This window comes from Streptomyces purpurascens (genome assembly GCF_045040895.1).
In the GTDB taxonomy this organism is placed as follows: Bacteria; Actinomycetota; Actinomycetes; order Streptomycetales; family Streptomycetaceae; genus Streptomyces; species Streptomyces purpurascens.
Window position 1 is genome coordinate 1,817,768 of record NZ_CP108341.1, and the last position, 227,422, is coordinate 2,045,189.

At 71.5% G+C, this 227,422-nt stretch carries 203 protein-coding genes, 1 tRNA gene and 1 pseudogene (2 of these 205 cut by a window edge); 79 read left to right on the forward strand and 126 right to left on the reverse strand.

The features are described 5' to 3' along the window. The 8 genes from OHU35_RS08295 to infC form a co-directional block, all read right to left on the reverse strand. Positions 1–146, reverse strand: the start of a protein-coding gene (locus OHU35_RS08295) for a PP2C family protein-serine/threonine phosphatase (protein ID WP_405505098.1). It extends 823 nt beyond the left edge of the window; the window shows 146 of its 969 coding nt (coding positions 1–146); it begins with the start codon at positions 144–146; its stop codon lies beyond the left edge, outside the window. A 211-nt stretch (positions 147–357) separates the two neighbouring features. Then, positions 358–2,871, reverse strand: a complete 2,514-nt coding sequence (pheT, locus tag OHU35_RS08300) for a phenylalanine--tRNA ligase subunit beta (RefSeq protein WP_405505099.1) — start codon at positions 2,869–2,871, stop codon at positions 358–360. Continuing rightward, the gene (gene pheS / locus OHU35_RS08305; protein WP_359896685.1) at positions 2,871–3,992 is read right to left on the reverse strand and encodes a phenylalanine--tRNA ligase subunit alpha; all 1,122 of its coding nucleotides are present in this window, start codon (positions 3,990–3,992) and stop codon (positions 2,871–2,873) included. The genes pheT and pheS overlap by 1 nt, the downstream gene beginning before the upstream one ends. Before the next feature lie 129 nt (positions 3,993–4,121). Continuing rightward, a complete protein-coding gene (locus OHU35_RS08310) occupies positions 4,122–5,273 on the reverse strand; it encodes an ATP-binding protein (protein WP_359896683.1) in 1,152 nt (383 codons plus the stop codon). A 91-nt stretch (positions 5,274–5,364) separates the two neighbouring features. Then, positions 5,365–6,225 (reverse strand): RNA methyltransferase, encoded by an 861-nt coding sequence (locus OHU35_RS08315; RefSeq protein WP_189726542.1) that lies wholly within the window; start codon positions 6,223–6,225, stop codon positions 5,365–5,367. Between the two features lie 91 nt (positions 6,226–6,316). Then, positions 6,317–6,700 carry a 50S ribosomal protein L20 gene (rplT, locus tag OHU35_RS08320; protein ID WP_004002577.1) on the reverse strand — a complete coding sequence of 128 codons (384 nt, stop codon included), beginning with the start codon at positions 6,698–6,700 and terminating at the stop codon, positions 6,317–6,319. 95 nt (positions 6,701–6,795) lie between these two features. Beyond that, positions 6,796–6,990: a 50S ribosomal protein L35 gene (gene rpmI / locus OHU35_RS08325; protein WP_003989075.1), complete on the reverse strand. Its 195-nt coding sequence runs from the start codon at positions 6,988–6,990 to the stop codon at positions 6,796–6,798. 109 nt (positions 6,991–7,099) lie between these two features. Beyond that, positions 7,100–7,762, reverse strand: coding sequence for a translation initiation factor IF-3 (infC, locus tag OHU35_RS08330; RefSeq protein ID WP_359896758.1), 663 nt, complete (start codon positions 7,760–7,762; stop codon positions 7,100–7,102). 394 nt (positions 7,763–8,156) lie between these two features. Here infC and OHU35_RS08335 point away from each other — a divergent pair, with 394 nt between their 5' ends. Next, on the forward strand, positions 8,157–8,513 hold the full coding sequence (locus OHU35_RS08335) for a DUF1844 domain-containing protein (protein ID WP_184597362.1): 357 nt from the start codon (positions 8,157–8,159) through the stop codon (positions 8,511–8,513). A gap of 31 nt (positions 8,514–8,544) precedes the next feature. On the opposite strand, the gene OHU35_RS08340 is transcribed toward OHU35_RS08335, so the two are convergent. Genes OHU35_RS08340 through OHU35_RS08350 form a run of 3 tightly spaced genes read right to left on the reverse strand, consistent with a single transcriptional unit; the run spans position 8,545 to position 12,238 of the window. Then, the gene (locus OHU35_RS08340; RefSeq protein WP_189726544.1) at positions 8,545–9,273 is read right to left on the reverse strand and encodes an SseB family protein; all 729 of its coding nucleotides are present in this window, start codon (positions 9,271–9,273) and stop codon (positions 8,545–8,547) included. Positions 9,274–9,332: 59 nt separating this feature from the next. Beyond that, positions 9,333–10,535, reverse strand: a complete 1,203-nt coding sequence (gene mycP, locus OHU35_RS08345) for a type VII secretion-associated serine protease mycosin (protein WP_189726545.1) — start codon at positions 10,533–10,535, stop codon at positions 9,333–9,335. Continuing rightward, positions 10,532–12,238, reverse strand: coding sequence for a hypothetical protein (locus OHU35_RS08350; protein WP_405505100.1), 1,707 nt, complete (start codon positions 12,236–12,238; stop codon positions 10,532–10,534). The genes mycP and OHU35_RS08350 overlap by 4 nt, the downstream gene beginning before the upstream one ends. Positions 12,239–12,921: 683 nt before the next feature. Here OHU35_RS08350 and OHU35_RS08355 point away from each other — a divergent pair. Then, positions 12,922–14,124 (forward strand): amino acid deaminase/aldolase, encoded by a 1,203-nt coding sequence (locus OHU35_RS08355; protein ID WP_189726546.1) that lies wholly within the window; start codon positions 12,922–12,924, stop codon positions 14,122–14,124. Between the two features lie 20 nt (positions 14,125–14,144). Here OHU35_RS08355 and OHU35_RS08360 read toward each other — a convergent pair whose 3' ends face one another. The 4 genes from OHU35_RS08360 to OHU35_RS08375 are packed head-to-tail and all read right to left on the reverse strand — an operon-like array spanning position 14,145 to position 18,611. Beyond that, entirely contained in the window at positions 14,145–15,053 is a 909-nt protein-coding gene (locus OHU35_RS08360) for a DUF2510 domain-containing protein (protein ID WP_359896756.1), read from the reverse strand. A gap of 29 nt (positions 15,054–15,082) precedes the next feature. After that, positions 15,083–15,868, reverse strand: a complete 786-nt coding sequence (locus OHU35_RS08365) for a 3-oxoacyl-ACP reductase (RefSeq protein ID WP_189726548.1) — start codon at positions 15,866–15,868, stop codon at positions 15,083–15,085. Beyond that, on the reverse strand, positions 15,865–17,238 hold the full coding sequence (locus OHU35_RS08370; RefSeq protein WP_405505101.1) for an aldehyde dehydrogenase family protein: 1,374 nt from the start codon (positions 17,236–17,238) through the stop codon (positions 15,865–15,867). Before OHU35_RS08370 ends, OHU35_RS08365 begins: the two co-directional genes overlap by 4 nt. An 8-nt stretch (positions 17,239–17,246) precedes the next feature. Next, entirely contained in the window at positions 17,247–18,611 is a 1,365-nt protein-coding gene (locus OHU35_RS08375) for a glutamine synthetase family protein (RefSeq protein WP_189726550.1), read from the reverse strand. A gap of 84 nt (positions 18,612–18,695) precedes the next feature. Between OHU35_RS08375 and OHU35_RS08380 the strand changes: the two genes are divergently transcribed. The 3 genes from OHU35_RS08380 (at position 18,696) to OHU35_RS08390 (ending at position 21,751) form a co-directional block, all read left to right on the forward strand. Beyond that, complete coding sequence (locus tag OHU35_RS08380; protein WP_405505102.1) at positions 18,696–19,430, forward strand: FadR/GntR family transcriptional regulator; 735 nt, start codon at positions 18,696–18,698, stop codon at positions 19,428–19,430. Positions 19,431–19,582: 152 nt separating this feature from the next. Continuing rightward, entirely contained in the window at positions 19,583–21,028 is a 1,446-nt protein-coding gene (eat, locus tag OHU35_RS08385; protein ID WP_189726552.1) for an ethanolamine permease, read from the forward strand. Between the two features lie 45 nt (positions 21,029–21,073). Further along, entirely contained in the window at positions 21,074–21,751 is a 678-nt protein-coding gene (locus OHU35_RS08390) for a gamma-glutamyl-gamma-aminobutyrate hydrolase family protein (protein WP_189726692.1), read from the forward strand. Between the two features lie 335 nt (positions 21,752–22,086). On the opposite strand, the gene OHU35_RS08395 is transcribed toward OHU35_RS08390, so the two are convergent. Continuing rightward, on the reverse strand, positions 22,087–23,022 hold the full coding sequence (locus OHU35_RS08395; protein WP_189726553.1) for a LysR family transcriptional regulator: 936 nt from the start codon (positions 23,020–23,022) through the stop codon (positions 22,087–22,089). 71 nt (positions 23,023–23,093) lie between these two features. On the opposite strand from OHU35_RS08395, the gene OHU35_RS08400 reads away from it, so the two are divergent. After that, positions 23,094–24,230, forward strand: a complete 1,137-nt coding sequence (locus OHU35_RS08400; protein ID WP_405505103.1) for a TDT family transporter — start codon at positions 23,094–23,096, stop codon at positions 24,228–24,230. On the opposite strand, the gene OHU35_RS08405 is transcribed toward OHU35_RS08400, so the two are convergent. The 4 genes from OHU35_RS08405 to OHU35_RS08420 form a co-directional block, all read right to left on the reverse strand. After that, positions 24,157–24,876 carry a helical backbone metal receptor gene (locus tag OHU35_RS08405; protein WP_405505104.1) on the reverse strand — a complete coding sequence of 240 codons (720 nt, stop codon included), beginning with the start codon at positions 24,874–24,876 and terminating at the stop codon, positions 24,157–24,159. The two genes, OHU35_RS08400 and OHU35_RS08405, sit on opposite strands and share 74 nt — an antisense overlap. Next, positions 24,873–25,442, reverse strand: coding sequence for a helix-turn-helix domain-containing protein (locus OHU35_RS08410; protein ID WP_189726556.1), 570 nt, complete (start codon positions 25,440–25,442; stop codon positions 24,873–24,875). Before OHU35_RS08410 ends, OHU35_RS08405 begins: the two co-directional genes overlap by 4 nt. A 355-nt stretch (positions 25,443–25,797) precedes the next feature. Beyond that, positions 25,798–28,413: an ABC transporter permease/substrate binding protein gene (locus OHU35_RS08415; protein ID WP_359896661.1), complete on the reverse strand. Its 2,616-nt coding sequence runs from the start codon at positions 28,411–28,413 to the stop codon at positions 25,798–25,800. Continuing rightward, the gene (locus OHU35_RS08420) at positions 28,406–29,497 is read right to left on the reverse strand and encodes a glycine betaine/L-proline ABC transporter ATP-binding protein (RefSeq protein ID WP_405505105.1); all 1,092 of its coding nucleotides are present in this window, start codon (positions 29,495–29,497) and stop codon (positions 28,406–28,408) included. The genes OHU35_RS08415 and OHU35_RS08420 overlap by 8 nt, the downstream gene beginning before the upstream one ends. Positions 29,498–29,695: 198 nt before the next feature. On the opposite strand from OHU35_RS08420, the gene OHU35_RS08425 reads away from it, so the two are divergent. Both OHU35_RS08425 and OHU35_RS08430 read left to right on the forward strand, forming a co-directional pair. Continuing rightward, on the forward strand, positions 29,696–30,625 hold the full coding sequence (locus OHU35_RS08425) for a 5'-3' exonuclease (RefSeq protein WP_229873133.1): 930 nt from the start codon (positions 29,696–29,698) through the stop codon (positions 30,623–30,625). Between the two features lie 123 nt (positions 30,626–30,748). After that, complete coding sequence (locus tag OHU35_RS08430) at positions 30,749–31,591, forward strand: siderophore-interacting protein (RefSeq protein WP_359896657.1); 843 nt, start codon at positions 30,749–30,751, stop codon at positions 31,589–31,591. 35 nt (positions 31,592–31,626) lie between these two features. Here the strand turns inward: OHU35_RS08430 and OHU35_RS08435 are convergent, their stop codons facing one another. Then, positions 31,627–32,208, reverse strand: a complete 582-nt coding sequence (locus OHU35_RS08435) for a GNAT family N-acetyltransferase (RefSeq protein WP_359896655.1) — start codon at positions 32,206–32,208, stop codon at positions 31,627–31,629. 81 nt (positions 32,209–32,289) lie between these two features. Between OHU35_RS08435 and OHU35_RS08440 the strand changes: the two genes are divergently transcribed. Beyond that, entirely contained in the window at positions 32,290–33,276 is a 987-nt protein-coding gene (locus OHU35_RS08440; protein ID WP_359896653.1) for an RluA family pseudouridine synthase, read from the forward strand. On the opposite strand, the gene OHU35_RS08445 is transcribed toward OHU35_RS08440, so the two are convergent. The 17 genes from OHU35_RS08445 to OHU35_RS08525 all read right to left on the reverse strand — a co-directional run bounded on the left by OHU35_RS08445 (position 33,270) and on the right by OHU35_RS08525 (position 50,801). Continuing rightward, positions 33,270–34,781, reverse strand: a complete 1,512-nt coding sequence (locus OHU35_RS08445) for a cytochrome P450 (protein WP_405505106.1) — start codon at positions 34,779–34,781, stop codon at positions 33,270–33,272. The two genes, OHU35_RS08440 and OHU35_RS08445, sit on opposite strands and share 7 nt — an antisense overlap. Before the next feature lie 74 nt (positions 34,782–34,855). Next, entirely contained in the window at positions 34,856–35,476 is a 621-nt protein-coding gene (locus OHU35_RS08450) for an ATP/GTP-binding protein (RefSeq protein WP_189726564.1), read from the reverse strand. Continuing rightward, positions 35,457–35,855, reverse strand: coding sequence for a DUF742 domain-containing protein (locus tag OHU35_RS08455; protein ID WP_189726565.1), 399 nt, complete (start codon positions 35,853–35,855; stop codon positions 35,457–35,459). Before OHU35_RS08455 ends, OHU35_RS08450 begins: the two co-directional genes overlap by 20 nt. Then, positions 35,852–36,259, reverse strand: a complete 408-nt coding sequence (locus OHU35_RS08460; protein WP_184597403.1) for a roadblock/LC7 domain-containing protein — start codon at positions 36,257–36,259, stop codon at positions 35,852–35,854. Before OHU35_RS08460 ends, OHU35_RS08455 begins: the two co-directional genes overlap by 4 nt. After that, on the reverse strand, positions 36,256–37,899 hold the full coding sequence (locus OHU35_RS08465) for a sensor histidine kinase (RefSeq protein WP_189726566.1): 1,644 nt from the start codon (positions 37,897–37,899) through the stop codon (positions 36,256–36,258). The genes OHU35_RS08460 and OHU35_RS08465 overlap by 4 nt, the downstream gene beginning before the upstream one ends. A gap of 328 nt (positions 37,900–38,227) precedes the next feature. Next, positions 38,228–41,077 carry an RNA helicase gene (locus OHU35_RS08470; protein WP_189726567.1) on the reverse strand — a complete coding sequence of 950 codons (2,850 nt, stop codon included), beginning with the start codon at positions 41,075–41,077 and terminating at the stop codon, positions 38,228–38,230. Between the two features lie 56 nt (positions 41,078–41,133). Further along, on the reverse strand, positions 41,134–42,024 hold the full coding sequence (locus OHU35_RS08475) for a diacylglycerol kinase (protein ID WP_405505107.1): 891 nt from the start codon (positions 42,022–42,024) through the stop codon (positions 41,134–41,136). 31 nt (positions 42,025–42,055) lie between these two features. Beyond that, complete coding sequence (tatC, locus tag OHU35_RS08480; protein WP_189726569.1) at positions 42,056–43,018, reverse strand: twin-arginine translocase subunit TatC; 963 nt, start codon at positions 43,016–43,018, stop codon at positions 42,056–42,058. Between the two features lie 47 nt (positions 43,019–43,065). After that, positions 43,066–43,350 carry a Sec-independent protein translocase subunit TatA gene (tatA, locus tag OHU35_RS08485; RefSeq protein ID WP_059419437.1) on the reverse strand — a complete coding sequence of 95 codons (285 nt, stop codon included), beginning with the start codon at positions 43,348–43,350 and terminating at the stop codon, positions 43,066–43,068. A 260-nt stretch (positions 43,351–43,610) separates the two neighbouring features. After that, the gene (locus tag OHU35_RS08490) at positions 43,611–43,805 is read right to left on the reverse strand and encodes a hypothetical protein (protein WP_189726570.1); all 195 of its coding nucleotides are present in this window, start codon (positions 43,803–43,805) and stop codon (positions 43,611–43,613) included. A 44-nt stretch (positions 43,806–43,849) separates the two neighbouring features. Further along, positions 43,850–44,143 (reverse strand): hypothetical protein, encoded by a 294-nt coding sequence (locus tag OHU35_RS08495; RefSeq protein WP_405505108.1) that lies wholly within the window; start codon positions 44,141–44,143, stop codon positions 43,850–43,852. A 244-nt stretch (positions 44,144–44,387) separates the two neighbouring features. Further along, positions 44,388–45,476, reverse strand: coding sequence for a YafY family protein (locus OHU35_RS08500; RefSeq protein ID WP_229873126.1), 1,089 nt, complete (start codon positions 45,474–45,476; stop codon positions 44,388–44,390). 18 nt (positions 45,477–45,494) lie between these two features. Further along, positions 45,495–46,472 carry a YafY family protein gene (locus OHU35_RS08505; RefSeq protein WP_189726572.1) on the reverse strand — a complete coding sequence of 326 codons (978 nt, stop codon included), beginning with the start codon at positions 46,470–46,472 and terminating at the stop codon, positions 45,495–45,497. Between the two features lie 127 nt (positions 46,473–46,599). After that, positions 46,600–46,971: an FKBP-type peptidyl-prolyl cis-trans isomerase gene (locus OHU35_RS08510; protein ID WP_189726573.1), complete on the reverse strand. Its 372-nt coding sequence runs from the start codon at positions 46,969–46,971 to the stop codon at positions 46,600–46,602. Positions 46,972–47,032: 61 nt separating this feature from the next. Continuing rightward, the gene (locus tag OHU35_RS08515; protein WP_189726574.1) at positions 47,033–48,040 is read right to left on the reverse strand and encodes an FKBP-type peptidyl-prolyl cis-trans isomerase; all 1,008 of its coding nucleotides are present in this window, start codon (positions 48,038–48,040) and stop codon (positions 47,033–47,035) included. Positions 48,041–48,170: 130 nt separating this feature from the next. Continuing rightward, positions 48,171–49,532: a Pup--protein ligase gene (gene pafA, locus OHU35_RS08520; RefSeq protein ID WP_184597419.1), complete on the reverse strand. Its 1,362-nt coding sequence runs from the start codon at positions 49,530–49,532 to the stop codon at positions 48,171–48,173. A 9-nt stretch (positions 49,533–49,541) separates the two neighbouring features. After that, the gene (locus tag OHU35_RS08525) at positions 49,542–50,801 is read right to left on the reverse strand and encodes an MFS transporter (RefSeq protein ID WP_189726575.1); all 1,260 of its coding nucleotides are present in this window, start codon (positions 50,799–50,801) and stop codon (positions 49,542–49,544) included. Positions 50,802–50,890: 89 nt separating this feature from the next. On the opposite strand from OHU35_RS08525, the gene OHU35_RS08530 reads away from it, so the two are divergent. Next, on the forward strand, positions 50,891–51,907 hold the full coding sequence (locus tag OHU35_RS08530) for a LacI family DNA-binding transcriptional regulator (protein ID WP_359896637.1): 1,017 nt from the start codon (positions 50,891–50,893) through the stop codon (positions 51,905–51,907). Positions 51,908–52,219: 312 nt separating this feature from the next. Here the strand turns inward: OHU35_RS08530 and prcA are convergent, their stop codons facing one another. From prcA to arc, 6 genes are all read right to left on the reverse strand, one after another. Beyond that, positions 52,220–52,972, reverse strand: a complete 753-nt coding sequence (gene prcA, locus OHU35_RS08535; RefSeq protein ID WP_189726577.1) for a proteasome subunit alpha — start codon at positions 52,970–52,972, stop codon at positions 52,220–52,222. 60 nt (positions 52,973–53,032) lie between these two features. Next, entirely contained in the window at positions 53,033–53,878 is an 846-nt protein-coding gene (gene prcB, locus OHU35_RS08540; protein WP_189726578.1) for a proteasome subunit beta, read from the reverse strand. After that, a complete protein-coding gene (locus OHU35_RS08545) occupies positions 53,830–54,081 on the reverse strand; it encodes an endonuclease domain-containing protein (RefSeq protein ID WP_372498798.1) in 252 nt (83 codons plus the stop codon). The genes prcB and OHU35_RS08545 overlap by 49 nt, the downstream gene beginning before the upstream one ends. Positions 54,082–54,179: 98 nt before the next feature. Further along, a complete protein-coding gene (locus OHU35_RS08550) occupies positions 54,180–54,398 on the reverse strand; it encodes a ubiquitin-like protein Pup (RefSeq protein WP_019757212.1) in 219 nt (72 codons plus the stop codon). 178 nt (positions 54,399–54,576) lie between these two features. After that, positions 54,577–56,088 carry a depupylase/deamidase Dop gene (gene dop, locus OHU35_RS08555; RefSeq protein ID WP_344985039.1) on the reverse strand — a complete coding sequence of 504 codons (1,512 nt, stop codon included), beginning with the start codon at positions 56,086–56,088 and terminating at the stop codon, positions 54,577–54,579. Positions 56,089–56,322: 234 nt separating this feature from the next. Further along, on the reverse strand, positions 56,323–58,089 hold the full coding sequence (gene arc, locus OHU35_RS08560; RefSeq protein ID WP_189726579.1) for a proteasome ATPase: 1,767 nt from the start codon (positions 58,087–58,089) through the stop codon (positions 56,323–56,325). Between the two features lie 246 nt (positions 58,090–58,335). On the opposite strand from arc, the gene OHU35_RS08565 reads away from it, so the two are divergent. Continuing rightward, positions 58,336–58,641, forward strand: a complete 306-nt coding sequence (locus tag OHU35_RS08565; RefSeq protein ID WP_189726580.1) for a ferredoxin — start codon at positions 58,336–58,338, stop codon at positions 58,639–58,641. Between the two features lie 59 nt (positions 58,642–58,700). On the opposite strand, the gene OHU35_RS08570 is transcribed toward OHU35_RS08565, so the two are convergent. The 3 genes from OHU35_RS08570 to OHU35_RS08580 form a co-directional block, all read right to left on the reverse strand. Beyond that, entirely contained in the window at positions 58,701–59,279 is a 579-nt protein-coding gene (locus OHU35_RS08570; protein ID WP_189726581.1) for a hypothetical protein, read from the reverse strand. Between the two features lie 356 nt (positions 59,280–59,635). Then, positions 59,636–60,538 (reverse strand): tRNA (adenine-N1)-methyltransferase, encoded by a 903-nt coding sequence (locus tag OHU35_RS08575; protein ID WP_189726582.1) that lies wholly within the window; start codon positions 60,536–60,538, stop codon positions 59,636–59,638. 40 nt (positions 60,539–60,578) lie between these two features. After that, a complete protein-coding gene (locus OHU35_RS08580; RefSeq protein WP_189726583.1) occupies positions 60,579–62,210 on the reverse strand; it encodes a site-2 protease family protein in 1,632 nt (543 codons plus the stop codon). Between the two features lie 198 nt (positions 62,211–62,408). On the opposite strand from OHU35_RS08580, the gene OHU35_RS08585 reads away from it, so the two are divergent. Both OHU35_RS08585 and OHU35_RS08590 read left to right on the forward strand, forming a co-directional pair. Further along, a complete protein-coding gene (locus OHU35_RS08585; RefSeq protein ID WP_189726584.1) occupies positions 62,409–63,395 on the forward strand; it encodes a RecB family exonuclease in 987 nt (328 codons plus the stop codon). Positions 63,396–63,409: 14 nt separating this feature from the next. Continuing rightward, complete coding sequence (locus tag OHU35_RS08590; RefSeq protein WP_018570356.1) at positions 63,410–64,081, forward strand: response regulator transcription factor; 672 nt, start codon at positions 63,410–63,412, stop codon at positions 64,079–64,081. 77 nt (positions 64,082–64,158) lie between these two features. Here OHU35_RS08590 and OHU35_RS08595 read toward each other — a convergent pair whose 3' ends face one another. The 4 genes from OHU35_RS08595 to metH form a co-directional block, all read right to left on the reverse strand. Beyond that, on the reverse strand, positions 64,159–65,742 hold the full coding sequence (locus OHU35_RS08595) for an ABC transporter substrate-binding protein (protein WP_189726585.1): 1,584 nt from the start codon (positions 65,740–65,742) through the stop codon (positions 64,159–64,161). A gap of 108 nt (positions 65,743–65,850) precedes the next feature. Next, positions 65,851–67,455 (reverse strand): ABC transporter substrate-binding protein, encoded by a 1,605-nt coding sequence (locus OHU35_RS08600; protein ID WP_405505109.1) that lies wholly within the window; start codon positions 67,453–67,455, stop codon positions 65,851–65,853. Between the two features lie 398 nt (positions 67,456–67,853). Then, positions 67,854–68,555, reverse strand: coding sequence for an HAD family phosphatase (locus OHU35_RS08605; RefSeq protein ID WP_359896625.1), 702 nt, complete (start codon positions 68,553–68,555; stop codon positions 67,854–67,856). Positions 68,556–68,681: 126 nt separating this feature from the next. Continuing rightward, complete coding sequence (gene metH / locus OHU35_RS08610; protein ID WP_189726588.1) at positions 68,682–72,197, reverse strand: methionine synthase; 3,516 nt, start codon at positions 72,195–72,197, stop codon at positions 68,682–68,684. A gap of 304 nt (positions 72,198–72,501) precedes the next feature. Between metH and OHU35_RS08615 the strand changes: the two genes are divergently transcribed. The 6 genes from OHU35_RS08615 (at position 72,502) to OHU35_RS08640 (ending at position 79,581) form a co-directional block, all read left to right on the forward strand. Further along, complete coding sequence (locus OHU35_RS08615; protein WP_189726589.1) at positions 72,502–73,275, forward strand: IclR family transcriptional regulator; 774 nt, start codon at positions 72,502–72,504, stop codon at positions 73,273–73,275. A 266-nt stretch (positions 73,276–73,541) separates the two neighbouring features. Beyond that, entirely contained in the window at positions 73,542–74,336 is a 795-nt protein-coding gene (locus tag OHU35_RS08620) for an MIP/aquaporin family protein (protein ID WP_189726590.1), read from the forward strand. A gap of 107 nt (positions 74,337–74,443) precedes the next feature. Beyond that, on the forward strand, positions 74,444–75,982 hold the full coding sequence (gene glpK / locus OHU35_RS08625; protein ID WP_189726591.1) for a glycerol kinase GlpK: 1,539 nt from the start codon (positions 74,444–74,446) through the stop codon (positions 75,980–75,982). Positions 75,983–75,990: 8 nt separating this feature from the next. Then, positions 75,991–77,607, forward strand: coding sequence for a glycerol-3-phosphate dehydrogenase/oxidase (locus OHU35_RS08630; protein WP_189726592.1), 1,617 nt, complete (start codon positions 75,991–75,993; stop codon positions 77,605–77,607). A 122-nt stretch (positions 77,608–77,729) separates the two neighbouring features. Further along, positions 77,730–78,401: a FadR/GntR family transcriptional regulator gene (locus tag OHU35_RS08635; RefSeq protein WP_189726593.1), complete on the forward strand. Its 672-nt coding sequence runs from the start codon at positions 77,730–77,732 to the stop codon at positions 78,399–78,401. A 157-nt stretch (positions 78,402–78,558) separates the two neighbouring features. Beyond that, entirely contained in the window at positions 78,559–79,581 is a 1,023-nt protein-coding gene (locus OHU35_RS08640; protein WP_189726594.1) for a PAC2 family protein, read from the forward strand. A gap of 64 nt (positions 79,582–79,645) precedes the next feature. On the opposite strand, the gene mshC is transcribed toward OHU35_RS08640, so the two are convergent. From mshC to OHU35_RS08660, 4 genes are all read right to left on the reverse strand, one after another. Further along, positions 79,646–80,875 (reverse strand): cysteine--1-D-myo-inosityl 2-amino-2-deoxy-alpha-D-glucopyranoside ligase, encoded by a 1,230-nt coding sequence (gene mshC / locus OHU35_RS08645; RefSeq protein ID WP_189726595.1) that lies wholly within the window; start codon positions 80,873–80,875, stop codon positions 79,646–79,648. A gap of 94 nt (positions 80,876–80,969) precedes the next feature. Beyond that, positions 80,970–81,800, reverse strand: coding sequence for an SCO1664 family protein (locus OHU35_RS08650; protein ID WP_189726596.1), 831 nt, complete (start codon positions 81,798–81,800; stop codon positions 80,970–80,972). Then, positions 81,764–82,354: a DUF3090 domain-containing protein gene (locus OHU35_RS08655; protein WP_189726597.1), complete on the reverse strand. Its 591-nt coding sequence runs from the start codon at positions 82,352–82,354 to the stop codon at positions 81,764–81,766. Before OHU35_RS08655 ends, OHU35_RS08650 begins: the two co-directional genes overlap by 37 nt. 78 nt (positions 82,355–82,432) lie before the next feature. After that, a complete protein-coding gene (locus tag OHU35_RS08660) occupies positions 82,433–83,119 on the reverse strand; it encodes a histidine phosphatase family protein (protein WP_405505110.1) in 687 nt (228 codons plus the stop codon). A gap of 61 nt (positions 83,120–83,180) precedes the next feature. Between OHU35_RS08660 and corA the strand changes: the two genes are divergently transcribed. Beyond that, positions 83,181–84,176 (forward strand): magnesium/cobalt transporter CorA, encoded by a 996-nt coding sequence (gene corA, locus OHU35_RS08665; RefSeq protein ID WP_189726599.1) that lies wholly within the window; start codon positions 83,181–83,183, stop codon positions 84,174–84,176. A gap of 11 nt (positions 84,177–84,187) precedes the next feature. Here the strand turns inward: corA and OHU35_RS08670 are convergent, their stop codons facing one another. Together OHU35_RS08670 and OHU35_RS08675 are read right to left on the reverse strand one after the other, a co-directional pair. Then, the gene (locus tag OHU35_RS08670; protein WP_405505111.1) at positions 84,188–84,976 is read right to left on the reverse strand and encodes a ferritin-like domain-containing protein; all 789 of its coding nucleotides are present in this window, start codon (positions 84,974–84,976) and stop codon (positions 84,188–84,190) included. A gap of 229 nt (positions 84,977–85,205) precedes the next feature. Next, positions 85,206–86,261, reverse strand: coding sequence for an LLM class F420-dependent oxidoreductase (locus OHU35_RS08675; RefSeq protein ID WP_189726601.1), 1,056 nt, complete (start codon positions 86,259–86,261; stop codon positions 85,206–85,208). A 112-nt stretch (positions 86,262–86,373) separates the two neighbouring features. Between OHU35_RS08675 and OHU35_RS08680 the strand changes: the two genes are divergently transcribed. Further along, positions 86,374–87,360 carry an aldo/keto reductase gene (locus tag OHU35_RS08680; RefSeq protein WP_189726602.1) on the forward strand — a complete coding sequence of 329 codons (987 nt, stop codon included), beginning with the start codon at positions 86,374–86,376 and terminating at the stop codon, positions 87,358–87,360. Continuing rightward, positions 87,357–89,495, forward strand: a complete 2,139-nt coding sequence (locus tag OHU35_RS08685) for a helix-hairpin-helix domain-containing protein (RefSeq protein WP_405505112.1) — start codon at positions 87,357–87,359, stop codon at positions 89,493–89,495. Before OHU35_RS08680 ends, OHU35_RS08685 begins: the two co-directional genes overlap by 4 nt. Before the next feature lie 51 nt (positions 89,496–89,546). Here OHU35_RS08685 and OHU35_RS08690 read toward each other — a convergent pair whose 3' ends face one another. Next, the gene (locus OHU35_RS08690) at positions 89,547–90,248 is read right to left on the reverse strand and encodes a hypothetical protein (protein ID WP_405505113.1); all 702 of its coding nucleotides are present in this window, start codon (positions 90,246–90,248) and stop codon (positions 89,547–89,549) included. A 47-nt stretch (positions 90,249–90,295) separates the two neighbouring features. On the opposite strand from OHU35_RS08690, the gene OHU35_RS08695 reads away from it, so the two are divergent. After that, positions 90,296–90,484 carry a DUF5703 family protein gene (locus OHU35_RS08695; RefSeq protein ID WP_010045410.1) on the forward strand — a complete coding sequence of 63 codons (189 nt, stop codon included), beginning with the start codon at positions 90,296–90,298 and terminating at the stop codon, positions 90,482–90,484. Between the two features lie 79 nt (positions 90,485–90,563). On the opposite strand, the gene OHU35_RS08700 is transcribed toward OHU35_RS08695, so the two are convergent. The 3 genes from OHU35_RS08700 to OHU35_RS08710 form a co-directional block, all read right to left on the reverse strand. Continuing rightward, complete coding sequence (locus tag OHU35_RS08700; protein ID WP_359896612.1) at positions 90,564–91,412, reverse strand: chaplin; 849 nt, start codon at positions 91,410–91,412, stop codon at positions 90,564–90,566. A gap of 131 nt (positions 91,413–91,543) precedes the next feature. Then, on the reverse strand, positions 91,544–91,777 hold the full coding sequence (gene chpH, locus OHU35_RS08705; protein WP_030608446.1) for a chaplin ChpH: 234 nt from the start codon (positions 91,775–91,777) through the stop codon (positions 91,544–91,546). A 149-nt stretch (positions 91,778–91,926) separates the two neighbouring features. Continuing rightward, entirely contained in the window at positions 91,927–93,252 is a 1,326-nt protein-coding gene (locus tag OHU35_RS08710) for a M20/M25/M40 family metallo-hydrolase (RefSeq protein WP_189726605.1), read from the reverse strand. 195 nt (positions 93,253–93,447) lie between these two features. Here OHU35_RS08710 and OHU35_RS08715 point away from each other — a divergent pair. The 4 genes from OHU35_RS08715 to OHU35_RS08730 all read left to right on the forward strand — a co-directional run bounded on the left by OHU35_RS08715 (position 93,448) and on the right by OHU35_RS08730 (position 99,461). Further along, positions 93,448–93,532, forward strand: a tRNA-Leu gene (locus tag OHU35_RS08715). 283 nt (positions 93,533–93,815) lie between these two features. Then, entirely contained in the window at positions 93,816–97,682 is a 3,867-nt protein-coding gene (locus tag OHU35_RS08720; RefSeq protein WP_405505114.1) for a Pls/PosA family non-ribosomal peptide synthetase, read from the forward strand. A 67-nt stretch (positions 97,683–97,749) separates the two neighbouring features. Next, on the forward strand, positions 97,750–99,081 hold the full coding sequence (locus tag OHU35_RS08725; RefSeq protein WP_359896607.1) for a M1 family metallopeptidase: 1,332 nt from the start codon (positions 97,750–97,752) through the stop codon (positions 99,079–99,081). Between the two features lie 5 nt (positions 99,082–99,086). Next, positions 99,087–99,461: a YchJ family protein gene (locus tag OHU35_RS08730; RefSeq protein ID WP_372498799.1), complete on the forward strand. Its 375-nt coding sequence runs from the start codon at positions 99,087–99,089 to the stop codon at positions 99,459–99,461. Between the two features lie 6 nt (positions 99,462–99,467). Here OHU35_RS08730 and OHU35_RS08735 read toward each other — a convergent pair whose 3' ends face one another. Further along, a complete protein-coding gene (locus tag OHU35_RS08735) occupies positions 99,468–100,169 on the reverse strand; it encodes a FadR/GntR family transcriptional regulator (RefSeq protein WP_189726609.1) in 702 nt (233 codons plus the stop codon). 137 nt (positions 100,170–100,306) lie between these two features. Between OHU35_RS08735 and OHU35_RS08740 the strand changes: the two genes are divergently transcribed. Genes OHU35_RS08740 through OHU35_RS08755 form a run of 4 tightly spaced genes read left to right on the forward strand, consistent with a single transcriptional unit; the run spans position 100,307 to position 104,099 of the window. Beyond that, on the forward strand, positions 100,307–100,825 hold the full coding sequence (locus OHU35_RS08740; protein WP_189726610.1) for a gluconokinase: 519 nt from the start codon (positions 100,307–100,309) through the stop codon (positions 100,823–100,825). A 49-nt stretch (positions 100,826–100,874) separates the two neighbouring features. Next, positions 100,875–102,272, forward strand: coding sequence for a gluconate:H+ symporter (locus OHU35_RS08745; protein WP_189726611.1), 1,398 nt, complete (start codon positions 100,875–100,877; stop codon positions 102,270–102,272). A 13-nt stretch (positions 102,273–102,285) separates the two neighbouring features. Next, positions 102,286–103,050 carry an SDR family oxidoreductase gene (locus OHU35_RS08750; RefSeq protein ID WP_189726612.1) on the forward strand — a complete coding sequence of 255 codons (765 nt, stop codon included), beginning with the start codon at positions 102,286–102,288 and terminating at the stop codon, positions 103,048–103,050. A gap of 17 nt (positions 103,051–103,067) precedes the next feature. After that, positions 103,068–104,099: an L-idonate 5-dehydrogenase gene (locus OHU35_RS08755; RefSeq protein WP_405509193.1), complete on the forward strand. Its 1,032-nt coding sequence runs from the start codon at positions 103,068–103,070 to the stop codon at positions 104,097–104,099. Positions 104,100–104,174: 75 nt separating this feature from the next. Here the strand turns inward: OHU35_RS08755 and OHU35_RS08760 are convergent, their stop codons facing one another. The 4 genes from OHU35_RS08760 to OHU35_RS08775 all read right to left on the reverse strand — a co-directional run bounded on the left by OHU35_RS08760 (position 104,175) and on the right by OHU35_RS08775 (position 108,156). Beyond that, positions 104,175–104,789, reverse strand: a complete 615-nt coding sequence (locus tag OHU35_RS08760; protein ID WP_405505115.1) for a cytochrome b/b6 domain-containing protein — start codon at positions 104,787–104,789, stop codon at positions 104,175–104,177. After that, a complete protein-coding gene (locus OHU35_RS08765; RefSeq protein ID WP_189726696.1) occupies positions 104,773–105,498 on the reverse strand; it encodes a molybdopterin-dependent oxidoreductase in 726 nt (241 codons plus the stop codon). The genes OHU35_RS08760 and OHU35_RS08765 overlap by 17 nt, the downstream gene beginning before the upstream one ends. A 135-nt stretch (positions 105,499–105,633) precedes the next feature. After that, complete coding sequence (locus OHU35_RS08770; RefSeq protein ID WP_405505116.1) at positions 105,634–107,172, reverse strand: APC family permease; 1,539 nt, start codon at positions 107,170–107,172, stop codon at positions 105,634–105,636. A gap of 33 nt (positions 107,173–107,205) precedes the next feature. Then, positions 107,206–108,156 (reverse strand): hypothetical protein, encoded by a 951-nt coding sequence (locus OHU35_RS08775; protein ID WP_405505117.1) that lies wholly within the window; start codon positions 108,154–108,156, stop codon positions 107,206–107,208. 364 nt (positions 108,157–108,520) lie between these two features. Here OHU35_RS08775 and OHU35_RS08780 point away from each other — a divergent pair, with 364 nt between their 5' ends. Genes OHU35_RS08780 through OHU35_RS08795 form a run of 4 tightly spaced genes read left to right on the forward strand, consistent with a single transcriptional unit; the run spans position 108,521 to position 110,766 of the window. After that, complete coding sequence (locus OHU35_RS08780; RefSeq protein ID WP_359896596.1) at positions 108,521–109,426, forward strand: DMT family transporter; 906 nt, start codon at positions 108,521–108,523, stop codon at positions 109,424–109,426. A 48-nt stretch (positions 109,427–109,474) separates the two neighbouring features. Then, positions 109,475–109,990 (forward strand): NUDIX hydrolase, encoded by a 516-nt coding sequence (locus OHU35_RS08785; protein ID WP_405505118.1) that lies wholly within the window; start codon positions 109,475–109,477, stop codon positions 109,988–109,990. A 51-nt stretch (positions 109,991–110,041) separates the two neighbouring features. Then, entirely contained in the window at positions 110,042–110,434 is a 393-nt protein-coding gene (locus OHU35_RS08790; protein WP_189726618.1) for a YidH family protein, read from the forward strand. Then, positions 110,431–110,766 carry a DUF202 domain-containing protein gene (locus OHU35_RS08795; RefSeq protein ID WP_189726619.1) on the forward strand — a complete coding sequence of 112 codons (336 nt, stop codon included), beginning with the start codon at positions 110,431–110,433 and terminating at the stop codon, positions 110,764–110,766. The genes OHU35_RS08790 and OHU35_RS08795 overlap by 4 nt, the downstream gene beginning before the upstream one ends. 29 nt (positions 110,767–110,795) lie before the next feature. Here OHU35_RS08795 and OHU35_RS08800 read toward each other — a convergent pair whose 3' ends face one another. Next, positions 110,796–111,740 carry an NADP-dependent oxidoreductase gene (locus OHU35_RS08800; RefSeq protein WP_405505119.1) on the reverse strand — a complete coding sequence of 315 codons (945 nt, stop codon included), beginning with the start codon at positions 111,738–111,740 and terminating at the stop codon, positions 110,796–110,798. A 202-nt stretch (positions 111,741–111,942) separates the two neighbouring features. Here OHU35_RS08800 and OHU35_RS08805 point away from each other — a divergent pair, with 202 nt between their 5' ends. Both OHU35_RS08805 and OHU35_RS08810 read left to right on the forward strand, forming a co-directional pair. Beyond that, complete coding sequence (locus tag OHU35_RS08805; RefSeq protein WP_189726621.1) at positions 111,943–112,977, forward strand: phosphotransferase family protein; 1,035 nt, start codon at positions 111,943–111,945, stop codon at positions 112,975–112,977. A gap of 5 nt (positions 112,978–112,982) precedes the next feature. Further along, positions 112,983–114,197 carry an acyl-CoA dehydrogenase gene (locus OHU35_RS08810; RefSeq protein ID WP_189726622.1) on the forward strand — a complete coding sequence of 405 codons (1,215 nt, stop codon included), beginning with the start codon at positions 112,983–112,985 and terminating at the stop codon, positions 114,195–114,197. A gap of 157 nt (positions 114,198–114,354) precedes the next feature. On the opposite strand, the gene OHU35_RS08815 is transcribed toward OHU35_RS08810, so the two are convergent. Genes OHU35_RS08815 through OHU35_RS08825 form a run of 3 tightly spaced genes read right to left on the reverse strand, consistent with a single transcriptional unit; the run spans position 114,355 to position 117,411 of the window. Beyond that, the gene (locus tag OHU35_RS08815; protein WP_189726623.1) at positions 114,355–114,948 is read right to left on the reverse strand and encodes a TetR/AcrR family transcriptional regulator; all 594 of its coding nucleotides are present in this window, start codon (positions 114,946–114,948) and stop codon (positions 114,355–114,357) included. Positions 114,949–114,976: 28 nt separating this feature from the next. After that, a complete protein-coding gene (locus OHU35_RS08820; RefSeq protein ID WP_189726624.1) occupies positions 114,977–116,641 on the reverse strand; it encodes a class I adenylate-forming enzyme family protein in 1,665 nt (554 codons plus the stop codon). Then, a complete protein-coding gene (locus OHU35_RS08825) occupies positions 116,638–117,411 on the reverse strand; it encodes an SDR family oxidoreductase (protein WP_405505120.1) in 774 nt (257 codons plus the stop codon). The genes OHU35_RS08820 and OHU35_RS08825 overlap by 4 nt, the downstream gene beginning before the upstream one ends. Before the next feature lie 220 nt (positions 117,412–117,631). Between OHU35_RS08825 and OHU35_RS08830 the strand changes: the two genes are divergently transcribed. Both OHU35_RS08830 and OHU35_RS08835 read left to right on the forward strand, forming a co-directional pair. Beyond that, positions 117,632–118,867 carry a DUF1343 domain-containing protein gene (locus tag OHU35_RS08830; RefSeq protein WP_359896587.1) on the forward strand — a complete coding sequence of 412 codons (1,236 nt, stop codon included), beginning with the start codon at positions 117,632–117,634 and terminating at the stop codon, positions 118,865–118,867. A gap of 171 nt (positions 118,868–119,038) precedes the next feature. Next, a complete protein-coding gene (locus tag OHU35_RS08835) occupies positions 119,039–120,355 on the forward strand; it encodes a serine-threonine protein kinase (RefSeq protein WP_189726627.1) in 1,317 nt (438 codons plus the stop codon). Between the two features lie 28 nt (positions 120,356–120,383). Here the strand turns inward: OHU35_RS08835 and OHU35_RS08840 are convergent, their stop codons facing one another. Beyond that, positions 120,384–123,182: a penicillin acylase family protein gene (locus OHU35_RS08840; RefSeq protein WP_405505121.1), complete on the reverse strand. Its 2,799-nt coding sequence runs from the start codon at positions 123,180–123,182 to the stop codon at positions 120,384–120,386. Positions 123,183–123,446: 264 nt separating this feature from the next. Here OHU35_RS08840 and OHU35_RS08845 point away from each other — a divergent pair, with 264 nt between their 5' ends. Together OHU35_RS08845 and OHU35_RS08850 are read left to right on the forward strand one after the other, a co-directional pair. After that, positions 123,447–124,052, forward strand: coding sequence for a hypothetical protein (locus OHU35_RS08845; RefSeq protein ID WP_184597526.1), 606 nt, complete (start codon positions 123,447–123,449; stop codon positions 124,050–124,052). Between the two features lie 93 nt (positions 124,053–124,145). Next, positions 124,146–124,883 (forward strand): 3-keto-5-aminohexanoate cleavage protein, encoded by a 738-nt coding sequence (locus OHU35_RS08850; protein ID WP_189726629.1) that lies wholly within the window; start codon positions 124,146–124,148, stop codon positions 124,881–124,883. Positions 124,884–125,123: 240 nt separating this feature from the next. Here the strand turns inward: OHU35_RS08850 and soxR are convergent, their stop codons facing one another. Further along, positions 125,124–125,588, reverse strand: coding sequence for a redox-sensitive transcriptional activator SoxR (gene soxR, locus OHU35_RS08855; RefSeq protein ID WP_189726630.1), 465 nt, complete (start codon positions 125,586–125,588; stop codon positions 125,124–125,126). Positions 125,589–125,689: 101 nt separating this feature from the next. Here soxR and OHU35_RS08860 point away from each other — a divergent pair, with 101 nt between their 5' ends. Beyond that, positions 125,690–126,151, forward strand: coding sequence for a MaoC family dehydratase (locus OHU35_RS08860; protein ID WP_189726631.1), 462 nt, complete (start codon positions 125,690–125,692; stop codon positions 126,149–126,151). On the opposite strand, the gene OHU35_RS08865 is transcribed toward OHU35_RS08860, so the two are convergent. From OHU35_RS08865 to OHU35_RS08875, 3 genes are all read right to left on the reverse strand, one after another. Then, positions 126,142–126,786 carry a TetR/AcrR family transcriptional regulator gene (locus OHU35_RS08865; RefSeq protein ID WP_189726632.1) on the reverse strand — a complete coding sequence of 215 codons (645 nt, stop codon included), beginning with the start codon at positions 126,784–126,786 and terminating at the stop codon, positions 126,142–126,144. The genes OHU35_RS08860 and OHU35_RS08865 overlap by 10 nt on opposite strands. Positions 126,787–126,857: 71 nt before the next feature. Beyond that, positions 126,858–127,109: a YiaA/YiaB family inner membrane protein gene (locus OHU35_RS08870; protein ID WP_189726633.1), complete on the reverse strand. Its 252-nt coding sequence runs from the start codon at positions 127,107–127,109 to the stop codon at positions 126,858–126,860. 59 nt (positions 127,110–127,168) lie between these two features. After that, positions 127,169–128,320 (reverse strand): acyl-CoA dehydrogenase family protein, encoded by a 1,152-nt coding sequence (locus OHU35_RS08875; protein WP_405505122.1) that lies wholly within the window; start codon positions 128,318–128,320, stop codon positions 127,169–127,171. Positions 128,321–128,413: 93 nt separating this feature from the next. Here OHU35_RS08875 and OHU35_RS08880 point away from each other — a divergent pair, with 93 nt between their 5' ends. From OHU35_RS08880 to OHU35_RS08890, 3 genes are all read left to right on the forward strand, one after another. Continuing rightward, on the forward strand, positions 128,414–129,055 hold the full coding sequence (locus tag OHU35_RS08880) for a TetR/AcrR family transcriptional regulator (RefSeq protein ID WP_189726635.1): 642 nt from the start codon (positions 128,414–128,416) through the stop codon (positions 129,053–129,055). Positions 129,056–129,101: 46 nt separating this feature from the next. Then, a complete protein-coding gene (locus OHU35_RS08885; RefSeq protein WP_405505123.1) occupies positions 129,102–129,812 on the forward strand; it encodes an ArsR/SmtB family transcription factor in 711 nt (236 codons plus the stop codon). A 109-nt stretch (positions 129,813–129,921) separates the two neighbouring features. After that, a complete protein-coding gene (locus OHU35_RS08890) occupies positions 129,922–130,887 on the forward strand; it encodes a DMT family transporter (protein WP_405509196.1) in 966 nt (321 codons plus the stop codon). Here OHU35_RS08890 and OHU35_RS08895 read toward each other — a convergent pair. From OHU35_RS08895 to OHU35_RS08945, 11 genes are all read right to left on the reverse strand, one after another. Continuing rightward, entirely contained in the window at positions 130,876–132,237 is a 1,362-nt protein-coding gene (locus OHU35_RS08895) for an MFS transporter (RefSeq protein WP_405505124.1), read from the reverse strand. The two genes, OHU35_RS08890 and OHU35_RS08895, sit on opposite strands and share 12 nt — an antisense overlap. A 190-nt stretch (positions 132,238–132,427) precedes the next feature. Continuing rightward, positions 132,428–133,510 carry a Zn-dependent alcohol dehydrogenase gene (locus OHU35_RS08900; RefSeq protein WP_359897330.1) on the reverse strand — a complete coding sequence of 361 codons (1,083 nt, stop codon included), beginning with the start codon at positions 133,508–133,510 and terminating at the stop codon, positions 132,428–132,430. A 22-nt stretch (positions 133,511–133,532) separates the two neighbouring features. Then, positions 133,533–134,921 carry an aldehyde dehydrogenase family protein gene (locus OHU35_RS08905; RefSeq protein ID WP_189726639.1) on the reverse strand — a complete coding sequence of 463 codons (1,389 nt, stop codon included), beginning with the start codon at positions 134,919–134,921 and terminating at the stop codon, positions 133,533–133,535. A gap of 97 nt (positions 134,922–135,018) precedes the next feature. After that, a complete protein-coding gene (locus OHU35_RS08910; protein WP_189726640.1) occupies positions 135,019–136,353 on the reverse strand; it encodes an ABC transporter ATP-binding protein in 1,335 nt (444 codons plus the stop codon). Between the two features lie 182 nt (positions 136,354–136,535). Then, a complete protein-coding gene (locus OHU35_RS08915) occupies positions 136,536–137,339 on the reverse strand; it encodes a class F sortase (protein WP_308400982.1) in 804 nt (267 codons plus the stop codon). 709 nt (positions 137,340–138,048) lie between these two features. Further along, complete coding sequence (locus tag OHU35_RS08920; protein ID WP_189726642.1) at positions 138,049–138,630, reverse strand: hypothetical protein; 582 nt, start codon at positions 138,628–138,630, stop codon at positions 138,049–138,051. A gap of 93 nt (positions 138,631–138,723) precedes the next feature. Beyond that, a complete protein-coding gene (locus OHU35_RS08925) occupies positions 138,724–139,965 on the reverse strand; it encodes an MFS transporter (protein WP_189726643.1) in 1,242 nt (413 codons plus the stop codon). Between the two features lie 28 nt (positions 139,966–139,993). After that, positions 139,994–141,430, reverse strand: a complete 1,437-nt coding sequence (locus OHU35_RS08930) for a CitMHS family transporter (RefSeq protein WP_189726644.1) — start codon at positions 141,428–141,430, stop codon at positions 139,994–139,996. A gap of 137 nt (positions 141,431–141,567) precedes the next feature. Next, positions 141,568–143,811: a molybdopterin oxidoreductase family protein gene (locus tag OHU35_RS08935; protein ID WP_405505125.1), complete on the reverse strand. Its 2,244-nt coding sequence runs from the start codon at positions 143,809–143,811 to the stop codon at positions 141,568–141,570. 94 nt (positions 143,812–143,905) lie between these two features. Beyond that, positions 143,906–144,523: a TetR/AcrR family transcriptional regulator gene (locus OHU35_RS08940; RefSeq protein WP_189726646.1), complete on the reverse strand. Its 618-nt coding sequence runs from the start codon at positions 144,521–144,523 to the stop codon at positions 143,906–143,908. Next, entirely contained in the window at positions 144,520–145,131 is a 612-nt protein-coding gene (locus tag OHU35_RS08945; protein ID WP_189726647.1) for a hypothetical protein, read from the reverse strand. The genes OHU35_RS08940 and OHU35_RS08945 overlap by 4 nt, the downstream gene beginning before the upstream one ends. Positions 145,132–145,292: 161 nt before the next feature. Between OHU35_RS08945 and hmgA the strand changes: the two genes are divergently transcribed. The 3 genes from hmgA (at position 145,293) to OHU35_RS08960 (ending at position 148,675) form a co-directional block, all read left to right on the forward strand. Continuing rightward, a complete protein-coding gene (gene hmgA / locus OHU35_RS08950; protein ID WP_189726648.1) occupies positions 145,293–146,645 on the forward strand; it encodes a homogentisate 1,2-dioxygenase in 1,353 nt (450 codons plus the stop codon). Positions 146,646–146,671: 26 nt separating this feature from the next. Then, entirely contained in the window at positions 146,672–147,418 is a 747-nt protein-coding gene (locus tag OHU35_RS08955) for a GntR family transcriptional regulator (protein WP_189726649.1), read from the forward strand. Positions 147,419–147,508: 90 nt separating this feature from the next. Then, complete coding sequence (locus OHU35_RS08960) at positions 147,509–148,675, forward strand: type ISP restriction/modification enzyme (protein ID WP_189726650.1); 1,167 nt, start codon at positions 147,509–147,511, stop codon at positions 148,673–148,675. On the opposite strand, the gene OHU35_RS08965 is transcribed toward OHU35_RS08960, so the two are convergent. Continuing rightward, on the reverse strand, positions 148,672–149,388 hold the full coding sequence (locus OHU35_RS08965; protein ID WP_189726651.1) for a TetR/AcrR family transcriptional regulator: 717 nt from the start codon (positions 149,386–149,388) through the stop codon (positions 148,672–148,674). The two genes, OHU35_RS08960 and OHU35_RS08965, sit on opposite strands and share 4 nt — an antisense overlap. A gap of 63 nt (positions 149,389–149,451) precedes the next feature. On the opposite strand from OHU35_RS08965, the gene OHU35_RS08970 reads away from it, so the two are divergent. Further along, positions 149,452–150,408 carry an ATP-binding cassette domain-containing protein gene (locus OHU35_RS08970; RefSeq protein ID WP_405505126.1) on the forward strand — a complete coding sequence of 319 codons (957 nt, stop codon included), beginning with the start codon at positions 149,452–149,454 and terminating at the stop codon, positions 150,406–150,408. After that, positions 150,405–151,187, forward strand: a complete 783-nt coding sequence (locus OHU35_RS08975) for an ABC transporter permease (protein WP_189726653.1) — start codon at positions 150,405–150,407, stop codon at positions 151,185–151,187. The genes OHU35_RS08970 and OHU35_RS08975 overlap by 4 nt, the downstream gene beginning before the upstream one ends. Before the next feature lie 137 nt (positions 151,188–151,324). Here OHU35_RS08975 and OHU35_RS08980 read toward each other — a convergent pair whose 3' ends face one another. The 3 genes from OHU35_RS08980 to OHU35_RS08990 all read right to left on the reverse strand — a co-directional run bounded on the left by OHU35_RS08980 (position 151,325) and on the right by OHU35_RS08990 (position 153,075). After that, positions 151,325–151,591: a hypothetical protein gene (locus OHU35_RS08980; RefSeq protein ID WP_184562045.1), complete on the reverse strand. Its 267-nt coding sequence runs from the start codon at positions 151,589–151,591 to the stop codon at positions 151,325–151,327. A 126-nt stretch (positions 151,592–151,717) separates the two neighbouring features. Then, the gene (locus OHU35_RS08985; protein ID WP_189726654.1) at positions 151,718–152,536 is read right to left on the reverse strand and encodes an anti-sigma factor domain-containing protein; all 819 of its coding nucleotides are present in this window, start codon (positions 152,534–152,536) and stop codon (positions 151,718–151,720) included. Continuing rightward, positions 152,533–153,075, reverse strand: a complete 543-nt coding sequence (locus tag OHU35_RS08990) for a sigma-70 family RNA polymerase sigma factor (protein ID WP_184597574.1) — start codon at positions 153,073–153,075, stop codon at positions 152,533–152,535. Before OHU35_RS08990 ends, OHU35_RS08985 begins: the two co-directional genes overlap by 4 nt. Before the next feature lie 226 nt (positions 153,076–153,301). On the opposite strand from OHU35_RS08990, the gene OHU35_RS08995 reads away from it, so the two are divergent. The 4 genes from OHU35_RS08995 to OHU35_RS09010 all read left to right on the forward strand — a co-directional run bounded on the left by OHU35_RS08995 (position 153,302) and on the right by OHU35_RS09010 (position 159,859). Beyond that, positions 153,302–154,834: a DUF4331 domain-containing protein gene (locus OHU35_RS08995; RefSeq protein WP_189726655.1), complete on the forward strand. Its 1,533-nt coding sequence runs from the start codon at positions 153,302–153,304 to the stop codon at positions 154,832–154,834. A 109-nt stretch (positions 154,835–154,943) separates the two neighbouring features. Continuing rightward, positions 154,944–156,548, forward strand: a complete 1,605-nt coding sequence (locus OHU35_RS09000) for a tetratricopeptide repeat protein (protein WP_405505127.1) — start codon at positions 154,944–154,946, stop codon at positions 156,546–156,548. Further along, positions 156,545–158,110 (forward strand): nickel transporter, encoded by a 1,566-nt coding sequence (locus tag OHU35_RS09005; RefSeq protein ID WP_189726657.1) that lies wholly within the window; start codon positions 156,545–156,547, stop codon positions 158,108–158,110. The genes OHU35_RS09000 and OHU35_RS09005 overlap by 4 nt, the downstream gene beginning before the upstream one ends. 114 nt (positions 158,111–158,224) lie before the next feature. Next, positions 158,225–159,859: a serine/threonine-protein kinase gene (locus OHU35_RS09010; RefSeq protein ID WP_405505128.1), complete on the forward strand. Its 1,635-nt coding sequence runs from the start codon at positions 158,225–158,227 to the stop codon at positions 159,857–159,859. Positions 159,860–159,863: 4 nt separating this feature from the next. Here the strand turns inward: OHU35_RS09010 and OHU35_RS09015 are convergent, their stop codons facing one another. Beyond that, complete coding sequence (locus OHU35_RS09015; protein ID WP_189726658.1) at positions 159,864–160,670, reverse strand: SGNH/GDSL hydrolase family protein; 807 nt, start codon at positions 160,668–160,670, stop codon at positions 159,864–159,866. A gap of 278 nt (positions 160,671–160,948) precedes the next feature. Between OHU35_RS09015 and OHU35_RS09020 the strand changes: the two genes are divergently transcribed. From OHU35_RS09020 to OHU35_RS09045, 6 genes are all read left to right on the forward strand, one after another. Continuing rightward, positions 160,949–162,154, forward strand: coding sequence for a S8 family peptidase (locus tag OHU35_RS09020; protein ID WP_189726659.1), 1,206 nt, complete (start codon positions 160,949–160,951; stop codon positions 162,152–162,154). A gap of 469 nt (positions 162,155–162,623) precedes the next feature. Then, complete coding sequence (locus tag OHU35_RS09025; RefSeq protein ID WP_189726660.1) at positions 162,624–163,445, forward strand: glycosyltransferase family 2 protein; 822 nt, start codon at positions 162,624–162,626, stop codon at positions 163,443–163,445. After that, positions 163,442–164,467, forward strand: a complete 1,026-nt coding sequence (locus tag OHU35_RS09030) for a glycosyltransferase family 2 protein (RefSeq protein ID WP_189726661.1) — start codon at positions 163,442–163,444, stop codon at positions 164,465–164,467. The genes OHU35_RS09025 and OHU35_RS09030 overlap by 4 nt, the downstream gene beginning before the upstream one ends. Further along, positions 164,460–165,260, forward strand: a complete 801-nt coding sequence (locus tag OHU35_RS09035; protein ID WP_405505129.1) for a polysaccharide deacetylase family protein — start codon at positions 164,460–164,462, stop codon at positions 165,258–165,260. Before OHU35_RS09030 ends, OHU35_RS09035 begins: the two co-directional genes overlap by 8 nt. A 98-nt stretch (positions 165,261–165,358) precedes the next feature. Further along, a complete protein-coding gene (locus tag OHU35_RS09040) occupies positions 165,359–166,453 on the forward strand; it encodes a DUF5925 domain-containing protein (RefSeq protein ID WP_189726663.1) in 1,095 nt (364 codons plus the stop codon). Between the two features lie 33 nt (positions 166,454–166,486). Continuing rightward, positions 166,487–167,260: a DUF72 domain-containing protein gene (locus OHU35_RS09045; RefSeq protein WP_189726664.1), complete on the forward strand. Its 774-nt coding sequence runs from the start codon at positions 166,487–166,489 to the stop codon at positions 167,258–167,260. Positions 167,261–167,506: 246 nt separating this feature from the next. Here OHU35_RS09045 and OHU35_RS09050 read toward each other — a convergent pair whose 3' ends face one another. Beyond that, the gene (locus tag OHU35_RS09050) at positions 167,507–167,875 is read right to left on the reverse strand and encodes a GntR family transcriptional regulator (protein WP_184597596.1); all 369 of its coding nucleotides are present in this window, start codon (positions 167,873–167,875) and stop codon (positions 167,507–167,509) included. 71 nt (positions 167,876–167,946) lie between these two features. Here OHU35_RS09050 and OHU35_RS09055 point away from each other — a divergent pair, with 71 nt between their 5' ends. Together OHU35_RS09055 and OHU35_RS09060 are read left to right on the forward strand one after the other, a co-directional pair. Continuing rightward, complete coding sequence (locus OHU35_RS09055; RefSeq protein ID WP_359897297.1) at positions 167,947–168,873, forward strand: GNAT family N-acetyltransferase; 927 nt, start codon at positions 167,947–167,949, stop codon at positions 168,871–168,873. Continuing rightward, the gene (locus tag OHU35_RS09060; protein WP_359897295.1) at positions 168,854–169,354 is read left to right on the forward strand and encodes a DUF402 domain-containing protein; all 501 of its coding nucleotides are present in this window, start codon (positions 168,854–168,856) and stop codon (positions 169,352–169,354) included. Before OHU35_RS09055 ends, OHU35_RS09060 begins: the two co-directional genes overlap by 20 nt. Before the next feature lie 19 nt (positions 169,355–169,373). Here the strand turns inward: OHU35_RS09060 and OHU35_RS09065 are convergent, their stop codons facing one another. Continuing rightward, positions 169,374–170,006 carry a class I SAM-dependent methyltransferase gene (locus tag OHU35_RS09065; RefSeq protein WP_189726667.1) on the reverse strand — a complete coding sequence of 211 codons (633 nt, stop codon included), beginning with the start codon at positions 170,004–170,006 and terminating at the stop codon, positions 169,374–169,376. A gap of 138 nt (positions 170,007–170,144) precedes the next feature. Here OHU35_RS09065 and OHU35_RS09070 point away from each other — a divergent pair, with 138 nt between their 5' ends. Then, the gene (locus OHU35_RS09070) at positions 170,145–170,282 is read left to right on the forward strand and encodes a hypothetical protein (RefSeq protein ID WP_189726668.1); all 138 of its coding nucleotides are present in this window, start codon (positions 170,145–170,147) and stop codon (positions 170,280–170,282) included. 27 nt (positions 170,283–170,309) lie between these two features. Here OHU35_RS09070 and OHU35_RS09075 read toward each other — a convergent pair whose 3' ends face one another. Beyond that, a complete protein-coding gene (locus tag OHU35_RS09075) occupies positions 170,310–170,759 on the reverse strand; it encodes a GNAT family N-acetyltransferase (RefSeq protein ID WP_359897291.1) in 450 nt (149 codons plus the stop codon). Positions 170,760–170,942: 183 nt separating this feature from the next. Between OHU35_RS09075 and OHU35_RS09080 the strand changes: the two genes are divergently transcribed. After that, on the forward strand, positions 170,943–171,968 hold the full coding sequence (locus OHU35_RS09080) for a lytic polysaccharide monooxygenase (protein WP_405505130.1): 1,026 nt from the start codon (positions 170,943–170,945) through the stop codon (positions 171,966–171,968). A 121-nt stretch (positions 171,969–172,089) separates the two neighbouring features. Here OHU35_RS09080 and OHU35_RS09085 read toward each other — a convergent pair whose 3' ends face one another. Both OHU35_RS09085 and OHU35_RS09090 read right to left on the reverse strand, forming a co-directional pair. Beyond that, positions 172,090–172,947, reverse strand: a complete 858-nt coding sequence (locus OHU35_RS09085) for a triacylglycerol lipase (RefSeq protein ID WP_189726671.1) — start codon at positions 172,945–172,947, stop codon at positions 172,090–172,092. Between the two features lie 175 nt (positions 172,948–173,122). Continuing rightward, positions 173,123–173,569, reverse strand: a complete 447-nt coding sequence (locus OHU35_RS09090; RefSeq protein WP_405505131.1) for a MarR family winged helix-turn-helix transcriptional regulator — start codon at positions 173,567–173,569, stop codon at positions 173,123–173,125. An 88-nt stretch (positions 173,570–173,657) separates the two neighbouring features. On the opposite strand from OHU35_RS09090, the gene OHU35_RS09095 reads away from it, so the two are divergent. Then, positions 173,658–174,032, forward strand: coding sequence for a cupin domain-containing protein (locus tag OHU35_RS09095; protein WP_405505132.1), 375 nt, complete (start codon positions 173,658–173,660; stop codon positions 174,030–174,032). A 15-nt stretch (positions 174,033–174,047) separates the two neighbouring features. Here OHU35_RS09095 and OHU35_RS09100 read toward each other — a convergent pair whose 3' ends face one another. Next, positions 174,048–175,031 carry a DNA polymerase thumb domain-containing protein gene (locus OHU35_RS09100; RefSeq protein WP_405505133.1) on the reverse strand — a complete coding sequence of 328 codons (984 nt, stop codon included), beginning with the start codon at positions 175,029–175,031 and terminating at the stop codon, positions 174,048–174,050. Next, positions 175,028–178,486, reverse strand: coding sequence for a DNA polymerase III subunit alpha (locus OHU35_RS09105; RefSeq protein WP_405505134.1), 3,459 nt, complete (start codon positions 178,484–178,486; stop codon positions 175,028–175,030). Before OHU35_RS09105 ends, OHU35_RS09100 begins: the two co-directional genes overlap by 4 nt. 154 nt (positions 178,487–178,640) lie before the next feature. Here OHU35_RS09105 and OHU35_RS09110 point away from each other — a divergent pair, with 154 nt between their 5' ends. After that, complete coding sequence (locus OHU35_RS09110; protein WP_359897280.1) at positions 178,641–179,669, forward strand: DUF3533 domain-containing protein; 1,029 nt, start codon at positions 178,641–178,643, stop codon at positions 179,667–179,669. A 264-nt stretch (positions 179,670–179,933) separates the two neighbouring features. Here the strand turns inward: OHU35_RS09110 and OHU35_RS09115 are convergent, their stop codons facing one another. From OHU35_RS09115 to OHU35_RS09125, 3 genes are all read right to left on the reverse strand, one after another. Further along, on the reverse strand, positions 179,934–181,016 hold the full coding sequence (locus OHU35_RS09115; RefSeq protein WP_189731173.1) for a S1 family peptidase: 1,083 nt from the start codon (positions 181,014–181,016) through the stop codon (positions 179,934–179,936). A gap of 448 nt (positions 181,017–181,464) precedes the next feature. Then, a complete protein-coding gene (locus OHU35_RS09120; RefSeq protein ID WP_359897214.1) occupies positions 181,465–182,370 on the reverse strand; it encodes a S1 family peptidase in 906 nt (301 codons plus the stop codon). 188 nt (positions 182,371–182,558) lie between these two features. Next, positions 182,559–183,764, reverse strand: a complete 1,206-nt coding sequence (locus OHU35_RS09125; RefSeq protein ID WP_405505135.1) for a DUF5685 family protein — start codon at positions 183,762–183,764, stop codon at positions 182,559–182,561. Between the two features lie 289 nt (positions 183,765–184,053). On the opposite strand from OHU35_RS09125, the gene OHU35_RS09130 reads away from it, so the two are divergent. After that, positions 184,054–184,491, forward strand: a complete 438-nt coding sequence (locus tag OHU35_RS09130; RefSeq protein ID WP_184597617.1) for a cell division protein SepF — start codon at positions 184,054–184,056, stop codon at positions 184,489–184,491. A gap of 51 nt (positions 184,492–184,542) precedes the next feature. Here OHU35_RS09130 and OHU35_RS09135 read toward each other — a convergent pair whose 3' ends face one another. After that, positions 184,543–185,733 carry an acyl-CoA dehydrogenase family protein gene (locus OHU35_RS09135; RefSeq protein WP_405505136.1) on the reverse strand — a complete coding sequence of 397 codons (1,191 nt, stop codon included), beginning with the start codon at positions 185,731–185,733 and terminating at the stop codon, positions 184,543–184,545. A 736-nt stretch (positions 185,734–186,469) separates the two neighbouring features. After that, the gene (locus tag OHU35_RS09140) at positions 186,470–188,074 is read right to left on the reverse strand and encodes an MFS transporter (RefSeq protein WP_189731166.1); all 1,605 of its coding nucleotides are present in this window, start codon (positions 188,072–188,074) and stop codon (positions 186,470–186,472) included. A 263-nt stretch (positions 188,075–188,337) separates the two neighbouring features. Here OHU35_RS09140 and OHU35_RS09145 point away from each other — a divergent pair, with 263 nt between their 5' ends. Both OHU35_RS09145 and OHU35_RS09150 read left to right on the forward strand, forming a co-directional pair. After that, complete coding sequence (locus OHU35_RS09145; protein ID WP_359897208.1) at positions 188,338–189,576, forward strand: hypothetical protein; 1,239 nt, start codon at positions 188,338–188,340, stop codon at positions 189,574–189,576. A gap of 227 nt (positions 189,577–189,803) precedes the next feature. Continuing rightward, positions 189,804–190,787 carry a phosphatase PAP2 family protein gene (locus OHU35_RS09150; RefSeq protein ID WP_359897206.1) on the forward strand — a complete coding sequence of 328 codons (984 nt, stop codon included), beginning with the start codon at positions 189,804–189,806 and terminating at the stop codon, positions 190,785–190,787. A gap of 104 nt (positions 190,788–190,891) precedes the next feature. Here OHU35_RS09150 and OHU35_RS09155 read toward each other — a convergent pair whose 3' ends face one another. Beyond that, on the reverse strand, positions 190,892–191,107 hold the full coding sequence (locus OHU35_RS09155; protein ID WP_184597626.1) for an I78 family peptidase inhibitor: 216 nt from the start codon (positions 191,105–191,107) through the stop codon (positions 190,892–190,894). 429 nt (positions 191,108–191,536) lie between these two features. On the opposite strand from OHU35_RS09155, the pseudogene ctaD reads away from it, so the two are divergent. Then, positions 191,537–193,063 (forward strand): annotated as a pseudogene (gene ctaD, locus OHU35_RS09160) (cytochrome c oxidase subunit I); the annotation flags it as partial. 43 nt (positions 193,064–193,106) lie between these two features. Here the strand turns inward: ctaD and OHU35_RS09165 are convergent. The 3 genes from OHU35_RS09165 to OHU35_RS09175 are packed head-to-tail and all read right to left on the reverse strand — an operon-like array spanning position 193,107 to position 196,010. Further along, the gene (locus tag OHU35_RS09165; protein ID WP_405505137.1) at positions 193,107–194,147 is read right to left on the reverse strand and encodes a helix-turn-helix transcriptional regulator; all 1,041 of its coding nucleotides are present in this window, start codon (positions 194,145–194,147) and stop codon (positions 193,107–193,109) included. 38 nt (positions 194,148–194,185) lie between these two features. Beyond that, complete coding sequence (locus OHU35_RS09170) at positions 194,186–195,472, reverse strand: ABC transporter substrate-binding protein (protein WP_405505138.1); 1,287 nt, start codon at positions 195,470–195,472, stop codon at positions 194,186–194,188. Continuing rightward, positions 195,447–196,010 (reverse strand): hypothetical protein, encoded by a 564-nt coding sequence (locus OHU35_RS09175; protein WP_359897200.1) that lies wholly within the window; start codon positions 196,008–196,010, stop codon positions 195,447–195,449. The genes OHU35_RS09170 and OHU35_RS09175 overlap by 26 nt, the downstream gene beginning before the upstream one ends. Before the next feature lie 139 nt (positions 196,011–196,149). Here OHU35_RS09175 and OHU35_RS09180 point away from each other — a divergent pair, with 139 nt between their 5' ends. Genes OHU35_RS09180 through OHU35_RS09190 form a run of 3 tightly spaced genes read left to right on the forward strand, consistent with a single transcriptional unit; the run spans position 196,150 to position 199,973 of the window. Beyond that, positions 196,150–196,635 carry a hypothetical protein gene (locus tag OHU35_RS09180; protein ID WP_189731155.1) on the forward strand — a complete coding sequence of 162 codons (486 nt, stop codon included), beginning with the start codon at positions 196,150–196,152 and terminating at the stop codon, positions 196,633–196,635. Between the two features lie 9 nt (positions 196,636–196,644). Next, positions 196,645–199,335 carry an ABC transporter permease subunit gene (locus OHU35_RS09185; protein ID WP_405505139.1) on the forward strand — a complete coding sequence of 897 codons (2,691 nt, stop codon included), beginning with the start codon at positions 196,645–196,647 and terminating at the stop codon, positions 199,333–199,335. Next, positions 199,332–199,973 (forward strand): ATP-binding cassette domain-containing protein, encoded by a 642-nt coding sequence (locus tag OHU35_RS09190; protein WP_189731151.1) that lies wholly within the window; start codon positions 199,332–199,334, stop codon positions 199,971–199,973. The genes OHU35_RS09185 and OHU35_RS09190 overlap by 4 nt, the downstream gene beginning before the upstream one ends. Before the next feature lie 86 nt (positions 199,974–200,059). Here the strand turns inward: OHU35_RS09190 and OHU35_RS09195 are convergent, their stop codons facing one another. Beyond that, positions 200,060–200,698, reverse strand: a complete 639-nt coding sequence (locus OHU35_RS09195; protein ID WP_189731149.1) for a transglycosylase family protein — start codon at positions 200,696–200,698, stop codon at positions 200,060–200,062. Positions 200,699–201,241: 543 nt separating this feature from the next. Between OHU35_RS09195 and OHU35_RS09200 the strand changes: the two genes are divergently transcribed. Together OHU35_RS09200 and OHU35_RS09205 are read left to right on the forward strand one after the other, a co-directional pair. Further along, complete coding sequence (locus OHU35_RS09200; protein WP_189731147.1) at positions 201,242–202,021, forward strand: hypothetical protein; 780 nt, start codon at positions 201,242–201,244, stop codon at positions 202,019–202,021. A gap of 86 nt (positions 202,022–202,107) precedes the next feature. Next, positions 202,108–202,497 carry a hypothetical protein gene (locus OHU35_RS09205; protein WP_189731145.1) on the forward strand — a complete coding sequence of 130 codons (390 nt, stop codon included), beginning with the start codon at positions 202,108–202,110 and terminating at the stop codon, positions 202,495–202,497. Positions 202,498–202,557: 60 nt separating this feature from the next. On the opposite strand, the gene der is transcribed toward OHU35_RS09205, so the two are convergent. The 5 genes from der to aroH form a co-directional block, all read right to left on the reverse strand. Then, positions 202,558–204,039: a ribosome biogenesis GTPase Der gene (der, locus tag OHU35_RS09210; RefSeq protein WP_189731143.1), complete on the reverse strand. Its 1,482-nt coding sequence runs from the start codon at positions 204,037–204,039 to the stop codon at positions 202,558–202,560. A gap of 80 nt (positions 204,040–204,119) precedes the next feature. After that, complete coding sequence (locus OHU35_RS09215) at positions 204,120–204,767, reverse strand: 1-acyl-sn-glycerol-3-phosphate acyltransferase (RefSeq protein WP_189731141.1); 648 nt, start codon at positions 204,765–204,767, stop codon at positions 204,120–204,122. Beyond that, entirely contained in the window at positions 204,764–205,444 is a 681-nt protein-coding gene (gene cmk / locus OHU35_RS09220; protein ID WP_189731139.1) for a (d)CMP kinase, read from the reverse strand. Before cmk ends, OHU35_RS09215 begins: the two co-directional genes overlap by 4 nt. A 116-nt stretch (positions 205,445–205,560) precedes the next feature. Continuing rightward, positions 205,561–206,646 carry a prephenate dehydrogenase gene (locus OHU35_RS09225; RefSeq protein WP_189731137.1) on the reverse strand — a complete coding sequence of 362 codons (1,086 nt, stop codon included), beginning with the start codon at positions 206,644–206,646 and terminating at the stop codon, positions 205,561–205,563. Further along, entirely contained in the window at positions 206,643–207,005 is a 363-nt protein-coding gene (gene aroH / locus OHU35_RS09230) for a chorismate mutase (RefSeq protein ID WP_189731135.1), read from the reverse strand. Before aroH ends, OHU35_RS09225 begins: the two co-directional genes overlap by 4 nt. Positions 207,006–207,184: 179 nt before the next feature. Between aroH and OHU35_RS09235 the strand changes: the two genes are divergently transcribed. Further along, positions 207,185–207,625: a Rieske (2Fe-2S) protein gene (locus OHU35_RS09235; protein ID WP_189731133.1), complete on the forward strand. Its 441-nt coding sequence runs from the start codon at positions 207,185–207,187 to the stop codon at positions 207,623–207,625. A gap of 22 nt (positions 207,626–207,647) precedes the next feature. Next, positions 207,648–208,361 carry a DNA polymerase beta superfamily protein gene (locus tag OHU35_RS09240; RefSeq protein WP_189731131.1) on the forward strand — a complete coding sequence of 238 codons (714 nt, stop codon included), beginning with the start codon at positions 207,648–207,650 and terminating at the stop codon, positions 208,359–208,361. Here OHU35_RS09240 and OHU35_RS09245 read toward each other — a convergent pair. The 10 genes from OHU35_RS09245 to OHU35_RS09290 form a co-directional block, all read right to left on the reverse strand. Next, positions 208,333–209,352: an ADP-ribosylglycohydrolase family protein gene (locus OHU35_RS09245; protein ID WP_189731129.1), complete on the reverse strand. Its 1,020-nt coding sequence runs from the start codon at positions 209,350–209,352 to the stop codon at positions 208,333–208,335. The two genes, OHU35_RS09240 and OHU35_RS09245, sit on opposite strands and share 29 nt — an antisense overlap. An 87-nt stretch (positions 209,353–209,439) precedes the next feature. After that, entirely contained in the window at positions 209,440–210,504 is a 1,065-nt protein-coding gene (locus tag OHU35_RS09250) for a pseudouridine synthase (protein WP_189731127.1), read from the reverse strand. Continuing rightward, positions 210,504–211,190 (reverse strand): SMC-Scp complex subunit ScpB, encoded by a 687-nt coding sequence (scpB, locus tag OHU35_RS09255; protein ID WP_189731125.1) that lies wholly within the window; start codon positions 211,188–211,190, stop codon positions 210,504–210,506. Before scpB ends, OHU35_RS09250 begins: the two co-directional genes overlap by 1 nt. Then, positions 211,187–212,320 (reverse strand): segregation and condensation protein A, encoded by a 1,134-nt coding sequence (locus tag OHU35_RS09260; RefSeq protein ID WP_405509198.1) that lies wholly within the window; start codon positions 212,318–212,320, stop codon positions 211,187–211,189. Before OHU35_RS09260 ends, scpB begins: the two co-directional genes overlap by 4 nt. Before the next feature lie 159 nt (positions 212,321–212,479). Further along, complete coding sequence (locus OHU35_RS09265; protein WP_233878809.1) at positions 212,480–213,070, reverse strand: hypothetical protein; 591 nt, start codon at positions 213,068–213,070, stop codon at positions 212,480–212,482. Then, the gene (locus OHU35_RS09270) at positions 213,055–214,182 is read right to left on the reverse strand and encodes a ParA family protein (protein ID WP_184597667.1); all 1,128 of its coding nucleotides are present in this window, start codon (positions 214,180–214,182) and stop codon (positions 213,055–213,057) included. The genes OHU35_RS09265 and OHU35_RS09270 overlap by 16 nt, the downstream gene beginning before the upstream one ends. A 412-nt stretch (positions 214,183–214,594) precedes the next feature. Next, the gene (gene ald / locus OHU35_RS09275; RefSeq protein ID WP_189731119.1) at positions 214,595–215,719 is read right to left on the reverse strand and encodes an alanine dehydrogenase; all 1,125 of its coding nucleotides are present in this window, start codon (positions 215,717–215,719) and stop codon (positions 214,595–214,597) included. 136 nt (positions 215,720–215,855) lie between these two features. Beyond that, the gene (locus OHU35_RS09280) at positions 215,856–217,895 is read right to left on the reverse strand and encodes a tetratricopeptide repeat protein (protein ID WP_189731117.1); all 2,040 of its coding nucleotides are present in this window, start codon (positions 217,893–217,895) and stop codon (positions 215,856–215,858) included. Between the two features lie 251 nt (positions 217,896–218,146). Then, entirely contained in the window at positions 218,147–218,773 is a 627-nt protein-coding gene (locus tag OHU35_RS09285; protein WP_405505140.1) for an NUDIX domain-containing protein, read from the reverse strand. Positions 218,774–218,869: 96 nt separating this feature from the next. Continuing rightward, on the reverse strand, positions 218,870–220,528 hold the full coding sequence (locus OHU35_RS09290; RefSeq protein ID WP_189731180.1) for a CTP synthase: 1,659 nt from the start codon (positions 220,526–220,528) through the stop codon (positions 218,870–218,872). A gap of 520 nt (positions 220,529–221,048) precedes the next feature. Here OHU35_RS09290 and OHU35_RS09295 point away from each other — a divergent pair. Further along, positions 221,049–222,851 (forward strand): glycoside hydrolase family 15 protein, encoded by a 1,803-nt coding sequence (locus OHU35_RS09295; RefSeq protein ID WP_189731178.1) that lies wholly within the window; start codon positions 221,049–221,051, stop codon positions 222,849–222,851. A gap of 54 nt (positions 222,852–222,905) precedes the next feature. On the opposite strand, the gene OHU35_RS09300 is transcribed toward OHU35_RS09295, so the two are convergent. Then, entirely contained in the window at positions 222,906–223,862 is a 957-nt protein-coding gene (locus OHU35_RS09300) for an LLM class F420-dependent oxidoreductase (protein WP_359897170.1), read from the reverse strand. A 104-nt stretch (positions 223,863–223,966) separates the two neighbouring features. Here OHU35_RS09300 and OHU35_RS09305 point away from each other — a divergent pair, with 104 nt between their 5' ends. Next, positions 223,967–225,607: a PucR family transcriptional regulator gene (locus tag OHU35_RS09305; RefSeq protein WP_405505141.1), complete on the forward strand. Its 1,641-nt coding sequence runs from the start codon at positions 223,967–223,969 to the stop codon at positions 225,605–225,607. Positions 225,608–225,615: 8 nt separating this feature from the next. Here the strand turns inward: OHU35_RS09305 and OHU35_RS09310 are convergent, their stop codons facing one another. Both OHU35_RS09310 and recN read right to left on the reverse strand, forming a co-directional pair. After that, a complete protein-coding gene (locus OHU35_RS09310) occupies positions 225,616–226,761 on the reverse strand; it encodes a glycosyltransferase family 4 protein (RefSeq protein ID WP_405505142.1) in 1,146 nt (381 codons plus the stop codon). 259 nt (positions 226,762–227,020) lie between these two features. Then, a protein-coding gene (gene recN / locus OHU35_RS09315; protein WP_359897217.1) for a DNA repair protein RecN crosses the window boundary here: on the reverse strand, positions 227,021–227,422 show its final stretch. It continues 1,317 nt past the right edge of the window; the window shows 402 of its 1,719 coding nt (coding positions 1,318–1,719); its start codon lies off the right edge, out of view; it ends in the stop codon at positions 227,021–227,023.

The following is a 227,422-nucleotide window of genomic DNA, read 5'->3' on the forward strand; positions in this document are numbered from 1 at the left end:
TTCTGCGCGGCAGCCGCGACCCGGCGCAGCTGCCGCAGCTCACGCACCAGCGTCCGCCGCACATGAAGGATCACCCCGGTACCGACCGCGAGGAGGACTGCACCGGGCAGACCGAGGCCGCGCACCCGACCCCTGAAGCGGATCATGCCGATGGCCCCCCAAATAGGCCCTGACACACAGAATCGGACCGGCCCGAAAGAGCCGGTCCGATTCTGTCGACAGCAAGCCGGACAGGGCAGGATCACTTCCCTTTACCACCCAAATGAGTGATCTGGCCCAACCCGTTAGGGGCGCGGGGAACTGCGCGACAAGCCACCACGAACCCGCAGCCGGCAACCAGCACAGTCCCCCACGGCGCTAACTCCGCAACTCGGCCCCCACACGCTCCCCCGCAAGGGCCACCGCCGCGTCCCGAGCCGCCGACGCCTCATCCACCGTCAGCGTCCGGTCAGCCGCCCGGAACCGCAGCGCGTACGCGAGCGACTTCCGCCCCTCACCCAACTGCTCGACGTTCTCGTACACATCGAACAGCCGGATCGACTCCAGCAGCTCCCCGGCCCCGGCACGCAGGGCCTCCTCGACCTCCGTCGCCGGAACCACCGCGTCGACGACCAGGGCGACATCCTGCGTGGCCACCGGGAACGCGGAGATCCGCGGCGCCGTCAGCGTGGCGTCGCCTGCCTTCTCCACGGCGTCCAGGTCGATCTCCATCGCGCAGGTACGCGCGGGCAGCCCCAGCGCCTTGACGACGCGCGGGTGCAACTCCCCCGCGTGTCCCACGACCCGCTCGGCACCGTCCACGGTGATCGCCAGCTCGGCGCACCGGCCCGGGTGCCACGGCCCGTACTGCCCCTTGCGGATGATCAGCTCGGCGCCCGCCTCACGGGCGACGCTCCGCGCCGACTCGACCGCGTCGGCCCAGTCGGCCGGACGGCCCTTGCCCCACCAGCCGGCCTGCTCGCGGGCACCGGCGAGGACGACGGCGGCGTGCCGCGGCTGGTCGGGCAGGGCGGCGTTCAGCTCGGCGAGCTCCTCGTCGGTCGGGCGGCGGTCGACGGAGAGCACGGTGGCGGTCGGCTGCTCCTCGCGCGGCTGGAAGACCAGGCCGGTCTCGAACAGCGCGAGATCGTGCGAACCCCGGCCGTCGTTGCGCCGCAGGGCACCCAGCAGGCCCGGCAGCAGCGAGGTGCGCAGCGCGGGCTCCTCGTCGCTCAGCGGGTTGCTGAGCTTCACGACGCGGCGGGCCGGGTCGTCGGAGTCCAGGCCGAGCTGGTCGAAGACCCGCTCGCTGACGAACGGGTAGTTCGGCGCCTCGACGTACCCGGCACCGGCCAGGGCCCGGCCGACGCGGCGGTGCAGCCGCTGCCGGTGGGTGAGGCCACGGCCGGCCGGCGGCCTGGGCAGCGTGGAGGGCAGGTTCTCGTAGCCCTCCAGACGGATGACCTCTTCGGCCAGGTCGTTCGGGTCGGTGAGGTCGGGCCGCCAGGACGGCACGGTGACGATCAGCTCGTCCTGTCCGTACACGTCACAGCCGACCTGCTGGAGGCGGCGTACGACGGTCTCGCGGCCGTAGGCGACGCCCGCGACCTTGTCCGGGTGGTCGGCCGGGACGGTGATGGTGCGCGGCGCGGTCGGGGCGAGCACCTCGGTGACGCCGGCCTCGGCGGTGCCGCCCGCGAGCAGGACCAGCAGGTCGACGGTGCGCTGCGCGGCGGCCGCCGCGGCCTGCGGGTCGACGCCGCGCTCGAAGCGCCGGGACGCCTCGGAGGACAGCTTGTGCCGGCGGGCCGTACGCGCGATCGACACCGCGTCGAAGTGCGCGGCCTCGATGACGACGTCGGCCGTGGCGTTCTCCACGTCGTCGTGGTCGGCGATCTCCGTGTTGGCGCCGCCCATGACACCGGCGAGCCCGATCGGGCCGCGGTCGTCGGTGATCACCAGGTCCTCGGCGCCCAGCGTGCGCTCGACACCGTCGAGGGTGGTGAGCTTCTCCCCCTGCTCGGCCCGGCGCACGCCGATGGTGCCCTGGACCAGGCCGCGGTCGTAGGCGTGCAGCGGCTGGCCGAGCTCCATCATCACGTAGTTGGTGACGTCGACGGCGAGCGAGATCGGGCGCATGCCGACCTTCTGCAGCCGGCGCTGCAGCCAGATCGGGGAACGGGCCTCGGCGCTCAGGCCGGCCACCGTGCGGGCGGTGAAGCGGTCGCAGCCGGTGGGGTCGGAGATCCGCACCGGGTAGCCGTACGCGTTCGGGCCGGGCACGTCGAGCAGCGCCGGGTCGCGCAGCGGCAGGCCGTAGGCGATGGCGGTCTCGCGGGCGACGCCGCGGATGGACAGGCAGTCGCCGCGGTTGGCGGTGACGGCGATGTCCAGGACCTCGTCGACCAGCTCCAGCAGCTCGACGGCGTCCTTGCCGACCTCGGTCTCCGGGGGCAGCACGATGATGCCCTTGGTGCCGTCGTCGCCCATGTTCAGCTCGTCGCTGGAGCAGATCATGCCGCGCGACATCCTGCCGTAGGTCTTGCGCTCGGCGATCTGGAAGTCACCGGGCAGGACGGCACCGGGCAGGGCCACGACGACCTTGTCGCCGACGGCGAAGTTGCGGGCGCCGCAGACGATCTCCTGGAGCTCGCCGGTGCCGTTGGCCTGGCCGACGTCGACGGTGCAGAAGCGGATCGGCTTCTTGAACTCCGTCAGCTCCTCGATCGTCGCCACCCGGCCCACGGCCAGGGGACCCTTGAGGTCGGCGCCGAGCTGCTCGACGGTCTCGACCTCCAGACCGGCCGAAATCAGCTTGGCCTGCACGTCACGACCGGTCTCCGTCTCCGGCAGGTCGACGTACTCCCGCAGCCAAGAAAGCGGGACCCGCATCAGATCTCCATCCCGAACGGCCGGGTGAACCGGACGTCACCCTCGACCATGTCTCGCATGTCTTCGACGTTGTGGCGGAACATCAGCATCCGTTCGATGCCGAACCCGAAGGCGAAACCGCTGTACTTCTCCGGGTCGACACCGCAGGCCCGCAGCACGCGCGGGTTGACCATCCCGCAGCCGCCCAGCTCGATCCAGCCCTCGGAGGAGCAGGTGCGGCAGGAGCGGTCGGGGTTGCCGACGGAGGCGCCGCGGCAGACGTAGCAGACCATGTCCATCTCGGCGGACGGCTCGGTGAAGGGGAAGAAGTTCGGCCGCAGCCGGGTCTTCATGCCCTCGCCGAACAGCGACTGGACCATGTGGTCCAGGGTGCCCTTGAGGTCGGCCATGGTGAGGCCCTCGTCGACCGCGAGCAGTTCGACCTGCCGGAAGACGGGCGTGTGCGTGGCGTCCAGCTCGTCGGTGCGGTAGACGACACCGGGACAGATCACGTAGACCGGCAGCTCGCGGTCGAGCAGGGAACGGATCTGCACCGGCGAGGTGTGCGTGCGCAGCACGACGCCGGACTCGGTGCCGCCCTGCGGGCCCTTGACGAAGAAGGTGTCCTGCTCGCCGCGGGCCGGGTGGTCCGGGCCGATGTTCAGGGCGTCGAAGTTGAACCACTCGGCCTCGACCTCGGGCCCCTCGGCGACCTCGTAGCCCATGGCCACGAAGATGTCCTCGATGCGCTCCGACAGCGTGGTGAGCGGGTGCCGGGCGCCGGCCGGTACACGGTCGTGGGGCAGCGTGACGTCCACGGACTCCTCGACGAGCACGCGGGTGTCCCGCTCGGCCTCGAGTTCGGCCTGGCGGGCGGCGAGGCCCTTGTTCACGGCGCCGCGTGCCTGGCCGACGCGCTTGCCGGCCTCCGCCTTGGCCTGCGGGGGCAGAGCGCCGATCTCGCGGTTGGCGAGGGCCAGCGGGGACGTGCCGCCGGTGTGGGCGACCTTGGCCTCCTGGAGCGCGTCGAGGGAGTCCGCGGCGGCGAAGGCGGCGAGCGCCTCGTCCCGCATGCGCTCGATCTCTTCCGGTTTCAACGTCTCGACCTCGACAGGGTCGTACGACTTATTCGGTGCCGACATCTCTTCCCGTGCTTCCGATTGGCTGGCTGAAGGTCCCCGTCTCCGACTCGGACGGCCGCCTGAAGGGACACAAAGGTGCCAATGGCCGAGTCTAACGGGGTGGAGGTACGCGAATGCGCCCGCGGGGGCTCAGGCGAGATAGGCCGGAGCGCTCACGGGCAACGTAAATCGGAACTCGGCGCCGGCGCCGGGCGCGCGGCCGACCGTGATGGTGCCGCCGTGGGCCTCGACGATGCCCTTGACGATGTAGAGCCCGAGGCCGGTGCCGCCGCGCTTGCTGCCCCGCCAGAAGCGGGTGAAGACGCGGTTCATGGACTCCTCCGGGATGCCGGGCCCCTCGTCGCTCACCGTGACCGACGTGGCTGCGTTCTCGGCGAACTCGCCCTCGCGGAGGGACGCCGTGGCCGTGACGTCGATCGTGACAGTTCCCTCGCCGTGCCGCACGGCATTTTCCAGGAGGTTGCTGAGCACCTGGTCGATCTTGTCGGGGTCGGCCCACAGGTCGGGCAGCGGCTGCTGGACGCGCAGCAGGAACCGGTCGGCCGCCTGCCCGGCGGCGACGTAGGCCTGGATGTGCCGTCCGACGGCCGCGCCGATGTCGACGGGCTGGCGGCGCACCTCCAGCCGGCCGGAGTCGATCCGCGAGATGTCGAGCAGCTCGGCGATGAGCCGGGTGACCCGGTCGGCGTCGGCGTCGACGGTCTCCAGCATCAGCCGCTTCTGGTCGTCGGTGAAGCGTTCCCACTTGGCGAGCAGGGTGGCGGTGAAGCCCTTGACCGAGGTGAGCGGGGAGCGCAGTTCGTGGGCGACGGTGGCGATCAGCTCGGCGTGGCTGCGCTCGGTGCGGCGCCGGGCCTCGGTGTCGCGCAGGGTGACGACGAGGCGCCGGAGGGGCCCGGTGGGCCGGCTGCGGACGTAGCGCGCGGAGACCAGCACCTCGCGCCCGCCGGGGAGAAGGAGGTTGCGCTCGGGCTGTCCGACGCGGATGGCGAGGCCGCCGTACGGGTCGGTCAGCTGCCACCAGCGGCGCCCCTCCAGGTCCTCTAACGGCAGGGCCTTCTCCAGCCGCTGCCCGAGGGCGTCCCGGGCGCTGACGGCGGTGATGCGCTGGGCGGCGGCGTTGAAGCAGATGACACGGCCCTGCTCGTCGGCGACGACGAGTCCGTCGGGCAGCTGGTCGGGGTCGATGCCGAGGCCGGCGAGATCACCGGGCGGCCGGAACGCGGCGGGCGGGTTCCCGGCGTCCTGGGCTCCCGGTGCGCTGCTCGTGCCGACGCTCATCCCCGTTCCCCACCTCTCAGGTTCCATGGGGGTCCCCCCTGCTCGAGCGCAGCCGACAGCTTGGGGGAGGGTCCCTGAGCTGGTCACCCTACTAGTTCCCGGTGACGGAACGGCACCCTCCGGCGGCGCGCTGTGCACGCGCGGACGCATAGAGACATACGGCCGCGGCGGTGGCGAGGTTCAGGCTCTCGGCCTTCCCGTGGATCGGGACGCGCACGACGGCGTCGGTGAGGGCGCGGGTCTCCTCGGGGAGGCCCCAGGCCTCGTTCCCGAAGACCCAGGCGGTCGGCCCGCCCATCGTGCCCTTGTCGAGTTCCTCGTCGAGGTCGCGGTCGCCCGCCCCGTCGGCGGCGAGGACCCGGACACCGGCGGCCCGCAGCCTGTCGACCGCCTGCTCCACGGGGACGCCGACGGCGACGGGCAGGTGGAACAGGGAACCGACGGAGGCACGGACGGCCTTGGGGTTGTACACGTCGACGGAGGCGTCGGTCAGGACGACGGCCTCGGCGCCGGCGGCGTCGGCGCAGCGCAGCACGGTCCCGGCGTTGCCGGGGTCGCGGACGTTCGCGAGCAGGGCGACGAGCCGGGGTCGCGCCTCGAGGACCTCCTCGAAGGGCGTGTCCAGGAACCGGCAGACACCGACGAGTCCCTGCGGGGTGACGGTGGTGGAGATGTCGGCGATGACCTGCTCGGAGGCGAGGTGCACCCGGGCCCCCGTGTCCCGGACCGCCCCCACGATGTCGGCGTACCGCTCGGCGGCCTCCAGCGTCGCGAACAGCTCCACGAGCGTGGCCGTGTCCCCGGCCCGATGCCCGGCCGCCTCGCGCACGGCCTGCGGTCCCTCGGCGAGGAACAGCCGCTCCTTCCCCCGGAAGTTCCGCTTGGCCAGCCGTCGCGCGGCCAGGACGCGGGGCGAGCGGGGGGAGATGAGCTCGGGCGTGGCGGGGGACATCCTGTTCACTTTCTCGTAGCTGCACAGCAGGACCCGCAGGCCGTTCGGCCTGCGGGTCCTTGAATCACGTCGGCTTGCGGCCGGCGCGGCGTCACGCAGCCTTGGGCGCGTTGACGTCGCTCGGCAGCGCCTTCTGGGCGACCTCGACGAGCGCGGCGAACGCACCGGCGTCGTTGACGGCCAGCTCGGCCAGGATCTTGCGGTCGACCTCGACGTTCGCGGCCTTCAGACCCTGGATGAAGCGGTTGTACGTGATGCCGTTGGCGCGGGCAGCGGCGTTGATGCGCTGGATCCACAGCTGACGGAAGTCACCCTTGCGCTTCTTGCGGTCGTTGTAGTTGTAGACCAGCGAGTGGGTGACCTGCTCCTTGGCCTTGCGGTACAGGCGCGAACGCTGACCGCGGTAGCCGGAGGCCTGCTCGAGGATCGCCCGGCGCTTCTTGTGGGCGTTCACTGCCCGCTTGACGCGTGCCACTTTTTAACTCCTTGTAGCGGGGCCGCGGTGGTCCTCACACGGCCCGAAATCGATTGGGTCCCGGTCCTGACGTACGGCGCTCACGCGCCGAAGCGTCACTTGCCGAGAAGCTTCTTGATCTTCTTGGCGTCGCCCGGGGCCATCTCGGCGTTGCCGGTGAGGCGACGCGTCACACGGGACGACTTGTGCTCGAGCAGGTGGCGCTTGCCGGCACGCTCGCGGAGCACCTTGCCGGAGCCGGTGACCTTGAAGCGCTTGCTGGACCCGCTGTGCGACTTGTTCTTCGGCATAGCGCCGTACTCTCCTCGTCGGTGGCGCTCCGGTGCCCGGTTGCGAAAACCGGGCACGGTGGAGCGTCGTCTTGTTTCGGTTGGTTCCTGGGACTCGCGTCCCCAGGGGTCACGCCTCGGCGGGCTCCTCGGCCGGCGCCTCGACGTCCACGTCGGCGTCCGCGTCGGCTTCCGCAGCGTTCTGCGAGCGGCCGGGGTTGGCCTTCGCTTCCGCCTTGCGGGCCTCCTGCGCCTGGCGAGCCTCGGCCATCGCCTCGGTCTTCTTCTTGTGCGGACCGAGGACCATGATCATGTTTCGGCCGTCCTGCTTCGGGTTCGACTCAACGAAACCGAGGTCCTGGACGTCCTCCGCGAGACGCTGCAGCAGTCGGTAGCCCAGCTCGGGCCGGGACTGCTCGCGACCACGGAACATGATCGTGATCTTGACCTTGTCGCCCTGCTTGAGGAACCGGACGACGTGACCCTTCTTGGTGTCATAGTCGTGCGGGTCGATCTTCGGCCGGAGCTTCATCTCCTTGATGACCGTGTGCGCCTGGTTCTTGCGCGCCTCACGGGCCTTCATGGCCGACTCGTACTTGAACTTCCCGTAGTCCATGAGCTTGCACACGGGCGGACGGGCATTCGCCGCGACCTCGACCAGGTCCAGGTCGTACTCCTGCGCAAGCTCCAGTGCCTTGGCCAGCGGGACGATGCCCACCTGCTCGCCACTGGGACCGACAAGTCGCACCTCGGGAACGCGAATCCGGTCGTTGATGCGGGGCTCGGCGCTGATGGATCCTCCTCGGTAGCACCACGCGACGGTCTGGCGGACGGCCGCGTAACGTCTCTATTCGATAGACCTAACCGCGCCGAAGCAGAAAAAATGCCCCGGACGATCCCAGGCGGGGCTCCTCGAACTACCGGAGCACCGCCGCGGTGACCGCGGGGCGCGCTTTCGGACGGATCGCCGCCGCTGGGACGGGATCGTCTGACCGGTGACCCGACGCCCTGGGGGCGGTCAGGTGGGAGTTCGAAAGCCTCCACTTGTGGGTCGGGCTCGTGGGCCATGAGGCATACGGGTCCGACCGGTCGTTACACGAGGTTACCAGCAATGGCCAGGAACGGCTAATTGGGACGCCCCGGGGCCTGGTGCGGAACGGGGCCGCCCTGCGCCTATCGTGTGGGGCATGAGTGAGACCCCTCCTGAATCCCCCGACTTCGACGCCATGGCCCGCGACATCGCCGAGGTCCCGGCGGTCGAGGTGATCGTGACGGTCGCCGTCAACCTGATGAGCGCCGCCGCGGTGAAGCTCGGTCTGACCGAGGAGGGCGACAAGCACAAGGACCTGGACGAGGCCCGCAAGCTGGTGCACGCGCTGGCCGGCCTGCTGGACGCCTCCGCGACCGAGATCAGCTCCTTCCACGCGTCGCCCCTGCGCGACGGTCTGAAGTCGCTGCAGCTGGCGTTCCGCGAGGCATCGCTGCGCCCGGACGAGCCGGGCCAGGGGCCCGGCGAGAAGTACACGGGCCCGGTCTACGGCTAGTCCCGGAGGCCGGCCGGTCACGGCCGGTCCGTCAGCGTTCGTACAAGGGCTCGCCCGGGGGCGTCGCCTCGGCCGGCAGCAATGCCAGGTCGAGGCCGCGCACCAGGCGGGCCCTCAGTGTTTCGTCGGCGGCGAGCCGCTGGGCGACGGCCCGGGCGGCCTCGGCCGGGGTCGCGGACGGGTCGAGGACCAGGGCGAGGGTGCCGTCGGCCCGGCCCGGTCCGAGGTGGGCGCGCAGGACGGCGGGCTCGGCGGCCACGGCATCGCGTACGGCCGTGATCACGGCCGGGTCGGCCAGCGGGTCGGTGGTCGACCGGCCCTCCGCGAGGGCGAGCAGCGCGGAGCCGGTCAGTTCGAAGGGCACGGGTCCGGCCAGATCCAGTACGACCGTGTCCGCCTTCTCGTGGGCGGCGGCCTGGAGGGCCTGGTGCAGGGGGACGGCGACGGGGCGGGCCGCCGGGTCCCAGCGGGCGAGGGAGTCCGTGGACGTGAAGGCGGGGAGGGCGGTGCGGCTGCCGGCCTTCAGGGTCGGTACGGCCATGTCGCTGGTCTTCTCGCGGCGCAGTCCCCGCTCGTCCTCCTCGACCTCGCCGAGCACGGCCACGACGGGGACGAGCAGCCGGGCGCCCTTGAGGGCGTCGAGGACCGGGCCGACCGCGCCGCGGTCCTCGGACCAGGCGGCGAGCGCCGCGCTCAGCCGGGGGTCGGCGGAGCCGTCGTCGTCGGAGAAGCCGGAGTCGGGGATGTTCTTGTTCGCCACGGTCATCGACCCTATCGGCCGGGTGCCGCCGCTTCGGCAGCGGTTCTGGTGGGCGGCGGCTAGAACTCGTCGCGGTTCGTACGGCGGCCGCGCCACAGGACCACGGCCGCCACCAGCAGGACGGCGCCGGCGCTGCCGGCGAGGGGGGCGGCCCAGTCGGCGGTGTCGTCGCCGGAGGCGGCGGCGTCCGGGCCGTTGCCGAAGTACTTCTCACCGTGCGCCGCGGAGCGCAGGCCCTCCGGCTTGAGCCCGTCGGCGGCCTTGATGGCGGCGGCCGGGTCGATGAAGCCGAAGCCCCGGGAGTCGTCGCGGCCCCCGACGGGGGCGTTGCGGGCGGTGTCCTCGAGGAGCGACTTGATCTGGGCCGGGGTCAGGTCCGGGTGGGCGGCCTTGACCAGGGCGGCGGCGCCGGAGACGAAGGCGGCGGCGGCACTGGTGCCCCAGCCCTCGTAGTACTTGTGGTCGGGATCGGCGATGACGACGTCGACGCCGGGGGCGCTGACGGTGGCGTACCAGCGGCGGGTGGAGAAGGAGGCGCGGGTTCCGGAGCGGTCGACGGCGGTGGCGGCGATGACGCCCGGATAGGCGGCCGGGTAGGAGATGTGGTCGCCCTTCTCACCGCCGTTGCCCGAGGAGGCGACGACGACCACGCCCTTCTTCAGGGCGTACTGGATGGCCGAGTCCTCGGTGGGTTCGGGGTGCGCGGAGGCGGAGTCGTCGCCCAGGGAGAGGTTGATGACGTCGGCGCCGTGGTCGGCGGCCCAGCGGATGCCCTCGGCGAGGGCGTTGCCGCGGGTGCTGCGGGCCTTGGCGCGGGAGGGGTCGCCGTCCTCCAGGATCACGCGGACGGGGAGGATCTTCGCCTCGGGGGCGATGCCGAGGACGCCGTCGGCGTTGCCCGGGCCGTGTCCGTGGCCGGCGATGATGCCGGCCATGGCGGTGCCGTGCCGGGCCCAGGGGCGGTCGCCCGGCTCGGCTCCGAAGCCGACCAGGTCCTTGCCGGTGAGGACGTTGCCGATCAGGTCGGGGTGGTCGGCCTCGACGCCGGTGTCCAGGACGGCGACGGTGACGCCGTCGCCCTTCGTGGTCTGCCAGGCCTCCTGGGTGTGCATGGCCTCCAGGGCCCACTGCTGGGCGCGGATGCTGTCGGCGTGGGCGGCGGGGGCGGGGAGGAGGACGAGACCCGCGGCGAGCAGGACGCCGAGGGCTCCGGCCCGACGGGTCGCGGCGGCGCGACCGGCCGGGCGGCTTGCGGCTTTCACGACGGCTGCTCCGTGGCCGAGCGGACGTTCTTGCGGAGGCCGCGTTCGACGCGGTCGGCGATGCCCTTCGCCTCGTTGCCGAGGCCGGCCTGGGCCGGGGCGGTGGTGGCGTTCGGCTCCATGGCGTCCTCGGCGGGCTGCGGGTCGTCGACGGTGCGGCCGTCGGCCCAGCCGGAGACGGCGTAGACGACGACCGGGGCCTCGGTGAGCACGGAGACGGTCCAGGAGGCGCGCTGCCCCTTGCCGAAGCGGGCGGCGGGGGTGTCCTGGGCGGCGTACGGCAGGGGCATCAGGTCGCTGCGGCGGTCCAGGCGCTCCTTGCGGAAACGGTTCGCGAGGGAGGTCATGCCCGGGGCGTCGGCCGTGGTGAAGAGCAGGCCGACGGTGGTCACGTAGCTCTGGGTGGCGTCGGTGTAGGTGGCCCGCAGGAGCCGCTCGCAGCCGACGGGGGCGAGGGCCTTGCGCAGCAGGGGGTCGAAGGCGTCCTTGCAGCCGCTGTCCGGGGCGACGGCGATCCGGGTCCAGGTGCGGTCGGCCCCTCCGGGGCCGGCGCCCTGGCCCTGCACGGTGGGCGGGAACAGCTGGTCGACGGGGACGCTGTGCCAGAGGCTTCCGGCCGTGGCGAAGGTGCTGCGGGAGCCCTCCTCCCCGGAGTCCCCGACCAGCCAGCTGCCGGTGGCCGCACCCGAGATGAGTCCCAGCCCGAGCACGAGACAGGCGGCGGCCGCGGCGGCCTGCGATGCGCCGCGTCGGCCGAGCGGACGGGGCCGGGCGTCGCCGTCGTACACCTCGGGCTCCCCGAACGACACGACGGGCCGCGCGCCGGTGGGTGTCCCGCCGGGAGTCAGCGGGGCGCTCCAGGAGAAGGCCGGGTCGGGAGAGACACGGGAGGCGGGCGCGGAGTCCGGGGGCGGAGGGACCGAGGTGGCAGGGCGGGGTCGCTGGGTGGGTGCGGGCGGCATGCGCGTCCCGGGGCCGGCGTCAGGACCGGTGCCGGTTCCGGCGCCGGCGAGCAGGCCCGTACCGGCCTGCGGCTCACGCGTGGGGCGCGGCGGGGTGCCGGGGCGTACGGGATCGGGACGGCCGACGGTTTCAGCGGTCTCGGCGGGTGACGGGTCCGCGGGGATCGGCCGCAGGCGTCGGGTCGTCTCCGCCGCGTTCTCGGCGGGGGCGCCGGTACGGCGCGGCGTGGGGAGCGGCCCGGGCCGGCCGGAGGAACCCGGAAGGTGACGCGGTCGCGGAGGGGTGTCGGGCGGGGTGGAGGTCCTGTTCGACTCGGGCCGGGTCTCGGGGCGGACGCCGGGCGGCGTGTCCGGGAAGCGGGCGGAGGCGAGCGGCGGGGGCGGTGTCGTGGACTCGGTGCGCTCGGGCGCGGTGGCGCCGAGGCTCGGGAAGCGAGGGCGCCCGTTCGAGCCACCGCCGGAGCCGGAGGACGCCGGCCCGGCCGTACCGCCGCCCCGAGCGGCCGTTCCGGGACCGGTGCCGCTCCCTGCCGACGAGCCACCCGCGCCGGCCGTGCCGCCGCCCTGAGCCGCCCTTCCGGGACCGACCCCTGCCGGTGAGCCACCCGCGCGGATACGCCCACGGGACGTGGCCCGGTCCTCGGCGGCGGAGCCCGTCGAGGCCGCCTCACGCGCCGAGGAGGGCCCCTGCGCATCGGTCGTCAGGCCACCGACACCGAAGAATCCACGCCCGTCCGACACACCCCGCGCTCCGGCAACGGCAGACCCGGGCTGCGCGGTGTCCCGCGCCGGGGACGGCCGCAGCGGCCCCGCCGCCAAGCCACCGGCACCGGAGCGCCCACGCCCGTCCGTCTCCGCGGGAGCCGACGCACGCGGCCCCGACGCACCGCCACCCGGCGACACACGCCCGGTGGCGGGCTCGGGCTGGCCGGTGTTCCGTGCCGGGGACGGCCTCAGTGAACCCGTCGTCGAGCTCTCGCCCCACGTCGTACCCGGCCGGCCGGTGTCAGAAGACTCGCGACCGTCCGCGCCCGCCGGGGCGTCGTCCGTAGTCGTGTCGGACGGTTCGGCTGCCGTGTTCTCCGGGGGGTGTGGGGGACGCGGTGGGCTGCTGGGGCGTGGGGGGAAGGAGGCACGCCGCGCTTCCGTGCTCATGCACCCCCCGTTTCCTCGTGCCCGGGCCGCTGCGTTCTGCGCGGGCCGGTGGCGTCCTGCCCGAGGCCCGGCACGGAATCGTCCCGGGCACACATACCCGTACGGACGGAGCGTCATCCCGGCGCGGATTCCCGGCCGGCCCGTTCCGCCGTACGTGCGCGTCACTCTACGGCTTGTTCCTGCACGAACGGGAACCAGTCCACGACCCCGGGGCATCTGCCCGGAACGTCCCCCTACCCTGCGGTAATCCAGTCTGGCAGGCTGCGTTCATGACTGCGCGCGCCGCCGACCGGGCCCGTTACGACCGGGCCACAGCCCATCTCGACGCCCCTCTCGCGATCGTGGACCTGGAGGCCTTCGACGCCAACGCCGCCGATCTGGTCCGCCGCGCCGGGGGCAAGCCCGTCCGGGTCGCCAGCAAGTCCGTGCGGTGCCGGGCGCTGCTGGAACGCGTCCTGGCCCGGGACGGTTTCGCCGGGATCATGTCCTTCACGCTCGCCGAGTCGCTGTGGCTGGCCCGCTCGGGGTTCGAGGACGTGCTGCTCGCCTACCCGTCGGCCGACCGTGCCGCCTACGCCGAGCTCGCCGGTGATCCCAAGCTCGCCGCCGCCGTCACCGTCATGGTCGACGATGTCGCCCAGCTCGATCTGATCGACGCCTCGCGGGGCGGCGGGCGTGAAGTGGTGCGGGTGTGCCTGGAGTTGGACACGTCCCTGAGGCTGCTCGGCGGGCGCGTGCGCGTCGGGGCCCGGCGTTCGCCGCTGCACTCCCCCGCGCAGGTCGCGGACGTGGCCCGGGCGGTGGCCCGGCGGCCGGGCTTCGAGGTCGTGGGGATCATGGCGTACGAGGGACACGTCGCCGGTGTCGGAGACGCGGTGGCGGGGCGTCCGCTGCGGTCCCGTGCCGTACGGCTGATGCAGGCCGCCGCCAAGCGTGAACTCGCCGAGCGGCGTGCGGAGGTGGTGCGCGCGGTGCGTGCCGTCGTGCCGGGTCTGGAGTTCGTCAACGGCGGCGGCACCGGCTCGGTGCAGCACACGGCGGCGGAGGACTCGGTGACCGAGATCGCCGCCGGGTCGGGGCTGTACCTGCCGCGGCTGTTCGACAACTACACGTCGTTCAGCGGCCGTCCGGCGGCCCTGTTCGCCCAGCCGGTCGTAAGGCGGCCAGGAGTGGGCGTGGTGACCGTGCTCGGTGGCGGGTATCCCGCTTCCGGGGCCGCCGGGGCCGACCGGTCGCCCGTGCCGTACCTGCCCGAGGGGCTGCGCTACGACCCGCAGGAGGGGGCCGGTGAGGTGCAGACGCCGCTGCTCGGCTCGCCCGCCGACGATCTGCTGATCGGTGACAAGGTCTGGTTCCGGCACGCGAAGGCCGGTGAGCTGTGCGAGCGGTTCGACCAGCTGCGGCTGATCGAGGGCGACGCGGTGACGGCGACCGTGCCGACCTACCGCGGCGAGGGGCACACGTTCCTGTAGCCCGTCAGCCGGTCGGCCGTTCAGTCCGAGGGGCCGATGCTGCTGCCGACACCGCCGCCCGTGTCCGCGTCGCCGACCGGGCGGATGCCCTTGGTGACACGGTCCATGTCGGCGAGCGGCGGTCCGTCCTCGCCCGCGTCGAAGACGTACCGGACGAGGACCGGTGACTCGGTGCCGACGCTGGAGGGGAAGACGAGCGACTGGACGTAGCCGCCCGGTCCCTTGGCGGTGTGGACGCGCCAGCGCACGAAGTACCCGGCGCGGCCCGCCACCGCGACCGGCCCGGACTTGACCACCTCGTGGGACTCCATGCCCCCGTAGGGCTTGCGGCCGATCCGGTCGCGGTCGTAGGCCTCTTCGGCCGCCTCGGAGATGTCCGCCTTGGCGAGAACCTCGGGGGATTTCTCGTCGTTCGCTGTGACCGTGCGGGAGACGACGAGGCCGTGGCGGCAGACAGTGCCGTCGCCGGGGCAGTCGTACGTGCCGTCCGTCGTCATGACGACGTCGTCCTCGGCGACGTGCTGCGGGCGGACCCAGCCGTCGAGCAGCGGGAAGGTGACGCCGTTGAGCTGGTCCTCGACGACGGCGGGGTCGTCGGCGGACGGCTCGGAGGTGGACGTCTCGGGAGTCGGCTCCGAAGGTTCCGACGCCGTGGGGCCGGGGGCTGTCGGAACCGTCCTCGTCTCCGCGCCGCTGTCGTCGCCCCTGGTGAGGACCAGGGATCCGGTGACGATCGCCGCGACCAGGACCGCCCCGGCGGCGACGAGGGCGACCGCCTTCGCGCGCCCGGCGCCGCCGCCCGGGGGCGGGGGCACCGGGCCGGCGGTGGCCCCGGGCGTACGGCGGTGCTCGGTCCAGGCCGTGCCGTCCCACCAGCGTTCCAGATGGGGGCCGTGCGGGTCGGGGTACCAGCCGGGCGGAGGCGTCATGCTCATCCCGGCACTCTAGAGCCAGGGGCCTACAGGGGGGTGACGTACGCCCCCGCGATCCCGCCGTCGACGAGGAAGTCGGTGGCGTTCACGAAGGAGGAGTCGTCGCTGGCCAGGAAGGCGACGGCGGCGGCGATCTCCTCGGCCTCGGCGAACCGGCCCAGCGGGATGTGCACCAGGCGGCGCGCGGCGCGCTCCGGGTCCTTGGCGAACAGCTCCTGCAGCAGCGGGGTGTTGACCGGGCCGGGGCACAGGGCGTTCACGCGGATGCCCTCGCGGGCGAACTGGACGCCCAGTTCGCGGGACATGGCGAGGACGCCGCCCTTGGAGGCCGTGTACGAGATCTGGCTGGTGGCGGCGCCCATCCTGGCCACGAAGGACGCCGTGTTGATGATCGAGCCCCTGCCCTGGCGCCGCATGTACGGGATGGCGGCCTTGCAGCACAGGTAGACGGAGGTGAGGTTGACCTCCTGGACGCGCTTCCAGGCCTCCAGGCCGGTCTCCAGGATGGAGTCGTCGTCGGGCGGGGAGATGCCGGCGTTGTTGAAGGCGATGTCGACGCTGCCGTAGGTGTCGTAGGCCGTCTTGAAGAGGGCCTCGACCTGCTCGGGGTCGGTCACGTCGACGTTCACGAAGGTGCCGCCGACCTCCTCGGCGGCCGCCTTGCCGCGGGCCTCGTCGACGTCGCCGCAGACGACGTGGGCGCCCTCGGAGGCGAGGCGGCGGACGGCGGCGAGGCCGATGCCGCTGCCGGCTCCGGTGACGACGGCGGTGCGGCCGACCAGGCGGCGGCAGATGTTTTCCTGGGCAGTCACTGTGCGGGGCCCTCCGTGCTGATGAAGACGTTCTTGGTTTCGGTGAAGGCGGCCAGGGCCTCGGGGCCGAGCTCGCGGCCGACGCCCGACTGCTTGTAGCCGCCGAACGGGGTCCAGTAGCGGACGCTGGCGTGGGAGTTGACGGACAGGTTGCCGGCGCGGACGGCCTGGGAGACGCGCAGGGCGCGGCCGACGTCCCGGGTCCAGATGGAGCCGGAGAGGCCGTAGGGGGTGTCGTTGGCCAGGCGGATGGCGTCCGCCTCGTCGGTGAACGGCAGCAGGACGGCCACGGGGCCGAAGATCTCCTCGCAGGCCGCCGCCGAGTCGGGCCGCTCGCCGGTGAGCACGGTCGGCGGGAACCAGAAGCCGGGCCCCTCGGGTGCGCTGCCGCGCAGGGCCGGGGCGTCCTCGGGTACGTATCCCCGGACGCGGTCGAGCTGCTGCCGGGAGATCAACGGGCCCATCTGCGTCTTCTCGTCGGCCGGGTCGCCCACCACCACGGCGGCCAGGGCCTCGGCGAGCAGTTCGCGGACCTCGTCGTAGACCGTCTCCTGGACCAGGACGCGGGTGCGGGCGCAGCAGTCCTGGCCGGAGTTGTCCAGGAAGGAGAAGGGGTCGACGGCGGTCTTGAGGTCGGCGTCGGCGAAGACGATGTTGGGGCTCTTGCCGCCGAGTTCGAGGGTGACCGGTTTGACCTGCTCGGCGCCGAGCGCGGCGACGCGCGTCCCGGTGCGGGTGGAGCCGGTGAAGACGATCTTGGCGACGCCGGGGTGCCGTACCAGTGCGTCGCCCGTGACGGCGCCTTGCCCCGGCAGGACCTGGAAGAGGTGCTCCGGGAGCCCGGCCTCCAGGGCGAGTTCGGCGAGGCGCAGGGCAGTCAGCGGGGTGGTCTCGGCGGGCTTGAGGATGACCGCGTTGCCGGCCGCGAGGGCGGGGGCGGTGCCCCAGGCGGCGATCGGCATGGGGAAGTTCCAGGGCGCGATCACGCCGACGACGCCGAGCGGTTCGAGGATCGTGACGTTCAGGCCGCCGGGCACCGGGATCTGCCGGCCGGTGAGCCGCTCCACTCCCCCGGCCGCGTAGTCCAGCAGGTCACGGACGTTGCCGGCCTCCCAGCGGGCGTTGCCGATGAGGTGGCCGGCCTCGCGGACCTCCAGCCGGGCCAGTTCCTCCAGGTGCTCGTCGACGGTGGCCGCGAAGCGGCGCAGCAGCCGGGCGCGGTCGCCGGGGGCCATGGCGGCCCAGATCCGCTGTGCCCTGGCGGCGTGGGTGACGGCCGCGTCGACGTCGGCCGGGCTCGCCCCGGCGATGGCGGCGACGACCTCCTCGGTCGCGGGGTTCAGTACTTCCAGAAGGTGCTCGGAAGACAAGAGGGGCCTCACATGCGTTCGAAGGAGCGGCGCAGCTCCCAGTCGGTCACCGCGGCGTCGAAGGCGTCCAGTTCGACCCGCGCCATGTTGCGGTAGTGCGCGACGACCTCGTCCCCGAAGGCGGCCTTGGCGACGGTGCTGTTCTCCCAGAGCTCGGCGGCCTCGCGCAGGGTGGTGGGGACGTGGGCGAAGTCGGCGGTGTAGGCGTTGCCGGGGCAGGGCTCGGGCAGCTCCAGCTTCTGCTCGATGCCGTGCAGCCCGGCAGCCACGAGTCCGGCGACGGCGAGGTAGGGGTTGACGTCGCCGCCGGGCAGCCGGTTCTCGAAGCGCAGTGAGCGGCCGTGGCCGACCACGCGCAGCGCGCAGGTGCGGTTGTCGTGGCCCCAGGCGACGGCGGTCGGGGCGAAGGAGCCCGGCTGGAACCGCTTGTAGGAGTTGATGTTGGGGGCGTAGAGCAGGGAGAAGTCGCGGAGGGCGGCGAGCTGGCCGGCGAGGAAGTGCCGCATGACGTCCGACATGCCGCCCTCGCCGTCCCCGGCCATGGCGTTGCCGCCGTCCGCGTCCGCGAGCGAGAGGTGGATGTGGCAGGAGTTGCCCTCGCGCTCGTTGTACTTGGCCATGAAGGTGATCGACATGCCCTCCTGGGCGGCGATCTCCTTGGCGCCGGTCTTGTAGACGGAGTGCTGGTCACAGGTGACCAGGGCCTCGTCGTAGCGGAAGGCGATCTCGTGCTGGCCGGGGTTGCACTCGCCCTTGGCGGACTCGACGGTGAGGCCGGCCGCCGCCATCTCGTTGCGGATGCGGCGCAGCAGGGGCTCGATGCGGCCGGTGCCGAGGACGGAGTAGTCGATGTTGTACTGGTTGGCCGGGGTCAGGCCTCGGTAGTTCGCGTCCCACGCCTGTTCGTAGCTGTCCTTGAAGACGATGAACTCCAGCTCGGTGCCGACCTGGGCGGTGTAGCCGAGCTCGGCCAGGCGCTCCAGCTGACGGCGCAGTATCTGGCGGGGCGCGGCGACCACCGGGGAGCCGTCGCTCCAGGCGAGGTCGGCGTGGAGCATGGCCGTGCCCTCGTTCCAGGGGACGCGGCGCAGGGTGCTCAGGTCCGGGTGCATCGCGAAGTCGCCGTAGCCGCGGTCCCAGGAGGACATCGCGTAGCCGTCGACGGTGTTCATCTCGGTGTCGACGGCGAGCAGGTAGTTGCAGCCCTCGGTGCCGTGCTGGAGCACCTCGTCGAGGAAGAAGCGGGCGGCGAACCGCTTGCCCTGGAGCCGCCCTTGCATGTCGGGGAAGGCCAGGACGACAGTGTCGATCTCACCGCCCGCGACGAGGGCGTGCAGCTCCTCGACGCTCAGCGGGGGTGTGCGGTCTGCCACGGGAAGGCCTCCTAGGCTCCTTGGATCCGCCGGGAGCCATAAGGTATTGCGGAGAACCATTGCTTGGGAAGGGGGTACGGCCACATGCCGGAGGAACCTGGGGGCGAGGTGCGGGACGGGCTGACACCGGTGCTGCGGCCGGTGCGCGCGGGCAACGGCTTCGAGGAGGCGCTGGAGCAGATCCTCCAGGTCGTACGGCTGGGCCTGGTGCCGGGGGGCGAGCGGCTGCCGGCCGAGCGGGAGCTGGCGGAGCGGCTGGGGATCAGCCGGGTGACGCTGCGCGAGGTGCTGAAGGTGCTCCAGGACCAGGGTCTGGTCGAGTCTCGGCGCGGCCGGTACGGCGGGACGTTCGTACGGCCGCGCACGGACGCCGGCGGCGAGGACGAGCTGCGGCGCCGGGTCGCCGAGGTCGACATAGAGGACCTCCTGCGCTTCCGGGAGGTGCTGGAGGTGGGCGCCGCGGGGCTGTGCGCGGCACACGGACTGGACGCGAAGCAGGCCGGACAGCTCCGTGAGGCCCTGGACCGCACGCACGACGCCCCGCTCGCCGAGTACCGCCGCCTGGACACACTGCTGCACCTCACGCTCGCCGAGCTGTCCGGCTCCCCCACCCTGACGGCCCAGTACGCGGCCGTGCGCGCGAGCGTCAACGACCTGCTCGACTGCATCCCGCTCCTGGTGCGCAACCTGGAGCACTCCCAGCGGCAGCACGCCGCCCTGGTGGAGGCCGTGATCGAGGGCGACGCCGAGGAGGCACGGGAGATCATGCGCGAGCACTGCGGGGGTACGGCGGCGCTGCTGCGGGGGTTCCTCGGCTGAGCCGCGCGGCGTCTTGGCGCGGTGAGGATTTACGGGCGATTAACGCACGGGTATTGCCTTCCCCTGGTCCGCACCGCAAAGGTATGGCTCCATTCCATTGAGCGTAGCCCGCTCGACCTCGTGAATCGCCGCCGCCCTCGGGGAGTCTGCCCATGTCCCAGGAATCCACCAGCACACCAGCCGCCCCGGAGGGAGACGACTATCTGGAACGCAGGGCACTGCGCCGCGGCAGCGCCGGCTGGGTGCTGCTGACCGGCCTCGGCGTCGCCTACGTCGTCTCCGGCGACTACTCGGGCTGGAACTTCGGCCTGGCCGAGGGCGGCTTCGGGGGCCTGGCGATCGCCATGGTGCTCATGGGCGCGATGTACGCCTGCATGGTCTTCGCCCTGGCCGAGCTGTCCTCGATCCTGCCGACGGCGGGCGGCGGCTACGGCTTCGCCCGGCGGGCGCTGGGCCCCTGGGGCGGCTTTCTGACCGGTACGGCGATCCTCATCGAGTACGTCCTCGCGCCCGCCGCGATCGTCATCTTCATCGGGGACTACGTCGAGTCGCTGGGCCTGTTCGGCCTGGAGTCCGGCTGGCCGATGTACCTGGTCTGCTTCGCGATCTTCCTCGGCATCCATCTGTGGGGCGTGGGCGAGGCGCTGCGGTTCAGCTTCGTCGTCACGGGCATCGCGGTCGCCGCCCTGATCGTGTTCGCGCTGGCGGCACTGCCCGACTTCTCCTTCGCGTCGCTGGACGACATCCCGGTCGACGCCTCCGCCGCGGGAGCCGGCTCCTGGCTGCCGTTCGGTCTGCTCGGCATCTGGGCGGCGTTCCCGTTCGGCATGTGGTTCTTCCTGGGCGTCGAGGGGGTGCCGCTGGCCGCCGAGGAGACCAGGGATCCGGCCCGTACGCTGCCGAAGGCGATCCGCTGGTCCATGGGCATCCTGGTGGTGCTGGCCGTGGTCACGTTCTTCGCGGCGGCGGGCGCACGCGGTTCCGCGGCGATCCAGGAGGCGGGCAACCCGCTGGTCGAGGCGCTGCAGCCGGGCGGCAAGGCGACGACATTGAGCCGGATCGTGAACTACGCGGGCCTGGCCGGCCTGGTGGCCTCGTTCTTCTCCCTGATCTACGCCGGCTCGCGCCAGCTCTTCGCCCTGTCCCGCGCGGGATACCTGCCCCGCTTCCTGTCTCTCACCAGCCGCCGCAAGGCGCCGTACCTGGGCCTGCTGGTGCCCGGCACGATCGGCTTCCTGCTGGCGGCGCTGTCGGGCAACGGCGCCCGCATGCTGAACATCGCCGTCTTCGGCGCGACCATCTCCTACGCGCTGATGTCCCTGTCGCACATCGTGCTGCGCCGCCGCGAGCCGGAACTGCCACGGCCGTACCGCACGCCGGGCGGGGTGGTGACCTCCTCGGTCGCCCTGGTGCTGGCCTGTGCGGCGCTGGTGGCCACGTTCCTGGTGGATGTGACCGCGGCGGTCATCGCGCTCGTGGTGTACGTCGTCGCCGTCGGGTACTTCGGCCTGTACAGCAGGAAGCGGCTGGTGGCGAAGGCACCGGAGGAGGAGTTCGCGGCGCTGGCGGCGGCCGAGGCAGAGTTGTCACGGGACTGAGGTGGACCGGGGCGTCGAGATGAGGGAGTTTCTGTGTCCAGGCCGTTGATCGGGGTCAGCACCTATCTCGAGTCCGGTGCGCGCTGGGGCGTGTGGGAGCTGGAGGCGGCGCTGCTGCCGGCCGGTTACCCGCGGCTGGTGCGGCGGGCGGGCGGACTGGCCGCGATGCTTCCGCCGGACGACCCGCTGCACGCGGCCGATGTCGTGGCCCGGCTGGACGGGCTGGTCATCGCGGGCGGGCCGGATGTCGAGCCGGTCCGCTACGGCGCGGAGCGCGAGCCGCGGACCGGGCCGCCGGCGCGGGAGCGGGACGCGTGGGAGCTGGCCCTGATCGACGCGGCGCTGGCGGCGGGGGTGCCGTTGCTGGGTATCTGCCGGGGCATGCAGCTGCTGAACGTGGCCCTCGGCGGGACGCTCGTCCAGCACATCGACGGGCACGCGGAGCAGGTGGGCGTCTTCGGCGGCCACACCGTCAAGCCGGTGCCGGGGAGCCTGTACGGCGGTGTCGTGCCGGAGGAGGCGTTCGTACCGACGTATCACCACCAGGCCGTGGACCGGCTGGGCGAGGGACTGGTCCCGTCGGCGTACGCGGCGGACGGGACGATCGAGGCGCTGGAGCTGCCGAGCCGCCCGGGGTGGGTGCTGGGTGTGCAGTGGCACCCGGAGATGGGGGATGACGTGCGGGTGATGCGGGCGTTGGTGGAAGCGGCAACACCGAACTGACCCCGGTACGCGCACGGCCCACCAGGGGGCTCCGCCCCCTGGACCCCCGTCCTATGCCCACCCACCACCCGAATCGGTCAGCCAAGAAGCCGAGCTCGCCCCCTCCCCAGCCCATCCGACGCCCACGGACGAGACCACTCAGGGCCCAACCCCTATCCAGCCCGTCCGGCGTTTGAGAACGAGACCGCTCAGACCGAAGCCGTCGACCAAGGGGCAAGCCCAGCCCCCATCCAGCCCGTCCGGCGTTTGAGGACGAGGCCGTTCAGGCCGATCGGGGGTCCAGGGGGCGGAGCCCCCTGGGGATGGGACGGGTAGGGGCGGCGGGGGCGAGAAAACTATCCCCTCGTCAGCGACAGCAGATCGCGGGCCGGACCGGTAGGCCGATGCCCCGTAGGCCACACCGCCCGCAGATCCCGCGCCAGCGCCACCCCCTCCACCGGCACACTCACCAGCCGCCGCATCGCCAACTCCTCCCCCACCGCCAGTTCGCTCAGCACCGACGGCCCCGCCCCGCTCACCGCCGCCGCCTTGACCGCCGTCGTGGAGGACAACTCGATCAGCGGCCGGGCCAGTCCCCCGAGCGCCGCGTCCAGGACCTGCCGCGTACCCGAACCCTTCTCACGCAGGATCAGCGGCGTCGACGCCAACTCCCCCGCCGCCAGAGGCCGTCGACGGCGGGCCCAAGGATGGCCGGGGGCCGTGACCACTATCAGCCGGTCGTGGGCGATGACCACCGAGTCCAGCCCTGTCGGAACCGACAAGCCCTCCACGAAACCCAGATCCGCCTCGTCCGACAGCAGACGTTCCGCCACCACCGTCGAGTTTCCGGCGTGCAGGGACACCGCCGTGTCGGGCCGCTGGGCGCGCAGCGCGAGCAGCCAGCCCGGCAGCAGGTACTCGGCGATCGTCATGCTCGCCGCCACCCGCAAGCGCGAGTCACGGCGGTCGCGCAACGCCTGCGCCCCCACGTCGAACGCCTCCGCCGCCTCGACGATCCGCCGCGCCCAGTCCGTCACCAGCGCACCGGCGTCCGTCAGCCGGGACCCGCGGGGCGAACGGTCGACCAGCGCCACGCCGAGCTGCCGCTCCATCGACCGGATCCGGCTGCTCGCCGCGGGCTGGGTGATGCCGAGTTCCCGCGCGGCCCCGCCGAGGCTGCCGAGCCGCGCCACCGCCAACAGCAGCTCCAGCGCGCCGAGATCCGGCACCCGGTGCCCCAGGGACCCGGCTCCGGCGGTCGGTACGCCACCCTGCTCATCCGTCCTGCTCATAAACCCAGCTTATGTCGCCATAGAGGCATACTCCCTGGTGGTACAGCTCCGGATCACCGACCGTGAGAGTCATGGTCACCGCAGCCCAGCCCCTCGCGTACCCCGTGTCGGTCCGTCATCTCGGGCCGAACTGGTACGCCACCGTCATGGGCACCGCCGTCGTCGCCACCGCCGGAGCCGCCCTCCCATCGCACCTTCCCGGGCTGCGCCCTGTGCTCGCCGGTGTCTGGGCCCTCGCGTTCGTCCTGCTCCTGACCCTGCTCGGGGCCCGGGCCGTGCACTGGGTCCACCACCGGGACCAGGCCCGCGCCCATCTCCTCGACCCGGCGACGGCCCCCTTCTACGGCTGTCTCGCCATGGCTCTGCTCGCCGTGGGCGGCGGTGCCCTCACGGTGGGCCGGGACGTGATCGGCGTACGGGCGGCCGTCGCGCTCGACGCCGTGCTGTTCAGCGCCGGTACGGCTCTCGGGCTGGCCGCCGCCGTCACCGTGCCGTATCTGATGGCCGTACGGCACCGGGTCGAGCCGGGACAGGCCACCCCCGTCTGGCTGCTGCCGCTGGTCGCGCCCATGGTGTCGGCCGCCGTCGGGCCGCTGCTGGTTCCTCATCTGCCTCCGGGGCAGCCCCGGGAGACGCTGCTTCTGGTCTGCTTCGCGCTGTTCGGACTCAGTCTGCTCGCCACGCTCGTCATGCTGCCGTTGGTCTTCGGACGGCTGATCACCGGCGGGCCGCTGCCCCTCGCCCTCACCCCGACGCTGTTCCTGGTGCTGGGGCCGCTCGGGCAGTCGACGACCGCCGTAGGAGCGTTCGCGGACATCGCCCCCGGAGTCGTACCGGCGCCGTACAGCCAGGGCTTCGGTGTGCTCGCCGTGCTCTACGGCGTGCCCGTGATGGGGTTCGCGCTGCTGTGGTTCTGCCTCGCCACCGTCCATGTGCTGCGCGCCCGGCGGCACGGGATGCGGTTCGCGATGACGTGGTGGTCGTTCACCTTCCCGGTCGGCACCTGTGTGACGGGCGCCGAGGCCCTGGGCCGGCACACCGGGCTCGTGGCCTACGCAGGGCCGGCGGTCCTCCTGTACGCGGTGCTGGTCGTCGCGTGGGGCACCGCCGCCGCGGGCACCGTACGCGGGCTGCTCAGGGGCGAGCTGCTCGCAGGGCCCGGTCCAGCACCCGTGGCGCCTCGGCCAGCGACGGCCCGTACCAGGTGAGGTGCCGTCCGCTGACGAGCGCGCAGGGCAGGCCGGGGAAGGCCTCGGGGCCGTCGTCGGCGGTGAAGCGGTAGGGCTCGTCCGGGAGGATCACCACGTCCGGCGCCGCGGCGCGCAACTCCTCCAGCGGGATGCGGGGGTAGCGGTCGGGGTGCGCCGCGTGCACGTGGTCGACGCCGAGGCAGGCCAGGACGTCGCCCGCGAAGGTGTCGCGGCCCAGGACCATCCACGGGCGGCGCCAGATCGGCACGACCGCCGTCAGGCGGGTCACCGGCGGCCCCAGGGAGGACCAGGCGTGCTGCGCCTCGTCCAGCCAGCGCGGGCGCCCCGCCACCCCGCAGGCGTCCAGGACCCGGGCCAGTTCCCGGAAGGCCCCCGGCACATCGCGGATCTCGGTCACCAGGACCTCGACGCCCGCCGCGCGCAGGGCCGCGAGGTCGGGCTCGCGGTTCTCCTCCTCGTTGGCGATCACCAGGTCGGGGGCGAGGGCGACGATCCGGTCGGGCTTGGGGTTCTTCGTGCCGCCGACGCGTACGACGTCCAGGCCGGGCGGATGGGTGCACCAGTCGGTGGCGCCGACCAGGGCGCCGGGCGCGGACCGGGCCAGGGCCTCGGTCAGTGAGGGGACCAGCGAGACGACCCTCACCGGCGTGGCCGGTCCCGGACCGCCTCGATGTGCTCCGCCACGGCGACGACGATCACGCGGGTGTCCGACTCCGTGGCTCGCCAGCGGTGCCGTACGCCGCCGGTGAGGTACAGCGTGTCGCCGCGGCCGAGCCGGTAGGCGCGGCCTTCCGCCTCGATCTCCACCGCGCCGTCGGCGACGTACATCAACTGGTCGTTGCGGTACTGGAATTCACGGCCCGCGTCATGGTCGCCGATGAACTCGGAGGCGTGCATCTGGTGGTGGCCGCGCACCAGGGACCGGGTCCGGGGCTGGGGCAGCGGCTCGGCACCCTCGGCGCGGACGACGTCCACGCTGCACGCCGGGTCGGCCGCGGCGAGGAGCTCCACGGCGGTGGTGCGCAGGGCGTCGGCGACCTTCTCCAGGGAGCTTCGGCTGGGGCGCGCCCGGTCGTTCTCGATCTGGCTCAGGAACGGGACCGACAGGCCGCTGCGCTCGGCCACGGCGGCGAGGGTGAGATCCAGCGCGCGGCGCCGGCGGCGCACGGCCGCGCCCACCCGAAGGGACTGCTCTTTGTGGTCGCCCATCGCTCCGGCTCCCTCCTTCGCCCGTCGATGCCGGTCCCCGTGCACCGGTGTCCGGCGCACTGCTTCTGTTGAGTTGTCTGCACCCTACGCATGTTCGGCAAACCGTTTCATGCGCCCGTCACATCGACGTCATACAGGGCGGTGCGCGACCTCACAGTTCGCGCCAGGGGATCCGCCGCTCTCGGGGCAGCGTACGGATTTCCTCCTACGGGAGGAACAGGGCGGGAGGCGGGAGAAGCAGGGCGGGAGGTGAGGCTCAGGGGGTGGCGTCGCGCTCTGTGGTTGTCCGGATCCCGCTCGTGGATACGGGTGCGGGGCGGGACGCGTCGTGTCGCGTCCCGCCCCGCATCCGGTCTCACTGCGGCGTCATGCGCTCCACCATGTCGGGGTGCTCCTTCAGCCACGCGGCGACGGCCTCTTCCTCATGGCCCTGACCGCGGTTCTTGATCTCGCTCTCCAGGGTGCCGAGCTCGTCCTCGGTCATCTTGAAGTTCTTGATCCACTTCGTGAGCTGCGGGTACTCCTCGGGGAACTTCTCGTTGGAGATGGTGCGGATCGTGTTGCCCTCGCCGAAGGCCTTCTTGGGGTCCTTCAGCTTGGTCAGCTCGTAGTCGCTGTACGCCCAGTGCGGCGACCAGAGCGTGACGGCGATCGGCTCCTTCTTGGCGTAGGCGCGCTTCAGCTCGGCCAGCATGGCCGGGGTGGAGCCGTCGACGACCTCGTACTCCTTGTCCAGGCCGTAGGCGGGCAGGACCTTGTTCTTCGCCAGGTCCATCTCGCCGGTGCCCGGCTCGATGCCGATGATCTTCCCCTTGAAGGTGCCGGACTTGCCCTTGAGGTCCTCCAGGGAGTCGACGCCCTTCACGTAGGACGGTACGGCGATCTCCAGGGAGGTCGGTTCGTACCAGGTGCCGAGGTCCCTGAGCCGGTCCTTGTTCTTGTCCCAGTAGTTCTTCTGGGCGTAGGGCAGCCAGGCGTCGAAGTTGAGGTCGAGATCACCCGAGGCCAGGCCCGTGTAGACGGGGCCGACGTCCATCTGCTTCAGGTTCAGCTTGTAGCCGCGCCGTTCGAGGACGTTCTTCCACAGGTAGGTGACGGCGATGTCCTCGTCCCAGGGGAACCACGCCACGTCCAGGGGCTGCCCGGCCTCGGCGGGTGTGCTGCCGGCGGCGTTCTTCACCGGGGCCATCTTGTCGACGAAGCCGGGGTTCTGCTTCAGCCAGGCACGGACGGCCTCCTGCTGGTTGCCCTTGCCGGCCTTGTTGATCTCGGCTTCGAGGCCGGTGAGCTCCTTCTCGCTCATCTTGAAGTTCTTCAGCCACTCGGCGACCGTCGGGTCGTCGTTCGCGAAGCCCTTGCGGGACAGCGTGTGCACGCCGTCGCCCTCGCCCCAGGCGCCCTTGGGGTCCTTGAGCTTCTTGAGGTCGTAGTCGTTGTACGCCCAGTGCGGCGACCAGAGGGTGGTGACGATCGGCTTCTTCTGGGCGTAGGCGCGCTTCAGCTCGGCCAGCATCGCGGGCGTGGAGCTGTCGACGACCTCGTACTCCTTGTCGAGGCCGTACTCCTTGAGGACCTTGCTCTTCAGCAGGGCCATCTCGCCGGCGCTGGACTCGATGCCGGTGATCTTGCCGCCGAACTCGGAGGCCTTGCCCTTGAGGTCCTCCAGGGAGTCGATGCCCTTCATGTAGGAGGGCACGGTGAGCTCCAGGGACGTCTTGTCGTACCAGGCGCCGAGGTCGTCGAGCTGCTTGCCGTACTTCTTCCAGTACTGGGCGTGGGTGGTGGGCAGCCAGGCGTCCGTCTGGAAGTCGATGTCGCCCTGGGCGAGGGAGGTGTACAGCGGGCCCGCGTCGAACTGCTTGGCCTCGACCTCGTAGCCGCGCTGCTCCAGGGCCTCCTTCCACAGGAAGGTGGAGGCGACGCCCTCGTCCCAGGGGATGTAGCCGATGCTGATCTTCTTGCCCTGGCCGACGTTCTTCCCGTCGGCCGCGGCCGTGGTGCCGGTGCTGCCGCCGAACATCCCCAAGCCGCCCGCGGCGAGCGCGAGGACGACGACGCCGATCACGGCGACGACCGGGCGGGGGCGGTAGGACCAGATCTTCAGCCCCTGGGCGGCGCGCAGCTTGGCGGCGGCGCGGCGGCCGAGCGGGGAGACCTGGGTGCCCAGCGCGCTGGTCATGCGGTCCAGGTAGATCGCGAGGATCACGATGGCCACACCGGCCTCGGAGCCCAGGCCCACGTTGAGCTGGCCGATGGCCTCGTTGACGTCGCCGCCGAGGCCGCCGGTGCCGACCATGCCGGCGATCGCGGCCATGGACAGGCCGAGCATGATGACCTGGTTGACGCCGGCCATGACGGTGGGCAGAGCGAGCGGGAGCTGGACGCGCAGCAGGGTGTTGCGGGGCGTGGTGCCGAACGCGTCGGCGGCCTCGACCAGTTCCTTGTCGACCTGCCGGATGCCCAGCTCGGTCATGCGCACGCCCGGTGCGAGCGCGAAGATCAGCGTGGCGACGATGCCGGCGGGGGCGCCGGTGCCGAAGAACAGGATGGCCGGGATGAGGTAGATCATCGCGGGCAGCGTCTGCATGAAGTCCAGGACGGGCCGGACCAGACCGCTGACGCGGTCCGAGCGGGCCGCCCAGATGCCGACGGGTATGGAGATCACGAGCGCGATGACGGTCGCCACGAGGACGAGCGCCAGGGTGATCATCGCGTTCTCCCACAGTTCGAGGGAGTCGATGAACGCGAATCCGGCGAACGTGAGGACACCGGCGAGCGTGCCGCGCAGCCAGAAGGCGATGACGGCGAAGATGCCCGCGAGGAGCAGTGGTTCGGGGGCCTGGAGGACGGCGTTGATGCCGTCGTAGAGGCCGAGGAAGACGGTCTTGCAGAAGTCGAACAGCCACGCCATGTGGGTGGTGAGCCAGTCGACCCCGTCGTTGACCCAGCTGCCGAGCTCGATCCTAGGCACGGGCCGTCACCTTCTCTCCGCCCTTGTCCTGCGGGGAGTCGCAGGGCTGCGGGGTGGCGTCCTGCTCGTCGCCGAGGAAGCCGATCAGGCGCTGCCGGGGGACGACGCCGATCTGCTTGTTGTCCTGGTCCACGACCGAGACGGGGTGGGAGAGCCGGGCGCTGATCGCGCACAGTTCCGTGAACGGGGTGTCGGCCGTGGCGGTCCGGCAGTGGCAGCCGGGGTCGTCGGCGGTGACCGAGGGGTCCATGATCTCGCCCGCGGTCAGCACGCGGGAGCGGTCGACGTCCTGGGTGAAGGAGGCGACGTAGTCGTTCTCCGGCCGCAGCAGGATGTCCTGGGCGGTACCGATCTGGACGATCTCGCCGTCGCGCATGACGGCGATGCGGTCGCCCAGGCGCATGGCCTCGTTGAGGTCGTGGGTGATGAAGACGATCGTCTTCTTCAGCTTCTGCTGGAGCTCCAGCAGCTGGTCCTGCATGTCGCGGCGGATCAGCGGGTCCAGGGCGCTGAAGGACTCGTCCATCAGCAGCAGGTCGGCGTCGGTGGCGAGCGCGCGGGCGAGACCGACGCGCTGCTGCATGCCGCCGGACAGCTCGTCGGGCCAGGACTTCTCCCAGCCGGCCAGGCCGCACAGGGCGAGCGCCTCGTCGGCGCGGCGTACGCGCTCGGCGCGGGGCACGCCCTGCACTTCAAGACCGTAGGCGGCGTTCTCGCGCACGCTGCGGTGCGGGAAGAGCGCGAAGTGCTGGAACACCATGCTGATCTTCCGGGAGCGGACCTTGCGCAGCTCGCGGTCGCTGAGTGTGGTCAGGTCCTGGCCGTCGAAGCGGACATGCCCGGAGGTCGGCTCGAGCAGGCCGTTCAGCATGCGCAGCAGGGTGGACTTGCCGGATCCGGACAGACCCATGACGACGAAGATCTGGCCGGGCTCCACGGTGAAGGACGCGTCGATCACGGCGGCGGTCGTGCCCTCGGCGCGCAGTTCCTCCCGGTCGGCTCCGTCGCGGAGCCGCTCGACCGCTCGGTCCGGTCTTCTGCCGAACACTTTGTACAGGCTCTCTGCCTCAAGGGTCGCTGACACGTGCACCTCAATCTCGACGACAACAGAACAGAGCGAGGACAGGGCCGCAAACAGTTGAAATGCGCAACCAGCCTCGCTCCGGGGCGGCGCCTCCCCCCGATCCGGAAAGGCAAACCCACAAGTGGGGCGCTTCACACAAGACGCACACACGGCAACCCGCTGGGCAGCGGCGAGTGGCTGTCGGTGGCGTACGGCATGATGCGTGGCGTGACCGGACGACTGATGCTCCTCGACACCGCCTCCCTGTACTTCCGCGCCTATTTCGGCGTCCCGGACTCGGTCAGGGCCCCGGACGGCACGCCGGTGAACGCCGTGCGCGGGCTGCTCGACTTCATCGACCGGCTGGTCAAGGACCACCGGCCCGACCAGCTCGTGGCCTGCATGGACGCCGACTGGCGGCCGCACTGGCGGGTGGAGCTGATCCCCTCGTACAAGGCGCACCGCGTCGCCGAGGAGCGCGCGGCCGGCCCGGACGAGGAGGAGGTGCCCGACACGCTGTCGCCGCAGGTGCCGGTCATCGAGGCGGTGCTGGACGCGGTGGGCATCGCGCGCGTGGGCGTCGCGGGGTACGAGGCGGACGACGTGATCGGCACGTTCACCGCGCGGGCGAACGGCCCGGTCGACATCGTCACGGGCGACCGCGATCTGTACCAGCTGGTGGACGACGCGCGCGGGGTCCGGGTGCTGTATCCGCTGAAGGGTGTGGGCACGCTCCAGCTCACCGATGAGGCATGGCTCCGTGGGAAGTATGGGGTCGCAGGGAGCGGGTACGCGGACCTGGCCCTGCTGCGCGGCGACCCCAGCGACGGCCTGCCGGGCGTGCCGGGCATCGGAGAGAAGACGGCCGCCAAGCTGCTGGCCGAGTACGGGGACCTGGCCGGGATCATGGCGGCGGTCGAGGACCGGCGGTCGAAGCTCACGCCGACGCAGCGCAGGCGGCTGGATGAGTCCCGCCCCTATCTCGCGGTCGCGCCGAAGGTGGTCCGGGTCGCGGACGACGTACCCCTGCCCGATGTCACCACGGCGCTGCCGCGGGCCCCGCGCGACCCGGCGGAGCTTCGGACACTGGCGACCCGCTGGGGACTGGGCGGCTCGCTGGAGCGCCTTCTGACCACGCTGGCGGTGTGACGGGGGCGGGCCGACGGCCTTCCGGAGACCGGCGGTGTTCATGAACCTCTCATTCAAGAGGTGTTAAGTGGGGGCGAGGTGCTAACTTAGGTAAGCCTAACTATGCGATACAGGGAGGTCCTCATGGCAGAGCGACCGGGACGCCAGCCGCGCAAGCCGCATTCCGCTCAGGTCGTCCGCACCGAGCGGCTGACTCCGCACATGCAGCGTGTGGTGCTCGGCGGCGAGGGCCTCGCCGACTTCGCGGCCGGCACGTGCACCGACCACTATGTGAAGCTGCTGTTCCCGCCCGAGGGCGTGACCTACCCGGAACCCTTCGACATGCAGCGCATCCGTGACGAGGTTCCCCGCGAACAGTGGCCGGTGACCCGGACGTACACGGTGCGCCATTGGGACGCCGAGCACCGCGAGCTGACCCTGGACTTCGTCGTCCACGGCGACGAGGGCCTGGCCGGCCCCTGGGCGGCACGCGTCCAGCCGGGCGAGACCGTGCGCTTCATGGGACCGGGCGGGGCGTACGCGCCCGACACCGACGCCGACTGGCATCTGCTCGTCGGTGACGAGAGCGCGCTGCCCGCGATCGCCTGTGCCCTGGAGGCCCTGCCGCGCGGCGCCAAGGCCTACGCCTTCGTGGAGATCTCCGGCCCGGAGGAAGAGCTGAAGATCGACTCGGACGTGGACGTCGTCTGGCTGCACCGCGGCGACCGACCCCTCGGCGAGGCGCTGGTCGAGGCGGTCCGGAACCTGGAGTTCCCCGAGGGCCGGGTGCACGCCTTCGTCCACGGCGAGGCGCACTTCGTGAAGGAGCTGCGCCATCTGCTCCGGGTCGAGCGGCACATCGCGCGCGAGGACCTGTCGATCTCCGGCTACTGGCGGCGCGGCCACAACGAGGACGGCTGGCAGGCCTCGAAGCGGGACTGGAACGCGCGCATCGAAGCGGAGCAGGAGAGCAGCCCGGCCGCCTGAGCGACACGAGCGCGACGGCCCACCGCGACGCCCCCTCAGTCGCCCCGCACCCGCGCGTGCAGATGCATGTCGTGCCAGCCGTCCGCGTGCAGGACGGCGCTGCGCTTGGTGCCCTCGAGGGTGAAGCCCGTCCTGGTGGCGACGCGGCAGGACGCCTCGTTGCGTACGGCGTGCAGGAGTTCGAGGCGGTGGAAGCCGGTCGCGTCGAGGGCCCAGCGGGACAGTGCGGTCGTGGCACGCACGGCGATGCCCCGGCCCCGTGCCGCCGGGACGGTCCAGTACGCCACCTCCGCCATACCGTCGTCGAACCGTATCTCGCGCAGCGCGACCCGCCCCAGCAGCGAGCCGGAGGCCGCGTCGGCGACCGCCCACTGCGCCTCCCGCTCCTCCTCCCACGCCCGGTGCCAGTCGCCGATCCAGCCGGCGACCTCCTCCTCGGAGTCGGCGGCCCGGGCGTGCCACTGATGCATCACGGGATCCTGGAAGACCTCGTACACCGCGGGCGCGTCCGCGGCCCGCCAGGGGCGCAGGAGAAGTCCGTCGCCGGTGGCGAGGGTGGGCTGCGGGCGGCGGGCGAGAGTCCCGGCGGTCAGGACCGGGCTGGTGAGGAACGGCATGCCCCGCATCCTGGCAAGGACGCGAGGGGCGGTCCCAGTGGTTTTCCGCCCGGCGCACCGGGCCTCGTACGCTGGGCCGCGATGAGACGCAAGCCCCGCATCCCGCCCTCGCCCCTGCCGCAGCGCCACGGCGTGGATCCGGTGCGGGTGCGGCTGCCCGTCGCGGGGTCGTGGGCCACGGTGCGTGAGCACTTGGTGGAGCGGCTCAGCGGGGCGGGTGCCGGTGTCGTCGACGGGATGTTCGACGCGGGGCGGATCGTCGGGGCGGACGGACGTGCCGTTGCGGGGGACGCGCCGTACGTGCCGGGGATGTTCGTGTGGTTCCACCGGGAGCTGCCCGAGGAGGTGCCGGTGCCCTTCCCGCTGGAGGTCGTGCACCGGGACGAGCACATCGTCGTCGTCGACAAACCCCACTTCCTCGCCACCACCCCGCGCGGCAGCCATGTCACCGAGACCGCGCTGGCCAGACTGCGCCGGGAGCTGGACATCCCCGCGCTCGGCGCCGCACACCGTCTGGACCGGCTCACCACGGGGCTCGTGCTGTTCACCGTGCGCCCCGAGGAGCGCGGCGCGTACCAGACGCTGTTCAGTGACCGCCGGGTCCACAAGGAGTACGAGGCCGTCGCCCGGTACGACCCCGCCCTCGTCCTGCCCCGGACCGTACGCAGCCGGATCGTGAAGGAGCGCGGGGTGCTCCAGGCCCGGGAGGTGGCGGGCGAGCCGAACGCCGTGAGCCGTGTCGAACTCGTCGAGCACCGCCGGGAAGGAGCCGACGGACTCGCCCGGTACCGGCTGGTGCCCGGCACCGGGCAGACGCACCAGCTGCGGGTGCACATGACCGCGCTGGGCGTGCCGATCCTCGGCGACCCGCTCTACCCGGAGGTGACCAACCCCGTACCGGCCGGTGACTTCCGGCGCCCGCTCCAACTACTGGCACGGGCCCTGGAGTTCACCGATCCGGTCACGGGCGAGGAGCACCGGTTCCGCAGCGGCCGGGAGCTCGCGGCATGGGCGTCGTACGACCGGTGGGCCGCCGGGACGTACGACGACCCGTCAGCCGGTCAGTAGCCGCGCCACCAGCTCAGGAAGCGCTGCCAGGCGCCCTTGCGGCGGGCCGGTTCCTGCGCCGCCGGCTGAACCTGCGGGTACACAGGGGCCGGCTGGGGCTGGGCCGGGGCCGGGGTTGGCTGCGGCTGCGGCTGCGCGGCGACCGGTGCGGGCTGCGGCTGCGGGCTGCCGATCTGCCAGTCGGAGCGCTGCGCGGGGACCTGCTTGTGGTTCGGCGGCTCCGTCACGTCCTGCGGCGGCTTGGGCGAGAACTGCACCGGCATTTCCACCAGGTGCCGGGAGGCGATGGACGCCGTCCAGCGCAGCTCCTCCTCGTCGCAGTCGAGTTCGACGTCGGGCAGCCGCATCAGCAGCGCGTCGACGCCGACATCGGCGATGGAGCGGCCGACGTCCTGGCCGGGGCACTCGTGCGGGCCGCCGCCGAACGCGAGGTGGGAGCGGTTGCCCTGCATGCTGGCCGACAAGTCGGGCCGTACCCGCGGGTCGACGTTGGCCGGGGCCGGGGCGAAAAGCAGTCCGTCGCCCCGGCGGATGCGCTGACCGCCCAGCTCGGTCTCCTGCTTGGCGAAGTAGGCGAAGACCGTACTGAACGGCGGCTCGTTCCACAGGGACTGCTCCACCGCCTCCGGCACCGTCATCTGGCCGCCGTTGAGCTGGGCACGGAAGCGCGGGTCGATCAGCACCGTGAGCAGCACGTTGGACAGCAGGTTGGTGGTGGCCTCGTAGGCGGCGAAGAGCACCAGGCGCAGGTGCTCCCTGACCTCGTCGTCGGTCAGCCGGGCCGGGTGGGTGATCAGGTAGCTGGCGAAGTCCTCCTCCGGCTGGGCGCGGCGCCGTACGGTGAGCCGGCTCAGGGCGTCCATGACGTAGGAGTGGCTGGCGATCGCGGTCTCGGTGCCCTTGAGCGCGTCGCGGGCGGCCTCGACGAGGCGGTCGTTGTACTCGTCGGCCATGCCGAGGATCTCGCACATCACGGCCATCGGCAGGTGCTCGGCGAACTGGCCGACGAGGTCGGCCTCGCCCTTCTCGCAGAAGCGGTTGACGATGGCCTGCGTGCTGCGGTTGATGTAGCGGCGCAGGCTGCGGAAGTCGACGGTCGAGATGGCGCCCTGAACCGCGCCGCGCAGTCGCTTGTGCTCGTCGCCCTCGGCGTGCGAGGCGATGGGCTGCCAGGCGATGTGCGGCATCAGCGGGTGGTCGGGCTTGACCAGGCCGTCCCGGAGCGGGGTCCAGATACGGCTGTCCCGGCAGAACTGGGAGGGCGAGCGCACCATGTGCAGGTTCTCGGCATGGCCGAGGACGACCCAGATCGGGACGTCGTCGTGGAGCAGCACGGGCGCCACGGGGCCGTGGTCCTTGCGTAGTTGCTCGTACAGCGCTCCCAGATCCTCCGACTCGTGCAGCCGGTGCAGTCCGCCGGGCCCGAGGCCGTGTGCGGGGCAGCCGGGGGGCGGGCCGAGCCGGGAGGCGTCCGTGTCGGTCGGGGTGTGGGATTCAGGCGTCACAGTGGTCGCTCCGAAACTGAAGTGAATCCAGGTGTCTGGTGGGGGAATGTGGGGGTTGGGGGCCGGGTGCGGGATCAGGTGAGCGAGCCCGTCATGGCGAGCGAGTGCAGGAAGCGCATGAGGGTCATCAGGACGTCACGGCTGGAGGCCCGGCGGCGTACGTCGCACTCCATGATCGGGATGTCCGGGGTGAGGTCGAGGGCCGTGCGCAGCTCCTCGAGGTCGTAACGGGGCGCGTCCGGGAAGGAGTTGACCGCTACCACGAACGGCACGCCGCGCTCCTCCAGGCGCCCCATGACATCGAAACTGACCTCCAGCCGACGGGTGTCGACCAGCACCACCGCGCCGAGCGCGCCCTCGAACAGGCCGTTCCACAGGAACCAGAAGCGCTGCTGGCCGGGTGTGCCGAACAGGTAGAGCACGAGCTGGTCGGTGATGCTGATGCGGCCGAAGTCCATGGCGACGGTGGTGGCCGTCTTGGACGCGGAGCCGAAGTTGTCGTCGACACCGATGCCGGCCTGCGTCATGGTCTCCTCGGTGGTCAGCGGTGTGATCTCGCTGACCGAGCCGACCATGGTCGTCTTGCCGACGCCGAAGCCACCCACGATCACGATCTTGGCCGCGGACTGTGCCGTGTGGGGCAACTGGTCCTCGGCCCGGGGGCCCGGGATGGTGTCAGAGCCTTTGAAGTCCATTCATCACCGCTTCGAGAAGGGAACGGTCGGTGCGTGACTGGCGGACGATCGGGGCGCGCGCCTGCACCAGTTCCGCCGTCAGCAGCTCGGTGAGCAGCACGCCCATCGCACTGAACGGCAGGTGGAGGTAGGCCGACAGCTCGGCCACGGACAGGGGGGCGGCGCAGAGCCGGAGCAGCGCCGCCTGCTCGGGGGAGGCGGAAGGCGGCGGGTCTTCGGCACGCGCCACGATTAACGTCACCAGGTCGAGCTCGGCCCGTTCACCGTCGGGGCCGGCCACCACGTACATCCGCTCGGGGTTCCTGACCGTGCCCTCGCCCTCCTGGGGCGGGGGCGATTCCGGGGTGGGGTCGCGCCTCTGGCGTTGCGGAGGCGTCATACGATCTGCCCGTTCCGCCGGGGCGGACTGGTCAGATGGCCGCCGATCCGGACGACGAGGTCACGCATCATCGCGCTCATCCGGCCGGGTTCGCACCGCACGTCGGAGAGCACCGCGAGGAAGGCGTTGGCGCCGGCGTTCATCAGATAGAAGTAGCCGCGGTCGATCTCGATCATGACGAGCTTCATCTCGCCTTCGCCCACGGTGAGTTCCTGGCAGATGCTGCCCGCGAGGGACTGCAGGCCGGCGCAGGCCGCGGCGACCCGGTCGGCCGCGTCCGGCTCGCCGCCGTGGCGGGCGATGCGCAGGCCGTCGGCCGAGAGCACCACGATCATCTCGATGCCCGGCACGCCGTCGGCGAGCTGCTTGAGCATCCAGTCGAAGTTGCCTCGCTGCTGGATCACTTGAGGTCCCCCTCGTCGTCGGCCTCGGTGGGGGCCGGGTCGTTGATCAGGTGCAGGTACTTGGTCGGGTTCCGGATGAAGTCGGTCGGGTGCGTGCCGGGTTCGATGCCCTGCTTGAGTCCCTCCCAGAAGGCCTCGAGGCCCTTGCCCGGGGCATCGGGGGCCGACATGTCGCGCAGGGGCTTGGTCTCGGGCTCCGATACCGCCGCCCAGGGGTTGTACTCGCCCCGTTCGGCGGCCTCCCGGTCGGCCTTCTCGTTGGCGGCCTGCTGGGCGAGTCGCTCGGCGAGCGGCGTCTTCACCCGGCTGCGGCGCTGCGGCAGGCCGTTCGTCGTCCACTCGGTGACCTCGGGGACGTCGTCGTCCTCCAGCAGGACCGTGTCGGGGACTTTCGGGCTGGTGGGGCGTCGCCTCTTGGGTGCGCGCTTCGGGCCCTCGGGAATACCGACCGTCATGGGGATGCCGGTGGCGCCGATGCCGTGGGCGAGTCCGACGCCGGGCTCGTGGGTGATCATCTCGCTCGGCACGATGAGGATGGCGCGGACGCCGCCGTACGCGGAGGCCCGCAGCGACACCTGCATGTTGTACGCCGTGCAGAGGCGGCCGACGACGGCCAGGCCCAGGCGGGGGTGCTCACCGATGTCCTGGAGGTCGACGCCCGCCTTGGCGGCCTCCAGCATGCCCTCGATCCGGGCCCGCGCCTCCTCGTTGAGGTTGACGCCGCCGTCCTCGATCTCGATGCAGACGCCGGTCTGCACCTCGGTGGCGGTGACGTGCACCTTGGTCTGCGGCGGCGAGTAGCGCGTGGCGTTGTCGAGGAGTTCGGCGGCGGCGTGGATGACGGGCTCGACGTAGATGCCCTTGACGCTGACCTTGGCGATGGAGGACAGCTGGATGCGCCGGTACTCCAGGATGCGGGACATGGCGCCGCGCAGCGTGCTGTACAGGGACACCGGCTCGGGCCACTGCCGTCCGGGGCGGCCGCCGCCGAGGACGGAGACGGAGTCGGCGAGGCGGCCGATCAGGGCGTTGCCGTGGTCGATGCGCAGCAGGTCGTCGAAGACCTCGGGGTTGCGGCCGTGGTCCTCCTCCATCTCCCGGAGTTCCTCGGCCTGTTGGTGGGCGATCGCCTGGACGCGGCGGGCCACCGTGACGAAGGAGCGAGCGGCGGCGTCGCGCATGGTCACTTCGTGGTCGACGATCCTGAGCACCGTCAGAAGCGTCTCGACCTCCGGCTCGGGGAGGTCGCGGTACGCGGGGTCGGCCAGGCCGAGCTTGCGAATCACCTCCCTGGGGGATTCTCCGGTGCGCAGCAGGTCGAGCGCGGCGGGGACGACCTCCCTCGAGAAGCGGACCAACTCGTGCTCGTGGCCGGCGATCCGCTGTTCCAGATACGCGCTGTGGCGGGCGTGCTCGGCACGCTGGTTCCGCAGGGCACGGCCGCGGCGGACCGCCTCGGCTGCCGTCGCGATCACCAGCGCGGTGGCGATGCCGCCGCACCAGCCGACGGCGAGCCGGGCCGACTCCGTCACCAGGGCGACGGCGGATCCGGACGCCGCGGCCATCGCTATGGCCGGCATCAACAGCACGCGCGCGTAAGGAAGTTCACGGCGAACGGGAGGGGATTGGACACTCACCATGTAGGCCTTCTGACAGGAGTCGGCTGGGGTTCCACACAATGGGGAACAAGCGCACGAATTCATCTCAAGCCGGTGCGCTGCGGGCGAGCTTAGTCCGACCGGATCATCGCTGTGTCATATTCAGCAACTGCCGGAAACCGGACGCGAAGGGATAGTACGCTCGGTCGTTTACACGCTACGAGATCAGTCGAATGCTGTACGTAACGGCGTACAGGCATACGAAAGTCCCTCACCACTACGGGTGAGGGACCCTCAGAACAACGCCCCTAAAGGGGCGCGGGGAACTGCGCGAGCAGCCACGTACGGCCGGCACCCGCGCGCCGAACGATCACCCCACCGACGAGTAGGCGACAACCCCCCGCAGCACCCCGTCAACAGCCTTACGCGCGTTCTTCACCACGGAAGAACCCTGCGGCGCCGCCGCCGCGATCTGCCCCAGCACATCGATGACCTGCTTGCACCACCGCACGAAGTCCCCCGCCGGCATCTCCGCCTCACGCAGCACCTCGTCGAGCCCCGCCCCTGAGGCCCACATGTACGCGGCCCAGGCGAACCCCAGGTCCGGCTCACGCTGCCCGACACCCTCGGTCTGGGTGATCCGGAACTCCTCCTCCAGCGCGTCCAGCCGCCCCCAGATCCGCACCATCTCCCCCAGCGCGGCCTTGGCCTTCCCCGACGGCAGTTTCGGCGCCATCGCGTCGTCCGCCGCGCGCGCCTCGTACACCAACGCCGAGACACAGCCCGCCAGTTCGGCAGGGCCGAGCCCCTCCCAGACGCCCTCACGCAGGCACTCGCTGGCGAGCAGGTCCAGCTCGCCGTACAGCCGCGCGAGCCGCTTGCCGTGCTCGGTGACCTCGTCGCCGCGCAGATAGTCGAGCTCGGTCAGCAGCGCGACGATGCGGTCGAACGTACGCGCGATCGTGTTCGTCCGGCCCTCGATCCGCCGCTCCAGCTGCGAGGTGTCCCGCAGCAGCCGGTGGTAGCGCTCGGCCCAACGGGCGTGGTCCTCACGGTCGTCGCACCCGTGGCAGGGGTGCGCGCGCAGCTCGGTCCGCAGCCGGGCGATCTCGCGGTCGTCGGCCGCCTGGGAGCGCCGCTTGCGGTGCCGGTCGGCCGGGATGTGCCCGGCCTTGGTGCGCAGCGCGGACGCGAGGTCCCGACGGGACTGCGGGGAACGCGGGTTGAAGGACTTCGGGATCCGCATCCGCTCCAGCGGCTCGACCGGCACCGGGAAGTCGATGGACGCCAGCCGCTTCACCTGCCGCTCGGCGGTCAGCACCAGCGGGCGCGGACCGTCGTGGTGCTCGAAGCCCCGGTGGCCGTTCGAACGGCCCGCGGGCAGGCCCGGGTCCAGCACCAGCGCCAGGCCCGCGTACTTGCCGGTGGGCACGTGGATGACGTCACCGGGCTTCAGCTTCTCCAGCGCGACGGCGGCCTCGGCGCGCCGCTGTGCCGCGCCTTGCCGGGCCAGGTCGTTCTCACGGTCCTTCAGCTCGCGGCGGAGCCGCGCGTACTCCTCGAAGTCGCCGAGGTGGCAGGTCATGGAGGCCTTGTAGCCCTCGAGCCCCTCCTCGTTGCGCTGCACCTGGCGGGAGATGCCGACGACCGACTTGTCCGCCTGGAACTGCGCGAAGGACGTCTCCAGCAGCTCTCGCGAACGGTGCCGGCCGAACTGCTCGACCAGGTTGACCGCCATGTTGTACGACGGCCTGAAGCTCGAGCGCAGCGGGTACGTGCGCGTGCCGGCCAGGCCCGCCAGGTGCTCGGGGCTGGAGCCGCGCTGCCACAGCACCACAGCGTGGCCCTCGACGTCGATGCCGCGCCGCCCCGCACGCCCCGTCAGCTGCGTGTACTCGCCCGGCGTGATGTCCGCGTGCTGCTCGCCGTTCCACTTGACGAGCTTCTCCAGCACCACCGAGCGGGCGGGCATGTTGATGCCGAGGGCGAGGGTCTCGGTCGCGAACACGGCCTTGACCAGGCCGCGTACGAACAGTTCCTCGACGACCTCCTTGAAGGTCGGCAGCATGCCCGCGTGGTGGGCGGCGATGCCGCGCTCCAGGCCCTCCAGCCACTCGTAGTAGCCGAGGACGTGCAGATCCTCGGTCGGGATGGACGCCGTGCGCTCCTCGACGAGCGCGCGTACCTGCTCGCGTGCCTCGTCGTCGTTGAGCCTGAGGCCCGCGTACAGGCACTGCTGGACGGCGGCCTCGCAGGCGGCGCGGCTGAAGATGAAGGTGATGGCGGGCAGCAGCCCCTCGGCGTCGAGCCGTTCGATGACCTCGGGCCGGCTCGGCGTCCAGACCCGGGAGCGCTGTCTGCGGTCGCGCTCGCGGTCGGCCTCGCGCATGGACCGGCCGCGCCGGCGGTCCTGGTACGACGGCCGGCTCGCCTCCATGCGCGCCATGCGTGTGAGGTCGGGGTTGACGGCCTTCTTGTGGCCCTCGCCCTCCTCGAACAGGTCGTACATCCGCCGCCCGGCGAGCACGTGCTGGAACAGCGGCACGGGCCGGTGCTCGGAGACGATCACCTCGGTGTCACCGCGGACCGTGTCGAGCCAGTCGCCGAACTCCTCGGCGTTCGACACGGTCGCCGACAGCGACACGAGCGTGACCGACTCGGGAAGGTGAATGATCACTTCTTCCCACACGGCGCCCCGGAACCGGTCGGAGAGGTAGTGCACCTCGTCCATGACCACGTAGCCGAGGCCCAGGAGGGTCTGCGAACCGGCGTACAGCATGTTCCGCAGCACCTCGGTGGTCATCACGACCACCGGGGCGTCGGAGTTGACGCTGTTGTCGCCGGTGAGCAGGCCCACCTTGTCCGTGCCGTAGCGGCGGCACAGGTCGGCGTACTTCTGGTTCGACAGCGCCTTGATGGGTGTCGTGTAGAAGCACTTCTTGCCCTGCTGGAGAGCGAGGTGGACGGCGAACTCGCCCACGATCGTCTTGCCCGAGCCGGTGGGTGCGGCGACCAGGACGCCCTTCCCCGCCTCGAGCGCCTGGCAGGCCTCGATCTGGAAGGGGTCGAGGCCGAAGTCGTACATCTCGCGGAAGGAGGCGAGCGCGGTGGCCTGCTCGACAGCACGCTTGCGGGCTGCCGCGTACCGCTCGGCCGGTGAGAGGTCCTCTGTCATCGTGCTTTCGAGCGTACCGGGCCGCACTGACAACAGGACGATCATTATCCGGATCCATTCCTGTGAAACCAGGGATCGGCGCAGCTCAGGGGCAGCCAGGCTCAGGGGCCGACGACCCGCACGCCCCCGCGCACGCAGCGCGCGCTCAGCGGCAGGGGGCCGAGCGGCTCCCCGTCCGCGTACCCGGTGATCCCCTCGGCGGCGATCTCGACCCGGGCCGCGCGCAGCACGGTCACCGCCGGATGCTCGGCGTGGGTCCCCCGGTACACCCGCGGAAACACCCGCAGCAGTGTCGTACGGCTGCAGTCCCCGACCACGGTGATGTCGAACAGCCCGTCGGTGAGGTCGGCGCCGGGGCAGATCCGCATGCCGCCGCCGTACGACGAGCCGTTGCCGACGGCCACCAGGGTCGCCTCGACCTCGCGGACCTCGCCGTCGTCGAGCCGGATCCGGTACGGGACGGGCCGGAAAGCGGCGAGTTCGGCGATCATCGCCAGGTCGTACTTGAAGCGGCCTGCGGGCCACCGCATGCGGTTGCCGCGGTCGTTGACACGGGAGTCGAAGCCGGAGGCGAGGACCGTGCCGAACCAGCGGTCGCCCACCTGACCGAGGTCGATGTCGTGGATCCGGCCGCACTTGAGGGCGTCGGCGATCATGCGGCCCGCGGCGGCCGGCTCGCGCACGGGCAGGCCGAGGGCGCGGGCGAAGTCGTTGCCGGTGCCGACGGCGACCAGGCCGAGCGGAGTACGGGTGCCCGCGACCGCCCGCAGCGCGAGGTTGGCCATGCCGTCACCGCCGACGGCTATCAGCGCTCCGGTACCGCCCTCGACCGCGGTACGGGCGCGGGTGAGAGCGTCCGCGGCGTCCTCACCGAGCACCGTACGCACCGAGAAACCGGCCGCCCGCAAAGCGGAAGCGGCCGGCTGCGCCGCGCGGGCGCCCCGGCCGCGGCCCGCGGTGGGGTTGACGAAGAGGGTGATCTCGCTGGTCACGCGACCGACCCTACGATCTGCCCGCCGATCTTCAGGTCACGTCGTCATAACCGTTGACCCGGTCCGAGCGGTCCGAACTCGCCTGCTCGGGCAGGGCGGCCCGGCTGGTGGTCACGGGTTCGATCTCGCCGATGTCGTCGGGCGTGAGGTCCAGCTCGGAGGCCTCGTCGTCGGCGGGGCCCAGGGCGTCGCGACGGCTGCGACGGCGGTCGTTGAGCAGGGAGAAGGCGACGGCCGCGAAGTACAGGATCCAGATCGGCCCGGCGAGCATCAACATGGTCAGCGGGTCGGTGCTGGGCGTGGCGATGGCCGCGAAGACCGTGATGCCCATGATCATGCCGCGCCACCAGCCGAGCATGCGCTTGCCGGTGAGTGCTCCGGTGAGATTGAGCATGACCAGCAGCAGGGGCAGCTCGAACGAGAGGCCGAAGACGAGCACCATCCGCATGACCAGGTCGAGCAGGTCGTCCAGCGGGAGGAGGTTGGACGTGCCGCCCGGGGTGAACTCGAGGAGCACCTTCGCCGTGGTGGGGAGCACCGTGTACGCGAAGTAGGCGCCGATGATGAACAGCGGGGCGCCCGTGCCGACGAAGGCGTACGCGTACTTCCTCTCGTGCCGGTGCAGGCCCGGCGCGACGAAGGCCCACAGCTGGTAGAGCCAGACCGGCGAGGCCAGCACGACACCGGCCATCAGGGACACCTTCAGCGCCAGCGTGAAGGGGGTGATCAGACCGTTGATGGTGATCTGCGCACAGGGCTTCCCGCCGGGCTGCGACCTGGCCAGCTCCGCGAAGGTCTTGTCACAGCCGACCGAGTCGAGGATCGGCTTGGTGATCAAGTTGATGATGTCGTTGTAGAAGAAGGCGGCGACGACCGTGATGACGACGATCGCCAGCATCGCCTTGGCGAGCCGGTTGCGGAGCTCGCGAAGGTGCTCCGCGAGGGGCATCCGCCCCTCGGGATCCCTTTCCTGCTTGCGGGCAGACTTCAGCAACCCACGTTCCCATCTCGTGCGGCGGGCCGGAGGTCACCGGCCCGGCTTCAGCGCTTGGTCGTGTCCGTGGGCTCGTTGACCGGACGGGAGCTGGTCACGTCACCGGGCGCTGCCTGGATGGTGCGCTGCGAGGGCTGCTCGTCGTTGTTGGGCGGGCCGGCCGGGGTCGTGGACGACTTGTTCTCGTCCTTCATCGCCTTGGCCTCGCTCTTGAGGATGCGGGCGGACTTGCCGAGCGACCGAGCCATGTCCGGAAGCTTCTTCGCGCCGAACAGCAGGATGATGACGACGAGGATGAGAATGATCTCGGGGGCTCCGAGCCTTCCGAACATAAGTCTTTACCTTCTCACCGAGGCGGCTGGGGTGGGGTGCTGTCCGACCGGTCGGACACTTGTCCGAACGATCGTGTTGACAGCGATCGTAACGCTCAGGGGTAAACGTGAGGCAATCCCTCTGCATCCCCTGTACGTACTCCCGCTCCGCGGCCAGTGCCTCGTTAACCGGGCCGCGACCAGCAGCGTACCTGTCCGAACCTCGGAGGTGACAGGGCGAAGTGGCCCAAAGCGCAACTCACAGCCGCCTGCCGGACGACTCACAGGGCGTCCACGGACCGGGCCGCGCTCCCCGCGGCCCGCTCCAGGTCCTCGGCGGCCCGGTTGATACGGCGCGCGGAGTCCGTGACCTGCCTGCCCAGGCGCTGTGCCTCCACGAAGACCCGGACGGCGAGCACCCCGAGCACGGCGAGACCCACGAACCCCACGGCAATCGCGAACATCGGCCAGAACATGCCGTCGAGCCTAGCCCTTCCAGGAGGGGCGGACGCCCAGACCCTCAGGGGGCCGGAGCAAGCCGCAGGGTCCGCACGCCGCCGCCCGTGAGCAGCTCCACGATCCGCTCCCCCGCGGGCTTGCGGACGGACGCGCCGCACTGCGGGCAGGTGAAGGAGTAGAAGGTGGTGCGGCTGGTGGCGCCGATGGCGAGGCGCAGAGCGCCCGCGGTGAGCTCGAAGCGCTCCCGGCAGTCCGGGCAGCCCGCCCTGAAGACCACCGGGGACACGCTCTTCATCCCGGCGAACGCGGACTCCACCGTCATGCCGCGCGCACCGGGCGCCGCCGACTCGCTCACAGGCCTCGCTCCTCTGCCTCGGGTGACACGCCTACGGGGCGCCCGGGTGACACCCGAGCGGACCGGCTCACGCCCGACGTCGGCCGGGTCCGTGCCCCAGCACCACGGCCGGTGTCGGGGGCGGCCGCACTCGGCCGTCGACGAGTCCGGCTCACCACCGATGTCGACCAGGTCAGTGCCTCGGCACCACGGCCGGTTCCAGGAGCGGCCGCACTCGGCCGTCGACGCCGCGGGCACCCGCGCATCAGCCGAGCCCGCCGTCCGGCCCGTCCGGGACGGGGCGGACCGCGCTCACGCCGCGCGGCTCGCCGGCCCCGGCCGGCTCCGCGCCGCCGGCCGTCCCGGCCGCCTCGATCCCGTCGTACGCCGTCAGCGCCTCGCGAGCCGCCCGCCGGGCGCTGTCGGCGAGCTCCGGCGGCGAGACGATCCGGCCGTCCCGCCCGAGCCGCAGCGCCAGGCGGCGGAGCGACGCCGGGTCGGGCGTGCGCAGGGTGATCCGCAGGCCGCCGTCGGGCAGCTCGTCCGCGCTGTCGTGCGGGTAGTACTCGGCGACCCAGCGGCCGCCGGGCCCGACCTCGACCTCGACCTCCGGGTCCTCGGCCGCGGGCTGCACCAGGGCCTCCGACAGGTCCCGCAGCTCGATCTCCGGCGGCGCCGACGGCTCGTCCAGGATCCTGATCTCGGCGACCCGGTCGAGCCGGAACGTGCGGCGCGCCTCGGAGCGGCGGCACCAGGCCTCGACGTAGGTGTGCCCGACGCTGACCAGGCGGATCGGGTCGATCTCCCGCTCGGTGACCTCGTCGCGCGCGGGCGAGTAGTAGCGGATCCACAGGCGGCGGCGCTCGGCGATCGCCCGGTCGACGTCCGCGAAGACCCCGCCTTCGGACTCGAAGGTCACCGACAGGCGCGAGCTGGCGCCCGCCATCTCGCCGGCCGCGGTCTCCACCTTGGCCGTCGCCCGCAACAGCGCCTGGCGGTCGCTCTCGCGCAGTCCGGGCAGCGTGGCCACGGCCCGGGCGGCGACGAGCAGGGCGGTGGCCTCGTCGGCGGCGAGCCTGAGCGGCTCGGCGGCTTCGTCCGCCAGGGCGGCCGAGTTGTGCCACCAGATGCGCTCGCCGTCGGTGTCGATGTCGAGCAGGTCGCCGCCGCGGAAGCTGGTGCCGCACATGGGCAGCACGTCGAGGTCGGAGACCAGCTCGTCCTCGGTGATGCCGAAGGCGCGCGCGACGTCCTCGACGCGGGCGCCGGGACGCTCCTTCAGATACGTCACCAGCGAGAGCATCCGCCGGGTCTGGTCGATGGCGTTCACGGGCCTGACCGGTTTGCCTGCCACTGTCTCGTCCGCTCCCCCTCAGCCCTTGGCCACGGCCCGCAGCCGGTCCACCACGTCTGCCCGCAGCTCGGCGGGCTCCAGGACGACCACGTCCGGCCCGAACTCCACCAGCCAGGCGTCCAGCCCGTGGCCGTACGGAATATCCAACTCGTCCCAGCCGTCGCCGAGTTCCCGTACGGCGGTGGCCTTCGCCCGAAGGGGGTACCCCGCGCCCGAGCGCAGCCGGATCCGGGCGGAGCGGTCGGCGATCTCCCCGGCCCAGCCCGCGACGGTCTCACGGACGGTGACGACGTCCGGCACGGGAGCGCTGTACCGGCCGCCGCGCGAGCGGACCTTGCCGGTGATCCGGGACAGCCGGAAGACCCGCTCGGCGCCCCGGTCGCGGTCCCAGCCCGCGAGGTACCAGTGGCCGCGCCAGCACTCGAGCGCCCACGGCTCCACGTGCCGCTGCTCGGGCTGGGCGGCGGTGGCCTTGCGGTAGTCGAAGACCACAGGGCGGCGGTCCCGGCAGGCGAGCATCAGCGGCTCGAACGCCGCCTCGTGCACGGGGATCCGCGGCTCCAGCGCGCCGTGCGGCCCGTAGGGGTCGACATCCTCGGGCAGGCCCGCCGCGCGCAGCTTCTGCAGGGCACCGCTGGCCGCGCCGGCGAGCCGGGCCTGCTGCCACACCTTGGCGGCGACCCCGAGGGCCGCGGCCTCCTCGGCGTCCAGGGTGATGGGCGGGAGGCGGTTGCTGTCACGCCGGGCCAGGTAGCCGATCTCGCCCTCGAGGCTCTCGACGGTCTCGATGACCAGTCCGAGTTCGCGCAGGTCGTCCTTGTCGCGCTCGAACATGCGGTTGAAGGAGTCGTCGGATCCGGTGGCGCCGTTCCCCGGTCCGAAGGCCTCGACGTAGGCCTCGATGGAATCGCGCAGCTCACGCTTGCTGAGCGGCCGCCGCGTCCCGAGCAGACACAGCGCCAGGTTCATCAGCCGCTCGGCCTTGGCAATGGCCATCGACGCCCTTCGCCTCCCTATGGTGCTTACGACCGATGACCGTACCGCCCCGCGGTGGCCCGGCAAAGCCGAGGGCCCATGCCCGAACAGGCATGGGCCCCAGGTGATCGAGTCTGTCGAACCTTGCTCAGACCCCGAGCAGGTCGACCACGAAGATCAGCGTCTCGCCGGGCTTGATCAGAGGGGTCGGGCTCTGGTTGCCGTAGGCGAGGTGGGCGGGGACGGTCAGCTGTCGGCGGCCGCCGACCTTCATGCCCTGCACGCCCTGGTCCCAGCCCTGGATGACCCGGCCGCCGCCCAGCGGGAAGCGGAACGGGGTGCCGCGGTTCCAGCTGGCGTCGAACTCCTCGCCCGTGCTGAAGGCGACACCGACGTAGTGCACGGTGACGGTCTGGCCGGCCTGCGCGACCGGGCCGTCGCCTTCCCAGATGTCCTTGATCTCGAGGTCCGCCGGGGGCTCGCCGCCCGGGAAGTCGACCTCGGGCTTGTCGATGCTCACGTCTCTGGCTCCTGCTTGTCTGCGAAAAGGCGAACACGCACAGTCTTACATCCCCCGCACGTCACAGCTTCGCGAGGATGTCCACCGAAAAGACCAGCGTGGAGTCCTTCTTGATGCCGCTGCCCTGCGGCGGCTTGTCGCCGTAGCCCAGCGCCGGCGGGATGACGATGAGGACCCGGCTGCCCACCTTCTTGCCGGTCAGGCCCTGCGCCCAGCCCTTGACGACCTGCTGGAGCGAGAACGACACCAGCTGCTTGTTGGCGTACGACGAGTCGAACTCCTTGCCGCCGTCCCACAGCACGCCCTTGTACTGCACCAGGACGCTGTCGTCGGCGGCGACCTTCTCGCCGTCACCCTCCAGGACGTACTCCGCGACGAGCTTCTTGGGGGCGGTCGCCTTGGGCACCTCGATGGAGGGCGCCTTGCCGTCGGTGTTGGTGCCGACCTTGGGCAGGTCCGCGTCGTCCTGGGCGACCTCCTCGCCCTTGGCGGAGCTGGTGGCGTTGAACGTGTCCTGCACGTCGACGACGAAGACCAGCGTGTCGGTGCCCTTGATGCCCGCCTGCGGGTTGCCCTGCGAGCCGTAGCCCCAGGTGGGCGGGACGGCCATCTCGACACGGCTGCCGGCCTTCTTGCCGGCCAGCGCGTACCGCCAGCCGTCGATGATCTGGCCCTGGGCGAGCTGGATGGCCAGGCGCGTCTTGCGGTCGTAGGAGTTGTCGAAGACCTTGGCGGTGCTCCAGACCTGGCCCAGGTAGTTCGCGACGACGAAGTCGTTCTCCGCGACGGTCTTGCCGCTGCCCGCGATCAGCGTCTTCACCGCGAGCTGCTTCGACGGCTCACCGCTGCCCTTGGCGATCGTCGGTTTCTCGTCGAACTTCGTGCCCGCGGTGACCGCCGGCAGCGGGCCGTCCACGATCTTCGGCGGCGGCGCCGAGGACGGGGCCGATGCCGAGGGCGAGGGCGAAGGGCTGTCGCTGGCCTTGCTCGAATCCGACTTGTCGTCGCCGCATGCGGCGAGCGTGGCCAGTCCTGCGGGTACAGAGATGAGAAGTGAGCGTCGGCGCACTGTGGGGGCCTCGTAATCGATCGATCTCGTTGATGGCGTGCGCGCAACTCTACGGCGTGAGCAGGGCGCCGTACTTGTAACGTACGGCGCCCGTGTGGCGTTCCGGCTAATTCCCCGCCGGCGCAATTCCTCACATTCCGGCGATCAGCTTCTCCACCCGATCGTCCACCGAACGGAACGGGTCCTTGCACAAGACGGTGCGCTGGGCCTGGTCGTTGAGCTTGAGGTGAACCCAGTCGACCGTGAAGTCACGGCGCTGTTCCTGGGCACGCCGGATGAAGTCGCCGCGCAGCCGGGCCCGAGTGGTCTGCGGCGGAACCGACTTGCCCTCGAAGATCTTCAGGTCGTTGCAGATCCGTGCCGCCTGGCCCTTCTTCTCGAGCAGGTAGTACAGGCCACGACGGCGGTGGATGTCGTGGTAGGCGAGGTCTATCTGCGCGACCCGCGGGTGCGACATGGTCATGTTGTTCTTGCTGCGGTACCGCTCGATGAGCTTGTACTTCATGACCCAGTCGATCTCGGTGCCGATGCGGTCGAGGTCCTCGGCCTCGATCGCGTCCAGCGTGCGGCCCCACAGCTCCAGGACCTGCTCGACGGTGCCGGTGCGGATGCCGCGGCGCTCGCAGAAGTCCACGGCCTTCTCGTAGTACTCGCGCTGTACCTCCAGGGCGGAGGCCTCACGGCCGCTGGCCAGGCGCACCTTGCGCCGGCCGGTGATGTCGTGGCTGACCTCGCGGATCGCCCGGATCGGGTTCTCCAGGGTCAGGTCGCGCATCACGGTGCCCGCCTCGATCATGCGCAGCACCAGGTCGGTGGCGCCGACCTTCAGCAACATGGTCGTCTCGGACATGTTCGAGTCGCCCACGATGACGTGCAGGCGGCGGTAGCGCTCGGCGTCCGCGTGCGGCTCGTCGCGCGTGTTGATGATCGGCCGGGAGCGGGTCGTCGCCGAGGAGACGCCCTCCCAGATGTGCTCGGCACGCTGGCTGACGCAGTAGACGGCCCCGCGCGGCGTCTGCAGCACCTTGCCGGCACCGCACAGCAGCTGCCTCGTCACCAGAAACGGAATGAGAATGTCCGCGAGCCGGGAGAACTCCCCGTGCCGGGCGACCAGATAGTTCTCGTGGCAGCCGTAGGAGTTGCCCGCCGAATCGGTGTTGTTCTTGAAGAGGTAGACGTCGCCCGCGATTCCCTCCTCGTGCAGGCGTCGTTCGGCGTCCACCAGGAGTCCTTCGAGAATGCGCTCGCCCGCTTTGTCGTGGGTGACCAGTTCGGTCACGTTGTCACATTCCGGTGTGGCGTATTCCGGATGTGAACCCACGTCGAGATAGAGGCGGGCGCCGTTTCGCAGAAAGACATTGCTGCTGCGGCCCCATGACACGACACGGCGGAAGAGGTACCGCGCCACCTCGTCAGGAGACAGGCGGCGCTGTCCCCTGAACGTGCACGTGACGCCGTACTCGTTCTCCAGCCCGAAAATGCGGCGGTCCATGAGGGAACATTACGCCCGATCCCCTGAACTGAAACGGGGTTCGGGGGCACGGTTTGGATCATTTTCCGAACCGGACACAACAACCGCTCCCCCGCCGGGAACTGCGAGTACCCGTCCTGTGGCGGCCAAAACCAGCAGGGACACGCCCCCCGCGGCACCCGGCACGGCGAAGCCCCACAAGGCCCCGCCCACCTCTACGACGGGCCCCGCGACGCCCGCTCCGACCGAGTGGCCCACGGTGAACGTCGTCACCAGCCAGGAGAACGCCTCGGTGACCGTGCCGCGCGGGGCGTGACGGTCGACCAGGACGAAGGCGCAGGCGATGGCGGGCGCGAGGAAGACACCGGCGAGCGCGGTCAGCGCCACCATGGGCACCGCGTCCGGCAGGAGAAGCAGCGGCAGGTAACACACCACCAGAAGGGCTACCAGCACCTGCAGTCGCCGCGCGGGCTCACCGGCCCACTGCCGGGCCCCGTAGACCGTGCCGCCGACCAGCGCCCCGAATCCCAGGGCGGCCATCAGCCAGCCGTACACGGCGTCACCGCCGTGCGCGTCCGCGTAGGGCACCGAGGCGACGGTGATGGACCCGAGCGCCATCCCGATGAACAGGAACGCCGCCAGCAGCGCCAGCAGCCCCGCCGAGCGCAGCGCGCCCAGCCAGTGCGCCTCCCGCGGCGCCGATCGCCAGGCACGCGAGGGCGGCGAGACGACCACGGACAGCGCCCCCAGCACCCCGACCACGTTCAGCACGAGCAGCGCGACCTGGGCCGACCACAGGGACACGCACAGCGTGACGAGCAGCGGCCCGACGGTGAACATCACCTCCTGGGCCACGGCGTCCATGGCGTACGCCGTGTGCACCTGGTCCTCCTTCCGGAGGACCGAGGACCACAGGGCCCGCAGCCCGCCCTCCAAGGGCGGTGTGAAGAGCCCCGCGGCCGCGACGGCGGCATACGCGAGCGGCAGCGACCCGATCCCGGCGAAGGCGAACACGGCCATCGCGAGCCCCGACAGAACAGCCGCCGGCAACTGCACGCGCGGCTGCCCGCGCAGGTCCACGAGCCTGCCCAGCACCGGCTGCCCCACGGCGTTGGCGACGCCGTACACGCCCGCCAGCGCCCCCGCCAGGCTGTACGAACCGCCCTCCGCCCGCACGAACAGCAGGATCGCGATGGCGCCGGTGGCATTGGGCAGCCGTCCCACGAGCGTGCCGACGAGCAGCCGGGCGGCGTGTCGCGCCCGAAGGATCTCCAGGTATCCCGTAGCCATGTCCCCGCCCTAGGTTTTACGTATAACGTCAACGGTTCATACGTACCATGTCCGCTGTTCACGAGTCCAGACGAAGGAGCGGCCCGACGGTGGCACGAGGCAGCACACGCCCCACGAGCCGGGACGTCGCCCAGGCCGCCGGCGTCTCCCAGGCGGCGGTCTCCCTGGTCCTGGGCGACAAGTGGCGCGGACGCGTCTCGGAGGCGACCGCCGAGCGGGTCCGCGAGGCCGCACGCGATCTGGGCTACCGCCCGAACCTGGCCGCCCGCAACCTGCGCCTGGGCCGCACTCGCACGGTCTTGCTGGTGGTCCCGGCCCTCACCACGGAGTTTTTCGCGGGCGTCTACACGGGCGCCGCCCGCGTCGCCGCCGAGCACGGATTCGGCGTCGTCCTCTACCCCTCCCCCGAGGGCGTCGGCCCCGCCCGCGACCCCTTCGCCTCCGCCCAGGCCGCCCTGGACGGCGTGATCGCCTCCTCCATGGCGGCCGACGCGCTCACCGCGATTCGCGGGGACCAGCTGCCCCTGGTGATGCTGGACAGCGATCCGGAGGGGAGCCTGGGTGCGGCGACCGTGAACCTGGACATCGCCGACGGTGTCCGCCAGGTCGCGGAACACCTGCTGTCCCTGGGCCACCGCCGCTTCCTCCATCTGGCGGCGGACGTACCGTCCTGGACGTTCGAGGTACGGGCCCGGGAACTGGCGAGCCGGCTGAGGGATGTGCCCGGTACATCGGTACGCACGACCCGCGCACCGATCTCCATCGAGGGTGCCGTAACGGCCACGGAGGCCGCCCTCTCGCTGCCCGGGCCGCGCCCTACCGCCCTGGTGTGCGACGACGACAAGCTGGCCGCCGGAGCGTACAAGGCGGTCCGCCGCCTCGGCCTACGCGTCCCGGACGACGTCTCGGTCACGGGCCTGGACGATCTGGCCCTGGCCACGGCCATCGACCCGGAACTGACGACGGTCCGCCTGGACGCGGAACTCTTCGGGGAACGGGGCATGCGGGCCCTGCTGGCCGTCATGGAGGGCCGCGCGCCCGAGGGCGGGGACATCCCGGTGCAACTGGTCGTACGGGGCTCCACGGCGCCACCGGGCCTGCCGTAGCCGCTCGGCGACGGTTGCTGGGGCCGGTGGGTCCGCAGCCCGGCGGAGCGGGGTGCCGCTGCGCCCACCCGTGCCGCCCCTAGCGGCACGCATGCCCGCAGCTGGGTACGCACGGAAGGGGACGTGTCGGGGGGTGTCCGCCCGCAGCTGGTTGGCGCGTCAACGCCAGTCAGTCGGTCTCTCACCCCATCGCGCCGTTCCGAGGACGGACACCCCCCGACACGGCCCCGACCCACCACCGGCGAGCAGGCGCAGACGCGCGCCCCAGCCGCAACAGCAGCCAGGACGCGCGACGTGAACGATCGAGCCGAGCTACTCGGAGTCCTCGGAGGTCTCGGAGGCCGTCTCCTCGGCGCCCCCGTCTCCCTCCGCCCCCAGCAGCCGGGACAGCTGACGCCCACCGATCCGCTTGAACTTGCGCTTCTGCGGCCGCGTACGGTCCAGCACCGCCACCTCCAGCCGCTCCGCGGGAATCTCCCGCTCAGTGCCGTTGGTGTCGCGCGACAGCGCCTGCACCGCCAGCTTAAGGGCCTCGGCCAGCGTCATACCGTCCCGGTGGCGCTGGTCCAGGTAGCTGCTGATCTGCTCCGCATTACCCCCCACCGCGACCGAGCCGTGCTCGTCCACGATCGAGCCGTCGTGCGGGAGACGGTAGAGCTGGTCGCCCTCCCGGGTCTCCCCCACCTCGGCGACCACCAGCTCCACCTCGTACGGCTTCTCGGCCGCGGAGGAGAAGATCGTGCCCAAGGTCTGCGCGTAGACGTTGGCCAGGCCACGGGCCGTCACGTCATCGCGGTCGTAGGTGTAACCCCGCAGGTCGGCGTACCGCACCCCACCGATCCGCAGGTTCTCGTACTCGTTGTACTTGCCGGCGGCGGCGAAACCGATCCGGTCGTAGATCTCGCTGAACTTGTGCAGCGCACGGGACGGGTTCTCGCCGACGAACACGATGCCGTCGGCGAACTGCAGCACGACCAGGCTGCGGCCACGGGCGATGCCCTTGCGGGCGTACTCCGCCCGGTCGGCCATCTGCTGCTGAGGTGAAACATAGAACGGCGTCGACACCGGTTATCCGTCCCTTTCTGTGGAAGTCACTGGATCACCCTGACAAGAAACGGCCGCTGCCTAGAGCAGCGCGGCCCGCGGGCCGTCCGGCTGCTCGAGGCGCCGCGCCAGGATCGAGCGGGCGATCTCGGAGGATTCCTCCTCGGTGAGCCGGCGGAAGCCGTCCTCGGTGATCACGGTGACGATCGGGTAGATCCGGCGGGCGACGTCGGGACCGCCTGTCGCCGAGTCGTCGTCGGCCGCGTCGTACAGGGCCTGGACCACCAGGGTCGTGGCCTCTTCCTCGCTCAGGTCGTCACGGAAGAGCTTCTTCATGGCGCCACGCGCGAAGATCGAGCCCGAGCCGGTGGCCGCGAAGTTCGTCTCCTCGGAGCGGCCGCCCGTCACGTCGTACGAGAAGATCCGGCCCCGGTCGCGGCCCACGTCGTACCCCGCGAACAGCGGCACCACGGCCAAGCCCTGCATGGCCATGCCGAGGTTGGAGCGGATCATCGTCGACAGCCGGTTCGCCTTGCCCTCCAGGGACAGCTGCGCGCCCTCGACCTTCTCGAAGTGCTCCAGCTCCAGCTGGAACAGCTTCACCATCTCCACGGCCAGACCCGCCGTACCGGCGATGCCCACCGCGGAGTACTCGTCGGCCGGGAAGACCTTCTCGATGTCCCGCTGCGCGATGACGTTCCCCATCGTCGCCCGGCGGTCACCGGCCAGCACGACGCCCCCGGGGAACGTCACGGCGACGATCGTGGTCCCGTGCGGCGCCTCGATCACGCCCTGGGTCGGAGGCAGTTGCCTGTTGCCGGGCAGGATCTCCGGCTGGTGCTCGGACAGGAAGTCCATGAAGGAGGAAGACCCTGGCGTCAGGAAGGCAGCTGGTAGACGCCCGGTGCTACGAGTGTTGGCTTCCACGCGATTCCTTCCACGTATGCGACAGCCCGCCCTGTGACGTCGGGCCGATCCTTGGAACAACCCCGGTCCGGTTGTGACCGGGGGCACGATATGCCTCGGACCCTACCCGTCCTTCGGCGGTGATCCACATGTCCGGCGGGACCAACTCCACCGGATCGACGCCGCACTTGCCGGACGCCACCGACGCCCGGAGCGCCGCGCACGAAGGCATTACGTCACTCACTGCCCCGCGCACAGCGCTCCGCGCCCCGCCCGTCCGTCACCCAGACCCGCTCACCTTCGGAATGAAGGCAAAGGCGCCTTACTGGCCACCCTTTTGAACGAAGGAGCGCACGAAGTCCTCGGCGTTCTCCTCGAGGACGTCGTCGATCTCGTCCAGGACCGAGTCCACGTCGTCGCTCAGCTTCTCCTGACGCTCCTTGAGGTCCTCGGAAGCCTGCGTCTCCGCCGCCTGCTCCTCGACCTCCTCGGTGGACCGGGTGGCCTTCTGCTGTCCGCCGCCGGTGTCCTTGGTCGCCATATCCCTCACCCCGCTCGGTTCGCCCGACACAGTTGCTCGGTCAAGATCAGACCCTACTCGCCGGGTCTGACAATGGCCCCGCAGTTGCTCCAACGTACGGGGACCACCTCGATGATTCCCGGACCTGGGATTTTCCACCCTGTCCGGCCGCCTCCTCCCGAGTACCCACGGAACGCGATCATCCGCCGGACAGGACCCTGACCAGGTCTTCCGCCGTGCGGCAGCGGTCCAGGAGCTCCTTGACGTGATTACGCGTTCCGCGAAGCGGTTCCAGGGTTGGAACGCGCTGCAGGGAGTCGCGACCCGGCAGGTCGAAGATCACCGAGTCCCAGGAGGCCGCCGCGACGTCGTCCGCGTACTGCTCCAGGCAGCGACCGCGGAAGTACGCGCGGGTGTCCTCAGGCGGCGCCGTACGGGCCCGCTCGATGTCCGCCTCGGTCAGCAGCCGCTTCATGCGCCCGCGGGCCACCAGACGGTTGTACAGGCCCTTCTCGGGCCGCACGTCGGCGTACTGGAGGTCGACCAGGTGCAGGCGCGCCGCGTCCCAGTCGAGGCTGTCCCGGCGCCGGTAGCCCTCCATGAGCTCCCGCTTGGCGACCCAGTCCAGCTCGCCGGCCAGACTCATCGGGTCGTGCTCCAGTCGGGTGAGGGTGTCCTCCCACCGCGACAGGACGTCCTTGGTCTGGTCGTCGGCGTCGGCCCCGAACCGCTCCTCCACGTACTTGCGGGCGAGCTCGTAGTACTCCATCTGCAGCTGGACCGCGGTGAGCGTCCGGCCGCTACGGAGTGTGACCAGGCGCTTGAGCGACGGGTCGTGCGAGACCTGGTGCAGCGTGCGAACGGGCTGGTCGACGGCCAGGTCCACCGCGATGAAGCCGTCCTCGATCATCGACAGGACGAGAGCCGTCGTACCCAGCTTCAGATACGTCGAGATCTCCGAAAGGTTCGCGTCGCCGATGATCACATGCAGGCGGCGGTACTTCTCGGCGTCCGCGTGCGGCTCGTCGCGGGTGTTGATGATCGGGCGCTTGAGCGTCGTCTCGAGGCCGACCTCCACCTCGAAGTAGTCGGCCCGCTGACTGAGCTGGAAGCCGTGCTCGTGCCCGTCCTGGCCGATGCCGACGCGGCCCGCCCCGGTGAAGACCTGACGGGACACGAAGAACGGCGTCAGATGGCGCACGATGTCCGAGAAGGGGGTCTCCCGCTTCATCAGGTAGTTCTCGTGCGTGCCGTAGGACGCGCCCTTGTTGTCGGTGTTGTTCTTGTACAGGTGGATCGGCTGGGCACCGGGCAGCTGTGCGGCCCGCTCAGCCGCCTCGGCCATGATCCGCTCGCCGGCCTTGTCCCAGAGGACGGCGTCCCGGGGGTTGGTCACCTCGGGGGCGCTGTACTCGGGGTGCGCGTGGTCGACGTAGAGCCGTGCACCGTTGGTGAGGATCACGTTGGCCAGGCCGATGTCCTCGTCGGTGAGCTGGCTGGAGTCGGCGGCCTCGCGGGCGAGGTCGAAGCCTCGCGCGTCCCGCAGCGGGTTCTCCTCCTCGAAGTCCCAGCGAGCCCGGCGGGCCCGGTGCATCGCAGCCGCGTAGGCGTTCACGATCTGGGACGAGGTGAGCATGGCATTGGCGTTGGGGTGGCCGGGGACGGAGATCCCGTACTCCGTCTCGATGCCCATTACTCGCCGTACGGTCATGCGGCCCTCCTTGCCCGGCGGCACCCTCGGTCGTGGGCGCCACTCAGATACCGCTGGCGCTCGGTTGCGTGTGCGGTGCCCGTCCCCGCACTGCGCGACTCGGCGGTACGGAAGAGCCTAGAACGCCTTTGCGCTGGTGGGGAGATCATTTGCGTCATTGCGTTGCTCCAGCCGTGGCCTGAAAAACAGTCGGCTGCGGGTACCCGCCGAGGGCACCCGCAGCCGCCCTGCCTTTTACAGGTACTGACCGGTGTTCGCCACCGTGTCGATGGAGCGTCCGGTGTCCGCGCCCTGCTTTCCGGTGATGAGCGTACGGATGTACACGATCCGCTCGCCCTTCTTTCCGGAGATCCGGGCCCAGTCGTCCGGGTTGGTGGTGTTGGGCAGGTCCTCGTTCTCCTTGAACTCGTCCACGCAGGCCTGGAGGAGGTGGGAGACGCGGAGACCCTTCTGGTTCTTCTCGAGGAAGTCCTTGATCGCCATCTTCTTGGCACGGCCCACGATGTTCTCGATCATGGCGCCGGAATTGAAGTCCTTGAAGTAGAGGACTTCCTTGTCACCATTGGCGTAGGTGACCTCCAGGAAGCGGTTCTCCTCGGACTCGGCGTACATCTGTTCCACGGCCGTCTGGATCATGCTCTGGACCGTGGACGCCTTGGAGTCGCCGTGCTCGGCGAGGTCGTCGCCGTGCAGCGGGAGGCGCTCGGTGAGGTACTTGCCGAAGATGTCCTTGGCCGCCTCGGCGTCCGGACGCTCGATCTTGATCTTCACATCGAGCCGGCCGGGCCGCAGGATGGCGGGGTCGATCATGTCCTCACGGTTGGAGGCGCCGATCACGACCACGTTCTGCAGGCCCTCCACTCCGTCGATCTCGGCGAGCAGCTGCGGGACGATGGTGTTCTCCACGTCCGAGCTGACACCGGAGCCACGGGTGCGGAAGAGGGACTCCATCTCGTCGAAGAAGACGATGACGGGGGTGCCCTCACTGGCCTTCTCACGGGCCCGCTGGAAGACGAGGCGGATCTGCCGCTCCGTCTCACCGACGTACTTGTTCAGGAGCTCCGGGCCCTTGATGTTGAGGAAGAAGCTCTTGCCCTGGGCCTGGCCGGTCACCTCGGCGACCTTCTTGGCCAGCGAGTTGGCCACGGCCTTGGCGATCAGGGTTTTTCCGCAGCCAGGAGGCCCGTACAGCAGGACGCCCTTCGGCGGCCGCAGTTCGTGCTCCTTGAACAGGTCCGGGTAGAGATACGGGAGCTCGACCGCGTCTCGGATGGCCTCGATCTGGCCGCCGAGACCGCCGATCTGCTCGTAGCCGATGTCGGGGACCTCTTCGAGGACGAGCTCCTCGACCTCGCTCTTCGGCACGACCTCGTAGACGTAGCCGGAGCGGGGTTCGAGCAGGAGGGCGTCGCCGGGGCGGATGGTGACGTCCAGCAGCGGCTCGGCGAGCCGCACCACCCGCTCCTCGTCGGTGTGCCCGAGCACCAGGGCCCGCTCGCCGTCCTCGAGGATCTCCTTGAGAGTGACGATGTCTCCGACGCTCTCGTACTCCATGGCCTCGACCACGTTGAGCGCTTCGTTGAGCATCAATTCCTGGCCGCGCCGGAGCTCGTCGAGCTCGACGCTGGGGCTGACGTTCACCCTGAGCTTGCGGCCGCCGGTGAAGATGTCGGCGGTGCCGTCCTCGTTCGCCTGCAGGAAGACCCCGAAGCCGGCCGGCGGCTGCGCGAGCCGGTCGACCTCCTCCTTGAGGGCCACAATCTGGTCACGGGCCTCACGGAGCGTGTTGGCGAGTCGCTCGTTCTGCGCGGACACGCCGGCCAGATTGGTCTGCAGCTCGACGATCCGCTCTTCGAGAATCCTCGTGTGTCGCGGAGAGTCGGCGAGCTTGCGTCGCAGGACGGCGATCTCCTGCTCAAGGTAGGCGATCTGCCCGGCCGGGTCGTCGGACCCGCGTCCCGGGCGGATGCCGCGGTTCATGTCGTCGTCGTGGGCTGCCACGGTCCTCACCTCCTCCAAGGGGAGCTGGACGCTTCCAGACCCTACCTGGGCGGGTGTCGATTGAAACCCCTAGATCACAAAGACGGTCGGGGTGTGTCCGATCTTCACCCTTGCGCTCTCCCTCACGCCAGGGGAATACCCATCGAACATGAATGGAACCCAGCCGGAGGTAGGGTCGAAGCGTTCAACACCCGTCAGAGCTGGCCGGATTCCCGATACGGCTCGACGCATGAAACGGCAGGAGACATGAGCGTGCAGCAGGAGGCCGGTGTCCACGGCGAGGCTCTGGAGGTCTGGATCGACCAGGACCTGTGTACCGGCGACGGCATCTGCGCCCAGTACGCGCCCGAGGTGTTCGAGCTGGACATCGACGGTCTGGCCTATGTGAAGAGCGCCGACGACGAGCTGCTCCAGGACAAGGGCGCCACAACGCCCGTACCGCTGCCGCTTCTCACGGACGTGGTCGACTCCGCGAAGGAGTGTCCGGGCGAGTGCATCCACGTACGTCGAGTTTCGGACAGGGCCGAGGTCTACGGTCCGGACGCGGAGTGACTCCTTCCGTACACTCCGTCACTACTGTCTGATATCTCACACGTGGGGGCGCGGGCGCCTCACACGCTGCGGGCGCCGGACGGTGTCGAGCGGACGAACGCGCCGTTCTGCCAACGCCATTTCACGTCGCTCTTCACGTCGGGGCAGCAACGCGGCACGTCGGCCGACGAGTAGCCGAAGAGCGTGGCCGTCACGGCTCCCTGACGTACGGCGAAGTCACTGACGGTGTTGCCGTCCTTGGGGTCGAGCAGGGTCGCCACCACGCGCGGCTTGCCGCCGTCGCCGTCCCGGGTGAGGACGTAGACGCCGTCCGGCGGGGTGCCCATCGGGGAGTCGCAGTGGACCACGGCCACCGTCTCGGGGGAACCGTCGCCGTCGAGGTCTCCGGAAGCCCGCTTCTTCACCACGGCCTTCACCGGGCCGCACTCGATCGGGAACGTCACCGCGGCCGGGTCGGGCGGAGCGACGGCCGCCGGAGCGCTTCTGGTCTCGGGGGCGGCCGCCTGGGCCGCTGTCGCCGCACCCGGCTGCAGGAACGAGGAGAGGGCCACGACGCCGGCGACGGCCGTGGCGGTGGCGAGCCAGTGGATGGGGCGGGTGTGGGTGTGGGCGAGCTCCGGGACGGCGGAAGGCTGCACTAGGAGTGTCTCCTGAGGGCTGTGCCGGTGGGATGGCCAAGGGGGGATGGCCAAGATGGTGCCACACGTCACACCACGGGGGAACGGCGGGGTGTGCACGTCCTGTGCCGGGGAAGTCAGAAGAGTTACGGTTCCTGCCGCTGTGTCAGTAGGCCCACCGCGGCACGGGCCGCTGCCGCCGCGCGTCGTGCCGGCGGAGCCGGCCGCGGTCGCGATCCGCCGGGTCAACCGATGAGCGCCGTGGTTCACCCGCGGCGGCCGTCAGGGACAACAGAAAGACGCCGTGGCGGAGTTCCCGGAGTGGATCAGGAAACTCCGCCACGGCGTCTGTGCGTTGTGTGCGGCGGCGGGTCGCCTCAGCGGCCGGTGCCTCCATCGGCGTTGGGTCCGGCGTAGTCCTCGCCGTAGGCGCCCTTGGCGGGGCGGCGGCGGCGCATGGGCGGCTCGACGCCGTCGGCGAGGCGGCGGGCGGTGAGCAGGAAGCCGGTGTGGCCGATCATCCGGTGGTCCGGGCGGACGGCCAGGCCCTCGATGTGCCAGTTGCGGATCATCGACTCCCAGGCGCTCGGCTCGTTGAAGCAGCCGATCTCGCGGATGGACTCGACGGTCCGGGCGAGCTGGGTGGTGGTCGCCACGTAGCAGCACAGGATGCCGCCGGGGACGAGCGCCTTGGAGACGGCCTCCAGGCACTCCCAGGGGGCGAGCATGTCGAGGATGACGCGGTCCACGTCGGCGTCGGACAGGTTGTCCTGGAGGTCACCGACGGTGAGCTGCCAGGCGGGGTGCGGGCCGCCGAAGTAGCGCTCGACGTTCGCCTGGGCGATCTCGGCGAAGTCCGCGCGGCGCTCGTAGCTGTGCAGCATGCCCTGGTCGCCGATGGCGCGCAGCAGGAAGCTGCTCAGCGAGCCGGAGCCCACACCGGCCTCGACGACGCGTGCGCCGGGGAAGATGTCGGCGAAGGCGAGGATCTGCCCCGCGTCCTTCGGATAGACGACGGCAGCCCCGCGGGGCATGGACAGGACATAGTCGGGGAGCAGGGGGCGCAGCGCGAGGTAGGCGACGTTCCCGGTGGTGCGGACAACGCTGCCCTCGGGAGCGCCGATCAGTTCGTCGTGGGGGAAGGAACCCTTGTGGGTGTGGAAGTTCTTCCCGGCCTCGAGCGTGAACGTGTAGTGGCGGCCCTTGGGGTCGGTCAGCTGAACCTGGTCCCCGACCTTGAAGGGCCCGCGCCTGCGGGCGGCACCGGTCGGTTCGGACATGTGAACAGCCTACCGGTCCCCGGAGGGGGCGCCGACCACCTCAGCTGGGCCTTGCCATGGCCTTCACGAAGGCGCGCTCCACGTCGGCCGCCGACAGGACGCCGTAGATCTCGCCGGTCTCCTCGACGACGAGGTACTCGGTGGCGGGTGTCGCCCTGAGGGCGTCGAGCAGTTCCTCCCCCGACAGTTCCGCCGAGACGCGCATGCCGTCGGTGAGGTCCTGGGCGAGGCCGCTGACCGCGACCCAGGGGCGTCGGTGTTCGGGTACGCCGACGATCGCGGCCTCGCGGACCAGCGAGAGGGGTTTGCCGTCGGCGTCGACGACGACCAGGGCACGGGCTCCGGCGGTGTTGGCGCGGCGCAGGGCCTCCGAGAGCGGGGTGTGGGTCTCGACGGGGACCGCGCGGCGGGTGAGCGCACGGGCGCGCAGCTCGGGGAGGTGCTCGCGCAGCCGTGCCATGCGCAGGCTGTTGCCGGCGCCGGTCCAGATGATCGCGGCGAGGATGGCGGCGAGCAGGGCGTCCAGGACGGTGTCCATGCCGACGTTGTCGACGGCGTCGGAGCCGAGGGCGCCGGAATGGGTCAGCAGCGGCAGGCCGATGAGGACGGAGACGGCGAGGGCGCGGCCGACCCAGGCGGCGGCGACGGTGCCGGTCATCGGCCTGCCGGTGATCTTCCAGACGACGGCGCGGAGCATGCGTCCGCCGTCGAGGGGCAGGCCGGGCAGGAGGTTGAACGCGGCCACGATGAGGTTGGAGATCATCAGGCCGGCCAGCAGGACGCCCGGGACGGTGCCGGGGTCCACGGTCTGCATGGCGAGGTAGAAGACGCCCGCGAGCAGGAGGGAGAGCAGGGGCCCGACGAAGGCGAGCACGAACTCGCGGCCGGGGGTCTCGGCCTCCTTCTCGATCTCGGAGACGCCGCCGAAGAACTGGAGCTGGATGCGGCGGACCGGGAGCTTGAAGCGGAGGGCGGCGACGGTGTGGGCCAGTTCGTGGACGAGCACGGAGGCGTAGAAGGCGACCGCGAAGAACAGGGAGACCAGGTACCGGGCGGCGCCGAGCTCGGGCAGGACGCGCTCCAGCTGCCCGCCGAACACCCAGGTGATCAGCGCGGCGACGAGGAACCAGCTGGGCGCGACGTACACGGGGACCCCGAAGGGCCGTCCCATGAGCAGTCCGCCCCGGGGCTCCGGAGGCCGTTGGGGGGCGGGTCCCTTGCCGTCGGCGGAGTGGGCGAGGGGGCGGTCGCCGATGCCGGGCGCGGCGGGCTCGGTGCGGCTGTTCGGGTCAGGGGTGGAGGGCTGCTGCCCGCGGTCCGGGGCGCCGGAGTCCGGGGCTGGGGCCTCACCGGGGTTCTGGCCGGTCGCGGAGTCGCCCGTCGGGCCGGGCTTCCGCAGTGACGGACGGTCTCCTGCGGGTGTCGCTTCGGGTGTCGCGGAGTCTTGGTCCGCGGCGGAGTCGTCCGCGGGCCCGTCCGGCCCGGCCGGCGGTGTCGCCGCGGGGCCTGCCTCCGGGGCGTCGTCGTGCTGCTCGGAGGGGAAACGCCGTCCGTCCGTGGGCTGTTCGTCGGCGGGGGTCGGGTCGGCGGCCCGGGCCGGCGCCCCCGCGTGGCGGTCGGCCGACTCGTCGTTGCCGGATCGCGGCTGCCCGCGCCCGCCGCTCTCGTCCACCGGTGTCCCCTCGTTCGAAGCGTCTCCCGCGCCTGCCGGCCGGGAGGGTCTCGAGTCGATGGTATGCGTCCGTCGAGGTGCGTTCCGCCCCGGCACCCCTGTGTTTCCCGTCCGTCCCGTCCCTTCCCGGCTCCCGGCGTCGTACACCGCGCGACCGCGGCTGGGTCACTGTCAGTGGCGGGCCGTATGGTCTGGGGCATGGAGACGAGCACCGAGGGCGCGGCACAGCCCGACAGCAGCCCTGCCGCGGCGGTGGATCCGCCGGTCCCGGCAGAGCCCGTGGAGGCGGTCATCGAGACGGCAGTGGAGACGGCGACCGTGACCGCGCCCACCGCCATACCGCCTTCGACGCTGTCCCCCTCGCGAGCGAGTGACTTCATGCAGTGCCCGCTGCTCTACCGCTTCCGGGTCATCGACCGGCTGCCGGAGAAGCCCAGCGAGGCGGCGACCAGGGGCACGCTGGTGCACGCGGTCCTGGAGCGGCTCTTCGACGCCCCGGCGGCCGAGCGCACGGCGCCCCGGGCGAAGTCGCTGATCCCGGGCCAGTGGGACCGGCTGCGCGAGTCGCGGCCGGAGGTCGTGGAGCTGTTCGCCGACGATCCGCAGGGCGAGCGGCTGGCGCGCTGGCTGGGCGAGGCGGAGCAGCTCGTGGAGCGCTGGTTCTCCCTGGAGGACCCCAGCCGGCTGGAGCCGGCCGAGCGGGAGCTGTTCGTCGAGACCGAGCTGGACTCCGGGCTGCGGCTGCGCGGGATCATCGACCGGGTCGACGTGGCCCCCACGGGCGAGGTCCGGATCGTCGACTACAAGACGGGGAAGGCACCGAGGCCCGAGTACTCCGAGGGCGCCCTGTTCCAGATGAAGTTCTACGCCCTCGTGGTCTGGCGGCTGAAGAACGTGGTGCCGCGGCGGCTCCAGCTGGTGTATCTGGGCAGCGGCCAGGTGCTGACGTACGACCCGGTCCTCGCCGACCTGGAGCGGGTCGAGCGCAAGCTGCTGGCGCTGTGGGAGGCGATCCGGCTGGCGACCGAGACGGGCGACTGGCGGCCGCGCCCCACGAAGCTGTGCGGCTGGTGCGACCACCAGGCCCACTGCCCGGAGTTCGGCGGTACTCCCCCGCCCTATCCGTTGCCGGTGAGGGCGGCGGAGTCCGGCGGGCCCGCGCAGGGCAGAATGGGGCCGGACTAGCGAAGGAGACTTACGTGGCCATCCGCGTCCTACTGGTCGATGACCAGCCGCTGCTCCGCACGGGCTTCCGGATGATTCTGGAGGCCGAGCAGGACATCGCGGTCGTCGGCGAGGCCGGAGACGGCCTCCAGGCGCTCGACCAGGTGCGGGCCCTGCAGCCCGACGTGGTCCTGATGGACATCCGCATGCCGCGGATGGACGGTGTGGAGGCGACCCGGCAGATCACGGGCCCCGAGCGGGACGGCCCGGCGAAGGTGCTGGTGCTGACCACTTTCGACCTCGACGAGTACGTGGTGGAGGCGCTGCGCGCCGGTGCCAGCGGCTTCCTGCTGAAGGACGCCCCGGCCAACGAGCTGGTGCAGGCGATCCGGGTCGTGGCCGCGGGCGAGGCGATGCTCGCGCCGAGCATCACGCGCCGGCTGCTCGACAAGTACGCCACGCATCTGCCGTCCGGTGACGAGCCGGTGCCGGACACGCTGCACACGCTCACCGACCGCGAGGTCGAGGTGCTGAAGCTGGTGGCGCGCGGGCTGTCCAACGCCGAGATCGCCGCCGACCTGTTCGTCAGCGAGACCACCGTCAAGACGCACGTCGGGCACGTGCTGACCAAGCTGGGCCTGCGCGACCGCGTGCAGGCCGCGGTGTACGCGTACGAGAGCGGGCTGGTGCGCCCCGGCGCACAGTAGTCCGTCCCGCGGCTGACAGACGGAGGGCGCCCCCTGCCGAGGCAGGGGGCGCCCTCCGTCTGTCAGCCGCGGGTGCGTCAGGAGTCCTTGCTCAGCTCCCAGAAGCGGAACACGGTCGACGCGTCGAGGCAGTACTCCAGCCCGTAGACACCTTCGCGCACGACGGCGTACTGCTTGGCCTGCCACACCGGCAGGACGGGGAGTTCGTCGGCGACGATGTCCTGCAGCTCACCGAACTCCTTGTCGGTGGCGGCGCGGTTGGTCAGGGCCGCGGTGCGCGGGATGAGCGAGCCGGTGATGGTGCCGTTGTCGTAGTTGTTGTTCAGCACGTTGCCCTTGCCGAAGAAGGGGGCTGTGAAGTTGTCGGCGTCCGGGTAGTCGGGCACCCAGCCCTTCACGTAGACGCCGTACTTGCCGGCCGCGATGTCCTTCTCGTACTGCGTGAAGGAGACCGACTTGACGTCCGCGTCGAACAGGCCACTGGCGTTGAGCTGCCCGGCGATGGCCGTCAACTCCTGGTCGGTGGCAGGGCCGTAGCGGGACGGGGTCGACCAGAGGGTCAGCTTCACCTTGCCGGTGATGCCGTCGGCGCGCAGCGCGTCGGCCGCCTTGGAGCGGGAGGGGCGGGCGCCGTAGGTGTCGAAGAAGGCCGTGTTGTGGCCCGCGACACCGGCCGGGATGATCGAGTACAGCGGTGTCGCGGTGCCCTGGTAGACGTCCTTGATGAGGGCTTCGCGGTCGAGCAGGTGGGCGATGGCCTTGCGTACGCCGAGCTTTCCCGCGACCGGGTCGTCCATGTTGAACACCAGGTGCTGGACCTCGGCGCTGCTGCCCTCGACGACCTCGGTGCCGGTGCCGTCGTCGGCCTTCTCCATGTCGGCGACGTCGCCCGCGGTGAGGCCGCGGTAGGCGATGTCGACTTCCTCGTTCTGGATGGCCTGCTTCAGGGCGGTCTGGTCGCCGTCGAAGAACTTCAGCGTCACGCCGGTGTTGCTCACCTTGGCGGTGCCCTTGTAGTTCTCGTTGACGGAGAAGACGGCCTTGCCGTCGTCGAACGAGTCGAGCTTGTAGGGGCCGGAGCCGACGGCCCCGCCGTCCTTGCGCAGCTTGCCCGCGTCGTACTCGTTGTGGTCGACGATGGAGCCGGCACCGGAGGCGATCTTGCTGGGGAAGGTGGCGTCGGACGTGTTGAGGTGGAAGACGACTGTCCCCTCGTCCGGGGTCTCGACCTCGTCCAGCGTGGGGAACATGATCGCGGGCCCGTCGGGGTCGTTGATCTTCAGCATCCGCTCGAAAGAGAACTTGACGTCCTCCGAGGTGAGGGCGTCACCGTTGCTGAACTTGAGGCCGTCCTTCAGCGTGCACCGGTAGACCGAGGTCTGCGTGTCGGTGAAGGCGCAGCTCTCCGCTGCCTCCGGCTGCGGTTCCGTGGCGCCCTTGGGGAAGCTGAGCAGCGACTGGAAGACGTTGTTGAACAACAGCCAGGAGCCGGGGTCGTAGCCGGAGGCCGGGTCCGTGGCCAGGACGTCGTCGGACATCCCCACCACCACGTTGGAGCCCTCCCCCGCGGAGTCCCCGGTCTCCGTGCCGCAGCCGGTCAGCAGGCCGGAGGCGAGCCCCGCCACGATCGGCAGGACCGGCCACTGGTTGCGTATGTTCACGTGTGTGCCTTGTCGTCGGTTCTCGAGAACACCCGGAGCATGTCCCTGGCTCCGGGGCACGGCTCCCCGGGGGCCGCGGTCACAGGCCCCGGGGTTCCAGCGGGTACGTCAGCCGCTCACGCCCCGGCCGAGCTCCCACAACTGGAGCGTCGACGCGGAGTTGAGCGCGTAGGCGGTACCCGTGATGTCGTCGCGCGCGGCGACGTACTGCTTGCCCTGCCACAGCGGCAGCACCGGCACGTCGGAGGCGACGATGTCCTGAATGTCCGTCAGGCTGGTGGAGGCGGACAACCGGTCCGCCTCGCGGCGGGACTCCGGGATCAGGGTGTTGCGGATCTGGCTGTTGTCGTACGGCGAGCCAAGGGTGTTGTCCCTGTCAAGGAACGGCGCGAGGAAGTTGTCGGCGTCCGGGAAGTCGGGGAACCAGCCCATGCCGTAGACGTCGTACTCACCCTTCTTCTCGGCCGGGCGGAACGTGTCCCACGGCGTTCCCTTGATACCTACGTCGAACAGGCCGCTGGAGTTCAGCTGGTCGCGCAGGACCTCGAACTCCTTCTTGGTGGCCGGGCCGTAGTGGTCGGTCGTGTAGTGCAGCGTCAGCTTCACCGGGGTGGTGATGTTCGCCTGGTTCAGCAGGGAGCGGGCCTTGGTGACGTTCGCGTCGCCGTACTTGTTGAAGAACGAGTTGGAGTGGCCCGTGACGCTGGCCGGGACCAGCGAGTACAGCGGCTCGGCCTGGGAGCCGTAGACCTTGGACACCAGCTCGCTGCGGTTGACGACCTGGGCCATCGCCTGGCGCACGGCCTTGGACTCGACGGTCGGGGCGTCGGTGTTGAAGCCCAGGTAGCGGATCTCCAGGCCGGGCATCTCGACGAGGTCGATGCCGGTGTCCGCGTCGCCCGAGAGCTTGCGGATCTGGTCCGGCGACATGGCGCGGGTCATCAGGTCGATGTCGCCCTTGTCGATCGCCTCGCCCATGGCGTCGGCGTCCTTGTAGGAGACCATGTCGATCTTGTCGTTGTTCACCTTCAGGCTCCCCTTGTAGTCGGGGTTCCGGGTGAACTCGGCCCTGACCAGCTCGTCGTTCTCGACGTCGGCCTTGAGGGTGTACGGGCCGGAGCCTTCGAGGTCGAAGCCGTCGCGCAGCTTGTTCTTCGGGTAGTCGTCGGGGTCGACGATGCCGGCGACCGGGGTCGACAGCTTGTACGGGAAGGTGGCGTCGGCGTTCTTCAGGTGGAAGATGACGTCGCGGTCGCCCTGCGTCTCGACGGTGTCGATGGTGGACAGCAGCGCGAACACGCCGCTGTCGGCCTTGAGGGAGCGGGCGCGGTCGATGGAGTACTTCACGTCGGACGCGGTGACGGGGTCGCCGTTCGCGAACTTCAGGCCGTCGCGCAGGGTGCAGGCGTAGCGCTCGTTGCCGGTGTCGGTGAAGCCGCACCTCTCGGCCGCCTCCGGCACCGGGTCGCCCTCGCCGCGCGGCTGGATCATCAGGGTCTGCACGGTCTGGCGCAGGATGTTCCAGGTGCCGACGTCGTAGGCGTACGCCGGGTCGAGGGGTGCGGGGGCGTCCTTCGAGGCGGTGAACCGGTCCGTGGTGCCGACGACGATCGCGCCGTCGCCGTCGCTCCCGCCGTCGGACCCGCCGCAGGCGGCGAGCACCGGCGCGAGCAGGCCGATCACGGCCGGCAGCACCAAAGTCTTGCGGTTCATGCTCGAGTTTCTCCAGAGCTGTCTACTCCGTGTACCCGGCATGCAGGGGTGGCGCAGCGGATCACGGGTGGTGGGGCGATGTTCTCGCAACGAGATTAGTCCGGGCCGGCAGGAAGGTTCGCAGCGACCGGAGTTGAGCCCCCATCACGCTGCGGAACCGGGCGTGGACACACCGAAAACCCGATGGCGGAAGCTTTGGTACAGCGTTCCACCAATCGGGACACAAGGGCACGTCAGCAGCCCCCCAGGGCACACGCCGGATCCGCTGTCGACCCCTGACCGCGTGGGGAACGTCACACCGCAAACGGGTTCCGGAGTACGGTAATTCGACCGTCCGGAGAGGGTCGAATTCATCTGCGAAATTACCGTCTTAACTCCGCTGCACGCTGGGTGAACGGCTAGCGCATTTCCGTCATCAGCCCGTGCAGAAATGTCAGGTCGACCTCTTCGAGGGAGGTGACGACCGTACGGCGGAGGGCCGGGGTGATGGGGGCCACGGAGGGCACCGCCACGACGTGGCAGCCCGCGGCCTCGGCGGCGGCGACCCCGGTCGCGGTGTCCTCGATGACGGCGCACCGGGCCGGATCCGCGCCGAGTCCGGCGGCGGCCGCCAGGTACGGGTCGGGGTGGGGCTTGGTGCGCGGCACCTCGTCACCGGCCACCGTCAGACGGAAGTGGTGCGCGCCCAGCGAGGTCAGCACCCGGTCGATGATGCGCCGGTGCGAGGCGGAGACCAGGGCCGTCGGGATCTCGTACTCGTACAGCTCGGCCAGCAGCCGGCCGGCGCCCGGCATCAGCGGCAGGGCGCGGTCGATGCGGTCCTCGAAGCCGTCGTTGAGCAGCACGGTGAGCTCGTCGAGGGTGATGTCTGCGCCGGTGGCCTCGATCAGGAAGCCCGCGCTGCGGGTCATGGGGCCGCCGACCACGACATGGCGCCAGGACTCGTCGAGCGTGTGGCCGAGGGAGGCGAAGACCTCCGCCTCGACGTCCCACCAGAAGCCCTCCGTGTCCACCAGAGTGCCGTCCATGTCGAGGAGCACCGCCTGCAGGGCGGAGCCCTCGGCCGTGCGGGTTCCGAGCGCGGGGACCGTACTGGTCATCCACGTACCTCCTTGAGGGACGTTCAGGCCGGCTCCCACGAGGGGAACCGGCCTGCGGTGGACCGACCAGTCTACGTCGTGCGCGGACGAAGCGCCTCTTTTGGCCCGTGTGCCTGGTGGGGCGGCTCAGCGGGCGTTGAAGTACTTCGCCTCCGGGTGGTGGATCACGATGGCGTCCGTGGACTGCTCGGGGTGCAGCTGGAACTCCTCGGACAGGTGGACGCCGATGCGCTCCGGCTGGAGCAGGTCGGCGATCTTGGCGCGGTCCTCCAGATCGGGGCAGGCGCCGTAGCCGAGGGAGAAGCGGGCGCCCCGGTACTTCAGCTCGAACATGCCCTGCATCTCGTCCGGGTCCTCGCCGGCGTAGCCGAGTTCGGAACGCACGCGCGCGTGCCAGTACTCGGCGAGCGCCTCGGCCAACTGCACGGACAGCCCGTGCAGTTCGAGGTAGTCACGGTAGGCGTTGGCCTCGAACATCCGGGCGGTCTCCTCGCCGATGCGCGAGCCGACGGTGACGATCTGGAGGCCCACGACATCCGTCTCGCCGGACTCCTCCGGGCGGAAGAAGTCGGCCAGGCACAGCCGGCGGCCCCGGCGCTGGCGCGGGAAGGTGAAGCGGGTGCGCTCGTTGCCCCGGTCGTCCAGGAGGATCAGGTCGTCGTCCTTGGAGACGCACGGGAAGTAGCCGTAGACCACGGCCGCCTCCAGCAGGTTCTCCGTCTGGAGCCTGTCCAGCAGGCCGCGCAGCCGGGGCCTGCCCTCGGTCTCGACGAGTTCCTCGTATGACGGGCCCTCGCCGGTGCGGTTCTGCTTCAGGCCCCACTGGCCCTTGAACAGGGCGCCCTCGTCGAGCCAGCTCGCGTACTCCTTGAGCTGGATGCCCTTGATCACGCGCGTGCCCTTGAAGGGCGGCTCGGGGACGGGGTTGTCGGTGGCGACGTCGGAGCGGACGTGCCCCTCCTCGGGGCGTTCCTCGACCACGGCCGCGGCGGTGGCCCGGACGCGGCGCTGCTTCAGCTCGGGCAGCTTCGCTCCCGGCACGCCCCGCTTGACGCCGATCAGGGCGTCCATCAGGCGCAGGCCCTCGAAGGCGTCCCGGGCGTAACGGACCTCGCCCTCGTAGATCTCGTGCAGATCCTGCTCGACGTAGGCCCGGGTGAGGGCGGCGCCGCCGAGGATGACCGGGAAGTTCGCCGCCAGTCCGCGCTGGTTCAGCTCCTCCAGGTTCTCCTTCATGATCACGGTGGACTTGACCAGGAGTCCGGACATGCCGATGACGTCGGCCCGGTGCTCCTCGGCGGCGTCCAGGATCGCGGAGACCGGCTGCTTGATGCCGAGGTTGACGACGTTGTAGCCGTTGTTGGACAGGATGATGTCGACGAGGTTCTTGCCGATGTCGTGGACGTCGCCGCGGACGGTGGCCAGGACGATGGTGCCCTTGCCTGCCTCGTCGGTCTTCTCCATGTGCGGTTCGAGATGGGCGACGGCGGTCTTCATCACCTCGGCGGACTGGAGGACGAACGGCAGCTGCATCTGGCCGGAGCCGAACAGCTCGCCGACGACCTTCATGCCGTCCAGCAGGGTCGCGTTGACGATGTCGAGGGCGGAGCGCTCCTGGAGGGCGTCGTCCAGGTCGCCCTCCAGTCCGTTGCGCTCGCCGTCGATGATGCGCCGCTTCAGGCGCTCGTCCAGCGGCAGGGCGGCCAGTTCCTCGGCCTTGCCGGCCTTGAGGGACTTGGCGGTGGCGCCCTCGAACAGCTGCATCAGCTTCTGGAGCGGGTCGTAGCCCTCGCTGCGGCGGTCGTAGATCAGGTCGAGGGCCGTTCCGACCTCTTCCTCGCTGAAGCGGGCGATCGGGAGGATCTTGCTGGCGTGCACGATCGCCGAGTCCAGGCCCGCCTTGACGCACTCCTCGAGGAAGACGGAGTTGAGCAGGATGCGGGCGGCCGGGTTGAGGCCGAAGGAGATGTTGGACAGGCCGAGGGTGGTCTGCACCTTCGGGTGACGCCGCTTGAGCTCGCGGATGCCCTCGATGGTGGCGATGCCGTCCTTGCGGGACTCCTCCTGGCCGGTGCAGATGGTGAAGGTCAGGCAGTCGACGAGGATGTCCTCCTCGTGGATGCCCCAGTTCCCGGTCAGGTCGTCGATCAGCCGTTCGGCGATCTCGACCTTCTTCTCGGCGGTGCGGGCCTGGCCCTCCTCGTCGATGGTCAGCGCGATGAGGGCGGCACCGTGCTCCTTGGCGAGCTGGGTGACCTTGGCGAAGCGGGACTCGGGGCCGTCGCCGTCCTCGTAGTTCACCGAGTTGATCACCGCGCGGCCGCCGAGCTTCTCCAGGCCGGCCTGGATGACGTCGATCTCGGTGGAGTCCAGCACGATCGGCAGGGTGGAGGCGGTGGCGAAGCGGCCGGCCAGTTCCTCCATGTCGGCGGCGCCGTCCCGGCCGACGTAGTCGACGCACAGGTCGAGCATGTGCGCGCCTTCGCGGATCTGCTCCCGGGCGATCTCCACGCAGTCGTCCCAGCGGGCGTCCAGCATGGCCTCGCGGAACTTCTTCGAGCCGTTGGCGTTGGTGCGCTCGCCGATGGCCAGGTAGGAGGTGTCCTGCCGGAACGGCACGCTCTGGTAGAGGGAGGCGGCACCCGGCTCGGGCTGCGGGCTGCGCTCGCTCGGGGTGACGTCCCGGACGCGCTCCACCAGCTGGCGCAGGTGCTCGGGGGTGGTGCCGCAGCAGCCGCCGACCAGGGACAGGCCGTAGTCCTGGACGAAGTTCTGCTGGGCGTCGGCCAGGCCCTCGGCGTCGAGCGGGAAGTGCGCGCCGTCCTTGGTCAGGATCGGCAGGCCGGCGTTCGGCATGCACAGCAGCGGGATGCGCGAGTGGCGCGTCAGATAGCGCAGGTGCTCGCTCATCTCGGCGGGGCCGGTGGAGCAGTTCAGGCCGATCATGTCGATGCCGAGGGGCTCCAGCGCGGTCAGCGCCGCGCCGATCTCGGAGCCCAGCAGCATGGTGCCGGTGGTCTCGAAGGCCATCGAGCACAGCAGGGGCACGTCGACGCCGGTGGCCTCCATGGCCCGGCGGGCGCCCAGGATGGACGCCTTCGTCTGGAGCAGGTCCTGGGTGGTCTCCACGAGCAGCGCGTCCGCGCCGCCGGCGAGCATGCCCTCGGCGTTGGCCTGGTAGCCGTCGCGGATGGTGGCGTACGCGACGTGGCCGAGCGTGGGCAGCTTGGTGCCGGGGCCGACGGAGCCGAGCACCCAGCGCGGCCGGCCGTCCCGGGCCGCGTACTCGTCGGCCACCTCGCGGGCGATCCGGGCACCCGCCTCGGACAGCTCGTGCACGCGGTCGGAGATCTCGTACTCCGCCGCGGCCGTGTGGTTGGCGCCGAAGGTGTTGGTCTCGACGCAGTCCACGCCCACCGCGAAGTATGCGTCGTGGACCGAACGGACGATGTCCGGCCGCGTCAGGTTCAGGATCTCGTTGCAGCCTTCGAGATTCTCGAAGTCCTCGAGCGTGGGGTCCTGCGCCTGGAGCATGGTGCCCATGGCTCCGTCGGCCACCACCACACGGGTGGCCAGGGCCTCTCGGAGCGCGGACACACGGGTCCGGCTGTCTGCGGAAGGGGTCAGCGGCAACGAGGCCATGTAAAGGGCTCCCTCGGATGCGACGGCTGTCGGCTTTGCGGCTTCCCGGACATCCGGAGGGCATCCGGGGAAGGGCGCACCGCGCCAGCGTAACCGGGAGTCGGCTTGGATGGGCAGCGCGTCCACGAGACGGACGCCGATGGCGGCGGGGCGGCCGTCGGGCGTCCGATGAACCCTCTGTGACGCAACAAATGGCGTCCGGGCATTAGCGAGAGGTCGGCAACGACCGGTAGTGTTCGACATTGCCGAACAAGGGCTGCGGCGGCGCTTGTCGGCGGTCGAAGGGGACGGAGGCAGTACGGCGATGGCACGGAACATCCAGTCGCTCGAACGGGCGGCCGCGATGCTGCGGCTGCTCGGGGGCGGCGAGCGACGGCTCGGCCTGTCGGACATCGCCTCGTCGCTGGGCCTGGCCAAAGGCACCGCCCACGGCATCCTGCGCACCCTCCAGCAGGAGGGTTTCGTGGAGCAGGACGACGCCTCCGGGCGCTATCAGCTGGGCGCGGAGCTGCTGCGCCTGGGCACCACCTACCTCGATGTGCACGAGCTGCGGGCGCGCGCCCTGGTGTGGGCCGACGACCTGGCCCGTTCCAGCGGCGAGAGCGTCTATCTGGGCGTTCTGCACCAGCAGGGCGTGCTGATCGTGCACCACGTCTTCCGGCCCGACGACAGCCGGCAGGTCCTGGAGATCGGGGCCATGCAGCCGCTGCACTCCACGGCCCTGGGCAAGGTGCTGTCCGCCTACGACCCCGTGGCGCACAGCGAGGCCCTGGAGAACGACCGCAAGGCGTTCACCGACCGGACCGTGTGCGAGCCGGAGGACTTCGAGCACATCCTCGACCTCACGCGGGCGCGTGGCTACGCGGCGGACGTCGAGGAGACCTGGGAGGGCGTCGCCTCCCTCGCCGCGCCCATCCACGACCGGCGGCGCATGCCCGTCGGCTCGGTCGGCATCACCGGCGCCGTGGAGCGGCTGTGCCGGTCCGACGAGGAGGGCGCGGTGCGGCCGGAGCTGATCGCGGCCGTCCGGGACTGCGCCCGCGCGGTGTCGCGGGACCTGGGCGCCGGGCGGTTCTGACGGCACACAGCGGGACCGGGGCGTCGTACGGCGTTCCGGTCCTCGGCATGTCCGCGATCACGGGCGTCGGAGATCCACAGAACGGGCAGCGATCAGTAACGATCGTGTTTTCGACAACAGAGCCCTTGACGTGCTCGTAACCCCGAAGCAAGACTCCCGTCCATCGGTCGACATTGTCGAACAGCTACCGGCAATACGCGCTAGAGTGGGACAACGCCAGGCCGGTATCGAACTTCCCCCCTGGACGAAGGACAAAGGAGTCGCGGGTGTCCAGCTCCGACATCTTCATCGGCGAGACCATCGGTACCGCCATACTCATCCTCCTCGGCGGCGGAGTCTGCGCCGCCGTCACACTGAAGGCTTCCAAGGCCCGTAACGCCGGCTGGCTCGCCATCACCTTCGGGTGGGGCTTCGCGGTGCTCACGGCGGTCTACACCACGGCGCCGCTCTCCGGCGCCCATCTCAACCCGGCCGTGACGCTCGCGCTCGCCATCAAGGACGGCGACTGGAAGAACGTCCCGGTCTACTGGGCCGGACAGATCCTCGGCGCCATGATCGGCGCGGGCCTGGTCTGGATCGCCTACTACGGTCAGTTCCACGCCCACCTCACCGACCGCGAGATCGTCGGCGGTCCGGGTGCGCAGGACACCGCCGCCAAGGCCGTCGAGGCCCAGGAGCAGGGCGCCGGCCCCGTGCTGGGCGTCTTCTCCACCGGGCCCGAGGTCCGGGTCGCCTGGCAGAACCTGGCCACGGAGATCATCGGCACGATCGTGCTGGTGCTCGCCGTGCTCACCCAGGGCCTGAACGACGCGGGCAACGGCCTGGGCACCCTGGGTGCCCTGATCACCGCGCTCGTGGTGGTCTCCATCGGTCTGTCTCTCGGCGGCCCGACGGGGTACGCGATCAACCCGGCCCGTGACCTCGGTCCGCGTATCGTGCACGCCCTGCTGCCGCTGCCCAACAAGGGCGGCTCCGACTGGGGCTACGCCTGGATCCCGGTGGCCGGTCCGCTCATCGGCGGGGCCATCGCCGCAGGCATCTACAACGTCGCATTCGCTTAGGAGCGGTCTTTCTCGCGCAGGAGCGGCAGTCTTTCCCGAACCTCGCGAAACTCTCAGCACGCGCCGTACGTAAAGCCCCATAAACACGGAACTTCCAGGAGCACACAGTGACCGACGCGCACACCGCCGGCCCCTTCATCGCCGCCATCGACCAGGGCACGACCTCCTCCCGCTGCATCGTCTTCGACCGGGACGGCCGGATCGTCTCCGTCGACCAGAAGGAGCACGAGCAGATCTTCCCGAAGCCGGGCTGGGTCGAGCACAACGCGACCGAGATCTGGACCAACGTCCAGGAGGTCGTCGCCGGGGCCGTCGCGAAGGCCGGCATCACCCGCGACGACATCAAGGCCATCGGCATCACCAACCAGCGCGAGACCACTCTGCTCTGGGACAAGAACACCGGTGAGCCCGTCCACAACGCCATCGTCTGGCAGGACACCCGCACCGACGCCCTCTGCAAGGAGCTCGGCCGCAACGTCGGCCAGGACCGCTTCCGCCGCGAGACCGGCCTTCCGCTGGCCTCATACTTCGCCGGCCCCAAGGCCCGCTGGCTGCTCGACAACGTCGACGGCCTGCGCGAGCGCGCCGAGGCGGGCGACATCCTCTTCGGCACCATGGACAGCTGGGTCATCTGGAACCTGACCGGCGGTGTCAACGGCGGCAAGCACGTCACCGACGTGACCAACGCGTCCCGCACCATGCTGATGAACCTGCACACCATGCAGTGGGACGAGAAGATCGCCGAGTCCATCGGCGTCCCGCTGGCCATGCTGCCCGAGATCCGCTCCTCCGCCGAGGTCTACGGCGCGATCACCGGCGGCAAGCTCGGTGACCTGCTCGGCGGCATCCCGGTCGCCTCCGCGCTCGGCGACCAGCAGGCGGCCCTGTTCGGCCAGACCTGTTTCGCCGAGGGCGAGGCCAAGTCGACGTACGGCACCGGCACCTTCCTGCTGATGAACACCGGTGAGAAGCCGGTCAACTCGTACAACGGGCTGCTGACCACGGTCGGCTACCGGATCGGCGACGAGAAGGCGGTCTACGCCCTGGAGGGCTCGATCGCCGTCACCGGTTCGCTGGTGCAGTGGATGCGCGACCAGATGGGCCTGATCTCCACCGCCGCCGAGATCGAGACGCTCGCGCTCTCGGTCGAGGACAACGGCGGCGCCTACTTCGTGCCGGCCTTCTCCGGTCTGTTCGCCCCGTACTGGCGCTCCGACGCCCGCGGTGTGATCGCCGGCCTCACCCGGTACGTCACCAAGGCGCACCTCGCGCGCGCCGTCCTGGAGGCCACGGCCTGGCAGACCCGTGAGATCACCGACGCCATGACGAAGGACTCCGGCGTCGAGCTCGCGGCGATCAAGGTCGACGGCGGCATGACCTCCAACAACCTGCTGATGCAGACGCTCTCGGACTTCGCGGACGCCCCCGTGGTGCGCCCGATGGTCGCCGAGACCACCTGCCTCGGCGCCGCCTACGCCGCCGGCCTCGCCGTCGGCTTCTGGAACAGCACCGACGACCTGCGCGCCAACTGGCGCCGGGCCGCCGAGTGGACCCCCCGCATGGACGCGGAGCACCGCGACCGTGAGTACAAGAGCTGGCTCAAGGCCGTCGAGCGGACCATGGGCTGGCTCGAGGACGAGGAGTAAGAAACAGCATGACCACTCAGTCCACCCTGCAGTCCGTACCTGCCCTGGGGACGCACCCGGCCTCCGGCTCGAACCCGAGCCGAGCCGAGACCAGGGAGCAGCTCGCCAAGGCGTCGTACGACCTTCTCGTGATCGGCGGCGGCATCCTGGGCATCTCCACCGCCTGGCACGCCGCGCAGTCCGGCCTCAGGGTGGCTCTGGTCGACGCCGGCGACTTCGCCGGTGCCACGTCGTCCGCCTCCTCCAAGCTGCTCCACGGCGGTCTGCGCTACCTGCAGACCGGCGCGGTGAAGCTGGTGGCGGAGAACCACTTCGAGCGCCGTGCGGTCTCCCGCCAGGTGGCCCCCCACCTGGCGAACCCGCTCACGTTCTACCTGCCCGTGTACAAGGGCGGGCCGCACGGCGCCGCGAAGCTCGGGGCGGGCGTCTTCGCCTACTCCGCGCTCTCCGCGTTCGGTGACGGCGTCGGGCATCTGCTCTCGCCGGCCAAGGCCGCGCAGGACGTGCCGGAGCTGCGCACCGAGAACCTCAAGGCCGTGGCCGTGTACGGCGACGACCAGATGAACGACGCGCGCATGGCGCTGATGACGGTCCGCGGCGCCGTGGAGGCGGGCGCGGTCGTCCTCAACCACGCCGAGGTGACGGGCCTGCGCTTCACCCAGGGCCGCGTCACGGGCGCCGAGCTGAAGGACCGCCTGTCCGGCGACGAGTTCGGCGTCAGCGCCCGGCTGGTGCTGAACGCGACCGGCCCGTGGGTCGACCACCTGCGCCGCATGGAGGACGCGAACGCCGCGCCGTCCATCCGGCTGTCGAAGGGCGCGCACCTGGTCCTGAAGCGCACCTCCCCCTGGAAGGCCGCGCTCGCCACGCCGATCGACAAGTACCGCATCACCTTCGCCCTCCCCTGGGAGGACATGCTGCTGCTCGGCACCACCGACGAGGAGTTCGAGGGCGACCCGGCGGATGTCTCGGTCACCGACAAGGACATATCCCAGATCCTCGACGAGGCCGCCTTCTCCGTCCGCGACCAGCAGCTGAGCCGCGACCTCATCACCTACTCCTTCGCGGGCCTGCGGGTGCTGCCGGGCGGCCCCGGCGACACCTCCAAGGCCAAGCGGGAGACGGTCGTCACCGAGGGCCGGGGCGGCATGCTGTCCGTCGCGGGCGGCAAGTGGACCACCTTCCGGCACATCGGCCGCACGATCATGAAGAAGCTGGAGTCGCTGCCGGGCCACCCCCTGGGCGACGACTTCGAGCCGATCAGCTCGCTGCCGAAGAAGCTGCCGCTGCCCGGCATCGCCAACCCGCGCGCGGTCGCCCACCGGCTGCTCACCGACCGCCCGGCGCCCGGCCCGCGCATGGGAGCCGACACCGCCAAGCACCTGGCCACGCACTACGGCTCGCTGGCGTTCGACATCGCCCGGCTGGCCAACGACAGCCCGGAGCTCGCCGAGCGCGTGCACCCGGACGCCCCGGAGATCTGGGCGCAGGTCGCCTGGGCCCGGGACCACGAGTGGGCCGAGACTCAGGACGACGTGCTGCGCCGCCGGACGACGCTGACGATCCGCGGCCTGGCCACGGACGACGTCCGCGCCAAGGTCCAGGATCTGCTCGACAAGAAGTAGGCCTGATTTCTCGACCCGTACCCGAGGGGGCGGCTCCACGCCGACGGAGCCGCCCCCTCCGCGTGTCCGTCCCCGCATAATGACGTGATACGTCGGAGGTCTTAAGCGACAGGAGGCCGGCCATGGCAGTCACCGACGAGGCGATCGAGAAAATCAAGGGAATGATCGTCTCCGGCGCGCTGCGCCCGGGCGACCGGCTGCCCAAGGAGAGCGAGCTCGCCGCCGACCTCGGCCTGTCCCGCAACTCCCTGCGGGAGGCCGTCCGCGCGCTGTCCCTCATCCGGATCCTGGACGTGCGGCAGGGCGACGGCACGTATGTGACGAGCCTCGACCCGCAACTCCTGCTGGAGGCGATGAGCTTCGTCGTGGACTTCCACCGCGACGACACGGTCCTGGAGTTCCTGGCCGTACGCCGCATCCTGGAGCCGGCCGCGACGGCCATGGCGGCGCTGCGGATCAGCGAGCAGCAGCTGGACGCGCTCACGGCCCAGCTGGACAAGCTCGGCGACGCCCCGTCCGTGGAGGATCTCGTCGCCTGCGACCTGGAGTTCCACCGGGGCATCGTGCACAGCTCGGGCAACTCCGTGCTGTGCTCGCTGCTCGACGGGCTGTCCGGCCCCACCACCCGGGCGCGGATCTGGCGCGGCCTCACCCAGGAGGACGCCGTCGGCCGCACCCTGCGCGAGCACCGGGCGATCCTCGCGGCCCTGCGCGACCGGGACGCCGAGGCGGCGCGCTCGTGGGCGACCGTGCACATCGCGAGCGTGGAGCAGTGGCTGCGCTCCACGCTGTGAGCGCAGCCTCACGGACAGCTCGGATGAATCCGGGGTGTTCAGGGGCGGATCGCGGGGCAGTGATGGGGTCACTCCCCCTGCGAGGGGGCTGCGGGCGCCCCCTTGGCACGCCGTAAGGTTGGGGCGTTCGCGAGGGTACGTCGGAAGGAGGCACTGGGTGATCGAGCTCGAGGGGGTTCCCGAGCTGGTCGACCCGGTCATGGTGGCCGCGTTCGAGGGCTGGAACGATGCCGGCGACGCCGCCTCCACCGCGGTCGCGCATCTCGACAGGGAATGGAAGGGCGAGGTGTTCGCGGCGCTGGACGCCGAGGACTACTACGACTTCCAGGTGAACCGCCCCACGGTGTTCATGGAAGCGGGCGTCCGCAAGATCACCTGGCCGACGACACGGCTGTCGGTGGTCCGGGTCGGCGGGGACAAGCCGCGCGATCTCGTTCTCGTCCGGGGCATCGAACCATCCATGCGGTGGCGCTCGTTCTGCAACGAACTGCTGGGCTTCGCACACGAACTGGGCGTGGAACTGGTGGTCGTCCTGGGCGCCCTGCTCGGCGACACCCCGCACACCCGTCCGGTTCCGATCAGCGGGACGACGTCCGACGCGGACCTGGCCCGCCGGATGGACCTGGAGGAGACCAAGTACGAGGGCCCCACGGGCATCGTGGGCGTCCTCCAGGAGGCGTGCACGCACGCGGGCGTGCCGGCCGTCTCGCTGTGGGCCGCGGTGCCGCACTATGTGTCGCAGCCGCCGAACCCGAAGGCAACGCTGGCTCTCCTGAACCGTCTGGAGGACCTGATCGACGTGCGCATCCCGCTGGGCGAGCTGCCCGAGGACGCGCGCGCCTGGCAGGTGGGCGTGGACCAGCTGGCCGCCGAGGACAGCGAGGTCGCCGAGTACGTCCAGTCGCTGGAGGAGGCCCGGGACACCGCCGAGCTGCCGGAGGCCTCGGGTGAGGCCATCGCGCGCGAGTTCGAGCGCTATCTGAGACGCCGGGACGGCGGCGGACCGACCGCCTCCGGGGGGCACGCGACGGCGGACGGCAGCGACAGCACGTCGTATCTGCGGGACAGCCCCAGCGGCCGTACGCGACCGCCGAAGCCGCCCAAGCCGGGCACGGACGACGGGGAGTCGTCGGCTCAGCCCAAGCCGGGCACGGACGACGAGGAGTCGTCGGAGGACTGAGGCACGATTGCACAGCTGAAGGGGCGTCTCCCGGCCGGGAGGCGCCCCTTCAGTCGCTCTTCGGTTACAGCGCTACGCCCAGCAGCGCGTCCACCGCCCGGGAGACCACCCCGGGAGCGCCCATGTCCGTACCGCCGCTCTCCTCCTGGAGGTCGGCCCAGCGGTCGACCGCGGCGAGCGCGGCCGGGGCGTCCAGGTCGTTCGCGAGGGCCTCGCGGATCTCCTCCACGAGCGCCTCCGCGGGCGGGCCGTCGGGCCGGGACACGGCGGCGCGCCAGCGGCCGAGCCGGGCGACGGCGTCCTGGAGGACCTGGTCGGTCCACTCCCAGTCGGCGCGGTAGTGGTGGGCGAGCAGCGCGAGCCGGATGGCGGCCGGGTCGACGCCGTCGTGCCGGAGCCTGGAGACGAAGACCAGGTTGCCCTTGGACTTGGACATCTTCTCGCCGTCGAGGGCGACCATGCCGGCGTGCACATACGCCTTGGCCATGGGGAACTCACCGGTGAGGGCCTGGGCGTGCGAGGCGCCCATCTCGTGGTGCGGGAAGGCGAGGTCGGAGCCGCCGCCCTGGATGTCGAAGCCCATGCCGAGATGGTCGAGGGCGATGGCCACGCACTCGATGTGCCAGCCGGGCCGTCCGCGCCCGAGCGATCCGCCGTCCCAGCTGGGCTCGCCCTCGCGGGCCGCCATCCAGAGCATCGGGTCGAGGGGGTTCTTCTTGCCCGGCCGGTCCGGGTCGCCGCCGCGCTCGGCGGACAGCAGCCGCATCGCCTCGGCGTCCAGACCCGAGACCTTGCCGAAGTGCGGGTCGGACTCGACGGAGAAGTAGACGTCCCCTTCGAGTTCGTACGCCGCGCCCGCGTCCCGCAGCCGCTCGACGAGCGGGACGATCCCCGGTATCGCCTCGACGGCGCCTATGTACTGCCGCGGCGGCAGCATCCGCAGGGCCGTCATGTCCTCGCGGAAGAGGACCGTCTCCTTCTCGGCGAGCGCGGCCCAGTCGATACCGTCGCGCTGCGCCCGCTCCAGGAGCGGGTCGTCGACGTCGGTGACGTTCTGGACGTAGTGAACCTGCCGCTTGGTGTCGAGCCACACGCGCTGCACGAGGTCGAACGCGTTGTACGTCGCCGCGTGCCCTATGTGGGTGGCGTCGTACGGGGTGATGCCGCAGACGTAGATACGGGCGACGGGACCGGGGTCGAGGGTGACCGAACCGCCGGTCGCGGTGTCGTGGATCCTCAGGTCGCGGCCCTGACCAGGCAGGGCGGGGACCTCGGAAGCGGGCCAGGCATGCATGTCATGAGCGTAACCGGACTGAAGTTCCATATACGAATGGGAGCGGTCCGGACGGCCGAGAAGGCGTTCTTGCGCGAGTTCGGCGTCTGTGCTGCTACACGGGTGGCCAGGGAATCGCCGGCCACTCCCCGCTCGGCTCCGGATGCGTCCCCGAGGCGAGCAGCGCACCGACACGCGCGCGTGCGGCGTCGATCTCGGCGCCGGTGATCAGCGGTTCGAGCCGTGCGGTGAGGGCCCCGCCTTCGGCCAGATCCTTCCTGAGGCCCTCGAGGACGTCGGCGGCCTCCCGCGTGAGGCGCTCCCCCGCCCAGCCCCACAGCAGGGTCCGCAGCTTGTTCTCGGCGTTGAAGGTCACTCCGTGGTCGATCCCGTACAGCCGCCCGTCGCCGGTGGGCAGCAGGTGCCCGCCCTTGCGGTCGGCGTTGTTGATCACGGCGTCCAGCACCGCGAGCCGCCGCAGCCGCTCGTCGTCGGCGTGCACGAGCAGCGCGGTACGCCCCTCGCCGACCTCGGCGAACCCGATCGCCTTCCAGCCCGGTTCGGGTTCCTCCCCGTCGACCAGCGCGAGCAGCTCCGCGTCCGGCACCGCCTCGATCCACAGCTGGCACATGCCCTCGCCGTAGGGGCCGTCGCGCAGCACGGTGGGCGGCACGAGGCCCCAGCCGGTCGCCTCGGAGACCTCGTACGCGGCGACCTCGCGCTGGGCGAGCGTCCCGTCGGGGAAGTCCCACAGGGGCCGCTCCCCGGCGACCGGCTTGTAGATACAGGCCGCCTCCCGGCCGTCGTACGACACCGTGCAGTACAGGGCGGCGTTGGAGGCGTCACGGATGCGTCCGCGTACGGTGAGTTCGCCCCGGGCGAGCAGCTCGGCGGGGTCGTCAGGAGGTGTCACGCTCCGCGGCGGTATCCGTTCTGGCGCGGACATACGTGTCCTTCCGGGTCGAGCGGGAGGCTGCACAGCGGGCACGGCGGCCGCCCGGCGTTGACGACGTCGAGGGCGCGCTTGGCGAAGGCCCTCGCCTGCGCGCCGGTGAGCCGGACCCGCAGCATCGGCGGCCCGTTCTCCTCGTCCTGGAGCAGCCGCTCCTCGGCCTCGGCGAGGTCCTCCTCGGAGTCGGCGTCCAGCTCGACGAGCGCCTGCGCCTCGACGATCATGAGCTGCTCGTCGCCGTCCCAGGCGAGCGCCATGGTGCCGACCCGGAACTCCTCCTCGACGGGGGTGTCCAGCGGGGCGCTGTCGTTGATCTCCGTCGGTGCGACGGCGGGGACGGAGGCGCTGCCGCCGCTACGGCGTACGACCTCGTCGAGCAGTTCGTCCATGCGCTCGGCGAGCGCGGCGACCTGGGTCTTCTCCAGGGCCACGCTGGTCACCCGGGTGCCGGCCGAAGCCTGGAGGAAGAACGAACGGCGCCCGGGCAGCCCGACCGTACCGGCCACGAAACGCTCCGGATGGTCGTAGAGGAACACCTGACGGGACACGTCCTGTCTCCATTGGAATCGTGGGGGCCGTGTGACAACGGCACTGCTGCGACCGCTTCACCCTACTGCGGCCGACGATCACGGTGCGCCCGCACCACCCCCGACTTGGGCGTCGTCGCCCGGCGGGTCCTCGCGCGGCACCAGGGACGTGAAGTCGCCGGTGTCGCCGAGGCGGACGAGAAACGGTCGCAGTCGTGTGTAACGGATCGCGGTGATGGAACACGGTTCAACGGAAATCCGCTGGAAGAGGTCCAGATGAAGTCCGAGTGCCTCGGCGACGAGCGACTTGATGATGTCGCCGTGCGAGCACATGAGGTAGACGGCGTCGGCGCCGTGGTCGCGCTCCACGCGCGCGTTCCACTCGCGCACGGCCTCGGCGGCACGCGTCTGCATGGCCCGCATCGACTCGCCGCCGGGGAAGGCCGCCGCGGACGGGTGCGCCTGCACCACCTCCATCAGGGGCTCGTCCTTGAGCTCGGCGAGCTTGCGCCCGGACCAGTCGCCGTAGTGGCACTCGCCGATGCGCTCGTCGGTGTGCGGCTTCAGTTCCGGCCGGGCCTCGAGAAGGGGCCTGATCGTCTCCTGGCAGCGCTGGAGCGGGCTGGCGACGATCTCGGCGAGGGGCAGTTCGGCGAGCCGCCCGGGCAGCGCGGCGGCCTGCGCGGAGCCGCGTTCGTCGAGGGCGACACCGGGCGTCCAGCCGGCGAGCAGTCCCTCGGTGTTGGCGGTGGAACGTCCGTGCCGGACCAGGATCAACGTGGGCATGCGATCCAGCGTAGGCGCACGCGCGCGTACGGTGTCGTTCGAGTGACGGGAGACTCGCTTCGTGATCGTCGACTGTGCCATCTACCGCGACGGACACCGCACGGAGGGGCCGGAGGACTTCTCCGACGCCCTGAGTGAGGCCCGTACGGCGGGCGGTTTCGTGTGGATCGGGCTGCACGAGCCGACAGAGCGCGAATTCGACCATGTCACCCGGGAGTTCGGCCTGCACCCGCTGGCCGTCGAGGACGCTCTCAAGGCCCATCAGCGGCCCAAGCTGGAGGTGTACGACGACTCGCTCTTCGTGGTCCTCAAGCCGGTGGTGTACGAGCCGCGGAGCGACACCGTCTCCTCCGGCGAGATCATGATCTTCCTGGGCGACTCGTTCGCGGTCACCGTCCGGCACGGCGAGGGCGCCCCGCTCAAGGCCGTACGGCACCGGCTGGAGCGGGAGCCGGAGCTGCTGGGCAACGGCCCCACGTCCGTGCTGTACGCGATCGCCGACGCCACGGTCGACCACTATCTGGACGTCGCGATCGAGCTGCAGGCCGACCTGGAGGGGCTGGAGGCGGAGGTGTTCTCGCCGGAGGGCGGCGGCTCACGGAACACCGCCTCCCGGATCTACGACTTCAAGCGCCAGGTCCTGGAGTTCCGCCGGGCGACCGGGCCGCTGGCCCTGCCGATGAGCCGGCTGGCGGGCACGGCGCAGTCCGGCGTGACGGTGCCGTTCGTGGACGACCGGGCCCGGCCCTTCTTCCGGGACGTCAGCGACCACCTCACGCGCGTGAACGAGTCCGTGGAGAACCTGGACCGGCTGGTGTCGGACATCCTCTCGGCGCATCTGGCGCAGATGAGCGTCCGGCAGAACGACGACATGCGGAAGATCTCCGCGTGGGCTGCCATGGCCGCGATCCCCACGATGGTCGCGGGGATCTACGGCATGAACTTCGAGCACATGCCCGAGCTGCGCTGGGAGTGGTCCTACCCGGCCCTCGTCATGCTGATGGTCGTTCTGGAGGTGCTGGTGTTCCGTCTGTTCAAGCGCCGGGGGTGGTTGTAGGCCGGGTGGTCTCAGGCGAACTCGGGTGCCGCGGAGGCCGGGCCGCCGAGCGCGTCACGGCGCTCGGGCATCTCCAGGGACACCATCCGGCGCCAGCCGCCCAGCCGTTCGTACACGTACATCGCGTGGATGCCCGCCGCGAGCACCGCCGACTTGGCCTTCGACCAGCCCAGGATGCGGCCCATGTTCGCCATGACCGCGAGGCTGACGTCCCGGTAGATCCGGATCTCGGCGAGCGCGCACTCCCGCAGGGTCCGCTGGATGGCCCGGCCGTGGCCCGCGGAGGCGAAGCGCAACAGTTCCTCGTGGCAGTAGGCGAGGTGGTTGTCCTCGTCGTTGGAGATCTGCTTGACGGCGCGACCGATGTCGGGGTCGTCCGCGAAGTGCTTGCGGAGCAGGTCCATCTGCTCGGAGGCGCGCTGTTCGGTGACCCTGCTGTGCGAGAGGTACGTGACGATGTCCTGGACCGCGAGCGGCTCGTCGCGCCCCAGCTGCTCGTGCGCGAGGCCGATGCCGTTCTTCTCCAGGAGCATCGTGTAGTCGGTCTCCGGCGGGACCGGGACGGGGTCGAGGCCGCGCTTCTTCATCAGGGCGTTGAAGATCCGCCCGTGCTTGTCCTCGTCGGCACCGTGGCGGGTGATCTTGGGGGCGAGTTCCCGCTCGCTCTCCGGGACGAGCGCGGCGATCCGGGCGTTCTCCCAGCCGCCCTGGGACTCGCCGCTCGCGGCGATGGAGCAGAACAGGGCGAAGGACTCGTCGTTGGCGAGGATCTCCTGGAACAGACTCTTGGCCGAAAGCATCGTGGGCACCTCTCCCGCGCGCGTGCGCGTGCTGCAGGAATCCGCAGTTTCCGCAAAGAACGAGTCAAGTGCGGGGTGAGCGGTGCTGCAACAGGTACGACGGACAACTCCGCCAAATGGAGGACGTAACCCTCGGCTGCTCCTCGCGTTGTTCTGCGTGACGGCCGTGGCGGGGAAGACCCCCGAGCCCCCACCACGGCCGCAGAAATCTCCGTCGGGCTCAGCCGCGTCAGGCGAGCCCGGCGTGCTCCAGGGCCTCCGTGCCGGCGCGCAGGGAGGCGATCCGCTCGTCGAGCGTGAAGCCCGCCGGAGCCAGGGTGAGGGTCGTGACACCGGCCTCCGCGTAGGCCTTCATCCGGTCCGCGATGCGCTCCACGGAACCGAGCAGGGTCGTCTTGTCGATCAGGTCGTGCGGTACGGCGGCCGCGGCGCCCTGCTTGTCGCCGGACAGGTACTTGTCCTGGATCTCGGCGGCTTCCTTCTCGTAGCCCATGCGCTGGGCGAGCTGGTTGTAGAAGTTCTGCTTGCGGCTGCCCATGCCGCCGACGTACAGCGCGGTGTAGGGGCGGAAGGTGTCGGCGAGCGTGGTCACGTCCTTGTCCTCGCCGAGGGCCAGGGGCAGGGTCGGGCAGATGTCGAAGCCGTCGAGGGTCTTGCCCGCCTTCTCACGGCCGGCCCGCAGGTACTGGATCGCCGTGTCCTCGAGGTGGTCGGCGGAGGGGAAGATCAGCAGGGCACCGTCGGCGATCTCGCCGGTCTGCTCGAGGTTCTTCGGGCCGATCGCGGCGATGTAGAGCGGGATGTGCTCGCGCTGCGGGTGCACCGTCAGCTTGATGGGCTTGCCCGGGCCGCCGGGCAGCGGCAGCGTCCAGTGCTGGCCCTCGAACGACAGGCGCTCGCGCGTCATGGCCTTGCGGATGATCTCGACGTACTCACGCGTGCGTGCCAGCGGCTTGTCGAACTTGACGCCGTACCAGCCCTCGGAGACCTGCGGGCCGGAGACGCCGAGGCCGAGCCGGAAGCGGCCGCCGGAGAGCGAGTCGAGGGTGGCGGCCGTCATGGCGGTCATCGCGGGCTGACGGGCCGGGATCTGGAAGATGGCGGAGCCGACGTCGATCCGTTCGGTCTGGGCGGCGACCCAGGTCAGTACGGTGGCGGCGTCGGATCCATAGGCCTCGGCGGCCCAGCAGACGGCGTATCCGAGCCGGTCGGCCTCCTGGGCGACGGCCAGATTGTCCGCGTCCATGCCGGCACCCCAGTAGCCGAGGTTGATACCGAGCTGCATCCCGATTCCCCTTACCCATCAGTAACGTGCCTTGTCCGCAGACCATAGCGCGCGGAAATCCGTCGTCCACAGCCCCCCACACCGTAGGTTCTGGCCAGTAATCTCGGCGTTCATGGAGCAGAGGCATCTCGGCCGCACCGGCCTTCGTGTGTCGCGGATCGGGCTCGGCACCCTGACCTGGGGGCGGGACACCGCCGAGCACGACGCCGCGGACCTGATGAAGACGTTCTGGGAAGCGGGCGGGACCCTCGTCGACACCGCGGACGTGTACGGCGACGGAGAGGCCGAGTACCTGCTCGGCAGGCTCATAGACGGCTTGGTGCCCCGCCGGGACCTGGTCATCTCGACCAAGGCAGGCAGCGTGCCGGACCCCGACCGCCGCTTCGACGGCTCCCGCGGCCATCTGCTCTCCGCGCTGGACGCCTCGCTCTCCCGGCTCGGAACCGACTACGTCGACCTGTGGCACGTGCACGCCTTCGACCCGGACACCCCGCTGGAGGAGACCCTCCAGGCCCTGGACCTCGCGGTCGCCAGCGGCCGTGCCCGCTACGCCGCCGTCTCCAACTTCTGCGGCTGGCAGCTGGCCAAGGCCGCCACCTGGCAGCTCGCCTCCCCCGGCACCCGGACCCGGCTGGCGGGTACGCAACTGGAGTACTCGCTGCTCCAGCGCGGCGTCGAGCGCGAGGTGCTGCCGGCCGCGCTGGACCTGGGCATCGGGCTGCTGCCGTCCTCCCCGCTGGGGCGTGGGGTGCTGACGGGCAAGTACCGGGGCGACACCACTCCGTCGGACTCGCGTGGCGCCTCGGAGCACCTCGCCCCGTTCGTCGCGCCGTACCTCGACGACACGGCGAGCCGCATCGTGGACGCCGTGACGACCGCCGCCGACGGCCTGGCGGTGACGCCGCTCCAGGTGGCCCTGGCGTGGGTCCGTGACCGGCCGGGGGTGGCCGCTCCCGTCGTCGGCGCGCGCAACGCGCAGCAGCTCACGGCCGCGTTGTCAGTGGAGGCCCTTAGTCTTCCTGACGAGATCTGCCGGGCGCTCGACGATGTGTCGGCGCCTGTGCACCGCTATCCCGATCACGACTGGAGCACGCTGTGAGCACGGAGCCGGAGACCACGGAGGACGACGAGCCGGGGACGCCGACCGGTGGTGCGGAGACCGAGGAGGCCCAGGGGGATGCGGCCGATGCCGGTCAGGTGTCCGAGGCCGAGGCCGAGCTGAGGGCCCAGCAGGCCGAGCGGGAGCGCATCGAGCAGCGGAAGGCCGAGAAGAGGGCGCCGATCGAGAGCGGCACCAAGCTGAGCGGCAAGGCCGCCGATCTGCTCGCCGCCGTACGGGCCGTGGAGGGCGGTGAGAAGCCGGCGGCCACGGTGTTCGAAGAGCCCGCGCCCGCCCCCCGGCGCTCCGCTCCGGAGCCGGTACGGCGACCGCAGCCGGTGCCGGCCGAGACCGTCGCCGCGTCGTCGGCTCCCGCGCCGGAGGCGGTGCAGGCCGTGCGGCGGGTGCTCGGCGAGGGCGGTGCCCCGGAGACGCTCGCGCCGCAGGTGGTCGAGGCACTCGGCGAGGGTGCCGACGAGCGGCTGCGGGCGGACCCCTGGCAGTTGCTGCGGGTCGCCGGTGTGCGGCCCGAGCAGGCCGACGGGTTCGCGCGCGCGCTGCTCGGCGCCGAGTGCGGCCCGGACGACGAGCGACGGGGCCGGGCCGTCACCGTCTGGCTCCTGGAACAGGCCGCGCTGGCCGGGCACACCGCCCTGGAGATGCCGGCGCTCCTCGCGGCCCTGGCACAGCGGAGCGTGCCGGAGCCCGACAGCGCGGTGCAGGACGCGATCGCGGAGGGCGACGCGCTGGTCTTCCAGGACGCCCTGGAGGAGGCCGGTGCGCCGGCCCGGGCAGAACAGGACGACGCGGAGGAGGACGAGGAACGTCCGGTCCGTGTCCTGGTCGGTCTCGAGCGGTACGCGCTCGCGGAGGAGAGCCTGGCCGACGGTCTGGCCCGGCTGGTCAACTCGGCGCCCAAGCAGGACGGTTCGGCCGAGGAGTGGGAGCGGGTCGCCGCCGCGGCCCAGGGGTCGGCGGGTGAGCTGCTGCGCGCGGTCGCCGGTCATGGCCTGGTCCTGCACACCGGCGGCGAGGCGTCCCTGGCCGAGCCGGCCGCGCTGCTGAGCGCCGCGCACGCCCTCGGGCTGCGCGCCTGGGCCGCCACACACGGCCCGATCGGCCGCACCCGCTTCGCCGCCCTGCTGGGCTCCGATCCCGACGGCGCAGCGGATCAGGGCCGCTCCTCCGTCACCACCGTCTCCGGGCTGCTCGCCGGCCTCGAAGGGCCCGGCCGGGATGCCGACGGTGCCCTGGATCTCGATCTGCTCATCGTGCTCGACGCGCCGCAGCTGGACGTCGAGACGGCGGCGCTGCTGACGGAGTCGCTGCCCGACGGGGCGCGGCTGGTGCTGGCCGGGGACCCGGCGGTGCTGTGGTCCGTGGGGCCGGGGCGGGTGTTCGCGGATCTGCTCGCGGCGCGGATCTGCCCGCAGGTCGCCTCGCGGCGGCCGGATCCCGGGCCGCTGGGCGAGCTGGTCTCGGGTATCGGCATCGGCGAGCTGACCCAGGTCGAGGCCCCCGGCAAGGAGATCGTGATCGTGCCGGTGCGGGACGCGGGCGAGGCGGTGCACCGGGCGGTGCAGCTCGTCGTCGACTCGGTGCCGCGGGCGATCGGCGTACCGGCCGAGGAGACGCGGGTGATCACACCGGGGCACGGCGGCGCCGTCGGCACCCGTGCGCTCAACTCGGCGTTGAAGGAGCGGCTCAATCCGGGCCCGGGCCGCTTCGGCGGCTTCGACCCCGGTGACCGGATCATCCACTCCCCCGTGCCGGGCCGTGCCCTGCCGGGCCGGGTGGTGAAGGCGGACGCCGAGGGGCTCCACCTGTCGTGCGAGGGCGAGGCCGTCGTCGTACCGAAGGAGCGGGTGGAGCAGTCCGTACGGCACGGCTGGGCGCTGACCGCGCACCAGGCGGTGGGAAGCCGGTGGCCCGCGGTGGTCGTGGTACTGCCCGGCGATGCCGCGCAGGCGCTCAGCCGGCCCTGGGTGTACACGGCGTTCGGACGGGCCGAGCGCCATCTGTCCGTGGTGCACGGCGTGGAACAGGCGTTGCCCAGGGCCGTGGCCGAGGTGATGGCGAAGCCCCGGACGACCCGGCTTCCGGTGCTGCTCGCTCCGCAGGTCGACGGCGGCTGACCACGGTGGTGGTCACGGGGACGTCCCCGTGACCACCACCGTCGGGTGCGCTCAGCGGCGGTCCGCGTCCAGGCGCTCCAGGTCCTCGTCCTCGTCGAGGTCGGTGTCGAGGTCGTCCCCGTCGTCGTCTTCGTCATCGTCATCGTCGTCCTCGACATCGTCGAAGACGGCGCTGACGTCGAAGCGGCAGACCACCTGCTGCGGATCGACCTGATCGAACGGGGCCTCCAGCCACTCTCCGGGGTCGGCCGGTTCGTCCGCCGCCATCACCCAGAGCGTGGAGTCGCCCTCCTCGAGCCCGAACTCCTTGTGCCGGGAGGCGATCTCGTCGGGCTCGAACTCGCCGAACAGCAGGCCGAGCGCGCCATGGGTCGTCCCGGAGGCGGCCGGGCCGTCCTCGCCTTCCGCGGCCTCGATCCGCTGCGCCTGCGCCAGGAGACGCTGCGGCTCCGCCACGGCGTAGTCGCGGCGGATCAGTACGCTCAGCGCGTTCGGTTCCTCGGGGCCCGCGTACGGGGGCAGCGCGTCCTCCGCACCGGGGATCTCGAAGGGGGTGACCTCGTCGTATCGGTCGTAGAGCAGTTCGTCGTACACCTCTGCGGCCGCGGCCAGCTGGTTGAACGCCTCGTAGACGGCCGGGTCGTCCTCTCCCGACCTGCCTTCGACCGCGGCCAGGTGGCGGTCGAGCGCGGTCTTGACCGCCTCGGCGGCGGCGCGTACCTCGGCAGCGGTGGGCTGCGCAGCATCAGACATAGTGCAGACGCTATCCGTACCAGGCCCCAGCCCGCACAATAGATGCGATGCCGGAATACGAATTTGTCGACGTGTACGTACCGCGCGGGGTCTCCCGCAAGGAAACGGCACGTCTGCTGACGGACCACGCCGAGTACGGACACTGGGAGTTGCACCGTCTGAGCCTGCTGCGCGACGGCAGCCGCAAGGTGCGGTTGCGTCGGCGGATCATCCGCCAGGTGCGGGCCACGTGGTGAGCTGAGACGGCGCACCGGGAGAAGGCATACACGGGAGCGGGCCCCGCATCGGCGGGGCCCGCTCCGTTTGCCGTGGGGGTCAGGCCGAGGCACGCGCCTTGCGGTAGAGGATCACGCCCGCCAGCAGCGCGCCCGCGCCGGCCGGCAGGGTGAGACCGAGCGGCAGGTCGCTGCCGGTCTCCGCGAGCTGGGCGTCGCCCTTGGGCTGCGTGACGAACTGGCCGCCCGGCTTGTTGCCGGGGTTCTCGGGGTTGCCCGGGGTCTCAGGGTTCCCAGGGTTGCCCGGGTTCCCGGGGTTGCCAGGCTCACCGGGGTTGCCCGGGTTCCCGGGCTCACCGGGGTTCCCAGGCTCCCCCGGGTTACCGGGCTCACCAGGATTGCCGGGCTCCCCAGGTTCGCCGGGGTTCCCGGGCTCCCCCGGGTTACCGGGGTTCCCCGGCTCGCCCGGCTGCCCGGGCGTCTCGTATCCGCCGCCGGGCGGGTCGGTGTGATGCCCGCCGGAGCCGTTCGCGCAGTCGTTGCCCGTGGTGGAGTTGCCGACGCCGATGACGTCGACACTGTTGCCGCAGGCGTTCACCGGCACGTGGATCGGTACCTGGACGTGGTTGCCCGAGCCGACTCCGGGCGAGTCACTGGCGTGGCCGCCCGCGTGCGAGCCGCCGTGGCCGCCCGACGGCGATCCACCGCCCTTGTTGGCACACGAGTTGCCCACCGACGGGTTGAGGACACCGATGACGTTGACCGTGTTCCCGCAGACGTTGACCGGCGCGTGCACCGGCGCCTGCACCGTGTTCCCGGAGAGCACGCCGGGCGAGCCCGAACTGGAGCCCTGCGCGCCCGAGTCGGCGTAAGCGGAGCCGCCCGCGGCGGCGATCACGCCGGTCGCGGCCGCCACGGTCATCAGACCCTTGCGGGTGACCTGTCGCATTGCTGAATACCTACCTTCGACCCTGTCTCGAATTCTTCTCGAATTCCTCGAAAGAAGCGTTCGGTCCCGGAGCGCATGGCACGCGCTCCGGGACCGATGGCTTTTGAGCTCCCCTCAGAGAGGGGAAAGCATCACTTGTTGATGCAGGTGTTGCCGAAGGCGGGGTTCAGCAGCCCGATCACGGAGACCGTGTTGCCGCAGACGTTCACCGGGACGTGAACGGGCACCTGAACAACGTTGCCGGACAGGACACCCGGGGAGTGCACGGCAGCACCCTGGGCACCCGAGTCGGCGACGGCAAGGCCCGCGCCCGCGAGAACCAGCCCACCGGTGGCAGCCGCAGCAGCGACGACCTTCTTGATCATTATTCCTCCTAGTTGGCAAAGCGACCCATCTTGCGATCGCATTACCTGTAACGAGGAGGGAGTAATGAGGCTACGAGCTTATGGTCGCATTCACTCTTCCCAGTCGATTCCGTACGGGCGAGCGAATATGTCCGTACCGGTGGGCCGATTCAGGACGCGTCGATGAACCGGTCGAGCACCCGCACGCCGAACTTCAGGCCATCCACCGGCACCCGCTCGTCGACACCGTGGAACATGCCCGCGAAGTCCAGCTCCGGCGGCAGCTTCAGCGGCACGAAGCCGAAGCCACGGATGCCCAGGTCGTCGAAGGACTTCGCGTCCGTCCCGCCGGAGAGCATGTAGGGAACCGCCTTGGCGGTCGGGTCCTCGGCCAGCAGCGCGGACTGCATCGCCGCCACGAGCGCCCCGTCGAAGGTGGTCTCGACGGCCTTGTCGGCGTGGACGTCCTCACGCCGCACCTTCGGGCCGAGGATCCGGTCGAGGTCGGCGAGGAACTCCTCCTCGTGGCCGGGCAGGAACCGCCCGTCGACGTGGGCGGTCGCCTCACCGGGAATGACGTTGACCTTGTAGCCGGCACCGAGCTGCGTGGGGTTGGCCGTGTTGCTCAGGGTCGCGCCGATGAGCTTGGCGATGCCGCCGAGCTTCGCGAGGGTCGACTCCATGTCCTCCGGGTCGAGCTCGGTGCCGAACGCGTCACCGAGCTCGTCGAGGAAGGCGCGGGTGGTCTTGGTGACCCGCACCGGGAACTTGTGCCGCCCCAGCCGCGCGACGGCCTCCGACAGCTCGGTGATCGCGTTGTCCCGGTGGATCATCGACCCGTGCCCGGCCGTGCCGGCCACGGTGAGCTTCATCCAGTGCATGCCCTTCTCGGCCGTCTGGATCAGGTACAGCCGCCGCTGCTCGCTCACGGTGAACGAGAATCCGCCCACCTCGCTGATCGCCTCGGTGACACCCTCGAACAGGCCGGGGTGGTTGCGGACCAGGTGCTTGGCGCCGTACGTGCCGCCCGCCTCCTCGTCCGCGAGGAACGCGAGGACGATGTCGCGCGGGGGCTTGCGCCCGCTGCGCAGCCGGTCGCGGACGACCGCGAGGGTCATCGCGTCCATGTCCTTCATGTCGACGGCCCCACGGCCCCACACGCAGCCGTCGGCGACCTCGCCGGAGAAGGGGTGGTGGGTCCAGTCGTCCGCGTTGGCCGGTACGACGTCGGTGTGGCCGTGGATGAGGAGCGCGGGCCTGGAGGGGTCCTCGCCCTCGATCCGGGCCACCGTGGAGGCACGGCCCGGGTGCGACTCGAAGATCTGCGGTTCGAGCCCGACCTCCGCGAGCTTCTCGGCGACGTACTCGGCCGCCTTGCGCTCGCCCGGACCCGAGTGGTCGCCGTAGTTGCTGGTGTCGATCTGGATCAGCTCGCGGCAGAGGTCCACGACCTCGTCCTCGCCGGTGACGCTCCTGGCCGTGTCCGTCTCGCTCACGTGCTTCCTCCCGCTGTCACTGCTGGTGGGTCCCTCTCATCCTCTCTCTCCACGGCCCGCTCCCCAAGACCGCTTGCGGCCCGTCACGCGCCGTTCACACCTCGCCGGGGCTCGGGCGGGGGTGATCGGCCACCCTCGAAAGCCTGGTAATGTTTACGTCGTCGCCGCGGGGAGAACCCACGCGACAGACACCTTGTCCGGGTGGCGGAATGGCAGACGCGCTAGCTTGAGGTGCTAGTGCCCTTTATCGGGCGTGGGGGTTCAAGTCCCCCCTCGGACACAGATAAGAAAAGCCCCTCTCGTCGAGGGGCTTTTCGTCGTTTCCGCCTGGGACCTGAGGAATGTGGGCGACATCTCGCCCTGCCGGGAGAAGCCCAGGTGGGAGAGGGTGGCGCCGCACCGACGCGGTGTCTCGCGTTTGCCTCCGAGTGGCGGACATGACAGGACGAAGTAACCCGACCACTAGAGTATTGGGCTTGTTCGCGCCGGAACGGAACATCCCCAGGCAGACCTGCGGGCCCGTCGGCGCCCCGGAAGGTCCGGGTTCGAGACGCGAGGATCCGATGGCCGCCCTGCACGAAAGCCCCGACCTCACTCTGCTGGACCGGGAGCTGAGCACAGGACTCCGCGACGTGGCCCGCTTCTCCGCAGGTCCCGTGGCCTCGCCCCGCACCCTGGTCGACATCTTCGAGGCGTCCGTACGCGCGTATCCCGACGAGCCCGCACTCGACGACGGGCACCGGCTGCTCACCTACCGCGCGCTGGCCGTCGAGGTGGAGACCCTGCGGCGGAGACTGGCCGCCGCGAAGGTCGGTCTCGGGGACCGCGTCGGTGTCCGGGTCCCGTCGGGCACGAACGATCTGTACGTGGCGATCCTCGCCGTGCTGGCCGCCGGTGCCGCGTACGTGCCCGTGGACGCCGAGGACCCCGACGAGCGGGCCGCGCTGGTCTTCGGCGAGGCCGGGGCGCGGGCGGTCATCGGGGCCGGTCACGAGCTGACCCTGGGCGATGCCGCCGGGCACACCGCCGCCCGGCCCGGTGCCGGGCACGACGCGTGGATCATCTTCACCTCCGGCTCCACCGGGAAGCCCAAGGGCGTGGCCGTCGGCCACCGCAGCGCCGCCGCCTTCGTCGACGCGGAGGCCGCGCTGTTCCTGGCCGACGAGCCGATCGGGCCCGGTGACCGGGTCATGGCGGGGCTGTCCGTCGCGTTCGACGCGTCCTGTGAGGAGATGTGGCTGGCCTGGCGGCACGGGGCCTGTCTGGTGCCCGTGCCGCGCTCGCAGGTCAGGAGCGGTGCCGATCTCGGGCCGTGGCTGGTCGAGCAGGAGATCACCGTCGTGTCCACCGTGCCGACACTGGCGGCGCTGTGGGAGCCGGAGACGCTCAACGACGTCCGTCTGCTGATCTTCGGCGGCGAGGCGTGCCCGCCCGAGCTGGCGCAGCGATTGGTGACCGAGGGGCGTGAGGTGTGGAACACCTACGGGCCGACCGAGGCGACCGTCGTGGCGTGCGCTTCGCTGATGAGCGGCGAGGAGCCGATCCGGATCGGGCTGCCGCTGGACGGCTGGGAGCTGGCCGTCGTGGACGAGGCCGGGGAGCCCGTGCCGATGGGCGGCAGCGGTCAGCTGGTGATCGGCGGGGTCGGGCTCGCCCGGTATCTCGACGCCGAGAAGGACGCGGAGAAGTACGCGCCGCTTCAGTCGCTGGGCTGGGAGCGGGCGTACCGCAGCGGTGACCTGGTGCGGGCCGAGCCGGAGGGGCTGGTCTTCCTCGGGCGGGCCGATGAGCAGATCAAGCTCGGTGGACGCCGTATCGAGCTCGGTGAGGTGGACGCGGCGCTTCAGGCGCTGCCCGGGGTGGCCGGGGCCGCCGCCGCGGTGCGCACGGCCCGCAGCGGCAACCAGCTCCTCGTGGGCTACGTCGTCATCCAGGACGGCTGGGACCACGCGGCCGCCGTCGAGCGGCTGCGCGCCGAGCTGCCCGCCGCTCTGGTGCCGTTGCTCGCGCCGGTCGACGAGCTGCCGACGCGTACGTCGGGCAAGGTCGACCGGAACGCGCTGCCCTGGCCGCTGGAGGGGCTGGAGACGGGCGGCCCGGCCGAGCCGCTGTACGGCACCGAGGCCTGGCTCGCCGAGCAGTGGACGGACGTCCTCGGCATTCCGGTGACGTCGGCCTCCGACGACTTCTTCGCGATCGGCGGGGGCAGTCTGGCCGCCGCCCAGCTGACGACGAGGCTGCGCACCCGCTACCCGAGCGCCGCCGTCCTCGACATCTACCAGCGGCCCGTCCTGCGGAAGCTGGCCCGGCACCTGGAGGAGTCGGCGCAGGACGACGGGGCCCAGCGGGTCGTGGCACCGGTGCCGAGGCGGGCCCAGCTCGTCCAGCTCCTGCTGCTGGTTCCGCTGTTCACACTGCTCGGGCTGCGCTGGACCGTGGTGCTCGCCGCGCTCGGGAACGTGCTGCCCGCCTACTCCTGGCTGCCGACCGCGCCCTGGTGGCTCGTCGCGGCCGGCGCCGTGCTGCTCTTCAGCCCGCCCGGGCGCCTGGCGCTCGCCGCGGGCGGGGCCCGGTTGCTGCTGCGGGGCGTGCGGCCGGGCCGGTACCCGCGCGGCGGGAGCGTCCATCTGCGGCTGTGGACGGCCGAGCGGCTGGCGGAGTTCAGCGGGGCGACCTCACTGACCGGATCCTGGCTGGAACGGTACGCGCGAGCGCTGGGCGCCAAGGTCGGGCAGGACGTGGATCTGCACTCGCTGCCCCCGGTCACCGGCATGCTCAAGCTGGGCCGGGGCGCGGCCGTCGAGTCCGAGGTGGACCTGTCCGGGTACTGGCTGGACGGTGACCGGCTGGAGGTCGGGCCGGTGAAGGTGGGCGCGCACGCCGTCGTCGGCACGCGCAGCCTGCTCTTCCCGGGCGCGCGGGTGGGCAAGCGGGCCGAGGTGGCGCCCGGTTCGGCGGTCACCGGACAGGTTCCCACCGGGCAGCGGTGGGCGGGAGCGCCCGCGGTCAAGCTGGGCCGGGCCAAGCGCAACTGGCCCAAGGAGCGGCCTGCGCGGGGCGCGTTCTGGCGGGTGATGTACGGCGTGACCGGTTTCGCGCTGACCGCGTTGCCGGTGGTCTCGGCGGCTGCCGCGCTGCTGGTGGCGGGCCTGTTCGTCGGTCCGGACGCCGGGCTCGGTGCGACGCTGCGGGGTGCCGTGCTCGCGTTGGTGCCGGCGACGCTCGCGTTCGGGCTGGCGTACGCGCTGCTGCTCGTGGTCGCCGTACGGATGCTGAGCCTGGGGCTGCGGGAGGGCACGCACGCCACGCACAGCCGGGTGGGCTGGCAGGCCTGGACCGTGACCCAGCTGATGGACCGGTCGCGGGACATGCTGTTCCCGCTGTACGCGGGGCTGGTCACGCCGGTGTGGCTGCGGCTGCTCGGGATGCGGATCGGGCGGCGGGCCGAGGTGTCCACCGTGCTGGCCCTGCCCAGCCTGACGACGGTCGGCGACGGTGCGTTCCTGGCGGACGACACACTGACCGCGCCGTACGAGCTCGGCGGCGGCTGGCTGCGGGTCGGCCGCGCGGAGATCGGCCGGCGGGCCTTCCTCGGCAACTCGGGGATGACCGCGCCGGGGCGCAGCGTGCCGGACGGCGGCCTGGTGGGTGTGCTGTCGGCGACGCCGAAGAAGGCCAAGAAGGGCAGCTCGTATCTGGGGCTGCCGCCGATGAAGCTGCCGCGGGCCGCGTCCGACGGCGACCAGAGCCGGACGTACGATCCGCCCGCGCGGCTGCTGTGGGCGCGCGGTCTTGTGGAGCTCTGCCGGATCGTGCCGGTGTTCTGCTCTGCGGCGCTGGCGGTGGCGACGGCGGCGGCGCTGTGCGCCCTCAGGGTGTGGGCACCCCTGCTGTCCGGTCTTGTGCTGCTCGGGGCGGGCTGCGCGGCGGGGCTCGTCTCGATCGCGGCGAAGTGGCTGCTCGTGGGGCGGCATCGCCGGGCCGAGCACCCCTTGTGGAGCTCCTTCGTGTGGCGCAACGAGCTGGCGGACACCTTCGTCGAGGTGCTGGCCGTGCCGTGGCTGGCCGGTGCGGTGCCGGGTACGCCGCTGCTGTCGGCGTGGCTGCGGGGACTCGGCGCGCACATCGGCAAGGGGGTGTGGGTCGAGAGCTACTGGCTGCCGGAGACGGATCTGGTGACGCTCGAGGACGCGGCGACCGTGAACCGGGGCTGTGTGCTCCAGACCCACCTCTTCCACGACCGGATCTTGCGGACGGATACTGTGGTCCTCCGTGAGGGCGCCACTCTGGGCCCGGGCGGAATCATCCTGCCCGGCAGCGCCGTCGGGGCCCGCGCCACGCTGGGTCCGGCGTCCCTGGTGATGGCCGCGGAGTCCGTGCCCGACGACACGCGCTGGCTGGGCAACCCGATCGAGGCGTGGCGTCGCTAGGCGGAACCCCGGCGCGGCCGGGGTCGACGGACGTCGTACGAGCGCAGTGCAGGGAGCAGACGCAACAGTGGCGGTTCAGCAGTCAGTGGGTCAGGACCCGTACTTCCCGGGCAACGGTGACCTCCGGTACCGGGTGCATCGGTACGAGCTCACGCTGGACTACCGCCCGGCGCCGAACCGGCTGTCGGGAACGGCGCGGATCAACGCCATCGCGGGCCGTGGCCAGCTCACCGAGTTCCAGCTGAACCTCGCGGACTTCCGGGTGGGCCGGGTGAAGGTCGACGGCCGTACGCCGCACTACACGCACCGGGGCGGCAAGCTGCGGGTCCGCCCCGCGAAGCCGGTGCGCGCCGGTGCGGCCTTCACGGTCGAGGTGCAGTGGTCGGGCAACCCCCGGCCGGTGAACAGTCCCTGGGGCGGCCTCGGCTGGGAGGAGCTGGAGGACGGGGCGCTGGTGGCGAGCCAGCCGGTCGGGGCGCCGTCGTGGTACCCGTGCAACGACCGGCCCGCCGACAAGGCCTCGTACCACATCTCGGTCACGACGCCGTCGGCCTACGCGGTGGTGGCCGGTGGACGGCTGCTCACCCGCACGACGAAGGCCTCGACGACCACCTGGGTGTACGAGCAGGCGGCGCCGACCTCCAGCTACCTGGTGGGGCTGTCGATCGGGAAGTACCAGACGGTGCTGCTGGGCGACCCGGGCCCGGGCGGGGTTCCGCAGCACGGGCACATTCCGGCGCATCTGCTCCCCCGGTTCGCCCGGGACTTCGCACGGCAGCCCGCGATGATGGAACTGTTCCAGGAGCTGTTCGGGCCGTACCCGTTCGACGAGTACGCGGTCGTGGTGACCGAGGAGGAGCTCGACGTCCCCGTCGAGGCACAGGGGTTGTCGCTGTTCGGGTCCAACCACGTGGACGGGGAGCGGGGTTCGGAGCGGCTGGTCGCCCACGAGCTGGCGCACCAGTGGTTCGGCAACAGCGTGTCCATCGCCGACTGGCGGCAGATCTGGCTGAACGAGGGGTTCGCGAAATACGCCGAGTGGCTGTGGTCTGAGCGCTCGGGAGGGCGCAGCGCCCAGCAACTGGCCGCCGGCGCGCACCGGTTGCTGTTCTCGCTGCCCCAGGACCTCCGGCTGGCCGACCCGGGACGGAAGTCGATGTTCGACGACCGTCTCTACCAGCGGGGCGGGCTCGTCCTGCACGCGGTGCGGTGCGCCCTGGGGGACGACGCGTTCTTCCGCATGCTGCGCGGGTGGGCGGGCCTGCACCGGGGCGGGGCGGTGACGACGGCGAACTTCACCGCGCACGTGGGGCGGTTCACGGACGAGCCGCTGGACGCGCTGTTCGACATGTGGCTGTACGGGACGACGCTGCCGCCGCTGCCCCGTCCAGGAGAATGACCGGCATGACGACGCGTTCCTGCCCGTGCGGGCTGCCCGACTCCTACCAGGCGTGTTGCGGGCGCTACCACTCCGGGGCCTCCGCGGCTCCGACCGCCGAGGCGTTGATGCGCTCGCGGTACAGCGCCTTCGTGAAGGGGGACGCCGGGTATCTGCTGCGGACCTGGCATCCCCGGACGCGGCCCGGCACATTGGAGCTGGATGCGGGGACGCGGTGGACCGGGCTGGAGATCCTGGAGACCGGTGAGGGGTCCGCGTTCCACACGAGTGGGACCGTGACGTTCCGGGCCTCGTACCGGGGCGGATCGCTGCACGAGCGGAGCCGGTTCGAGCGGGTGGACGGGGCCTGGGTGTACGTCGACGGGGAGTTTCTGCGGTAGCGGCCGTCACGGCGCCAGGATGTCGAGTTCCTGGAGGGCGCCGACGGTGATCTCGCGGGTCAGTTCCTCCGCGCGGACCGCGTCGCCCGCGCGGACCGCCTCGGCCACCTGGACGTGCAGGGTGACGGCGGCCGGGTCGGGGTCCTCGAACATCACGTCGTGGTGGGTGCGGCCGGCCAGGACCTCGGCGACGACGTCGCCGAGGCGGGCGAACATCTCATTGCCGGAGGCGGCCAGGACGGCGCGGTGGAAGGCGATGTCGTGGACGAGGTACTCCTCCAGCTTGTGACCGCGTGAGTTGGCGACCATGCCGAGGGCGCACTCGGTGAGTTCGGCGCACTGCTCGGCGGTGGCGTGCCGGGCGGCGAGGCCCGCCGCGACCGGTTCGATCGCCGAGCGCAGCACCGTGAGGGACCGCAGCTGCCCGGGGCGGTCGGCGCCTGCCAGGCGCCAGCGGATGACCTCGGGGTCGTAGACGTTCCACTCGGACTTGGGGCGGACCGTCACGCCGACGCGACGGCGGGACTCGACCAGGCGCATGGACTCCAGGACACGGACCGCCTCGCGCATCACGGAGCGCGACACGTCGAAACGCTGGGCCAGCTCGTCCGTGCGCAGCACGCTGCCCGGCGGGTACTCGCCCGCCGTGATCTCGGGGCCGAGGGTGTCCAGTACATGGCCGTGCAGCCCTCGACCCGGTGTGCTCATGCACTCAGCGTACGGGGTAGATCACGGAGACAAAAAGTCAGACTTATTTGTCACGGCCTCTTGAATTAGTCGTACCTAATGGGTTTCAGTTGCGTCGACATCACGTGTCGACGAAGACAGCAGACAGTGAGGCAGCGATGAACACCCCCCACGTCGTCGTGGTCATGGGCGTCGCGGGCACCGGAAAGACCACCATCGGTCCCCTGCTCGCAGCCCGGCTCGGCGTTCCGTACGCCGAGGGCGACGACTTCCACCCGCAGGCCAACATCGCCAAGATGTCGGCCGGTACGCCACTCACCGACGAGGACCGCTGGCCCTGGCTGGACGCCATCGGCGCGTGGGGGCACGGGCGGGCCGGACTCGGCGGGGTGGTCAGCTGCTCGGCACTGAAGCGGTCGTACCGCGACCGGCTGCGGGCCGCCGCACCCGGCGTGGTCTTCGTGCACCTCGCGGGCGACCGCTCGCTGATCGAGGACCGGATGTCGCACCGGCAGGGGCACTTCATGCCCACGGCGCTGCTCGACTCCCAGTTCGCCACGCTCCAGCCGCTGGAGAGCGACGAGGCGGGAGTCCGCGTGGACGTCCTGGGCAGCCCGGAGGAGATCACCGAACGGGCGGCGAGCGCGCTCGAGGATCTCCCCGAGCCCGTCCAGTAGCCCCTGACTCCCTTCCTACGACTCCCCTCACCCCAAGGACACCTCCCCCGTGACCAGACTCAGCGTCGAGATGCTGGCAGCGGACGCACCCGAGCCGATCACCTCGGCCGGGCACGCTCAGCTGGGCATCGCCGTGCTGGCGGGCATCGCCGTCATCGTCCTGCTCATCACCAAGTTCAAGCTGCACGCGTTCCTGGCGCTGACCATCGGGTCACTGGCGCTCGGCGCGATCGCCGGGGCGCCCCTGGACAAGGTCCTCCTCAGTTTCAGCGCCGGCCTCGGCACCACGGTCGCCGGCGTCGGCGTGCTGATCGCCCTCGGCGCGATCCTCGGCAAGATGCTCGCCGACTCCGGAGGCGCCGACCAGATCGTCGACACCATCCTCGAGAAGGCCGGCGGGCGGTCGATGCCCTGGGCGATGGTGCTGATCGCCTCCGTGATCGGACTGCCGCTCTTCTTCGAGGTCGGCATCGTGCTGCTGATCCCGGTGGTGCTGATGGTCGCCAAGCGCGGCAACTACTCGCTGATGCGCATCGGCATCCCGGCGCTCGCGGGCCTGTCCGTGATGCACGGCCTGGTGCCGCCGCACCCCGGCCCGCTGGTCGCGATCGACGCGGTCGGGGCCGACCTCGGTGTGACGCTGGCGCTCGGTGTCCTGGTCGCCGTTCCCACGGTGATCATCGCCGGTCCGGTGTTCTCGAAGTACGCGGCCCGCTGGGTGGACGTGCCCGCCCCGGACAACATGATTCCGCAGCGCGCCTCCGAGGACCTGGAGAAGCGCCCCGGCTTCGGCGCCACGCTGTTCACGGTGCTGCTGCCGGTGATCCTCATGCTCGCCAAGGCGCTGGTCGACATCGTCGTGGACGACCCGGAGAACCCGGTCCAGCGCGTCTTCGACGTCGTCGGCGCCCCGATGATCGCGCTGCTCGCCTCGGTGCTGGTCGGCATCTTCACACTGCTGCGGCCCGCCGGGTTCTCCAAGGAGCGCGTCTCGCCGCTCGTCGAGAAGAGCCTCATGCCGATCGCGGGCATCCTGCTGATCGTCGGCGCGGGCGGCGGCTTCAAGCAGACGCTGATCGACACCGGCGTGGGCCAGATGGTCCTGGAGATCTCCGAGAACTGGTCGATCCCCGCGCTGCTGCTGGCCTGGCTGATCGCGGTGGCGATCCGGCTGGCGACCGGTTCGGCGACGGTGGCGACGGTCTCGGCGGCCGGCCTGGTCGCCCCGCTCGCGGCCGACATGTCGACGACACACGCCGCCCTCCTCGTCCTGGCCATCGGCGCCGGCTCGCTCTTCTTCAGCCATGTGAACGACGCCGGGTTCTGGATGGTGAAGGAGTACTTCGGGCTGACCGTCGGCCAGAACATCAAGACCTGGTCCGTCATGGAGACGATCATCTCGGTGGTCGCCGGCGGCTTCGTCCTGCTGTTGTCCTTGGTGATCTAGGAGAGGTACGGCCATGACTGCTCACCCCCTGTTCGACATCGGCGGCCGTACGGCCCTGGTGACCGGCTCCAGCCGGGGCATCGGACTCGCCCTCGCCCGTGGTCTGGCGGAAGCAGGCTGCACGGTCGTCCTGAACGGACGCGACAAGGACCGGCTGGCCGAGGCCGCCGCCGGGCTGCCCGGCGACAAGGTGCACACGGCCGCGTTCGACGTGACCGACGGATCGTCCGTGGCGGACGGGATCGCGGACGTCGAGGAGCGGGTGGGCCCGCTCGACATCCTGGTCAACAACGCGGGCATGCAACTGCGCGCCCCGCTGCTGGAGTTCACCGACTCCGACTGGCACCGGATCCTGGACACCAACCTGACCAGTGCCTTCCTGGTCGGCCGTGAGGCGGCGCGCCGGATGACGGAACGCGGCCACGGCAAGATCGTCAACATCTGCTCGCTGCAGAGCGAGGTCGTGCGGCCCGGGATCGCGCCGTACGCCGCCACCAAGGGCGCGCTGAAGATGCTCACCAAGGGCATGTGCGCGGACTGGGGCCCGAGCGGAGTGCAGGTCAACGGGCTCGGCCCGGGCTACATCGAGACCGAGCTGACCAAGCCCCTCGTCGACGACGAGGAGTTCAGCGCCTGGGTGCGGCGGCGTACCCCGGCCGGGCGCTGGGGCCGTACGCAGGACCTGGTGGGCGGGGTGCTGTTCCTCGCCTCCCCGGCCGCCGACTTCATCAGCGGGCAGGTGCTGTATGTCGACGGCGGCATGACGAGCGTGCTGTGACCATTCAGGAGGTTTCGATGCTGGGTTGTGTGATTCACGGTCAGGACGACCTCCGGGTCACGGAGTTGCCCGTTCCGGAGCCCGGGCCGGGGCAGGCGCTGGTCGCCGTCCGGTACGGCGGGGTGTGCGGGTCCGATCTGCACTACTGGCGGCACGGCGGCGTCGGAGACTTCCGGCTCAGGGAGCCGATGGTGCTCGGGCACGAGGTCGTCGGAACGGTGCTCGAGTACGGGACCGGCGCCTCGGGTCCGGCTCCGGGTACGGCGGTGGCCGTGCACCCGGCGACCCCGTGCGGGGTGTGCCCGGAGTGCTCGGCCGGGCGGCGGAACGTGTGCCGGGACACCAGCTATCTGGGCAGTGCGGCGCGTTTCCCGCATGTGCAGGGCGGGTTCGCGGCGCAGGTGGTCGTGCCGTGTGAGCAGTTGCGGGCGTTGCCGGACGGTCTGGAGCTGCGCCGGGCCGCGCTCGCCGAGCCGCTGTCCGTCGCGCTGCACGCGGTGCGGCGGGCCGGGGACGTGGCCGGGCGGCATGTTCTGGTGACCGGTGCCGGGCCCATCGGGTGTCTGGTGGTCGCGGCGGCGAAGGCGGCGGGGGCGGCGCATGTCACTGTGACGGATCTGCTGCCCGAGGCGTTGGAATATGCCCGGGTCGCCGGTGCGGAGACGGTTGTTCGGGCCGATGACCCGGACGATGCCGGGTGGCCCGATGAGGTCGATGTGGCGATCGAGGCGTCCGGGGTGGCCGCGGGGCTCGACGCGTGTCTGCGGCGGGTGCGGCGCGGTGGGGTGGTCGTGCAGTTGGGCATGTTGCCGCCGGGGCAGAGTCCGTTCGCGGGGAACCTTGTGGTGAGCCGGGAGATCGAGCTGCGGGGGGCGTTCCGGTTCGACACGGAGTTTGATGCGGCGTTGGAGTTGCTGGCGGTGGAGCCGGCTTTCGACGGACTGGTCAGTGCGGTCGTTCCCGTGGGGGAGGCCGAGTCTGCCTTTGCGCTGGCCGCTGATCGGAGTCGGTCTTGCAAGGTGCTGTTGGATTTCGACGTCGCGCCGTAGGGGGTGATGTCGGCGAGCGGCCGCGGGTGCGTTGTGGTTGTTCGCGCAGTTCCCCGCGCCCCTGAAGGCAAAGAGCTATCGGCGCCATAGGGGGTGCTGCCGGGTCGCCCAGTCTCTGCTCACCTTGCCCGTTCGCATGCCTCTGCGGGACTCCGGATCGGCCACGGCCATGCCGATGTGGCCGGCCAGGACGATGCCGATGGTGAGGGCCAGCCAGTCGTGGACGAAGGTTGCGCTGGTGCGCCAGAGCAGGGGGGTGAGGTGGGTGAACCACATCATCAGGCCGGTGGCGAGCATGACGAGGGTGGCTCCGGCGATCCAGGACGCGTAGATCTTCTGGCCGGCGTTGAACTTGGCGGCCGGGCGGGAGGCGTGCCGTTTGTCGCGGTGCAGGGCGGCGCGCAGCCAGGTGCGGTCGTGCGGGCCGAAGCGGTTGAGCCGGCCGAGGTCGGCTCGGAAGGCGCGGGAGGCGAGACCGGCCAGGACCGGGAGGGGCAGGGCCAGGCCCGACCACTTGTGCAGGGTGACGATCAGGGCACGGCGGCCTACGAGTTCGGCGAGCTGGGGGACGTAGAGGCAGGCCGCCGTCAGTACGCAGACGCCCATCAGGGCGGCCGTCGTGCGGTGGATCCAGCGCTGGGTCCGGGTGAAGCGGCTGACATCGGCCGCGGTGTCAGCTCGTGGGTGCATCGTCGCGTCCGTTCGAGCGGCCCACCCAGGCGTCGACGTCGTAGCCGCGCTCCTCCCAGTAGCCCGGCTCGACGTCGTCGGTCAGGGTGATGCCGGAGAGCCACTTGGCGGACTTGTAGAAGTACATGGGCGCCACGTAGAGGCGGACCGGCCCGCCGTGGGAGTGGCCGAGGTCCTTGTCCTGCATGCGCAGGGCGACCAGGACGTCCGCGCGGCGGGCCTGGGCGAGGGTGAGGCTCTCGGTGTAGGTGCCGTCGAAGCAGGTGAAGCGGATCGCCTTCGCGGTGGGGCGTACGCCTGCCGCGTCGAGGAGCCGGGAGAGGCGTACGCCTTCGAACGGTGTGTCCGGGACCCGCCAGCCGGTGACGCACTGGACGTCGCGGACCATCCGGGTCTGCGGGAGGGCTTTCAGCTCGTCCAGCGTGTAGCTCGTGGGGCGGTCGACCAGGCCGTCGATCTTGAGGCGGTAGGTGTCGGCGTTCTTGCGCGGTACGGACGAGGCGACCGAGTAGTAGCGGAAGCCGCCGCCGTTCGGGAGCAGTCCGGTCAGGCCGGTGGGGTCCTTGTCGGCGGCGCCGCCGAGGAAGCCCTCCAGGCCGCGCTGCAGCTTGGGCGCGGCGACGACGCCCAGGGCGCCCACGGCGAGGGTGCCGAGGAAGACGCGGCGGCCGACCGGGGTGCCCCGTTCCTCGGGGTGTCCGTCGTTCACGCCGTCTTGTACGTCCTCGCGCACTCCCCTATTCACGTCCTCGTCCACGTTCTCATTCGAGCACCCACGACCCCCGGAGGACAGGGATCGCGGGTGCTCGTCAGACTTCCGTAACCACTTCTTACGTGGGCACCCTCAGGACGAGGCCGCCTTGTCCAGCTGGAACGCCTCGTTGCCGAGCCCGATCCGGGCGTGCTTCTCGGGGGCGCGGGCGCGCAGCACCAGGCCCAGGAGCAGGCCCCCGACCAGGGCGAGCCCGATGACGCCGGGCAGCACCCAGCTCAGCGAGGAGTCCGGGCCGGCGCCGACCAGCACCTCGAAGTCCTTCACGGTGTAGCCGGCGATGACGAGCAGGGCGAGGCCCGACAGCACGGAGGTGACCAGCCGCCAGGCCTGGACCCCGGCGGCGCCGCGGCGGACGAAGAAGACGACGACCGACAGGGAGGCCGCCGCCATCAGCAGGATCACGCCGAGGGCGCCGATGTTGCCGAGCCAGGTGAACAGCCGCAGGACGGGCGCGGTCGGGTCGCCGGCCGGCTTGTCGTCGGCGATCGCGAAGGCGGCCACGACCACCACGGCCACGACGGTCTGCAGCAGCGAGCCGGTGCCGGGGGCGCCGCTGGTGCCGCTGGTGCGGCCGAAGGCGGCGGGCAGCAGGCCCTCGCGGCCCATGGCGAAGGCGTACCGGGCGACGACGTTGTGGAAGCTGAGCAGGGCGGCGAACATGCCGGTGACGAACAGGACGTGCAGGACGTCCGTGAACGTGCCGCCGAGGCGGGACTCGGTGAGGAAGAACAGCAGTCCGGCGCTCTGCTTCTGGGCCGTGCCGACGATCGCGGAGGGGCCGGTGGCGACGGTGAGGGCCCAGCTGCTCAGGGCGAAGAAGACGGCGACCCCGCCGACGGCGAAGAACATCACGCGCGGCACCAGGACGTGCGGGCGGTTGGTCTCCTCGGCGTAGACGGGGGCCTGCTCGAAGCCGAGGAACGCGGCGATGCAGAAGCACAGGGCGGTGCCGACGCCCGCGCCGGTGAGCGTGTCGGGGTTGAAGGCGTGCAGCGACAGGCCTTCCTTGCCGGGGTCGGCGAGGGCGGCGATGTCGAAGATCACGACGAGCAGCACCTCGATGACCAGCAGCACGCCGAGCACGCGCGCGTTGACGTCGATCTTCAGCCAGCCGAGCAGTCCGACGGCGAGGGCGGCCACGAGGGCCGGTATCCACCAGGCGATCTCCACGTCGGCGTACGTGGCGAGGAGCCCGGAGACCTCGAAGCCGAAGATGCCGTAGATGCCGATCTGAAGCGCGTTGTAGGCGACGAGGGCGACCAGGGCGGCGCCCGCGCCGGCGGTGCCGCCGAGGCCGCGGGCGATGTACGCGTAGAAGGCGCCCGCGTTGTGGACGTGGCGGCTCATCTCGGCGTAGCCCACGCTGAACAGGATCAGGACGACGCCGAGGACGACGAAGAGCAGCGGCTGGCCGACGATGCCCATCACCGCGAATGTGGTGGGCATGACACCCGCGACCACCATGAGCGGGGCGGTCGCGGCGAGGACGGAGAGCAGCAGTCCCCCGGTGCCGAGGCGGTCGGCGCGCAGGGCGCGCTCCTGCCCCTTGAACGTACTGATGCCGCCGCCGGCGGCGGACGTGCTCGTACTCGAACTGTCCGTGGTCATCGGGAGAGCGTCCTCACTTCTGGGATGGCGGGGTCAGGCCGTGCCGAGCGCGCCGGCGCGGGCGGCGGCGAAGGCGGTGTGCGGGTCGCGGTCCGGGTACGACCAGGGCGCCGGGGTGGCGTACCGGCCGATCCGGTGGAACAGGGCGGCGGCCTCGGCGCCCCGCCCCTCGCAGAACTTGGCGTGGGCGAGGAAGTTCAGGTCGATCAGCCGGCGCGGGTGGCCCTCCAGCTCCCACTCCAGCCACCAGTCGAAGGCGGCCTTCATCACCTGCCGGGCGCGGCGGCCGGCCCAGTGGCCCGAGGCGGCCGGATCGGCGGGCTCGTACCCGGCGGCCGCCAGCACGCGGTAGCGCTCGGCGTGTGCGATGACGGGCAGGATCGCGAGCGGGGAGTCGGCCGGTGCCTGTTCGGCGGCCCAGTTGGCGAAGTCGTAGACCTCGTGCAGCGGGTCCGGGCCGGCGTCGGTGCGGCGTCCGGCGAGCCGGGCGACCATCAGGTGGTGGGCGTGGTGGTGGTCGGCGTACCGGCCGCGGACCGCCTCGAAGTGCCGGACCACGTCCAGGTCGCTGCCGGTCGCGCACTCCAGCATGAGCAGGCCGAGCCAGGGGGTGGGGTCGGCCGGGGCGCGTGCGACGGCGGTCCGGCAGGCCTCGCGGGCGCGGGGCGGCTTGCCCTTGCCGCGCAGCACCCGCCGGACCTCGGCGAGGGCGAGCAGGACGGAGGCGTCGGCGGACTCGGGTTCGGCGAGCAGCCACTCGCGGGCCCAGGCGGCGCTGTAGGACTCCCCCGCGAGGACAGTGATCCGGTGGCCGCGGCGGTCCCACTCGTCTCCGGTCCGGACCAGCAGGGACCGGACGTGCTGCCAGCGGCCCTGTGCCAGCGCGGCGCGCGCGGCCACGAGGTCGGCGTCGTCGAGGGCCTCGTCGAAGGCCTGTGCCGCACGTCTGCGGCCACGGCCGAGGGGAGGCGGGGGTGGGGACACCGCGGAACTTCCTCACGCGCTCTTCTTGTGTTTCGGCTCACGGCGGTCGAGGGGGCGCGGGTGTGCGCAATGCCATGAACTGATCACGCACAGCCAACCCCCCACCAACGGTTGGCGTCAAGGGCCGCTGTGGCGTTACACGCGTCAACTGGTGTTACTTGTGAGGTTCTTGTGATCAACGAGGAGGTGGAGGGCCATGTCAACAGCATCCGATTTATCCGTTTCGCCCTTTGTGACGTACGTCATAGCGTTGGCCGGGTTCGCCCCGGACGATGGCAGGACGTACGGGCGCGCCGGGCGGAGCCGGCCGGTACAGTCGGCCCTTACGCAACCGTGACCCGACCTGACGATCGAGGTACACCGCGTGTCGGTTCTAGTTCTCGTGCTCGCCCTGGGTGCCGCCTGCTGTCTGGGCTTCGGCTTCGTTCTGCAGCAGAACGCGGCCCAGCGGGCCCCGCTGAGCGACTTCCTCTCCTTCCGCCTGCTCATCGACCTGGTGAAGGTGCCGCGCTGGCTCGGCGGCATCGCGCTGATGGTGGTCGGCATGGGACTGGGCGCCGCCGCCCTGGGGCAGGGCGAGCTGTCACTGGTGGAGCCGCTGCTGGCGACGAACCTGTTGTTCGCGCTGGCGCTGTCCCGCAGGCAGACCAAGCAGCCACTGGGCCGCCAGGGCTGGGCGGGTCTGCTGCTCCTGGCGGGCGGAGTGACCGCGTTCATCGTGGCGGGCCAGCCACAGGGCGGAGCCGCGACGGCCGATCCGGTGCGGCAGTGGCTGATCATCGGGGCCATGGTGGGGCTCGCCCTGCTGCTCACGACCCACGCCAAGCGTTCGCGGCTGAGCTCCGGACCGGTGCTGCTGGCCCTGGCCGCCGGGCTGCTCTACGGCGTGCAGGACGCGCTGACCCGGGTGAGCGGGCAGAAGTTCTCCGACGGCGGCTTCGCCGAGCTGCTGACCGGCTGGCAGCCGTACGCGGTCCTCGCGCTGGGCGTCACGGGGCTGGTCCTCGTGCAGAGCGCCTTCGAGACCGCCTCCCTGCGCAAGTCGCTGCCCGCCCTGACCGCGGCCCAGCCGCTCGCCGGGATCATCTGCGGCGTCGGCTTCCTGGGCGACCGGCTGCGGACCGACGCGGTGGCCCTGAGCTGGGAGGCCGGTGGCCTGCTGGCCGTGGTCGCCGGGATCGTGCTGCTGGGGCTGCATCCGGCGATGCCGCACGGGCTGGCGGAGCGGGCCCGCGTGGGAAAGCTGCAGGCACAGCCGCAGCAGGTGTGAACCCGGCGCCGCCCGCCGCTCGGACGCGGCCCCTGCTTGGATGAGGGCATGAGCGCTGCTGACGAGATCCTCGACATCGTCGACGAGAACGACCAGGTCACCGGGCAGTGCCCCCGGGGCGAGGTCTACGCCGAGGGCCTGCGGCACCGATGCGTGTTCATCCAGGCCCGGGACGCCGGAGGACGGATCTTCGTGCACCGGCGGACCCCGACCAAGCTGGTCTTCCCGTCCCTCTACGACATGTTCGTCGGCGGAGTGGTCGGCGCGGGCGAGGCCTACGACACGGCCGCCCTGCGCGAGGCCGAGGAGGAGCTGGGCGTGACCGGCCTGCCGGCCCCGCGGTACCTCTTCAAGTTCCTCTACGACAACGGCGCCGGCCAGAGCTGGTGGTCGGCGGTGTACGAGGTCCGCTGCGAGCTTCCCGTACGGCCGCAGGTCGAGGAGGTGGCCTGGCACGACTTCCTGCCCGAGGACGAGGTGGAGCGGCGCCTCGGGGACTGGGAGTGGGTGCCGGACGGGCTGGCGGCGTACGAGCGGCTCAAGGCGTTTCGGTCGAGGCCGTAGCGGGCGGCACCCACAGCGCCCGGCGAGGAGCTCCCGGGTAGGGTCGCGCACGTGATCGAGTTCGTACGGAACGTCCGGTTGTGGTTCGCGCCCGCCCAGGTCCGGCAGGACGGCGAGACGCCCGACTACCGGTTCTCGCTGGCGAACGAACGCACTTTCCTGGCCTGGCTGCGCACCGCGCTGGCGCTGATCGGCGGCGGCTTCGCCGTGGACCAGTTCCTGCCGGACCTGCGCTGGGGCTGGCGGGTGGGGCTGGCCCTCGCGCTGCTCGCGGCGGGGGTCCTGTGCTCGCTGCGGGCGGTCAACCACTGGGTGCGCTGCGAGCGGGCCATGCGCCGGGGCGAGGATCTGCCGGTGTCCCGCTTCCCGGCGTTGCTGAGCCTCGTCGTCGCGGTCGTCGCCGTCGCGATGGTGCTTGTGGTGCTCGTGGGGTGGGAGGGGTGAGCGCGGCTCACAGCGCGCCGCGGACCCCTGACCGCGACCCCGGGCTCCAGCCCGAGCGGACCCGGCTCGCGTGGCGGCGGACGACCCTCTCGGGCACGGTCTCCGCCGTGCTCGCCGTGAAGACCGCGCTGCACGGCGGCGCGTCGGTGGCCGGGGTCGTCGCGTGCGCCCTGTGCTGTGTCCTGTGGCTGGGTTTCCTCGGTGTCGCCCACCGCCGCATCCGCACGCTCTCCGCCCCCGGCAGCCCCGCGGCGTTCGCGCCCCGGCACGCCACGGCCGCGGTGCTCTGCACGGTGGCGATGGCGGCGTGCGGGGCCGCCCTCGTTCTCTAGGCCGTGTCCACGGGCCGGCGGCCAGGGGGCTACAGGCTCTCCGTCTCCCATTTCACCGTCACGACGATCTTGCCGCGGGTCCGGCCCTCCTGGTTCAGCAGGTGCGCGTCCGCCGCCCGCTCCAGCGGGAACGTCTCGGAGACGTGCACGCTCACCACGCCTTGCTCCGCCAGGTCGGTCAGCCGCTGGAGGTCCTCGGCGTCGGGGCGCACGAAGTAGTAGCGGCCGCCGTAGTTCACCACGTCGCCGTCGGCGATCGACACCAGGCGGCCCTCGGGGGCCAGCAGGTTCGCCGAGGCCTTCAACGCGTCACCGCCGACCGTGTCGAACACCGCGTCCACGCCCTCGGGCGCCAGCCCCCGCACCCGCTCGCCCAGGCCCTCGCCGTACGTCACCGGCTCGCCGCCGAGGCCCCGCACGAAGTCGTGGTTGGGCTCGCTCGCCGTACCGATCACCCGGGCGCCGAGGTGGGTGCCGAGCTGGACGGCGATCGAGCCGACGCCGCCGGCCGCCGCGTGCACCAGGACGGTCTCGCCCCGCTTCACCTGGAGCACCTTGAGCAGCACCTGGTAGGCGGTGAGCCCGACCAGCGGCAGTCCGGCCGCCTCCTCGAAGGAGAGGTTGCGCGGCTTGCGGGCGAGGGTGCGCAGGGGCGCGGCCACGTACTCGGCGAAGGTGCCCCGGGAGAGGAAGTCCTCGCGCACGTACCCGATGACCTCGTCCCCGACGTCGAACTCGGAGACGGCCACGCCGGGCCGTACGACGACGCCCGAGACGTCCCAGCCGGGCACCACGGGGAAGACGGGTTCGAGGATGGCGTCGAGGTAGCCCTCGCGGGCCTTCCAGTCGACGGGGTTCACGGACGCCGCCCGCACCTTCACCAGCACCGCGTCCGGGCCGACCTTGGGATCGCGGACCTCCCCGAACGCCAGCGCCTCGGGTCCGCCGTACCGTGAGTAGCTGATGGCCTTCATGGCTTTGACCTTCCGGGCTCCCCGCGTGGCACGCAAGCCGGAATGGCCTGAACGAAGAAGGCCCCTGTGCCTCCCCGGCGTCTCGCGCGAGGAGCCGTCGGCCTATCGTGGCTCCGATCACGTTTCGGCCCCCCTCTGGACGACATACCGACCGGTCGGCATCATGAGTCGGGAACCGTCCATCTCCCCGTAGGAGCGACGCATGAGCCCCGACCACCCGCCCGGACTCGATCTCGACCGGCTGCGCGGCCTGCTCGACCGGGAGCGGCCCGGCCTGGTGAACGGCCCGCTGTCCGGCCGGCTGATCGAGGGCGGACGGTCGAACCTCACGTACGCCGTCTCCGACGGCACCGCACGCTGGGTCGTACGGCGGCCGCCGCTCGGCCATGTGCTGGCCACCGCGCACGACATGAAGCGCGAGCACCGGGTGATCAGCGGGCTGTATCCGACCGCCGTGCCGGTTCCGCGGCCGGTGCTGCTGTGCGAGGACGAGGAGGTGCTCGGGTCGCCCTTCTACGTCATGGAGTTCGTCGAGGGCACCCCCTATCGCACCGCCGACCAGCTCGCCCCGCTCGGCCCGGAGCGGACCCGGGGCGCGGTGCTGAACCTGGTGGACACGCTGGTGGAGCTGCACGCGGTGGACCCGGGCGAGGCGGGTCTCGCGGACTTCGGCCGGCCCGAGGGCTTCCTGGACCGGCAGCTGCGGCGCTGGGGCAAGCAACTGGACGCCTCCCGCAACCGCGACCTGGACGGCATCGACGAACTGCACGCCGCCCTCGGCCGGGACCTGCCCCGCTCCCCCGCCCCGGCCGTCGTGCACGGCGACTACCGGCTCGACAACGTGCTGATCGGCGAGGACGACACCATCCGGGCGATCCTCGACTGGGAGATGTCGACGCTGGGCGACCCGCTCACCGACCTCGGCCTGCTGGTCATGTACAGCATGCCGCTGGGCATGCCCGACTCCCCCGTCTCCACGACCGCCGAGGCCCCCGGGCATCCGGCGCCGTCGGAACTCATCGAGCGGTACGCCGCGCGCTCGGGGCGCGACGTCTCCGCGGTCTCCTGGTACACGGCGTTCGCCTGGTTCAAGCTCGCCGTGATCCTCGAGGGCATCCACTACCGCTACACGCTCGGCCAGACGGTCGGGCGCGGGTTCGACCGCATCGGCGACCTCGTGCCCGTCTTCGTCCGGCACGGGCTGACCACGCTTCACGAGGGCCTTCAGGAGGGCTGATCCGTATGGACTTCGCGTTCGACGCACGCACCGAGGAGCTGCGCGCCAAGCTCCTCACCTTCATGGACGAGTACGTCTATCCGGCCGAGGCGGTGGCGGAGGAGCAGCGCGCCAAGCTCGCCTCGCCGTGGGAGACGGTGCCCGTGGTGGAGGAGCTGAAGGCCGAGGCGCGCAGGCAGGGCCTGTGGAACCTCTTCCTGCCGGACTCCGAGTACGGGGCCGGGCTCACCAACCTGCAGTACGCGCCGCTCGCCGAGATCATGGGCCGGTCCCCGCAGCTGGCGCCTACGGCGACGAACTGCGCGGCGCCCGACACCGGGAACATGGAGGTGCTGACCCAGTTCGGTGACGAGCAGCAGCGCAAGCAGTGGCTGGAGCCGCTGCTGGCGGGCGAGATCCGCTCGGCGTTCGCGATGACCGAGCCGGAGGTGGCCTCCTCGGACGCCACCAACATCACCACGCACATCCGGCGGGACGGCGACGAGTACGTCATCACCGGCCGCAAGTGGTACATCTCCGGGGCGATGAACCCGGACTGCAAGATCTTCATCGTGATGGGCAAGACGGATCCGGACGGGGACGACATCCGCCGTCAGCAGTCCATGGTGCTGGTCCCCCGCGACACTCCGGGTGTGACCGTCAAGCGCGCGATGCAGGTGTTCGGCTACGAGGACCACTCCCACGGCGGCCACGCCGAGGTGATCTTCGACGACGCGCGCGTGCCCGCGTCGAACCTGATCGGCGAGGAGGGCGGTGGCTTCGCCATCGCGCAGGCCCGGCTCGGTCCCGGCCGGATCCACCACTGCATGCGGCTGATCGGCATGGCGGAGCGGGCCATCGAGCTGATGTGCCGGCGGGCCGTGGCCCGTACGGCCTTCGGCAAGGCGCTGGCGCAGCAGGGTGTGGTGCACAACTGGATCGCGGACGCGCGGGTGACGGTCGAGCAGTTGCGGCTGCTGGTGCTGAAGACGGCGTGGCTGATGGACACGGTGGGGAACAAGGGGGCGCACACCGAGATCCAGTCGATCAAGATCGCTACGCCTCGGGCGGTGGTGGACATTCTCGACCGGGCGATCCAGTTGCACGGTGCGGGGGGTGTCAGTCAGGACTTCCCGCTTGCGGAGCTGTACGCGGGGGCGCGGACGCTGATGATCGCGGACGGGCCCGACGAGGTGCATCAGCGGTCGCTGGCTCGGCGGGAGTTGAAGAAGTACCTGTAGGTGGGGCGGGCGGTGGGGGGGCCTCGCCCCCGCCGCCCCTACCCGTCCCATCTCCAGGGGCGCTGCCCCTTCGACCCCGCCAGGGGGCTGCGCCCCCTGGACCCCCGATCGGCCTGAACGGCCTCGTCCTCAAACGCCGGACGGGCTGGGTGGGCGGCTATGGGCGCAGTGCCCGCATCAGCAGGTCCGCCAAGTGGTCGGCCACCTGTTGGGGGCTCATCGGACCCTCAGGGCGGTACCACGTCGACAGGTGGTGGACCGAGCCGAAGTGGTAGTCGACCACCAGGTCCGCCGGGGTCGCCTTGGAGAAGATGCCCGACTCCTGGCCCTCCTCGACCAGCGCCCGGAAGCGCTCGTGGTAGCGGCGGCGCTCGGAGCGGACCTGCTTGTTCTTCTCGGGGCTGAGGTGGTGCATGGACCGCCAGAAGATCATCGCGTCGTCGAGGTTGTCGATGGTCGTCACCACGACGTCCGCGGCCGCGGACCGCAGCCGCTTCTCCACCGGCTCGTCCGCGTCCGCGACGGCGTCCAGCCGCTCCTGCTGGATGCGCAGCACGCGCGCGTACACCTCGTGCAGCAGGTCGTCCTTGGAGCCGAAGTAGTGGTACAGCGCCCCCTTGGTGACGCCTGCCGCCTCGACGATCTCCTGCACCGAGGTGCGGTCGTAGCCCCGCTCGGCGAAGAGCCGGGTGGCGGCGGCCAGGAGCCGCTGAGGCACGGGGGTGCCGTCCGAGTCCGTAGTCCTGGGCACTGCCGCCACCTGCCTTTCCGTACTGCTGTCAGTTGTCTTGCGTACGGGAACGAAGTTCCCGACGGAGGATCTTCCCACTGGCCGTCTTCGGCAAGTCGGGCAGGATCTCCACCTGGCGCGGGTATTTGTAGGCGGCCAGTCTCTCCTTGCAGTAGGCGGCGAGTGCATCCGGGTCCGTCTCGGCGTCCGGACGCAGGCTGATGTACGCCTTGACGGTCTCCCCGCGATAGCCGTCGGGCACCCCGACGACGGCGGCCTCGCGCACCGCCGGGTGCGTGTAGAGCACGTCCTCGACCTCGCGCGGCCACACCTTGAAACCGGACGCGTTGATCATGTCCTTCTTGCGGTCCACGACGTACAGCCAGCCCTGCTCGTCCATGAAGCCGATGTCGCCGGTGCGCAGTTCGGCGCCGGGGAAGGTCTCGGCGGTGGCGTCGGCGCGCCGCCAGTAGCCGGGCACGACCTGCGGGCCGCGTACGGCGATCTCGCCCTGCTCGCCGAAGGGCACCTCGTCGCCGTTGTCGTCGACGATCCGTACGACCGTGTCGGGGCCGGGCAGGCCCACGGCGAGCGTCCCGGAGGCCGGATCGACGGGCGCTTCCAGACCGGGCGGCACGGAGGCGCAGGGCGCGGTGCACTCGGTCAGCCCGTAGCCGTTGCGGATGTACGGCCCGAAGCCCGACCGGAACTTCTCCACCAGCGCGGGCGGCAGCGGGGCGCCGCCGGAGGAGATCACCCGGAAGGAGGAGAAGTGGTCACGGGTGGCGGAGGGGTGGGCGGCCAGCGCCATGAAGGCCGTGGACGGGCCGACGGTGTAGTGCGGCGCGTGCTCGGCGAACGCGTCCAGCACCGTGCCCGCCTCGAAGCGGTAGGCCAGCACGAGCGTGCCCCCGCTGTTCAGACAGGCGCCGAACTGGCAGACCATGCCCGTGATGTGGAACAGGGGCGCCATCGCGAAGTACACCGGCCGCTCGGGCAGCCCCAGGCCGGTCCGCTGCCGCTCGGCGTTGTACATGATGTTGCCGTGCGTGTTGGTGGCGCCCTTGGGTGTGCCGCTCGTGCCGGAGGTGTAGCTGATCAGCGCGATGTCGGAGGGCCCGGGCGTACGGTCCGCCGGTGCCTTGTTCCCGGCTCGCGCCACCGTCACCAGGTCGTCGGCGTCCGGGGCCTGCGGCAGCCGCTCGAAGGTCAGCACGCGCGCGTCGTCACGCGTCTGGAAGTCCCGCTCGCATCCGGTGAGAGCGATCCGCACGGGCGAGTCGGCGGCCGTCTCGCGCAGATACGACTCCCACGCCCGGTCCGAGCAGATCAGCGCGGCGACCTCGCCGTCCCGCAGGACGTGGGCCACCTCGCCCGACTTGTACATCGGGTTGACCGGCACGACCACCGCGCCCGCCTTCCAGGCGCCGAGCACGGCGAGCACGAAGTGCGGGGAGTTCTGGAGCAGCACCGCGACCCGGTCGCCGCGCTCCAGGCCGCGTGCCGCGAGGTGCCCGGCGACGGAGTCGCTGAGCTCGTCGACCTCCCGGTAGGTCAGCCGGCCGTCGAAGTAGGCCAGGAAGTCGCTGTCCGGCGTCTCGGCCACCACCCGTCGCAAGGCGTGCACGAGGGAGCCGGCGGGGCTTATCGGGCCCTTCTGGGCCTCGCCGAGCAGGGCGAGCCAGGGTTTGGCCGCGTAACGGGACTCGGTCAACGGGTCTCCTCCCACTGCTGCTGGATACGGTTCATGCCGGTCAGCCACCGGTCGGGATCACCGGCCCGGGCCTGATAGTAGGCGGCGACCTCCGGGTGCGGCAGGATCAGGAACCGGTCCTCCTCGATGCCCTTGAGCAGGGCGTCCGCGACGGCCTCCGGCTCGATCGCGGTCGGCTGCAGCACCAGGTCGCCCGCGCTGCCGGTGGCGGCGAGCATGTCGGTGCGGACGCCCTGCGGGCAGATGGCGTGGACCTTCACGCCCCGGTGCCGGTACGTCAGCGACAGCCACTCGGCGAAGGCGAGGGCGCCGTGCTTGGTGACGGCGTAGGGCGCGGCGCCGATCATGGTGAGCAGCCCGGCGGCGGACACGGTGGAGACGAACCGGCCGCTGCCGCGCTCGAGCCAGGCGGGCAGCAGTTCCCCGGCGGCCCGGACATGGGCCATGACGTTCACGTCCCAGGACGTCGCCCACGCCTTCTCGTCCAGCGCCTGACCGGAATCGACGCCGTCGAAGGCGACACCGGCGTTGGCGCAGTACACATCGACGGTCCCGCCGAGCGCGTCCCGGGCGTCCCCGACGACCTCCGAGGCATCACCGGGCACGGCGATCCCTCCGACCTCGTCCGCGACGTGCTTGGCCCGCTCGGCGTCCAGGTCATTGACGACGACCCGGGCCCCCTCGGCGGCAAAGCGCCGGGCGAGCGCGGCTCCGATCCCGCCACCGGCCCCCGTGACAACGACTCCAGCCCCTTGAAAGGCTCCCACCATCGGTCTCCTTAGACGCGGCTCAGCAATGGCGCCAGACTAACCGGTCGGTATGTACCACGGAAGGGGTGTCGGCAACGCCCCTTGAGGGGCGCGGGGCTGTACCCATATGCGGCTCCGCCGCGTGGGCGCGACAAGCCACAGGCGGGCCGCGGCCTCCCCACGGGCCGCGGAAGCGCATACCGTGCCCATGCCGACCGTCCCCGCTCAAGGAGGTCACCGCATGCGCCCTTCCAGACGAGCCGTACTCACCACCGCCACGGCGGCAGCCGTATCAGCCACCTCCACCGCGGCCGCCGCCCCGCGCCGCGGGCACCTGCGCACCGGCTTCGAACGACTCGCCCACGACGGCTACTCCCTGCTCGACGGCCAAAAGGTCGGCATCGTCACCAACCCCACCGGCATCACCCGCGACGCCCGCCACATCGTCGACGTCATGCACGAGGACGACCGCGTCGACCTCACCGCCGTCTTCGGCCCCGAGCACGGTTTCCGGGGCACCGCCCAGGCCGGCGGCTCCGAGGGCCGCTACGACGACCCGGCGACCGGCCTGCCCGTCTACGACACGTACCTCAAGAGCGGCCGCCCCCTCGCCGACATCTTCACCGCGTCCGGCGTGGACACGGTCGTCTTCGACATCCAGGACGTCGGCGCCCGCTTCTACACGTACATCTGGACCCTGTACGACTGCATGGAGGCCGCACAGCTCGCCGGCAAGCGGTTCGTGGTGCTGGACCGGCCAAACCCGGTGACGGGGCGGGCGGCGCTGGGGCCCGTGCTGCACAAGGAGTTCGCCACGTTCGTCGGGCGGCAGCCCGTCTCCCAGGCCCACGGGATGACCGTCGCGGAGCTGGCGCGGCTGTTCAACGGCGAGTTCCTGACCGCCCCCGTGCCGCTGGAGACCGTGACGATGTCGGGCTGGAAGCGCTCGGAGTTCTACGACGCCTCCGGCCTGCCCTGGGTGCCGCCGAGCCCGAACATGCCGACGCCGGAGACGGCCCTGGTGTACTCGGGGACATGCCTGTTCGAGGGCACGAACCTGTCGGAGGGGCGTGGCACGACCCGGCCGTTCGAGCTGCTGGGCGCGGAGGGCATCGACCGGCGCTGGGCGGGCAGGGCGAACGAACTCGGGCTGGCCGGCGTGCGGTTCAGGGAGGCGTACTTCGCGCCCACGTTCTCGAAGTTCCAAGGCAAGACGATCGGCGGCGTACAGGTCCATGTGCACGACCGGGCCGCGTTCGACCCCGTGCGCACGGGAATCGCCCTGCTCGTGACCGCCAAGCAGGTCTGGAGCGGGTTCGCCTGGCGACCCGACCACTGGATCGACAAGCTCACCGGCTCCACGCGCGTGCGCACGATGATCGACGCGGGCGCGGACACCGACGAGGTCGTGGCGGGGTGGCAGAGCGAACTTGCGGCGTTCCGGCGGACGCGGCGGGAGTACCTCGTCTACCGCTGAGCGAGGCATACCGCTCCCCGATGCGCCCGTGACGTATGGCCAAGCCGCCCCGTTGGCAGGACGATGCGCCCAGATCGTGGCGTCACCCGGGGGCTGGGCCGTGTCCGCAAAGTCCCGCCTGCCCCGCGGCCGGACGCCGGGACCTTGCGGACACGACCTAGGGGGCCTGTCATGGCGGATCCGGCGATGAGTGTGACTCCCTACTGGGAGCTGACCTTCGACGCGGACGGGGACCCGGCGGGCCGCCAGCGGGACCGGTTGCTCGCCGGGGTGAGCGAACGGAAGGTGCGCGACCTGATCGTCTTCGCGCACGGCTGGAACAACGACCGCTCGGGGGCGACCCGGCTCTACGACCGTTTCCTCGCGCCCGTCCCGCGGCTGGCCCCGGCGGCCCGGGTCGGGTACGTCGGGGTGCTGTGGCCGGCGATGCGCTTCTGCGACGAACCGATCCCGGACCTGCCACGGGCCGTGACGGCCGAGGCCCCCAGGCGTCCCGTGCTCGACAAGGACACGCGGCACGCGCTGCTGGAGACCTTCCCGGGCCGGGCGATCCTGGTCGACCAGATCGCGCGGCTGCTGGAGCAGCAGCCGCCGGAGGAGGCCGAGCTGGAGGAGTTCGGGCGGCTGGTGCGGCTGCTGGTCGAGGTGGTGGCGCCCGGGCCGCAGGAGCTGTTCGCGGCGGACACGGTGGCGGAGGGCGTGCCGCAGAGCGAGCCGGAGATGTTCACCGGATCCTCGGCGGCGGCCTGCGAGGAGTTCGCGCGGGCGCTCGCGGAACTCGAAGCGTCCGGCACACGGCGGGACTTCAGGCTCCCGAACCCCTGGGACGGTGCGCACGAACTGCTGCGGCAGGCGACGTACTACGCGATGAAGCGGCGCGCGGGAACCGTCGGCGAGCGCGGTCTCGGCAGGGTCGTCGGGCAGCTCGCGGCGGCGGCGCCGGGCGTGCGCGTGCACCTCGTGGGGCACAGCTTCGGCGCACGGCTGGTGTCGTTCGCGCTGCGCGGACTGCCCGAGGGGGTGCGCACGGTGAAGTCCGTGACGCTGCTCCAAGGGGCGTTCTCGCACTACGCGTTCGCGGCCCGGCTGCCGCACGACGCCCGCGCCGGAGGGGTGCTTCAAGGGCAGCAGAACCGAGTCGACGGTCCTGTGGTGTGCTGCCACTCCCGGCACGACACGGCCCTCGGCACGATCTATCCGCTGGCGTCGCGGATGGCGGGCGACAGCCGCTCGGTGGCCGGTCTCGACCTGAGCCGGGCCCTGGGCGAGAAATGGGGCGCGATGGGCTGCGCCGGGGTGCGGGCGGTGCCGGGCACGCGCGCGTACACCCTCGCCAAGGCCCTGACGGCGAAACTGCCCGCCTCGGGGTGCGTGAACGTCGACGTGGCGGCGGTGGTCAGACGCGGCGGGCCGCCGGCCGGGGCGCACAGCGACATCCTGCAGGAGGAGCTGGCCCGGCTGGTGCTGGCGGCGGGCCGCGTGCGCTGACCCGCCGCCGGCTCTCAGGTCCCCTGGGTCACCGGTGCGAGGTGAACTCCACGACCTGCTGGTAGGTCGGCCGGTTCTGCCAGCTGATCTTCCCGTGCTTGATGCCGCCGAGCGTGCGGTGGATGACCGAGTCGGCGCACCACTGGTCGCCCGCCGAGCACTGGTCGTCACCTGGGTAGACCTGGGCGGCGGTCTTGCCGGCCGCCTCCTTCAGGGTGCTGACGAGGGTGTCACGGCAGGCGCCGAGGCTGCCGTCGCCGCAGTACTTCCTGGCGAGCGGTCCCTGCACCTGCTCGCCGAGCACGGCCCGGATGTCCTTGTCGACATAGCTCCACCAGCCGTACTGGAAGGAGCTTCCGGCGTGCGAGCCGGTCGGGCCGTGGGCGGCCGACGGGGACTCGTCGACGGGGAGGTTCGCGGTCATGGCCGTATAGAGCTCGCTGCCGAGGCCAGGTTCGAACTCGGCCTTGACCAGCAGTGGCCACCAGGCGTCCAGGATGCGGACCGCGTCGGCGTCGGCGTACTTCTTGGAGCCGGCCGAGGTCTCCGTGCGCTTGCCGCCGGCCGCGACCCAGGCCTGGAGCTTGCCGACGGCGGCGGCGGTGGCGGGGTCGGTGACCGGTGAACTCGTGACGACCTTCAGCAGCTTGGGCAGGACGTCCTCCGCCCGCAGATCGGCCGTTGCCGCGTCGGCCATGGCCTTCACCAGCGAGGCCCGGGTCACCCCGCCCTGCTGGACCAGCTTCTTCACCCGGTCCTCCAGGAGGTTGCCGCGGTGCACGGACCCGTTGCCCCAGGGCGCGGTCGTGTAGTCCTTGGCCTGCTTGTTGTTCCAGGAGATGTAGTAGTCCTGGTCGATCGAGTTCGGGTGGGCGGAGGCCGTGGTGTAGTCGGCCGTGTTGGCCGCCGGGTCCCAGCCCCGCCACTCGTACGCCGGCCGCGCCCACACCGGGAACTCGGCGTCGACGCCGTTCGCGCGCACCGGGTTGTCGCCGCTGTTGTAGTACGCGGTGTGCTCGGAGTCGGCGTAGAACCAGTTGAACGTGTAGTTGATGTGCTGCACGGCCTTCTGGAAGGACTCCGGGCCCTTGACGTGGTCGGGGTCGTTCAGCATCTGGAAGCCGATGATGGAGTCGGCCTCGTGCATGAAGGACGAGCGCAGGGTGGTGTAGGCGACCTTCTTGCCGCCGACCGTCGCGCGGTACTCGACGGGGCCGTACTTCGTGCGCCAGACGCGCATCGTGTACGAGCCGGCCGCGGTGCCGTCGGCGGTGGTCGGCTTCCAGGCGTTCTTCTGCTCGATCTTCTCCATCGGCGTGCAGGTGCCGCGGTACAGGTAGTGGTAGTCGTCCTGGCACAGCTCGACGGCGTAGGTGTCGATGATGTCCTGGCCGGAGGTCGTGGCGCTCCACGCGTAGTCCTGGCCGCGGCCGAGTTCGACGTACATGCTCAGGCCCGCGAAGGAGGCGCCGCGGGCGCTGATGCCCGGGCCCTGGATCTCCTGGAGCAGCAGCAACTGGGGGGCGAAGTAGCCGGTCTGGGGGCCGAACACGGCGACGGGGTGGCCGCTGGCGGTGTGCTCGCCGCCGACCACGAGGGCGTTGGACATGCCGCGCTTGGCGGACGACAGGGCCGTCTTGGCCGCCTCGCCGGACGCGCCGGTGGCGCCGGCCGTCGCGGCGCTGCCGGTGCGGTCGTACACGAGCGGCTCCGGCTCCACGGAACCGGCGTCGGGCAGGGCCGTGCCCTGCGGGTCGTCGGGCTTGCTCGCGTACGGGAAGCTGCCGTCGTGGACGGTGAGGACGGCTTCCGGGTCGTTGCGCTCGCGGAAGGACTCCCAGACCTTGGTGCCCTCCACCACGCCGTACTTCTCCTGGGCGGCGAGCAGCGAGAGCGCGTTGTTGACCTCGCCGCCCCCGCCGGAACCGAACAGCGCGCCGATGACCGAGCCCAGCGCGACGAGGTCGGTGATCTTGAAGTGCTCGATCGTCCCGGCGTTGGTGACGGAGTCCTTGTGGCCGGTGAGGACGTACTCGCCGGGGAAGTAGCGGCCGCTGTCGGAGGCGTCGATGTAGGAGTTGATGCCGTCGAGATAGGCCGTGGCGTCGGCGAGGGCCTGCTTGCCGCGCTCGCCGTTGGTGGCGACGGCGTTGTCGATCTGCGCCTGCAGATCGGCCTCGGTGTACGGGGCGTGCCGCCAGAACTGCTGTTCCAGGCCCTGGTTGGAGGGCGCGCCGCCGGCGAAGGAGGTCAGCTGACCGCGCCCGACGTGCCGGAAGACGTCCATGAGCCACAGCCGGTCCTGGGCGGCCGCGTAGCCGGCCCCGAACTCGGTGCCGTACCGCGTGGTGCCGGTGATGTGCGGCACGCCCGTCTTCTTGTCACGGACGATCGTGACGTCGCCGCGCCCGGCGGGCTTGACGGTGGAGGCGACCTGATCCGCCGGGACCCCGAAGGACGCGTCGTTGAAGAAGTTGCTGATCTTGTCGTTGGTGAGGCCGGTGTAGCCCTTGGCGAGGTTCGCGTAGGGCCCGAGCTGGTCCTCGGCGTGCTCGGGCTGGGTGCCGAAGGCCTGGTTGAGGAGGATCTGGGCGAGGGTGGCGTTGCCGTTCTGGCCGGGCGGGAGAATGTCCGAACACTGGTTGCCGCAGTGGTCGTTCGCCACGGCCGCGGCCTGCGCGGCCGGCGTTTCCGCGGCGGCCGCCGGGGCAAGCGGCGACAAAAGTCCTGCGATCAGGGCGCATACCGAAGCGGTCTTCAGGAACCCGGGGATTCCCCGGGGAGTTCTCATTCCGTCGAGAACGGTGCGTGGGGTACGCCGTGGCATGTGGGGGGCTCCTCCCGAGGGGGTGGCCGGATGTTACCGCCGGTATCCCCGGGTTTGAAGATGAACAAGCGTCACTTCTTGGAGTCAGCACAACAGGCACACGGACCACGGCAGTCGACTCGCGAGCCTCTTAGGACGGCTTATGGAGGGCATTTGAAATCGGATGGAGCCGATTCGCTTGTCGATACGTCTATTCGGCGACGTCCGTACGACGACGCCGAAGTGACCGGATTACAGGTGCAGGTGTGACGGAGGTGCAGGACGATGGCCGGTTTCCGGAGTCTGGCGAGACAGGTCCGCGATCCGCGGTGCGATCTGGCATTGCGGCGCTATTCGCTGCGCAAGTGCCTTGAGAGGTTCGCCCCTTACGGGCACAGGGCGACCTGGGACCATTTGTGCTCCCGGGCAGGGTTCGGTCCCGAGGACCGGTCCCCCGATCCAGTGCGGCTCGTGGCCGCACTGGACGAACTGGAAGAGGCGCGGGCGGTCTGGCTGGCCTACGAGGTCGAGTTCGCCGAGCGCCGCAAGAAGGAGAAGCACGACGGACTGCGCCGGCCGGGCAGCGTGGACGACTGGCACCGGCTGACCTGGGGCGGATTCGGCGTGGCGTGGTGCGACGATCCGGCGGTCCATCCCCGTGAACCGCTGGCCGAGGTGCTGCGCCGGCTGATCGCCGCGCTGGAGCGCGAACCGGGCTCGGCGTGCCCGGTGTGCGGCGGGGAGCAACTCGCCTGGAAGTACGACCTGGACCACGAACCATCGGCGGGTCCGGTCTGCACGGACTGCGGAATCCTGGTACCGCGTCCCGTGCTCACGCCCGAGTCCCTGGCGTACGCCAGGCGGGCGAGGCCACTGTTGATGTCGGCCTGACGAACGCGGGTGCGCGGGGGGTGCGCCGGGGATGCCGTACCCCCACTGTCGTTGCCGGGACCGACTGTCAGTGGTGACTGGCACCATCGGGACATGGTGCAGGTGTGTCTGAACGGAGCGCGGACAGCGGCGGACGGTGCGGCGGTACCGCTGTCGCCCGAGGCGATGGCCGAGTCGGCGGCGGAGGCCGTCGCGGCCGGGGCGACGGACATCCATGTCCACCCCAAGACGCCGTGCGGGCGGGACACGGTGTCGCCGCGGGTGCTGGCGGTGACGCTGGAGGCGATTCGGGCGCGGGTGTCGGTGCCGGTCGGGGTGACGACGGGGGCGTGGGCGGAGCCGGATCCCGCCGCCAGGCTGGAGCGCGTCCGCGGCTGGAGCGTGCTGCCCGACCATGCGTCGGTCAACTGGCATGAGCCGGGGGCGGAGGAGGTGGCCGCCGCGCTCGTCGAGCTCGGGGTGGGGGTGGAGGCGGGCATCTGGTCGGGGACGGACGGGGCGGAGCGGTTCGCCAGGTCTTCGCTGGGGCCGAGGGTTTTGCGGGTGCTGGCGGAGGTGACGGACACGGATGCGGAGAGTGCCGTTGCCTCTGCGCGCGCGTTGCTGTCCGAGATCGGTGCTGCCCATGGTCGTCCTGTGCTGCTGCACGGAGAGGACGGGGGTGCTTGGCCTGTGCTGCGGCTTGCGGGGCGGTTGGGAGTGGCTACGCGGATCGGGCTGGAGGATGTGCTGGTGCTGCCGGACGGGAGGCGGGCCGGGTCCAATGCGGAGTTGGTGGTGGCGGGGTTGGGTGAGTACGCGCTCGGTCAGGCGGCAGGTACGCGGCGTTGATGCTGGGGCCGGGTGGGTCCGCAGCCCGGCGGAACGGGGTGCCGCTGCGCCCACCCGTGCCGCCCCTAGCGGCACGCATGCCCGCAGCTGGGGGACTACGCAAGGGGACGTGTCGGGGGGTGTCCGCCCGCAGCTGGTTGGCGCGTCAACGAACAGTCAGTCGGCGTCCAACCCCATCGCGCCGTTCCGAGGACGGACACCCCCCGACACGGCCCCGACCCACCACCACCGCGCAGACGGCTACGCGCGCCCCTTGTCCACCATCAGGCGGGAGCCCGTGCGGCGTTCGCCGAAGGCGTCGTCCGGGTTGGAGAGGACGCACCCTTCGAGGGAGAGGCAGCCGCAGCCGATGCAGTCGGTGAGGTGGTCGCGCAGACGGTTCAGCTGCTTGATGCGTTCGTCCAGTTCGGAGCGCCAGGCTTCCGAGAGGTGCGCCCAGTCCTCCTTCGTCGGCGTCCGCTCCTCGGGGAGTTCCGCCAGCGCCTCGCGAATCGTCGCCAGCGGGATGCCGACCCGCTGCGCGGCCCTGATGAAGGCGACCCGGCGGAGCGTGTCACGTGAGTAGCGGCGCTGGTTGCCCGAGGTCCGGCGGCTGCCGATCAGGCCCTTGGACTCGTAGAAGTGCAGCGCGGAGACGGCCGCACCGCTCCGCGCGGCGACCTGGCCGACCGTGAGCTCATGGATCTTCTCTGGAATCTGGGGCACCCATCGAACCCTACCCAGTCCGTTGACACGACCCCCCGCGGCCGACCATGCTAAGCAGTCGCTTAGAGAAACAGCATCCCTGACATGCGAGAGGCCGGGACATGGCACAGCCGAGGATCTTCACGTCCGTCGACGACCTGAAGTCGGCGGTGGGCGAGCAGCTGGGGTACACCGACTGGCTCGACATCGACCAGAAGCGGATCGACCTCTTCGCGGACGCCACCGGCGACCACCAGTGGATCCACATCGACCCCGAGAAGGCCGCCGCGGGCCCCTTCGGCACGACCATCGCGCACGGCTATCTGACCCTGTCGCTGCTCCCCCTCTTCGGGCCGCAGCTGATCGCCGTCGAGGGCGTGAAGATGGGCGTCAACTACGGGACGAACAAGGTGCGTTTCCCCGCGCCCGTCCCGGTCGGTTCCCGGCTGCGCGCGACCGCCACGATCACCGGCGTCGAGGACGTGACCGGCGGTGTCCAGGTCACCGTCGCCTTCACCCTGGAACGCGAGGGCGGCGACAAGCCCGTCTGCGTCGCCGAGTCCGTGGCCCGCTACTACTTCTGAGCCGGCGCCGGCTCCCCGGCTCCGACCATCCGCAGCACGAGGTCGGCGTACAGCGCGCCGACCTCGTCCGGTGTCCACGGCCCGTCGACGTTGAACCAGCGGGCCACGTCGATGCAGAGGGAGAGCACCGCGAGGGTGGTCCCCTTGACGTCGAGCACGTCGAACTCGCCCGACGCCACGCCGTCCACGATGACCCCGTGCACCTCGTCGTCGCACTGCCGGCGCAGCGCGAGGATCTCGGCCCGGGCGTCGGGCCCGAGCGAGTCCAGCTCGTACTGGACGACCCGGGCCGTGGTGCGCCCGCCGGCGTGCCAGCGGACGAAGGAGCTGACCGCGTCGGCCAGGCGCTCACGGGCACTGCCCTCGCGCCGGGACGCCGTCCGCAGGATCTCCAGGGCCTTCGTGTGCCCGATCCTGCTGATGCGGTGCAGCAGCTCTTCCTTGGTCTTGTAGTGGATGTAGAGCGCCGCCGGGCTCATCCCGGCGCGACCCGCGATGTCACGGGTCGTCGTGGCGTGGTACCCGCGCTCGGCGAAGGCCTCCACCGCGGCGATCAGCAGCCGCCGCGCCGCGTCGGGCGTGACCTCGCCCCACGCCTGCGCCTCGCCGCCGGCCGTCTCCTCCGCCGTACCCATCACGTGCCCCTCTCCACTGGCAGGGGCACCACCATACCGCCGAAGGTGAGCGGGCGCTTAGTCGCGGCCGTTCAGTGCTTCTCGAAAGGGGTGTACGCGGGCGCCGCCCCAGCCCCCTCCTGCCGGTCCCGGATCACCTTGGCCAGGGTGAAGGCGGAGGTGACCAGATACAGGACGGCCACGGCGAGGAAGCCCCGGACCCAGGCGTCGGCGCTCAGCTGGTAGATGCCGATGGCGGTGGCCGCCATGGCGACGGCGAAGGAGGCGACGGCCTGGCCGTAGAAGGCGGCCGTGTTCTGCTGCTTGCCCGGTGTGTCACTCATGGGGGCAAGCTTCGGCCGAAGTGGCCCGTGCCACATCCGCCGACGTACTCAGAAGGTACTCAGAATGCCGAAACCCCCGTCAGCGCACGCCCGATGACCAGCTTCTGGATCTGGCTGGTGCCCTCGTAGAGGGTCATCACCCGGGCGTCCCGCAGCAGCTTGCCCGCCGGGTACTCGTCGATGTAGCCGTACCCGCCGAAGACCTGGAGCGCGTTGTTCGCGGCGCGGACGGCCGCCTCCGAGGCGAACAGCTTGGCCTTGGACGACTCGACGGCGAACGACTGCCCACGGTCGATCAGATCGGCGACCCGCCACGTCAGCAGCCGGGCGGCGTCGACGTCCACGGCGATGTCGCTGATCAGCTCCTGGACCAACTGGTGCTGGGCGATGGGCTTCCCGAACTGCTCGCGCTCGCCCGCGTACCGCACCGCCGCGTCCAGCGCGGCCTGGGCTATGCCGACACAGCCCGCGGCGACCGACATCCGGCCCTTGGCGAGGGCGGACATGGCGATCGAGAAGCCCTTGCCCTCCTCCCCCAGCATCGCCGAGGCGGGCACGCGTACGTCCTCCAGCACCAGCTCGGCCGTGGCCTGGCCGCGCAGTCCCAGCTTCCCGTGGATCGTGCGGCGCGTCAGGCCGGGCGTGCCGGTGGGGACCAGGAAGGCGGAGACGCCCTTGTGGCCGGGGGCGTCCGTGGAGCGGGCGAAGAGCAGGACGACGTCGGCCCAGGTGCCGTTGGTGATGAACATCTTGGTGCCGCTGATGACGTAGTCGTCGCCGTCCCGCACCGCCCGCGTCGCGAGGTTGCCCGCGTCCGAGCCCGTGCCCGGCTCGGTCAGGCCGAAGCAGCCGACCGCCTCGCCGGACGTGAGTCCCGGCAGCCACCGGCGCTTCTGCTCCTCGCTCCCCCAGGCGGCGACGGTCTTGGCGACGAGCCCCAGCGAGACGGAGACGATGCCGCGCACGGACGAGTCGCCCCGGCCCAGTTCTTCCGTGACCAGGCAGTACGCGAGGTGGTCGCCGCCGGAACCGCCGTACTCCTCGTCGATCGTGAGACCCAGGAAGCCGACCTCGCCGAGCTTCTTCACGATCGCGCGGTCGACTTCCTCGGCGCGGTCCCAGGCGACGACGTTCGGGGTGATCTCACGCTCCACGAAGTCCCGCGCGAGCTGCCGGACCGCGGTCTGCTCCTCGCCGAGTTCCAGGTTCACCACACGTCACCCCAGGGAAAGCCGTACGTCATTGAAAGCCGTACCTTTAAATTAGCAGTGCTAGTTTCTGTGCGCAGCCCTACTATGTGCGCCATGGCCCGACCGCGCAAGCCCTTGCTCTCCACCGACCGGATCGTCGAGACGGCCCGCGCGCTCGTGGACGCGGAGGGCCTGGCGGCCGTCTCCACCCGCCGGCTGGCCGCCGAACTGGGGGTCAGCGGGCCCTCGCTCTACAACCACTTCCGCACCAAGGACGAGATCCTGGAGGCGGTCGCCGACTCGGTGAGCGGCCAGGTGGACCTGACGATGTTCGAGGACGGCCGCGACTGGCGGACCGCGCTGCACGACTGGGCCGTCTCCTACCGGGCCGCGCTGCGCGACCACCCGAACATCGTCCCGGTGCTGGCCCGCGGCCCCGGCCGCCGCCCGGCGGGGCTGCGCCTCGCGGACGCCGTCTACGGCGCGATGGTCGCCGCGGGCTGGCCGGCGGCGCAGGCCACGTCCATCGGCGCGCTGATGCGGTACTTCGTGATGGGCTCCGCGCTCGGCTCCTTCGCCGGGGGCTTCGTGGACGACGCGAGCGCCTACGACCCCGCCGACTACCCCCATCTCCAGCAGGCCCATCTCCTCGCCGAGCAGCAGGAGAAGATCGACGAGCGGGCCTTCGAGACCGGGCTGACGGCCCTGCTGGACGGGCTGGCACGGCAGTACGAGCAGGTGCGGCGGACCGCGTAGGGACACTTCGGCCGCGACCGAACGGTCCGTGTTCCATGCTGGGGCCATGACGACGAGGGATCCGCGGGCCACGGGCCTGGCACGGCTCGCCGGGCTGTTCGCGGACGAGACCCGGGCCGCGTGTCTGCTGGCGCTGCTCGACGGGCGGGCCTGGACCGCGAGCGAGCTGGCGCGGCACGCGGGTGTCGCCGCGTCGACGCTGAGCGAGCACCTGAGCAGGCTCGTCGCGGGCGGGCTGCTCGCCGAGGAGCGGCAGGGCCGGCACCGGTACGTCCGGCTGGCGGACGCGCGGGTCGCGCAACTGGTGGAGGACCTGGCCGCGCAGGTCGCGCCGGGCACGGCCGTACGGCCGCGGAGCCTGCGGGAGTCGAGCGCCGGTTCGGCGATGGCCCGGGGCCGCACCTGCTACGACCATCTCGCCGGCCGGCTCGGCATCGCGGTCACCGACGCGCTCACGGCACGCGGGCTGCTGCAGCAGGAGACCGGGTTCGCGCTCACCGACACGGGCGTGGCGTGGTTCGCGTCGGCCGGTATCGGCCTCGAACGGCGTGGCCGGCGTCCCCTGGCGCGTGCCTGTCTCGACTGGACCGAACGCCGGCCCCATCTCGCGGGCGTGGCGGGCGCGGCCCTGTGCCGGCACGCCCTGGACACGGGGTGGTGCGTGCGCATCGGCTCCGAGCGGGCCGTGAAGGTGACGGCGGCCGGTGAACAGGCCTTCCTCGAGCTGCTGGGCGTGGAGTCGGCGGCGCTGCGCTGATCCCGAAGCCTGGTCGGGCCGGCCCCGGCACAGCGCCCGAAGGGGCTCACCGCCCGGTCCGAAAACCGCGAGCGTTCGTCCCTGTGTCCCTCCTAGCCTCTGGAGCATGATGAACACCTCCCCGTCCCGTCCCGACCGCCGGGCGGAGCTGCTGGCCGCAGGTGCGGCCGCCGTCACCGTCGTGCTGTGGGCGTCCGCCTTCGTCTCGATCCGCAGCGCGGGTGACGCGTACTCGCCGGGCGCGCTGGCGCTCGGACGGCTGCTGGCCGGGGCGCTGACGCTGGGCCTGATCTGCCTGCTGCGGCGGGAGGGACGGCCGCCCCGCCCGGCCTGGCGCGGGATCGCGATATCGGGGCTGCTCTGGTTCGGCTTCTACATGGTCGCCCTCAACTGGGGCGAGCAGCAGGTCGACGCGGGGACGGCCGCCCTGGTCGTGAACACCGGGCCGATCCTGATCGCGCTGCTCGGTGCCCGGCTGCTCGGGGACCCGATGCCGCCGCGGCTGCTGGCCGGGATGGCGGTGTCGTTCGCCGGCGCGGTGACGGTGGGCCTCTCGATGTCGGGCGAGGGCGGATCCTCGGTGCTCGGGGTGGTGCTGTGCCTGCTGGCGGCGGTCGCGTACGCCGGTGGTGTCGTGGCGCAGAAGCCGGCGCTGGGCTCGGCGAGTCCCTTGCAGGTGACGACGTTCGGGTGCCTGGTCGGCGCGGTGCTGTGTCTGCCGTTCGCCGGGCAGCTCGTCCAGGAGGCCGCCGACGCGCCGGCCTCCGCGACGCTCAACATGGTGTACCTGGGCATCTTCCCGACCGCCCTCGCCTTCACGACGTGGGCGTACGCCCTGTCCCGGACGACCGCGAGCAAGATGGGCGCGACGACGTACGCGGCGCCCGCGCTGGTCGTCCTGATGTCCTGGCTGTTCCTCGGCGAGGTGCCGGGGCTGCTCACCCTGGTCGGCGGTGTGCTGTGCCTGGCGGGTGTCGCGGTGTCCCGGTCGCGGTCGCGGGCGGCGGCTCGGGCCGGGGCTCCGGGAGCGGCTCCGGAGCCCCGGCCCGAGGAGGCCGCGGACTCAGCCCGCTGACTCGGCCTCCGCCGCCGGCTCGGCCGCCGGTTCCGCCGCACGCGCGCGGTCCGCGAGGACCTTGATCGAGATCAGCGCGATCACCGAGAGCACGATGATGTAGCCGGACACGGCCATCGAGGTGCCCGTCGCCTCCAGCAGCAGCACCATGACGAAGGGTGCGAGCCCGCCGCCGGCGACGGCCGCGATCTGGTAGCCGAGGGAGGCGCCGGTGTAGCGCATCTCGGGCGTGAACAGCTCGGCGAACAGGGCGGCCTGGGGGCCGTACATGATGCTCAGGAAACAGCTGGCGACGAACGTGCCGACCGCGAGCCACAGCAGCGAGCCGGTGTCGATCAGCAGGAAGAGCGGTACGGCCCACAGCGCGATGCCGACCGCGCCGAGGGCGTAGATCCGGATGCGGCCGACGCGGTCGGAGAGCGCGGCGGCGGCCGGGATCAGCACGAGCTGGGTGAGGCTGACGCAGAGCGAGACGGTGAGCACCGCGCTCTTCTTCATGTCCAGCTCACGGGTCGTGTAGTCGAGGACGCCGGTGATCAGGATGTAGAAGGTCGCGGTGTTGACGGCGAAGGAGCCGCCGGCGAGGAGCACCGTGCCGAGGTGGCCGCGCAGGATGGTGCGCAGCGGCGAGCTCTGCTCGGTCTTCTCCTTCTCCGCGAGGGCGCGTTCGGCCTCCCGGAACGCGGGGGTCTCCTCGACGCGGGTGTGGATGTACCAGGCGAGCCCGAGGACCAGCAGACCGACCAGGAACGGCACGCGCCAGCCCCAGGCGGCGAACGCCGAGTCGGTGGTGAGGGCGCCGGCCACCAGGAAGACCGTGTTGGCGGTCACCACGCCGATGGGGACGCCGAGCTGGACGACGCTGCCGTAGACGCCTCGCTTGCCCTCCGGGGCGTACTCGGTGGCCAGGAGCATCGCGCCGCCCCACTGGGCGCCGACGGCGACGCCCTGGGCGACGCGGAGCAGGACCAGCAGGATCGGGGCGACGACGCCGATCGTGTCGTACGTCGGCAGCAGGCCGATGCCGGTGGTGGCCACGCCCATCAGTGTGAGGGCGAGGACCAGCATCGGCTTGCGGCCGCGCTTGTCCCCGAGGTGGCCGGCGACGATGCCGCCGATGGGGCGGGCGAGGAAACCGACGGCGAAGGTGGCGAACGAGGCCAGGACGCCGGCGGTGGGGCTGCCCGCGGGGAAGTAGAGATCGCCGAGGACAAGGGCGGCGGCGATGCCGAAGACGAAGTAGTCGTACCACTCGACGGCGGAGGCGAGCGCTGCCGCGGTGGCTACCCGGCGGCGGTTGCCGGCGGCCGGGGTGGTGGTGGCGGGCTGAGCGGAAGGTGCCGTGTCCATGCGGTGCACGCTCCGATGGGTGCGGGGACGGAACGGGGGGTGGCTCGGGTCCCGGGAACGTACTGACCGGACGGTATGGACGTCAACGGGTCGCGCACCAGGACTTTTACCTGTACTTGGCACCGACTGTGCGGGCGGGCACGACTGAGGCCCCGGCCTCGCGCGGAGGCCGGGGTGCGGGAGAGCCGGGCTAGAAGACGACCAGGGCCCGGCCGCCCTTGCCCGCCAGCATGTTCTCGAACGCGGCCGGGATGCCCTCCAGGGAGATCCGCTCCGTCACCAGCGCGCTCAGGTCGAGGCGGCCCGCCCGGACGTGTTCGGCGAGCACCGGGAGGTCCTCGGCCGGGTTGGAGTTGCCGTAGACGCAGCCGGCGAGGGTGCGGCCCCAGTGGAAGATCTCCAGGGCGTTGAAGGTGACCTGCTGGTCCTTGCCGCCGATGCCGACGACCGTGGTGCGGCCGCCGCGGCGGGTGGAGTCCCAGGCCGTGCGGATGGTGACCGCGCGGCCGGCGCACTCCACGGCCACGTCCACGCCCTGTTTTCCGGTGAGGGCGCGGATCTCGCGTGCGGTGTTCTCGGAGGCGATGACGTAGTCGGTGGCGCCGGCCGCCCGGGCCAGTTCCTCCTTCTCGGCGGACACGTCGACCGCGACGATCTTCGAGGCGCCCGCGATCCGGGCCGCCTGGAGGGCGGAGAGGCCCACTCCCCCGACGCCGAACACCGCGACCGTCTCGCCCGGCCGGACCTGGGCCGAGTGGTGGACGGCGCCGTAGCCGGTGAGGACGGCGCAGCCGAGGAGGGCCGCGTCGGTCAGCGGGACGCCCTCGGGCACGGGCAGGACGCAGGCGCCGGACACGACCGTCTCCTCGGCGAACGCGGCGACGTTCAGGCCGGGGTGGAGGTCGGTGCCCTCGGTGGTGCGGGCGTAGACGTCGGCGGCGCCTTTCAGGGCGTTGGCGCACAGCCAGACCTCGCCGAGCGAGCAGGCATGGCAGGCGCCGCAGGACGGAGCCCAGTTGAGGACGACCCCGTCGCCGGGTGCGACATGGGTGACGCCCTCACCGACGGCGACGACCGTGCCGGCGCCCTCGTGGCCGAGAACGGCGGGGACGGGGACGCGCATGGTCCCGTCGGACAGGGACAGGTCGGAGTGGCAGACCCCGGCGGCGGCGAGCCGGACGCGGACCTGTCCGGGTCCGGGGTCCGGCAGGTCGATGCCGGTGATCTCCAGCGGGGATCCGACGGCGGGCAGAACGGCGGCGCGGACAGCCATGGCGGAAGGGACTCCCCTGGTTCTAGAACTGGAGGGACTTGGTCTGGAGGTACTCGGCCAGGCCGTGCACGCCGAGCTCGCGGCCCACGCCCGACTGCTTGTAACCGCCGAAGGGCGCGAGGGGGTTGAACCGGCCGCCGTTGATGTCGACCTGGCCGGTCTCCATCCGGCGCGCGAAGGCCACCGCCTCGGCCTCGTCGCCGGCCCAGACGGCGCCGGCCAGGCCGTAGACCGTGCCGTTGGCGATGCGCAGGGCGTCCTCCTCGTCGTCGTAGGGGAGGATCGACAGGACCGGGCCGAAGATCTCCTCCTGGGCGATGGTCATGTCCTCGGTGACGTCGGCGAAGACGGTGGGGCTGACGAAGTAGCCCGTCTCGCGCGGGGATTCGGGGCCGCCGGCGACCAGGCGGGCGCCTTCCGCGACGCCCTTCTCGATGTAGCCGCGCACCCGCGCCCGCTGCTTGGCGTTGACGACCGGGCCGATGCGGTCGCCGTACTTTGCGGCGGCCGTCGCGGCGAGCTCCACCGCCTCGTCGTACCGGTCGCGGTGGACGAGCATGCGTGTCCAGGCGCTGCACGTCTGCCCGGAGTTGGACATGACGTTGGCGACGCCGACGTTGACCGCCTTGGCCAGGTCGGCGGTCGGGAGGATGACGTTGGCGGACTTGCCACCGAGTTCGAGGGCGACCTTCTTGATCTGCCCGGCGGCGATCGCGGCGATCTGCCGGCCGACGGCGGTGGAGCCGGTGAAGGAGACCAGGTCGACGCCGGGGTGTTCGGCGAGGGCCTGTCCGGCGATGGGGCCGAGGCCGGTGACCAGGTTGAAGACGCCTGCCGGAATCCCGGCCTCGTGCACCGCGTCGGCGAACAGGCGGGCGACCAGCGGCGTGTCCTCGGCGGGCTTCACGACGACCGTGCAGCCCGCCGCGAGGGCTGGGGCGACCTTGGCGACGATCTGGTGCAGCGGGTAGTTCCAGGGCGTGATCGCGGCCACGACACCGACCGGCTCGTGGTGCACGACCGAGTTCCCGGTCTTCTCCTCGAAGGCGTACGTCGCCGCCAGCTCGGCGTAGGAGCCCGCGACCGCGATCGGCACGCCCGCGTGGACGGCCTGCGAGAACTTCAGGGGCGAGCCGAGTTCGGCCGTGACGGTCTCGGCGATCTCGTCGGCGCGTGCCACGAGCACGTCCCGGAGGGCGGCCAGGCGCGCCGCACGCTCGGCGGGCGGGGTCGCGGCCCAGTCCGCGAGGGCGGCGCGGGCGGCCCGTACGGCGGTGTCGACGTCCTCGGCGGTGCCCGCCGGGACTGTGCCGATGACCTGCTCGTCGACCGGGTTCACGACCTCGATCACGTCCTGGCCGGCGGCCGGGCGCCAGGCGCCCCCGATGTACATGCCGTCGTGTGCCTTCATCGCGCTTCCTCCGGGGCGGGGCGGTCGTCGTCCGGCACATAAACTAGCGGCGATAGTTTTCTGGCGCCAGACGTCCCGGTCATGGGTGTGCGGCTGCTCACCTTTCCAGGTCGGGCAGGCGCGCCGGGTGCGGGCAGATGCGGTCGCCGTTCTGGTCGAAGACGAAGAGATGGGCGAGGTCGACGAGGAGCGGCACCTGCATGCCGTGGCGGAGGGCCAGGTCCGGGGTGGTGCGGACGATGAGGTCCCCGGGCAGTCGGGCTTCGGCGGTGGCGGGGGCGGCGGCCTCGGGGTGGTCCAGGGCGACCACGGGTCCGGCCCGCCCGGCTCCGGACCGCTCCCGCAGCCGGGTGAGCACCGAGCCCTCGCGGCGTCGCCGCCGGGCCGGGCGGCCGGGGCGGGGGCGCGGGGCCTCCAGGTCGGGGACGACGGCGGGGCTGGAGCCGGTGTTGAAGTGGACGAGGATCTCGTGCCCCTGGAACTCCACGTGCTCGACCAGGCCGGTGATCGGCACCTCGCCGGGGCGGGCCGAGGAGTGCTTGGCGATCCGGACGGCTTCCGAGCGCAGGCCCACGATGACCTCGCGGCCCTGCTGGACCCGCAGCAACTGGTGGTCCAGGGAGAGCGGCTCGGGCAGGCGCAGGAACTGCTTGCCCAGGCTGATGGTCATCGCGCCGTCCAGCGGGGCACGCACCAGGCCGCGCAGGAGGTTGATGCGCGGGGTGCCGATGAACGCGGCGACGAAGACGTTGCTGGGCAGCGCGTACACCACGCGCGGGCTGTCGGCCTGCTGGAGCACACCGCCGCGCAGCACGGCGACCCGGTCGCCGAGCGACATGGCCTCGGCCTGGTCGTGGGTGACGTAGACGGTGGTGACGCCCAGCTCCCCGGTGAGCTGGGATATCTCGGCGCGCAGGTGGGTGCGGAGCTTGGCGTCGAGGTTGGACAGCGGCTCGTCCATCAGGAACGCGGAGGGGTGGCGGGCGATGGCCCGGCCCATGGCGACCCGTTGGCGTTCGCCGCCGGAGAGCTGGGCGGGCAGGCGGTCCAGGAGGTCCTCGATGCCCAGCATGCGGGCGGTGGCGTCCACGCGCGGGCGGGGGTCCGTGCCGGGGTCCTCGATGCGCAGCGGGAAGCCGATGTTGGCCCGGCTCGTCATGTTCGGGTAGAGGGCGAAGTTCTGGAAGACCATCGCCATGTCCCGGCCGGACGGCGGCAGGTCGTTGGCGTACTCGCCGTCGAGCAGCAGCGCGCCCTCGTCGATCTCCTCCAGCCCGGCGATCATCCTGAGCACGGTCGACTTGCCGCAGCCGGACGGGCCGAGCAGCACGAGGAACTCGCCCGGGGTGATGTCCAGCGACAGCCGGTCCACCACGCGGGCGCCTCGCGTGTAGGCCTTGCTCACGTCGTGCAGGGAGATGGCGCGTGTCATGCGTGCCCCCGAGGGGTCTTCAGGGCGCTGGTGCTCCGCGAGTCGGAAGCCCCGTGCGGGTCGTACGGGGCTGTGGGTCACGGAAGTTAACGGAATGTGTGCGGCCGGGGGAAGACACCGGGCGGGATCGGGGGCTTCGGTCCATCTGGTGAGAAGGCGGACGGCCTGATTCGGCCAGGGCGTCAGCGGATGGCGGTGAGATGGGCGAAGACCACGACGTTCCCGGAGTAGCCCTTCCTGCGGTCGTAGGCACCGCCACAGGTGATCAGGCGCAACTCGGGGCGGCCCCGGGCGCCGTACACCTCCCGGTTCGGGAATCGCGCCTTCTCGTACGACTTGATCGCGTCGATCGTGTAGACGGCGATGCGCCCGTCGGCGCGGCGGGCCTTGACGACCCGGCCGCGCTGCAGCTCCGTCAGCCCCGCGAAGACGGCGGGACCGCGGTCCGTGTCCAGATGCCCGACGGCGACGGCGGTGCCCTGCTCGCCGGGCGAGGCGCCGTGCTGGTACCAGCCGACCAGTTTCGGGTTGTCCTCCGGGGGCGCGGTGAGACGGCGTTCGCGGTCGAGGCCCAGGGGCATGATCGGGGCGTCGACGCGGAGGTAGGGGATGAGGAGGCGGGTGGCTCGGGAGGGGGGTAGGGGGCGGGGGGTCGGGGGTTGGGCGCGGGCCGGGGCGCCGGCTGTGGGGCGCTGGGGTGGTGCGGTTCGGCTGTCGGTGCGGGGCTTGGAGGGGTGAGGGCTGGGCCCTTGGGCTGGGGCGGTAGGGGATGCGGGTGCCTGAGGCGTGCCGGTGCCAGGGCCCGTGCCGGGGGCTCGGGAGGGTCCGGGCCGGGTGGCCGGGGAGGCGGAGGAGTTGCGCGGAAGGGTGGGGGTGGCGGAGTTGCCCGGGAGGCCAGGGGGCGCGGCGGAGCGGCCGGGCCGGGCAGGGGTGGCGCCGGCGTCGTCCGAGGGAGTGGCCGGGGTGGTGCCGAAGTCGCTCGGCAGGGCGGCCGCGGCAGCTCCGGCGGAGCCGGTCGGGAGAGCCGTGACCGTTCGGCCGGCCTCGTCGCCCGGGTCCCAGCAGACACCGAGCAACAGCAGCGAGAAGGCCACCGCGATCGTCCGCGTCAGCCGGTAGGCACGCGTCCGGTACCAGGGCCTACGCGACCGCCGGGGCCACCCCGCGGGGCCGCCCCCGGACCCACTCCGTCCTCCGGACCCACCGCGGCCCCCGGCCCCACGCCGAGCCCCCGGCTCGACACGGGAACCCGTCCCGCCCCTTCGCCGACCCACCGGCATGGCGGCAGCACCAGCCCCTCGCCGGGCAGAGGAGGCGACGGATCCGGAACCAGCCCCACGCCGAGCCCCCGCAGTGGCACCGGATCCGGGCCCGGCCCCACGCCGAGACACCGAGGCGGCCGCAGCCCCACGCCGCCCCGCAGGAGCGCCATCAGAACCGGAACCAGCCCCACGCCGCCCCACAGGACCACCGTCAAAACCGAAACCAGCCCCACGCCGCCCCACCGGGACACCACCAGTACCGGTCCCACTCTCTCGCCGAACCCTCGGCTCAGCCGGGGACCCCGGCCCGCCCCCGCGCCGAGCCCCGGGGGCAGCCCCAGATCCGCCCCCACCCCGCCCCACCGAACCCGCACCACCGCCCGCCCCGGACTCGCGCCGCCCCACAGGAGCGGCGCGATACGCGGAAGGCGTCCTACGCCGCGCCATCAGGGCGGCGGCGGAGGCGGAACCAGACCACTCCGGCGACGGCGGCCAGGCCGACGGCGGCGGCGCCGGCGACCGGAGTGAAGGCCTCGGCACGGGCGATGCCGCCCCCACCCGCCGGCGCACCGCCGTTCGGGGTGATGGTGGCCTTGGAGTCCGGGCAGGCGACCTGGAACACCTTGAACTTGCCCGCGCCGTGGGCCCGGTCGGTGAGCCACGTCAGCTTGTACTGCCCGTTGGGCAGGTCGACGAGCGGGCTGCGGCCCGCGCCGGCCGCGTCGAGGGTGACCGAGCCGCTCTTGGCCGGTACCTCGGGCAGCGCCTGGATGGTCCAGTTGACCGTCTCGCCCGCCTCGAAGTCGAACGCGGCGAGGTAGAAGTCGCAGACCTTCGAGTCGTTGCGCCGATCACCGGCGGCCGTCTCGGTGGCGTGGATCTTGACGTCCCCGTTGTCCCCCGGAGCGGCGACAGCGGGCACCCCGCTCAGGGTGGTCCCGGCGAGGGTGAGAGCAGCGAGGACGGCGGTGCGGGTGCCGGCACGACGTGCGAGGGGTACGACGGGCATGAACATGCCTCCAAGTCAGATGATTTTCATACAAACACCTCGTCACCTGACTATCTGCCACATGTCACCCGGAAACGCCGGAGCAGCGCCCACGACGCGTCAGATGTCGCTCTTCCGGCCCAACGGCATCCCGTTCCGGCGGGGTTCGGGATCCTCTCCGCCTGCCTCCTCCGGCTCCCGCGGCGACCGCACCGCGACCCCCGACGACATCAGCAACAGCACCCCCAGCATCACGAACGGCGCCGCCACGCCCGCGACCCCGGCGATCAGCCCGGCCGCGGCGGGCGCGGCGACCTGGCCGAGCCGGTTGCCGGTCAGACGCAGGGCGAGGGCCGTGGAACGGGCCTCGTCGGGTGCGGCCTGGACGACCGTCGTCATGGACAGCGGCTGCCCGACGCCCAGGCAGAAGCCGAGCAGTACGAGCAGCAGACCGAGCGCCCACACCGGCACCGGCAGGGCGATGCCCGCGCACAGCAGGGCCGCCAGCAGACACGTCACGGTGAGCAGCATGGTCCGGCCGAGCAGCCGCAGCAGCGGCGTCAGCACCAGACGGCAGGCGATGGTGGCCGCCGCCCGCAGGCTGAGCAGGACGCCGATCACGGACGGCGCGATACCCCGGTGCTCGCCCACCACCGGGAGGTACGCGGTGAGGATGTCGGTCGCGGACAGCACGGCGAGGCTGATGAGGATGCCGGCGGGCACGCCCCGGGTGCGCAGGATGCTCCGGACCGGGACCCGGTCGCCCTTGTCCGCCGGGGACGTGACTGCCGTACGGCGGTGCTCGATGCGCCACAGCGAGGTGAACGCGACCGCCGCGACCCCGCCCGCCACGACCAGGGCGAGCGCGCTGGTGCCCGCCATGTCCTCGCCGCCGATCAGCGCACCCGCCGCGACGGGGCCGACCAGCTGGCCGAGCGCGGCGCCGATGGTGAAGTGGCCGAAGTTGCGGTCCTGGTCGTGCGGCGCGGACTGGCGGGCGACGAGGGACTGGGAGCCGATGACGAAGCAGAGGTGGCCGAGGCCCATCACCCCGCTCCACAGGGCCATCGTCCCCAGGGAGTCGGCGACGCCGCTGAGGGCGCAGCCGCCGGAGATGAGGACGACGCCGAAGGGCAGCAGGGGCGCGCAGCGGCCGTGGTCGGTACGGCGGCCCAGGGGCACGGCGGCGAACAGCGGAAGCAGTGCGTACACACCGGCGATCACACCGACCGCGCGTTCGTCCGCGCCCAGGGCGAGGGCCCGGTAGGAGACGGCGGGCCGGGCCATCGACACCGCCGCCTGCGCGAAGCTGAAGGCGATGACGAGGCGGAGCAGCCAGCCGCGGTTCCCACCGGGCCTCACGATGTACTCCAACGGGGATCGGACAAGGTCAGATGATCCCGAACAGGATGCCCGCCCCGAGGATGACCAGGCAGGTGAGGGCGGCCCACTTCACGACGAACTTGGTGTGGTCGCCGAACTCCACCTTGGCCATGCCGACCAGGACGTAGACGGCCGGGACGAGCGGGCTCGACATGTGCAGCGGCTGGCCGACCAGCGAGGCGCGGGCCATCTCCACCGGGGAGACGCCGTGCGCGGCACCGGCCTCGGCGAGGACGGGAAGGACACCGAAGTAGAAGCCGTCGTTCGACATGAAGTACGTCAGCGGCAGGCTCAGCACACCGGTGACGACGGCCATGTGCGGGCCCATGCCCGCGGGGATGACGTCCACCATCCACTTGGCCATGTTGTCGACCATGCCGGTGCCCTGGAGGACGCCGGTGAAGACGGCGGCGGCGAAGACCATGCCGGAGACGTTCAGGACGTTGTCGGCGTGGGCGGCCAGGCGGGCCTTCTGGTCGGGGATGTGCGGGAAGTTCACGGTGAGGGCCAGCGCGGCACCGAGCAGGAACAGCACCGGGATCGGCAGCCACTCCATGATCATGGCGGTGAGCAGGGTGACCGTGAGCAGCGCGTTGAACCAGTAGAGCTTGGGGCGCAGGGTGGCCCGGTTCGGGTCGAGGCCCTGGAAGCCGTCGTCCTCGGTGTCGTCCTCGGCGTCGGCGCCACTGCCGGAGCCCGCGCCCGCGTCGGTGCCGGCACCCGTGGCGCCGCCCTTGCGCATGTCGACCTTGCCGTCGCCCGAGCCGCCGGCTCCGACGAGGACCGTCTCGGTCTCCTTCTCCTCCTCCAGCACCTCGTCCAGCGTCAGCACGCCCAGCCGCCGGCGCTCACGCACACCGAGCACGTAGGAGAGGCCGAAGACGAAGAGCAGACCCACCAGGAGCGCCGGGATCATCGGGACGAAGATCTCGCTGGCGTCGAGCTTGAGCGCGGTCGCGGCGCGGGCGGTCGGGCCGCCCCAGGGGAGGGTGTTCATCACGCCGTTGGCCATCGCGGCGACACCGGTCATCACGACCAGGCTCATCTTCAGGCGCTTGTACAGCGGGTACATCGCCGAGACGGTGATCATGAAGGTGGTGGAGCCGTCGCCGTCCAGCGAGACGATCGCCGCGAGCAGGGCGGTGCCCACGACGATCCGCATCGGGTCCGCTTTACAGAATTTGAGGATCCCGCGGACGATCGGGTCGAAGAGACCGACGTCGATCATCACACCGAAGTAGACGATCGCGAACATGAGCATCGCCGCGGTGGGGGCGAGGTCGGTCACGCCGTCGAGGACGTAGTCGCCGAGGTGGGCACCCTTGCCGACGAACACGCAGAACAGCGCGGGAATCAGCACGAGCGCCGCGATCGGCGACATCTTCTTCATCATGATCAGGACCAGGAAGGTCGCGATCATGGCGAAGCCGAGGATGGTCAGCATGAGTGGATTACCTAACGTTCGCCCTTGAACATTCCCACCAGGGCCGGCGGTTCCCGAGACGTTAGGTCCCGTCAAGCAGCGTTAACAAGACGTTGACGTGCGAGCAATAAGCGCAAAACTGCTGGTCACAGCTTTGCTCAGGTCAGAGGCATGAGCTTTTCGGCCGCCGGGGCGCATTCGACGGGCACTCCGTTGAGGACCGCGTTGCCCGACAGCGGGTCGAGCAGACGGCCGTCGAGAAGCTGGTTGACGTTGACGCCGGGGTCGGTCGAGGCATGGCTGAGGCGGGTGCCGGGCCGGTCGTGGCCCCAGCCGTGCGGCAGGCTCACCACACCCCTGCGGACGGCGTCCGTGACCTCGGCCGGTGCGGTCACCTCTCCCCCGGCGCCCTTCACCCGGACCGGCGCCCCGTCCGCCACGCCCAGCCGTTCGGCGTCCTCGGGGTGGATGTGCAGGGTGCAGCGGTTGGTGCCGCCGGTCAGGGCGGGCACGTTGTGCATCCAGCTGTTGTTGGAGCGCAGATGACGCCGGCCGACCAGGACGAGCCCCTCGGGGCGTTCGGCCAGGGCCGCGCGCAAGCGGGGCAGGTCCTCCTCGATCGGCCCCGGCAGCAGCTCCACCCGGCCGCTGCGGGTCTTCAGCGGCTGCGGGAGCCGGGACCGCAGCGGGCCGAGGTCGATGCCGTGCGGGTGCGCGAGCAGCTTCTCCAGGGTGAGCCCGTCCGGTCGTACGCCGAAGCCGTCGCCGTAGGGGCCGAGGCGCAGCATCATGTCCAGCCGTCGTTCGGGGCCGGTGTCGCCGGTGAGCTGTGCGGCGAGGTCGCGGGGGTCTCGGTCGTATACGGGCGAGTGGGGTTCCGTGACCGCCTTGCCGAGGGTCTGGTCGATGACCATCTGGTCGACGGCGGCGGGGTCGGCTCCGTGCATGCCCGTGACAGCGAGGATCAGCCGGGCCAGGATCTCCGTCTCCGCCATGCGGCCGGGTTGCAGCGGGACCGCGGGGCGGGTGTAGCGGACCTGGTTGCGGACGGCGAGGGTGTTGAAGGCGAAGTCGTGGTGCGGGCTCTGGGAGGGCGGGGGCGGGGGCAGCACCACATGGGCGTGGCGTGAGGTCTCGTTGAGGTAGGGGTCGACGCTGACCATGAAGTCGAGCGAGTCGAGCGCCTTGTCGAGCCGGTCGCCGTCGGGCGCGGACAGGACGGGGTTGGCGGCGACGGCGACGAGCGCGCGGACCGGCTCGCCTTCCTCGGTGGCGGTGTCGATCTCCTCGGCTAGGGCCGACAGGGGCAGCTCGCCCTTCGCTTCGGGGTGCCGGCTCACCCGGGAGTGCCAGCGCCCGAGGGCGAAGCCGCGGCCGGGTCCGGCGGGGCGCGGGGTCTTGTCGGTGGCGGCCTGCGGGAAGAGCGCGCCGCCCGGCCGGTCGAGGTTGCCGGTGAGGACGTTCAGGACGTCGACGAGCCAGCTGGCCAGGGTGCCGTGCGGGACGGTGCAGCTGCCGATGCGGCCGTACACGGCGGCGGTGGGGGCGGCGGCGAGTTCGCGGGCGAGGGTGCGGATGAGGCCGGCGTCGACGTCACAGGCCGGGGCCACCGCCTCGGGGGTGAACTCCCGCAGGGCGTCGGCCAGTTCCTCGACGCCCTGGACGTGCGGGGTCGGCTCGACGAGGCCCTCGGCGTAGAGCACCTGCGCCATCGCCGCCAGCAGCAGCGCGTCGGTGCCGGGCCGCACGGCGATGTGCCGGTCGGCGAGCTTGGCGGTCCGGGTGCGCCGCGGGTCGATCACGACGAGGCTGCCGCCACGGGCCTTGAGCGCCTTGAGCTTGCCCGGGAAGTCGGGGGCGGTGCACAGACTGCCGTTGGACTCCAGCGGGTTGGCGCCGATCAGGAGCAGATGGTCGGTGTGGTCGAGATCGGGCACGGGGATGGCGTTCGCGTCGCCGTAGAGCAGTCCGCTGGAGACGTGCTTGGGCATCTGGTCGACCGTGGAGGCGGTGAAGACGCTGCGGGTGCCGAGTCCCGCGAGCAGCACCGTCGGGTAGAGGGCGCCGGCCATGGTGTGCACGTTCGGGTTGCCGAGGACGACACCGACGGAGTTCGGGCCGTACCGCTCGACGACCGGGCGGATGCCGGCGGCGACGGCGTCGAAGGCCTCCTCCCAGGTGGCCTCGCGCAGCTCACCGTCCCTGCGCACCAGCGGGGTGCGCAGCCGGTCCGGGTCGGAGTCGACGGCCCCGAAGGAGGCGCCCTTGGGGCAGATGAACCCCTCGCTGAACACGTCGTCGCGGTCACCTCGGGCATGGGTGACGCGCGTCCCCTCGATGGTGAGGGTGAGGCCGCAGGTGGCCTCGCACAGGGGACAGATACGCAGGGCGGTGCGGGACACGGGTCCTCCCGGGGGCGGCGGCTACGGTGACGCGCGAACGCGCCCGAGCATACCGACCGGTATGCACGGAGGGGAGGCCCCTGACGGCATCGGGTCAGTCGAGCACCCGGGACAGATACGCCCGCAGCATCTCCCGCATCTCCTCGATGATCTTCGGGTCCCCTTCCGGCGCGACCCGGAACGCCAGGTGCACGAGCGTGTCGGCGGTCTCCACGGCGATGAGGAACACCCGGCTCAGCTCCTCGTCCGGCTCGCGGTCGAGGTAGCCGGAGAGGAGCTCGGCGAGGCGGTCGGCGACACGGTGGTTGGGTTCGCTGTGGCGGGCGCCGACCGGGATCTGGTTGCCGAAGTCGACGAGGGAGAAGCCGGGCGCGGTGCGCTTCATCTCCAGGTACTCGTCGAGCACGGCGTCCATGGCCACGCGCCAGCCCCCGTCGCCCGTCTCCCGCAGGCGCTCGGTGACGCGGGCGGAGTACCGCTCGAGGTTGCGCTGGGCCAGCGCGTCGGCCATCTGGCGCTTGTTGCCGAAGAAGCGGTAGACCGAGCCGATGGGGACGCCGGCCCGCTGGGCGACGGCGCGGGTGCTCAGGGCGTCGTAGCCGACCTCGTCGAGAAGGTCGGCACAGGCGTCGAGGATCCTGGTCAGACGTTCGGCACTGCGCCGCTGCACGGGCGCACGACGGAGCGATGTCGCGTGGGGCACGGGCTTCATGATGCCTTTCCGGCGCGGCCGGGTGAACCTCGCCCCCCGATCCGGGACCGGGTGTCCGTCGCATGCGTCCCCGCTTCTCCCGGGGCGGTCGCACCCGGCGTCGCGCCCGGGCCGGGCTCCGACGCGGTGATGTCGGCCGTGCTCTCCACGGGCCTGCCGTCCACCGCCCAGGCAGTGCCGTCGTCGGCGTAGAGGCGGGCCGTGACGTGGTGCGTGCCGCGCGGCACGAGGTGGGCGGCCAGCCGGTACTCGGAGGTGCGGAGCCGGGTGACGAGACGGCCGTCCACATAGAGGTGCGCGAGGCCGCGCCCGGCCACCGCCGCACCGGTCGCACCCGCCCGCGAGAAGCGGAACCTGCGGACGGTCAGACGGACGTCCCAGCTGCCGGCCGTGTCGGGCTGCACCTCTATGCCGAGGTCGGGGGCGTCCCGCTGGGCCACCTGACGGTAGGGCCGCCCCTCCGTGTCCCGGCCCTCCAGGAGCGTCCCCACCGGCGTGGGCGAGGTCCCGCTCCCCCGCTCCCGCGCATCACCCGAGCCGCAGCCCCCGGCGCCGGCCAGCAGAACGCAGACCGCGAGCAGGGTGAGAGGTCCACGTGTCCACGACATGTCCGCGAGCGTAGAACGCGTGTCCGGCCCGGCGGATCGTCCTCAAGTCGGGTTCAGGTCATCCGTCGAGAGGAGGGCGCGTGTCCCTCTTGCGCCGGGGAAAACGCAATCCTACGGTGTTGCATAGGAATCGGGAATCGGACCGCAAGGGAGCAGCGATCATGGGCGATGGGGGTACCTCCCGCGCGAGCGGGTTCGAGCGTGAGGGAACGCGGAAGACCGCCGAGGGGCTGACCTATCTCTCCGGCTTCGGCAACGAGCACAGCTCCGAGGCCGTCCCGGGCGCGCTGCCCGAGGGCCGCAACTCGCCGCAGCGGGCTCCGCTCGGGCTGTACGCGGAGCAGCTGAGCGGTACGGCCTTCACCGAGCCGCGGTCCCACAACCGCCGCTCGTGGCTGTACCGGATCCGCCCGTCGGCCGCGCACCCGGCGTTCACCCGGACCCACAACGACTCGATCCACACCGCCCCCTTCACCCAGACCGTGCCCGACCCGAACCGGCTGCGCTGGAACCCCCTTCCCGACCCGGCCCCCGAGACCGACTTCCTGGCCGGGCTGTGGACGCTGGGCGGCAACGGCGACGCGACCCAGCGCACCGGCGTCGCCGTGCACCTCTATGCCGCCAACGCCTCGATGGAGCGGGTGTTCAGCGACGCCGACGGCGAGCTGCTGATCGTCCCGGAGCGCGGCGGACTGCTGCTGCGCACCGAGTTCGGTCTGCTTCATGTGGAGCCGGGCCATGTCGCGCTCGTCCCGCGTGGGGTTCGCTTCCGTGTGGAGCTGCTGGACGCCTCGGCCCGCGGCTATGTGTGCGAGAACTACGGCGCGCCCTTCCGCCTCCCCGACCTGGGCCCGATCGGCGCCAACGGGCTCGCGCACCCCCGGGACTTCCGCGCCCCGGTCGCCGCGTACGAGGACGTCGAGGGCCCGGTGGAGGTGGTGAACAAGTTCTGCGGCAACCTCTGGACGGCCACCTACGACCACTCCCCGCTCGATGTCGTCGCCTGGCACGGCAACCATGTGCCGTACGCCTACGACCTGCGCCGTTTCAATGCGCTCGGCACCATCACCTACGACCACCCGGACCCGTCGATCTTCACGGTGCTGACGTCCCCGTCGGACACCCCGGGCCTGGCCGGTGTCGACTTCGTGGTGTTCGCGCCGCGCTGGCTGGTGGGCGAGGACACCTTCCGGCCGCCGTACTTCCACCGGAACGTGATGAGCGAGTACATGGGCCTGATCGAGGGGGCGTACGACGCGAAAGCGGAAGGCTTCGTACCGGGCGGCGGTTCGCTGCACAACATGATGTCGGCGCACGGCCCGGACCGGGAGACCTTCGACCGGGCGAGCGCCGCCGAGCTGAAGCCGCAGAAGATCGACGACGGGCTGGCGTTCATGTTCGAGACCCGCTGGCCGCTGACCCTCACGCCGCACGCGGCCCGGGCGGAACACCTCCAACAGCGCTACGACGACGTCTGGCAGGGCCTGGAGCGGCACTTCCGTCCCTTGCACTGAACCCCCCTGACCGGTACGGATGGCCCGTGACCTCCTTCGCTCCGGACTCGATCGTCCTGAACCGCAAGCTGCCGCTCTGGTACCAGGTGTCGCAGTCGCTGCGCGCCTCGATCCTCGGCCGCTCGCCCCAGGACCCGCTGCGCCTGCCCACCGAGGAGCAGCTGGCCGGGCACTACGGCGTGAGCGTGCTGACCATGCGGCAGGCACTGAAGGAGCTGGAGGACGAGGGGCTGATCACCCGCCACCGCCGGCGGGGCACCTTCATCGAGCCGCACGCGCGCAGGGGTTCCCCGGTCCGTCTGCTCGGCTCGGTGGACGCGATCGTGGCCCAGCAGTCCGGTATGACGACCGAACTGCTGGACCACGGCACGACCCCCGTGCCGGGCGAACTCGCCGAGTTCTTCCCGGAGATGCGGGAGGTCTCGACGTACCACCGGCTGCGGAGCGACGAGAAGACGGGTGAGCCGACGAATCACGCCCGGAACTACGTCCGTCCCGAACTGGCCGCGCGGATCGACCTGGACGACCTCGTCCGGTGGCCCATGACCAAGGTGCTGCGGGATGTCGTCGGGGTGGACATCAGCCGCATCACGGACACGGTGGAGGCCCGGCTCGCCGACCCGGAGACCGCGAAGCTGCTCCAAGTGCCGCTGCTCAGCCCGATCCTGCACTACACGGGCATCACCTACGACACCGACGGGCGGCCCCTGGACGTGGCCGTCATCCAGTACCGGGGCGACCGGTTCTCCTTCACGGTGACCCTTGACGCGTAGCGGTCGCCCCGCGGGCCGGTGGGGGCCGGTCGCGCCCGCGCGGCGGAGCCGCACATGACACAGCCCCGCGCCCCTCGGAGGCGTCGTACGATGCCCTGCGTGACGCACGACGACGCTCCGCCGCTGGCGGACCTCATGCCGTGGTCCGTCGCACCGCCGCGGCTCGGCCGGGGCTGGCCGGCGGCCCCCGACGCGGCCTCCCTGAAGGCCCGCTGGGACGCCTTGGTGAAGGCCGAGGGCCCCGACCGCGAGACCCTGTTCGAGCCGACCCGCTCGCGCACGCTGCACACGGCGGTCGGCCAGTTGCCCGGCCGGACGGGCGGCACGGAGAAGCTGCTCCGCGCCTCGGGCCCGTGCCCGGAGCCGGTGCGCGTGCTGCAGGCACCCTTCGACGAACAGTGGCTGATCCCCGACCAGCGGCTGATCGACGCGGCCCGCCCGGAGCTGTGGCGGGTGGCGGACGAACGGCAGGTCTTCGTGGTGGAGGCGCCCGCGGCCCTCGCGCCTTCCCTCCTCGTCACCTCACTGCTCCCGCTGCTCCGCCCGGGCCGCGTCCGCCCGCTGTTCCGCCGGCCGGGCGGGCGGGAACCCAACCTGACCCCCGGCCTGCTGGAGCACCTGGGCGCCCGCCTGGGCGACGCTCCGACGCCTCTGGACGTACTGGCCTGGATCACGGCGACGGCGCGCCCGGACCTCACCGTCCCGCTCACCGGAGACAGCGAGGCGTGGACGCGGGGCGTGGAGCTGGGCCGCCGACTGCTGTGGCTGATGCGCCGCGACGGCGCACGCCCGAAGCTCCCCGGCGGCCGCCGCCCCTACGTCCGCGCCCCGCTGCCCTCCCGGCCGCTGACCCTGGACTACGACAGGGACGAGGAGGCCCTCCTGCTGGACGAGGGCCGCATCTCCCCGGTGCCGCCGGAAGCCTGGGACTTCGAGGCGGGCGGGGTCCGCGTCCTGGAACAGTGGTTCGAGGCGCGCGTCACCGAGGCCGAGCCGGGCACCCTCGCGGCGATCCGCCCCGCGACCTGGACGCAGACCTGGACATCGGAGCTGCTCGAACTGATCACGGTCCTCGCCCTGCTCGCGGAACTGCGCCCCCTGGTCGAGCCGGCGGACGAGCCGGCGCTCCCCGACCCGATCACGACGGCCGAACTCCGCGAGGCGGGCCTCCTCCCGGTGCCGGCGGCGGTCCGCCGGCCGGCCTCGGTGCTGGACGGCCCCGAGGAGGGCCCGGAGGGGCAGCTCGCACTGCTCTAGCGCAGATCGGGGTCGTAGGCGTCCAGTACACGCTCCAGCGCGCGCTTGAACACCGCGTCCAGATCGACCGGCCCGCTCTGCTCCATGAAGGCCGCGGCCAGTCGCGGATACGCGCCGGTGGCCACCTGGCTGCCCAGATAGGCCATACGCACCGCGTTCTCCTCCTCCTCGGACCACGGCATGGAGCGGGTGCGCTCGACGGTCGCGATGTCGTTCGCGGTGTAGGTCGTCACGATGCCGTTGAGCAGCGCGATCAGCTCCGTCTTCGTCCCGGCCGGAGCGTCGAGCGGTTCGAGGCAGGCCAGGCAGTGCTCCAGATAGCGCAGGGTGTTGGGGCTGAAGCCGTAGACGCCCGACATCAGGCGCGGCACCCAGGTGTGGCGGTACATGATGGCCCGGGTCTCCTCCGCGTTGCGGAGCATGTCGGCGCGCCAGTCGCCCGTGGGCTCGAACATCTCGTGCTCGGCACCGACGGCGTCCACCATCAACTCGTACAGATCCTCCTTTCGGGGGACGTAGTTGTACAGCGACATCGTGCCGCAGCCCAACTCCGCGGCGACATGCCGCATGGACACACCGTCAAGCCCCTCCGCGTCGGCGATCCGCACCGCCGCCGCCGCGATGCCGGCGCGGGTGAACGCCGGTTTCGGCCCACGGCCGGTGCGCTCGGGGCGCGCCCAGATCACTTCGGGTACGGCCGCTCGGCCCGCCATCGATCATCACCTCGGCCACCATCCTAGTTACGTACAGCGTACGTAGTGCGCTATGGTCGAGCCATGACTTCTACGTACGCTGTACTTAGTGAAGGTCTCGAGAAGCGATTCGGGGAGGTTCACGCCGTGCGCGGACTGGACCTCGGGGTGGCCGAGGGCACCGTGTGCGGGGTCCTCGGGCCGAACGGGGCGGGCAAGACCACGGCCGTGCGGCTGCTGACCACGCTGCTGCGGCCGGACGCGGGCTCCGCGCGGGTCGCCGGGCACGACCTCGTCCGCGAGGCCGCCGCCGTACGGAGCCGGATCGGTGTCACCGGGCAGGACACCTCGATCGACGGGGACCTGACCGGGCGCCAGAACCTCCTGCTGTTCGGCCGGCTGCACCGGGTGCGCGGTCCGGCCGGCCGGACCGCGGAACTCCTCGACCGCTTCGGCCTGACGGAGGCCGCCGACCGGCCCGCGTCCACCTGGTCCGGCGGCATGCGCCGCCGCCTGGACCTGGCGGCGAGCCTGATCCGCCGCCCCGACGTGCTGTTCCTGGACGAGCCGACCACCGGCCTCGACCCGGCCAGCCGCAACCTCATCTGGGACGCGGTGCGCGACCTGACCGCCGAGGGCACGACCGTGCTCCTCACCACCCAGTACCTGGAGGAGGCCGACCAGCTCGCCGACGACATCGCCCTGGTGGACCGGGGCCGGGTCGCGCACACCGGGTCGCCGGCACAGCTCAAGGCGCTCGTCGGGGCGCACGCCGAGGTCGTCGTGACGGACGCGGACGTGCTCGTGAGGGCGGCGGGCGTGCTCGACCGGCTCACGGGAGCGCAGCCGTCGTTCGACCACGAGCGCAACGCCGTCGGCGCGGTCAGCAAGGACCCGACACTCACCCTCCCGCTGCTGGTGCGCGCCCTGGACACGGCGGGCGTGCCGCTGCTCGACGTGAGCCTGCGGCCACCGACCCTGGACGACGTGTTCCTGCGCCTGACCGAGACCACCAGCGAGGAAAGGGAGGCTGCCGCATGAGCATGCTGGCGTACGACGGGACCGCGATGCTGGGGCGCCAGCTGCTGCGGATGCGGAACAACCCGGGGCTGTTGATCCTCACCCAGACGATGCCGATCAGCATGCTGCTGTTCTTCGGCTACGTCTTCGGCAGCGCGCTGGCGATGCCGGGCGAGGCGTACCGGTCGTTCCTCGTGCCGGGCCTGCTGGTGGCGACCGCCGCGGGCGGCATCATGACCGGCATGTTCCAGGCGGCCCAGGACACGCACCGGGGCGTGACGAACCGCTTCCGTACGCTGCCGATGAGCCGGGCGGCCGTACCGCTCGGACAGGCCGCGGCGGACGTGGTGGTCACGGCCGTCGGGACGGTGCCGTTCCTGCTGGTGGGGCTCGCGGTGGGCTGGCGGATCGAGGGCGGCCCGCTCGAAGCGGCGGGGGCCGTCGGGCTGTTGTTGCTGTTCCGCTTCGCGTGCACCTGGGCCGGGATCTACCTCGGCCTGCTCACCCGGAACGAGGAGGCGGCCGGTCAGCTGGGCGGGGCGACCTTCCTGCTGCCGCTGCTGTCCAGCGCGTACATCCCGACGACGGGACTGCCCGGGTGGCTGCGGACGGTCGCCGAGTGGAATCCGATCAGCGCGGTGGCGACGGCCCTGCGGGACCTGTTCGGCAACGCGCCCGTGCCCGACGAAGCGGCCTGGCCGGTGGCCCACCCCGTCGCGGGGTCACTCATGTGGTGCGCCGTGCTGCTGGGGATCTTCGTGCCGCTGGCCGTGCGTCAGTACGCACACGGGGAGCGGTAACCCCGGGGAGGGGAGGAGGGAGGGGGGAGCGTGCCGCGCTCGGGAACACACCTGGCGTTGCTGCGTGCCGTGGGGATGACGGACGACGAGTGCGCAGCGTGACGCCGGGGGCGGTGTGACCGCCCGAGCGCGGGCCCCTACCTGCCGCCGAACAGCGAGCGGCGCAGTCGGCGCAGCGGTGCGAAGAGCGAGACGCGACGCACGCGTGCTCCCCTGCCACTGCGGTCATGCGGCTGACGCGCGGTCAGTTCACGCATCAGCGAGGTCGCCTCGACCGTCTCCCGCTGCGGGACGGCAGGACCGCCCAGCACCGACAGATGGCGGTCGAGGCGCGAGCTGGTCGCGCTGCTCCCGCAGGTGATCGCAGGGACCCTCGCCCTGCTGCGCACTGTTATCTGTTCCATGTCACTCCCCACCCGTACGAGTCCACCCGGCCCGGGCAGGTTAACCCTATCGCCCCGCCCGGGCACTCGTGTATCGCGGTCACAGGATTCACCTTCCCCATAAGGGGGTTGACGATGTATCTCCGATTACTCTCCGAATCCAACAGATTTCAGGGCGAGTTGGACGATGGGCTGGGTGGTGGGCTGCGGTGACCCTCCGGCGGGCTCGACGGTTACGGCCAGTGACGTCGCGGAGGAGCCGAGACTGGTCGCGACCAGGGGCGTGTCGCCTTTGAGGAGCCCCAGGGAGCGTGGTTGCGCGCCCGGGCGCATGAGCCACAACTGGTGCACTCGGCCGCCCGGCGGGGTGCTGTATCCGCCGAGGGTGACCACCGCGCTCCCCTCCGTCGCGGAAGCGATCACTCCGATGGTCCGGCCCCGCCCGTCCCGGCCGCTGCTCGCACGGGCGTCCGGAGCCGCCAGAACGTGGGCGATCTCACGTGACCGGTCCCGCTCGGCGGTCAGTTCGTCCTGGGTCCGGTTCGCCTGGACGGCGAACAGCGAGGCGACGACGAGGGCCGCGGCGGCGGTGGCCGTGGCGAAGGGCACGAACAGCGGGATCCGGCGCCGCACCCGCTGTCTCGGCGGCGGCTGGGTGCCCCACACGTGCGGCGGCAGCTGCGTCGCACGCGCGCGTGCCGGCTCGCGTGCCGCCTCCTGGGGCACCGGGTCCTGCGGAGTCGTCCGTACGGCGGCCATGACGCGGTCGCGCAGGGCGGCAGGGGCCGGGGCGGCCGTGGACCAGGCGAGCCGGACGGCGTCCTCGGACAGGGCGCGCACCTCGGCGGCGCAGCGGTCGCAGTCCTTCATATGCCTCTCGAAGCGGAGCCGCTCCGGGGGTTCCAGGGCGTCGAGCGCGTAGGGCGCGGCGAGCGAGTGCGGGTCCTCGCGGCGGAAGAGGCTCATGCCACGCCTCCCAGGCACTCGCGCATCCGGGTCAGCCCGTCACGCATGCGCGTCTTGACGGTGCCCAGCGGCAGGGAGAGCCGCTCGGCCACTTCACGGTAGGTGTAGCCCTCGTAGTAGGCGAGGGTGACGGACTGGCGCTGGAGGTCGGTGAGGCGGTCCAGGCAGCGGCGTACCCACTCGCGTTCGAGTCCCGCCTCGACCTCCTCGGTGACCTGGTCGAAGGCCGGGAAGTGGGCGCGCCAGGCCTCGCGCTGCTCGCGCTCCCCCGCCGCGCGGGCGCTGCGCACCCGGTCGACGGCACGGCGGTGGGCGAGGGTGAGGATCCAGGACAGCGCGCTCCCCCGGCCCGGGTCGAACTTCGCGGCGGACCGCCACAGTTCGAGCAGCACTTCCTGAGCCACCTCCTCCGACTGGGCCGGGTCGCGCACCACACGCCGTACCAGACCGAACACCGGGCCGGACACCAGTCCGTACAACTCCTCGAAGGCCTGGTGGTTCCCGCCCGCCACGAGCAGCAGCAGCTCGTCCGCCTCCACTCGTTCCCCCTCTCCGAGGCCGCATCGGGCCTGTCCCCTCACACGAGGTATTCGCAACGCACACACCTCCGGATGGGGTTACGGATCAACTCGCCGAAAACGCGGGTCTCCTGCGATGAAACAACATTCCAGTCGCGCCGTAAGAACGTTTGAGATTCGACCAATCCGCTCTGCCGACCGCTCCGAATGGTGTGTGTCAGGCAAGTTGGCACCGAGGACGGACGGCATGACACCTAGCTTCAGGACCGGCGCGGGGCGCCGGAGCATCGCGACTGTGATCTGTGGTGCGCTGGCCACCGGCGGGCTCACCGCCGCCGGTGTGACCGCGCTGGCGCCTGAGGAGGCCTCCGCCTCCAGTCACCGCGAGGCCCCGCTGATCTCGGGGACACCTCAGTACGACAACACCGACGTGTACGCGTTCGTCAGCCCGGACAAGCCGGACACGACGACCATCGTCGCGAACTGGATCCCGATGGAGGAACCGGCGGGCGGGCCCAACTTCTTCACGTTCGCCGAGGACGCCGAGTACGACCTGCGCATCGACAGCAACGGCGACGCGCAGGAAGACCTGCTGTTCCGGTACACGTTCAAGACGCACACGAAGAACGACAAGACGTTCCTGTACAACACGGGTCCGGTCGAGAGCCTCGACGACCCCGACCTCAACATCACGCAGACCTACGACCTCGAGCTGATCAAGCTGAAGAACCTGAAGGCGGTGTCGAAGACCAAGGTCGCCGACGACGTGCCGGTGGCGCCGTCGAACGTCGGCAAGGCGTCGATGCCGGACTACAACACCCTGCGCAAGCAGGCGATCCACAAGCTCGCCGGGGGCGCCCAGACGTTCGCCGGGCAGGCCGACGACCCGTTCTTCCTGGACCTGAGGGTCTTCGACCTGCTGTACGGCGGGAACCTCTCCGAGGTCGGCAACGACACGCTCAAGGGCTACAACGTCAACTCGATCGCCCTGCAGGTCCCCAACAGCTTCATCGCCGAGTCGCACGAACAGCCCATCGTCGGCATCTGGTCGACGACGCAGCGCGAGAACGCCAAGGGCTACTACTCCCAGGTCTCGCGCCTCGGCATGCCGCTGGTGAACGAGGTCGTCAACCCGCTGAAGGACAAGGACAAGTTCAACGCGTCCGCACCGCGGGACGACGCCCAGTTCCTGGAGAACGTCACCAACCCGGAGCTGCCCAAGCTCATCGAGGGGATCTACAAGATCCCGGCGCCCGACGAGCCGCGCAACGACCTCGTCGACGTGTTCCTCAAGGGCGTCAAGGACCTCAACCAGCCGCCGCACGTGACACCGTCGGAGCAGTTGCGGCTCAACACGTCCATCAAGCCGGCCGCCAAGCCCAAGCGGCTGGGCGTCCTGGACGGTGACAACGCGGGCTTCCCGAACGGGCGGCGGCTCACCGACGACGTGATCGACGCGTCGCTCCAGGTCGTCGAGGGTGAACTGCTCGGCGCCAAGAACGACCTCGGCGACGCTGTCAACGAGAACGACAAGAAGTTCGGCAAGTCCTTCCCGTACCTGGCCAACCCGACCGAGGGTTCGCGCGGCCCGCTCGCCAAGGGCGTGGACGGCGGCAACGACGTCCGCAGCCAGCTCGGCGACGCGCTGCAGCCGGCCGGCGCGCAGGGCTCGGACGACATGCGCCTGATCGCCGCGTCCGCCGGGGCCGGCGCGGGCGGAATCGTCCTGATCGGCGCGGCCCTGATGTGGTGGCGCCGTATGCGGAACCGGGCGTACTGACCCGTTCCGCTCCCCCCTACTGGCGCGGCCCGTTCCCACCCATCCCCCACGGCACGGGCCGCGCCGTCTGCTCCCACACCTGCACCTGCACAGCCGACTGAGGAGACCCATGCCTCCGCGTACGACGGACAGCGCACCGGAGAGGCGCGACGACGACCGCCCACGCCCGGACCACGAGCCGGCCGTCGAGCCGGAGGCTGATGCCGCGGCCGGGCGTGACGGGGAGGCCGGCGAGGCACAGGCCGATGAGGCACGGGCCCATGCGGAGGGCGCCCGTCCCGACAGCGACAGCGACAGCGACAGCGCATCCTCCGCCGGCAAGGACGTCGACCAGCGGGTGGCCGCGATGCGGCGGACCGCCGACGGCGCGCGGCGCTGGCGGGCGGCTCAGCTGGCCGGGTGCGCCGCGCTGCTGGCTGTGGCGCTGACCGGAGGGGCCATCGCCTTCGGGGGTGCGGGAAACGGCCGGGCAGGCGGCGACGCCGCCGCCGTGTCCGCGGCCGGGGCGCTGTCGCCGGGCGTGCTGGCCCGGGGGGATCTCGACGCGGGGATCGCGTCCCTGCAGAAGCATCTCCGGGCCCAGCCGAGGGACTTCGGCAGTTGGGCCACCCTCGGCGTCGCCTACGTCGAACAGGCCCGGACGAAGGGCGACCCCTCGCGCTATCCGCAGGCCGAGCGCGCGCTGAAGCGGTCCCTCGAACTGGAGCCCGGCAACGACCCGGCCCTGGCCGGCCAGGGCGCCCTCGCCGCGGCCCGGCACGACTTCCCCGGCGCCCTGAAGTACGCCGACCGGGCCCTGAAGCAGAACCCCTACAACGAACGTGCCCTGTGCACCCGCATCGACGCGCTCGTCGAACTCGGCCGGTACGACGACGCCGCAAAGGCCGCCGACACCGCCGACGACAGGCGCCCCGGGGTGCCCGTCTTCACGCGGTACGCGTACGTGCGGGAGCTGCGCGGCGACGTCCGCACGGCGCGTGACGTGCTGGAACGTGCCCTGGACGCAGCCGACTCGCCCGCCGACATCGCGTACGTCGCCACCGCTCTCGGGCAACTCGCCTGGAACCAGGGCGACTACAAGGCGGCCCTCGGCCACTATGCCCGCGCGCTCGCCGCCGACGACTCCTACCTGCCCGCCCTGGAGGGCCGCGCCCGCGCCGCGGCGGCGGACGGTGACCGTGCGGCCGCCGTGAAGGGACTGGAGCAGGTCGTCGCCCGCTTCCCGCTGCCCGGCCCGCTCGTCGCCCTCGGCGAGCTGTACGAGGACCGCGGCGCCGACGGCGACCGTGCGAAGGCCGGTGACCAGTACGCCCTGGTCGACGCCTGGACGGCTCTGGCCCGGGCCGGCGGTGTCAACGCCGACCTCGACTCGGCCATGGCCGCCGCCGACCACGGCGACAAGAAGGAGGCGCTGCGCTCCGCCCGCGCCGAGTGGGACCGCCGCCACAGCGTGCACACCGCCGACGCCCTCGCCTGGGCCCTGCACGTCAACGGCCGCGACGAGGAGGCCCTGCCGTACGCCCGCCGGGCCACCGCCACCGGCTACCGCAACGCCGCCTTCCTCTTCCACCGCGGGATCATCGAACGCGCCACCGGTGACGAGCGCGAGGCCCGCGACCATCTGAAGGCCGCGCTCGACCTGAACCCCGGCTTCTCGCCCCTCGGCGCCCGCGAGGCCCGTACCGCGCTCAAGGACCTGGAGAAGAACCGGTGACCCTGCGCCGACTGTTCGCGTCCGGCGCCGCCGTCCTCACGGCCGCCTGCGCGCTCACTCTGCTGCCCGCCGCCACGGCGAGCGCCCACCCGCTGGGCAACTTCACCGTCAACCGCTACGACGGCCTCGTCGCCGCCCCCGGCGAACTCCGGGTCCGGCACGTCGAGGACCTCGCCGAGATCCCGGCGACCCAGGCGAAGCCGGACATCGAGCGGCTGGGCATCGCCCTGTGGGCCCGCGAGCGGTGCGCCACGGCCGCCGCGGACAGCAGGGTGACCGTCGACGGCCGTACCGCCGCCCTCACCGCCGAGCGCAGCCGCGCCCGCGTGCGCCCCGGGCAGGCGGGGCTCGACACCCTCCGCGTGGAGTGCGAGCTGACCGCTCCCCTCCCGTCGGACAAGGAGAGTGTGTCCCTCGGCTTCCGCGGCGCGGGCGCCTCCTCCGGCCCGGGCTGGCGGGAGGTCACGGCCCGTGGCGACCGTATGACCCTCACCGCGTCGGACGTACCCGAGAAGTCGATATCGGCCGAACTGACCAAGTATCCCGAGGAGTTGCTCTCCTCGCCGGCCGACACCGCGTCCGCCGCCCTGCGGGTGCGCCCCGGCGGGGCGGCTCTGGCCGAGGAGGAGTCGGACGCCCCCGCCGCCTCCGTGCTGCCGCGCGGCGCCGACCGCTGGACGCGGGCCCTGGACGACCTGGTCGCCCGGCACGACCTCACCGCGGGCTTCGCCGCGCTGGCTCTCGGCATCGCCGTCGTCCTCGGCGCGATGCACGCGCTCGCCCCGGGCCACGGCAAGACCATCATGGCCGCGACGGCGGCGGCCCGGGGCGGTGCGGCCCGGATGAAGGACGTCCTGCCCATGGCCGCCTCGGTGACGGTCACCCACACCCTGGGCGTGGTCGCCCTGGGCCTCCTGGTCACGGCCGGTTCGGCGGCGGCCCCTTCGGTGATCGCCTGGCTCGGCGTCGCCAGCGGCCTGCTGGTGACCCTGGCGGGCGCGAGCCTGGTCCGCCGCGCGCTGCGCAGCCGCGCCCCCCACCCTCACCCCCACAAACACGACCACGATCACGACCACCACCATCACGATCACGATCACTCGCACGGCGATGACCACCACCACGACCACAGCCATCCGCACGACCACGCCCACCCCCACTCCCATCCGCACACGGTCGTGCACACCCACGGCGGCTTCACCCACTCCCACGCCGTCGCCCCCACCCTCCGCGGCACGATCCTCATGGGCTTCGCGGGCGGACTCGTGCCCAGCCCGTCCGCCGTGGTGGTGCTCGTCGGGGCCGCGGCCCTCGGGCAGGCCTGGTTCGGTCTGCTGCTCGTCGTCGCGTACGGCGTCGGGCTGGCGCTCACCCTGACGGCCGCCGGGTACGCCGTCGTCAAGGCGGGCAGCGGGATGACCCGGCTCCTGGACCGGCGCCCCCGCTGGACGGCGGGCCCGATGGCGGCCCTGATACGCCGCACCGCACCGCTCGGTTCGGCCTTCGCCGTGGTGGTACTCGGCGCCGGACTGGTGTTCAAGGGGGCGGCATCCGCACTCGGCTGAGTTACGTTCGTGAGAAAACAGGCGTCAGAGGGAAAGCGGACGTCGTGAGGAAAACCGACCTCGTGGGGAAAACAGACCTCGTGGAGATTTCGCCCGGCTGCGAATGGGGGCTCCGTGTCCGAAGAACCGGGCCATGAGCGTGTGATCGCGGGCCGCTACCGGCTCCTGGCGCCGCTGGGCGAGGGCGGCATGGGGACGGTGTGGCGCGCCCGAGACGAGGTGCTGCACCGCGAGGTCGCCGTCAAGGAGGTGCGCGCCCCGGCCGGGCTCGCCGGCGACGACGTGCAGCGGATGTACGCCCGGCTGGAGCGGGAGGCGTGGGCCGCCGCCCGGGTCGCCAGCGGGAACGTGGTGACGGTGTACGACGTGGCGACGGACGGCGGCAGGCCGTGGATCGTCATGGAGCTGGTCCGCGGGCTCTCGCTGGCGGAGGTGCTGGACGCCGAGGGCCCGATGCCGCCGCAGCGGGCCGCGCACATCGGCGCCGAGGTGCTGGCCGCGCTGCGGGTCGCGCACGAGGCCGGGGTGCTGCACCGGGACGTGAAGCCGGCCAACGTGCTGATCTCGAACGACGGCCGGATCGTGCTCACCGACTTCGGGATCGCCATGGTCGAGGGCAGCTCCGCGCTGACCATGACCGGGGAGGTCATCGGCTCGCCCGAGTTCCTTTCCCCGGAGCGGGCACTCGGCCGCACGCCGGGCCCGGAGTCCGACCTGTGGTCGCTCGGCGTGCTGCTGTACGCGGCGGTCGAGGGCCACTCCCCCTTCCGTCACGACACGCCGCTGAGCACGCTGCGCGCGATCGTCGACGAGGAGCTGCCCCCGCCGTACCGGGCCGGGCCGCTCGCCCCGGTCATCGAGGGACTGCTGCGCAAGGATCCCGAGCAGCGGCTGCCGGCCGAGCGGGCCGAGCAGGACCTGCGGGTCATCGCCGCGGGCGGCACGGCGGGCGCGGACACCACACGGGCGGTCCCGTACCCGCCGATGGCCGCGGCCCGCGCCGAGCCCGCCGCCACGCCCCCGATGCCCTTCCCGGGGCAGCCGATGCCCTCCGGCTCGGGTGGGACGACGACGGCCACCCCTCATGATCGCGACCGCCGGACCGGCCGGGTGCTGGTAGCGGGCGTGCTCGCGCTGGCCCTCGCGGTGGGCGGGCTGACGTACGCGCTGCTGAACAGTGGGGGCGGCGACGGCTCCGGGGACAACGACCGGGGTGCCGGGGCGAGTACGCCGGCCGAGACCGGCCCTAAGGAGAACACCGGGAGCGAGAAGTCGAGCCCCTCCCCTACGCCGAGCGAGAGCGAGACCGAGAAGAGCAGTCCGCCGCCGCAGTCGGTGCGGGTGGCTCTGGAGGGCAGGCGCACGGACTACTCGGGCCCGTGCCCGCCGAAGAACGCCGAGGCGCCGCAGTTCACGGCGACGTTCACGGTGGGCCGGCTGCCGGCCGAGGTGCGCTACCGCTGGGTGACGCAGGACGGCTCCGAGCTCGACGGGGGCTGGAAGACGCTGTCGTTCCCGGAAGGGGGCGGGCGTACGAAGCAGGACGCGGTGACCGTGACGACGGACGCGGAGAGCGGGGCGTTCGAGAACGAGATCAGCGTCGAGGTGCGGGAGCCGGTGCGGACGACGTCCGAGGGGGTGCCGTTCTCGGTGACGTGCGAGACGGAGACCCCGACGGACGGGGCCTCCCCTTCTCCTTCGGGCACGGACACGGAGACGGACACGGGCTCGGACTCGGACTCCGGATGACCGGTCAGTCGTTGGCGTTGAGCACCGGCAGATAGCCACCCGACTGGCCGGGGGCCTTCGGGTGGTAGGACTCGCCGATGTTGAGCCAGCTGACGCTGTGCAGCCAGGAGTCGCCGGAGCAGATCTCGTGGCCGGTGAAGGTGGTGCGTACGTCGCCGAAGGTGAAGCCGTGGTCGGCGGCGCGCTTGGCGATGGCGGTGTCGAGGTGGTCGGCGGCGTCGTTGATGGCCTTCCGCTTGGCTTCGGAGAGGCCGAGACAGGTCGTGCCGAGCTTGTAGAAGCGGGGGTAGCCGAGGACGACGACGCGTGCGTTGGGTGCCTTGGAGCGGATCGCCGAGTACACGCCGTCGAGCTTGCCGGGCAGCGTGGAGTCGACGTACGCCCGGGCGGTGTTGATGCGGGAGACACAGGAGCTGTCGGACTGGGTCACACAGGTCGTCATGACGTCGGCGAATCCGGCGTCGTTGCCGCCGACGCTGAGGGAGACGAGGGCGGTGGCGCTGCTGAGCGGGCCGAGCTGACCGGACAGAACATCACCCGTTCGGGCGCCCGAGCAGGCCGTGAAGTCGAACGTCGAGGGTGAGTGGGCGGCTGCCCAGAGGTAGGGGAATGCCTTCGTGCTGCGCTTGCAGTCGCCGCTGGAGCTGATGTAGCTGCCGGCGCCCACTCCGGAGGAGTAGGAGTCACCGAGCGCCACATAGCCGCCAGTTGCCGCGAGTGAGGACGCCTGCGCCGTCGCTGCCCCGGTGAGGGCGGTGCCGACGGCGAGGAGGAGCGAGCTCACGAGGACGACAAGTCGGGAACGTCTCATGGAACCTCCCTTTAGCAGGATCTCTGCCATAACCGTCGTAGCAGCTACGCGTGTTGACAGGAAGTGTCCATGCCAAGCCTGTTGATTTATTTCGTGCTCATGACAGATTTGTTGACTAGTGCTCAACTCTCTTGTTCTACGCCGGTAGATGGTCGACGCTTTACTCCGGCAGCGAGCGGAACGCGACGCTCCTGGCCGTGTGCGCGAGCCCGCGCACCACCCCCACATGACGCGCGCCCCACCCAGGCGCGCGCCGCCTAGAGGAGGACTCCCTCGTAATGGCACAACTGCGTAGCAAGAGACTCGGACTCGCCGCGATCACCTCTCTGGCGACCGCCGCCCTCGTGGGCGGGTTCACCGCCCTGCCCGCCCAGGCGGCTCCCGCCGAGGGCCGGGTGCTCTCGGCGGACTCCCCGACCGCGATCAAGGACAGCTACATCGTCACGCTCAAGAAGAGCGCGGGGCTGAAGGCGTCCTCGGCGGCGGGCAAGGGCCTGGTGAAGGAGTACGGCGGCACGGTCGAGAAGACCTTCGGCAAGGCGCTGAACGGCTACTCCGCCGCCCTCTCCGCCACGGAGGCCAAGCGGCTCGCCGCCGACCCGGCCGTGGCCGCGGTCGAGCAGAACCAGCGCGTCCAGGCCGACGCCACCCAGACCAGCGCTCCCTGGGGCCTGGACCGTATCGACCAGACCTCGCTCCCGCTCTCCGGCACCTACACCTATCCGGACAGCGCGGGCAGCGGCGTGACGGTCTATGTGATCGACACCGGTGTGCGCGTCACCCACCAGCAGATCAGCGGCCGTGCCGCGCACGGTTACGACGCCGTCGACGGCGACAACGACGCCTCCGACGGCAACGGCCACGGCACCCATGTGGCCACCACGATCGCGGGCACGACCTACGGTGTCGCCAAGAAGGCGAAGATCGTGGGCGTGCGGGTCCTGAACAACAGCGGCTCCGGCACCACGGCCGGTGTGATCGCGGGCATCGACTGGGTGACGCAGAACCACTCCGGCCCCTCGGTCGCCAACATGTCGCTCGGCGGCGGCGCCTCGGCCTCGCTGGACACGGCGGTCCGCAACTCCATAGCCAGCGGCGTCACGTACGCCGTCGCCGCGGGCAACAGCAGCACCACCGCCTCCTCGTCCTCCCCGGCCCGGGTCGCCGAGGCCATCACGGTCGGCGCCACGACCAGCACCGACGCCAAGGCGAGCTACTCCAACTACGGCTCGGCCCTGGACATCTTCGCGCCCGGCTCGTCCATCACGGCCGGCTGGCACACCAGCGACACCGCGACCAACACCATCTCCGGCACCTCGATGGCGACCCCGCACGTCGCGGGCGCGGCGGCGGTCTACCTGGCGGGCCACACCTCCTCCACCCCGGCCCAGGTCGCCTCGGCCCTGGTCGCCGGCGCCACCACCGGCAAGGTCACCAGCGCTGGTTCGGGCTCGCCGAACCGGCTGCTGAAGCTCGTGCAGTAGCGGGCACTTGAAAGAACCGTTCCCCGGAGGCTCGACCCGCCTCCGGGGAACGGCTGTTTCCGTGACCGGAACCGTTCAACTTGCGACTCATAAAACACATCACGTAACGACCAAACCAACAAAAACGTGAGGGGCCGTTCCAGGTCTTGCCATACGGGTTCAATCGTCAATACCGTCATACATCTCACCCGCATCGGTCCGTCAGTACGCGGCTCTAGGGGAGGGCTCAAGGACCGCGACGTACCGGCGCGGGGCGCGGTAGGGGGGTGCCGTGCTCGGTGACCGCACATGGTGGCCGGGCCGTGCCGCGCGGTCGGCTGCCGTTTTCGCGGCCGGCCAGCTTTGCCAGCTCACCCGGCGTGCCCGAAGCTCCATCTCGGCGTGCCACGGGTGAGAACCCCCCTTTCGAACCGGACTGGATCCGGACTGCCCTGGGGGGGCGGTCCACCGGACGAGAGGGACCAGACTCATGAGCTCAGTTCTGCAGCCGGCCGCCGCGGAGCAGTATCCGCCGACCGCCGGTAAGTACCGGCCCGTCTCCTCTCACCTGGCCATCGCGCCGCCGGTGAGCGTGGTCATCCCGGCCATGAACGAGGCGGAGAACCTTCCGTACGTCTTCAAGTCCCTGCCCGACTGGATACACGAAGTGGTCCTGGTCGACGGCAACTCCACCGACAACACCGTCCAGGTGGCCCGCGAGCTGTGGCCCGAGGTCAAGGTCGTCGAGCAGCGCGGCAAGGGCAAGGGCGACGCCCTGATCACCGGGTTCCAGGCCTGCACCGGCGACATCATCGTGATGGTCGACGCGGACGGCTCGGCCGACGGGGGCGAGATCCTGTCGTATGTCTCCGCCCTGGTCTCCGGGGCGGACTTCGCCAAGGGCTCCCGCTTCGCCAACGGCGGCGGCACCGACGACATGACCTTCATCCGCAAGCTCGGCAACTGGGCGCTGTGCACGGCCGTCAACCGCAAGTTCGGCGCCCGCTACACCGACCTGTGCTACGGGTACAACGCGTTCTGGCGGCACTGCCTCGACAAGATCGACCTCGACTGCACCGGCTTCGAGGTCGAGACCCTGATGAACATCCGGGTCGTCAAGGCCGGGCTCAAGGTGCAGGAGATCCCGAGCCACGAGTACCTGCGCATCCACGGCACCAGCAATCTGCGGGCCGTGCGGGACGGGCTGCGCGTGCTGAAGGTGATCCTCCAGGAGCGCTCCAACCGCCGTGCGCTGCGCCGCCGTTCGCCCCAGTCGCCGATGCTGGACGCGATGCGGGGAGAGGTGTCTTGAGCGGTCCCGGCGTCTCCGTCGTGATCTGCGCGTACACCGAGGACCGCTGGGAGGACATCCTCGCGGCGGTCTCCTCGGTGCGGGCGCAGTCACGGCCGGCCCTGGAGACCCTGCTGGTCGTCGACCACAACGACACGCTCCGGGAGCGGCTGGCCAAGGAGTACAAGGAGCCCTCCGAGGGGGCTCTGGTGCGGGTGCTCGCCAACGCGGGCCCCCGCGGCCTGTCCGCGGGCCGCAACACCGGGATCGCGGCGGCACGCGGCGAGATCGTCGCTTTCCTCGACGACGACGCCGTGGCCGAGCGCGACTGGCTGCGGCACTTCGCCGAGGCGTACACCGACCCGCGGGTGATGGCGGTCGGCGGGCGCACGGTGCCGGTCTGGGCGTCGGGGCGGCGGCCGGACTGGTTCCCGGAGGAGTTCGACTGGGTGGTGGGCTGCACCTACCGGGGTCTGCCGCGCGGCCGGGTCCGGGTGCGCAATGTGCTCGGCGGCAACGCCTCGTTCCGCCGCAGTGCCTTCGACGCGGCGGGCGGCTTCGCCACCGGCATCGGCAGGGACGGCGACAAACGCCCGCTGGGCTGCGAGGAGACGGAACTGTGCATCCGGCTCAGCCGCGCCCGGCCCGACGCGGTGCTGCTGATCGACGACCGGGCGGTGATCCACCACCGGGTGCCGGAGGTCCGCGAGCACTTCCGCTACTTCCGTACGCGCACCTACGCCGAGGGCCTGTCCAAGGCCCTGGTCGCCCGAAGCGTCGGCGCCGAGAAGGGACTCGAGTCGGAGCGCCGGTATACGACCCGGGTACTGCCGGCCGGGGTGGCGCGGGGCCTGCGGGACGCCCTGCTGGCCCGGCCGGGCGGCGTGGGGCGGGCGGGCGCGATCGTCGCCGGGGTGCTCACGGCGGCGGGCGGGTACGTGGTGGGGAGTGTGCGGGCCCGCCGGGGCGGGGCCACGTTCTCGGTGCCCGCGGTGGAGGCGACACGGCCGTCCGTGCCGGCGGAGGTGCGGGCCCGTGAGTGACGTACGCGTACCGATCCTCATGTACCACGCGGTCGCGACCGATCCGAACGACGCGACCCGCGCCCTGTCCGTGACCCCGGAGGCGTTCGCCGAGCAGATGGCGGTGCTCGCGGACCGGGGTCTGACGCCCCTCACCACGGCCGGTCTGGCGGCGGGCTGGCGCTCCGGCCGCCCGCTGCCCGAACGGCCGGTCCTCATCACGTTCGACGACGGCTACGAGGGCGTGCACCGGCACGCGCTGCCCGTGCTCGCCAAGCACGGCTTCCCGGCCACGCTGTTCGTCTCGACCGGGTGGCTCCAGGGGCCGTACGACACCGGCGGCGGCCTGGACACCATGCTGGACTGGGACCAGGTCCGCGAGCTCGCCGCGGCGGGCGTCGAGATCGGCGGGCACAGCCACAGCCATCCCCAGCTCGACCAGGTCTCCGATGCCACGCTGCGGTTCGAGCTGATCCACTGCAAGGAGATCGTCGCGGACCAACTGGGCACCGTTCCCGCCTCGTTCGCCTACCCCTACGGCTACTCCAGCCGCCGGGTCCGGCAGGCGGTGCGTGAGACGGGATACGCCCAGGCACTCGCCGTGGGCAACGGCCTCGCGCGCCGCGCGCAGGGGCCGTACGCCCTGCGGCGCGTGACGGTGCGCCGCGGCACGGGCGTCGACGAGTTCGAGCGGGTGATCGAGGGCCGCGCCATCGCCCGTACGTTCGCCAGGGACCGTGCCCTGACCAAGGGATACGCCCTGGTCCGCAGGACCCGGCAGGCACGCCGGCTGGTGTCTCGCTCCGGGCTCTGACCCGCGCGGGCTTCAGGGCCTGACCTGCGCAGGGGGAACCTGCCGCGTGCACCGGGAAACCGGGTGCACGCGGCGTCCCTGTGCCGGATCATGGCGGCATGTCTGGAAACCCGCACGAGGCGCTGCCGATCCGGCTCAACGTCGACGACTCCGACTCCCCGTCCGATGTCGTCGACGCGCTGTTCCTCGGCCGCTTCGCGACGGGCGAGCAGCCGTACTCCCACGCGGCGAACATCGACCGCGTCCGGTCCGGGGCGACGCTGATGCCGGCCGGCGCCCGTGTGCTGCGCGTCGCCCGGGACGACGACCGCAGCGCAACGCTGGCGGAGGGCGACGGCTGGACCCTGCTGGTCTCCCGCTGGAACCGGGGCGCCGACGTCACGGTCACGGCGACCAGCGCGGAGCTGGCGCAGAAGGTCCTCGACCAGGCCACGGACGGCGCGGCGGACGAACCCGAACCGCAGCCGGAGAACGTCACGATGGGCTTCTGGTACGTCTCCCCGCGCCGCGGCCCGCACCGCACGACCCGCCAGATCGCGGCGGGCACCTGGGACGAGGTGCGGTCCAACTACACCGCGCCGGTCGCGGACGCCATGGACCGGCTGATGAAGACGACCCCGGAGGACATCGCGGGCCGGCTGCTCCTGCTGCACGGCCCGCCGGGCACCGGAAAGACGTCCGCGCTGCGCACCCTGGCCCGTTCCTGGCGGGACTGGTGCCAGGTGGACTGCGTCCTGGACCCCGAGCGGCTCTTCTCCGACGTCGGCTATCTCATGGACATCGCGATCGGCGAGGAGGACTCCACGGGCAAGGGCCGCTGGCGGCTGCTCCTGCTGGAGGACTGCGACGAGCTGATCCGCGGCGAGGCCAAGCACACGGCGGGCCAGGCGCTGTCGAGGCTGCTGAACCTGACGGACGGACTGCTCGGCCAGGGCCGCAATGTCCTGGTCGGTGTCACGACCAACGAGGACCTGGAGCGCCTGCACCCCGCCGTCGTCCGCCCCGGCCGCTGCCTCGCCCGGATCGAGGTGGGTCCGCTGACCCGCCCGGAGGCGGTGGGCTGGCTGGGCCACGAGGACGGCGTCGGCCGCGAGGGCGCGACCCTGGCCGAGCTGTACGCACTGCGCCGGGGCACGTCCCCGACGGCCCTGCCGGAGCCGCGCGGGGACGCCGACGCGGGGCTCTATCTCTAGGGCCTCGACGGCTGCCGGTGTTTTGATGGGGTTATGACCCTGTTCGTCGGCACGTCCGGGTGGCAGTACAAGGACTGGCGGGACGTCCTGTACCCGTCCGGGCTGCCGATGCGGCTCTGGCTGGAGGAGTACGCCGGGCACTTCGCGACGGTCGAGATCAACAACGCCTTCTACCGGCTGCCGGCGCGGGAGACCTTCGAGGACTGGCGGGGGCGAGTGCCCGGGGACTTCGTCGTCGCGGTCAAGGCGAGCCGCTATCTGACCCACATCAAGCGGCTCAAGGACCCCGAGGAGCCGGTGCACCGTCTGATGAGCCACGCGGCGGGTCTGGGGAGCCGCCTCGGTCCGGTCCTCCTCCAGCTGCCGCCCAACCTGCGCGCCGACCCGGGCCTTCTGGACGCCTGCCTCGCCTGTTTCCCCGCCTCGACCCGGGTCGCGGTGGAGCCTCGCCATGACTCCTGGTGGACGCCGGAGGTCCGCGCGGTCCTGCGGTCCCGGGGCGCCGCCCTGTGCTGGGCCGACGTCCTGGCCCGTCCCGCGACACCGCTGTGGCGCACCACCGACTGGGGCTATGTCCGCTTCCACCAGGGCCGCGCCCGCCCCTGGCCCCGCTACGGCCGGCGCTCCCTGGCCACCTGGCTCGACCGCATCGCCACGACCTGGCCGGGCGGCGAGGACGTCTACGCGTACTTCAACAACGACCCGGGCGGCGCGGCGGTGGAGGACGCGAGGACGTTCGCGCGGGTGGGGAGGTCGGCGGGCCTGGAGATCACACGGACGCCCGAGCGTCTGGCGCGGACCGGCTGAACCGGACCTTCTTCTCCGCCACGACGGTGTGCGGCGGAAGGCCGTACGTCGGCTGCGGCGCCGTTGTGGCCGGTCGCGCAGTTCCCCGCGCCCCTTGTGGGCGTCGCCCCAGGGGCGCGGGGAACTGCGCGAACAACCCCCACCGGCCCGCACCCGGACGACAGCCGTACGCTCCCGCACAAGCGCGATCCGGCGGTGCCGATCCCTGCCCGGCCGACAGCCCGACCCGACCAGCAGCCCGGCGCCCTACTCCCCGTAAGCCGCCCGCAGGGCATCCCGTACCGCCGCCAGCGCGTCGGCCTCCGTGAGCCCGAGCCGCCGGGCCCGCTCCACGTAGGCCTGCGCCGCGGTCGCCAGTTCCCGGTCGGCCGCCGAGCCCGCGGCGGCCACGAACGTGCCGTTGCGCCCCCGCGTCTCGATCACGCCGTCCGCCTCCAGCGCCCGGTACGCCTTGGCGACCGTGTTCGCGGCGAGCCCCAGCGACTCGGCCAGCCCCCGCACGGTCGGCAGCCGGTACCCCACCGGCAGCGCCCCCGACCGGGCCTGCTCGGAGATCCGCGCCCGCACCTGCTCGTACGGCGGAGCACTGTCATCGATGTCGATCTTCAACGTCACAGGCCGATTGTCCCGTACCCGGCGGAAAATAAGAGGCAGCCGGGGTGTGCCTCCACGTAACGTCCGCCTCCATGACTGTGATCGTGCGCGACCTGCGTCCCGACGTCCGAGCCGATGCCGAGGGATTTTCCGACACCCGCCGCCTCGCCCTTCCCTACATGTTGTCCACCCCCGAGTCGGTGGTGCACACCCTGACGCACGTCCATCCGGACGCCCACTTCGGACAGCTCATCGCCGAGGAGGACGGCGAGATCATCGGCACGGCCCAGATCAGCGTCGCCCACGACAGCCCGGAACCCGGCCAGGGCTCCGCCAACATCTATGTGCGCCCCGACCGCAGGCATCGCGGCGCCGGTTCGCTCCTGCTGCGCACCGCCGAGGAACGCCTGGCCGCACTGGGCGTCAGAAAGCTGTTCGCCTGGGTGCTGGACGAGCCGGAGAACCTCGCCTTCGCCGAGCGGAACGGCTTCCGCGCCAGCCGCTCCGCCTACTTCCTGCGCCTGGACCTGACCGGCACGCTGCCGCCCCGCCAGGACCCGCCGGCGGGCGTCGAGCTGCGCACGGCCGCCGACTTCGCGGACGACCCGCGCCCGGTGTTCGAACTGGACGCGGCGGCGTCGTCCGACGAACCGAGCGACATCGAGACCGAGTTCACGGACTACGAGGCCTGGATCGAGGAGCACTGGAAGCACCCGCTCCTCGATCGCGAGCTGACCACGGTCGCGATGGTCGACGGCAGCCCCGCGGCGTTCAGCGTGGCGTACACCGACGGCGGCACCCGCTACGCCACCGCCATGACCGGCACCGCCCGCGCCTTCCGCGGCCGGGGCCTGGCCAAGCTCGCCAAGAACGACTCCCTGCACCGGGCCCGCGCCGCCGGGTGCACGGAGGCCTTCACCGGCAACGACACCGGCAACGACCCGATGATCGCCATCAACAAGTGGTTCGGCTACGAGATCTGCGCGAAGGAGGTGCGTCATGTCCGTGAACTCGGCTGACGGGCCCGAGCAGGTGGACGTCGTGCTCGTCAAGGCGGGCCGTACGAAGATCCGTTACACCGGCGAGCTGCTGGTGGACGACGGCACCCGCGTCGCGGTCCGCGCCCCGTGGGCGGGCAGCGGCGTACGCGACTTCGGATTCGTCCGCTTCGAGCCCGGGGACGTCTTCACGGAGTACTACTGGCGTGACCGCTGGTACGCGGTGAAGGAGGTCCGCACCGCCACGGGCACGCTGAAGGGCTGGTACTGCGACATCACCCGCCCCGCCGTTCGGTCCGGCCAGGAGCTGGTCGTCGAGGATCTCGACCTGGACCTGTGGCGCTCCGCCGACGGTGCGGACATACGACGGCTGGACGAGGACGAGTTCGCCGACAGCGGCCTCGCCGGGACGGACCCGGAGGCGGCGGCCGCCGCCCTGGCCGCACTCGACGAACTGGAGACCCTGGCCCGCGGCGGCGACTTCGCCGCGCTCCTGGCCTGAGCCCCCACTGTCCCCCGCTTCAGCCCGTCACCGCGACCACCGCGTACCGCTCGTCCGCCACCTCCCCGCCCCACAGCAGCGGATCGTCCGACAGCCGCTCCACACGCACCTGTCCGGTGATCGGGGCGAGGAGGGCAGTGAGCCGCTCCGCCGGTATACCGACCGGATCGGCCGTCCCCCACACGCCCTCGACCAGCACGAGCCGCCCTCCAGGCCGCAGCAGCCCGGCCCAGTGCCGCAGGGCGCGGCCGGGGTCGGGCAGGGCCCACAGGACATGCCGGACGAGAACCACGTCGAAGCGCTGCTCCCCGACGGGCGGGGCCGTGGCATCACCGACGAGGAACACCGCGTCACGCCCGGCCAGTTTCTCCCGGGCGAGCGTCACCATCGCCGGGGAAAGATCCACACCCGTCACCCGGTGTCCCTGCTCGGACGCGAGGAGCGACAGGCTGCCGGTGCCGCAGCCGAGATCGAGGACGTCACCCGCGCGCCCGGGCAGCCAGCCGCGCAGCCGCCCGGCCCAGGCGCGGCGCACCCCGGGGTCGCGCAGCCCGTGGTCCGGCTCCGCGTCGAAGGAAGCGGCCCGCGCGTCCCAGTCCACGCCCGGGCAGGGAGTGTTCGCCGAGGTCACGGGTTCACCGTCGTTCGTCATGTGCCCAAGAGTGACACCCGCCACTGACAGTCGAATGGTGACAGCCGCCACAGACAGACCGAGAGCGATGAGGAACTCTCCCCCGAAAGGTCTACCTCCGTGAGAACGCGGAACCCGGTAGCCCCTAAGGAGGCAGCCATGCGCCGTGTGACCGTGCAGAAGCCCCTGAAGAAGTCGGACGTCCACAGCAGGGTCCGCGAGGAGGCCGACGAGTGCCCCGGCGGGCGCCCGGAGGTCCGCAAGGACATCGCACGCACGTGGTGGCCGGACAGCTGACCGGCCGGTGCCGATCATGAGACCCGTTCAGAGCAGCCGCTTGCGGTAGTGGACCCGGTCGTAGGGCCCGTCCACACGGCGTTCCACGAACTCGTAGCCGTACTTCGGGTAGATCTTCTGGTTCTCCCACATCATCGCGTTCGTGTAGAGCCTGATCTCGGGCAGGCCCAGCGCACGCGCGCGTGCGTCGACGAACCGAAGCAGCCGTCGCCCCACTCCCCTGCCGTGCGCGGTGGGGTGGACGGCGATGATGTCGAGGAAGAGATGGTCCTCGAAGGCCTCGACCACGACGAGGCCGATCACGGGCTCGCCCGTCACGAACACCTTCCCCGCGGCCACGTTCGCCGTGTGGTCCTCCTCCATGGGCTGCGGCACCCGGCCGATGCGCTCGATGTAGGGGCGGAAGGCCGCGTCGATCACGCTCTCGACGACCGGTACGTCGGCGGCTCCGGCCGGCCGGATCTCCTCGTCTGCCATGCCGCGACGGTACCTACCTGATGCCAGTCTGAGCACTCCCTTAACGCGGCCATAAGGATCTCCTCCACCCGTCCTCAGCAGGCGATTTCACGGTTCTCCGGGGCTAGCTTCGGATCACCCCACGGGATCCCGGCCCACTCGGGCCCGGCCCTGTCCCCTGAACCGTTCTCGAGGAGTTCCCGCATGCCCGCACGCCGCGTCGCAGCCAACGTCGCCGCCCTCGGCGGCCTTTCGCTCGCCCTGACCGCGCTGACCGCCACGCCGGCGGCCGCGCACGGCTCCATGGGCGACCCGGTCAGCCGGGTCTCGCAGTGCTACGCCGAGGGCCCCGAGAGCCCGAAGTCGGCCGCGTGCAGGGCGGCGGTGGCGGCGGGCGGCACGCAGGCCCTCTACGACTGGAACGGCATCCGCATCGGCGACGCGGGCGGACGGCACCAGCGGCTCATCCCGGACGGCAAGCTGTGCAGCGCGAACAACGCGCAGTTCAAGGGGCTCGACCTGCCCCGCGCCGACTGGCCCGCGACCGGTGTGCGCAGCGGCTCGCACACCTTCAAGTACCGCGTGACGGCACCCCACAAGGGCACCTTCAAGGTGTACCTCACCAAGTCCGGCTACGACCCGGCCAAGCCACTGGCCTGGAGCGACCTGGATCTGAAGAACCCGGTGGCGACCTCCAGCGACCCGGCCGCCACGGGCGGTTTCTACACCTTCTCCGGCAGTCTGCCCGAGCGTTCGGGCAGACATGTGCTGTACGCGATCTGGCAGCGGTCGGACAGCCCGGAGGCGTTCTACTCCTGCTCGGACGTCTCCTTCGGCGGCGGTGACACCGCGAAGGGCGGCGCGGCCCCGGCCCCGACCGCCTCGGCTCCCACCAAGGAGCAGATCGAGGACGGCACCGACAAGTCGACGATCGAGAACCACGGGCACGGCGACCTCCCCCACTCCCGAACAGGCTCGAGCGGAACCCCCCTCGCCAAGTCGTCGGCGGAGCCTGCCGCGGCCCCGAAGGACACCCCGGACAACGCCGCGGCCGAAGCCCCGAACCGGCCCAAGGCGGCCGGTGCCACCGAGGACCTCGCCGAGACCGGCGGTGACACCAGCACGACGTACCTCGCGATCGGCGGCGCGGCCGCGCTGGCGCTCGGCTCGTCGGCCCTGTTCCTCACCGCCCGGCGCCGGGCGGTGAGCGGCGGCCGCCACGGCCGCTGACCAGCGTCCGCCCCCTGACTCGGGGCCTGTCCGGCGGCTCAGGCCGGACAGGCCCCGAAACGTCTCCCCTACACGTGTCAGCAGACACGTGTCAGCGATACACAGGTCAGTGCCACACGTGTCAGTCGAACGCCGAGGCACAGGTGGTGGGCCGAGCCCGCCCCGGATCCAGCGCGTTGGCCACCTCGTGGAAGGCGATCCGGTCGAACAGCCCGATGGCCACATGCTCGGACAGGTCGACGGGGCACAGGTCCTGGAGCAGGACGTTGCGCACGTCCGGCCCGCTCAGGTACTGGCTGCGCCACGGCGTGACCACCTCGTCGTACTTGGTGGCGATGACGGTGTAGCGCACGCCGGGCACGGTGTCGCCGCCCGCGTTCAGCCGCTTGAGGAAGTCGGAGCCGGCGACCTGGTCGGCGAGGGCCGGAGTGTTCTTCGCCAGCAGGTCCGCGGCGCCCGGGAAGTAGGGCAGCAGGCTGGTGAAGCCGCTCAGGGTGGTGCCGTGGTTGGAGGGTGCGATGCCGACCAGGGCGTTCACCTTGGCCGCTCCGCCGAGGAACCGCAGGTAGTAGCGGGGCATCATGCCGCCCTGCGAGTGTCCGACGACGTCGGTCTCGGCGGCGCCGGTCGCGGCGAGCACCTTGTCGACGAAGTCCTTCAGCTGTCCGGCGGACTTCTCGACGGGTCCGAGGCCGTGGAAGAAGGGAACGCCCTCGAGTTGGCCGTAGTCGAGGGAGAAGACGCAGTAGCCGCGGACCTTCAGATACGGGGCGAGGCCCAACCAGTTGTCGACGGAGTTCCCGAGGGTGCCGTGGACCAGGACGACGGGGCGGGGATGGGCGGCGGACGGCTTGCAGGAGTAGTCGTTCCAGCCGGCGCTCGGGGCGGCGGCCTGGGCGGTGGTGGCGGGGACGGTGACGGCCGCGGCGGTCAGCAGCAGCGCGGCCAGGGGTCTGAGCACTCGTTTCCAGGGCAGCATCGAGTGATCTCCTTGCGGGTCAAGGGAGGTGCGACGGCACGACGCCCTGTGATCCGGATCACGAGGATGCTGTTCACTCGTCAAGTTACGAGCGAGTAGCCAACCTGGGAAGTTACGCGTCAGTAAAAACTTCCGGCGGTAACCGGCGTCGACCGCCGCCCCGCCTGCCGCCCCCTCACCAGGACGGCCGCACAGGACCCTGCGGCGCGATGCGCAGCAACTGCTCCCGCAGCACCCGCACTTCCCCCTCCCCCAGCACGGCGCCCCACTCCCGCACCGCCTCCGCGGCCGCCTCCTCGGCCGCCCGCGTGCAGGCCCACCCCCGCGCGGTGAGCACGACCAGCCGCGCCCGCGCGTCCTCGGGGTGCGCCCGCCGCTCGGCGTATCCCTTGCGCACCATCTCGTCGACGAGCTGGCTGGCGGCCTGCTTGGTCACCCCGAGATGGACGGCGAGGTCGGTGGCCGTCGCGCCGTCCGGAGCGAGCCGGGCGAAGGCGAAGCCGTGCGCGGGCCGCAGCCCCTCGAAGCCGCGCGCGACCACGCCCTCGTGGATGCGGTGCGTGAGCCCGCCGACGGCGGCGAGCAGGGCGGCGGACAGGGCCATGGCCTCGGAGTTCTGCACGCATGCATTGAAACACCCTTGACGTGACGGTCAAGCAGCTTGACCATATAGTCAAGCTACTTGACCAACTAGCCACCCGGAGGCCGCCATGCCCGTCATCCGCTCCTCGGAAGCCGTCACGCACGAGATCCACGGCGCCCGTTTCGTCTCGCACGCCACACCGCTGAGCGGGAGCAAGGAGTTGTGCGCCTGGCGCGGTGAGATTCCCGCCGGTCTCAAGGCTCCCGCGCACACGGTCAGCCGGGAGGAGATCTTCCATCTGCTCGACGGCGAGCTGCTGATCACCCTCGACGGCCGCACCGACCGGATCACGGCGGGCGACACGGTGATCATCAACCCCGGCGCCACCCTGACCGTCGAGAACCCGACCGGCCGGACCGCGTACTCCTGGGTCACCACCTCCATCGGCCTGGAGGCACGCCTGGCCGACGGCACCCGCATCGCGCCGCCGTGGACCAACTGAGTCACGCGGAAGGATCTACGCCGCCAGTCCCCCTAGCCCCCCGGGCATCACCGCCCGCGGCCCGAACTTCGCCCGCGCGCGGTCCGCGACCTCCTCGATACGGCGGACCCGCTCGTCCACGGGATCGAAGGTCAGCTGATAGGAGGCCTGGTCGGCGGGGTCGAGCCCCTCGGCGCGCAGGACGATCGCGCGCACCCGGGCGCGCTGCAGACCGAGCGCCTCGTACATGCCGTATGCGGTCCTGGTCAGCGCCGGTGAGTGCGCGGTCGGTTCGGTCAGCGTGCGGCTGCGGGTGGTGGCCGACCGGTCGGCGTAGCGCACGGTGAGCGTGAGCGTGCGGCAGACCTTGTCCAGGGCGCGCAGCCGGGCGCCGATCTCCTCGGCGGCGGACAGCAGCGCCCGGCGGTGCCGGTCCGGGTCCAGTTCGTCGCGCTCGAAGGGGCGTTCCGTCGCGAGCGAGCGGGAGACGGCGTTCGGGACGACCCGGCCGCGGTCGACGCCGTTCGCCTTCTCGTGCAGCTCGCGGCCGGCCTTGGCGCCGACCAGCCGCTGGAGCGTGGACAGCGGCGCGGCGGCGACCAGGCCGAGGGTGTCGAGGCCGTAGTCGCCCAGGCTACGGGCGGTGACGGAGCCGACACCGGGCAGCGCGGCGACGGGCTTCTCCGCGAGGAACTCCGCGATGGCGTCCCGCCCCTCGGGCACCGCGGACGTCACCCCGGGCACGGCGTCGCCCAGCGCGACCCGGGCCAGCATCGGCCCGGGCCCGGCGCCGATCACGCAGTCGACGCCGTACAGGGCGAGCGACCGCACCCGGATCACCGAGGCCAGTTCGACGGCGTCCCGCCCGAAGTACCGCTCGGCGCCCCGCAGGTCGGCCAGCGCCCCGTCCGGTGGCAGGGCCTGGACGACGGGCGTGAACTCCTCGAGCATCCCGAGCAGTCGGGGCAGGTCGGCCTCGCGTGTCGGAGGCAGCTGGAAACGTACGCAGAGGATGGTCATCCCGCACTCCCCGGACTCTGGTGCCACAACTTCCGTCCCACCGCGGGCCCTTCGCCCGCGGGACGCAGATCGGCCCAGGGGTGCATCTCGTACCCCGTGGGCATGCGGATCTTCCGCTGGTCCGTCGGCTCCTGGGCGGCGGAGCCGGCCGGTTCGGGCGCTCCCTCACCGTCGTCGCCAACAACGCCGGCGCCGGCCAGCCGGGCCGCGACGCCCTCCAGGCCCTCCTCCCGGCGCACCTCCAGCAGTTCCGCGAGGTTCCAGGCGGCGGCGCCCACCACGCTGAGGCTGCGCGGGCCGCGCCGCTGCACCACTCCGCGCACCAGCAGCAGCCAGGAGTGGAAGACGGTGTGGGCGCAGGCGTCGTGGGAGTCGTCGAAGAAGGCGAGGTCGACCAGGCCCGTGCCGTCGTCCAGGGTGGAGAAGATGACCCGCTTGCCGGACCGGATCGGCGGCGTCTGGGTGGCCGCCTTGGCGCCCGCGACCAGCACCGTCTCCCCGTGCCGGGCCTCGCGCAGCCGCCGCGCCGAGACCACGCCCAGCTCGTCGAGGAACTGCCGGTGGTCGTCCATCAGGTGGCGCGAGGCGTCCATGGACAGCACGCCCAGTTCGGCGCTGAGCCGCTCCGCCGAGGTGAGGTCGGGCAGCCCGGCCGGGGCGGTCTTCCGCCCTCCGGCCAACGGGAGCTGCCCGCCGCCCGCACCCCGCGCGCCCCGGTGCAGCTCGGTCAGATGCAGTTGCAGATCACGGCGGTTGGCGCCGAACGCGTCCAGCGCCCCCACCTGCGCGAGCCGCTGGGCCAGCGGGCGGCTGGGCCGGCCGCGCTCCCAGAAGTCGACCAGCGAGGCGTACGGCTGCCCCTCGGTGATCCGTGCCGCCTCGGCCTCGCTGATGCCGTGCACATCGGAGAGAGCCAGCCGCAGTCCCCAGCTACCGGACACCAGTTCGATACGGTGTGCGACCCCCGACGCGTTCACATCCAACGGCAGCACCGGCACGCCCCGCCGCCGCGCGTCCGCCAGCAGCAGCCGCTTGGGATACATCCCGGGATCATGCGTCAGCAGCCCGGCATAGAAAGCGGCAGGATGATGCGCTTTCAGCCACGCCGACTGATAAGTCGGCACGGCGAAGGCGACCGCGTGCGCCTTGCAGAAGCCGTACGACCCGAAGGCCTCGACGATCTCCCAGGTCCGCTGAATCGTTTCCGCGTCATAGCCCCGGGCCGCCGCGTGCTGCGCGAACCACACCTTGATCCGCCCCTGCGACTCCGGATCCGACAACCCCCGCCGCACCCGGTCCGCTTCACCACGCCCGCACCTGGTCATGATGTCGACGATGTCGATGATCTGCTCGTGGAAGACGACGACCCCGTACGTCTCCTTCAGCGGTCCCTCCAGATCCGGATGCGGATAACGGATCGGCGCCCGCCCGTGCCGTGCCTCGATGAACGGCCGCACCATGTCGGCGGCGACCGGCCCGGGCCGGAACAGCGAGATGTCGACGACGAGATCGTGGAAGGTGGCCGGCTGGAGCCGTCCGACCAGGTCCCGCTGGCCCGGCGACTCGATCTGGAAGCATCCGAGCGTCTCGGCGGACCGCACCAGCCGGTACGTCTCCGGATCCCCCTGCGGCAGGGCGTCCAGATCGACCCGGACATCCGACACCCGCTCCACCTCCGCCACGGCGTGCGCCATCGCCGACTGCATCCGCACACCCAGCACGTCCAGCTTCAGCAGCCCGAGGTCCTCGACATCGTCCTTGTCGAACTGCGACATCGGAAAACCCTCGCCGCTGGTCGGCATGACCGGCGTACGCGCGAGCAGCGAGGCATCCGACAGCAGCACCCCGCACGGATGCATGGCCACCCCGCGCGGCAGGGCGTCCAGCCCCTCGACCAGCTCCCACAGCCTCCCGTACTTCTCCTTCTCCCCCGCCAGCGCGCGCAGCTCGGGCAGCTCCTCCAACGCGGCGCGGGCGTCCCGCGCCCGTATATGGGGAAAGGACTTGGCGACCCGGTCGATCTCGGCCGGGTCCATGGACAGGGCGGCCCCCACATCCCGGATCGCGTGCCGCACGCGATACGTCTCCGGCATCGCGACCGTCGCGACCCGCTCGGTGCCGAACCGGCCGATGATCGCGCGGTAGACCTCCAGCCGGCGCGCCGACTCCACGTCGATGTCGATGTCGGGCAGCACGACCCGCTCCTTCGACAGGAACCGCTCCATCAGCAGCCGGTGCTCGATCGGATCGGCGTGCGCGATCCCGAGCAGATGGTTGACGAGCGACCCCGCCCCGGACCCCCGGGCGGCGACCCGGATCCCCATCCCCCGCACATCGTCGACCACTTGGGCGACGGTCAAGAAATAGGAGGCGAAGCCATGGTGGGCGATGATGTCCAGCTCATGGTGCATCCGCTCCCAGTACTCCAGCCGCCGGTCGTACCCGCGCAGCACCATCCCCGCCACCGCCCGCGAGGCCAGCGTCCGCTGGGCGGTGCGACTGCCGGCGCCGACCAAGTGCGGTTCGGGGAAGTGGACGGTACCGATCCCGAGATCGTCCTCGGGGTCGACCAGACACTCGGCGGCCGCGGCCTCGGTCTGCTCCACCAGCCGGTGAGCGGTGTCCCGCCGGAACCCCGCGGCCTCCACGATCCGCTCCGCCGCCCCGAACATGGCGCCCGCCCCTTTGAGCCAGGCCTCGCCGGAGTCCAGCTCCTTGGTCGGGTCGATGGGCACCAGACGCCGGGCGGCGTCCAGGACGTCGGCGACCGGCCCCAGCCCCGAGTCGGCGTACCGTACGGCGTTGCTGAGCACGGGCCGGATCCGCTGCTCGGCGGCGAACCCGACGGTACGGGCGGCCAGCCGCAGGGACCCTGGACCCGTACCTTTTCGGCCATGCCAGACGGCCTCCAGCCGCAGGTCGTCGCCGTAGATCTCCCGCCAGGGCACGAGCAGCCGCGCCGCACGATCGGGACGTCCCGCGGCCAGGGCACGCCCGACATCCGACTCGGGCCCGAGCAGCACGGTCAGCCCCTCGGCGTGAAGGTGCTCCCAGGGCAGCAGAGGCGTAGGCCCCTCCCCCGCATGCGCCGCCGAGACGAGCCGGCACAGCTCGGCCCACCCCCGGGCACCGTCCCGGGCGAGAAAGATCACGCGGGGAGCCGACTCGTCGACGAAGGCCCCACCCCGCACCGGAGTCCGACGCCGCCCCCGCCGGTCACCGCCCTCCAGGGCCTGGGCGCCCGCCACCGCCAGATCCGCCCCGAACACCGGACGGACCCCCGCCTTCGCACAGGCCTTCGCGAACCGGACGGCACCGGCGAGCGTGTCGCGATCGGTGAGAGCCAGGGCATCCATGCCCCGCTCGGAGGCACGCTCGGCCAGCCGCTCCGGATGCGAGGCTCCATATCGCAGCGAGAATCCGGAGACGGTGTGCAGATGCGTGAACCCTGGCACACGCACCTCCCGCACTCGTGAGCCGTACCAGCTCTCGAACATCTGTTCCCAGCTACCTCACCCCCACCATAGACCAATTTTCGAATGTGTGTACGACATCCGTTCGGCCCCGCCCCACCTGCGGAAACACCCGAACGCCCCCGACCGTGGAGGCATGCCGCACAGCTCGTTCCTCAGTGAGGTGAAAGACGCCGTCACCCCCCGGGCCACCCTGCTCATCCTCGGCGTGATCGCCCTCCAGCTGCTGTTCATCGCCTCCTACGTGGGGGCACTGCACGACCCGAAACCCAAGGACGTGCCCTTCGCGGTGGTCGCCCCACAGGCCGCCTCCGCACAAGCGGTGACCCGACTGGAACGACTGCCCGGCTCCCCACTGGACCCCCGCGCACTGCCCGACGCGGCCACAGCCCGGAACCAGATCACGAACCGGGACATCGACGGCGCCCTGATCATCGACCCGGCGGGCACCGACACCCTTCTCGTGGCCTCCGGCGGCGGCAGGGTCCTCGCCAACACCCTGACGACCCTCGTCACCACCCTGGAGAGGTCGGAGAAGCGCACCCTCCGCACAGTCGACGTCATCCCGTCCGCCACCCACGACCCCAACGGGCTCTCGTCCTTCTACCTGGTGGTCGGCTGGTGCGTGGGCGGCTACCTGGGCGCCGCGGCCCTGGCCATCAGCGCGGGGGCGAAACCGTCCAACCCCGAACGCGCCGCGATCCGCCTCGCGGTCATGGCCCTGGTCGGGATCATCGGCGGCCTGGGCGGAGCCCTCATCACCGGCCCGATCCTGGACGCCCTCCCCGGCAGCACAGCAGCCCTCTGGGGCCTGGGCGCCCTGATCATCTTCGCCGTAGGAGCGGCCACCCTCGCCCTCCAGGGCGTCTTCGGCACGATCGGTATCGGCCTGGTGATCCTCCTGGTGGTGATCCTCGGCAACCCGAGCGCCGGCGGCGCCCTCCCCCCACCCCTGCTCCCGCCCTTCTGGAAGGCGATCGGCCCCGCGCTCCCCCCAGGAGCAGGCACCTGGGCCACCCGCTCGATCGCCTACTTCGAGAACAACGCCATGACCACATCACTCCTGGTACTGACGGCCTGGGCAGTGGCGGGAGCGGCCATCACCCTGGTGGCCGCCGCACTGCGCAAGCGAGCGGACACCACACCCCCGGCGCACACACCGTAGGACGCGGAAGGGGACGTGTGGGTGTCCGCCCACAGCGCCCGCACCGGCGCACGCACGGAAGGGGACGTGTCGGGGGGTGTCCGCCCGCAGCTGGTTGGCGCGTCAACGCCAGTCAGTCGGCGTGAGACCCCATCGCGCCGTTCCGAGGACGGACACCCCCCGACACGTCCCCGACCCCCCACAACCGGCACACGACAAACAGCGCGCAACACACGCAAAAGCCCCGCCCCTCACACAAGGGGCGGGACTTCACAGAGCGACGAGTCAGCCGATCTCGGTACCGGTCGCCGACAGCGCCTCGGTCACCGGCTGGAAGAACGTCTCGCCACCGGAGGTGCAGTCACCGCTGCCACCGGACGTGAGCCCGACCGCGCTGCTGCCCGAGAAGAGCGAGCCGCCACTGTCACCGGGCTCGGCGCAGACGTCGGTCTGGATCAGACCGTTCACGATGTCGCCGTTGCCGTAGTTCACGGTGGCGTCCAGCCCCGTGACCTTCCCGTCGTGCACCTGGGTCGTCGACCCGCTCCGCGTGACCTGCATGCCGACGGTCGCCTCGGCGGCACCCGAGATCTTCTGGGTCGAGCCGTTGTAGAGGTTCACCTCGCTCGGGTGAGCCACCTCAGCGGTGTACTTGACCAGCCCGTAGTCGTTGTCCGGGAAGCTGGAGTCCGCGTTGGTGCCGATCTCCTTGCCGCTGGAGTCCGACCAGGTGGAGATGCCCTCGGTGCAGTGCCCGGCGGTCAGGAAGAACGGCTCGCCGCCCTTGACCACGTTGAAGCCGAGCGAGCAGCGGCCGCTGCCACCGGTGATCGCGTCGCCACCGGCGATGAAGGGCTTGTACTCCCCCTTCGACCTCTTCAGTTCGGCCTTCGCCCCGAGCCCGTCGACGACCTTCGTCAGCGTCGCCCACTCGGCCTTGGAGACCGTACGGTCGGCGGTCACGACGACCTTGTTCGTCGTCGGGTCGGTCACCCAGGCGGTGCCCGGGATCGTCGCGTCCGCCTTCAGCGTGCCGCGGGCGCTCTTCAGCTCGGCGAGGGAGTTCGCCACGACTCTCGCCTTGGCGCCGGCCTTCTCGACGGCCTTGGCCGCGGCCTCGTCGAGCACGTTCACCACGAGGTTCTTGCTCTTCGTGTCGTAGTACGTACCCGCCGAGTCGGCGCCCAGGTCCTTGGCCAGCGTCGAGGCGAGCTTTCCGGCCGCGGAGACCGACAGGGTCTCGGGCGCGGAGGCCTTCGCAGGCTCGCTGGCGTTCGCAGACTGGAAGGTCACTCCGGCGGCGACCAGTGCGGCGACACCCGCACCTGCCAGGGCTGCACGCCGCTTGGGTATGCGTCGGTGCTTCAACTCACGTCCTCCTGTGGGGGGTCGGCCCGGGAGGTTGTGGGGACCTCGCGAGCCGGAAGGCCTTGTTGACGAGCGCCCACTATTCCGAGGACAACGGGGAGCACACAAGGTCGAGTTCAGGACGCGCGTAGATTGCCGACCACACGCCCCCACATTTTGACCGCGCACGGTCAAACCGGACCCAACTCGCGCACGCTTCACGCGCGTTCACACTGCAAACATTACGCGTGAGTAATGTGTGCACACTCTGCGAGGTCTGGCCATGGCTGAAAATCGCCCAACCGACCGGCCTCAATCGGCATCCGAGGGGCGGATATTGGCACACCTTTCCCTGCACTCTCCCTAAACCACGACAAGCAGCCACAAACTGCCCCACCCCACAAAGGAAGGCCCCCGCACGCAGTGCGTGCGGGGGCACAGAACGCTGCCTACTGCTGCCCGGTAGGGCCTAGTACACGCTGACCCCGTAGGCGCTCAGGGCCTCCGTGACGGGCTGGAAGAACGTCGTGCCACCGGAGGAGCAGTTGCCGCTGCCGCCGGAGGTCAGACCGTACGCGGTGCCGTTGCTGCCGTAGAGCGAGCCGCCGGAGTCACCGGGCTCGGCGCAGACGGTGGTCTGGATCAGGCCGGAGACGATGTCGCCGCCGCCGTAGTTGACGGTGGCGTTCAGGGCGGTGACCCGGCCGCTGTGCGTACCGGTCGTGGAGCCGTCGCGGATGACGGTGGTGCCCACGCTCGGGGTGGCCGCGCGCGTGATGTCCACGCCGTTCGCGGTGCCGGGCCTGGCGACGGACCCGCTGTAGCGCACCAGGCCGTAGTCGTTGCCCGGGAAGCTGGAGCCGGCGGTGGAGCCGATGACCGTGGTGCGGCCGGAGTTGGAGTACCAGGTGCCCGCGCCGTCGGTGCAGTGACCGGCGGTCAGGAAGAACTGCTGGCCGCTGCTGTTCTGGACGTTGAAGCCGAGGGAGCAGCGCCAGCTACTCGCATAGATGGCGTCGCCGCCCTGGATGAGCTTGTTGAACTTGCCGGGGGTGCGCTTGATCGTGAGCGCGTCGGCGTTGGCGCCGGCCTGCTGCTTGATCTTCGCGATCTCGGCCTGGGTGACCGTGCTGTCGACCGTCACGAGAACACGGTCGGTCTTGCTGTCGACGGCCCAGGCGGTGCCCGGGATGTCGGCCTTCAGTATCGAGCCGCTCGCGCTCTTGAGCTCGGCGGCGCTGAAGGTGGTGGGGGTGTCGGAGGCGTTCGCGCTGGGGATCGCGATCGCTGCGGCGGCGACGAGGCCGGTGGAAACGGCGATCAGCCGGGTCCGTCTCGAGATGCCGCTGCGGGGGGTGGTGCGCTTGATCCTCACTTTTCGTTCCTCCACAGGGGAAGTAGGGGGCCCTCGTGGGGTCTCGGGCCCGTGAGGCGCAGCCTGGGACCGCGCGTCCGGTTCCCGAACACGCCGTGCCCCTGACAAGCGCTGTGGGGGGAGTATTCGGCCGAACGGCCGGTAGGCGCAAGGGGGCCTTTCGGCCGCCAACCTTTTCTGACGGTGCCTCAGCAGTTACAGCCGCAGTCGCAGCCGTCGCAGCCGCAGTTGTCACAGCAGTTGCCGCAGCAGTCGCAGCAGCTGCAGCAGTCCCCGCATCCGCTGCAGTCGCAGTTGCCGCACTGCCCTTCCTTGCGCTCGCCCGTCCACGGGTCCTGGTACGTGCCGCAGCACATCTGACACGTACAGGCGAGCCCGAGCCACACCGCGCATCCGGCCAGCAGCCCGCGCCGGTTGCCGCGCGGCGGCTCCGGCGGCAGCGGGGCGCCGGGGCCGCCCGGAGCGCCGGTACCGGGCGGCGCATGGGGGCCGGCCGCCTCGGGAGCGGCGGCGTGAGCACAGCTGGCCGTGCCGAAGGCGCGGTCGACGGAGGTGCGCAGCTCGTGCACGAGGAGCCGGTGCACCAGCCGCCCGTCGGTGAACTCCGCCTCCCGCAGCGCCAGCCGGATGCCGTGCACCGCGTCGTCGGCGAGCCGCCGGGCCTCCATGAGAGAGGTGCCGGTCGCGGTGATCGGGTTCCAGGCGCCTGACGCGGCGTCAGCGTGCCGGTCCTCCACGGCGTCCAGCAGGTGGGCGAGGCGCCCGAAGAGGCGTCCGGCCTCGGCGAGCGGCCCGGCGTTGTACGGCCGGCCGGCGAGGACCGCCGTGTGCGCGAAGGCGGCGGCGGTCGCGGTCTCGGTCGGTTCGGTCACCGTCAGGATCGGCGTCCCGGGCCCCGCGAGCGCCTCGATGCCGCCCTGCCGGTCCACGGCATCGACGAGGACGGCCGTGTCGAACCCGACGGCGGATCCGGTCCGCGCCCCGGCCCGGTCCCAGCCCTTCGCGACCCGGCGCGCGGCGCGCGCCACCGGCGCCCGGGCCAGCAGCCCGTCGCCGTCGGCGACATGGTCGCGCACCTTGGCGGAGGCGAGCACCAGCGACACGGCCGCCGCGAGCCGCGCTCCCTCACCGTGCGCGACGGACGCGGTGCGCATCCCGCGCAGCGGACACGGTCCCGCGGTACGCCGTCCCACACCACTCGACGCGCCGGTCGCGAGGTTCGTCTGAGCCTCCGTCAATACAGAGACAAGAAGCCCGTCATAGTTCGTCACGATGCGCGCGAGCTGTCCGTGGTCCCCGCGCAACGCGAGACACAGCCCACACAAATGCGCCATCCACTGAGCGGTGAGAGTCTCACCGAGCCGATGCCGACAGGGCCTGACCATTCCGAACACGACGTCCCCCCGCGCTCCGTACGATGTTTGGGCGCCGCATAGTATCGGCCAACCCGTTCACCCGTACGCACTGTCCATCACCCAAACGCCGTGAAGAATCATATTTCACTCACAGTCAGCAGTCGTTTACGACAAGGCCCTTGGGAAACACGGACTCTCGACGGAATCGCTGTGCACCAGTACCGTCACAAACCCCCCGTGCGGCGTCTATCCACTTGGCGCGCCATCCGCATCATGGACGACCATAGGGATGCGGAAAGCAGAAAGACCGCTGTGAGAGGAGGCGTCCATGGGATCGGTACGCAAGGCAAGTGCCTGGCTTGGCCTCGTCGACGACAACGAAGACGAGCGTTACTACGACGACGACTACTCCGACGGGACCGAGTCCGGGGAGGCCTGGGTCACCGATCCGCGTGTCAAGGTGGCCTCGGACGTCGCCGAGGAGAGAGGCCGCCGCATCGGCACGGTCACCCCGGACAGCTTCCGGGACGCCCGCGCCATCGGCGAGCTGTTCCGCGAGGGCGTGCCGGTCATCATGAACCTCACGGCCATGGACGCCGCCGACGCCAAGCGCGTGGTCGACTTCGCGGCCGGGCTGATCTTCGGCCTGCGGGGTTCGATCGAGCGGGTGTCGACGCGCGTGTTCCTGCTGACCCCCGCCAACACGGAGATCGTGAACGGCGACCCGGCCGGGCACCGCACGGACGGCTTCTTCAACCAGAGCTGAGGCAGGGCCGCTCACCGGCCCTGCCCCCGCGCAGGGTTCACCGGACGGCGTCTACCGGAAGGCGTCGAGTCCGGTGAGCGCCTTGCCCAGCACGAGCTGGTGCATCTCGACGGTGCCCTCGTAGGTGAGCACCGATTCGAGGTTGGTCGCATGCCGCATCACGGGGTATTCGAGCGAGATCCCGTTGGCGCCGAGAATCGTGCGGGCCGTGCGGCAGATCTCGATCGCTTCTCGTACGTTGTTGAGCTTGCCGAAGCTGACCTGTTCGGGACGCAGGCGGCCGGCGTCCATACGCCGCCCCAGATGGTGGGCGAGCAGAATCCCCTTGTGCAGTTCGACCGCCATGTCGGCGAGTTTGGCCTGGGTGAGCTGGAAGCCGCCGATGGGCCGCCCGAACTGCTCCCGCGACTTCGCGTAGTCGACCGCCGCCTCGAATGAACTGCGGGCCGCGCCCATGGCGCCCCAGACGATTCCGTACCGGGCGTGGGACAGACAGCTGAGCGGTCCGCGCAGGCCGGTGACCTCCGGCAGTACGGCGTCGGCGGGCAGTCGTACGTCGTCCAGGACGAGTTCGCTGGTCACCGAGGCGCGCAGGGACCACTTGTGCCTGATCTCCGGCGCGGAGAATCCACTGCTGCCGGCCGGCACGACGAACCCTCGGATCCCGTCCTCGGTCTGCGCCCACACGACGGCGACACCGGCGACCGAGCCGTTGGTGATCCACATCTTGCGCCCGTTGAGCACCCAGTCGGAGCCGTCGCGCTTGGCGTGCGTCCGCATGGAGGCGGGGTCGGAGCCGTGGTCGGGCTCGGTGAGTCCGAAACAGCCGATGACCTCGCCGGAGGCCATCTTCGGCAGCCACTCCTGCTTCTGTGCCTCACTGCCGAACCGGTGGATGGCGTACATGGCGAGGGAGCCCTGCACGGAGACAAGGGAACGGATGCCGGAGTCGGCGGCCTCCAGCTCCAGGCAGGCGAGCCCGTACTGCACGGCGGAGGCGCCGGCGCACCCGTATCCGCTCAGCGACATCCCGAGCGCGCCGAGCCCTCCGAGCTCCCGGGCCAGCTCCCGGATCTCCGGCAGCTCCCCCTTCTCGTACCAGTCGGCCACATACGGCAGCACCCGGTCCGCGGCCCAGGCCCTGACGGTGTCCCTGATGCCGAGGTCCTCCGGATCCAGCAGGTCGTCGAGGCCGAGGGGATCGGCGGGGTCGAAGGGAGGAATCCTGGACGACTCGGACATGCTGACACCCTCCGAAGCTCTTTAACTAGCACCGCTAACCATGACGCTACGACGCCTGCCCACCCACGCACCACCCGTAGCTCCCAACTGAGGGGCCAAGGTCGCCGGCGAGGGCGGAGCACCATCGGCGCCTGCGGGCCCGATTCCCACGATCCGTCAAGCGCCAACACCGATCCCCCAGCTCAGGCATTCCCCCACCGGACGCAGCCCGAGATCACCCACCCCACACCACCGGGCCGCCGAGCCACCGGGCTGCCGAGCCGCCTCACCACCGGGCCACGGGGCTGCGGGGCCACCGGGCCGCCGCGCCATCGGGCTGCGGGCCATCGGACCACCGAGCTGCGGGGCCGCGGGCCGCCTCACCACCGGACAGCCGCGCCACCAGGCGACCTCACCATCGAGGGCCACCGCACCACCTAGCCGCGGGGCTGCAGGGCTGCAGGGCTGCAGGGCTGCAGGGCCATCGGAGCACCGGACTGCGGGGCCGCGGGCCGCCTCACCACCGAGCTGCGGGGCCACCGGGCCGCCTCACCACCGGGCTGCGGGGCCACAGGCCCGAGCTGCGGAGCCACGGGCCGCCGGCCACCGCACCACCCGGCCACCGCAGCGGCAGGCCCTCCGGCCCCAGTCCTCGATGCCCCGCCCAGGCTGCCCGCAAGCCGCCGACGGCGCCCCGGCCCCACGGGCGACCCGGACCCCTCGGTCGGCAGTTACGGGCGGTGCGTGGGTGGGTGGATCACACCGAGACGCGCGACTCCGCCGCGTCCCTCTGCGCGGGCACCTCCACCGCACCCGCCTCCTCGCACTGCATGGTCCGCGGCAACCGCAACGCCATCACCGCCCCGAGCAGCAACAACCCCGCACTCACCAGCAACGTCACATGCAGCCCGTGCACGAACGCGTCCCGGGCGGCATGCCGCAGAGCGGCCCCGGCCGACCCGCCCAGCTGCGCGGCAACCTCGTAGGCCTCCCCCAGCGAATGCCCCGCCGAGGAGGACGCCGACTCCGGCACCCCCGACACACCCGACAGTCCAGGCGCGTACGCCGCGTTCATCACGCTGCCGAGCAGCGCGATCCCGATCCCCGCCCCGAGCTGGTACGACGTCTCCCCGATCGCCGCCGCCCCACCCGCCTGCTCCTGCGGCGCCTCGCTCAGCATCGACTCGTACGCCCCGAACAGCGTCGTCTCGAGCCCGAAGCCCAGCAGCACGAACGCGGCCAGCATCAGCGGCCAGTCGTCCGTCCGACCCAGCGCCGTCAGCAGCACCACCGCGAGCGCCGTGAGGCAGAACCCGACGCTCACCATCCGCCGCGGCCCGAATCGCCGCAGCATTCGCGCACCGGCCAGCCCGGCCGCCATCGCGGCGAACGTCAGCGGCAGCAGCCGCAGCCCCGTCTCCAGCGGCGACAGCCCGAGCACCAGCTGGAGGTACTGCGCCGCGATCAGCTCGAGACCGACCAGCGCGAGCATCGCCAGCACGATGCAGCCGACGGACGTACTGAACGCCGGCCGCGCGAACATCTTGAGATCCACCAGCGGATGCGCCCGCCGCCGCTGCCGCCGCACGAACGCCACCAGCAGCGCCGCGCCCACCACCAACGGCAGCACGGTGAGCAGGCTCTCCACCGGCTCCCCGCCGCCGAGCCGCTTGACGCCCAGCACCATGCCGAACAGCCCGGCCGCCGCCATCAGGGCGCCGACGACGTCCCAGGGACCGGTGCCGTCGCCCTTCGACTCGGGCAGCAGCAGCCGCCCCACCGGAAGACTGACCAGCATCAACGGAATGTTGACGAGGAAGACCGAACCCCACCAGAAGTGCTCCAGCAGGAAGCCGCCCAGCAGCGGCCCGACCGCCGCGCCCACCGCGGCCACGGCGCTCCAGATGCCGATCGCGAGCGCCCGCTCGCGCCGGTCCGGGAAGACCTGGCGCAGGATCGACAGGGTCGCGGGCATGATCATCGCGCCGCCCACGCCGAGCAGCGCCCGCGCCACGATCAGTACCGGGGCGTTGTCCGCCAGAGCCGCCATACCGGAGGCCACGCCGAACAGCGCGTACCCGAGGAGCAGGACCCTTCGGCGGCCGACGCGGTCGCCCAGCGTGCCGAACAGGATCAGCAGCGAGGCGCAGACCAGCGGGTAGATGTCGACGATCCAGAGCAGCTCGATCCCGCCGGGCCTCAGGTCCTCGGTGACGGCGGGGACGGCCACGTGCAGCACGGTGGCGTCGACGGCGACCAGCAGCAGGCTGACGCAGAGGACGACGAGAACCACCCAGCGGTTGGCACCGGCCCCGGCCGCCCGACGGCGCAGCGCAGCGGCAGCCGTGGTCGTCCCGGACATGTACGTACCTCCCAGATGTTCCCTCGCGATCGGCGGGCTCACGGGGTGGGGGACGCCCCCGCGACTCGGCCGGAGAGGAGCGGTGGTCTCCGGCCCGCGCAAACGAAAAGCGAGTGACACGTCAGCGTACGCGAGTCCCCGCCGGAGCCTAGTGGCGGACCTCTCACAGTTCCGGCGGAAAGATGTGGCGTACGCCACTCCCCTCTGTCTCGACCACGCCCCGGCCGGCCGCCCGGTTCCGTCCCGGGTCGATAATCGGGCCCGTGACCGATCTCGAGACGCGCGCGGCCCCCTCGTCCCGCGCCGGGGCGCTGCGCCGGGCGGCCCCGGCGCTGCTCGGCTACGCCGCCGTGCGTGCCCTGGGCCTTGTCGCCCTGGCCGTGTGGAGCGCGGCCCGGGACAAGAGCGCGTACACGCTGCTGACCGCTCGCTGGGACGCGCTCTGGTACACCAGGGTCGCCGAGCTCGGCTACGGCTACGAGGTGCGCCTGGCGAACGGGGACGTGCACTCCAATCTCGCGTTCTTCCCGCTGCTGCCCTGGCTGGAGCGGCTGGTGACGGCGGTGTCCCCGCTGTCGTACGCGGACGGGGGTTTCCTCGTCGGTCTGTTCGCCTCTCTCGCCGCGGCCTGGGGGATCTTCGCGGTGGCCGACCATGTGTACGGCCGCCGGGCCGGGGTGTGCGCGGTGCTGCTGTGGGCCGTCCTCCCGGTCGGGATCGTGCAGTCGATGGCGTACAGCGAGTCCCTGTTCACGGCGCTCGCCGCGTGGGCGCTGTACGCGGTCCTGACCGGGCGCTGGCCGGCGGCGGGCACGCTGGCCCTGCTGGCGGGGCTGACCCGTCCGGTGGGGATGGCGGTGGTGGCGGCGGTGTGGGTGGCGGCCCTTGCCTCTTTCGTGCGGGACCGACGCGCGAGGGAGCCGGACGGCGCACGGATCGCGCCAAGCGCCCCCGCCTCCGCCTCCGCACCCGACTCCATCTCCGCCCCCGCCTCCGCCTCCGCCGATGCCTCTCGTGTCCTCGGCATGCTGCTGGCCCCCCTCGGCACCGCCGGCTACGTGCTGTGGGTCGGCCACCACACCGGCAAGGGGCCGCTCGGCTATCTCGACGTGCAGGCCGGGTGGCGCAACGGCTTCGACGGCGGTTACGCCTTCGCCCGGTTCGTCGCCGAGAAGTTCACGTCGTTCCCCTCGGCCCTGGCCGGCGTCGGGCTGATCGTCGGGGTCGCGTCAGTCATCTGGCTGTATGCGGTCGGGGTACGTCAGCGCCAGCCGCTGCCGCTGCTGGTCTACACCGGGGTCGTCACCGCGCTCGCGCTGTGCGCGTCGAGCTACTTCGGCTCGAAACCGCGCCTGCTGGTGCCCGCCTTCCCGCTGTTGCTGCCCCTCGCTCTGGCCCTGGCCCGGCTGCGTACGCGCAGGTCAGCGCTGGTGCTCGGGTCCGTGGCGGTGGCCTCCGCGGTGTACGGGGCGTTCTGGCTGAACGGCCCCGGTCCGCCCTGACCCGCTGTGAGCGCCGGGGGAATTCCGCACCATGCTCCGGTGAACGAATTCAAAAGCGCAATAAAACCCCCATCCGGAATGATCAAAGGAATTGAAGGCCGCAGCGGCCGACGATTGCAGATTCGGTGGAAATAAACCTCCTCCTGAGAGGAATCCCACATCACATCGTCATCACAAAGCCGTTGATTCGCCCGGGATCAGAGCTCACTCGCTGTAACGTCGATTGGGTGCGTACCGAACCGAAGCTCACCCGTCTGGACCGGGTGTTCGCCCGGCTGGATCGTGAGCCGGAACGACCCGCCCACATCGATGTGCCGAAGATGAGCAGGCACCGCATCGTGCTCGTCGCCGCCACCGCGGCGTTCTACGGCGCGATCGTGTGGGCTGTGGTGATCACGTCCTGGCTGGTCCGGCTCGACTGGCAGGTCATGTTCTTCCGGCCGTACCAGCAGTGGTCGGAGATCCACTGGTTCGTCGACTACTACGTGGTGCTCGGCCAGCGCGGCCCGACCGCGGTGATGGTCGCGTCCTGGCTGGGCTGGCGCTCCTGGCGCCAGCACACCCTGCGTCCGCTGCTCGCCCTCGGCGTCTCGCTGCTGCTGCTGAACATCACGGTCGGCGCCGCCAAGTACGGCATGGGCCGCCTGGGACCTCACTACGCGACCATCATCGGCTCGAACGAGATGGGACTCGGCGGCGATATATTTCCGAGCGGTCACACCGCCAACGCCGTGGTGACCTGGGGAATCCTGGCCTATCTGGCCTCCACCCCCAGAGCGCGCCGCTGGCTGTCCGCCGTGTCCGCCGTGACCTCCCTCGGCGTCGGGCTGGCCACCGTGTACCTCGGTACGCACTGGCTGAGCGATGTGCTCCTCGGCTGGGTCGCGGGCCTGCTGATCATGCTCGCCCTGCCGTGGTTCGAACCGCTGATCGCCCGTGCCGAGGCCAGGATCTTCGACCTGCGCGACCGCTGGCGGTCCCGCCGGAGCGGTACGGCTTCCGCCCCGGTCAGCGCGCCGCCCGTGGTGGTCACACCGCTGCCCGCCGACCGGGACGACGTCGCGGCCCGTTCGCCCCGTGCCCCGGCCTACCTGGCCCCGGGGCCGCACACGGCCCGCTCGGAGCGCACCCCGGTCACCCCGGCCGGCAGCCGCCGCCCGCCGCACCCGGAGCGGCTCCCGCGCGGCTCGACCTCCTCGGCCCACCCCTGACGGGCGGCTGACCGCGGCGGACGGCAGATCCGGCGCGCCGCCCCTCACGGCACACGAAGGCCCCGGTTCCGGAGCGGAACCGGGGCCTTCGCCGTGTCTGGGTCTCAGCCCTTCCAGGCCCGCGCCACCCGGCCGCCCTTCACCTCGAAGTTCAGCCGTCCCACGCGGTACTCCATCGTGATGATCGCCCCCGGCGGCAACGAGCGCACCGTCGGCCAGCCGCGCTCACGCGCGAGGTGTTCGGCCCGGTCGGCCGCCAGGCCGACATAGGTGTCCGGGCTGTCGTCGGGTTCCGCGGAAGGTGTCGGAATCGGTGCCATGCCGCCACGCTATGTCCTGCCCCGCGACCGCGGTAGTCCGGGCCCACGGCCCGGTGACCGTCCGTCCCCGGTCACACTTCTGTCACAAGATCACGACAGCTGTTTCCGGCGATGTCCGTCACACGGACGAGCGGTTCTGTAGGCCTTCCGCAGGCATTCGATCGCAATTCCCGCGTGTCACACGAGCTCCTGGAAAAGCCCGGCGGAAAGTGCCGGGAGAAGTACCCCCGGAGCTCCATTCCATTCCGGCGCCGTCACCGGTCCGGCCGATCCGGCGCCGCACAGGAAATGCGTGGATCGGGCACGGAGAGGCCGATACGCCCCTGTCGGAGGGCGCGGTGACCCGAGCATCATGGCGTGAGCTCGCGGGCACGTGCGGCGCGGGCTTCGGCGGGCCCGGTACGCGATGAGCGAAGGGGCGAGCGAGCGATGGGGACGCAGACCGTACAGGCGACGGCGCCGCCCGCGCCGAGGAAGCGGCACGGGCGGGTGGTGGTCGACTGGCTGACGACGACGGACCACAAGAAGATCGGCCACCTCTACCTGATCACGTCGTTCCTCTTCTTCCTGGCCGCCGGTGTGATGGCGCTGCTGATGCGCGCCGAACTGGCCCGCCCGGGACTCCAGATCATCGACAACACGCAGTACAACCAGGCGTTCACCCTGCACGGCACGATCATGCTGCTGCTGTTCGCGACGCCGACCTTCGCGGGCTTCGCCAACGAGCTGATGCCGCTCCAGATCGGCGCGCCCGACGTCGCCTTCCCCCGGCTGAACATGCTCTCGTACTGGCTGTTCCTGTTCGGCGGGCTGATCGTGCTCGGCTCGCTGCTGGTGCCCTCGGGGCCGACGGACTTCGGCTGGACCGCCTACGCCCCGCTCAACAGCCTGGAGCGCACGCCGGGTCTCGGGGCCGATCTGTGGATCATGGGGCTGGCGCTGTCCGGCTTCGGCACGATCCTCGGCGCGGTCAACTTCATCACCACCATCATCGGGATGCGCGCCCCCGGCATGACGATGTTCCGGATGCCGATCTTCGTCTGGAACACGCTGTTCACGTCGATCCTGATCCTGATGGCGTTCCCGGTGCTGGCGGCGGCGCTGCTGGTGCTGGAGGCGGACCGGCGGTTCGGCGCGCAGGTCTTCGACGCGGCCAACGGCGGGGCGATCCTGTGGCAGCACCTGTTCTGGTTCTTCGGGCATCCCGAGGTCTACATCATCGCGCTGCCGTTCTTCGGGATCATCACGGAGATCATCCCGGTCTTCAGCCGCAAGCCGATGTTCGGCTATCTGACGCTGGTCGGCGCGACGATGGCGATCACCGGCCTCTCGGTGGTGGTGTGGGCGCACCACATGTTCGTCACGGGCGCGGTGCTGCTGCCGTTCTTCTCCTTCATGAGCTTCCTGATCGCGGTGCCGACGGGCGTGAAGTTCTTCAACTGGACCGGCACCATGCTGAAGGGCTCGCTGTCCTTCGAGACACCGATGCTGTGGGCAGCGGGCTTCCTGGTGACGTTCCTGTTCGGCGGGCTGACCGGGGTGATCCTGGCGTCGCCGCCGATGGACTTCCATGTGACGGACTCGTACTTCGTGGTCGCGCACTTCCACTACGTCGTCTTCGGCACCGTCGTCTTCGCGATCTTCGGCGGGTTCTACTTCTGGTGGCCGAAGTTCACCGGGAAGATGCTGGACGAACGGCTCGGCAAGATCCAGTTCTGGGTGCTCTTCGTCGGCTTCCACACCACGTTCCTGGTGCAGCACTGGCTGGGCGCCGAGGGCATGCCCCGCCGGTACGCGGACTACCTCGCCGCGGACGGGTTCACCGCGCTCAACACCGTCTCGACGATCGGCGCGTTCCTGCTCGGCATGTCGACGCTGCCGTTCCTCTACAACGTGTGGAAGACCGCGAAGTACGGCGAGAAGGTCGAGGTCGACGACCCCTGGGGCTACGGCCGCTCCCTGGAGTGGGCGACGTCCTGCCCGCCGCCCCGCCACAACTTCACGGCGTTGCCCCGGATCCGGTCCGAGTCTCCGGCGTTCGACCTGCACCATCCGGAGTACGCGGCGCTGACTGCGCAGCCCGAGCCAAAGCGCCATCAAGCCGGTCGCGAGTCCTCCTGATCGCCTCGATCAGCTCCACCGGCTCCAGCACCTCGAACTCGAAGCCCAGCATCATCACGTGGATGACCATCACGTCGAGGCTGCCGGCGCCGCAGCGCAGCAGGCAGCTGTCGGGGCCCTCGGCCTCCAGCACCCCGGCGGAGGGTGAGATGTGGGCGGCGGCCTCCTCCAGGGGCGCCAGGAGCCGCACCACGGCGTGGGTGGCGTACACGCGCGTGGAGACGCCCTGGGAGACGTAGGCGGCCAGGTCCTCGGCGGGCGGCTCGCGCGGTACGAAGCGTGGGCCGTGCGGCGGCCTGGGCGTGAGGCGGTCCACGCGGAAGGTGCGCCAGTCCTCCCGCTCCAGGTCCCAGGCGACCAGGTACCAGCGGCGCTCGGTGCACACCAGGCGATGCGGTTCGACGCTGCGGCGGCTCAGGGTGCCGTCGTGGCCGCGATACTCGAAGCGCAGCCGCTCGGCGTCCCGGCAGAGGTGGGCGAGTTCGGTCAGCACGACGGGGTCGACGGCGTCGGGCACGGGGCCGCGCAGCATCGGCACGGTGAAGGCGTTGAGGGCGCCCACCCGGCGGCGCAACCGGTTCGGCAGCACCTGTTCCAGCTTGGCGAGGGCCCGTACCGAGGTCTCGCCGATGCCCTCGATGCCCTGCCCGGCGGCCGTGCGCAGCCCGACCGCCACGGCCACGGCCTCGTCGTCGTCCAGCAGCAACGGCGGCAGTTCGGCGCCGGCGCCCAGCTGGTAGCCGCCGCCCGTGCCGGGGCTGGCGTTGACCGGGTAGCCGAGTGCGCGCAGCCGGTCGACGTCGCGGCGCAGGGTGCGGGCGCTGACGCCGAGCCGCTCGGACAGGTCGGCGCCGGACCACTCGCGGTGGGCCTGGAGCAGGGACAGCAGACGCAGCAGGCGTGCCGAGGTCTCCAACATGGGGCGAGTCTGCCAGCCCTTGCGGACAGCTGCTGTCCTCAAGGCGCGTAGGCCAGTTGCGGTACGTCGAAGCAGGTGCGGTTCATGTCACCCTGGCCGACCCAGCCCTTGCCGTCCTGCCAGCGGGCCACCGACAGGCAGGTCTCGCGGGTCTTCGGTGGCTCGGCGAGCCGCTGGAACTCGACGGGCAGGAGCAGTCCGCCCGCCGTGTAGCCCTGGCTGCGGTTCATGAAGCCGTCGACGCACGCGCGCGTGATGCCCGACGTCGCGCAGGACTTCGCCGCCTCCGTGAACCAGCGTGCGGCGGCCCACCCCTCCAGCTGCCACTGTGAGTGTGTCTCCAGGCCTTTCGTCGCCTCGCGGAACTCCCGTACGGCCGGGTGGCCGGTGTCGTCGAAGTCGCGGCTCGCGCCGGTCGCCCAGAGGGCGTTGCGGCAGCGCGGGGCGTCCTCGTAGTCGTCGGGGACGGTGGACGTCCAGTTCTGCACGTTGGTCACCTTGGCGGTGACGTCGGCGCCGACCTGGTCCATGGCCTGGCAGAGCCGGGCGTTGCCGTGGGAGTCGATGGCGTCGAAGACCAGGTCGGCGCCCTGTTCCTTCAGGTCGGCCGCGACGGCGCGGAAGTTGGGCAGGGCGAAGTCGACCTGCTCGGTGACGACCTTGTAGCCCTCGGCGCGCAGGCCCCGCTCGACGAGCCGGGCGTAGGCGGCGGACGCGGACTGGTTGTAGGAGACGACGGCGGCGGTACGGGCGCCGTGCTCCCGTTTGAAGTAGCGGTAGACCTCGGTCCCCCCGTACAGCTTGCCGTCCCAGCCGGTGGTGCCGTCGCGGGGCGCGAGGCTGCCGTAGATGCCGTAGAGGTGCGGGTAGGTGTCGTAGGCGCCGCCGATGGGCTGGCCGCCGATGTCGGGCACGCGCGCGCGGGAGACGCGGGAGGCGCCCGCGTAGTCCAGTGCGGTGGTGGCGACCAGGGCGACGACGTCGTCCTCCTCGACCAGCTTGTGGACGCACTCGTTGTTGCCGACGCCGCTGCCGCCGTCGTCGCACAGGCGCACCTCGACGCGGCGGCCGTCGACGCCGCCGCGCGCGTTGAGCCGGTCGAACCAGGCCTTGGCGCCGTCGCGCGGGCCGGTGAAGGCGTCGCCGCCGACCGGGCTGGTGGCGCTGGTGATGATGCCGACCCGCAGGGGCGCGGAGTCCCGGGGCGCGGGGGTGCGGTCGTCACGCTCGAAGTCGCTCTCCGGGAGCCGGCTGCCGCAGGCCGCGCTCAGGGCGAGCAGCAGCACCGCGGCGAGGATCTCAGCAGCCCGGGACCGGCGACCCATTGCCGCTCATCTGCACCAGCGAGCACAGCGTCTTGACGGACACCTTCCAGGTGCCCTCCTGCTCGACGGCTGTCCCGGAGGCGTCCGGCAGAGCGGTGGCGCCCTTCAGGGTGAGCGTGTACGTCACGTCCGCCTCGGTCGCCGAGGTGAACTCGATCTTGGTGACCTTCGCCTGGACCTGTCCGCCGCGTTCGTCACCGCTGAAGGCCTGCAGGACCGGGCCCATCCGGTCGCCGTTCTCCAGGACGGCCTGTTTGTCCTCGGTCGATGTGTTCGGGTCGAAGAACGTCTGCCAGTTCTGCTTGATCTCCTTCTCGGCCGCGGTCCGGTCCGCCGGCGCGCTGGCCGGCGCGCTCGTGGTCCGCTCCGCGGTCGGTGTGGGCGGCGTGCTCTCGCTGCCGCCGCCGCTGTCGTCACTGCACGCCGCGAGGGCCGGGGCGAGGGCCAGGACCAGGGCGGCCGCGATCGCCGTACCCCGTCCCGCGGCTCGCGGGCCCTCTGTCGCTTTACCCCGCCTGAGGTCGCTGCCGAGAACCATCTGGCTCACCACCGGGTGTCGGTCCGGGCCATGTGCGCCCGGTGCTTTCAGGGTCAGCTTCCACAGGGCATAGTGCAAGCGATCGCCGGACTTGAACAGGCAGCCAGCACACAGCCGAACCGACGTGTGGGAGCCAGCGATGCGGACAAGCCGACTGCGGACCGTGCATCCCGTCCTGTGGACCGGCTGGGCCGCGCTGGCCGCGGGCGCGGTGCTGTGCGTCGTCGGCTGGTACGGCGTCTCCGGCGAGCGCTTCGCGGAACGGCAGCTGCCCTACCTCGCCTCGTGCACGGTCCCCGGCGCGGCGCTGATCGTCTCCGGGGCGGTGCTGCTGGCCCACGGCCGGGGCTCGATCGCCGCCGCGCGCGTGGAGGAGCTGTACGGCCTGCTGGTGGCCGCCGAACCCGACGGCCCTCAGGGGCGCGCCGAGACCGGGCAGGCCGCCCTCGCGCCGCTCGCGGTCAGCGGCGAGCAGCTGATGGTGCCGGGCGGCACGCTGTGGCACCGCGCGGACTGCCCGCTGGTCGCCGGCAGGGCGGAGGCGGTCCCGGTGGACTCCAAGCTGGTGGCGAGCGGTGAACTGGGCCCCTGCCCGATCTGCGAGCCCACCGGGGAAACCGACTGAGCCCGGCCGATGTCCTCGCTGACGTACGACCTCACCCTGGCCGGCCTCTCGGTCGGCGGCGCGGCGGCGCTGACCGGGATCGGCCTGATCGTGACGTACCGCGCGACCGGCGTGCTCAACTTCGCGCACGGCGCGATCGCGATGGTGTGCGCGTATGTGCTGCGGGAGTGCGTGGTCGAGTGGGGCTGGCCACTGTGGCTCGGGGCCACGGTGACCCTGCTGGTGCTGGCGCCGGGGCTGGGGGTCGTACTGGAACGGTTCGTCTTCCGGCCGCTGGCGGTTCTCGGCGGCGACCCGGCGCAGACGCTGGTGGCGTCCATCGGGGTGTTCGTGCTGCTGGTGGGCGGTGCGGCGCTGCTGTGGGGGCAGGGGGCGCGGGAGGACGCGCCGGAGCTGGTGCCGGACGAGCCGTGGGGGCAGCTGGCGGTGGTGCTGGTGCTGGCCGCCGGGGTCACGGTGGTGGTGCGCCGGACGCGGTTCGGGCGGGAGCTGCGGGCCGTGGTCGACGACCGGCAGCTCGCCGTGCTGGGCGGCATCGACGCGGACCGGGTCGCGGCGGCGGGCTGGGCGTTCGGCTCGTTCACGGCGGGCCTGACGGGCGTGCTGCTGGCTCCGTACGTGCGTCTCGACCCGTACGGGCTGCCGCTGCTCGTGATGGAGGTCGTGGCGGTCGCGGTGGCCGCGCGGATGCGGAGCCTGCCGGTCGCGGTGGTGGTGGCGCTGGGCATCGGGGTGGCGCAGAGCCAGCTGACACGGCTGCATCCGCCGGGCTGGGGCGAGCCGCTGCTCCAGGCCGTCGGCACTAACCTGTTCGTCGTCGCGCTGCTGATCGCGGCCCTGGTGCTGCCGGGCGTGGGCACGCGGGACGCGCTGCCGCGCACCGTCACCGCCCGGGTCCCGACGCCGCCCGGCGCGTGGATCGTGGCGGCCGTGCTGTTCCTGCTGCCGCTGGGCCTCGCCGGCCGGGACCTGCACACCTCGGTCCAGGTGCCGGCGCTGGCCGTGATCCTGCTGTCCCTGGTGGTGGTCACGGGCCGGGGCGGCCAGATCTCGCTGGGCCAGGCGGCGTACGCGGGTCTGGGCGCCCTGTTCACCGCGCTGCTGGCGGCCGGCCGCTTCCCGGGGCTGCCCCGCGTGCCGGAGCTGGCGGCCCTCGCGGTGGCGGTCGTCCTGGTGGCGCCGCTCGGCCTGCTCACCGGCTGGCCGGCGATCGGCCGCCGGGGCCTGGCGCTGGCGCTGGCGACGTTCGCGGTCGGCGTGGGGGTGAGCCGCTTCGTCTTCGCCCAGCCGTACGCCACGTCGGGCCTGTCGCTGGGCCGCCCTGCGGGCTTCGACGGGGACCGTGCCTACTACGTCCTGGAGCTGCTCCTGCTGGCGATCGCGCTGCTGGCGACGCACGCCCTGCGCCGGGGGCGCACGGGCCGGGCCCTCGCGGCCATGCGGGATCACGAGCGGGGCGCGCAGGCGGCGGGCGTCCAGGTGCCGTCCCTGAAGCTGCTGGCCTTCGTCGCGGGCGCCGCGCTCGCCGCGCTGGGCGGCGGCATGCTCGGCATGGGCCTGCGCGCCTTCGACGCCGCCGCGTACGACCCGGTGCGCGGCCTGCTGTGGTTCGCGGCGGTCGTGGTGCTGGGCGCGGACAGCACCCTCGGCGCCCTCGCGGCCGCGGCCCTCCTGGTCGGACTGGACGCGGGCACCCGGGGCGGTGTCGCCGCGGCGCTGATCGGCATCCTGGCGATCCTCGTGGGCCGCTTCCCCGGCGGCCCGTACGAGGCCCTGCGCACGGCGGCGGAACGCCTGCGGTTGCGCCGCACACCGGCCCTGACACCGCTGGGTGCCCGGGCCCGCGCGCTGCTGCGCCCGGCGGAGCCACGGGCGGCCCGGACGGCGCCGGTGCCCACGGGGGCGACGGCGACGGGCGCGGCCCCCGGCAGCGGCAGTCGGCCACCGGCGTCACATCCCGCCCCCGCACCTGAGCCCTCCTCAGCCCCATCCCCCACCCCTGCCGCTCCCCTCCTCATCGCCCGCCGTCTCCACGCCCGCTACGGCGGCTTCACCGCCCTCGACGGAGTCGACCTGGACCTCTCCCCCGGCCGGGTCACCGCCGTCGTGGGCCCCAACGGGGCCGGGAAGAGCACCCTGTTCCACTGTCTGGCCGGGACGCTGCGCCCCGCGCACGGGACCGTGCGGCTCGGCGGGCGGGACATCACCGCGCTGCCCGCTCACGCCCGGTCCCGGCTCGGTGTCGCACGGACCTTCCAGCAACTGGCCGTCTTCCCGTCACTGACCGTGGCCGAGAACGTCCGGGTGGGCGCCGAGCAGGGCCGGGTGAGCGACCCGGGCGCGGTGGAGCGGACGCTCAGGCTGCTCGGGCTGGACGGGCCGGTGCGGGCACTGCCCGCCGCCGGGCTGCCCACGGGGACCCTGCGCCGCGTGGAGCTGGCCCGGGTCCTCGCGGGCGGCCCCCGCGTACTGCTGCTCGACGAGCCCGCCGCCGGCCTCGACAGCGCCGAAGTGGCCGCCCTGGCCCGGGTCCTGAAGGCCCTGGCCGCCGACGGCACGGCCCTGCTCGTCGTCGAGCACGACCTGGACCTGGTCGCGGGCCTCGCCGATGTCGTGCACGTGATGACCGCGGGCCGGATCGTCGCCTCCGGTCCACCCGGAAACGTCCTGAACGCCCTGGGAACGGCGGCCGGCCCATGACGACCGTCTCCCTGCGCCACGCGCGCGTGCGCTACGGCCCCCTGGAAGCCCTGCACGGCGTCACTCTCGCCGCCCCCGGCCCCGGCCTCACCCTCCTGCTGGGCCGCAACGGCTCCGGCCGCACGACCGCCCTGCGCGCGCTGGCCGGCATCGTGCCCCTGTCCGGCGGGGCGGTGGTGTGGGACGGCGCCGACGTGACCCGCGTACCGGCGTACGAGCGGGCCCGGCGCGGGCTGTGCCTGGTGCCGGAGCGGCAGGCCGTGTTCGGCTCGCTCAGCGTGCGCGAGAACCTCGGACTCGCCGCCCCGGACCACGCCCCGGCCCTCGACGCCTATCCGCAGCTGCGTCCCCTGCTGGAGCGACGCGCCGGCACCCTCTCCGGCGGGGAGCAGCGCATGCTCGCCCTGTCCCGGGCCTTGCTGGCACGCGCGCGCGTGGTGCTCGTCGACGAGCCCGCCCAGGGCATGTCGCCCTCGGTCGCGGCCCGGACGTACGAGCTGCTGAGCGCGCTCGACGCGTGCGTGGTGATCGCCGAGCAGCGGCTGCCGCCCGATCTGCGGGACCGGCCCGCCCTCGTCTACGAACTGCGCCGCGGGTCGGTCGTGTTCGCCGGGGAGGCGGGCGAGCTCAGGCGATGACCGAGGGCCGGTGCCCGGCACCACAAGGTCCCGTCCGGTCGGCCGACCGGACGGGACCCCGTGTCCCGGCGAGGGGGAGCGGCGGCTCAGATGTCGAGGCGCAGGCCGGGCACGATCATGTGGGGATCACCGCCGATGGCGTCCTTGTTGGCGGCGTAGAGGCGCTGCCAGGTGGTCCCGTGCCGGGCGGCGACGCCGCTCAGGGTGTCGCCCTCGCGGACGGTGTAGTCGCCGCGGGACATGCTGCGGTCCGGGTGCTGTGCGGAACGCGCCGGCGCCTTCCACTGCTTCGCCGGAGCGGGCTTGGAGGTGGCCGGGTCGGAGGCGGAAGCCGCGGGTGCGCTTCCGCTCGCCCCGGCGCGAGCCGAGCAGGTCGGCCAGGCGCCCCAGCCCTGGGCGCGCTGGACCTTGGTGGCGACGGCGATCTGCTGGGACCTGCTCGCCTGGTCGGCGGTGGCCGCGTAGGCCGTGCCGCCGTAGGCGCGCCAGGTCGAGGGGGCGAACTGAAGTCCGCCGTAGTAGCCGTTGCCGGTGTTGATGTGCCAGTTGCCGCCGCTCTCGCACTGGGCGATGCGGTCCCACACTCCGCTGTCAGCCGCCGCGGCGTTGCCGGTCGCGGCCAGCAGTCCGAGGGGGGCGAGCAGCGCCGCCCCGGCGAGGACCGCCGTGGTACGAACCGGGTTCTTCCGAGCGTTGTCGCGCGTGGTATCGGCACATTCGGACATGTAGTTCCCTCTCGAAACACCCGGGGTCCCCCAAGGCGGAACGCCACTCCCCGCGCCATGGGGCGCGTGGGTCGCGCTCGCCCCGCCCGCCGGTGGTGGTGCTGCGCGGTTCCGGAGAACCGTGCGGCCGGCGGACGTACCCGAGCGGTGCTCGCTGCACACGGCGGAGGAATCTAAGGAGTTGACGGTCTGTCATCAACCAGCGGCCCGTCATGCCAGGCCAGTTCACCGATACCTCGGGTAACGGCAATTTCCGGACACCCACTTCATTCCCGGATTTCGTGATTTATCGACCAACCGGCTGGATGACGTGTGACCCACTTCACCACTTCAACATCCTTTACAAACAAGGGACTTGACCGTGAGTGTGCGATTCCGTGCCGAACGTGACCCTGCGCGCTGGTTGGTTCGATTCCGTTCGCCCTGGGGCGTGACTCCCGCCACAGATCGCCCGTTGTCTTCTTCATGAGCCGGGGCCTACCCGGACCACGGGCCGGGAGCCACCCGGCTTTGCCACGCACCGCATCCCCGAGGGAGCCCCCCGTGCCGCGCATGCTCGACGTCAGCGACGAGGTACGCGCCGAGATCGGCGACGAAGAAGCAGACCGCCTGCTCGCCGGAGAGACCGCCCCGGGCAGTTACGACTGCACGTCCTGCCGCACTCCGGGCGACTCCGAGCAGGAGCGCACCAGCACCGTCCTCTTCATCGGGGACGAGACCGCCGTCCTCGCCTTCGCCCACTCCGGCTGCCTGCCCTCGCAGGTCGTCCAGGTGACCGAGGAGCAGCTCCGGGGCGCCGTGAAGTCCATCGCCGGCGACGCCGGCGGCGAGCCCGGCCAGGCGGCGCCCGAGCAGGCGGTGCTCGGTGTGACCAGCGGGCTCGTCCTGATCGCCGGGGAGCTGCACCCGGCCCTGGTGGTGGAGCCGACCGCGCCCATCGCCCGGCCCGGCGCGACCGGCTTCGGCGACGACTTCCTGCCGCTGCTCACCGAGCAGGGCTTCCTGCCCCTGACCGACCTGTCCGCGGCACCGCCGGTACTGCACGGCTGGTCGGTACTGCTCGCCGTGGGCCAGCTGCACGCGGTGCTCCAGCCGGGCAGCAACGGCGGACAGCCGGTGGCCTGGTGGCAGGCGCACCAGCCGCTCCAGGTGACCGACCCCTGGCGTGCGGCCGCCAACAAGCACCAGCAGGTACTGATGTTCGCCGCCCCCGTCGGCTCGATCGGCCATCAGCCGCGCGAGGACCTGATGCGGGACGCCCTGGACAAGGCGGCGGCGACCGGAAAGCTGGTCGGCGCGGCCCTGCCGCTGGCCGGCACCTGAGCCCGCGGGTCACCCGCACGGCCCGCACACCCGCGAAAGCCGTACGCGGGCCGCATCCCTTGACCCGCGGGGTCGTTTGGACATACGTGCACGCATACGACGTTTCACGCCGCCAGTCCTACTCGCCGATCCCCTCCGCGCGATCGGCTCAGGACTCCCTGGGCGGCCCATCGGCCACGCCGATCTACGACGCGCTCTACGCCGAGTACGTCAAGTCCTTCCGCGCACTGCCCGGCGACCGCAGCGGCGAGGAAAAGCTGGGCTTCACCGCCTTCGGGACCGTCCCGCACAGTACGGGCTCGTACAGCCATTCGTACGGCAGCTCGTACAGCGCCTACAGCGCGGGGGCTCAGAGTGCCCGGCATGCCGCCGGACAGCAGCCGCACTGGCAGCGCGTCGGGACCGTCAGCGCACACGGCACGGCGATGCACTATGTGCCGGCCGCCCTGCCGCCGGTGCCCCGAAGCGGCGTCTGAGCGAGCACCGAAACAGTGGAAGGGCGGCCCCCGTGGGGGCCGCCCTTCCACTGTTTCGCGCTACTTCTTCTTCGCGCCGCGCTTCTCGCGCACCCGCACCGAGATGTGGATCGGCGTGCCCTCGAAGCCGAACTCCTCGCGCAGACGGCGCTCGATGAAGCGCCGGTAGCCCGCCTCGATGAACCCGGAGGCGAACAGCACGAACCGCGGCGGCTTGGTGCCCGCCTGCGTGCCGAACAGGATGCGCGGCTGCTTGCCGCCCCGGACCGGGTGCGGGTGGGCGGCGACCAGCTCACCGAGGAAGGCGTTCAGCCGGCCCGTCGGGACCCGCGTCTCCCAGCCCGCCAGGGCCGCCTCGATCGCCGGGACCAGCTTCTCCATGTGCCGCCCGGTGCGCGCCGAGACATTGACTCGCGGGGCCCACGCCACCTGGCCGAGCTCGGTCTCGATCTCCCGCTCCAGGTAGTAGCGGCGCTCCTCGTCGAGGGTGTCCCACTTGTTGAAGGCGAGGACGATCGCGCGGCCCGCCTCCACGGCCATGGTGACGATCCGCTGGTCCTGCACCGAGATCGAATCGGCGGCGTCGATGAGGATGACGGCGACCTCCGCCTTCTCGACGGCGGCGGCGGTGCGCAGCGAGGCGTAGTAGTCGGCGCCCTGCTGGAGGTGGACCCGCTTGCGGATGCCCGCCGTGTCGACGAACTTCCAGGTGACGCCGCCGAGTTCGATCAGCTCGTCGACCGGGTCACGGGTGGTGCCCGCCAGCTCGTTGACGACGACGCGCTCCTCGTTCGCCACCTTGTTGAGGAGCGAGGACTTGCCGACGTTGGGACGGCCGATGAGCGCGATCCGGCGGGGGCCGCCGACGGCCGTGCCGAAGCTCTGCTCGGGGGCCTCCGGCAGGGCCTCCAGGACGGCGTCCAGCATGTCGCCGGTGCCACGGCCGTGCAGCGAGGAGACCGGGTGCGGCTCGCCGATACCGAGGGACCACAGAGCGGTCGCGTCGGCCTCCCCGCTCGGGCCGTCGACCTTGTTGGCGCACAGCACCACGGGCTTGTTGGCCTTGCGGAGCAGCCGGACGACGGCCTCGTCGGTGTCGGTGACGCCGACCTTGGCGTCGACGACGAAGACGACCGCGTCGGCGGCCTCGATGGCGTACTCGGCCTGGGCGGCCACGGAGGCGTCGATCCCGAGGACGTCCTGCTCCCAGCCGCCGGTGTCGACGACCTTGAAACGGCGGCCCGCCCACTCGGCCTCGTAGGTCACACGGTCGCGGGTGACGCCCGGCTTGTCCTCGACCACGGCCTCGCGGCGTCCGATGATGCGGTTCACGAGAGTCGACTTGCCGACATTGGGCCGGCCGACCACGGCGAGCACGGGCAGCGGGCCGTGCCCGGCCGCCTCGATCGCGCCCTCGACGTCCTCGGGGTCGAAGCCCTCTTCCGCGGCGAGCTCCATGAACTCCGCGTACTCGACGTCGCCGAGCGCCCCGTGGTCGTGCTCGTGCGGGGCCGAGCCGTCGGGCTGGATGTGGTCGTTCATGAAGTCCGTACCTCGTCGTTCATCTTGGTGGTCGGTGGAGTACCCGCTGTCTTCCGGGCTGATCCACTACTCAGTGTTGCCTAGCGCCTGGTGAGGCGCCTGGCGTTTTCCAGGTGGGCGGCGAGCTGCTTCTGGATGCGGCCGGTGGCCTCGTCCAGCGCCTTGCGCGTACGGCGCCCGCTGCCGTCGCCCGCGTCGAAGGGCTCGCCGAAGACGACATCGACGCGCGAGCGCAGCGGAGGCAGCCCCTTTATCAACCGTCCGCGCCTGTCGGTGCTTCCCAGCACGGCGACCGGCACGATCGGGGCGCCGCCGCGCACCGCGAAGTACGCGAGCCCGGCGCGCAGCGAGGCGAAGTCGCCCTCGCCCCGGGTGCCCTCGGGGAAGATGCCGAGCACGCCGCCGTTCTCCAGCACGCCGAGCGCCCTGGTGATCGCCGTGCGGTCGGTGGTGTCGCGGTCCACCTTCAGCTGGCCGATGCCGGTCAGGAACGGGTCGAGCGGGCCGATGAACGCCTCCTTCTTGATCAGGAAGTGCGTCGGCCGGGGCGCCACGCCCATGACCATCGGCCCGTCGATGTTGTGGGAGTGGTTGACGGCGAGGATCACCGGGCCGTTCACCGGCACCCGCCAGGCGCCGAGCACGCGCGGCTTCCACAGCCCGTACATCAGGCCGACGCCGATGCGCCGCCCGACCTCGGCGCTCCGCGCCGAAGGCAGCTCGGTCACTTCCCTGCCCGCTTCTCCTCGACGAGGGTGACGACACACTCGATGACCTGGGCCAGCGTGAGCTCGGTGGTGTCCACCTCGACCGCGTCGCCGGCCTTGGCGAGCGGCGAGGTCTTGCGGCTGGAGTCGGCCGCGTCGCGCTTGATCAGGGCCTCACGGGTGGAGTGGACGTCGGAGCCCTTCAGCTCGCCGCTGCGGCGGGCGGCACGCGCCTCCGGGGAGGCGGTGAGGAAGATCTTCAGGTCGGCGTCGGGCAGCACGGTCGTGCCGATGTCACGGCCCTCGACCACGATGCCGTTCTCCGCTGAGGCGGCGATCGTGCGCTGCAGCTCGGTGATCCGGGCCCGCACGTCGGACACCGCGCTGACCGCGCTGACCTTGGAGGTGACCTCCTGGGTGCGGATCGGGCCGGCCACGTCGACACCGTCGACGGTGATGGTCGGGCCCTGCGGGTCGGTGCCCGAGACGATCTCCGGCTTGCCGGCCGCGGCGCCGATGGCGGCGGGGTCGTCGATGTCGATGCCGTTGCTCACCATCCACCAGGTGATCGCCCGGTACTGGGCCCCGGTGTCCAGGTAGCTCAGCCCGAGCTGCGCCGCCACGGCCTTCGAGGTGCTCGACTTGCCCGTGCCGGAGGGGCCGTCGATGGCGACAATCACGGGCGTGGGGCTTTCCACAGTGGAGACCTTCCTGAACCGGGCTGGCGGGGGTGAGGGCGCGACTGCCCCGCACAAGGTTACTGGGTGCGGGTCACTCGTCCGGCCGCGCGTCGGTCAGCCACGTCCAGCATGCACTACTGCCGGATCGCCCAGCCCCGCTCGCGCAGCGCGGCGCTCAGCACGGGGGCCGCCTTCGGTTCGACCATCAGCTGCACCAGACCGGCCTGCTGCCCCGTCGCGTGCTCGATCCGCACGTCCTCGATGTTGACGCCGGCCATGCCCGCGTCCGCGAAGATCCGGGCCAGCTGTCCCGGCTGGTCGTCGATGAGCACCGCCACGACCTCGTAGACCCGCGGGGCGGACCCGTGCTTGCCGGGGACGCGGATCTGCCCCGCGTTGCCGCGCCGCAGGACGTCCTCGATGCCGGTGCTGCCCTCGCGGCGCTTGTGGTCGTCGGTGGACTGCAGGGCGCGCAGGGCCCGCACGGTCTCCTCCAGGTCTCCGGCGACGTCCGTGAGCAGGTCGGCGACCGGCCCGGGGTTGGCGGAGAGGATGTCGATCCACATCCGGGGGTCGGAGGCGGCGATCCGCGTCACGTCCCGGATGCCCTGCCCGCACAGCCGTACGGCCGCCTCCTCGGCGTTCTCCAGACGCGCGGCGACCAGGCTGGAGACCAGGTGGGGCATGTGGGAGACGAGGGCGACGGCACGGTCGTGGGCGTCGGCGTCCATCACCACCGGCACGGCACGGCAGTGCGAGACCAGTTCCAGGGCGAGGTTCAGCACCTCGGTGTCGGTGTCCCGGGTCGGGGTCAGCACCCAGGGCCGGCCCTCGAAGAGATCCCCGGTCGCGGCCAGCGGGCCGGACTTCTCCCGGCCCGACATGGGGTGCGTGCCGATGTAGCCGGTCAGGTCGAGGCCGCGTGCCTCCAGCTCACGGCGGGGTCCGCCCTTGACGCTGGCGACGTCCAGGTAGCCGCGCGCCGCTCCGCGGAGCATGGCGTCGGCGAGCACGTCCGCCACGTGGGCGGGCGGGGCGGCGACGATCGCGAGGTCGACGGGCCCGTCCGGCGCCTCGTCCGTGCCGGCGCCGAGCGCGGCCGCCGTGCGGGCCTGCTCCGGGTTCGGGTCGGCGAGGTGCACGGTGACGCCCCGCTGGGACAGGGCCAGGCCGGCGGACGTGCCGATGAGGCCGGTGCCGATGACGAGTGCGGTTCTCACTGGGCGATGTCCTTGCGCAGGGCGGCCGCGGCGCCGAGGTAGACGTGGGCGATGCCGGCCCGGGGCCGGTCGGACTCGATGTGCGCGAGAACCCGGACGACCCGGGGCATGGCGCCCTCGATGTCGAGTTCCTGGGCGCAGATCAGCGGTACGTCGACGATGCCGAGCTTGCGGGCGGCGGCCGCCGGGAAATCGCTGTGCAGGTCGGGCGTGGCCGTGAACCAGATGCTGATCAGGTCGTCGGCCGCGAGTTCGTTGCGCTCCAGGATGGCCGTGAGCAGGGCTCCGACCTGCTCGTCCATGTGCCCGGCCTCGTCCCGCTCAAGTTGGACGGCCCCCCGGACCGCTCGTACCGCCACGGCGCTGCTCCTTGCTGACGTGCGTGTCGCTCTACGTCCGTCCAGCCTAGTCAGCCCGCGCGAACGGGATGCGCGGCGCCCGCCCGATGAGACACCGGAATTACTATTCCTTGGGTATTTTCAGTGCCAAGATTCAGAAAAGTCCTTTTCTTCCGTTTTGGCACTTTCGGAGTGACGACATGACGTACGACACCACTCGCCGGACGGTTCTCCTCGCGACGGGCGCGACAGGCGCGGTGGCGCTGGTCGCGGCCTGCGGCGGGGACGGCGGCGGCAACGGCTCCACGTCGACGGTCTCCCCCACCGGCAAGGAGACGACGGACGCCCCCGCCGGTCAGGAGCTCGCCTCCACCGACGAGATCCCGGTCGGCGGCGGCAAGATCTTCAAGAACGAGGAGGTCGTGGTGACCCAGCCGGAGCAGGGTCAGTTCAAGGCCTTCTCCGCCATCTGCACCCACCAGCGCTGCCTGGTGACGACGGTCTCCGACGGCACGATCAACTGTCCCTGCCACGGCAGCAAGTTCCACATCGCCGACGGCGCGGTGGCCCACGGACCGGCGACACGTGCCCTGCCGGCCGAGCAGATCACCGTGGAGGGAAACTCGGTCCGCCTCACGTGAGAATCCGCGTAGCCTCCCGGGCATGCGGCCCGAGCAGCTGATACGCGACCATACGATCTACGCCTGCGTGATGGGCTCCCGCGCCTTCGGGCTGGCGACGGACAGCAGCGACACCGACCGCCGTGGCGTGTTCCTCGCGCCCACGCCTCTGTTCTGGCGCCTCGACAAGCCTCCGACACATGTCGAGGGCCCGGCCGAGGAGCAGTTCAGCTGGGAGCTGGAGCGCTTCTGCGAGCTGGCCCTGCGCGCCAATCCGAACATCCTGGAGTGCCTGCACTCCCCGCTCGTGGAGTACGCCGACGACACGGGCCGCGAGCTCCTGGCCCTGCGGGAGGCGTTCCTCTCCCGGCGGGTCCACGAGACGTTCACGCGGTACGCGTACGGCCAGCGCCGCAAGCTGGAGGCCGATGTCCGTACCCACGGCGCCCCGCGCTGGAAGCACGCGATGCATCTGCTGCGCTTGCTCATCAGCGCCCGCGATGTGCTGCGCACGGGCACGCTCACGATCGATGTCGGCGACCATCGCGAGGCCCTGCTCGCGGTGAAGCGCGGCGAGGTGTCCTGGTCCGACGTGGAGTCCTGGATGACCCGCCTGGAGCGGGAGACCGAGCGGTCCGCCCACCACAGCCCGCTCCCGGCGGAACCGGACAGGGAGCGCGTGGAGGACTTCCTCGTCCGCACCCGCCGCGCCTCGTCCAGCGGGGTCGTCACGCGTCCCAGAGCGCCCCGAGCGTGAGCAGGTCGCTCCGGTGTTCGACGCGGTCGGCCCACTCGGTCGGCCACGCCTCCGCGCCCACGTACGCGCCGGCGAAGGCGCCCGCCAGGCAGGCGATCGAGTCCGAGTCGCCGGCGGTGCAGGCGGCGCGCCGCAGGGCCGTCACCGGTTCGCCGGGGAAGAGCAGGAAGCACAGCAGCCCGGTCGCCAGGGCCTCCTCGGCGATCCAGCCCTCGCCGGTGGCCAGGCACGGGTCGTCCTCGGCGGAGACGGTGCGCACGGCGTGCCGGAGCCGGTCGAGGATCTCCAGGCACTCGTCCCAGCCGCGCGCGATGAACTGCTCGGGGCTCGGGTCCTGGGCCCGGCGCCACAGGTCGCCGAGCCAGCGCTCGTGGTAGTGGCCGCGGTTCTCCAGGGCGTACGAGCGGAGCAGGCCGATCAGCCCGTCCGGCTCGGTACCCGTCGCGAGCAGGCGTACGGCGTGCGCGGTGAGGTCGGACGCGGCGAGCGCGGTGGGGTGCCCGTGGGTGAGGGCGGACTGCAACTGGGCGGCGCCCGCGCGCTGTTCGTCGCTCAGGCCCTGGATCAGGCCCAGCGGCGCGACGCGCATGTTGGCGCCGCAGCCCTTGGAGTGGATCTGGCTGGCGTCCTGCCAGGGCCTGGCCTCGTCCTTCAGCAGTGAGCAGGCCTTCAGGCAGGTGCGCCCGGGAGCCCGGTTGTTCTGCGGCGACTGGTACCAGTTCACGAACTCCTCGCGCAGGGGCCGGGCCAGTCCTGCCGGGGTGAGCAGCCCCCGGTCCATCGCCGTCCGCACCGCCCACCCGAGCGCCAGCGTCATCTGCGTGTCGTCGCTGACGATCGCCGGCGTCGGCAGCTCCAGCCGCCGCCAGGGACCGAATCTGTCGAGGATCGCCGGCACGCCGCTGAACTCGGTCGGGTACCCCAGCGCGTCCCCCAGGGCGAGGCCCGTGAGCGCCCCGGTGGCGGCTTGCTTGTGGACGAGGAGGCTCATGCGGGGTGTCCTTCCGGCCGGTCACGAACAGTTCCCCGCGCCCACAGGGGCACGGGGAACTCAAGCACTTCGGGGACGGCGCTACGCCTAGAGATCGACTTCCTGCATCAGCATCCCCACCTCCGTGTTGGACAACCGCCGCAGCCAGCCCGACTTCTGGTCGCCCAGGGTGATCGGCCCGAAGGCGACCCGCACCAGCTTGTCGACCGGGAAACCGGCCTCCGCGAGCATCCGGCGCACGATGTGCTTGCGGCCCTCGTGGAGGGTGACCTCGACGAGGTAGTTCTTGCCGGTCTGCTGGACGACCCGGAAGTGGTCCGCCCGCGCGTAGCCGTCCTCGAGCTGGATGCCGTCCTTGAGCTGCTTGCCCAGGTCGCGCGGGATGGGGCCGACGATGTGCGCGAGGTAGGTCTTCTTCACGCCGTACTTCGGGTGGGTCAGCCGGTGCGCCAGCTCGCCGTGGTTGGTGAGCAGGATGACACCCTCGGTCTCGGTGTCGAGCCGGCCGACGTGGAAGAGCCGGGTCTCGCGGTTGGTGACGTAGTCACCGAGGCACTGCCGGCCCTCCGGATCCTCCATCGTCGACACGACACCGGCGGGCTTGTTCAGCGAGAAGAACTGGAAGCGCTGCGTGGCGACGGTCAGCCCGTCGACCTTGATCTCGTCCTTCTCCGGGTCGACGCGCCGCCCCTGCTCCAGGACGATCTCGCCGTTGATCTCGACCCTGGCCTCCTCGATCAGCTCCTCGCAGGCGCGCCGGGAGCCGAAGCCCGCGCGGGCGAGCACCTTCTGGAGCCGCTCGCCCTCCTGCTCGGCGCCCGGGAAGGTCTTGGGCAGCTTGACGTCCTTCTTCCCGGCGTACCGGTCGCGGTTGCGCTCCTCGATCTGCGCCTCGTACTCACGAGGGCGCGCCGGGGCCGTACGCCCACGCTGCTGGGGCTGCTTGGGGCCGCCCTTGGCACCGCCGCGCGCCGCACCGCCGCGCCCGGACTTGGGCCCGTCCTTCGTCGCCCCGGGGCCCACGTCGTAGCGGCGCTCCTCGGGGCGGGGCTTGCTGGGGCGGCCCTGCCCCTGCTTGTCATCCCTGTTGTTGCCGGCGCCGCGGTGATTGCCGCGCCCGCCGTTTCCGCCGTTCCTGCCGCTGCTTCGCATCAAAGTTCCGTCTGGTCGTCTTCGTCGTCGGTACCCGGGGTGACCGGGCGGCCCGGCACGTCGTCATCAGGCGCGTCCGGGTCGAACGACGGTACGCCCTCCTGGGTCTCGGCCTCGATCGCCTCCGCCTCCGGGAGGAAGGGCGCGAGCTCCGGGAGCTCGTCCAGACCGCGCAGGCCCATCCGCTCCAGGAAGTAGTTCGTCGTCGTGTACAGGATCGCACCTGTTTCGGGTTCCGTGCCCGCCTCCTCGACCAGACCCCGTTGCAGGAGGGTGCGCATCACGCCGTCGCAGTTGACTCCGCGCACGGCCGAGACCCGGCTGCGGCTGACCGGCTGCCGGTACGCGACGACGGCCAGGGTCTCCAGGGCGGCCTGGGTGAGGCGGGCCTGCTGGCCGTCCAGCACGAAGCGCTCGACGGCGGGCGCGTACTCGGCGCGGGTGTAGAAACGCCAGCCGTTCGCGACGAACCGCAGTTCGAAGCCGCGCCCCTGGACGGTATACTCGTCGGCCAGCTCGCGCAGCGCGTCCGTGATCTGGCGGCGCGGCCGGTCGAGGATCTTCGCGAGGTGTTCCTCGGTCGCGGGCTCGTCCACGACCATCAGGACGGCCTCCAGAGCGGGCTTGAGGTCGAGATCGGCGACGGTACGCAGCCCGGCCGGGATCTCGCTGATTTCTTCGCTCACGCCGGTTTCTCCTCCTTCGGCGGCTCGGGCGGCCGGTCGAACTCGTCGGTGACGGTCGGTGTCTCGTCCCCGTCCCCGCCGGTCCACCGCACGAGCAGCTCGCCCAGCGCGGACTCCTGCTCCAGCTCCACGGCCTTCTCGCGGTACAGCTCCAGCAGTGCGAGGAAGCGGGCCACGACGGTGAGGGTGTCATCGGTGTCCTCGATGAGCGCCCGGAAGCCGACCTCGCCCAGCTCCCTGAGCCGGGCCACGACGATCTGGGCCTGCTCCTGCACGCTGACCAGCGGGGCGTGGATGTGGTCGACGTAGACCTGCGGCCTGGGCTTGGGCTGCATCGCCTTCACGGCGAGCTTGGCGAACCCTTCCGCCCCGATGCTGATGACGACCTCGGGCAGCAGCTCGGCGTGCTGCGGTTCGAGCCCGACGGTACGCGGATAGCGCCGGGCCTCGTCGTCGAGCCGCCCGCTGAAGATGTCCGCGATCCGCTTGTACGCGCGGTACTGGAGCAGCCGGGCGAACAGCAGGTCCCGGGCTTCGAGCAGCGCCAGATCGCCCTCGTCCTCCACCTCGGCGGCGGGCAGCAGCCGTGCCGCCTTCAGATCGAGCAACGTGGCCGCGACGACGAGGAACTCGGTCGTCTCGTCCAGATCCCAGTCCGGCCCCAGCGCCCGGATGTACGCCATGAACTCGTCGGTCACCTTCGACAGCGCGACCTCGGTGACGTCCAGCTTGTGCCTGGAGATCAACTGCAGCAGCAGATCGAAGGGACCTTCGAAGTTGGCGAGCCGGACCTTGAAGACCCCGTCACCGGCGTCGGCCGGGGTCTCGGGCCCCGCAGCCGGCTCGACGGACTCTTCCTCCGCCCCGACCGGGGCCCGAAGCCTCGTCACAACCGGCTCCTCGACAACCACCGCTGCCGAACCAGCCACCGCCGCCACGGGCACCACGCCCGCCTCGACGGACGCCACCGGCTCAACGGGCTGCGCCGGTTCGCCAGCCTCCACCGGCTCAACGGGCTGCGCCGGTTCGCCAGCCTCCACGGGCTCGACGGGCTCCGCCTGCTCGGCCGCCGACGCCGAGGCCTCCGCCTCTGTCGGCTCAGCCGGTGCCACGGGCTCAGCCGCTGCCACAGGCTCGGGCGGCGCGGCCTCGGCCCATGCCTCCGCCGGAGGCGACTCCGGCTCTGCCGGCGGAGCGCCCGGCCCCCGCCCCAACGCGCGCCGACGGCCGTTCGGGCCGTCGGCGGGTGGAGGGGAAGCGTTCGAGGTCATAGCCCCCGCAGGCTACCGTTACCGCCCGCGCAGGCGTCGTACGAGGATGCTGGCGTCTCCGCGGGTCTCCAAGTCGGCGAGGACCACCGCGACCGCCTCGCGGACGATGCGGCCGCGGTCGACCGCCAGGCCGTGCTCGCCGCGGAGCACGAGACGGGCGTGCTCCAGATCCATGAGTTCCTCGGCGGACACGTACACGGTGATCTTCTCGTCGTGCCGCTCACGGCCGCTGGGGCGGCGCGCGGCCGCCCGTCCGCGCTTGCGTGGCGCCGCGCCCGCGGCAGCGGCGGCAGAACCTTCCTGCGCCGCCTGGCGCCGCCCGGAGCCGGAGCGCTCCGCGGCCGCGGAGCGGCTACGGGACTCCCCGGCATCGGCCGACTCCGCGTCCGCCGCCACATGCTCGGCGCCCTCACCGTCGCCGCCCTGTGCGGGCACCGACTGCGGCGCGTCCTCCGCGCCCGCTGCCGCCGCCGCGTCGCCCTCACCCGCCGGAGCGGGCACCCGGGCGTCACCGTTGACCTGGCGCCTGGGCGTGGACGACTGCAGCCCCATCCCCCCTGTCGTACGGAAGAGTTCGTCGGCCCCCGGCAGACTCACTCGGCGTGACACCGGGCGAGCACCTCCCTGGCGAGCTGGCGATAGGCGGCGGCACCGACGGAGTTGGAGGCGTACGTGGTGATCGGCTCACCGGCGACCGTGGTCTCCGGGAAGCGGACCGTGCGCCCGATGACCGTGTGGTAGACGTGGTCGTCGAAAGCCTCGACGACACGCGCGAGCACCTCACGGCTGTGCACCGTGCGCGAGTCGTACATCGTGGCGAGGATCCCGTCGAGCTCCAGCTCCGGGTTGAGCCGTTCCTGGACCTTCTCGATGGTCTCCGTCAGCAGCGCCACACCGCGCAGCGCGAAGAACTCGCACTCCAACGGCACTATCACCTTGTGCGCGGCTGTCAGGGCGTTGACCGTGAGCAGGCCGAGCGAGGGCTGGCAGTCGATGACGATGAAGTCGTAGTCGGGCAGCAGCGGCTTCAGGGCCCGCTGCAGTGTCGACTCGCGGGCGACCTCGGAGACCAGCTGGACCTCGGCCGCCGACAGGTCGATGTTGCTGGGCAGCAGGTCCATGTTGGGGACCGCCGTCTTCAGCAGCACCTCGTCGGCCGCCATGCCCCGCTCCATGAGCAGGTTGTAGACGGTGAGGTCGAGTTCCATCGGGTTGACGCCGAGACCGACCGACAGCGCGCCCTGCGGGTCGAAGTCCACGAGCAGGACCCGGCGTCCGTACTCCGCGAGCGCGGCACCCAGGTTGATGGTCGACGTCGTCTTGCCCACGCCGCCCTTCTGGTTGCACATCGCGATGATCTTCGCGGGACCGTGGTCGCCCAGCGGGCCCGGGATCGGGAAGTACGGCAGCGGGCGCCCGGTGGGACCGATGCGCTCCCGGCGCTGTCTGGCCGCGTCGGGCGCGAGAGTGGCCGCGTACTCGGGGTCGGGCTCGTACTCCGCGTCGGGGTCGTAGAAGTGCCCCTCGGGCAGTTCGTCGTAGTCGGCGAGTTGGTTGTGGGGCGCGCCACTTCCGCCGCCGGCCATGGCGTTCACGTGATGGCCATCCATCTTCTGGTGTGCTGTGTGAGTCGCCTGCTGACTCTGGTGGGCTGCGAAGGTGCGCACAGCGACGGAGCCGACAGCCGCGAATCCCGCGGGCCCCTGGTCCCGTGCAGGCATTCCTGGTTGACCACCCCCGGGAGTAAATGTCGACTCATTCACAAGTCGTCTTACCTCCTTGGTGACCAGGAAACTTCTAGACAGGTCAGCGTGGCACCATGCCGACGGTTGGCGACTCTATGGCGTGTCGGGCGTCCGCAGCAACACAATCCGCCGGACCCGGCCCGATGTGTCGGCAATGAAACATCCCGCTGTCAAGGGCGTACGGCCGTCGCACGGCAGGTTTCACCGGTGTGCGAATCGGTTGAAGGGTTACGTTCGAGGCGAGTTGCTCGAGAAGCGCGAAGTGACCATACACACATCCGGCCGGACCTTGTCGGGCAAGGTCCGGCCGGGTGCGCGGCGTTGACGACCTGTGTTGACGTATCGCCTTTACCGGTTGATGACTTAGCCGATTTACCGGCCGTCGGACTCAGACGAGCAGCGAGGCAAGCTCCACGTGCTCCACGCCGTGCGCCTCGGCGACCTCGCGGTAAACGACCTTGCCGTCATGCGTGTTGAGACCCCGGGCCAGCGCCGGGTCGCGGCGCAGCGCCTGCGCCCAGCCGTGGTTCGCCAGCTCCACGATGTACGGCAGCGTGGCGTTGGTCAGCGCGTAGGTGGAGGTGTTGGGCACCGCGCCGGGCATGTTGGCGACGCAGTAGAAGACCGACTGGTGGACCGGGAAGGTCGGCTCCGCGTGGGTGGTCGGGCGGGAGTCCTCGAAGCAGCCGCCCTGGTCGATCGCGATGTCGACAAGGACACTTCCGGGCTTCATCCGCGAGACGAGCTCGTTGGTGACCAGCTTCGGGGCCTTGGCGCCGGGGATCAGCACCGCGCCGATGACGAGGTCGGCCTCCAGGCAGGCCTTCTCCAGCTCGAAGGTGTTCGAGACGACGGTCTGGATCTTCGTACCGAAGATCTTGTCCGCCTCGCGGAGCTTGTTGACGTCCTTGTCGAGCAGGGTCACGTGGAAGCCCAGGCCGATGGCGATCTGCGCCGCCTGCCAGCCGGAGACACCGCCGCCGATGACGACGGCCCGGCCGGCCAGGACGCCGGGGACACCGCCGGGCAGCACGCCACGGCCGCCGTTGGCGCGCATCAGGTGGTAGGCGCCGACCTGCGGGGCCAGCCGGCCCGCGACCTCGGACATCGGGGCGAGCAGCGGGAGCGCGCGGCTGGGCAGCTCGACCGTCTCGTACGCGATCGCCGTGGTGCCGGACTCCAGGAGGGCGTCCGTGCACTCCTTGGAGGCGGCCAGGTGCAGGTAGGTGAAGAGCGTCTGGTCCTTGCGGAGGCGGTGGTACTCCTCGGCGATGGGCTCCTTGACCTTCAGCAGCAGGTCGGCGGCGGCCCAGACCTCATCGGCGGTGTCCAGGATCCGGGCACCGGCGAGGACGTACTCCTCGTCCACGATCGAGGAGCCGACACCGGCGCCGCGCTCGATGACGACCTGGTGGCCATGACGCACCAGCTCGTGCACGCCGGCGGGGGTGATGGCCACCCGGAACTCGTTGTTCTTGACCTCGCGGGGGATGCCGACCTTCACGTCGATCACGGTCCTTGGCTCAGAGGGTATGGGGGCATTACTAGGCATACCCGGCCGCGCACAGGCACACCGGGAGATACCGCAGGAGAACGTGCGGCAGAGCCAGTCTAATGAAGGTGTTCCCGCTGTCTAGCCTTTCATTGCATCAATCTTCAGCGGATGCGGTACGGATTTCGCAGGCGTCCGCGTCATCTTCCTGGTTTACCTCCCCGAGGAGCCGCTCGGCGGCGCCCCGGTGCAGCCCGGCCGACGCGGGGTCGCCGAGGCGTTCGAGGGTGTCGGCGACCCGCAGGTGCAGCGCGGCCTGCAACCGCGTGTCCTCGGCCCGCCGGGCCCATTCCACGGCCTCCCGGCACGTGCGCAGCGACTCGTCGGGCCGGCCGGCGTACTCCTGGACCCGCGCCAGTTCGCTCAGGGCCCGCGCCTGGGCGGCCACGTCACCGAGCTTGCGGTGCCCGGAGATCGCCGCGCGCCAGTTCCGCAGGGCCTCGCCGTAGCGGCCCGCGAAGGTGTGGGCGGCGGCGATCCGCCCGTACAGCCGGGCCGCGTCGGCGCGCTCGTCCCGGGCGAGCCGCTCGACCAGGGCCCGGCCGAACCAGTCGGCGGCCCGGTCGAAGTCGCCGAGCTCCAGGTGCGCGCCGCCTACGGATTCCATCGCGCGTCCGGCCGCGTACGGGTCGTCGACCTCGCGTCCGGCGTCCAGCGCGGCCCGGTAGCGCGTCAGCGCGGCGGCCGTGCGGCCGGTCCGGGCGTCGAGATCGCCGAGGTTGAGCAGGGCGGCGGCCCGCTCCCGGGGCAGCTCGCGGCGCTCGGCCACGTCCAGGACCAGGCTGTGGATCTCGTAGAGATCGGGCGCGGCCGCCTGGGTGCCGACGTGCGCCACCATCGCCCGCACCAGCTGGGACATCAGCCGCCGGGCCAGGGTGTCCAGCTCCCCGTCGCCGACCGCGAGCCGAGCCGAGGCCAGCAGGGCGGGCCGGGTCAGGCGCAGCCAGTCGGCGGCCGCCCTGGGAGTGGGAAAGCGCAGGGCACGCGGCATGTCGAGGAGTTTCTGGCGTGCCTGGGGGCTGTCGGTCTCGGTGATGGCACGGCAGACCTGGAGCAGCCGTACGGTCCGCTCCAGCATGCGGGCACGGGCCACCTGGAGCTCGGCCGGACGCTCGTGGTGCCCGGCGAGGACGCGGAGCAGCGGGTGCAGACAGCCGGGGACCTCGTACTGGGGCAGCGGCGAGTCCACCGCGTGCAGGAAGCCGAGGGCGACGAAGTCGTCCAGGGTGGTGCGGGCGCTGTCGACCGAGCAGCCGACGAGCGCGGAGGCGGTCTGCGGGTCGACCAGTCCGGCCGGGGCCAGGGCGAGCAGGCGCAGCATCCTCGCGGCGGTGGCGGGCAGGGCGTCGTAGGCGAGTCGGAAGACCCGGCTCAGGGCGGTCCCCTCGGCGGGCTCGGTCCGCAGTTGCTTGGCGAGGTCCAGGACGGCCGCCTTGGGGCGGGCGGCGAGCCAGCCGCCCGCCAGCATCAGCGCGGCGGGCTGCCCCTGGCACTCCTCGGCGAGTCCCTCGGCGGCCCGGGGGTCGACGGTGATGCGGACCGAGCCGGTGTGCCGGGACAGCAGCTCCACTCCGGACTTGGCGTCCAGGCCTCCCAGTGTGCAGGGGCGGACGTCCGCGATGCCGGTCAGCGGGCCCTCGGAGACCGCGACGACCAGGCACTCCGGGGTGTCGGGCAGCAGGGCGTCGACCTGCTCGGCGTCGGCCGCGTCGTCCAGCAGGAGCAGGGCGCGGCGGTCGGCCAGGGCGCCGCGCAGAGAGTCGGTGAGGTCGTCGCCGCAGGCCCCGGCCGGGGCCTCCCGGTCCAGGGCGGCGAGCAGGTCGCGGGCCGCGCGCTCGACGGGTACGGGGGTGCCGTCCGGGTCGGTCAGGCGGGCGCGCAGCACCCCGTCCGGGTAACGGTGCGCGACCTGCTGTGCGAGTTCCTCGGCGAGTGCGGTGCGTCCCGAGCCGGGCCGGCCGGCGATGAGCAGCACACGCGCTCGTGGGGGTTTGCGGCCGGCGAGGGTGTCCAGGCCGGCGCGCTCGATGTCGGCGCGCAGTTCCTTCAACTCCCGTGTGCGGCCCAGGAACTGACTCTCGCCGGCAGCGTGTCCGGTCAGCCGCACGTCGCCTTTCTCCACGACCTGATCCGTCACGGGCCACACTCCCGTCCCACGCACGCAAGCCCGCCGGGAATCCGGTTCGGGCGTGCCTCAGAGCCTAGTTCACGCTCTGCAACGTTCCGGGTGGAGCGCGGCGGGCACGGCAGCCACATCCCCCGATCGGATCAGCCGATCTTCACACCTTGGAGGGGCTTGGAGGGGCGGGGCGCAGGGGGCAGGGCGAATTCAGGCCCCTTCACGCCCCCCATCCGGCCCTTTCACGCCCCCATCCGGCCCCTTCCCGCTCACGCCTCGAACGGCCGCGCCGGCCACGGCGCCTGGGCCGGGCGCAGTGCGTCCAAGCCGCTGCCCGCGCGGGCGGCGACCAGGGACAGGACGCCCACCACGAGGCAGTTGTTGTGAAGTTCGCCGGCCAGTACGCCCCGGACGAGATCCCCGACCGGGACCCGGTCGAGTTCCATGTCGGCCTCTTCCTCCTCGACCGCGAAGCGCTCGCCCTCGGCCTCGGACAGATCACGGGCGAGGAAGATCCGTACGGCCTCGTCGCAGCCGCCGGGGGTGGTGTAGACGTCGGTCAGCACCCGCCAGTCCTCGGCCTTGACGTGCGCCTCCTCGTACAGCTCGCGCTGCGCGGCGTGCAGCGGGTTCTCGCCGGGGACGTCGAGCAGACCGGCCGGGATCTCCCACAGCTTGTGGCGCACGGGGTGGCGGTACTGGCGCAGGACCAGGACGCGGTCGGCCTCGTCGAGGGCGAGGACGGCCACGGAGCCGGGGTGGACCTGGTAGTCACGGCCGACCACGGTGCCGTCGGGCATGACCACGTCGTCGGTGCGGACGGAGGTCTTGTTGCCGACGAAGGGGGTGTCCGTCGCCCGGACCTCCCACTCCTCCGGGGTGTCCTTGATCGTCATGCCTGTCCTTCCACGTACCCGACCCGACCTGCTGAAAAGAAACCGGGGTGCACACCCTTTGAAGGGATGCACCCCGGCCACCGTACAACTGGTGTGTTACTTCGAAGTCTTCCGCTCGACCGAGGCCTTGACGAGCCCGGCGAACAGCGGATGCGGACGCGTCGGGCGCGAGCGCAGCTCCGGGTGTGCCTGGGTGGCGACCAGGTACGGATGGACGTCGCGCGGGTACTCGACGTACTCGACGAGCTTGCCGTCCGGGGAGGTGCCGGAGAACTGGATACCCGCCTTCTTCTCCAGCTCGGCCCGGTAGGCGTTGTTCACCTCGTACCGGTGACGGTGCCGCTCCTCGACGTACTCCTTGTCGTCGTACACCTCGCGCACGATCGAGCCCTCGGCCAGCTTGGCCGGGTACATGCCCAGCCGCATCGTGCCGCCCATGTCACCCTCACCGGCGACGATGTCGAGCTGCTCGGCCATGGTGGAGATGACGGGGTGGCCGGTGGCCGGGTCGAACTCGGTGGAGTTGGCGTCCTGGATGTCGACCAGGTTGCGCGCGGCCTCGATCACGATGCACTGCAGGCCGAGACAGAGGCCGAGCAGCGGGATCTTGTTCTCGCGGGCGTACTTGATCGCCCCGACCTTGCCGAGCACACCGCGGTCGCCGAAGCCGCCGGGGATGCACACGCCGTCGACGTCGCCGAGCTGCTGGGCCGCGCCCGCCGGAGTCTTGCAGTCGTCGGAGGTGACCCACTTGATCTTCACGCGGGCCCGGTTGGCGAAGCCGCCGGCCCGCAGCGCCTCGGTGACCGACAGGTAGGCGTCGGGCAGGTCGATGTACTTGCCGACCAGCGCGAGGGTGATCTCGTGGTCGGGGTTGTGGACGCGGTCGAGCAGGTCGTCCCAGGTGGTCCAGTCGACGTCCCGGAACGGCAGGTCCAGCTTGCGGACGACGTAGGCGTCCAGGCCCTCGCCGTGCACGGTCTTCGGGATGTCGTAGATCGAGCGGGCGTCGGGGCAGGCGACGACGGCGGCCTCGTCGACGTCGCACATCAGCGAGATCTTCCGCTTGATCGCGGTGGGCACCTCGCGGTCGCAGCGCAGCACGATCGCGTCCGGCTGGATACCGATGTTGCGCAGGGCCGCAACCGAGTGCTGGGTGGGCTTCGTCTTCAACTCACCCGAGGGGCCGATGTAGGGCAGGAGCGAGATATGGACGACGAAGACGTTGTCACGGCCGACCTCGTGACGGACCTGGCGGACGGTCTCCAGGAACGGCAGCGACTCGATGTCGCCGACCGTGCCGCCGACCTCGGTGATCACGACGTCGACCTCGTCCGTCGCCATGCGGCGGATGCGGTGCTTGATCTCGTTGGTGATGTGCGGGATGACCTGCACGGTGTCACCCAGGTACTCGCCGCGCCGCTCCTTGGCGATCACGGTGTTGTACACCTGACCGGTGGTGACGTTGGCGGAGCCGTCCAGGTCACGGTCGAGGAAGCGCTCGTAGTGGCCGATGTCCAGGTCGGTCTCGGCGCCGTCGTTCGTGACGAACACCTCACCGTGCTGGAAGGGGTTCATCGTGCCCGGGTCCACGTTCAGGTACGGGTCGAGCTTCTGCATCACGACGCGCAGACCGCGGGCCTTGAGCAGCATGCCGAGGCTGGAGGCCGTCAGGCCCTTGCCGAGCGAGGAGGCGACACCCCCGGTGACGAAGATGTGCTTGGTCGTCGAGTTTCGAAAAGCAGCGGGCGGCATGGCCAAGAGGGGGCTCCCGTGGTCGCGGTCTGGGGTTGCGGTGCGGCTGCCGGCCGGAGGCTTCTCCGGGGGTTGCCGTCGCTGCGGTTCGGGGGTTTGCTGGCCCACCGGTCCACGGGCTACCAGCGTATCAGCGCCTTGGGGCGATGGCTTCCGGCCACGCTCCGCATACACGCCGACACGGAGGCGATCGCCGTTACCGGTCTCTCACCCCTTGCTCACTCGTTCGGCGTACCTGGCTTGCCCGGAGCGGCACACAGATCATCTGCGTGCGTCGTATCCTGCTCGGACACTCGCTGCCGAGCCCGTCCGGCCCAACGGCACCACCCCCCGCCCGTGAGCGCCGGAACAACGTGAGCTCGTCAGTTCGTTGAGCAACAATTGGCCTTTGCGTCACGGCTGAGTGACCTGTTTTGCTTCATCGCTCAACGACGCATTGCAAGACTTGCTGAAACCCCCCTTGACCGCACTAGCGACAGCCCCCTCGTGGGGTGACGTGGCCGTTCGACTGGAGTTGCACGTGGCCGGGCGCATCGAAGACTACGCACTCATCGGAGACATGCAGACCGCTGCCCTGGTCTGCCGGGACGGGACGGTCGACTGGCTGTGCCTGCCCCGCTTCGACTCGCACGCCATCTTCGCCGGCCTGCTGGGCACCGAGGAGCACGGCTTCTGGCGGCTCGGCCCCGCGTACGCCTCCGACCAGCAGCCACCCACCGCCGCCCGGCGCAGCTACCGCGGTGACTCGCTGGTCCTGGAGTCCGAGTGGGACACCCAGCGGGGCACGGTCCGGGTGACCGATTTCATGCCGCCGCGTGACGGCGCCCCGCAGCTGATCCGGATCGTGGAGGGCGTCTCGGGCCGTGTGCCGATGCGCTCGGCGCTCAGGATGCGGTTCTCGTACGGCCGGGTGGTGCCGTGGGTGCACAAGCACGACGGGCGCACGGTGGCCGTGGCGGGCCCCGACTCCGTGTGGTTCGACACATCCGCCGAGACCTACGGCAAGTCTCTGACGACGTACGCGGACTTCACGGTCGCCCCGGGTGACCGGATCGCGTTCACGATCTCCTGGCAGCCCTCGCACAAGGAGCCGCCGCCGCTGCCCGAGCCGGAGCAGTCGCTGGAGGCGACGGAGGACTTCTGGCGCGAGTGGGTCGACCACTGTACGTACCACGGCCCCTACCGCGAGGCCGTGATCCGCTCGCTGATCACGCTGAAGGCCCTGACGTACGCCCCGACCGGCGGCATCGTCGCCGCGCCCACCACCTCCCTGCCGGAGGACATCGGCGGCGTCCGCAACTGGGACTACCGCTACACGTGGCTGCGCGACGCGGCGATCACCCTGTCCTCGCTGCTGCGCACCGGCTACCGCGAGGAGGCCCGCGCCTGGCGCGAGTGGCTGCTGCGGGCCGTGGCGGGCGACCCGGAGAACCTGCAGATCATGTACGGCATCGCGGGCGAGCGCGAGCTGGGCGAGGCGGAGCTGGACTGGCTGCCGGGCTACGAGAACTCCGCCCCGGTCCGGGTCGGCAACGGCGCGGCCCACCAACTCCAGCTGGACGTGTACGGCGAGGTCACCGAGGCCCTGCACCTGGCCCATATGACGGGTCTCGCGCGCAACGACTACGCCTCGCTGCTCCAGCTGAAGCTGATCCGCTACCTGGAGGACCACTGGCAGGAGCCGGACGAGGGCATCTGGGAGGTGCGCGGCCCGCGCCGCCACTTCGTGCACTCCAAGGTGATGGCCTGGGTCGCGGTCGACCGCACGATCAAGCTCATCGAGTCCGGTGACGCCGACGGCCCGCTGGAGCGGTGGAAGGAACTGCGCGACGACATCCACCGGGACGTGTGCGAGAAGGGTTACGACAAGGAGCGCAACACCTTCACGCAGTCGTACGGCTCGAAGGAGCTGGACGCCTCGCTGCTGCTGATCCCGCAGATGGGCTTCCTGCCGCCGGACGACAAGCGCGTCATCGGCACGATCGAGGCGATCCAGCGGGAGCTGTCCACGCCGGACGGCTTCATCCTGCGCTACCCGACGGAGGGCGACAACGCGGGCGTCGACGGTCTGCCCGGCGACGAGGGCGCGTTCCTCGCCTGCTCGTTCTGGATGGCCGACGACCTGGCGATGATCGGCCGCGTGGACGAGGCCCGCAAGCTGTTCGAGAAGCTCCTGTCCCTGCGCAACGACCTCGGTCTGCTGGCCGAGGAGTGGGACCCGCACCTCCAGCGCCAGGTGGGCAACTTCCCGCAGGCGTTCAGCCACGTGCCGCTGATCGACACGGCTTTGCGTCTGACGGCTTCGGGCGCGTACGGCGGCTGACCGGACCGGACAGCGGATGGGCGCGCCGCCTCGTGTGACGGGCGGCGCGCCGCGTCATGCCGGCCTGAGGGCCGTGAGCGTGCGCTCCCCCGCCGGGTCGCCCGCTGTGGCCGGGACCAGGGCGATCTCGTCGAGGCCGGCCTCGGCGTAGGCGTCGATACGGGCGCGGACGGTGCCGGCGTCGCCGACGAGGGCGACCGTGCCCGCGGCCGCGGGCGGCAGGGCCCGCAGCAGGGTGTCCCGGTCGGCGCCCTTGGCGGCCAGTTCCACGACCTCGGCGAGTCCCGCCTCGACGAACATGTCGCTGTAGCCCGGCACGGCGAGATAGCCGACGACGCTGCGCAGGACCTGCGTGAGCGTCTCCGGCTCCGGGTCCACGGCGGCGGGCAGCCAGGCGGCCAGCCGGGGCGGCGTACGGCCCGCCCGCTCGGCGGCGGCGAGCATGCGCGCCCGCAGGACGCGGACCTGCTCCGGCGAGACGATGTCGAGCAGCATCCGGTCGGCGTGCCCGACGGCGGCCGCGATCGCGCGCTCGCCGAACGCCGCGACGGTGACCTCGCCCCCGGGCGGCGGCAGCCGGCGCGGGAAGCCGCTGCCGGGCACGATCGGATCGCCCGGCACGCTGTCCCACAGCGCGCGTACGGCCGCCGCGGACTCCTCGAGGGCGGCGGCGGGCCGGGACCGCGGCCGGCCGTGCACGCCCTCGACGACCCGCTTGCTGGACGTGCCGAGGGCCACACCGACGGGCCGGCCGGTGACGGCCGCGGTGGAGGCGGCGCCCCGGACGATGGTGAGCGGGTCGCGCACCGACACCGGCACGGGCCCGGCCGTCAGCACGGCCTGCTCGGTGGCCGCGCCGATCGCCGTCGCCAGGACGAACGAGTCCCACGTCGGTCCCTCGCCCGCCCACACCTCCCGGTACCCGAGCCGGTCGGCGAGCACCGCGACCCGCAACGGCTCCTCGACCGGACTGTCGTCCTCCCGCCCCACGGCGACCACGCTCATGTCCATGACCGCGCCCGTACCCGGTCGATCACGCCGTAATCCGGGGCGTGATCGACTCCGTGCCCCGCCGGAGATGTCCGGGAGGCACCCGCGCGGGTAGCGTCCGGCACATGGACAGCGGGACGGACAGCGGTCACGACACGCAGGGCGCCGGGATCACCGTGCAGCGGGCGCTGGAGCTGCCGGGACTGCGCAGCGGGCTGCCCGAGGTGCTGGCGGGCGCCGACCGGCTCGGGCGGTCCGTGCGCTGGGTGCACGCCGGTGAGGTGCCGCACATCGCCTCGCTGCTCAAGGGCGGAGAACTGCTGCTGACGACGGGCTACGGCCTCGGCACCCGCCCGGCCGAACAGCGGGCGTTCGTGCGCACGCTGGCCGAGCGCGGTATCGCGGCCCTGGTCGTGGAGCTCGGCCCGCGCTTCACACGGCTGCCCGCCGCCCTCGTCGACACGGCCCGGTCGGCCGGGCTGCCGCTGGTCCAGCTGCACCGCGAGGTGCCGTTCGTCACGGTCACGGAGGAGGTCCACACCGAGATCGTCAACGGCCACTACGCGCTGCTCCAGCGGGCCGAGGAGGTGCACCGGCGGTGTACCGAGGCCCTGCTGGGCGGCGGCGGGGTGCCCCAAGTGCTCGGCATTCTGGCGGACTTCGGCGGCAATCCCGTCTTCCTGGAGACGGCGGACGGGCAGTTGCTCTATGCCGCCGGGGCCGGTCCCGAGGGCACGGATCCGCTCCAGGTGTGGGAGGGGCTGCGCGGCCAGCACAAGGACGAGCCGCCGCTCCCGGGCTCGGTCCTGGTGGACGTACCGGGCGGCGGGCCCGGCAGCGGTGGCGTCCGCGCGCGTCTCGTCCTGCTGCCCGTGCGGACCTCCCTGGCACCCGTGCACCGCATGGCGGCCGAGCGGGCCGCGGGCATCCTGGCCGTGGTGCTGATGCAGGCACGGCAGGAGGAGGAACTGGCGGCGCGCGGGCGCGGCGACTTCCTCACGGACCTCGCCGAGGGCCGGGTCACGGCGGAGGACGCCCCGGCGCAGGCGCGCGTGCTGGGCTTCAGACCGGGCGAGGGCCCGCTGCTGCCGGTGGTCATGCGGCTCGGGGACGCTCTGTCCCCGGGGGGAGGCTGGGCCGTGCTGGCCCGGGCGGTCGCCGAGGAGCTGGCGTCGGTGGGCGTACCGGTGCTGCTCGGGGTGCGGCCGGTGGAGGGCCGGGTGCCGGTGCTGCTCGGGCTGCGTGCGGAGCCGGAGCGGCCGACGGTCGCGGACCGGGTCGCGGCGGCGCTGCGCGCCGGGGTGGAGCGGGCCGGGATGCTGCGGCCGGGCGGGCAGCCGCCGGTGGTGGTCGTGGGGATGGCCGGCGGCTGGACGGCGGCGGCGTCGGGCCTGCGGCACGCGGCGGAGACGGCGACCGCGGCCCAGGGCCTGCCGGACCGGCCCTGGTACGACGCCCGCCGTCTGGACATCGACCTGCTGCTGTGGCGGCTGCGCGACCATCCCGACCTGGCCGCCTTCGTCGACCGGGCCCTCGGCCCGCTCCTGGAGCACGACCGCCGCTCCCGGCCGCCGCTGCTGCCCACCCTGGCGACGTACCTCGCCCACGCGGGACGCAAGGCGGAGACGGCCCGGGAGCTCCACCTCAACCGGCAGACCCTGTACAACCGCCTGGCACGCATCGGGGAGTTGCTGGGCACGGACCTCGACGACCCGCAGACGGTACTGGCCCTGAGCCTGGCGCTGCGGGCCCGCAGGCACGTCTGAATAGATCCTCAGGTCAGGGGCCGGAGCTGGGTCAACTCGTCGTACACACTGAGCACCTGGGCCACCGTCTCGTCCTCGCTCGGCCAGGTGGCGGCCTGCCGGGCGCCCTTCTCCCTCAGCAGTTCCCGGCGCTCCGGGTCGCCGAGCAGGCGTACGACGGAGCCGGCGAGCGCCTCCGCGTTCCCGTGCGGGACGACTTCGGCCGCGTCGCCGACGAGTTCGGGAATGCCGCCGACATCGGTCGCGACGAGCGGCACGCGCGCGTGCAGGGCCTCCTGGGCGAGGACGGAGCGTGACTCCTCCCACCGGCTCGGCAGCAGGGCGAGGTCGGCTGCGGCGAGCAGGTCGGTGATGTCGTCGCGCCGCCCGATGAGCCGGACGGGCAGCCCCTCGCCCTCGATCCGCTCCTGGAGCTCGCCGCGCAGCGGCCCTTCACCGGCGATCACGACCAGGGGGACGGGGTCGAGCCGGCGCCACGCGCGCGCGGCGTCCAGCAGCACGTCGTACCCACGATGCCGCTCCAGGGAGCCGACGGCCATCAGCAACGGCCGCCCGATGGCGCCCAGTTCGGCACGCACCTTGGGGCGCAGCCCGTCGGGGTCGTCGGGCTCCACGGGCCTGCGGGGGCCGGGCAGCGCGACGGCCGCGAGCCGTGCGTCCCGGGCACCCGTCCACCGGGCCCGGTCCACGAGCGCCGACGTCGTCCCCAGCACGACGCTGGCCGCCTTCACGACCCGCCGCTCCAGCACCCGCAGCAGATGGGCACGCGCCCCGTCGGCGTGCGCCCGGTCGTGCCACGTCACGACCAGCGGAGTACCCACGCGCCGCCCGCTGAGCGCGAGCACGGCACGGAACGAGGCGTGCAGCCCGTGCGCGTGCACCAGATCGGCGTTGGCACAGGCCGCCCGCAGGGCCGCCACCGACACCGGGTCACTGCTGCGCGGCACGTGCACGTGGTCGGCCCCGACACCGCTGAAGTCATAGGCGCGATCCGCCTCACAGGGGGCGCACACCGTGACTTTCACGCCCCTCGCGACGAGCCCCGCGGCCAGTGAACGCACATGCGCACTGCTGGCGGCATTGCCTCCACCCAGCACCTGCACGGTGCGCAGCGGCGACTGGCCAGGCGGTGAGTGGCTGCTCACGGGGGTCACGTGGCCGGGCTCCTGGTTCGGGTCGGGCGGTCACGACGAACGTACAGAACGAACGAGCGCGGGGAACGCACCGCGCGGTTTCCTACGCGTACTCCGCCAAGGATGCCAGCACATATGAGGGTTCCGGGAACGCCGGAACCCCGGCGGCGCGACAGCGGGGCGCGGCATCGGGAGGAATGCGCCGGGCCGAGTCACCCACACGAGTGAAGATGGGGCAGGTCCTCCCGACCATGCGACCGAACGCCAGTGCGCCCTCCCGCTACCTGTCCGCCCGAGCCGTCGCCAGCAGCTCCTCCGCATGCGCCCGGGCCGTCTCGGAGTCCTCCTGGCCGGCGAGCATGCGGGACAGTTCCCGGACCCGGTCCTCCCCCTCCAGCACCTTCACACCGGAACGGGTGACCGATCCGTCGTTGGTCTTCTCGACCAGCAACTGCCGGTCGGCGAAGGCCGCCACCTGCGGGAGATGGGTCACGACCACGACCTGCGCGGTCTTCGCCAGACGTGCGAGCCGCCGGCCGATCTCGACCGCCGCCTTGCCGCCGACACCGGCGTCGACCTCGTCGAAGAGATACGTCGGCACGGGATCCGTCCCCGCGAACACGACCTCCACGGCCAGCATCACGCGCGAGAGCTCACCACCGGACGCCCCCTTGGCGATCGG

What these genes read in the sequence shown, in the direction of transcription:
- pheT (WP_405505099.1), bottom strand. Translation starts at nt 2,871, where the DNA reads ATGCGGGTCCCGCTTTCTTGGCTGCGGGAGTACGTCGACCTGCCGGAG.
- pheS (WP_359896685.1), bottom strand. Translation starts at nt 3,992, where the DNA reads ATGTCGGCACCGAATAAGTCGTACGACCCTGTCGAGGTCGAGACGTTG.
- OHU35_RS08310 (WP_359896683.1), bottom strand. Translation starts at nt 5,273, where the DNA reads ATGAGCGTCGGCACGAGCAGCGCACCGGGAGCCCAGGACGCCGGGAAC.
- OHU35_RS08315 (WP_189726542.1), bottom strand. Translation starts at nt 6,225, where the DNA reads ATGTCCCCCGCCACGCCCGAGCTCATCTCCCCCCGCTCGCCCCGCGTC.
- rpmI (WP_003989075.1), bottom strand. Translation starts at nt 6,990, where the DNA reads ATGCCGAAGAACAAGTCGCACAGCGGGTCCAGCAAGCGCTTCAAGGTC.
- OHU35_RS08335 (WP_184597362.1), top strand. Translation starts at nt 8,157, where the DNA reads ATGAGTGAGACCCCTCCTGAATCCCCCGACTTCGACGCCATGGCCCGC.
- OHU35_RS08355 (WP_189726546.1), top strand. Translation starts at nt 12,922, where the DNA reads ATGACTGCGCGCGCCGCCGACCGGGCCCGTTACGACCGGGCCACAGCC.
- OHU35_RS08360 (WP_359896756.1), bottom strand. Translation starts at nt 15,053, where the DNA reads ATGACGCCTCCGCCCGGCTGGTACCCCGACCCGCACGGCCCCCATCTG.
- OHU35_RS08380 (WP_405505102.1), top strand. Translation starts at nt 18,696, where the DNA reads ATGCCGGAGGAACCTGGGGGCGAGGTGCGGGACGGGCTGACACCGGTG.
- eat (WP_189726552.1), top strand. Translation starts at nt 19,583, where the DNA reads ATGTCCCAGGAATCCACCAGCACACCAGCCGCCCCGGAGGGAGACGAC.
- OHU35_RS08395 (WP_189726553.1), bottom strand. Translation starts at nt 23,022, where the DNA reads ATGAGCAGGACGGATGAGCAGGGTGGCGTACCGACCGCCGGAGCCGGG.
- OHU35_RS08400 (WP_405505103.1), top strand. Translation starts at nt 23,094, where the DNA reads ATGGTCACCGCAGCCCAGCCCCTCGCGTACCCCGTGTCGGTCCGTCAT.
- OHU35_RS08410 (WP_189726556.1), bottom strand. Translation starts at nt 25,442, where the DNA reads ATGGGCGACCACAAAGAGCAGTCCCTTCGGGTGGGCGCGGCCGTGCGC.
- OHU35_RS08425 (WP_229873133.1), top strand. Translation starts at nt 29,696, where the DNA reads ATGCGTGGCGTGACCGGACGACTGATGCTCCTCGACACCGCCTCCCTG.
- OHU35_RS08430 (WP_359896657.1), top strand. Translation starts at nt 30,749, where the DNA reads ATGGCAGAGCGACCGGGACGCCAGCCGCGCAAGCCGCATTCCGCTCAG.
- OHU35_RS08435 (WP_359896655.1), bottom strand. Translation starts at nt 32,208, where the DNA reads ATGCCGTTCCTCACCAGCCCGGTCCTGACCGCCGGGACTCTCGCCCGC.
- OHU35_RS08440 (WP_359896653.1), top strand. Translation starts at nt 32,290, where the DNA reads ATGAGACGCAAGCCCCGCATCCCGCCCTCGCCCCTGCCGCAGCGCCAC.
- OHU35_RS08450 (WP_189726564.1), bottom strand. Translation starts at nt 35,476, where the DNA reads ATGGACTTCAAAGGCTCTGACACCATCCCGGGCCCCCGGGCCGAGGAC.
- OHU35_RS08455 (WP_189726565.1), bottom strand. Translation starts at nt 35,855, where the DNA reads ATGACGCCTCCGCAACGCCAGAGGCGCGACCCCACCCCGGAATCGCCC.
- OHU35_RS08465 (WP_189726566.1), bottom strand. Translation starts at nt 37,899, where the DNA reads ATGGTGAGTGTCCAATCCCCTCCCGTTCGCCGTGAACTTCCTTACGCG.
- OHU35_RS08470 (WP_189726567.1), bottom strand. Translation starts at nt 41,077, where the DNA reads ATGATCGTCCTGTTGTCAGTGCGGCCCGGTACGCTCGAAAGCACGATG.
- tatA (WP_059419437.1), bottom strand. Translation starts at nt 43,350, where the DNA reads ATGTTCGGAAGGCTCGGAGCCCCCGAGATCATTCTCATCCTCGTCGTC.
- OHU35_RS08490 (WP_189726570.1), bottom strand. Translation starts at nt 43,805, where the DNA reads ATGTTCTGGCCGATGTTCGCGATTGCCGTGGGGTTCGTGGGTCTCGCC.
- OHU35_RS08505 (WP_189726572.1), bottom strand. Translation starts at nt 46,472, where the DNA reads ATGGCCATTGCCAAGGCCGAGCGGCTGATGAACCTGGCGCTGTGTCTG.
- pafA (WP_184597419.1), bottom strand. Translation starts at nt 49,532, where the DNA reads ATGGACCGCCGCATTTTCGGGCTGGAGAACGAGTACGGCGTCACGTGC.
- OHU35_RS08525 (WP_189726575.1), bottom strand. Translation starts at nt 50,801, where the DNA reads ATGGCTACGGGATACCTGGAGATCCTTCGGGCGCGACACGCCGCCCGG.
- OHU35_RS08550 (WP_019757212.1), bottom strand. Translation starts at nt 54,398, where the DNA reads ATGGCGACCAAGGACACCGGCGGCGGACAGCAGAAGGCCACCCGGTCC.
- dop (WP_344985039.1), bottom strand. Translation starts at nt 56,088, where the DNA reads ATGACCGTACGGCGAGTAATGGGCATCGAGACGGAGTACGGGATCTCC.
- OHU35_RS08565 (WP_189726580.1), top strand. Translation starts at nt 58,336, where the DNA reads ATGAGCGTGCAGCAGGAGGCCGGTGTCCACGGCGAGGCTCTGGAGGTC.
- OHU35_RS08575 (WP_189726582.1), bottom strand. Translation starts at nt 60,538, where the DNA reads ATGTCCGAACCGACCGGTGCCGCCCGCAGGCGCGGGCCCTTCAAGGTC.
- OHU35_RS08585 (WP_189726584.1), top strand. Translation starts at nt 62,409, where the DNA reads ATGGAGACGAGCACCGAGGGCGCGGCACAGCCCGACAGCAGCCCTGCC.
- OHU35_RS08600 (WP_405505109.1), bottom strand. Translation starts at nt 67,455, where the DNA reads ATGAACCGCAAGACTTTGGTGCTGCCGGCCGTGATCGGCCTGCTCGCG.
- OHU35_RS08605 (WP_359896625.1), bottom strand. Translation starts at nt 68,555, where the DNA reads ATGACCAGTACGGTCCCCGCGCTCGGAACCCGCACGGCCGAGGGCTCC.
- metH (WP_189726588.1), bottom strand. Translation starts at nt 72,197, where the DNA reads ATGGCCTCGTTGCCGCTGACCCCTTCCGCAGACAGCCGGACCCGTGTG.
- OHU35_RS08615 (WP_189726589.1), top strand. Translation starts at nt 72,502, where the DNA reads ATGGCACGGAACATCCAGTCGCTCGAACGGGCGGCCGCGATGCTGCGG.
- OHU35_RS08630 (WP_189726592.1), top strand. Translation starts at nt 75,991, where the DNA reads ATGACCACTCAGTCCACCCTGCAGTCCGTACCTGCCCTGGGGACGCAC.
- OHU35_RS08635 (WP_189726593.1), top strand. Translation starts at nt 77,730, where the DNA reads ATGGCAGTCACCGACGAGGCGATCGAGAAAATCAAGGGAATGATCGTC.
- mshC (WP_189726595.1), bottom strand. Translation starts at nt 80,875, where the DNA reads ATGCATGCCTGGCCCGCTTCCGAGGTCCCCGCCCTGCCTGGTCAGGGC.
- OHU35_RS08650 (WP_189726596.1), bottom strand. Translation starts at nt 81,800, where the DNA reads ATGTCCGCGCCAGAACGGATACCGCCGCGGAGCGTGACACCTCCTGAC.
- OHU35_RS08660 (WP_405505110.1), bottom strand. Translation starts at nt 83,119, where the DNA reads ATGCCCACGTTGATCCTGGTCCGGCACGGACGTTCCACCGCCAACACC.
- OHU35_RS08670 (WP_405505111.1), bottom strand. Translation starts at nt 84,976, where the DNA reads ATGCTTTCGGCCAAGAGTCTGTTCCAGGAGATCCTCGCCAACGACGAG.
- OHU35_RS08675 (WP_189726601.1), bottom strand. Translation starts at nt 86,261, where the DNA reads ATGCAGCTCGGTATCAACCTCGGCTACTGGGGTGCCGGCATGGACGCG.
- OHU35_RS08680 (WP_189726602.1), top strand. Translation starts at nt 86,374, where the DNA reads ATGGAGCAGAGGCATCTCGGCCGCACCGGCCTTCGTGTGTCGCGGATC.
- OHU35_RS08690 (WP_405505113.1), bottom strand. Translation starts at nt 90,248, where the DNA reads ATGTCTGATGCTGCGCAGCCCACCGCTGCCGAGGTACGCGCCGCCGCC.
- OHU35_RS08695 (WP_010045410.1), top strand. Translation starts at nt 90,296, where the DNA reads ATGCCGGAATACGAATTTGTCGACGTGTACGTACCGCGCGGGGTCTCC.
- OHU35_RS08700 (WP_359896612.1), bottom strand. Translation starts at nt 91,412, where the DNA reads ATGCGACAGGTCACCCGCAAGGGTCTGATGACCGTGGCGGCCGCGACC.
- chpH (WP_030608446.1), bottom strand. Translation starts at nt 91,777, where the DNA reads ATGATCAAGAAGGTCGTCGCTGCTGCGGCTGCCACCGGTGGGCTGGTT.
- OHU35_RS08720 (WP_405505114.1), top strand. Translation starts at nt 93,816, where the DNA reads ATGGCCGCCCTGCACGAAAGCCCCGACCTCACTCTGCTGGACCGGGAG.
- OHU35_RS08730 (WP_372498799.1), top strand. Translation starts at nt 99,087, where the DNA reads ATGACGACGCGTTCCTGCCCGTGCGGGCTGCCCGACTCCTACCAGGCG.
- OHU35_RS08735 (WP_189726609.1), bottom strand. Translation starts at nt 100,169, where the DNA reads ATGAGCACACCGGGTCGAGGGCTGCACGGCCATGTACTGGACACCCTC.
- OHU35_RS08740 (WP_189726610.1), top strand. Translation starts at nt 100,307, where the DNA reads ATGAACACCCCCCACGTCGTCGTGGTCATGGGCGTCGCGGGCACCGGA.
- OHU35_RS08750 (WP_189726612.1), top strand. Translation starts at nt 102,286, where the DNA reads ATGACTGCTCACCCCCTGTTCGACATCGGCGGCCGTACGGCCCTGGTG.
- OHU35_RS08755 (WP_405509193.1), top strand. Translation starts at nt 103,068, where the DNA reads ATGCTGGGTTGTGTGATTCACGGTCAGGACGACCTCCGGGTCACGGAG.
- OHU35_RS08760 (WP_405505115.1), bottom strand. Translation starts at nt 104,789, where the DNA reads ATGCACCCACGAGCTGACACCGCGGCCGATGTCAGCCGCTTCACCCGG.
- OHU35_RS08770 (WP_405505116.1), bottom strand. Translation starts at nt 107,172, where the DNA reads ATGACCACGGACAGTTCGAGTACGAGCACGTCCGCCGCCGGCGGCGGC.
- OHU35_RS08785 (WP_405505118.1), top strand. Translation starts at nt 109,475, where the DNA reads ATGAGCGCTGCTGACGAGATCCTCGACATCGTCGACGAGAACGACCAG.
- OHU35_RS08800 (WP_405505119.1), bottom strand. Translation starts at nt 111,740, where the DNA reads ATGAAGGCCATCAGCTACTCACGGTACGGCGGACCCGAGGCGCTGGCG.
- OHU35_RS08805 (WP_189726621.1), top strand. Translation starts at nt 111,943, where the DNA reads ATGAGCCCCGACCACCCGCCCGGACTCGATCTCGACCGGCTGCGCGGC.
- OHU35_RS08810 (WP_189726622.1), top strand. Translation starts at nt 112,983, where the DNA reads ATGGACTTCGCGTTCGACGCACGCACCGAGGAGCTGCGCGCCAAGCTC.
- OHU35_RS08825 (WP_405505120.1), bottom strand. Translation starts at nt 117,411, where the DNA reads ATGGTGGGAGCCTTTCAAGGGGCTGGAGTCGTTGTCACGGGGGCCGGT.
- OHU35_RS08830 (WP_359896587.1), top strand. Translation starts at nt 117,632, where the DNA reads ATGCGCCCTTCCAGACGAGCCGTACTCACCACCGCCACGGCGGCAGCC.
- OHU35_RS08835 (WP_189726627.1), top strand. Translation starts at nt 119,039, where the DNA reads ATGGCGGATCCGGCGATGAGTGTGACTCCCTACTGGGAGCTGACCTTC.
- OHU35_RS08840 (WP_405505121.1), bottom strand. Translation starts at nt 123,182, where the DNA reads ATGCCACGGCGTACCCCACGCACCGTTCTCGACGGAATGAGAACTCCC.
- OHU35_RS08845 (WP_184597526.1), top strand. Translation starts at nt 123,447, where the DNA reads ATGGCCGGTTTCCGGAGTCTGGCGAGACAGGTCCGCGATCCGCGGTGC.
- OHU35_RS08850 (WP_189726629.1), top strand. Translation starts at nt 124,146, where the DNA reads ATGGTGCAGGTGTGTCTGAACGGAGCGCGGACAGCGGCGGACGGTGCG.
- OHU35_RS08860 (WP_189726631.1), top strand. Translation starts at nt 125,690, where the DNA reads ATGGCACAGCCGAGGATCTTCACGTCCGTCGACGACCTGAAGTCGGCG.
- OHU35_RS08865 (WP_189726632.1), bottom strand. Translation starts at nt 126,786, where the DNA reads ATGGGTACGGCGGAGGAGACGGCCGGCGGCGAGGCGCAGGCGTGGGGC.
- OHU35_RS08870 (WP_189726633.1), bottom strand. Translation starts at nt 127,109, where the DNA reads ATGAGTGACACACCGGGCAAGCAGCAGAACACGGCCGCCTTCTACGGC.
- OHU35_RS08880 (WP_189726635.1), top strand. Translation starts at nt 128,414, where the DNA reads ATGGCCCGACCGCGCAAGCCCTTGCTCTCCACCGACCGGATCGTCGAG.
- OHU35_RS08885 (WP_405505123.1), top strand. Translation starts at nt 129,102, where the DNA reads ATGACGACGAGGGATCCGCGGGCCACGGGCCTGGCACGGCTCGCCGGG.
- OHU35_RS08890 (WP_405509196.1), top strand. Translation starts at nt 129,922, where the DNA reads ATGAACACCTCCCCGTCCCGTCCCGACCGCCGGGCGGAGCTGCTGGCC.
- OHU35_RS08895 (WP_405505124.1), bottom strand. Translation starts at nt 132,237, where the DNA reads ATGGACACGGCACCTTCCGCTCAGCCCGCCACCACCACCCCGGCCGCC.
- OHU35_RS08900 (WP_359897330.1), bottom strand. Translation starts at nt 133,510, where the DNA reads ATGGCTGTCCGCGCCGCCGTTCTGCCCGCCGTCGGATCCCCGCTGGAG.
- OHU35_RS08905 (WP_189726639.1), bottom strand. Translation starts at nt 134,921, where the DNA reads ATGAAGGCACACGACGGCATGTACATCGGGGGCGCCTGGCGCCCGGCC.
- OHU35_RS08910 (WP_189726640.1), bottom strand. Translation starts at nt 136,353, where the DNA reads ATGACACGCGCCATCTCCCTGCACGACGTGAGCAAGGCCTACACGCGA.
- OHU35_RS08920 (WP_189726642.1), bottom strand. Translation starts at nt 138,630, where the DNA reads ATGTTCATGCCCGTCGTACCCCTCGCACGTCGTGCCGGCACCCGCACC.
- OHU35_RS08930 (WP_189726644.1), bottom strand. Translation starts at nt 141,430, where the DNA reads ATGCTGACCATCCTCGGCTTCGCCATGATCGCGACCTTCCTGGTCCTG.
- OHU35_RS08940 (WP_189726646.1), bottom strand. Translation starts at nt 144,523, where the DNA reads ATGAAGCCCGTGCCCCACGCGACATCGCTCCGTCGTGCGCCCGTGCAG.
- OHU35_RS08945 (WP_189726647.1), bottom strand. Translation starts at nt 145,131, where the DNA reads ATGTCGTGGACACGTGGACCTCTCACCCTGCTCGCGGTCTGCGTTCTG.
- hmgA (WP_189726648.1), top strand. Translation starts at nt 145,293, where the DNA reads ATGGGCGATGGGGGTACCTCCCGCGCGAGCGGGTTCGAGCGTGAGGGA.
- OHU35_RS08960 (WP_189726650.1), top strand. Translation starts at nt 147,509, where the DNA reads ATGCCCTGCGTGACGCACGACGACGCTCCGCCGCTGGCGGACCTCATG.
- OHU35_RS08965 (WP_189726651.1), bottom strand. Translation starts at nt 149,388, where the DNA reads ATGGCGGGCCGAGCGGCCGTACCCGAAGTGATCTGGGCGCGCCCCGAG.
- OHU35_RS08970 (WP_405505126.1), top strand. Translation starts at nt 149,452, where the DNA reads ATGACTTCTACGTACGCTGTACTTAGTGAAGGTCTCGAGAAGCGATTC.
- OHU35_RS08975 (WP_189726653.1), top strand. Translation starts at nt 150,405, where the DNA reads ATGAGCATGCTGGCGTACGACGGGACCGCGATGCTGGGGCGCCAGCTG.
- OHU35_RS08980 (WP_184562045.1), bottom strand. Translation starts at nt 151,591, where the DNA reads ATGGAACAGATAACAGTGCGCAGCAGGGCGAGGGTCCCTGCGATCACC.
- OHU35_RS08985 (WP_189726654.1), bottom strand. Translation starts at nt 152,536, where the DNA reads ATGAGCCTCTTCCGCCGCGAGGACCCGCACTCGCTCGCCGCGCCCTAC.
- OHU35_RS08995 (WP_189726655.1), top strand. Translation starts at nt 153,302, where the DNA reads ATGACACCTAGCTTCAGGACCGGCGCGGGGCGCCGGAGCATCGCGACT.
- OHU35_RS09000 (WP_405505127.1), top strand. Translation starts at nt 154,944, where the DNA reads ATGCCTCCGCGTACGACGGACAGCGCACCGGAGAGGCGCGACGACGAC.
- OHU35_RS09015 (WP_189726658.1), bottom strand. Translation starts at nt 160,670, where the DNA reads ATGAGACGTTCCCGACTTGTCGTCCTCGTGAGCTCGCTCCTCCTCGCC.
- OHU35_RS09020 (WP_189726659.1), top strand. Translation starts at nt 160,949, where the DNA reads ATGGCACAACTGCGTAGCAAGAGACTCGGACTCGCCGCGATCACCTCT.
- OHU35_RS09025 (WP_189726660.1), top strand. Translation starts at nt 162,624, where the DNA reads ATGAGCTCAGTTCTGCAGCCGGCCGCCGCGGAGCAGTATCCGCCGACC.
- OHU35_RS09040 (WP_189726663.1), top strand. Translation starts at nt 165,359, where the DNA reads ATGTCTGGAAACCCGCACGAGGCGCTGCCGATCCGGCTCAACGTCGAC.
- OHU35_RS09045 (WP_189726664.1), top strand. Translation starts at nt 166,487, where the DNA reads ATGACCCTGTTCGTCGGCACGTCCGGGTGGCAGTACAAGGACTGGCGG.
- OHU35_RS09055 (WP_359897297.1), top strand. Translation starts at nt 167,947, where the DNA reads ATGACTGTGATCGTGCGCGACCTGCGTCCCGACGTCCGAGCCGATGCC.
- OHU35_RS09060 (WP_359897295.1), top strand. Translation starts at nt 168,854, where the DNA reads ATGTCCGTGAACTCGGCTGACGGGCCCGAGCAGGTGGACGTCGTGCTC.
- OHU35_RS09065 (WP_189726667.1), bottom strand. Translation starts at nt 170,006, where the DNA reads ATGACGAACGACGGTGAACCCGTGACCTCGGCGAACACTCCCTGCCCG.
- OHU35_RS09070 (WP_189726668.1), top strand. Translation starts at nt 170,145, where the DNA reads ATGCGCCGTGTGACCGTGCAGAAGCCCCTGAAGAAGTCGGACGTCCAC.
- OHU35_RS09075 (WP_359897291.1), bottom strand. Translation starts at nt 170,759, where the DNA reads ATGGCAGACGAGGAGATCCGGCCGGCCGGAGCCGCCGACGTACCGGTC.
- OHU35_RS09080 (WP_405505130.1), top strand. Translation starts at nt 170,943, where the DNA reads ATGCCCGCACGCCGCGTCGCAGCCAACGTCGCCGCCCTCGGCGGCCTT.
- OHU35_RS09085 (WP_189726671.1), bottom strand. Translation starts at nt 172,947, where the DNA reads ATGCTGCCCTGGAAACGAGTGCTCAGACCCCTGGCCGCGCTGCTGCTG.
- OHU35_RS09095 (WP_405505132.1), top strand. Translation starts at nt 173,658, where the DNA reads ATGCCCGTCATCCGCTCCTCGGAAGCCGTCACGCACGAGATCCACGGC.
- OHU35_RS09100 (WP_405505133.1), bottom strand. Translation starts at nt 175,031, where the DNA reads ATGACCATCCTCTGCGTACGTTTCCAGCTGCCTCCGACACGCGAGGCC.
- OHU35_RS09110 (WP_359897280.1), top strand. Translation starts at nt 178,641, where the DNA reads ATGCCGCACAGCTCGTTCCTCAGTGAGGTGAAAGACGCCGTCACCCCC.
- OHU35_RS09130 (WP_184597617.1), top strand. Translation starts at nt 184,054, where the DNA reads ATGGGATCGGTACGCAAGGCAAGTGCCTGGCTTGGCCTCGTCGACGAC.
- OHU35_RS09135 (WP_405505136.1), bottom strand. Translation starts at nt 185,733, where the DNA reads ATGTCCGAGTCGTCCAGGATTCCTCCCTTCGACCCCGCCGATCCCCTC.
- OHU35_RS09140 (WP_189731166.1), bottom strand. Translation starts at nt 188,074, where the DNA reads ATGTCCGGGACGACCACGGCTGCCGCTGCGCTGCGCCGTCGGGCGGCC.
- OHU35_RS09155 (WP_184597626.1), bottom strand. Translation starts at nt 191,107, where the DNA reads ATGGCACCGATTCCGACACCTTCCGCGGAACCCGACGACAGCCCGGAC.
- OHU35_RS09165 (WP_405505137.1), bottom strand. Translation starts at nt 194,147, where the DNA reads ATGTTGGAGACCTCGGCACGCCTGCTGCGTCTGCTGTCCCTGCTCCAG.
- OHU35_RS09170 (WP_405505138.1), bottom strand. Translation starts at nt 195,472, where the DNA reads ATGGGTCGCCGGTCCCGGGCTGCTGAGATCCTCGCCGCGGTGCTGCTG.
- OHU35_RS09175 (WP_359897200.1), bottom strand. Translation starts at nt 196,010, where the DNA reads ATGGTTCTCGGCAGCGACCTCAGGCGGGGTAAAGCGACAGAGGGCCCG.
- OHU35_RS09180 (WP_189731155.1), top strand. Translation starts at nt 196,150, where the DNA reads ATGCGGACAAGCCGACTGCGGACCGTGCATCCCGTCCTGTGGACCGGC.
- OHU35_RS09185 (WP_405505139.1), top strand. Translation starts at nt 196,645, where the DNA reads ATGTCCTCGCTGACGTACGACCTCACCCTGGCCGGCCTCTCGGTCGGC.
- OHU35_RS09190 (WP_189731151.1), top strand. Translation starts at nt 199,332, where the DNA reads ATGACGACCGTCTCCCTGCGCCACGCGCGCGTGCGCTACGGCCCCCTG.
- OHU35_RS09195 (WP_189731149.1), bottom strand. Translation starts at nt 200,698, where the DNA reads ATGTCCGAATGTGCCGATACCACGCGCGACAACGCTCGGAAGAACCCG.
- der (WP_189731143.1), bottom strand. Translation starts at nt 204,039, where the DNA reads ATGAACGACCACATCCAGCCCGACGGCTCGGCCCCGCACGAGCACGAC.
- OHU35_RS09235 (WP_189731133.1), top strand. Translation starts at nt 207,185, where the DNA reads ATGACGTACGACACCACTCGCCGGACGGTTCTCCTCGCGACGGGCGCG.
- OHU35_RS09240 (WP_189731131.1), top strand. Translation starts at nt 207,648, where the DNA reads ATGCGGCCCGAGCAGCTGATACGCGACCATACGATCTACGCCTGCGTG.
- OHU35_RS09245 (WP_189731129.1), bottom strand. Translation starts at nt 209,352, where the DNA reads ATGAGCCTCCTCGTCCACAAGCAAGCCGCCACCGGGGCGCTCACGGGC.
- OHU35_RS09250 (WP_189731127.1), bottom strand. Translation starts at nt 210,504, where the DNA reads ATGCGAAGCAGCGGCAGGAACGGCGGAAACGGCGGGCGCGGCAATCAC.
- OHU35_RS09270 (WP_184597667.1), bottom strand. Translation starts at nt 214,182, where the DNA reads ATGCCTGCACGGGACCAGGGGCCCGCGGGATTCGCGGCTGTCGGCTCC.
- OHU35_RS09285 (WP_405505140.1), bottom strand. Translation starts at nt 218,773, where the DNA reads ATGACGATCAAGGACACCCCGGAGGAGTGGGAGGTCCGGGCGACGGAC.
- OHU35_RS09290 (WP_189731180.1), bottom strand. Translation starts at nt 220,528, where the DNA reads ATGCCGCCCGCTGCTTTTCGAAACTCGACGACCAAGCACATCTTCGTC.
- OHU35_RS09300 (WP_359897170.1), bottom strand. Translation starts at nt 223,862, where the DNA reads ATGGACATGAGCGTGGTCGCCGTGGGGCGGGAGGACGACAGTCCGGTC.
- OHU35_RS09305 (WP_405505141.1), top strand. Translation starts at nt 223,967, where the DNA reads ATGGACAGCGGGACGGACAGCGGTCACGACACGCAGGGCGCCGGGATC.